The sequence below is a fragment of the Campylobacter concisus genome, assembly GCF_050447445.1.
Lineage (GTDB): Bacteria > Campylobacterota > Campylobacteria > Campylobacterales > Campylobacteraceae > Campylobacter_A > Campylobacter_A concisus_BI.
This window is the reverse complement of record NZ_JALMFW010000001.1, coordinates 1211102-1441787: the sequence shown is the minus strand read 5'-3', so window position 1 is coordinate 1441787 and position 230686 is coordinate 1211102. Positions and strand designations below refer to the sequence as shown.

The window sequence follows — 230686 nt, the reverse complement described above, 5'->3', positions numbered from 1 at the left end:
CTTTTGCTCTTGGATCTGTCCATATTCATTAATAAGCGAAATAGCTGAGAAGATCCATGAAAATTTACGCGCCAAAAAGATAGTAAAACCACGAGTTTTTGACACAAAGTGGCGATATGTTTTTACTATTTTATTTTTAACCCTTAGCTTTGCTAGTGCAAGTCTTACATTTGAAATTTTTAATGTTGTTGGGATTTTTTCAAGATTTATTATCTATGGCTATTTTCATGCTATTTGGTTCGTTGTGGCCATGCTTATGGTTGAAATTTTCTTCTCACGTAGAGCTTGGTGCAGATATGTCTGTCCTATTGGAGCTACTTACTCAGTGCTAGCTAAACCAAATGCCATAAAAGTTAGCTGGGATAAAGAGAAGTGCGATCACTGCTTAGTTTGCACCGATGTTTGTCTAGTGCCTCACGTACTTTTTATGACAAAAAAGGGAGCAAAGCTTGACGAGAGCAAAAATATCTTTAGGATAGCTGGTGCTGATTGTACGCTTTGTGGTAGGTGTATTGATGTGTGTCATCAAGATGCACTGAAATTTGACAACGGCTTTAAAAAACTCATATAAGGAAAATTTTTGATAGATATAAAAGAAGTAACTAAAATTTTTGGCTCGCAAAGGATACTTGACAATGTTAGCCTAAACGTAAAATCTGGCGAAAAAATAGCAATACTTGGACAAAATGGAGCTGGCAAAAGCTCGCTCATGCGTATCATTTTAGGCGAGTTTATTCCAAATAGCGGAAGCATCGCGATAAATGGCGTAAATACTCTAAAAGATAGAAAAGGGGCTTTGAAATTTATCTCATTTGTGCCACAAACCCCACCACCGCTTAAATTTAATCTACGCGAGCTTTGTGAGTTTGTTTGCAAAAGCTCAAATGTAAAGTTTGAAGAGATTGAGAAATTTAGCAAGCTTTTAGAGCTTGATCTGCATGCAAATTTAAATAAGCCATTTTATAAGCTCTCTGGCGGCATGAAACAAAAGATGCTAATAGCCATCGCATTTGCTAAGGATAGTGAAATTTTGATGTTTGATGAGCCAACGGCAAATCTTGACGTAAAAGCAAGGCTTTCTTTTAAAAATTTACTTGATAATTTTACACAAAACAAAACACTTGTTTTCATTTCACACCGTATCGATGAGATAGCAAATTTATTAGATAGATGCGTCTATATGGACCTTGGCAAGATCATCAAAGAAGAAAATTTAAGGAGCAAGAGTGAATAATCTTTTTTTAATAGCGAAGCTTGATGTAAAAGAGTCTTTTCGCTCAAGATGGTTTGTGATATATGCTGCTCTTTTTTCTGCTTTGATGATAGGATTTTTATTTAGCGGCGTGACTGATTCACGTGTACTTGGCTTTTCTGGTCTTACTAGAGCGCTGCTTTTGTTTATTCAAATTTGTGTCATCATTGTGCCTATTTTTATTCTCATCTCAACCGTAAGAAGCATAAATCAAGATAGAGATACAAATTTGCTTGAATACATCCTTAGCTTCCCACTAAGTCTTAGAGAGTATTACTTTGGTAAGGCACTGGGCCGTACATTTGTTGTTTTTGTACCACTTTTGTTTGCTCTTTTGCTTTGTGTTGTTGTTGGTCTTATAAAAGGTGTTGCGATACCTTGGGGCGTGCTGGTGCTTTACTTTGGACTACTTTTTAGCTTAAGTATCATTTTTTTATCGCTTGGATTTTTTATCTCAAGCGTGATTAAAAATCAAGAGACAGGCCAAGGCGTAGCGTTTTTACTTTGGCTTATAATGCTTGCGTTCATTGATCTAGCATTAATTGGACTTCTTATGCGAAGCTCGGTTGATGAGTACGTTATTTACGCTATTGCTATACTAAATCCGATAGAGCTTTTCAGGATAGCAGCACTTAGTCTTTTTGATCCAAATTTAGCAGTTATCGGTACTGCATCTTATTTTATTTTAAGCACCTTTCCAAAAGCGACATTTGTAGCTTATGCGATTATTTATCCGCTCGCACTAGGCATTATTTTGCTAGTTTGTGGCTATTTCGCCTTTAGTAAAAAAGATTTGGTTTGAGATTGTTTTTTGTTAAAGAAAAGTTGGTTTTAAATTTAGACGAAACTTGTATTATTCTACTTGTCCAACAAGAAACCTCCTTTTTGTAATAGCTCCCTTTCCCCCAAAGGGAGCTAACTTCTTCCAAGGAAATTTATGAAAAAATCCATTTTATTTTTAGCATTTGCTCTTATGTCTTTGAATGCAAACTGGGATATAAATATGCAAGAGTGTATTAATAAAAGCAACGCTAAAGCTTGCGAGAGTTTTGCTAAAAAGCTTTCAAGCGAGTGTGAGAATAAAGATAAAATTTCTTGCTTTATCTATGCAGATATGCTAGGACGCGGTCTTGGCGCAGAGAAAGATACGCAAAAATCTTTTGAGATATTTAAATCGCTTTGTGATAATGGTAGTAGTGAGGCTTGCTATGAGCTAGCGACAAAGTATCTTCAAGGAAATGGTACTGAGCAAAGCTTTGATCTTTCTGCAAACGCTCTTGATAAAGCTTGCAAGATGGGCAGTAAACGAGCTTGCAATGTATTAGAGCTTGTGCCTAAAAATTAGCCTAATTTTATGCTTGTACTAATTAAAAGAAATTTCTTAAATATAGTTTCTTTAAAGTTAAATTTACTTTAGTATTACTTGGAATTTCTTTTTTATTAACTAAAAATTTTATTAAAATTTATGCTTAAATAATACTATTTCATCGTCCTAAATGGACCCTCCTTTTTGTAACTGATAAGTCTTTGCTTCCCCCTTTTCTGGCTTTTCGTATACACAAAGAGGAGTTGTTTATTCTTTTAAAAATCGAATCTATTTATTTTTTTTCAATTTACATTCTATAAAATTTTTTCTTTTTTGAAATCATAATTGATAATAGTTTTAAATATTATTAAAGTAAATTTTGTATAAGATTGCGAGCCATTATCAAAATCTACTACTAAAAGGCTTTAAAATAAAGTGAAATTTCTAAATCAAAAATTTTTTTATAAATTGCACACTTATTTATCTCTTTTATTTTTCATTCCACTTGCAGTAGTTTGTTTTAGCGGGTGCGATCCTCGTTTATAAAGACGAGCTAAACAGCCTTCTTATCCCAAATATCGTAAATGTAAATTTAAACAAAGAAAATTTAAGCAAAAGGATCAGCTTTGATGAGCTAAGAGATATTATCGCAAGTAAGTTTGGCGGCTACGAGATGGTTGGTGTAAATATTGATGCAAACCCTAAAAAGTGTGACAAAATTTGGTTAATTGAGCACAATGACAGCCAAAAAGAGTGGAAATTTATCTATTTTGACGCTTTTAGCGGTAAGATAAAGAGCGGGCCACTCGCACATGATGAGGGATTTTTTGGAGTTTTAACCGAGCTTCATGAGTCGCTATTTCTAGAAAAGAGCGGTCATGTTATCCTTACTTTAACCGCTATTTTTACGTTTTTTATCTGCATAAGTGGTTTTGTGATTTATAGAAAATTTTGGCTGACACTATTTAGGCTTCGTGTAAATAGACTAAATGTTTTTATGAGTGACATTCATAAGATGATAGGAATTTTTTCTACACCTATTTTACTGCTCATTTGCATAAGTGGTGTTTGGTGGGAATTTCAAATGGTACGCATGCCAGAGTTTAAAAATGACTTCGTGATAGACGCAAAAATTTATAACAAAAGCCTATCTCTTGACGAGCTGGTAGCCCGCTCAAAAAAATGATCTTACTGGTTTTGAGCCGCACTTCATCTCACTGCCTTTTATGCAAGGAGCAAACATACGCCTTTTTGGCTATGTAAAAGATCAAAATTTCTTACATAACGAATATTCAAGCATATTAACTTACGATAAAAATAGCGGCGAATTAGTAAGCATTTTGGACATAAAAAATGCAAATCTAAGCGAAGAAATTCTCTCAGCATTTAGAAAATCGCACTTTGGCAACTACAACCAAATCACAAAATTTATCTGGTTTTTGGTTGGCATTTCACCGCTTATTTTGAGTATTTCAGGGCTTTATTTGTGGATTAAAAGAAATTTTAAAAGGAGAAAAAATGAAAAAATTTTTAATTAGTTTGGTTGCATTAAATTTGATGCAACCTCAAATTTACGCTAGTGAAAATGACAAGGTTTTAGAAGCGGTCGATGTTGTGGAGAGTGAGCGAAGAGACGATGCAAACTACTTTGCAAAAGAGCTTGTAAAGAGCACAACTAGGCTAAATTTAACCTCTCGTCAAACGCCCCAGTCGCTAACTGTGCTAACAGAGGCCAGGCTAAAAGATCAAGGCATCAAAGACTATCAGGTGCTTCTTAGAAATGTCCCAGGTGTCACGCTAAACAAATGGGACGAGCGCGTATATCCGACGGCTCGTGGCTTTGCGATAGATTATTACTTGCTTGATTCGATGCCTAGCTTTGGTAGCTTTAGTCTTGGTGCAAATGATATGAGCTTGCTACCTTATGAAAGAGTTGAGGTGGTAAAGGGAGCAAATGGCTTACTTGCAGGCGCTGGCAACCCAGCTGCAAGCTTAAATTTCATAAGAAAAAGAGCAGATGCAAAGGAGCTTAAAGGAAATTTTGGCATAAGTGCTGGCTCATACGATAGATACGGCGTAAATGGCGATGTGCAAACGCCGGTAAATGAGAGCGGAAGCGTCAGAGCGAGGCTTTCTTTTATGCATGAGAAGTCGCACTCTTATATGGATTATTACAACCGTAAGAATAGCGCGATTTACGGCGTAGTTGATAGCGATATAGGCGATAACTCGTGGCTTAGCCTTGGTACGTTTTATCAAGAGCTAAGACGCCGTGGCGGTAGGTGGGGCGGCATGCCGGCATTTTACACAGATGGCTCTAGGACAAATTTTAGTAAAAATGAAATTTTCTCTCAGCCTTGGACTAGGTGGGATATGAAAACACTTGATTTTTATGCTGATTTTAAGCACTACTTTGAAAATGAAGCGAGCTTAAATTTAAGCTACTCATTTAGGCGCGCAAACACCGACTCAAATCTACTCTACTACGGCGGAGCGGTAAATTTAGACGGTACTGGCAATATGAGTGATCTTTACATTTATGCAAACAAAAGAGAGGAGAACATCCACAACGTCGATGCGTATGCAAATATCCCTTATGAGCTAGCAAATTTATCTCATGAGTTTGTCTTTGGCGCTATGTATAACAACTATAAAAAAAGTAGCGATAATGTAAGTAGCTACTTGCTGCAAAAGACCACGCCAGCTGGGCTTGCTTATACAGCTAGAAGTAGGATTGATTTTAAAAACTTACACCTCGATGATCCAAAATTTCCTTACGCCGATCAAAACAATAAAGACAAAACGATACAAAAGGCATTTTACGCGGCAAATAAACTATCAATCACTGATGAGCTTAAATTTTTGCTAGGCGCCAGGGTTAGCTACTATAAATACGAGATCGAGGGTGGCAAAGGCAATAGAAATTTCACAAATGAGATCACGCCATATCTTGGCGTCACTTACGACATCGGAGCAAACCACACTCTATACGCCAGCTATACGAGTATATTTAAACCTCAAAGCGTAAAGGATGCAAACGACAAATATCTTGATCCGATCCAAGGCAAAGACTACGAAGTGGGCATCAAAGGTGAGTATTTTGATGGGGCACTTCAAGCAAGTCTTGGCGTCTTTAAGATCGTGCAAGACAAGCTTGGTATAGATACTGGCAAGATAAATCCAGCGACAAATGCCAAAATATATGAATCTGGCAAGGGTGTGACAAGCAAGGGTGTCGAGCTAGATCTAAATGGCGAGATCACTAAAAACTTAAGCCTAAGCTTTGGCGCAACGCACTTTAACGCAAAAGATGCTAATGGCGAGAAATACGCCACTGACTCATCAAGAAGCACGGCAAATTTATTTGCAAAGTATGAATTTAGAGACTTTAGAGTAGGGGCTGGAGCTATGTATAAGAGCAAAATTTATAATGGCAAAGGCACAGATGAAATCACACAAAAAGGCTACACTTTGGCTAATTTAATGCTTGGTTATAAATTTGCTAAAAACTTTGACGTGCAGCTAAATATCGATAATCTCTTTAACAAAAAATACTACGAGGGTATCGGCAAAAATATGATGGTTTATGGCGATCCACGCACATTTAATCTCAGCTTTAACTATAAGTTTTAGCTAAATTTACTCTAACGCGCCAGCTAAATTTCTAGTTGGCGCCATTCATTTTTTGCATAGTAGGTGTATAATTTCAAAAAACTAAGGAATTTGCATTGCTTAAAGCGGAAGTGATATATAAATTTTGTATCGTCTGTGTTCTTGCCTGTGGGATCTGCCTGCTTGCATTTACTGGGCTAAATTTCGCCATGGGCGATTATAGTGAGTGGATGATGATCGCGCACAAATTCGCAGGAGCTTTGATCGTTTGTGCCGTGATCTTGCACCTTTTTAACCGCAGAAGAAAGCTAGTAAAGCTCGTAAATGAGATGATCGACGTCACCACGCACCGCAGAAATCCAACTATATGCAACATGGACCGCATCATCGCCTCGCTTGAGCCTTACAGCATCAGTGAAATTTCACGCATGCTTGGCTTTGACGAGGGCGAGTTTTGCAAGAGCTTGCGCGAAAATGATGTTAAATTTAATAACGCCAGCCAGACTTTGCGCCAGATCGCACGGCTAAACGATGAGAAGATATTTTTTGTGCTTGTGCTCATCGTCGAGGCTAAATTTGGTAAGAGATTTTGCGGCGCAGTAAGTTGCAATGTTGGAAGAAAATTTTAGTGCTCGCTATGCGGCTGCCACCTCTGCTCCTCAAGGGCGATGTGGTATAAAAACGTCCTAATGACATCTTCATCGATCTTTAGGTCTTTGTTTAGCTCGCAAAGCGCCTTTCTTTGCTCCTCTAAAATTTTAAAATACCTCTGTCTTGTCTCGTCGCTGATCTCAAAATTTTCACTCTCAAGCTCGAAATTCCAAACCTCTTCAAGCTTTTGAAATAAAAAATGCTCATCACCCACAAATTTCTCTTTTTAAATTTAAGCGAAGCCTCGGCAAGCGCCTTTTTTGATCTTGATCCTTGCAAGCTCATTTGGCATATGGTCGTTAAAGTCTGGAAATTTGACACTTTTTATGAGTAGCGGCAGAGTTAGTCCCTGAACTACGAGCGTTAGCAAGATAACTACAAAGGTGATAAACAAGATGAGGTCTCTATGCGGAAACGGCTCGCTACCAGCCATGGCAGGGATAGAAAGTGCTGCAGCCAGCGAGACTACGCCCCTCATGCCAGCCCAGCCGACGATAAATGGTGCGGCTTTGCCAGGGTTGCGATCGTCCGCCACGCTGATATAGCGCTTCATAAACATCGTGATATAAACGGCGCCATAAGATGCCATGAGGCGGATAACGATGAGCACGGCAGTGACCAAAACGCCGTAAGAGACCGCCTCAAAGAGTGAGACGCCGCTACGCTTTAGCCCTGCTAAAATTTCAGGCAGATCAAGACCGATCATGGTAAAAGCAAGGCCGTTTAGCAAGAAAATGAAGTTGTTCCAAATGGGCACCGCGTGGATCCTTGTTGAAGCGGTGAAAATTTCATTTCTTTTAGTTGAGAGATAAAGTCCGCCACAAACCACTGCCAAAACGCCGCTAGCACCTAGCTCCTCAGCCAAGATATACATGATATAAGGCGTCGTGATCGTCATTATCGTGTCGCTGTTTTCATCAGTCGGTAAAATTTTATGTAAAAAATATGCCGCAAGCGCCACCACAAGACCCGCTAAAACGCCACCAACCACCATCCATAAAAAGGTCGTTGCGGCCTTGTACCAGACAAACTGCCCAGTCGTGACTGCAACTGCGGCGAAGCGAAAGATGATGAGCGAGGAGGCGTCATTTAAAAGGCTCTCACCCTACAAAATAGCGCTGATCCTGCGCGGGGCTTTGACAAATTTAAGGATAGCTGCCGTGCTCACCGCGTCTGGTGGCGAGACGATAGCTCCTAGCATGAAGCCTAGGGCGAGCGAGAAGCCAGGGATCACTAAATTTGCTATCAAAGCAACTGCTGCTGCGCTTACGAAAACCACGATAAAGGCGAAACTGCCGATCGTACGGCGCCATTTATAGAGCTCTTTTAGCGAGTTTGCCCACGCAGCCTCATAAAGAAGTGGCGGCAAAAATATGATGAAAATAAGCTCGGGATCGATCTTGATACTTGGTAAATTTGGCACGAAGTTAATGGCAAGCCCGCCAAGGACTAATAGCATTGGATAGGCGATCTTTAGGCGGTTTGAGACCATCACTAAAGCGATGATGATAGCTAGCAGTGCAAAAAAATAACAGTAAATGTTCGATCATTTTTGTCCTTTAAATTTCTTTTTGTATTAGGGCAATAGAGTAAATTTTGTCAAATTTATGGCGGGTAGAGAGAGATTCGAACTCTCGGTGAGTTGCCCCACACACGCGTTCCAGGCGTGCTCCTTAAACCGCTCGGACATCTACCCATAAAGAAGCGAAATTATATCTTTATTTGCTTAATGCTTGGCTTTTAAAGCTTTAGCCCCAAGATAATGACATCTTTGTACTCATTATCCATTAGGCAAACGCCTGGCAGTTCACCCCATTTTTCAAAGCCAAATTTTAAAAATAGCCCAAGACTTGCTTTATTTTCACTAAATATTAAAGCGATAATATTTTTTAGATTTAGCCTCTTTGCCTCATCTAGACTGTGACTTAAAAGCTGCTTGCCAATGCCCATGCCAAGAGCCTTTTTGGCTACATAGATGCTTATTTCTACACTTATTTTATAAGCTATTTTGGGATTAAAATCACTAAGTGAATACCAGCCTAAAATTTCACCATTTTCTTTATAGACAAAGATTGGGCGAGACTTATTGTGGGCTTTAAACCAAGGTTCTCGTTCCTTCGTGCTAACTGGCTGCATATCAGCAGTCGCAGTTTTTTCTAAAATGTATTCATTATAAATTTGTGTAATCGCTTCAAGATCACTCAAATTTGCTTGTTCTATCAAGCCTAGCCTCTTTTGGCAGCTTGATAGACTGGCTCAAGTTTTGCTGCGATCTCTTTTAGATCTTTTATCCTGCTCTCGTTTGATGGGTGTGTGCTTAAAATTTCAGGCACCTTTCCACCACTCATCTTGCTCATTTTTACCCAGACTTCGACTGCTTCCTTTGGATCGTATCCGGCTCTTGCCATTAGCTCAGTACCGATGTGGTCGGCTTCAGTTTCGTGAGATCGTGAAAATGGTAGAGATATTGTATACTCGCTAGCTAAATTTAGAGCATTAGCTCCAAGATCGCCAAGACCAGTAGCTGTCGCAACTGCAAAAATTCCAATATTTTTGAGCTGATCGGTACTGGCTTGCTCTCTGCTATGTTCTCTAAGCGCGTGAGCGATCTCGTGTCCCATAACCGCTGCCAGCTGCGCATCTGTTAAATTTAGCCTTTTTATGATGCCGCTATAAACTACAATCCTGCCACCTGGCATACACCAAGCATTTAGTGCGTCTTCATTAATAACATTTACTTGCCACTTCCATTTTAGGGCATCATCCCTAAAAACTACAGTTTGAGCGATGAGCCTTTTGGCAATATCTTGAACCCTTTTTGTAAGGATTGGATCGACGTTTAGCTCGCCTTTGCTTCTAGCAGCTGTTAGTGTCTTGACATAAGCTTGAGCTGAACTTTGCTCCATAGCTTCAGAGGATATTAGCATGAGTTGTTTACGATCAGCACCAACGACACCTGATTTTGTCACGCTCGAGCAGCCGACTAAAAGCAAGCTAGCCGTCAATAATGTAAGTAAAATCTTTTTCATTTTTATCCTTTGTGGATTAAAATTTGTCGTATTATAGCCTGAGTCGGATATGCATTGTTAAATGAGGGGAAATTTAATTTTTGGAGCTGAAACGGCTTGTAAAATTTAAAATTTGTCAGAAATTTTCTAAAATAAAACGCATGCAGTGCGTCAGCACGATTGCATGCCACTCCTAACGTGCGAGGGGTTTAGGGGATTTAAAAAGGGGGATAAGGGGACGGCTTCGTAATTCAAGTCCCCTTGTCTCCCTTTTAAATAAAAAGAAATTTACGAATTTAATAAAGCTATTTTGCAAATTTTAAAATCTCATTCACTCGCAAGAATTGACTACTAAGATTTGGCTTCGCTTATAGCTTAGCTCAAATTTTAGAGCCAAAATTACTCGCTCATGAAATTTTAAAATTTACTAGAGTTTATTTGGTACGTAAATTTACGCCTATGCCTTATAGTTTATATTTCTCTCAAATTCTCTCAAACGTTTATTTACAGATCTTAACTCTGTTATTGTCGTCCAGTTATCGATAAAGACGCTAAAACTCTCTCTAACTTGAGAAAAAGCGTTGCTAGCTTGTATAAGCACACCAAGCGTTATAACGCCGCTAAATAGGCCATTTCCCATGATGACATAAGGCACGATGACAAGAATTTGTGAAAATGAAATGAGCCAAAGGTTAAAGTAGCCATAGTGCAAAAATAGTTTGTAATAATTTAACTTTACGCCCGTAAAAAGCTCTAGCATGACATTTGGCTGGCAAAATTTAGACTTATCATCTTCGCCGTAAACTAGCTCTTTTCTAAACGCCGCTTCTGCTTTTTGGTTGTTATACTCGATATGCGGGAGTTTAATGCCCACAAACCACGAAATAATTAAGCCACCGATGCTAATTATTAAAGCAATATAAACAAGCGAGCCCTCGATATCTTTGATGTAAGGCAAACTCACGCTCTTGCTTAGCTCCCAAAGCACTGGTATAAAGGCAATTAGCGTCATGATCGCCCTTAAAACCTGCACGCCAAGGCTTTCCATTATTTTGGCAAAGCGGTAGACATCTTCTTGGATACGCTGCGAACTGCCTTCGATGTCACTTTTGCAGTTTTGCCAAAATTTTAGATATCTAAACGTCATCGCCTCTCTCCAGCGAAAGACCCAGTGGCTAGCAAAAAACGAGATCACGGTGTAAGTCACGACGTAAGGCATAGCGATTTTTATAAAGTTAAAAATTTCTCGCCAAAACTCACTTACATCATGATCTTTTGAGTTTTGCACGATGTCGTAGAAATTTTTATACCACTCGTTTATACGGACATTTAGGTGTGTTTGATAAACAAGAAGTAAGATGATAAATATCGCTCCGCCATAAGCCCAGAGTGCCCATTTTTTATCTTTAAAAAATGATGAAAACATAAAGTACCTTTTGTAAATTTTGGCGAATTATAGCAAGCAATATTAAGCATTTATATAAAATTTAAATGCGAGCTATATCATTTTGCAAATTTTACGTAAAGGAAAATGATGAAGAAATTAGCATTTTTGGCTCTTGGCTTTTTTGCAACACTTGCGTTCGCGGCTGATATGAGGGTCTATAAAAGTCCAACTTGTGGATGTTGTACTAGCTGGGGTGAGGCGATGCAGAAGGCTGGATTTAGCGAAGAGGTCATAAAAGTAGATGATATAGCTAAAGTTAAGAAAGAATTTAACGTGCCGCTAGAGCTTTCAAGCTGCCATACAGCAATTATCGATGGATATATCATAGAAGGTCATGTTCCAGCCGATGAGGTAAAACGACTACTAGAGCTTAAGCCAAAAGATGTAGTTGGTATCGCAGTACCTGGCATGCCGATGGAGAGCCAAGGTATGGAGCAAGGCAGCAAAGCTGAGCAATACGATGTTATTTTATTTAAAAAAGATGGCTCACAAGAAATTTTTGCCACTTACATCGGCACAAAAAAACTAAGATAACTTCAAAAATTTTTAAATTTAGCTCATTTTTCGGCGAGCTAAATTTAAAAAGAAATTCCCTTACTTACAGCTATGATACAAAGTAAAAATGTTAGCGGAACGTAGATAAATTTGCCTACAAAATACCAGAAATTACCATAAGATTTATTTGCTCCAGAATTTATCTCGTCTAAAATTTCTTCTTTTTTAATAATCCAAAACCAAGAAATAGCACCGATTACCGCGCCGATTGGAATAATATAGATCGACACAAAGTCCATCCAAGGCCCCCAACTGCTAATAGGCTCCATAAATGCTCCTATGCCAAAGCAAACTGCACAAAGTAGCGTGAGTGTCCAAAATCTATTAAGAAACGGAAATTTATGCATAAGCGACTCAGCCACGACCTCAAACATGTTTTGAAGTGAGGTGATACCGCCAAAGATGACCGCGGTAAATAGTATGATCGCAAAAATTTGACCGCCGATCATATTTTGTAAAATTTTAGGAAGCGTTACGAAAAGTAGCTTTGGACCCTCAGCTGGATCCATAGCGTAGGCAAAGACTGCTGGGATCATGACAAGCGCTGCTACAAGTGCTGCGATAGTATCAAAAAAAGCCGTAGTTTTAGCACTTTCAACGATATCTTCATCTTTTGAAAGATACGCCCCATAAACGATCATGCCAGAACCAGTGATAGAGAGTGAGAAAAAGGCTTGACCCATCGCAGAAACCCATACCATTGGGTCTGCAAGCTTACTAAAGTCAGGAATAAAAAGGAATTTATACCCATCAAACGCATTTGGCAGCATCGCGACATTTATAGCCAGAATGCTAAACAATACGAAAAATAGTGGCATCATTATTTTATTAGTTTTTTCGATACTTTTTGCCCCAAAAAATAGTGTAAGAAGCGTACCAACAACGATAATAAAATGATAAGGCAAGACTGAGTAATCTTGAAGTGCAAATGAGTTAAACCAAACGTTCGTATCAACGCTCATAAATGAGCCAGTAAGCGCCTGAGTAAGGGCTTTTAGTACGTAGGCGATGATGACTGCGTAGCCAATGGCTATACAAAGTGAGCCAGCAAGCGGAAGCCAGCCAATAATACTGCCAAATACGCCTAAATTTCTACTTTGCCAAGCATATTTATATGATCCAAGCGTGCCAGTTTTTGCACGTCTGCCAATCGCATACTCCGCACTTAGTCCAACGTATGAAAAAAGAGCTATGAAAAAAACATAGATGAGTAAAAATGCCGCACCGCCATTTGTGCCAAGTTTATAAGGAAAGCCCCAGACATTTGCCATGCCAACTGCTGATCCAACACAGGCCAATATAAATGCCCAACGCGATGAAAAATTCTTTTTGCTCATTGTAAAATCCATAAATTTAGTGATGAAAATAATGTTACCAAAATATGATTTAAGAACTTTTTATAAAACTTAAATTTAAGAAACGTTGTTACTTTTGGGCGTGGCTAATTTGACCGCTAAATATAAATTCGCTATAATCAGCCAAAATTTTTAACTCTTAAGGATCATAATTGTACCCCAGTAGCGATAACTCGCTTTTAATGGTAATACTTGCCATTGTATTCATTTTACTAAATGCCTTTTTTGTTTTATCAGAATTTTCTCTTGTTAAAGTTCGTAAGTCTAGACTTGAAGAACTTATAAAGGAGAAAAAGCCAAATGCTCAGCTTGCTTTTGAGATGTCAAACAAGCTTGATACCTATCTTAGTGCCACTCAGCTTGGCATCACACTAAGCTCACTTGCTCTTGGTTGGATCGGTGAGCCAGCGGTTGCAAGACTTATAGAAGCTCCGCTTAAAAATTTCTTCAACTTTAGCGATATCTTAGTTCATACGGTTGGTTTTGCGATCGCATTTACGCTTATTACGCTACTTCACGTTGTAATGGGTGAGCTTGTGCCAAAGTCAGTTGCTATCGCAAAGGCTGAGACTTCAGTGTTAAAAATCGCTCGTCCACTTCACTTTTTCTGGGTACTATTTTCGCCTGTAATTAAGCTTTTTGATATTTTAGCAACCATTGGACTTAAAATTTTAGGCATCCAGCCAGCTAAAGAAAATGAACTAGCTCACTCTGAAGAAGAGATAAAAATCATCGTTGGTGAGAGCTTAAAGGGTGGCGTGCTTGATAGTTTTGAGACTGAGATCATTAAAAATGCAGTTGATTTTAGTGACACAGTCGCAAAAGAGATCATGACGCCAAGACGCGATATGATCTGCATAAATAAACAAAAGAGTTTTGAGGAGAATTTACAAGTTGTATTTGAGTCAAAATACACTCGCTTTCCTTATATAGACGGCTCAAAAGATATCATTTTGGGCATGATACACATTAGAGATATTTTGCAACTTCACTTTAGCAAAGATAAAGAGAAGAGTTTTGACTCAATTGTTCGTAAATTTGTCATCGTGCCTGAGAGCCTTTCTATTTCAAAAGTGCTTGTAATGATGAATAAAGAGCAAATTTCAGCTGCGCTCGTAGTTGATGAGTATGGCGGCACAGCCGGACTTCTTACGATGGAAGATATAATGGAAGAGGTGCTTGGTGATTTTAATGACGAGCACGATGAAGTTGATCAGCACTATAAAAAGATAAATGACAATATTTACGAATTTCAAGGCAGATATGATCTAGAGAGCGTTGAAGAGGTTCTTGGTATAAGCTTTGATGAAGAGACAGATCAAGTTACAATCGGTGGATATGTCTTCAACCTAATCGGTCGCTTGCCAGTTGTAGGTGATAAGATCGAGGATGAAAACTGCTACTACGAAGTAAGAAAGATGGATGGAGCTAGCATATCACGAGTCAAAGTTAGAAAAAAGATAAAAAATGAAGAGGAGAGCATTCAATCTTAAATTTATATATTTATGGCTTAAATAAGCCATGTTATGTAAATTTCTATCAATATTGTGATGCTCTAGACCCAATTTCACCATCGCTTATTTCACTAAATTTTTGTTTTAGACAAGTCTTCTAGTTGTAGTCAAACAAAATAAACTCATATAAATTTTTTAGCAGATATATAGCAGTAAAATTTAATCTTAAATTTTAAATATAGTTAATATAATTAAAAATTGTTTTTTACGAGGAGTAAAGATGAGAATAATAAATGTAAAAGATATAAGAGAAGTCGTTGCTAAGCTTTGCAAACAGGCCTGTTATGTCGTGACGCCAGATTTAAAAGCTGCTTTTACAAAGGCTCAAAGTAGTGAAAGCTCGTCACTAGGCAAAGACATTTTGGGCAAAATTTTACAAAATGCTAAGCTTGCGGAAGAGGGCGTTGCACCTATCTGCCAAGATACCGGTATGACGGTTGTTTTTGTGCAGATCGGCCAAGATGTGCATATTGAGGGTGGGTATATTGAAGATGCGATAAATGAGGGCATTGCGGAAGGCTACATTGAAGGCTATCTAAGAAAGTCAGTCGTTGCTGAACCACTTTTTGAAAGAAAAAATACTACAAACAACACTCCAGCTGTCATTCACACTAGGATCGTACCAGGAGATAAACTAAAGATAAAAGTAGCTCCAAAAGGTTTTGGTAGTGAGAATAAATCAGTTTTAAAAATGCTTGTGCCAGCTGATGGTATAGAGGGTGTAAAAAAAGTCTTTTTGGAGGCTGTAAAATACGCTGGACCAAATGCCTGTCCTCCACTAACAATAGGCGTTGGCATAGGCGGTACAATGGATAAGGCAGCACTTTTGGCAAAAGAAGCAGCAGTTCGTTCAGTCGATAGTAAAAATTCTGATCCAAGATATGCCAAATTAGAAGACGAGTTACTAGAGCTTGCTTGTAAAACTGGTGTTGGTCCTCAAGGACTTGGTGGTGACACCACTGCTGTTAAAGTAAATGTCGAGTGGTATCCAACCCACATAGCAGGTCTTCCTGTTGCTATAAATATCAACTGCCATGCTGCACGCCACGCAGATGCCGAGCTTTAAGGAGAAAAAATGTCAGAAGTAAAAAGAATAACAGCACCATTTGATAAAGAGGTGGTAAAAAGCCTAAAAGCGGGAGATAATGTCCTGATATCAGGCACTATCATAGCAGCTCGTGACGCTGCACATAAGGCGCTTACTGAAACATTGGCACGTGGTGAGAAGCTACCAGTTGAGCTAAAGGGCGAGACTATCTACTACGTCGGACCAACTCCAGCTAAACCAAATCAAGCTATTGGAGCAGCAGGCCCAACAACAAGCGGTAGAATGGATAAATACACCCCAACTATGATAAATGAAGTTGGTATAAATGGTATGATTGGTAAAGGCTACAGGAGTGACGCAGTAGTCGAGGCTATGAAAAAATCATGCTGTGTTTATATGGTTGCTATCGGTGGTATCGGAGCGCTCATTAGCCAAAGTATCAAAAAATATGAAGTGTTAGCTTATCCAGAGCTAGGACCAGAGGCAGTTGCTAGGCTTACAGTTGAGGACTTCCCAGCAATAGTAGCCATTGACTGCGAAGGTAATAACTTCTATGAAGTTGGCCAAGCACCTTACAAAAAGATCTAAATTTATTCCGCTAGCAAGCAAGCTAGCGGGCTTTAATAATATCCAAGACACATCGTTTCAGTTAATTTTATGCGTTTTTCAAATGGAGCAGGTGAGAAAAATTTACACTTTTCAATGTAAATTCTATAAGAATAGCTAAGATTAAAATCATCATAAAATTTCTTCAAGTCTATAAATTTGATACCGCAAATCTCATGAAATTTAAAGAGCTCATAGATCTTAGAGCCATTTTTTGCTACAAGATGAGAAGGGGCAAGCGAGGTAAAAGAGCAAAATACGCCTGTTGGAATAAGGCCATTTAAAGGCGTACAGGTTTTTATAGTGTTTTGAAATTTGACTGGAATGCTATTTTTTCTAAGAAAAACTATTCTTGAGTTTTCAAATTTAGCACTTATGACGTTTTTCCAAAAAAGATAAGCATTTGATGAGATGCCAGCATTTTTAGCCAACTCAGTACCGAGCACATAATCATCTAAAAACTCATTTGGTGCGAGTATATTTTGCATCTTCATCCTTTTGAAATTTTGTCCATTATAGCTTTTAGAGACTAAAAATTTAGAAAATTTATAGTAGGATTTTAAAAAATTTCAAAAGGAGAAAATATGAAAAAACAAATCTCAACAAAAAATGCTCCACAAGCGATTGGACCATATTCTCAAGCTATTAGCGCAAATGGATTTTTATTTATCTCAGGTCAGCTTGGTGTCACACCAGCGGGTGAGTTTGCAAGTAGTAGTGTAGAAGCTCAAGCTGAGCAATCGCTTGAAAATTTAAAAAATATCTTGGCTGAGGCAGGGCTTACTTTTGATAATACTGTAAAGACTACAATATTTCTAGCAGATATGGGAGATTTTGCTAAAGTAAATACTGTGTATGCTAATTTTTTTAAAGAGCCTTATCCTGCTAGAAGTACAGTAGCCGTTAAGACCTTGCCAAAAGACGCGCTTGTAGAAATAGAGCTTATCGCGGCTTATTAATAGATATTGTGTAAAAGTTCACATAATTTAATGCTTAATTATAATGGAGAGCAAAAACTCTCCAAATTTATACTTCAAAAACTAAACCCTTAAACCTATAATAAAAATACATACTTTAAAATTTTTAAGCGCCTAACAATTTTTTCTAAAATTCCCTAAATATTTCAACTATCTTTAAGTATTGCTCGTATATAATTCCAGCTCACGAAACAAGAAACCACCTTTAACTTCATTGGTTAATAAAGCCTTTTCTTTTTATCGTTGTTCTTTTAACTTACAATTGTTAAACTATTAGTCAATCTTTGAAATCTAAACAAGTGATCGATTGAGCCAGTCTATTATTTTATAATTTATAATAGATTTAGACAAACTAATAAATGAAACTAAAAGTTTTTTTGATTAAAAACTTCATAATAAAATCCTATCAAATAAATTTTGCTAGGTAATTAATATGGAGAGTTTGATCCTGGCTCAGAGTGAACGCTGGCGGCGTGCCTAATACATGCAAGTCGAACGGACAAGTAAGAGCTTGCTCTTATGAGTTAGTGGCGCACGGGTGAGTAATATATAGCTAATCTGCCCTACACTAGAGGACAACAGTTGGAAACGGCTGCTAATACTCTATACTCCTATCTTACATAAGTTAGATAGGGAAAGTTTTTCGGTGTAGGATGAGGCTATATTGTATCAGCTAGTTGGTGAGGTAATGGCTCACCAAGGCTATGACGCATAACTGGTCTGAGAGGATGATCAGTCACACTGGAACTGAGACACGGTCCAGACTCCTACGGGAGGCAGCAGTAGGGAATATTGCTCAATGGGGGAAACCCTGAAGCAGCAACGCCGCGTGGAGGATGACACTTTTCGGAGCGTAAACTCCTTTTGTTAGGGAAGAATAATGACGGTACCTAACGAATAAGCACCGGCTAACTCCGTGCCAGCAGCCGCGGTAATACGGAGGGTGCAAGCGTTACTCGGAATCACTGGGCGTAAAGGACGCGTAGGCGGATTATCAAGTCTCTTGTGAAATCCTATGGCTTAACCATAGAACTGCTTGGGAAACTGGTAATCTAGAGTGAGGGAGAGGCAGATGGAATTGGTGGTGTAGGGGTAAAATCCGTAGAGATCACCAGGAATACCCATTGCGAAGGCGATCTGCTGGAACTCAACTGACGCTAATGCGTGAAAGCGTGGGGAGCAAACAGGATTAGATACCCTGGTAGTCCACGCCCTAAACGATGTATACTAGTTGTTGCTAAGCTAGTCTTGGCAGTAATGCACCTAACGGATTAAGTATACCGCCTGGGGAGTACGGTCGCAAGATTAAAACTCAAAGGAATAGACGGGGACCCGCACAAGCGGTGGAGCATGTGGTTTAATTCGAAGATACGCGAAGAACCTTACCCGGACTTGATATCTAACAAATCATCTAGAGATAGAAGAGTGTCTGCTTGCAGAAATGTTAAGACAGGTGCTGCACGGCTGTCGTCAGCTCGTGTCGTGAGATGTTGGGTTAAGTCCCGCAACGAGCGCAACCCACGTCATTAGTTGCTAACAGTTCGGCTGAGCACTCTAATGAGACTGCCTTCGTAAGGAGGAGGAAGGTGTGGACGACGTCAAGTCATCATGGCCCTTATGTCCGGGGCGACACACGTGCTACAATGGCATACACAATGAGAAGCAATATCGCGAGATGGAGCAAATCTATAAAATATGTCCCAGTTCGGATTGGAGTCTGCAACTCGACTCCATGAAGCCGGAATCGCTAGTAATCGTAGATCAGCCATGCTACGGTGAATACGTTCCCGGGTCTTGTACTCACCGCCCGTCACACCATGGGAGTTGATTTCACTCGAAGCCGGAATACTAAATTAGTTACCGTCCACAGTGGAATCAGCGACTGGGGTGAAGTCGTAACAAGGTAACCGTAGGAGAACCTGCGGTTGGATCACCTCCTTTCTAGAGTACATATAGATATTCTCTCACAAGATATTTATAAGAAAGATATTCTCAATCATCCTTGTTTAGTTTTGAAAGATTGATAGACCTATAGGGGCCTATAGCTCAGCTGGTTAGAGTGCACCCCTGATAAGGGTGAGGTCACAAGTTCAAGTCTTGTTAGGCCCACCAGAGAATTTAATTGGGGAATTAGCTCAGCTGGGAGAGCGCCTGCTTTGCACGCAGGAGGTCAGCGGTTCGATCCCGCTATTCTCCACCATAAAATAGTTTAACTATATTAAATTAAGTCTAATTAGAGAGCTTAAAAATTTAAACTTTCTAATTAGACTTTTGTCTAAATGTTCTTTTAATTAATATTGTTAATAGTCACAAGCAAGTTTTAAAAACAATTTTACAGGACTTGTTAAAGATTTAAATTTCTATCATCTTTGCATTTAATGCAAAAGTTTGACATCACAATCTATTTAGGATTTAAAACTTATCTAAATAGTAGTCAATGCTTTCCGTCTTGAGAGCTAGAATTTAAATATAGTAACATAAAGTTATCTTTAACAAGGAAGTGATGCGAATTAGAATAATCTAATATAGAAAAGGTAAGCTACAAAGAGCAAGTGGTGGATGCCTTGGCTAGTAGAGGCGATGAAAGACGTGCCAGGCTGCGATAAGTCTCGGGGAGCCGTCAAGGGGCTTTGATCCGGGAATTTCTGAATGGGGCAACCCAACTAATAGAGATATTAGTTACCGTATAACGGAGCGAACGAGGGGAATTGAAACATCTTAGTACCCTCAGGAAAAGAAATCAAAAGAGATTACGCTAGTAGCGGCGAGCGAACGCGTAAGAGGGCAAACCGTTAGTTTACTAACGGGGTTGTAGGACTGCAATATAGACTAAACTTAGCTAATAGAATAATCTGGAAAGATTAAGCATAGAGGGTGATACTCCCGTATATGAAAGCTTTGTTTTACTTAGCAGTATCCTGAGTAGGGCGGAACACGTGATATTCTGTCTGAAGCTGGGTAGACCACTATCCAACCCTAAATACTACTACTAGACCGATAGTGCACAAGTACCGTGAGGGAAAGGTGAAAAGAACTGAGGTGATCAGAGTGAAATAGAACCTGAAACCATTTGCTTACAATCATTCAGAGCCCTATGATTTATCAGGGTGATGGACTGCCTTTTGCATAATGAGCCTGCGAGTTGTGATGTCTGGCGAGGTTAAGGAAACCCGGAGCCGTAGCGAAAGCGAGTCTTAATAGGGCGTTTAGTCAGACGTTGCAGACCCGAAACGATGTGATCTATCCATGAGCAGGTTGAAACCGGTGTAAGAGCCGGTGGAGGACCGAACCCGCTAGCGTTGAAAAGCTATGGGATGACTTGTGGATAGGGGTGAAAGGCCAATCAAACATCGTGATAGCTGGTTCTCTCCGAAATATATTTAGGTATAGCGTCATGTAGTAACACTAGGGGGTAGAGCACTGAATGGGCTAGGGCATACACCAATGTACCAAACCCTATCAAACTCCGAATACCTAGTGTGTAATCATGGCAGTCAGGCGGCGAGTGATAAAATCCGTCGTCGAGAGGGGAACAACCCAGACTAACAGCTAAGGTCCCTAAATCTCATTTAAGTGGAAAACGATGTGGAGTTACTTAAACAACCAGGAGGTTGGCTTAGAAGCAGCCATCCTTTAAAGAAAGCGTAATAGCTCACTGGTCTAGTGATTCTGCGCGGAAAATATAACGGGGCTAAAATGAGTACCGAAGCTTTAGACTTAGTTTTACTAAGTGGTAGGAGAGCGTTGTATTTGCGTTGAAGGTGTACCGGTAAGGAGTGCTGGAGCGAATACAAGTGAGCATGCAGGCATGAGTAGCGATAATTGGGGTGAGAATCCCCAACGCCGTAAACCCAAGGTTTCCTACGCGATGCTCGTCATCGTAGGGTTAGCCGGGTCCTAAGCAAAGTCCGAAAGGGGTATGCGATGGAAAATTGGTTAATATTCCAATGCCAACTATAATGTGCGATGGAAGGACGCTTAGAGTTAAGCAAGCTAGCGGATGGTAGTGCTAGTCGAAAGGTGTAGGTTAAGATCCAGGCAAATCCGGATCTTTTTAAGCCGAGACCCCATAGGCGTTTGAAGTTCTTCGGAATGGATAGCGAATTGCCGATACTGTCGAGCCAAGAAAAGTTTCTAAGTTTAGTTATAGTTGCCCGTACCGTAAACCGACACAGGTGGGTGGGATGAGTATTCTAAGGCGCGTGGAAGAACTCTCTTCAAGGAACTCTGCAAAATAGCACCGTATCTTCGGTATAAGGTGTGCCTAACTTTGTTAAGGATTTACTCCGTAAGCATTGAAGGTTACAACAAAGAGTCCCTCCCGACTGTTTACCAAAAACACAGCACTCTGCTAACTCGTAAGAGGATGTATAGGGTGTGACGCCTGCCCGGTGCTCGAAGGTTAATTGATGACGTTAGCTCTGCGAAGCGTTTGATCGAAGCCCGAGTAAACGGCGGCCGTAACTATAACGGTCCTAAGGTAGCGAAATTCCTTGTCGATTAAATATCGACCTGCATGAATGGCGTAACGAGATGGGAGCTGTCTCGAAGAGGGATCCAGTGAAATTGTAGTGGAGGTGAAAATTCCTCCTACCCGCGGCAAGACGGAAAGACCCCGTGGACCTTTACTACAGCTTGACACTGCTATTGGGATAAAAATGTGCAGGATAGGTGGGAGGCTTTGATCCATAGACGCCAGTTTATGGTGAGCCGTTGTTGAGATACCACTCTTTTTTATTCTGATAGCTAACTAGCTTGAGTTATCCTCAAGTAGGACAATGTCTGGTGGGTAGTTTGACTGGGGCGGTCGCCTCCCAAAATGTAACGGAGGCTTACAAAGGTTGGCTCAGAACGGTTGGAAATCGTTCGTAGAGTATAAAGGCATAAGCCAGCTTAACTGCAAGACATACACGTCAAGCAGAGACGAAAGTCGGTCTTAGTGATCCGGTGGTTCTGTGTGGAAGGGCCATCGCTCAAAGGATAAAAGGTACCCCGGGGATAACAGGCTGATCTCCCCCAAGAGCTCACATCGACGGGGAGGTTTGGCACCTCGATGTCGGCTCATCGCATCCTGGGGCTGGAGCAGGTCCCAAGGGTATGGCTGTTCGCCATTTAAAGCGGTACGCGAGCTGGGTTCAGAACGTCGTGAGACAGTTCGGTCCCTATCTGCCGTGGGCGTAAGAAGATTGAGGAGAGTTGACCCTAGTACGAGAGGACCGGGTCGAACCAACCACTGGTGTACGAGTTGTTCTGCCAAGAGCACCGCTCGGTAGCTATGTTGGGATGTGATAACTGCTGAAAGCATCTAAGCAGGAAGCCAACTCCAAGATGAATCTTCTTTTAAGAGCTCATATAGACTATGTGTTTGATAGGCTGGGTGTGTAATGGATGAAAGTCCTTTAGCTGACCAGTACTAATAGCTCGTCTGCTTATCTTTTAATAAGCATCACTTCCTTGTTAAGGATAAAAACTTAATAAGATATGTTTTTATAAAACTTTGTTTATGACTTTTAACTTTATCAAGTAGTGTTAAATAAGAGATTTATCTGATATATCTTTTATTTAACACTGCCCGTGACTATACAGACGAGGAAACGCCTTGCTCCATCTCGAACCAAGAAGCTAAGCTCGTCCTGGCTGATGATACTCTCCCTTACTGGGATGTTGGAAAAGTAGGTCGTTGCGGGCTTTGTTGATTTTTAATATTCTTTATCTAAACAATCATCTTTTAATATTATTTCTTAATTTATAACAAAATATCAAATCTAAAATTTATTTATATTTTTAAATAATTAGACTTTTTATCTTTATATTTATAAATATCTTTTAGTTTATGCTTTTATACGAGTGTTGACTAAAAACACCAAATATGATAGACTCCAAACCCAAATTTACCCAAAAAGGACAAAAATGAAAAAGATTATATTCTCACTATTAGTAGCAGCTTCTACATTACTAGCAGCCATAAATTTAAACACCGCCACAAAAGAAGAGTTAATGAGTTTAGATGGTATAGGATCTTCAAAGGCAGATGCAATAATAGAGTATAGAAAAGCAAACAAATTTAACTCAATAGAAGATATAAAAAATGTAAATGGTATAGGCGATAAGACATTTGAAAATTTAAAATCAGATATATCAGTATCAGGCACTACAAAGATAGACACCACAAAATCAAAAATAAAATCTAAAAAAGATGAGATAAAAGAAAAGGTAAGTAAAAAGAGTAATGAATTAAAAGAGAAAAAAGATAGTGCTAAAGATGATAGTATAAAAGAGATAAAAGATAAGAAAGAAAAGCTAAAAGATAAAGCACAAAAGAGTAAAGCTAAAAAAGAGAAAAGCAAAGAGTAATAAATCTAGAAATTTATAAAAATTCTTACATAAAGTATATAAAAATAGTTAGGAGCGCATAGCGTTCCTAATAAAAATAGATTGGTTTTTATATATCTGCCCACTTTTTAATTCTATAACTTAATCTGCTTACTTTTTAAATTTTATAAATTAATAAGCTCATCTAATAGATCTTGTAAAGTAATACTTCTTAGTTCACTTTCTAAGGCTTCTTGTGCTTTTAGGAAGTGACCAGTTAAAAGTCCCTCGATCTTGCCACCAAGCGGGCAAGCTTTAGGTGAGTCAGAGTGGATCTTAAAAAGTTTTTCTTTATCATTTACCGCGTTAAAAATTTGAAGGAGGGTTATGTGTTGGGGGAGTATTGCTGGCTTGAGACGCGGTGTTTGTTGGGTTTGGGGTGTTTAGGCATCAAATAGTTATGTCAAGCATATGATGTTCGCTAGGCACTATTTCCTCATTATCTGCTATATCGTCCAAATTTTCTTCGTCACTATCTCTTGAATTTTGTTTTTCGCTCTCAAACTCACTTGCCTCTTCTTCATTTTTTTGGCGTTCATGTTCCTTTTCGGGGTCTATTTTATAAGACTCTTCCATCGGACGCACCTCTTTGATCTCTTCACTTTGTTGCGAGGCAAGCTCAGCTGCCATTAAAGACTGCATATCAAATCTAGCTTGTTGATTTGCATGCACTTGCGATACTACTGGGGCATTTTGATTTATAAAGTTACTATTTCCTAAAGGTGTTACAGCCATTTTTAGCCTTTATTTATGATGATAGTTTTATAGTTCGTGTAAGTAACATTTGCGCCGTTTTCACGTTTTAAATTTTCACGCTTAGTGTAGTCTACCTCGTACCTGCCAGCTCCATTTACACTAAATTCCACGCAGAATTTAGCTGCCATTTCTAGCACATCTTCAGGCACCCTACTCTTGTTTGTCTTGATGATGACATGGGCGCTTGGGCTATCCTTTAGATGTAACCATATATCGTCTTTTTTGGCAAGGTCAAGCAAATTTATATTGCCTTTTTCGTTTCTACCAACTAGTATTTTAAACTCTCTAACATAAAAAATTTCAGCATTTTCGCTCACATCTTTTATATGACGCTCTCTTTGTTTTGCCTTGTTTTTTGGGCTTAAAATTTCAAGCTCATAGAGGCTGTTTGCCTCTTTTAAAAGCGACTTTAAGCCTTCAAAAAACTCTATTTTTTCTTTTAAATTTCTCTTTTCTATATCTACACCAATGGCTTTTGCACGAAATTTTTTTGATCTTGTGTAAAACTCATTTGCACTATTTTTTGGTGTGTCGCCAAGAGTTAGTTTTATCGGCTTGCCATCAAAATCTTTTAGACAAATTTCCCTCTCATAGTCCTTAAAATTTCCCAGATTTGCAAGCAAAAGTGATCCTAAATTCGCAGCTTCTTCACTCTTTCTCATCAGCTCATCTTTGTCTTCAAGTGAGTTTAAAATTTCGCTCATGCTATCTATCTTTTTTTGTACGCTTGCAAGCTTCGCCTCTTTTAAGCTAGCTATCCTTGACTCATTTACTTTGGCCGCTTCGCTCTTAAAAAACGCCTCAAAGTCAATTATGGGCTCGCACGGTTTTTCTTTGATGGTGATAGCTGGAAGCTCTCTTAAAACTTCGCCAGTTTCTATTTTGCGGTAGCTATTATCGATATGTCTTAACGCCTCGATTATTACGTTATTTTCATCAGTTATTACAGCATTTGTAAAACGCCCAGTAAATTCAAGATAGAGGATAAAATTTTCACTTTTATATGAGCCACTTTGCGTGCAGATAAATTTTAAAATTCTATTATCTTTTAAGCACTCAACGCTTTTTATATGTGAGGCGTTAAAGCGTTTTTTTAGCACATTATCAAAAGGCGCTTGATAAATTTTTGCCTCTTTTTGTTCATCGTCTTTATAAATTGCAGAGTTTGATTTGTTTAGGTCAAAGATAATCTTCTCGCCATTAAATTCGATTAAAATAGCCATATCGTTAATGCGTTTTGCTTGGTTTATCTTTGTAAAATTTGACAAATAACTTGCTATTTGAACTAAATGTGCGTACTTCATGTGAGGATTATATCAGAAATGTTGCAAAAATGTTTTAATAAAAGCTTTATCACTAGCTATGATAAAAATAGTAAAAATCTATTTTCTGATCTATGTTTAATTTTTCCAAATGTTTTATTTGTAATGTTACTAAAATATAAATTTTTCGTAAATTTTTTCATAAAAATTTAAATTTTGTTTATATATAATGATAACCGTTTTTATAATATTAAAATTTTAAGGAAAAATAAATGAATAAATTTCGCATTAGTGCGGTGCTTTGTTTTGCTATTTCTGCTTTAAATGCTGCTGATGTAAGCTTAGATGGCATCAGTGTTGAAGATAGCGCAGATGACGGATACCGAGCCAAAACCAGCGAAATAGGCAAAACGAATACGCCTATCTTAGAGATCCCGCAGACGGTAAACGTCGTGACGCAACAACAGCTAAAAGATAAAAAACCCGAGACTCTAGCCGAGAGCCTTCAAAACGTGAGCGGCGTTAGCTACGGAAACACTACGGGCGGTATCTTTGACTCGATCATTAAGCGAGGCTTTGGCGGCGGACGCGACGGCTCGATCATGCGAAACGGCGTGCCATCTAGCGTCATGCATAGCTTTAACAAAACCGTAGAAAGCGTCGAGGTGCTAAAAGGCCCCGCTAGCCTACTCTACGGCGCGCAAGAGCCCGGCGGCATAATAAATATGGTCACTAAAAAGCCAAAATACGACTTCTCAAACGAAATTTGGGCCGGTATCGGCAACCGCAACTACTGGAGCGCAGGCTTTGACGCCACGGGACCGATCGCGGATAGCGGCTTTGCGTATAGATTTATATTCGACACGATGCAAAAAGACTACTGGAGGGAGTTTGGCGAATATAAAAACGTCCTCTTTGCGCCATCTCTTTCTTATAAAGGCGATGATTACCGCATAAATTTAGCCTATACGCACACGCGCTCGACCGATCCGATCGACCGCGGTATGTATCTCATTCCAAGCACGGGCAAGCTACTGCCGATAGATAAGAAAAGACGCCTTGACGAGCCGTTTAATAAACTAAAAACCAGACTCGACACCGTGGACGTAAATTTTGAAAAAAATATCGGCGAGGACTGGCTACTGCGCGGCGCTTATGCGTATTCGCGCTCCAAGCACGAATACGGTCACATCAGGCTAATGAACGTAAATTTAAACACCGGCGTTGCGGCTAGACGAAACGAGGCGTACGAAGGATTTATCCACCGCACGCACGCGGGGTCGTTAAATTTAAACGGTTACGTGCAAACGGGCGAGATAGAGCACAACTTGCTATTTGGTATCGACGCAAAGGAGTACTACCGCTATAGACCCGGTGCGCTAAACAGCTACAGCTCCGGCACGACGCACAGAAACTTCCCGATAAATATCTACAGTCCAGTCTACGGCACGGTTGCCTATCCGTCCGACCGAGCCTCCGGTATCCAGTACCAAAAGCTAAAAACTATCGGATTTTACGCACAAGATAGCATAAATTTAACTGAAAACTTAATCTACTCTTTAGGAACTAGGTATGAATACTACAACCAAGTAGCTCGCGGCACAACTAGTGGACCAAATAGCACAGATCAGCAAGATGGCAAATTTACGTGGCAAACTGGGCTTTTATATCTACTAACGCCTCAGTGGTCGGTCTATACCAACTACGCACAAAGTTTCAATCCGCAAATGGCTATGAAAGGCGATATCGGCGATATAAAGCCAGAAGAGGGCAAAAGTATAGAGTTTGGATCTAAATTCCAAAACGATAGCATAACGGCTAGTGCGGCGGTTTTTAATATCAATAAGAAAAACATCATGCGTACCGTAAGTGGCGTGAGTACGCCAGTGGGCGAGGCGCGCTCTAGAGGATTTGAGTTTGACTTTAACGGCCGCGTGACGCAGGGACTAAGCGTGGGCGCTAGCTACGCATTCACAAAGACTGAGGTGCGCAAGGATAGCGGCGCGTTTGCCGTGCTAGTGGGCAAACCGCTAGAAGCAACGCCTAAGCATCAAGCCAGCTTGTTTGCTAACTACGACTTTAGCCACTTAGGAGCAAAAGGCCTAAGGATCGGCGGCGGAGCAAGGTATTTTGGCTCATGGTACACCTACTACATGAGGATGAATCTACCGGCCGTGCCAGCAGGAACAGCATTTAAGATGGATAGTGCGGTTGTCTATGATGCTTTCATCAGCTACGATACCAAGATCGCGGGCTATGAGACAAATTTTGCCTTTAATGTTAAAAACTTGACCGACAAGCTTTATTATACGTCCTCGTCAACCGGTACGGATGCTAATATCATACCGATACAACCAGGTTATGCTCGTCAGTTTATGCTAACAGCTAGCGTTAAATTCTAAATTTACTAGGCCTTTTGGCTTAGTAAATTTTCTTTAAATTTAGCAATTTTCGTTAAAATCGCCTCAAAATTTAAAGGAAATTTATGAAACAAACTATCACCGAGAAAATATTTTCAGATCACGTTGGCAAAGAGGTAAGCGCAGGAGAGATCATCGAAAGCAAGATTGACATGATCATAGGCAACGACATCACGACGCCTATCTCGATCAAGCAGTTTGAGCGAAGTGGCGCTAAAAAGCTAGCCAACCCAGACGGCTTCGCCATCGTTATGGATCACTACATCCCGACAAAAGATATCTTAAGCGCCAACCAAGCCAAAATTTCACGTGAATTTGCCTACAAACACGACCTTAAAAACTATTTTGATGAAAAAGATATGGGCATCGAGCATGCACTTTTGCCTGAAAAGGGGCTAGTCATCCCAGGTGACGTCATCATCGGCGCAGACAGCCACACCTGTACACACGGCGCTCTTGGAGCGTTTAGCACCGGCATGGGCAGTACCGACCTAGCTTATGCTATGATCACTGGCAAAAACTGGTTTAAAGTGCCTGAGAGCATCAAGGTCATCTTTAAAGGCAAGCTTGATAGACACGTCTATGGCAAGGATCTTATCCTTGAGATCATCCGTCAAATAGGCGTTGATGGCGCACTTTACAAGGCGCTTGAGTTTAGCGGCGAGGTGATAGATAGCCTTAGCATGGATGATAGATTTTCAATGTGCAACATGGCGATCGAAGCTGGCGCAAAGAGCGGTATCATCGCGGTTGATGAGATCACAAAAGAGTTTTTAAAAGATAAAAATTTACGTGATAAACCAAAATTTTTCTACTCAGACGAGGGCGCAAAATACGACAAAATTTTAGAGATCGATGTCACAAATCTTGATCCAGTCATCGCATATCCATTTTTGCCAAGCAACGGCAAGAGCGTAAGACAGGCGGTTCGCGACGATCTAACTATCGATCAAGCATTTATCGGCTCATGCACAAATGGCCGTCTAAGCGACCTACGCATCGCAGCACAAATCCTAAAAGGCAAAAAAGTAGCTCGCAAAACAAGGCTCATAATCACTCCAGCGACGCAAAAGATCGCAAGAGCTGCTGAAAAAGAGGGACTTATCGACATTTTCATAGAAGCAGGAGCGGTTGTGAGCAACCCAACATGTGGTGCTTGTCTTGGCGGATATATGGGCATTTTAGGTGCAAATGAGCGCTGCATCTCAACGACAAATAGAAATTTCGTCGGCCGTATGGGGGATAGGACGAGTGAAATTTATCTGGCTAACTCGGCTGTTGTGGCGGCTTCAGCCATAGCAGGTAAAATCGCCGATCCAAGGGACTTATAAAAAATAATATGGATAGTTTGATATCTGACTTATTGAAAATTGTACTTGGTGCAGTCCTAACAATGTGTGCGCAATGGGTGTACGCTAATCTAAACACGAAAAAAGAGAAAAATAAACTCAGGCGACAAAAGCTAGAGGAAGCGTTTATTATAGTTGGGGATATTTTAGGGGGGAATACATTACAAAGTAGCTTTATTAATAAATCCAAATTTAAATATAGAAAATCCAAAATTTGAAATTGGTAAATTACACTCGCTTATCAGTTTTTACGCACCAGAACTGCAAGAGGACTATAAGGATTTTATGTCTACATATCAAGAATTCGGTCCGCTTATCCTAAACAAATTTAGAACTTTAGATAGTGATGACAAAAGGATAGAGGCAACAACTGAGGAGCTAGTGCAAATGATCTTTTCGCTAAGCTCAAAAGGCAATATAATCAAAGAAAAATTGACTAAAATAGCGCAAACACTATAATAGATTAGCTGTTGTGGCGACGCAAATAACTTTTTTATTGCAGTGCTAGCCATAACAACTAAATCAGCGCATTAAAATGCTGTTATTGTAGCCAAAAGACCAAAGATTATACCTGGGAAGTTTGCGGCAGAAAGTGGATAGTCTTTTTTAGCTTTTAATAGGCCGTAACTTGTCCAGATCGTGCAGTTTAGTGCGGCTGCCAGTGGCTGTATAAAAGGCGTCTTGTTGCCGTCAAGGTTGCCCATTATTTGTGGGATGTATGAAAAGTACATAACAACTGATAGGCAAGTGCCGATCCAGCCTTAAAATTTGTAGATTTTTTCGCTCATTGCTTCTCCTTGAATAAAAGCGCCATTATGTCTTTTTTAATCATAGCAAGCAAATGGATAAAATAGCCATGATTTTTACTGCGATTAAGATGGTTTTAGTAAAATTGAGCATTTTAAAAGGATAAAAATGCCAGATATAGTATATGACAAAGCAAAATGGCATTGGGGTGCGAAAGATGCGCCGAGTGATATACCGCATGAAAACGGTGCGACACACATTGCATTTTTCTTTCGCTGGTGCATGGAACACAAATTTTATTCAAAGGAATTTGCGGCAGATTTTGCGGACGATATAGCACAGATGGACGAAAATTTTAACTATCGTCAGTATCTTTTTGACGCTATGGACGGCGTACTTGGAAGTGCGGAGCTAAATACTGTTGGTAAAGCCTTTGCAAAAGCTTACTATACGACTGATCGGACAAAATTCGCCAAAATGTATGGTTGGTATTTGCAGGATTATACGGATTTTGTTTCGCAAAAATTTGGTGAAAAATACTTTGATAACGCCTATTTTTATATAGAAAACTCACAAGAAAACTATGCCTTAATCAAAGCTATCATTGATCGTCGCTACGAAGAATTTTTAACAATGAATAGGGTAAAGCAGGCTTAAAATTTCACAAGTAGCATAAACAAAAATAAGTTTTTATCACATATTTTTGGTAGATCAAAGCCGCTTTTAGCTAAATTTATCCTCATAACTTTCTTAAGGGAAAATATGCAAACTTGCGTGATTTTAGCAGGTGGCAAAAGCTCGCGTATGGGGCAAGATAAGACACTTTTGCCATTTGGTGGTTTTAAGACGCTTACTCATTATGAGGTTGCGAAATTTAGCAAAGTTTTTGGTGAAGTTTATGTAAGCTCAAAATTTGAGAAATTTAGCCCGCCACTAAAGCTTATAAAAGATGAAAATAGCAATAACTATTCGCCAATGCTCGCACTTTACTCCATTCTTAAAAATTTTGATCATAGTGTTTTTGTGATACCAGCTGATATGCCATTTTTTGATCTTAAAAGTTTGGAGGAGCTTGCTAAATTTAAAGATGAATTTGACATGGTTGTGGCCAGTGATAATGAGCACATTCACTCGCTTTGTGGTTTTTTTAGTCCAAGGCTTGCCACTTTGGCTCATGAGTTTTATTTAAAAAATGAGCATAAAATCGGACTTTTGAGAAAAAGCTGTAAATGCAAAGTCGTAAATTTTAAAGATAGTGAGCAGTTTTTTAACGTTAATTTCCCTGACGAATACGAAATGGCAAAGAAAATCCAAGAAAAGAAGATAGATGATGAGTAAAATTTTATTGTTTTTAAGCCTTGGCCTTAGTTTTTTGATGGCAGGTGGGCTAGATGATTTTAAAAGGGCACAAGAGCTGGAGCAAAACGGCGATATAAAGGCTGCGATGCAAATTTATAAAGAGCTAGCCAAAAGCTCTTTGAATGAGCAAAACGTTGTGCAAAATGTGCAAGCAAGCGAACCAGCGCTAAGAGAGGCGAAGCTAAAGCAAGCTGATCTTTTAAGAGAAGATAAAAGTGGTAAAAATTTACAAAATGCACTTGGTATTGAGCTTTATAAATTTAACTACATTTTGCCAGTAACTTATGCTAAAAATGTGCCAAACGATGAGCGAAAAAGCGTTGAAACTAAGTTTCAAATAAGCCTTGCAAAGCCGTTATTTTATGACCTGTTTGGACTTAGAGAGAGCCTTGTGGCGGCCTACACACAGACATCTTGGTGGCAGATAACAAGAACTTCAGCGCCATTTCGTGAGACGAACTATCAGCCAGAAATTTTTCTAAATTTTGCTTCGCCAAAATATTTGGATCAAATAGGTATAAAAAACCTAAAATTTGGACTTTTGCATGAGTCAAACGGACGAGATGGTAGCAATTCAAGAAGCTGGAATAGAGCTTATGTGCAAAGTGATTTTGTTTTTGGTAAGCTTAGCATTTCACCAAGAGCTTGGATGGTAGTGGGCAATAAGGGTGACAATAAAGATATATTAAAATACATCGGGCATGGCGATGTAAGGCTTAGCTACAACCTTAATAATTACATTTTTAGCCTAATGCTAAGAAATAACTTACATTTTGATAAAACAAATAAAGGTGCTGCTGAAATTTCATATATGTTTCCTATCTTCTCAACAGGAGTTTATGGCTATCTGCAGTATTTTACTGGATATGGCGAGAGTTTGATTGATTATAATAGGCATACTGATAAATTTGGTCTTGGTTTTGTTATTTTAAAATAAGATAAAAATTTTGAACTTATAAAATGGCTAAATTTAGGCAAATAGTCATAAATTTACTCAAATATGTCAAAAAATTTTAATTAATCAAAAAACTTAAAAATATTAGAAAAAATACAAGCAAATTTTGCTAAAATCTTAAGCAAAATCTCAGAGCAAAGGAGTTTTTATGAGCGGAATCTCACTAATTGTCTGTTTTGTTGTAGCCATCATACTTATGATCGTTATGATCTCTAAGCTAAAAGTGCATCCATTTTTGGCACTTATGAGCATATCTTTAGTTCTTGCGATCGTCGCAGGCATCGATCTATCCAAGATCCCAGCGATGATAGGTGTCGGCTTTAGTGGCACATTTAAGAGTATTGGTATCGTTATTATCTTTGGGACGATCATCGGCACTGTGCTTGAAAAAACTGGAGCTGCTTTAAAGCTAGCTGACATGGTCGTAAAGCTAGTCGGACAAAAGCGTCCAGAGCTTGCCATGCTTATAATGGGCTGGGTTGTCGGCATTCCGGTATTTTGCGATAGCGGTTTTGTCGTTTTAAACTCTATCCGTGAAGCACTTTATAAGAAAATTTCAGCAAGCCCAGTCGCGATGTCAGTCGCTCTAAGTGGCGGCCTATACGCATCTCACGTCTTTATCCCGCCAACTCCTGGCCCAATAGCAGCCGCAGGAACACTTGGTCTTGGCGGAAATTTACTCCTTGTCATCATCATGGGATCAGTCGTTTCAGTGCCTGTGTTGATAGCTGTTTATTTCTTTTCAAAGAGTGTTGGCAAAAGCGTGACTATCAGCGACAAAGATGCTGACGCTACTATCACAGCTAGCTACGAAGAGCTTTTAAAGAAATTTGGCACGCTACCTAGTGGATTTTTGAGCCTTGCTCCTATCATCATGCCTATCATTTTTATGGCGATTGGTTCTATTGTCGATGTTTTAGCAAAACAAGGCATGTTTGATAAAACGGCTCTCTTGCCAAAGATACTTTTATTTTTAGGAAACCCTATCATTGCTCTTGCAATCGGCGTGATCTTTTGCGTGTTTTTATTAGTTGAAGCCAGAAAGATAAGAGAATTTGACCACATTACAAACGAATCTTTAAAGATCGCTGGACCGATACTCTTTATCACAGCAGCTGGCGGTGTTTTGGGTAATGTCATCACTGAGGCTGGCTTTGTAAATTTCATAAAAGAAAACGCAACCACCATAAAAGCGATAGGAATTTTCTTCCCATTCATCATATCAGCCGTACTAAAAACCGCTCAAGGAAGCTCGACTGTAGCTATCATCACGACAGCATCTATCATGGGCGCATTTAGTGCTGATAACTCACTCATGCATACACTTGGCTTTACGAGTGAGCTTTCAGCCGCGCTTTGTGTCATGGCGATAGCATCAGGTGCTATGTGTGTATCTCACGCAAACGACAGCTACTTCTGGGTTGTGACAAATTTTAGCAAGATGAGCGCAGAACAAGGATATCGCACGCAAACTGCTATGACGTTTATAATGGGTATCGTTGGTATAATTAGCGTTTACATATTATCTTTGGTGCTTTTATGAGAATTTTAGTTGCGATTGATTCATTAAAAGGCTCGCTTAGCTCGCTTGAAGCGGGCCTTGCTGTAAAAGAAGGACTAGAAGAGATTGGCTGTGAGGTTGTTGTCAAGCCTATCGCAGATGGTGGCGAGGGTAGTGTAGAGGCGATGGCTGATGCACTTGGTGCAAAATTTATAGATACGATAGTTAAAAATCCACTTGGAATTGAAATTTTAGCTAGATATGCACTAAAAGATGACCTTGCAATACTTGAAATGTCAAGCGCTTCTGGTCTTACACTAATAAATCCGGACGAGAGAAATCCACTAAAAACTAGCACATTTGGCTTTGGTCAGATGATAAAAGATGCCATTGCTAAAGGTGCTAGAAAATTTATCATTGGCATAGGTGGAAGTGCGACAAATGACGCTGGCACAGGCATGCTAAGCGCACTTGGCTTTAAATTTTATGATAAAAATGGTGCTTTGCTTGAAGGAAAAGGCGAAAATTTAGCCAAAATTTATGAGTTTACAGATGAAGAGGCGCTAAAAGAGCTAAAGGATTGCGAATTTTTAATCGCCTGCGATGTAGACAATCCTCTTTATGGCATGAATGGAGCAGCCCACGTTTATGCTCCTCAAAAGGGTGCAAATGGCCGTATGGTAAAAGAGCTTGATGATGGGCTAAAACACTTTGCAGCTCTTGTAAAGGAAAAGACTAATAGTAAATTTCACACACAAAAAGGTGCTGGTGCCGCTGGTGGACTTGGTTTTGCATTCGTGGCATTTTTAGGAGCGAAACTTCGCCCAGGCATCGAGATCATCACACAAACTATTGCCCTTGAAGATGAAATAAAAAAGGCCGATCTAGTAATCACTGGAGAAGGTCGTATGGACTTTCAAAGCTCAATGGGCAAGACACCAACTGGAGTTGCAAAACTAGCAAAAAAGTATCATAAGCCAGTGATCGCATTTGCTGGAAGCGTGCAAAAATGTGCCAAAGATTGCCACAAAAATGGGATTGATGCCTATTTTTGTATATTAAATGAGCCAGTGAGTCTTGAAGAAGCGATGAGAAAAGATGTCGCGATTAGAAATTTAAAGATGACAGCAGAGCAAGTCATTCGCCTTTATATGCTAAACTACAAAGCATAAATTTAAGAAGATAGAAGTTTATTTTCTATCTTTTTTCCACTTCTTTCTAAATTTTACTATCCAAATTCTATGTTTTAAGTGCTACAAAAATTCTCAAAATTTAATACATTTTGTAAAAATATAAAATAAACTTTAGAAAAAATATTTACTATGTTAAAATAAGGAAAAATTCTAAAAAGAAAGGAGAATTTTATGCAACAGACCTTAAATTCTCGTCGCAGCTTTATTGCAGCTGCAGGATTATTTTTTGCTACGACCGCACTAAAGGCTGCACCAAAGGACTTTAGCGATAGTAATGTTCGCTACGGCATGGCGATAGATTTAACAAGATGTGTTGGATGTCAGTCATGTACTATGAGCTGTATGCTAGAAAACGACGTTCAGCCAGGTGCTTTTAGAACCATTGTTTCCGAGTACGAGGCAAGAGATAAGAGCGGTAAAATGGCAGTCATTGCGTCACTTCCAAGACTTTGCAACCATTGCAACAATCCAGCCTGTATTAGTGTTTGTCCAACTGGTGCTAGCCATCAAAGAAGTAATGGCATAGTAAAGATTGATACAAAAGAGTGCATAGGCTGTGCGCTTTGCGTAGAGGCCTGTCCATATCACGCAAGATATCTTAGTCTGCATACCTATAAGGCCGATAAATGCACCTTTTGCGACCACAGACTAAGAGCAGGGCTTCAGCCAGCATGTGTAGAGAGTTGTGTGGGCGGTAGCCGTATAATAGGCGATCTTAATGATCCTAACTCAAATATTAGAAAATTTCTAGCCACACATGAGACTATGGTTATAGATAGCCCTAAAAATACAAATCCACAGGTGTTCTACCACGGTGTTAGTGAAATTTTGGCTAAAAACAATAAAAAACTCGAGCTTGATAATGGATATAAAAAGGTTATCAGCTGGAGCGAAGAGATAGCACAGTAAAAGGAAATAAGTAATGCAAAGAAGAGAATTTTTAAAAAGATCAGCCGTGCTCTCAGCACTAACCACGAGTGCTATGCTGGCAGATGAAGATAAGGACGACTATAAACCGCAGTCAAACTCGCTAGAGCCTGAATTTCGAGTAAAGGACGGCAAAATTTCACTTAGTGATGGACATAGTGTTATTTTTTCGATGTGCCATGGCTGTACGACGAAGTGTGGCATAAGACTTCATGTGGACGACAAAAACGACCGAGTTTTAAGATGTAGTGGCAACCCATACCACCCACTTTCAAATGTACACTGGGCAAATTTTGACACATCGATAAACGACGCACTTCTTGCCACAACACTAAGTGGCGAAGACGAAAAGCGAGCCACAGTTTGCGCTAGAGGAGCGATATTGCCTGAGATGATAGACTCGCCTGCAAGGATATTAACTCCGCTAAAAAGAGTTGGTAAAAGAGGCGAAGGCAAGTGGAAGAGCATAAGTTTTGAACAGCTAGTAGAAGAGGTCGTAGAGGGCGGAGATCTCTTTGGTGAGGGGCATGTTGATGGGCTAAGGGCAATATATAGCGACGAGCTAATCGATAGCGAAAATCCAGAGTACGGTACCAAACGCAATCAATTTTTAAGTTTTTATCTATATGACGGACGCTCTGACATCGTTGATCGCTTTGTCAAAAAGTCATTTGGCACTATCAATCACTACTCACACGGCGGAATTTGCGGCGGTGGCTTTAGGGTCGGTGGCAAGATCACACACAACGCAAAGGGCTTTGCACACACAAAACCAGACTATGAAAACTCTAAATTTGTTATCTACTGGGGCACTTCGCCGTCAAATGGTGGCAACCCTTTCCAAAAACAAGCAAAAATGCTCTCTTACGCAAGAGGCACTAGAGATGACTTTAGCTATGCAGTGGTCGACCCAAGTGTTACAAACGCTGTAAAATACGCCTCTTCAGACAAAGGCCGCTGGATAGCGATAAAGCCAGGCACCGACTCAGCTCTAGCCATGGCGATGATACGCTGGATCATAGAAAATGAAAAATACGCAACGAACTACCTTGTCCAGCCAAATTTAGACCAGGCAAAGCTAGCTGGCGAGATACACTGGTGCAACGCCACGCATCTAGTCATCACCGAAAAAGGTCACAAAGACTACGGCAAATTTGCACTTATCAATAACGAGTGGCAGGTCTGCTCGCAAGATGACAAGATACAAAGCTACAAGGTAAATGAACCAGCCAAGCTCTACTATAAAGGTAAAATTTTAATAGACGGCAAAAAAGTCGAGGTAAAAAGCTCAATGCAGCTTTTAAAAGAATCAGCTTACAAGCATAGCTTAGAGGAGTACTCAAAAATTTGTGGTGTAAGCATTGAAGATATCGTCTGGCTTTGCGAAAATTTCACCAAAAATGGTAGACAGGTGAGTACAAACGTGCATGGCGGTATGATGCATACGCAAGCTGGTATGACTACCTACGCGATACTTTGTCTAAACACACTAATGGGCACTTACGGCTACAAAGGCGGCAACGTCAATGCAAGTGCCGGCACACACGAGTTTTTAAAGGGCAGATATGACCTTGAGAGCTTTGAGGGCGCTTATAAGCCAAATGGTCTAAATTTATCAAGATCAGGCAAATACTACGAAACAAGCTCTGAGTATAAGCGCAAAGTAGCAGCTGGCGGCAGCGGCTATCCATCAACTCAGCCATGGTATCCTATCTCTATGCCACTTGTAAACGAAACGCTTACAAGTCACAAGGCCGGCTATCCATACAAAGTAAAAGTTTTCATAAACTACATGACAAACGTACTTTACGGACAAGCAGGACTTGAAAGAGCGGTCTTAGATGCACTAAAAGATAGTAAAAATTTACCACTTTTTGTGGGCATCGACGCCTTTATGAACGAGACAAACGCCTATGCTGACTACATCGTGCCAGATGGGGTAAATTTAGAAAACTGGGCACTTCCAAACTCTCTTTGGGGAACGATCGCCAAAACCTCAGTCGTGCGCTATCCAGCCGTTAGCTCAAAGCAGGCAAAGGATAAAAACGGCGGCGTGATCGACGTTGAGGCATTTTATATAGCCGTGGCAAAGAGGCTTGGACTAAAAGGCTTTGGCAAAAATGCCTTCAAAGACAAAGACGGAAATTTCATGGACCTTGACGTAAAAGAGCAGTATTATGCGGCTGCACTAGCAAATTTAGCCTTTGATGGCGAGGGTGTGAAAGATATAAGCGACGAGGACAAAAAGCTTAGTAAGATATCAAGAGTGATGACAAAACTCGATCCTTATCTAAAAGACGAAGAGAAGCCAAAAGTAGCGCACATACTAGCAAAAGGTGGCAGATATGGTAGCTACGAGAGCGCATATAAGGGCGATAAAGCAACCGTAAAAGTGCCAGCGCCTATGCCAGCTTCTATCTACTATGAGCCACTTGGTGGGCATAGACACTCAATAACAGGCGAATTTATGCCAGGAGTGCCAAGTCTAATGCTGCCAGTAGCAAGTGACGGTACGCCGCTTGAGAAATTTTTCCCACGCTCTGAGTGGAAATACACAGTAAGCTCAAGAAAGTCAAATATCCAACACTTCTACACCTTTGTTAGCCCAAGGCTAAGATCTGTTCATCCTAAGAATTTCATAAGGGTATCGACAGATGTGGCTAGCGAGCAAGGCATTCGCTCAGGCGATAAGGTCAAAGTGACTACTCCTTATGGTGCGCAAGTTGGTGAGGCGTTTGTGACGGATGGCGTTGCTAGCGGAGTTATTAGTATCGAGCATGGATTTGGCCATGATGAGTTTGGTATAAGAACGCACATCGTCGATGGAAAGCCAGCTTTTGGGATAGCAAATTTAGAAAAAGGGGTCAATCACAACAAGCTTGGACTTCTTGATCCAAAAAGAAATGGCGAATTTAGTCTAAATGACTGGCTAGTTGGTACTTGCGCTAGACAAGCACTTCCTGCAAAGATAAGAAAGATAGGCTAGTTTGATATAAATTTGGCGAGCAGAGAAAATTTGCTTGCCAAATTTCACTTTTTAAAGCTTTTAAACTCTAATTCGCTAGATCCTCAGCCACTTTTGCAGCAAGTTTTAGCTTGTCGCTATCAAAGTGGGTGTAAATTCTTGAGGTATTTAAGCTTGCATGCCCTAGAGCTTCTTGCACCAAAACAAGGTCCTTTTGCTTTTTGTAAAGCATCGTTGCAAAGGTGTGGCGCAGCATGTGAGCACCATTTTTCTCTTTTCTAATACCAGCTTTAAAAAGGATCTGCTCCACTATGCGACTTACGTAGGCTTGCGTCAGCCTGGTGCCTTTTTTATTGATGAAAAGATAGCCTTCTTTATTGATGTAGTTTATTGCAATCGCATTTAGATGAGCTTCTATGAGGTGACGTTTTATCATAACGATGCGGTATTTGTTGCCTTTGCCCCGGATCCTAATGATAAAAAGATCGCCATCTTCAGTAATGTCCTTTCGCTTTAAATTTAGAGCCTCGCTCACACGAATGCCAGTAAAAATTATTGTTTTTATTATGAGCTTATTGCGATTTGAGTTTTGCTTAAAGTCACTTTCTTCGATCGCATCTAGAAATTTCTTGACCTCATCTTCACCCATAAATTCAGGCAACTTTTGCCCTTTGTTACCACTAACCCCGCCCCAGTTTTTTAAATTTATATCAAAGACATGGGCTTTGCCGTCCTCTTCGTTTTGTTTATCTAAAAATGCAAAGAAATTTATCACTGAGATGCGGTAGTTTTTCTTGCTAGCATCACTTAATCCACCAGTTGTGCTTGCTAGAATTTCACTTAGTAGCTCTTCATCTATCTGTTTTAGGCTACTAAGCTCGTAAAATTTCATCGTTTCATATATTTTTTTAAGTGGATTAAAGTAGGTATTTATACCAGTAAGCCCCGCGTTTCTCGCATTTTTTACTAAGCCATCAAGCTGGTCTATATTTTTTATTTCGCGGCCTAGAGCGTAATTCACACTTGCAAGCGCCTTTGGATCCCTAAGCTCTTTATTTGAAAGTGAGCTTAGCTTAAATTTGACATAACGAGTTAGCCAAAATATAAATGAGTTTTCAAAATTATCTTTACAATCAAGCTGGTATTTCAAACCAATAACCTTAAAATTTTATTTTGAAAAGTATTATATTTGAAATTTTATAAAATCTACTTCTTTTTAAAATTCAACTATAAAAGCTTAAGCAAATATCCATTTTCAACGGCTTCAAGCTTATATTTATGCATCTTATCAAGCTCTAAAACCACTCTGAAATATCTATCGTGCCAGCCTATGATCACATTTTTAAAATGTTCATTTTCAAGTTTTAAGCTCTTAGTTTTAAAGCTTCTTGGCGGCCTTGCAAAGTCAAGAACAATCTTATTTTTCTCATAAGAAAAATGCTTTAAATTTTTAGCTTTTGTAGCAATTTTTAGCTCTTTGTTGTTGGCTAGAAAGCTTATAAAACCTAGAAATTTAACATCTTTTCCATTTTTGACACTATCAACTGGCTTTGTGCTAGGCTCAATCTTTATCTCGATCACCTTTTGTTCAGGCTTTATGGTAGCTTCTTTTGCTTTATCTGTGCTAAGATCGATCACTACAACATTTGGAGTTGGCATGTCTGAAGTTTTGTTTCTATCTTTATTTGAAATTTTAGTTTCATTTTTTTCTATTATCACGGGAGTGCTTACTTTTTGGCTAGGCATATTTGCCATTGTGACCGAAACATCTAGCTTTTTTGCCACAACTGGTTCTGGATTTTTTACCTTATTTAAAGCAAATTCATCGCTGTAATTGATAGTTTTATTTATATCAGCTAGTCTTTTTTCCTTTATGGTACCGTCATTTGCTCTATATCTTATGGTGACATCTAGTAAAAGTGCCGCATCGCTTGGAAATTTAAACGAAAGAGAATCAAAGCTATCAAATTTTTCTATGATATTTGTTGTCATAACGCTTGTATTTAGCTCGCTAATAGGCATAAATGGGTTCTCTCTAGCAAAGACGCTTGCTGCAAATATAGATAAAACTAACCAAAATTTTTTCATCATTCCTACTTTTTATTAAAGTCTGGCTCAAGGCCTTGTAATTCAAAATAATCTTTTTGCAGACGCGCGTTCATTTTTTTTAAAATTTCCACGTCTTCGCTAAGCCTCTCTTTTTTGCTCTGAAGGCTTAACATAACATCAAGTGAGCGTTTGCCAAACATCATATTGCCTACATAAAAAGCAAACATAGCCACACAAATGGTGGCTATGACGTAGCGTAATGTCGGTCTAATGTATTTTAAAATTTTATGAAATATGCCATCAGTGTTGCCATATTCGTCTAAAATTTCGCTCAAATATTATCCCCCAAAAACTCTCCAGCCTCAAGTTCGATCTCAAGTAAGCGGTTGTATTTTGCGTTGCGCTCGCTTCTTGAAGTAGCACCTGTCTTTATCTCGCCAGTGTTTAGTGCGACTGCAAAGTCAGCGATAAACGCATCTTCGCTCTCGCCGCTTCTGTGGCTCATGATGCAGCGGTAGCCGTTTCTTTGAGCAAGGCGGACAGTTTGCATAGTTTGCGTGACTGAGCCTATTTGATTTGGCTTGATTAGGATCGCATTTGCTATGTTTTTCTCGATGCCCTCGCGTAAAATTTTCTCATTTGTAACGAAAAGATCGTCGCCAACTAGCTGCACCTTGCTGCCAAGCCTTTTTGTAAGCTCAGCCCAACCGCTCCAGTCGTCCTCGCTAAGGCCATCTTCGATAGAGAATATCGGATATTTTTCGCAAAGTTTTTCGTAGTAGCTAATAAGCTCGTCGCTGCTAAATTTCTTGCCTTCAAGCTCGTATTTGCCGTCTTTATAAAGCTCGCTTGAAGCGACGTCAAGGGCAAGTTTTATCTGGCTGCCTAGCTCATATCCAGCCTCTTTTACAGCCTGAGAGATAAGCTTTAGTGGCTCTTCGTTGTCTTTTAAATTTGGAGCAAAGCCGCCCTCGTCGCCGACAGCCGTGCTGTGGCCAGCTGCGTTTAGGATAGATTTTAACTTGTGGTAAATTTCAGTTGCAGCTCTTAGCGCCTCGCTAAATGTGCTAAAGCCAAATGGCATGATCATAAATTCTTGAAAATCAACGCTATTATTTGCGTGTGCGCCGCCATTTATGATGTTAAACATCGGCACTGGTAATATGCTAGCGTTTGCACCGCCAAGGTAGCGGTATAGCGGGATATTTAGGCTCTTTGCAGCTGCGCGAGCTACTGCCATAGATACGCCAAGTACTGCGTTTGCGCCTAAATTTGAGTAGTTGTGCGTGCCATCAAGCTCAAGCATCTCCGCATCGACTGCTTTTTGGTTGTAGGCATCAAGGCCTATCACCGCTTCAGCGATCTTTTCATTTACGTTTGAAACAGCTTTTAAAACGCCCTTGCCATCATATCTCTCGTCCTTGTCGCGAAGCTCGAGTGCCTCACGCTTGCCAGTGCTTGCGCCGCTTGGTACGATCGCGCTTGCCTCGGTGCCGTCGCTTAGTCTAACTGTCGCGCGGACTGTTGGGTTGCCTCTACTATCTAAAACCTCGTGAGCTTCTACATCTTCAATAAATACCATTATTCATCTCCTGCTTCGTTTGTGTCGTCGTCTTCGTCTTTTGCGCCGCTGCTTATTAGGTGATCGATCCCCATTGAGCCTTTGATCGCCGCTACTATCTCATCAGAAATTTCTGGGTGCTCTTTTAGATAGGCTTTGGCGTTTTCTCTGCCTTGACCCAGTTTTTCGGCCTTGTAGCTAAACCACGCGCCTGATTTGTCGATGATGTCGAGCTTTACGCCATAGTCTATGATCTCGCCCTCTTTGCTCACACCCTCGCCAAACATAATGTCAAATTCAGCCACTTTAAATGGAGGCGCGACCTTGTTTTTAACAACTTTTGCTTTTGTGCGGTTACCGATAGGCTCGTCGTTTTGTTTAAGTGTAGCTATCTTTCTTACATCTATTCTTACAGATGAGTAAAATTTAAGCGCATTACCGCCAGTTGTGGTCTCTGGTGTGCCATATCCCATCATACCAATCTTCATACGAATTTGGTTGATGAAGATAACAGTTGTCTTCATCTTGCTTAAAATTCCAGTTAGCTTTCTAAGCGCCTGACTCATTAGTCTTGCTTGCAGGCCAACGTGCTGATCGCCCATATCGCCGTCTATCTCGCTCTTTGGAGTAAGAGCTGCGACACTATCAACTACGATAAGATCGATCGCACCACTTCTTGCAAGTGTCTCAACGATCTCAAGTGCCTGCTCGCCAAAGTCTGGCTGAGAGACGTAGAGATTGTCAGTATTTACGCCTAAATTTGAAGCGTATTTTACGTCTAGTGCGTGTTCTGCATCGACAAACGCACAAATTCCGCCAGCTTTTTGCGCTTCAGCGATGATATGAAGTGTGAGGGTGGTTTTACCAGAGCTCTCTGGCCCATAGATCTCGATGATCCTACCTTTTGGAACGCCGCCTATACCAAGAGCTAGGTCAAGCCCTAGCGAGCCAGTCGGTATCGACTCGATCGCCTCAACTTCTTTATCGCCAAGTCTTAAAAGCGTGCCTTTACCAAAAGCTTTATCGATCTGCTTTAGCGCAAGCTCGAGCGCCTTTTTCTTGTCCGCTTCGCTCTCTGGGATAGCTATTTTTTTGTCACTATCTTTTTCTTTTGCCATTTTTTACCTTATAGTTGAAATTTGGCTTGATTTTATCTAAAAAGAGATGAATTTTACTTGATTTACTCGCAAATTATAATATTTTCGCCAAGCAGCGCAGCGCTATCAATTAGAGTAAAAAGGTGCTCTTTTTCAAACAAAAATCCATAAATTTGATCTTCATTTTTTAGTATCGCTAGCTTAAACGGCTCTACAAGCGAGCTTGCGCAAAGATTTAAAAAAGCTTCATCAATATGATTTTGTGAAATTTGGGGCTTATTTTTAAAATTTTCATCTTTTATAAAAGAGATAAATTCCTCTTGTGAGGTGGATTTATTAAATTTAAAAATTAGTTTTTCTTTTAAGGATTGAGCTAAAATTTCATCAAATTTAACTAGGTCTATGTGATTTTGAGTGCCTAAAATTTTGGCAAAATTTAGCAGATTTTTATCGTAATCAGCCACATTTTTCTCATGCTCACTTTGCGCTTTTTTAGCCCTATAAATGGCGTAAAACCCGATAGCTATAAACAAAAGTGAAAGGGTAAAAACTTCGCTCAAAAACTCACTCATCATCATCCTTATAAAATGTAAACTTCAGTCTTAAGCTCTACGCCAAATTTCTCTAAAACTCTAGCCTTTGCCAAATTTATAAGGCTAGTGGCGTCCTCAAAGCTTGCGTGGTTAAAATTTATCAAAAAATTCGCGTGCTCCTCGCTAAATTTTGCTCCGCCGATAGCGTATCCCTTTAGTCCAACTGCCTCTAGCAATACCCCTGCAAAGTGTCCTTCAGGATTTACAAAGCAACTGCCAAAGCTAGCCCCTTTTGGTTGATTTGCCCTTTTTGCGTTTATGGCATCAGATATGCTCGCATCAAAGCCGCTACGAAGCTCAAATTTAGCTCCCAAAATGGCCTCATCTATGCCGCTATGTCGGTAGCTAAAGCTTATCTCATCTTTGCTCACCCAGCCACGAGCCAGACGCACATGTGCGAGGTTGTCGCTTATGCTAAATTTAAGCAGTCCAGCGTTCATTTTTATAAGTCCGCCAAGTGTGCCTGGGATATTTTTTAAAAACTCAAGGTGAGCGATGTTATTTTGTTTGCAGAAGTTATAAATTTTGGCTGATTTTGTCGCAGCACCTATCTCAAGGTAAATTTTTTCATCACAAATTTCTAAATTTATATAGTCAAAACTCTTGCCAAGTATCGCCATTTTTGGGGGATTTGGCGAGATAAGCAAGTTGTTGCCCCCTCCTATCATCACAGCGCCTAAAAAGTGAGGCGAGCTTAGATCTTCAAGGCTATTTACCTCGAAAATTTCATGCACACCGCCTATCCTAACCGAGGTAAATTTAGAAAAATCAACAAGTCTCGTCACTGGATAAATTCCGGTATAAAATCAAGCATGCGAGTGGTAAATTCAACCATCATCGAGATCATCCAAGGCATCAAAAATATGATGACAACGACGACTAACAAGATTTTTGGCACAAAGCTTAGCGTGGTTTCGTTTATCTGCGTGGTCGCTTGAAAAATGGAGATGATAAGACCTGCGATTAGGCCGCTTAGCAGCATCGGAAGGCTGATATAAAGGGCGATCTTAAAGGTTTCAACTCCAAGCGAGACAAGCGTACTTTGCATCAGCTAAACCTTACTTCGTTGTATTCAATTGGAATTAGGTAGTCGTTTACGTCGATTGGCTTTTCAAAAAAACCTTTGTCATAGCCTATTTGATAGAGCTTATTTAGCGCTTTTAGCTGCGTTTCGTTCATGCTTATTGACTCGTCATTTGCGTATAAATTTAGATACGTTTTTAGCTCCTCTTTGCCAACTCTGATGAGGTTTCGCTCCATTAGCATGTGAGATAAAAATGGCTTGTGCGAAGTGGCGATCCTAACGGCCTCGCTAAGCACTCTCTCGCACTCGATCGCATCAGTTATCGGTAGACTTCGTCTAAGCGCCATGCCACCAAGTGGAAGCGGTAAATTTTCGCCGTTTAGCTCGCTCCAGATGTCCCAAATTTCGCGCTCCACGCAGAGCTGGTCTGAGAAATTTAAGATACTTTCATGTATGAGCACGCCAGCATCGACCTCGCCGCTAAGCACGGCATTTTCGATCTCAAGAAAATTTTTATAAACGATCCTCGCCTCTGGGTAGGCTATGCGAAAGAGTAGGGCATTTGTCGTGTTTTTGCCAGAGAGCGCGACCTTAAAATTTTGCTTTAGTTGCTTGCCTTTTAGCTTGATAAGCTTTGGTCCATATCCATTGCCAAAGCTCACCGCACAGCGTAAAAGAGCATACTCGTCACAAATTTTTGGATACAAAGCAAAGCTGATCGCTGTGGCTTCATAAGTGCCTTTTAGCGCCTCTTCGTTTAGCGTTTCTATATCAAGCGCCTTTGATGTAAAGGCTAAATTTTTACTGCTAACCCAGCCAAATTTGACCGCGGCATACATGAAAATATCGTCAGCATCAGGCGAGTGAGCGACGTTTATAGTTTTTAGATTGTGCAAAGATGATCCTTTTTTTGATTACGCCATTTTAATGAAATTTATTTAAAATAAAGTTTTAAGGGCGGTTTTGAAACGATTTTACCAGCTTTGCCTCTTTGAAATTTAGCACGTATTTCACGTCTATGGCGTTTTTAGCCCCTTTTCTTCGAGCTAGGAGCGTTGAGTAAAACGGATGCTTAAGCTCTAACATCTTAAGCAGTTTTTGATCACTATCTTCTTTTTTTATATTTTCAACGATTATTGTCGTTATAAATTTGCCCTCAAACTCGTAAAATGGCCAGACAATCACGCCTGCATCGCTTGTTTTAAAGTCCATAATTTTAGACTTTTTAGGGATATTTAGCATGGAGATGATCTTTTTGTGAGGAATTTCTGCGTTTTGCACCGAGATCACCTTTACAAGCAGATCTTTTTTGACGCCGAGGCCATTTTGGCTAAAGCGATAAACTCCGTCTTCAAGGATGCCAACCTTTTCAAAGGCATTGGCATAGTTTGCAGCCATGCAGACAGAGAGGGATAATGTCAAAAATATAAAAATTTTACTTAGAATTTTCATTTTTGTTAAAATTTTACTCTCTTTAGCCTATCTGAAGCGAAATTTTTCCTACCAAATTTAGCTTCATTTTTGCCGTTTAGCTTGACTAGATCGCCAGTAAAGCCACAGATATCATTTTTAACAAGATAACTTCCCACGCCGTAAATATCAACCGGAGTGTTAAATTTCTCAAATTCACTCATTTTTTGTGGGTTAAAGCCTGAGCTAACGACGATTTTAACGTGCTTAAAGCCAGCCTTGTCAAGCGCCTCTCTTAAGGCAAATATAAGCTCCTTACAAACGCCATGCGGGTCAAATTTACTCGTATCTTTGTCCTCAAAATACTTATCTATCAAATTTTTACTAGTATCAACCCTAACCGCACCAAGCCTCTCTTTTAATGCATTTGCAGCCTTTAGAGCATCGGTGATCACGTCGTTGTTGTAGTCCACTAAGGCTGTGATCTGCTCGCTTTCAAAGGTTTTAGCATAAATTTCTGAGGCTTTTACTATATCCCCGCCGCACATTTGAATGAGTGCATGAGGCATGGTGCCACCACCTTTTAGCCCAGTAAGCTCGCCTTGAGCATCTGTGGCGACCTTTTTGATGCCACCTACAAATGATGCATAGCCGTCGCCTGGTTGCGTGCAGATGTCATCTTGCCTGTCTGCCATGCTGAAAACATCCTTGCCATTTGCCGCTCTTATCACATCTCTTGAGTTTGTCGCTACGCAGCTTCTTCTAGTAAGCGTCGCGTCGATCACATTTTCTAAAAAGCCAAAATTTTCATACTTGCCGCTTATCTTTAAAACTGGCTCGTTTGCATTTATGATATCGCCATCATCAAGTGCGTAAATTTCAAGCTCGCTTGGGTTTTTGGCAAATTTGTTGATTATCACTAAAACCTCGTCGATACCGCAAAGCATGATATCATCGCGCCTTTGAAAAAACTGCATCGTCACATGTTGATCTGGTAAATTTTGCTTAATTATCTCATTTACTTTTAGAAAATATTTTGCGGTGAAGTAGCCCTCGCCGATCCTTGGATCTAGCTTAAAAGTCTTATCTGTTAGCCTATCTGTCTTGCCTTGCATCTTTAGCTCAAGTTCGTTCATGCCTATCCTTTTGTTTTGTTGGGATTATACCATTTTGGCAAAAATCCGAATAAGTTATAAAAATATATTTTATAAAATCATGAGACTTTATTTTAAAGGAAAAATATGAAAAAGATCTTGCTTTTAATGGTTGCTATGTTTGCATTTGGCAATGAAAATTTGCTAGTAAGTGCTGGTGGCGGATATAAAAAGATAGTTGAGGCGGTCACACAAAACCTCAAAAAAGATGGCGTAAATATCGACACTTCTTTTGCAAACATCACAGCTATCATGGCTCAGGCAAAAGAGGGCAAAACTGACGTGATCGTAGGCGATGAGGACTTTTTGAAAAAGTCTAATCTAAAGATCACTGAGTATGTAAATTTAGGCTCAGGTGCTTTGGTGCTAGCTACTAAAAAAGGTGTGAAAATTGAAAAAGTTGAAGAGCTAAAAACGCTTTCTAAGATCGCTATGCCAGACGCGGTAAAGACTGTTTATGGTAAAAGAGCAAATGAATTTATGCAAAAAGCAAATTTAAGTGGCGAGCTAAAGGATAAAATTTTAGCAGTTGCTGGCGTGCCACAGGTCGTTACATATATATTAAACGGTGAAGTTGATGCTGGATTCATCAACCAAACTGAGCTAAATGCACACAAAGACGAATTTGGTAGTTTTGTCTTGATAGACAAATCGCTTTATGCTCCAGCAAACATTGTAGCTGCGAAGCTTGAAGGATGCGACAAAAAGGCTGATTGCGAGAAATTTATAAATGAGCTAAAAAGCGAGAGATCAAAAGAAATTTACACTAAATTTGGCATAAGATAAGGCTAAATTTGCAAGAGCTCACATGGGTGTTTGATCCTCTGATTTTAAGCATAAAGGTTATTTTATGCCAGGGGGCTTTGCTCGTCGTTTTTGGGCTAGCTTTAGCCTATCTTTTGGCCTTTTATAAAGGTAAACTTAGAGCCATTTTGGAGATGATCGTAACTTTTCCTCTCATCTTTCCACCTATTGCGACTGGATTTTTACTGCTTTACCTACTTGGCAGAAATGGCATCATCGGCAAGGCTTTAAATTTAGAAATTATTTTTAGTTTTAAGGCTCTTGTATTAGCTGCTTTTATAGCTTCGTTGCCGCTATTTGTAAAGCCTGTCGCTTCTGCTCTTGGCTCACTTCCAAAGAGTCTAAGTGAAGCAGCATACAGCATCGGAAAAGATAAATTTCAAACAGCTATTTTCGTACTCTTTCCATGCGTTGTAAAAAGTGTAGCAGCGGCTTTTATTCTAGCGATCTCGCGTGGGCTTGGCGAGGTTGGCATAACACTTATACTTGGTGGAAATATAATAGGAAAGACCGACACTATCTCGCTTGCCATTTATAATGCCGTATACGATGGCAAAAGCGATGAGGCACTGGTTTTAAGCCTTGTTTTGGTTGTGTTAAGTTTTATTTTGTTTGGGATTATAAATTTGCTTGATAAAGGTAAAATTTAAAATGAGAGTGGCGAGAGGATGAGAGAATCGAACTCCCCACCAGACGGTCAACCGCCCAGTCATCGGGTTTGAAGCCCGTGAGCATCACCAGATTACTTTATCCTCCGTGCGCGTTATTCTAGCAGATTTATATAAATTTTAGCCCATTTTCTATAAACTTTTTTTAATTACAAAAAGGATCTATGATTTTAAAATTAGGCATTTTCACATTTTTGGTTTTATTTTTTTGCGCTTGCTCTTCAGTACTAACCCCAGCAACCGCGCCACTAAATGTCTATGATGCGTACTCTATTTCACGCGATAAACGTGGTATTTACTCGATCACAAGAGATAAATTTATACAAAGCAAATTGCAAAGCAAAATTTTATTTTCAAAAGGGCTTAGTAATATTGATATCGAGATAGAGGTTTTTTACGGAGATGCCTATCTGATCGGACTTGTTGATAGCAAAGAGCTTGAAGATAAGCTAGTAGAACTAGCCAAAAGTACAGATGGCGTACGAAAAATTTATACCTATCTTCGTATCAAAAAGCCAGAATATCCATGCGATAGTCTAAAAATTCTTGCAAACTTAAAGCAAAATCTTTTTAAAGATAGTATAGTTGAGGGCACAAATGTGCGTGTCAGTATAGTTGGCTGTGATGTTGTATTTAGCGGCGTAGTTGATAGCATTGAGCAAGAAAAACATGCTATTTGGTACGCTAAGCACATTGACGGCGTGGCAGATGTCTACTCGTTCATCAAAGTTATCAAATAAATTTAGCTTAAATATCGCGCTTTTTTACAAAGCTTGCTATTAGGCTTGGTAAGATGATTAGCGCGCCAAGAAGCATAAACACCATAACAAGATCGGTTAGTAAGCCAAAATATATAGTTGGAATAAAATTGCTAGTTATCATCACGCTAAAACCAAGAAAAATAGTAAATGATGTGTAATACATCGCATATCCGATGCTTGCGTGTGCGACTTTAATGCTCTCAAAAACACTTTTTGTAAGCATTTCTTCTTTAAAGCGGTGGATGTAGTGAATGATATCATCAACGCCGATACCTATACTAATGGCTGCTATCGTAATGCTCATCACATCAAGCGGAATGCCAAAAAATCCCATCACACCAAAGAGTGTGCAAAGTGGGATTAAATTTGAAACTATCGCAATGGTTGCTAGCTTTATGCTCCTAAAGATAAAGCAAAATATGACAAAAAGTATAGCGACAGTTAGTCCAAAAGTATCAACTTGTGAGCTAAGTAAATTTTGAAGCATATTGTTATAAAGCACCATCATACCGGCAACTTCTATGCTTACACCGTCATTTTTGGTAAGCTGTGCTAGCCCTTCTCTAAGCTCCTTTAGAAATAAATTTCGTCTAAGCTCAGAGTCACTATCGACGATCCTTATACTAAATCTAAGCTCGTCATCTTCAACGCTCACATAAGGGCTTAATAAGATATTTTTATAATTTTGTGGCAATTTCTCATACATCGCAGCTAATAAAAAATCATCACTCGCGCCGTTATTTAGCTCTTTTATGGCTTTTATAAGGGTTGCTAGCGAGCTTACATGTCCGACAAATTTTTGCTCTTTTAAATAGTCGTGAATTTTCTCAGCAACCCTTGTGTGATAGCTATTAAACCAGTATTTCGCATCCTTGGCATTACTTTCAAACTCATTTTCAAACTCATCTTGCTCAGTATTTTTATCTTGTTTTTGCTCTTTAAATTTCACTATCACATCAACTGGTATCGTGCCGCCAAGCTTGGTATCAATGACTTGCATTCCTTGCCGAATTTCTGTGCTTTCTTTAAAGTAGCCAATGAAGCTATTTTCAACCTTTATCTTGCTGATACCATAAACGCCAAAACAGACAACTAGAGCGCAAACTATGTAGATAATCTTTCTTGAGTTTAGAGCTAAATTCGCACAGTATTTTGTAAATTTAAAGCTATTTTCAAAGGTTCTAATGGGAGCTAATTTTTCTAAATTTACATTTATCGCGCCAAATAGCAAAAACGCAAGCACAAGCGAAACGCTAATGCCAGTGCTCATCATAATGCCAAGCATGATAACTGGCTTTATGTCAGCACTCATAAGCGAGCTAAAGCCAATAACCGTGGTAAATATCGCCCAAAAAGATGGAGAGAATTTATCACGAAGCGTTAGATAAATTAGCTGATTTTGGCTATATTTTGGATGCTTTGCGTAAAATTCTCGGTAGCTAACGACAAGATGAATCACAGTTGAAATGGTAATGATGAGCTGAAGTGTGATGTAGTTTGAGCTAATGACCGTCACTTCCCAGTCAAATATACCAAAAATTCCGGTCGTAAAAATGGCACTTACGGCACATATAAACATCGGCAAAACTATCCATCTAACCTGTCTGAAAAATAGCCACAAACTAAAGCTAAGAAGAGCAAGTATGCTTAAGCCATAGACTAAAAGATCGCTCTTTATAAAGCCTATCATATCATCAGCGATCATATTTGCGCCGCCTAAGAATAGCTCGTCATTTGCGTTAAATTTAGCTATGGTTGCCTTTATGGCCTCAAGGTTTTCGTGATCACTCTTTCTAAGCTCATCTCGGTAGGCTTTAAACTCATAGGCAAGAGCCTCTAACTTAAGTCGCTCAGCTTGTGTGATCGTACCGTTTGACTCTTTTTGGCTAAGCAAATTTCTCTCATTTACAAGCTCATTAAATTTCTCATCTTGTTTTAAATTTAGAGCAATCGCTGTGGTTTTTAGATCTTTACTTATCAAATTTCCGCTGTAAATCGGGCTTTTGGCAAACTCGAGCTTTGCTTTTGAAATATTTATATCTTTATCTTGCAGCGTTGGAGTATGATCTAAGATACCCGTAATCCCGCCTTTTACACTATTTAAAAGCGGAATATTTATTATAGAGATGACGCTATTTACCATATCGTTTTTAGCTAGTTCATCGCCTAAATTTTTGATAAGTTCTAAATTTTTAGATGAAAAAAGATCATCTTTTGGAGTAAAAGCAACTACTAAAAATCCGGGTGAGTCGTAGCGTTTAGCTATCTCTCTATAAGCTTTTAAGTCAGGATCATGCTCAAGCAGTAGCGTTTCAGCTGACGCATCAACGCTAAGCTTAGTGCTAAGATAGCCAAAAACTACGCTTAAAGCTAAAATTAGAGCAATAATAAGCTTGTTTTTAGCAATGATAAATTTAAAAATTTGTCGCATTAAGGGTTGGTTTTATTTTGATCAGGTAAAACAGCTTCGTTTAGCTTTTGTAAAAGGGTATTGAAATCAGCGTTATTTAGCACATCACCAAACTGGCTTCTGTATGTTTGAATGATGCTTACACCAACGATATCAAGATCGTAAATGAGCCAACCACGCTCTTTAGCGTCATAAAATTTATAGACAAATTCGTAGCTCTTGCCATCATTTGTCAGCTCAGATGTTAGCCAGTACCTATTTTTTTGTGGTTCACTCTCGCCAGTTATATGTATCTCTTGATCTTTGTATCCTAAAAGTTTATCTATGTATGAGCTTTTTAGTTTTTGCTCAAATGCTGCGTCAAATTTAGCTTGCTCGTCGCTACTTAAGCTGTTGTAACGTTTGCCAAGACTTATCTTTGCCATTTGTTTATAGTCAAAAAATGGATCAAGAAGAGCAAAAATTTCTTTTGTCTTCGCATTATTGTCTAAATTTGTATCTTTTAAAATTTCAATAACCTTTGTTGTTTTCATCTCTACTTCAGGTTTGATCTGCTCTTTTGAAATAGCAAAAAGGCTAGTTGTAAAAAGTAAAATCATAGTTAGAATTTTTAAAATTTTCATATTTACTCCTTGATAAGCTTGTCGCGTCTTTGCTCGTAAGCATCGCGTAAAAATGGATAAAGATCAATAGCATCTTTTCTTAGTTTTTCATAAGCAGTTGGATCTTGTGAAAAGCTATTAAACGCTCTGTATGACTTGATGCCAGTTGATAAAAGTATAGGATCAACGTAGCTAATAGGATCAGCAAAATAATCTCCGACCATGCCACCAGTATCTCTTAAATTTGATGGTCCAATAAGTGGCCAAACGATGTGAAAACCGCTACCAAGCCCCCAATATCCAAGCGTTTGTCCAAAATCTTCATCGTGAGCTTTGAGGTTGTAGTATTTTGCTCCGTCTGTTAGTCCGCCAAAGCCTATTATCGTATTTGCTAAAAATCTCAATGTCTCTTCGCCAGCGTTTTGAAATTTAAACTGAAGTAAGTTATTTACAAAGCGAACTGGGAAAAGAAGGTTGTCAAAGAAATTTGAAACCATTGTTCTAGCTGTTTTTGGCACAACATAGGCATAACCTTTTGCCACCGGAGTTAGCATATTTACATAGATAAAGTCATTTGCATGTGTCATCATTCTATTGTAACCACTAAGCGGGTCAAAAACATCTTTTCTTGCTTCAAATTCAACATCAAATTCGTCGCTTTCGCTATTCGTATTTATGTCCGTATTAGCACAGGCTAAAAGCAAACTAAAAAAGATAGAAAGCAAAAATTTCATACTAAGCCTTATTTTTATTTATAAAATGTAGCTCGATTTTATCTTTTAAAAACTTTACAAGAAATTAAGAGAAATTTATAAATTGGCTTAAATCTTTAAGCTTAAGGATTAATATAATTAGATATACTTCACAAATTATTCTATAATATAGTAAAGGTAAAAATTTTGAAAGCAGATATAAATTTAGAACTATTTTTAGGCGAAGATACACAGGTTTTAGCTAAACATATTACATTATTAAAGGCCATAAAAGAGACAAAAAGTATCACAAAAGCAGCGGAATTGGTTGGTATATCATATAAAAATGCTTGGGACTGCCTTGATACGATAAATAACAAAAGTAGCAAGCCGCTTATTATTAGAGCTGATGGAAATAAAAAAAATAGTGGCTCCGAGCTAAGCGAGTATGCCGATAAACTGATAAAAATTTATGATGCCATTCTTGAGACTCAAAAGGACTTTTTACAAAAAATTTGTCAAAAAGTAGATTTTGAGGATGTAGATATTGTAAATCTTCAAAGAATGAATATGAACCTAAGTGCTAGAAATCAGCTCTCATGCGAGATTATTGGCATAAACCGCGGTGCGGTAAATTCTCAAATAGTTGCAAGACTAAGTAATGGCTGCACGCTTGAGTCAAACATCACGGTTGAAAGTGAGAAAAATTTAGGACTAAAAGTTGGACAAAAGGTTATTTATATTTTTAAAGCCCCAGCTGTCATTTTGGCCAAGGATCTAGATATAAAAATAAGCACAAAAAATCAATTAAAAGGCGAAGTGATCGAAGCAAAGATAGGCGCTGTAAGTGCTGAAATCACTTTAAAACTAAGCGATGAGCAGACTTTAACAGCCATCATCACAAAAGATAGTGCTATTCAGATGAAAATAGGTGTTGGCGATACACTTTTGGCAATAGTAAAATCATCTCAAATCATTATAGGAGTTTAAATGAGAAAAGTTTTTAAATTTTTATGTGTGACATCTTTGCTTGCCATAAACGCACTTGGCGCTGAAGTAAATGTCTATGCTGCGGCAAATACTACATATGCATTTCCTGAGCTTATAAAAGAATTTAATAAGCTTCATCCAAATGCCAAGATCAACTTAACACTCGGTGCAAGTGGCGGTCTTGTTACTCAGATACAAAACTCAGCTCCAGCTGATATATTCATGGCTGCCGATATGGGCTTTGCACAAAAAGCTTATGATACAGGCTTTGCAAGCACTGAGCCAAAAGTTTATGCACAAGGCGCTGTTGCTATTTTTTCTATTAGAGATGTTGATTTTAAAAAAGGTATTGAGGTTGTTCGTGGCTTAAAGGCGATTTCTATTGCAAATCCACAAACAGCACCATACGGTAAGGCCAGCATAGAAGCACTTAAAAATGCAAAACTTTATAACGAAGTAGAAAAAAATATCGTTTATGCTCAAAAAATTTCTGAAACTCTATCTCAGGCACTAAGCGCCTCCGATGTAGGTTTTATCGCTGCTAGTGCACTTTTTGATGAGAAAATGTCAAAATACAAAGAGGGCGTTAACTACATCCTTGTTCCACAAGAACTATACACTCCGATCGATCAAGGCATAGTTCTTCTAAAACATGCCAATAAAAATGATGACGCAAAAGCATTTTATGAGTTTATCTTGGGTGATAAATCAAGAGAAATTTTTAAGAAATTTGGCTATAACGTCCCAGCTAAATGATAAAAGCAAAGATCGTTAGGATTTTAGCCAAAGATGACGTCAGCTTATTTGAGCTAAAAGGTCTAAATTTAGAGGCGAATTTATTTATACTAGTCTTAAATGAGGCTAGCAAATTTGCCTTAAATGACGAGATCGGTTTAGGTTTTAAAAGCTCAGATGTCGTCTTGACAAAGAATAAACTTGACACTAACTCACTTGAAAATGAATTAAAATGCGTGGTAGAGGCTATAAATTTTGGTGAAGTTTTAAGCGTTGTTGGTCTAAAGTGCGATCAAATTAACTTCGAAGCCATCATTTCAAATCACGCTTTAAAAGCATTAAATTTGAGCAAAAATGATAGTGTTTTTGCCTATATAAAATCTACTAGTATTCATATAAGTACTCAAAAATGATAGAAATTTCTTGTAAAAAAGAGCTAAATGGCGGCGATGGCAAATTTATGCTAGAAGCAGACCTTAGCTTTGAAAATGGCGATTTTGTCGCACTTTATGGAGCAAGTGGTGGCGGAAAGACCACTATTTTAAGGTTGATTGCCGGTTTTGAAACGCCACAAAGCGGATTTATAAAGGTTGGTGATAAAATTTTCTTTGACGATAAGATAAATTTGGCTCCGCAAAAGCGAAATATCGGCTTTTTATTTCAAGATTATGCACTTTTTGAAAATATGAATGTCTTTAAAAATTTACTCTTTGCAAAAAATGATCTAGCTCTAGCGAATAAACTTCTTGATATTTGCGGCCTAATAAGTCTAAAAAATGCAAAAATTAGCACTCTTTCTGGCGGTCAAAAGCAACGCGTTGCTTTGGCTCGTGCGGTTATGAGAAAGCCTGAAATTTTACTACTTGATGAGCCGTTAAGTGCGCTTGATAATGCTATGCGCGAGAAACTTCAAGACTATTTACTAGCACTTCATGATGAGTTTAAGATGAGCATTATTTTAGTAAGCCATGATATCGCTGAAATTTATAAGCTTTGCAATAAAGTCTTTGTCCTTGAAAATGGAAAAATTTCAAGATCTGGAACAGCTAGTGAGATATTTTTAAAGACTGCTGGATCTCAAAAAATCGCCTTCAATGCTAAAATTTTAGAGATAAAAAAATGTGATGCGATCTTTGTAGCGAATGTACTGATAAACCGCCAAATTTGTGAAGTTGTGTTAAGTAGCAACGAAGCAATGGATCTAAAATCAGGCGATATGGTGGTAGTTAGTACAAAATCGTTTAGTGTAAATTTGGAAAAAGCATGATAGACGAGTTAAAAAATATCGATTACGAGCCGTTTTGGCTCTCGTTAAAACTATCTTTTATAACTACTTTTATCTTATTTTTTGCCTGCATTACGCTTGCATATTTTATGTCGCAGAAAAAATTTTTCGGCAAATCATTTTTAGAGTCGATAATCTCACTACCGTTGGTATTGCCGCCAAGTGTTCTTGGCTTTTATCTGCTCATTTTTCTTTCACCTTACTCCACCTTTGGTAAATTTATCGAAGAAATTTTTGGAGTTAGGCTTGTTTTTAACTTCACAGGTCTTGTTGTGGCAAGTTGTATCTATTCATTACCATTTATGTTTGGACCGATTTATGCTGGGCTAAATAGCCTAAAAAAGAGCCTTTTTGAAGCTAGCTATAGTCTTGGTAAAAACAAACTCACGACTATTTTTAGAGTAATTTTGCCAAGCATCAGATCAAATTTATTAACAGCTACTGTCGTTAGCTTTGCTCACACTATGGGCGAGTTTGGCGTTGTTTTGATGATAGGCGGTAGCGTAGCTGGAGAGAGCAAGGTTGCAAGTATTGCGATATTTGAAGCAGTTGAAATGCTTGATTACACCAAGGCTCATGTCTATGCACTCCTAATGTTAATAATTAGCTTTTTTGTCCTTTTTGTAGTTTATCTTTTAAATTCTAAAAAAGCTTAAGACAAAGCTTATAGAGATATAATAGTAAAAAATTTTAAAGGATGAAATATGATAAACATGCCTACAAGTATATATTTAAATACCCTAGATGGTAAGGAATTTGATTTTTCTGCCTTTGCAAGGACGCACAACTGCGTTATTTTTATCTATCCAAAGATAGGTGATGACTTTAGTCTCTTAAGCGAGGAACTGCAAAATACAGCTGGCATGAAGGGCTGCACCAAACAAGCGATAAACTACAAGAAATTTTTAAAAGATTTTAACGATCTTGGTTTTATGGTAGTGGCTGTTGGCTCCCAAGATATAGTGGCTCAAAAGAAATTTCAAGAAGAAACTTCAGCTGGAGTTATGTTCTTAAATGATAGTGAGTTTACGCTTGAGAAAGCACTTGAACTTCCGGTTTTTTCTGCATCAAATGGCCATAAATTTTACTTTAGACAAACACTTATCATAAAAGATGGCAAGATAAGGCGCGCATATATAGTAGATGATCCAGAAAATGATGCTAAAAATATGCTAGAAAAACTCAAAGAAAAAGACTACTAGGAGCTAAAATGAGCCAAAATAGCAAAATCGAAAAGTCTTATGACGAACTAACTTATAAATCCATAGCTTTTGCACAATCATCACCTTACAGGCTTGAAGCTTGTGCTACACTTCTTGGCGTAAACCCGCCGCCGTGCAAAAATGCAAGAGTTTTAGAGATAGGATGTAGCTTTGGCGGAAATTTGGTCCCATTTGCAGCGAATAATAAAAACGCAAAAGTAGTTGGTATAGACCTCAGTGGAGAGCAGATAAGGCGTGGGCAAGAGATCGTTAAAGAGATGGGGCTTACAAATTTAGAGCTTATCCATGGCGATATTTGCGAATTTAACAGCGATGAGAAATTTGACTATATCATTGCTCATGGTGTTTTTAGTTGGGTACCTGACTTTGTAAAAGAAGCTATTTTAAAAGTTGTAAGAGAGAATTTAAGCACGAACGGCGTGGCATTTGTATCATATAATGTTTATCCTGGCTGGAAGGTCAAAGATGTCATAAGAGACTTAATGCTACTTGCCGCAAAGGATAAAGAAACAATGCAAGAGAAACTAAAAGCGGCTAAGGAAGCACTTTTGGTCTATAAAGAGTATTTGCTAACAAGAGATAAAGAAATTTATGAAAAGAAAATGCCGCTTAATATGCTTCTTTTTATAATAGAACATGTACTTTCGAAAGATGACTTTTATATAGCTCATGAGTTTTTAGAAAATGTAAATAATCCATTTTATTTCAAGGATTTTAATGCCATGCTCACCAAAAATGAGCTTGCTTACCTTTGCGAATATACACTTGATGATATTTTTGTGCCAGATGTTGGCACAACCGTAGTAGATGAATACAAAAACAATAAATTTAAAGATAGAATCGATATTGAGCAGTTTATGGACATAGTTAGCAATAAGGTCTTCAGACAAAGCCTAATAGTCCATAGCAAAACCTATGAAAGTATAGCCAATAAACAAATAGGTCCAAGCGATATCAACAAAATTCACGTTGTGGCAGATTTTATAAAGAAAGATAATGAGTGGCAAGACAGTTGCTCCGTTATGCCACAAGACATCTCATGGCTTTGTGAGGTCTTTTATAAGATGTATCCAGCAAGTATAAATCTTTCTCAAATTTTAGAAATTTTGCCAGAAGATAAACTCATGGTTTATAGCGCTTTTGTAAGAATTCTAACAAACTCGTCTGATGCAATGATTTTAAAAGATGAGCAAAAAAATATCGAGTATAAGCCAGGCTACTCAAGACTTAGTCAAAATTTAATAAATTATGTAAGATATTTTTTAAATCATAAAAATAATGCCGATGTTGTTTTTGCTAATAAATTTAGCATCTCAAGAAAGCTTAACAATATCGATTATTACATACTTTTATTGCTTGATGGTAAAAATAGTTTAGAAGATGTCGCAGCAAAAGCTTTGAAATTTATCAAAGAGAACAACGAAGATATATTTGATATAAATGGCAAAGTGCTTAAAAAAGATAAAGTCGCAGCAAACATAATGAGCTACGTGCTAGGCACAGCAAAAATAGCTAGTCTGCTTTATTTACTAGAAGAAATTTAAGATTTAAATTTTACTTTGCTTATATAGTTGTGTGATTTTATCTTTTAGATTTAGTGTGTTTTTTGAGAGAGCTATGAAAAATGGGCTTTTTAAATTAGCAAGCTCGTAGCTCATCTCTTTGCCACTATTAGCACCAAATACTTTTCCGCCACAAAAATTTACGAGCGCTTCTCCTGCTGCATTGTCCCAAAGGTAGCTTGGGGCAAATCTCAAATAAGCTCCACCAAATTCAACCAAACGGCAAAATTTTATGGCTGAGCCGATGCACCTTTGCTCAAAATTTAAGCTCTGTCCTATAAATTCTATCTCTTTGGCATCGCCTCTTCTACTTGAAAAGATTAGATTGTCTAAATTTTTATCTTTTTTATTTAAATCAACTCTCGTTATGATTTCATCATTGTCATCTAAAATTTCTTTAAAAGCGCCATTTTCATCAGCATAAAAAAGCTCTTTACTAACTGGGATAAATATCACGCCAAGCACCGGTCTAGCTTTTTTTATAAGCGCTATACAAACGCAAAATTCGCCGTTTCTAGCTAGAAATTCTTTCGTGCCATCAAGAGGATCTACGAGCCAAAACTCATCTTTGTCACTTTCTTGCAAAATGCTCTCTTCAGAGCAAATTTTTATCCCGCTTTTACTTAGCTCTTTTAGTATCACTTCATTTGCAGCTAGATCAGCGCTAGTTAGTGGCGAGCTGTCATCTTTTAGGCAGACTTTAAGAGCCGTATTATCTGCAGAGTAAAATTTCATTATTTGCGCTCCAGCATTAACGGCTGCTTTTTTAGCTAAATTTAGAAGCTCACTCATTTTGGTGTTCTGTTTGTCTCTCCAACATAAAGCTGTCTTGGGCGGACGATCTTTATCGTATCTTGCTCTTTTAGCTCGATCCACTGGCTGATCCAACCTGGAGTCCTGCCGATGACAAAGATTACGGCAAACATGTTATTTGGTATGCCAAGCGCTTTTAGGATGAGTCCAGAGTGAAAATCAACATTTGGATATAAATTTCTGCTTACAAAGTAGTCATCATTTAGCGCGATCTCCTCAATGCGGTTTGCGATTTTAATAAGCTCTGAGTTGATGCCTATCTCGTCCATGAGCTGATCTCTCATTTTTTTGAGCACTTTTGCGCGAGGGTCAAAATTTTTATAGACCCTGTGACCAAAGCCCATTAGCCTAAATGGATCGTTTTTATCCTTTGCTCTAGCGATGTATCTATCGACATTTGCGACCGAGCCGATCTCTTCAAGCTGACGGATAACGCCCTCGTTTGCCCCACCATGAGCCCAGCCCCAAAGTGCGCCGATGCCGGCACTTATACATGCGTATGGGTGAGCGTGCGTTGAGCCAACGGTTCTAACAGTCGTGGTCGAAGCATTTTGCTCATGATCTGCGTGCAGCATAAAGACCGTGTCAAGTGCTTTTATCTCGATTGGTTTAAGATCGACGTGCTCGTATGGATAGCCCCTCATCATGTAGAGGAAATTTTCAGTAAAGCCACGATCTAAATTTGGATATATGATAGGAAGCCCGCGTGAGTAGCGGTAACTAAAGGCCGCGATCGTTGGAATTTTAGCGATTATACGCATAGCCATCTCGTGATACTCTTCAGGTTTATCCATATTTAAGTGATCTGAGTAAAAGGCACTTAGCGCTGAGACCGCTGCTTGCAAGATCGCCATAGGGTGAGCTTTGTCTGGAAATGCGTCAAATAGCTTCATCATGCCTTCATGTATAAAGCTTCTTTTTTTAAGCTCGGTTTTAAAATTTATATACTGATCATTTGTTGGAAGCTCTTTGTTTAAAAGTAAGTATGCCACGTCTAAAAATGTCTTATTTTCAGCCAAATACGCGATATCGTAACCTCTATACATTAGCTCGCCTTTTAAGCCGTCTATATAAGTTATCGCTGAGCGGCACATCGCAGTTGAGGTGTAACCCCTGTCAAAGGTAAACATCCCAGTGTCGCTAAAAAAGGTCGATATGTCGATGACGTCTGGCCCCATCGTACCTTTTAGGATAGGAAATTCATAGCTCTTGCCAGTTCGGTTGTCGATTAGTGTGGCTGTATTTGATGACATTTTTACTCCTTGCTTTTTGATTGCATTAAAATTTTGATGATTATAGCTCCTATTATAGCTTGTGCGAGGCTTGCTAGGATAAAAGATGAGTAAGAATAGTCACTTATCTCGCCTGATTTGTGTGCGATAGTAGCAACTGCGATCAAAAGAGTGAGTGGCATAGACTGCGAAATGGCAAATAAAAATATCCCTCTAAAGCCAAGCTTGCCCAAAAAGAGCAAACTAGATACAACTCTCGTGCCAAGCATCGCTAAAAATATAAAAACAGCATCCTTTATCACTTCGCTAGATCCTAGGCTTGAAAGCTTAAAAGTAGAGCCTATGTGGATGAAAAATATCGGCACCAAAAAGCCAAATCCAAAGCTTGAAAGCTTGTGCGGCAAGTCCTTTTTGTGATCAAAAAATGTCGTGATAAACATACCTGCGATAAACGCGCCAAAGGCGACCTCTAAATTTAGATAGAGCATCAAAGCTATCATCGTAAAAAACACCGCGATGCAAAGCCTGATGTCCTTCTCGTCCTTGTCATAGTGTGGCATAAGCACCACTTTAAGCCCTGGATACCACCAAAAAAGCACGTCCAAAATTTTAAAGCTAAGCACGCTGATAGCCAAAAATAAGATCAAATATCCAATCGTTAGCCATAAATTTATGCTCGCTCCAAACTGCAGATAAGCAGCGGTAAATGTTAGAAGCGTGATGCTTATAAGCTCGCCGATAGTTGCTATTAGCATGCTTAAATTTAGCCATTTTACATCTCTACCATACTCCTTAAATAGCGTAAATATCATGCCAACGGCCATTATCGGGATGATGATGATGTAAAGCAGGCTAAGCTCAACCCCCAGCGTCAAAGCCGTAGCTAGAGCGTAGATGAGCGTTAGATAGATGAGCCCAAGGCGGAAAATTTTACGATCGATGTTTATGAGCATCCTAAGATCGATCTCCATGCCAGCTAGAAACATCAAAAAGAAAAAGCCAACTTCGCTAATTAGCTTAAACATCTCATTTTCGCCGACAAGCCCGATGTAACTAGCCAGTGCTCCAAGTATTATCTCAGCAGGAGCGACAGGAATGCGTAAAATTTTAGAAATATAAGGCGAAGCAAAGACGATAAATGCCAAAACGACAAGAATACTAAGCTCGCTAGCTTGATGTAATTGCAAAAAGATCCTTAAATTAAAAATGTTTGATTGTATAAAAAGCTTTTTTATTTTTTGATTAAGCTAAGCGATCTTTGGGCAAAATGGCGACAAATTTTTAAAAATTTGGAGTGCAAATTTATGCGTAAATTTCTATTTTTTGTCTTGATGTTTTTTGGAATTTTTGGCTTTACAGACGAGCTAAATTTGGTTCAAAGTTTTAAATTTGATGGAAGCGTTTTTTATAAGAAAAATACAGCCAAAGATGAGAGTTTTTACTTTTTAAAAAATGAAAATTTTGATGAGCATTTCGTAGGCTTTAGAGTAAAATTTGACAAAAATATAAAAAGTGAAAGTATGCTTGCTGAGCTAAAAAAGAAGATAAAAGAGGCTAAAGAGGTGCTTTATAGTGAAGAGAATGATCAAATTTTAGCCATTATAAAAGATGAAATAAGTAGTAAAAATATAGAAATAATCCACTTTTTACTTAGAAATAATGGAGTCTTAATACTTTCATATGAGAGAATTTATGATCCAAAAACTCTGGTAGATGGGCTTAAGCCTGTACTTTTAAGTGAAACTAGAAATTTTATGCTTCAGATGCCAAAGGTAGAAGCTAGGTAGAAAGGTGGATGTGGCATGTTTTGCACTGCATGTGGTTTTGTTAAATTTCATCAAATTTTACTAGCCAATTCTTGTGAGTGAATGAAATTTAAAATTTGCACATAGATTGATAAAATTTTTACTTAAAGGGGGATAAAGGGGCTTGAATTTTGCTTCGCAAGCTCGCAACTGCATGGCAGACACGAAGTCGTCCCCTTATCTCCCTTTAGATCCCTCAATCCCCTCGTACGTTAGAAGTGGCATGCAATAGTGCTGGCGCACTGAATGCGGGTAAAACTCTATCAAATTTTAAAATTTTATAAGCAAGTAATTTCGGCTCTAGTGGCAAGCTTTATAAGACCCAAAACCAGTAGTCAATTCTTGCGAGTGGGTGAAGTTTCAAATTTGCAAATAAGGCTATTTTGCTACTTACTTTTATAAACTCTTGCCAAGCAAAATGCCAAGATAGCTTGCAAGCAGGCAAAGGACAAGGTTTAAAAAGATATTTAAAAAGCCTTTTATCAGTTCGCCTTCTAGTAAAAATTTTACACTATCAAGGCTAAAGCTTGAGAATGTCGTAAATCCGCCAAGTATGCCAATGACCAAGAACACCCTCACGCTTTGGCTTAAATTTAGACAAAACAAGACGCCGATAATGAAGCTACCAAGCGTATTTACGCCAAGCGTGGCTAGCGGAAAGTGGCTAAATTTTAGCAGCTCACCGGCTAAAAACCTGCATCCAGCTCCGATAAAGCCTCCAAGCCCTGCGAAAAGCAAATTTGCAAGCATTAATGGCAGATACTAGCGAAGCTAAAACCGCGCTTTGCAAGCTCCTCGATATCTTTGCTAGCTTTCTCGCCTTTTGCGGTGAGGTAGTCGCCTATCACGATCGCATCGGCGCCATTTTCAAAGATCTCGTATTGTCTATCGCCTAAAATTTTCTCCCTACCGCCAGCTATCATGACTCTAGTTTCTGGTAGATCTCTTTTGGTCTCACGCACTATTTTTAGGGCTTCATCCGCACTAAGAGGAGGCAGATCAAGGCTTAGAGCTTCATTTTTTATGAAAAAATTTATCGGTGACGAAAATGGCTCAAGCTCTTTTAAACTAGCTCTAAAGCTTACTCTATCGGCCTCACTCTCGCCAACGCCGTAAATTCCACCAGTACAAAGCATAAGCCCAGCTCTTTTTGCATCTAAATTTGTCTGATATCTCTCATCCCAAGTGTGCGTTTTACAAATTTTTGGGAAAAATTCTCGGCTTGTTTCAAGGTTGTGGTTGTAGCTAAAAACGCCAGCTTTTTTGAGCTCGCAAAGTTGCTCATAAGTCGCCATGCCGTTGCACGCGATAAGCATCAAATTTGGCACTTCTTTGCTCACAGCTCTTGCTAAAGATGCGATGTAGTCGGTCTTTTTGTCATTTAGTCTAGCACCGCTTGTAACTAAGCAAAAGCCAAGAGCATGGTTTTTGTATGCCATTTTGGCCTCTTCGACTACTTGCTGTTCGCTTTTTTCTTTAAATTTCGTGATATCAGCGCCAGCCTTGGCACTTTGCGTGCAGTAAGCGCAGTCCTCGGCGCAGTTTCCTTGAGTGACTGAGCATATCGCACAGAGCATAATTGTTTTCATTTTTCATCCTTTTTTGGGGCGTATTATAGCTTTGATAGGTTTAAAATTTAAGTAGGGTAATTTATGAATTTGCAAAAATAGTTTGATGAAATGTATAAATTTATTTTTATTCAAAGGGAGATAAATGGGCTTGAGTTACGGTCTGCTTGTAGCTGCGAGCTAGCGAAGCAAAGATCCGTCCCTTTATCCTCATTTAAATCCTCTAAATCCTTCGCACGTTAGAAGTGCATGTGATAGCACTTTGCACAGCATGCGTTCATATATCTATAAATTTTAAAATTTCAAGAACGAGTAATTTCGGCTCTAAAATTTGAGCCAAGTCATAAGCGAAGCTAAGATTTTAAGATAGTAGTCAATTCTTGCAAGTGAATAGAATTTTAAAATTTGCTCCACAATATAAACTTATTAAAAACTATGCGAAAAGCTTAAATTTTGTGACATTACCTTCTCTTATAAATTTCCGCTCCCTCTTTTATTCCAATTTGGCAAAGCGCTAAGCTCGTCAAAAAGCCCAAAAAGTGCGTACTTTAGTGTGAAGATTGCCCCTTAGATGTGTACAGTTGGTGACGAGTTTTTCCCTTTATGCTGGCTAAGCTTAGCGGTGGTATCAGGCATTTAAAGCCCAAATTTATAAAAGCCAAATTTAGGCTCAAGGGCTCAGATTTGGCTAGAAATTTTTAGTTTTCAGAAATAAGCGTCTTTTTCTTGCACTTTGTGCACTCTATAAATGTACCTTTTTTAAGCTCTTTTTTGATCATATCGCCGCCACATTCGTTGCATTTTTGCTCAACTGGCTCGTAGTTTGAGATGAAGTCGCATTTTGGATAGTTGGCACATCCATAAAATTTACCGCGCCTGCTAAATCTCTCGACGATCTCGCCGCCACATTTTGGACATGGCACATCAAGCTTTTTAAGCTCACGTTTTGGCTTAGCTGCCGCAGTAGTGCCGGCCTCTGCGCTCTTTTCATTATCTTTTGCGATGTTTCTTGAGTATTTGCATTTTGGGAAATTTGAGCAAGCGATAAATTCGCCGTATCTGCCCTTTCTAAGCACTAGCTCACTTCCGCACTCTGGGCACTTCTCGCCAATCGGAGTGGCTGTTTTTAGGCTTTTTATGCCAGTTTTTCCAGCGCTGATTTTTTCCATAAATGGATAGTAAAAGTCACTTAGTACCTTTTGCCAGTCAGCCTTATCAAGTGCGATCTCATCGAGCTTTTCTTCAAGATGTGAGGTAAATTCACTATCAACTATATTGCTAAAGTGCTCCTCCAAAACGCCTATCATGCTAAAAGCAATCTCGTTTGGTATGAGCTGCTTTTTCTCGACTCTCACGTAGTCTCTTGAGGTTAGCAGCGTGATAGTCGGTGCGTAGGTACTTGGGCGACCGATGCCTAGACTCTCTAGTTTTTTAACAAGGCCAGCTTCAGAGTAGCGAGACGGCGGCTCGGTGAAATTTTGCGTGCTTTTTATGCTTTGCAAGCTCATCTCGTCGCCCTTTTTTAAATTTGGCAAAATTTTATCCTTATCAAGCTCGCCATAAACCTTGTAAAAGCCGTCAAATAGCACCTTTCTACCACTTATCTTAAACTCGCCTTTTTCGCTTGCAACATAGACGTTTTGAGTTTGGCTCACACATGCGCTCATTTGACATGCTAAAAATCTATTGTAGATGAGCGTGTAGAGTTTGAGCGCGTCTTTATCTAAAAATTTAGCTGCGATTTGCGGTGTGAAGTTTAAATTTGTAGGGCGGATCGCTTCGTGGGCTTCTTGCGCGCCTTTTGAGCTTGTCGTGTAGCTTATCGCTTTGGCCGGCAGATACTCTTTGCCGTAGTTTTGGAGGATATGCTCTCTAGCGGTTGCGACAGCCTCTTTGGCTAAATTTAAACTGTCTGTTCTCATGTAGGTGATTGCACCCATGAAACCATCGTGAGTTTGTACACCTTCATAGAGGCTTTGAGCGATCATCATGGTCTTTTTAGGGCTAAAGCCAAGACGGTTACTCGCGCTTTGCTGAAGTGTTGAAGTCATAAATGGCGGGCTTGGCTGGATCTTTCTATCCTTGCTCTCGATCTCACGGACGCTAAATTTCTCATTTTGTAAATTCTCTATAATGTATTTTGCGCGGTCTGGATTTTGGATAGTGAGCTTTTCGATCTTTTGGTTTTCAAATTTTACTAGCTCAGCGTCTAAGTCTTTTTTAAAAACTGTGTCAATAGTGTAGTATTCAACTGGCTTAAACGCCTGAATTTCACGTTCACGATCAACTATTATCTTTAGGGCTGCACTTTGCACACGGCCAGCGCTTAGCCCCTTTTGTATCTTTAAATTTAAAAGTGGACTTAGCTTGTAGCCCACGATACGGTCTAGCAAACGCCTTGTTTGCTGGGCATTGACGCTATTCATATCGACACGTCTTGGGCTTTTTAGAGCATTTTGTATGGCACTTTTGGTGATCTCGTGAAAGACGATGCGAGGCAGACTGGTTGGCTCTTTGCCTATGGCATTTGCTATGTGAAATGCGATCGCCTCACCCTCTCTATCCTCATCGGTCGCTAGATAAATTTCATCAGCGCCCTTGGCGAGCTCTTTTATCTCTTTTACGATGGCAGAGTGATCACTGCTGATGCGGTATTCTGGGGTAAATTTATCATCTTCTATCTTGATACCAAAGCTAGTTTTTGGCAAGTCTCTGATGTGACCTTTTGAGGCGATGACGTTGTAGCTTTTGTCTAAGAAATTTTTGATAGTCTTTGCTTTTGCAGGCGACTCTACGATGATTAAGCTTTTCATTATATATAGCCTTTGTATTTTTTGGCGTAATTGTAGCAAAAATAATTTTTAAAGTATCAAGGCATAAAAAATCAAGCCAGGATCTATCTTTTAAAAATTTTTCATTCATACCTATAAAGTTTTTAGAAAATTTCACGATATAGTTTTTGTGCGACAAGAAGTCGTAACTAAAAATTAAAAGGATTTACAATGAGTTTTCGTATTAACACAAACGTAAACGCACTTAACACACACGCTAACGCAGTTAGCAACAACACTGACCTATCTAAGTCACTTAACAAACTTAGCTCAGGTCTTAGAATTCAAACAGCTGCAGACGATGCTTCAGGTCTATCTATTGCAGATAGCTTAAGAAGTCAAGCTTCAGCTTTAGGTCAAGCTATTGCAAACGGTAATGATGCTATTGGTATCATTCAAGTTGCCGATAAAGCTATGGACGAGCAGCTAAAAATTCTTGATACTATCAAGACAAAAGCTACTCAATCAGCTCAAGACGGCCAAACAACTCAATCACGCCAAGCATTGCAAGCTGATATCGTTCGTCTAATGGAAGAGCTTGACAATATCGGTAACACTACTTCATTTAACGGTCAGCAACTACTAAACGGAACATTCTCTAATAAAGAATTCCAAATAGGTGCTTACTCAAATCAAACTGTTAAAGCAAGTATTGGTGCGACTACATCTGATAAGATCGGCCTTACACGTTTTGAGAGTTCAAAACTTCTTACGGGTATGGGTGCAGTAAACCTTAAATTCTTAAACGTTGATGGTGTGAACGATGTAGGTGTTACAGGCGCTACTATCTCAACAGGTATCGGTAAAGGTCTTGGTGCTTTAGCTGAGAATATCAACAAAGTTGCTGATAAAACTGGTGTTAGAGCCACAGCTGATGTTACTTGGAAGGCTAGTGCTGCTATCGCTGGTGGTTTAATTCAGTCTTTAACAATTAATGGCGTTAAAATCGGCGACCTAGATGTTAAAGCGAATGATTCAAACGGTGCACTTGTCAATGCTATCAACTCTGTAAAAGACCAAACTGGTGTTGAAGCTTCTGTTGATGCTGAAACAGGCAAAATGGTATTAACAAGCCGTGATGGCCGTGCTATTGTTGCAACAGGTAAAGATATCTCAAAAGGTCTTGGTGGTAAAGGTAAAGCAGCAGCTGGTACATCTTTAACAGCCGGCTTTGTAGGCAGACTAAATCTAGTTCGTCTTGATGGTAGAGATATTAAACTAAATGGTGGGGGTCTTACTAAGCTATCAATAGCATTCTCTGCTAATGGTGGTGCTCAACAATCAGTATCTCTAAGAGATGTAAGAGGACAAATAGATAAAAACCTAGCAACTGCTATGGGCTTTCAAAGAATGAGTGCAGCTTTATCAGTAGCTCAATCTGCTGGTGTTATGACACTTCGCGGTGCGATGGCTGTTATGAGTATCGCTGAGTCTGCTCAAAAAACACTAGATCAAGTTCGTTCAGACCTTGGTTCAGTTCAAAATCAACTTCAAGCTACAGTTAATAACATCACTGTAACTCAAGTTAACGTAAAATCAGCAGAATCTCAAATCAGAGATGTTGATTTTGCTAGCGAGTCTGCTAACTTCTCAAAACATAACATCCTAGCTCAATCAGGTGCTTATGCTATGAGTCAAGCAAACAGCGTACAACAAAACGTAATGAAGCTACTACAGTAGTTAATTAAGGTTTTAAATAGAGGCTTTGTTGCAGTACAAAGCCTTAAGAGTGTTAATGCTTTTACAATACGCAAACCCACGCCCCAAAGCTTAGCTTTGGGGTTTTATACTTTTGCAATCAATAAAATATCTTAAACTTTTTGTATATAAGATTTTAAAATACTCATGCTAAATTTGATGCTTAAAGCCTTAGCAATAAACTAAGGCTTTAAATTATAAACTAAATCCATCATCAACTACGATATTTTGTCCATTTACATATTTTGATACATCGCTTAGTAAATAGATCAAAGTACCGCAAATATCATTTGCATTAAGCATCCCTTTCATACCACATCTTTTTTTATACTGGCTTAAAAATGGCTCAGGCTGCCCATCTAAAATTCCTCCAGGACTTATAGCGTTTACTCGAATATTGTCTTTTTTAAACATCTTTGCCATGTATTTTGTCATGCCAAGAAGGCCATGTTTTACTACTGTATATTCGACAGGAGAGTGCATATTTGTTCCCTCGTAAGTCTCAAAAGCAGGAGCTCCGATACCTTGTATAGATGAGATATTTATGATATTGCCGTAACCTTGCTCTAAAAAGAATTTTATAAAATTTTGTGAGATATTAAAGTATCCACCAAGGTGTAAATTTAAGAAGGCATTGAAATCATTCATATCTATCTCAAAAAATTTCTTACCGTAATTTTTGTTTTTTGGATAGGCGTTATTTACCAGTGCATCTATGCGACCATATTTTGAGTGTAAGAAATTTATGGCTTCATTAACAGAATTTACGTCACTGATATCAATTTGCAAAACTTCGATTTTTGCGTCTTTGTTTGAGCTCAATATCTCATCTTTTAGTAAATTTGCTCTTTTTGTATCTACCTCTGCTATCACACCAATGCCATTTTGATTAACGATAGCTCTTATAAAAGCACTTCCTATCCTACCAGCTCCTCCAGTTACTACTATGACTTTATCTGTTAGCATTTTTTTCCTTCATTAAAAACTCTACAAATTTAAAATCCAGTTCACAATCTATATCGATTGATCTGTCTTCACTCATCACATAAAGCCCAGTTTTTGGCAAAAACAATGTATCGTTATTCAGTAAGGCTTCACGTTTCCAGATATAGATAGAAGCGTTCATATCATAAGTCTTTGGTGTATCTTGTCGTCTTACAATGGCTTTTGCTAAAGTTTTTGCAAGTCCCACATGCCCATCAGGATAAATTTCAACCAAGTTAAAGTACGGACTTCTTCTGCTTGGCATTGCGGTTATTAGGTTGTCATTTTTATCGTGTAGAAACTGATTGTAAGCGTTTATGATATCGCTTACATCACGAAGTGGAGCTGTTGCATCAAGATCAATCTCATAATCAAATCTTTGTGCATAATGTTGTTCACTTTTTAAAAAAGCATCTTTTATCACATCAAGCTTTCCAGCTGTATCGCTGGCCATAGCAGCATCTCTTTTAAAAAAAACTTCTGCGCCATATTTTACTGCTGTTTCCGCGATTAAATCGCTATCAGTACTAATTACTATATGCTCAAATAAATTTGACTCTCTAGCCTGCTCTATGGTGTAAGCAATAAGTGGTTTTCCACAAAGCTCACGTACATTTTTCCCTTTTACGCCCTTACTACCGCCTCTTGCACATATTGTACATAAAACATTACTCATTATTTTGCCTTTGAATTTTATCTATTACACCCATAGTATCTTGTCCTTCGCTAAAGCCACAAACATATTTTTGTTCACCTAGGACATCTTTATGCATAGCTAAAAACATCTCATTTCTTTCCAAATTTGGCATGTTAAAAATTTGCCTATTGATATCTTGTTTTATGAGAGTACCTTTTATGAAATTAAGCTCATAGGTGGAGGCTTCACACTCTACTCGCACGTTTCTATGCGTCATATGGCTTAAATAATCAATGCTTATATTGGCTACTACATTATTATCTGTTTTGCCAAAGATTAAACATAAATCATCGCTTGTTATCTGCAAATTTGAGACTTTATCTTGAAAGCTTTTTATGCTCTTAAATTTGCCACACAGCCACATGGTATAGTCTAACTCATGACTAAGATCTAGCAAAACCCCACCGCCTTTTTCTTTGCTAGCACTATAGCATTTTGTATAGTCTCCATTTCTCCAGCTTGGTAGATACTGTCCACAACTAGCGTTTATGTAAAAAATTTTTTCATTCTTCAAAAGCTCTTTTAGTTTTTGTAAAAGTGGATGAAATCTAAGCACGTAGCCTACAAAAATTTTGTTGTTTTTTGGTGTAAAATCGTAAAATTTCTCAAACAAAGGCTTTTCACAAAGTATTATTTTATCTTTTACTTTCTCGTCTAAAAATTTTAAATTTTGCAGATGTAAAAATGTAGGAGTTGCTATGACAAAGTAGTCAAACTTGTCTAAATTTGAGACTTCTTCTAAACTTTTGTAACAAATTTTATTGGCTACATCTTGGCTAGTAACGAGGCAGATCTCATCTATCTGCGGTAAAGCTTCCAATACTTCGTAATGCCTTTTACCAATCGAGCCATAGCCTAAGATAAGAGCTTTCATCTAAAATGCCTCATCAAAATATTTTTGCGTATTCTTCATTTGCTTTTTGATACTCTTCTAAGCGACCTATATCGATCCAGTACTCATGTATAGGAAACGAGATGACGTTTTTTCCTTTGCTTATCGCTTTTTCAAAAAGAGTTGGCATATCATAAAACTCATTTTTTGGTATTAGATCTAAAATTTCAGGTGAAAGCATATATATCCCAGCACTTACGAAAAATTTCTGCACAGGTTTTTCTGAGATCTCTACTATCTTGTTGTCATTCATTTTTACAACGCCATAAGGCACTTCGTAGTCATACTCTCTTACACACATTGTAGCCGTCGCTTTATTTAGCGTGTGGTAGTTAAAAATATGCTCGAAATTTACATTTGTAAGAAGATCACCGTTCATTACAAAAAATGGTTCGTTTGGTCGCTCTTTAAGTAGGCTTAGCGCCCCTGCCGTACCCATTCTTTTTTGCTCTAAAATGTAGTCAATGTTTACTCCAAATTCTTTTCCGTCACCAAAATAGTCCTCGATGATGTCTGCATTAAAATTTACACACATAGTGATATTTACAAAGCCATACTCTGCAAATTTTTCAACTATCGTTTGAAGTATCGGCTTGTTTCCGACCTTTAACATTGGCTTTGGAGTATCTTGCGTAAGTGGTCTAAGCCTAGTGCCAAGGCCTCCTACCATTAAAATGACTTTGTTTGTTTTACTGGCTGGTTTTATAATGTCTTCGATATCTTCTATGCCAACTAGCTTTCCAAGTTCATCTATTAGTGGGATTTTATGAAGCTTTTTAGCGAGGGCTATTTTTAGTATTGACTCTTTTGTGTCGCCAACATTTGCAGTACTTGGACTCTTGTGTACTATGAGATTTATGTTGCTATTTACATCAAGACCATTTAGCAGTCCGCGCCTGATATCCCCATCTGTTACTGTACCTACAAGGTTATCGTTTTCATCCACGACAATAGCTATTTGGAGCCCGCCATTATTGATTGTTTGTAGGGCGTCTTTTATGGTTGAATTTATGCTTAGCTTTATATCGTTTACTATTCTCATTTTAAACCTATATCATAAAATTTCTTTTTCAAAATATCATCAATCTCTAGCTCTTTTAAAATTTTAACCATTTTTTTGCTTGAATTACCGCCATCATATGGATTGGTAGTATCTTTTAAAATCTGCTCAAATTCTTTTGAATACGCTTTTTTTATAGCGGCTAAAATTTCTTCTTTAGCAGGCCTAACGTCTATCACACTGCTAGCTCTTGCACGTCCTTTTTGTCTATCGCCTATGTTTATGGTTGCTTTTTTAAAGCTCGGAACTTCTGAAAGGCCACTTGAGCTATTTCCTAGGACTATATCAACAAATTTTATCGCACTTAGATATCTTAACTGTCCAAGTGAAGCAAATGCCACAGCTTTTTGTGAATTTTTACCCACATACTCGTCTATCATGTTATTTATCACATCACTATCTGTATCGCTATTTGCCTTCGTAAAGATAAAATTTGTATCTTTTAACTCATCTATTGCTTTTAAAAGCTCGCTAAATTGCTCTTTTGCACTACTATTTTCAAGTGTTACCGGATGAAATGTGATTAGTATATTTTTTTTAGTGAGCTTAAAATTTATAGACTTTTCAAACTCATCTTTATTTAGTAAATTTAGCTTTTTTATATTTTCAATGCCAGGACCGCCGACATTAAAGACTCTGCTAGGTTCTTCTCCTAGCTGGATTATACGATTTGCATACTCTCTTGTAGCTGCAAAATGAATATGACTCATCTTTGTTATACTATGTCTAAAGGCCTCGTCAAATGCCCCTTGGGTAGTTTCTCCGCCATGTATGTGTGCTATTGGGATCTGCATGATGCTAGCCACGCTTGCTACACCAAATATCTCGTATCTATCTCCAAGAAGTACCAATATGTCTGGCTTAAGTTCGCTAAAGGCTGGGGCAAATTTCTCATAAACCTTTGCCATTTCAGTACATATATCAAGTTTTGAGTGTGAAGAGCCTAAAATTTCTATCTTTTTATCTATCTTAAATTCTTTTTCTATTTCTTTATATGTGAGTCCAAACTCGGGGCTTAAATGCATACCAGTAGCGATGATCTGAAGTTCAAGCTCACTATCTGCCTTGATCTCTTTTAAGAGCCAATAAAGCAGGCCATATTCAGCTCTAGTGCTTGTCACTACACAAATTTTTCTCATATCAGATCATCTTGTTTATAATCTTTTTGTGAAATCTGCCCTATCACTTCATCCCACCTCATAGGATTTATGCCATCTCCTGGGCGTTTTACACATATATTTTGTTCGCTAAGAATTTCGCCTTTTTTTATATTACACTTTGCTACGATCGACTTTCTAGCTATTTTTATATTTTCGCTCTCACTTTTACTAAAATGCTTAAGCCCATCTCCAAGTGCTAGCTCGATATTTCTAATGGCTTTAATCATCGCCGCTAGTTCATCTGGCTCAAGGCTAGCCTTGTGATCAGGTCCGGGCATGCTCTTATCAAGAGTAAAATGCTTTTCTATGATCTTTGCACCCATGGCAACCGCTGCGATATCGACCTCAATACCAAGCGTATGATCGCTATATCCGACATCAAGGCCAAAGGCATTTTTTAGAGTTATCATCGCTTTTAAATTTACATCCTCCATTGGCGTTGGATATTGCGTATTTGCATGAAGAAGGCTTATGTTTTTACGTTTTGTGCCGCTTTTTACAAGTACTTCTATCGCGGCTTCCACCTCGCCTAAATTTGCCATGCCAGTTGAGAGAATGATCTTTTTATTAAGCCCACCTATCTGCCTAAGATAAGGTAAATTCGTTATCTCGCCACTTGGGATTTTAAATGTACTAAGCCCAAGCTCATCAAGAAGCTTTATGCTGTCGCTATCAAAAGGAGTTGAGAGAAAAGTGATATTTTTTTGCTTGCAGTAGGCTATGAGCTCTTTATGCGTGTTCTCATCTAGTTCAAGCTTTTTTATCATCTCAAACTGGCTTTCGTTTTTATCAGTAGTTTGTTTTTGATAGCTAGCTTTTTGTGCGTTTTTTGAAATATTAAGAGTGGCTTTAAATGTCTGAAATTTCACTGCATCAGCGCCAGCCTTGGCTGCTATGTCGATTAGCTTTTTTGCTAAATTTATATCACCATTGTGATTTACTCCAGCCTCAGCTATGATAAACACTTTATTCATTTAATTCCTTATTTTGGGAATATATATTTCTGCTTCGCCATCAGTAACAATTCTTTGTTTAACCATGCAAGTAGTTCTAAAAAATATCCTAAATTTTTCTAAATCAACTCTAAAGACCTCAACAGTGGCAGTTACCGTATCTCCAACATAAACCGGTCTTTTAAAATTCAAAGTTTGAGAGACATAAACACAACCTTCCCCTGGAATTTTAGTACCAAAAAGGGCAGAAAAGTAAGATGCGGTCATTAATCCATGAGCAATTCTTTTTTTATATCTTGAGTTAGAAGCATATTCCTCATCTATGTGTACTGGATTTCTATCCCCACTAATACCTGCGAACGCTTTAATGTCGGCATCTGTAATAGTTTGAGAATAGCTAGCTTTCATGCCTATTTTAATCTCTTCAATTGGGATTGAATTTAAAAAATTAGCCACCTAGCTTCTCCTTTTTATATTTTCTTTCGTAAATTCAATAGCTGGATTTCCAAATACAGTCTTTCCGGCTTCGATACTTTTTGTTACCACTGAGCCGGCCGCAATCACAACGCCTCTTCCAATCCTTAATGGTCTATTGTGTTTACCCTGATGAATAATCGTTCCGGTTCCAATATATACATCATCTTCAATTATTACATTTCCATTACATTTAACGGATGGAGCGAATGTAACATTATTTCCTATTATGCAGTCGTGTGCCACATAGCTATAAATATTTGCTTGAAAATTTTTGCCTATACTGGCGTTTGATGTTATAGATACAAATGGACATATTAAGGATCCCTCATCCACAAAAGAAGACTTTGATATAAATGAACTTCTGTGAACAATGTTTGGAAAATTAACTCCTTTGTTTTTTAAAAACATATATATTTTATTCCTTAGCTTATGGTCAGAAATAGCAATAGCTACATTATCTCCCTTAGAAAAATTGTAGTTTTGTTCATCTCCCAAAAATGGTGCTACGTATTTATATTTTTTATAATCATCTTCTTTAATATCAAAATATCCATTAATTTTATATTCGCCATTATCTAGAATATACTCAGCAACCTCACTTGCAAATCCGCCTGTCCCTACTATATAAATCCCTGATGCCATATCTTTACTTTTCATAGTATTGCTGAACTTGGGATATTTACTATCCTATCGCTTAGAAATTTAGCATTTTTTAGCTCATCTCTTTGGCAGTCCTTAAACATATCAAGATCGTTCATAAGCTGCCAGATAGGGCGTGTGAAAACGCCATTTTCATTGCTAAATTTCAAAAACTCATCTCGTTTTTCATGGCTTTCAAAAAGCACCGCATTTAGCCAAAAATTTGACCTAGCATCCGCTGGCTCATCTATAAATTTTACATCGTCAAATTTAGAAAAATACTCTTTATAGATCATAGCAAGCTCGCGTTTACTCTTTAAAAATAGCTCTAAATTTTCAAGCTGTGCCACAAGTAGGGCAGCGTTTAAATTTGGTAGGCGATAGTTGTAGCCGATCTCGCTGTGACGATACTCAAAAGGATGTGGCACCTTGGCTGTTGTGGTGATAAATTTAGCATGCCTTGCTATCTCCTCGTCGTTTGTGATGATAGCTCCACCACCTCCACTTGTGACGATCTTATTGCCATTAAAGCTCATGGCTGCAAGCTTGCCAAAATTTCCCGTATGAGTACCTTTATAGTAGCTGCCAAGACTTTCGGCACTATCTTCTACCAAGGCGATGTTCCAACGCTTGCAAATTTCAGCTATCTCGTCTATCTTGCAAGGCAGTCCAAAAGTATGCATAGGCACGCAGGCACGCACTATCCTGTCGCTGGTTTTATTGACACATTTACCGCCTTTTAGCTCGCAGTTTTTCTCCAAAAACGCACTAAGCGACGCTGGCGACATACCGAGCGTGTCAAGATCAACGTCTACGAAAACTGGCTTTGCAAAAAGGTAACTAATGGCGTTGCAAGTGGCTATAAAAGTAACTGGCTGGGTGATCACTTCGTCATTTTGCTCTACTCCAGCTAGTTTTAGGCAGATGTGAAGCGCAGAGGTGCCATTTGTCGTGGCAACTGCAAATTTAGCACCGACCATTTGAGCTAACTTGCTCTCAAACTCATCGACAAATTTGCCGACACTTGAGACAAAGCTAGAGTCGATGCACTCGAGCAGATATTTTTTCTCGTTGCCTATAAATTTAGGCTCGTGAAGCGGGACTTTATCCTTGCCAAAGGTGCTTTTTATAAATTTCAAAACCTCGTCAAAATCACATTTTCTCATCGAGATATTTTCCTGTTTCTTTATGCATAAAATTTGGTATGAGCTCGAAAACTTCGCGTAAAACGTCCTCTTTGCTCCATGTCAAGCTTGATTTTAAATTTAAGATATTGTTTTTAAAAATTTCTAGCTTTTTGCTGTCAAAATTTGCATCATTTTTGACGATACCGATATTTTGAAGCCTTTGCATGTCAAGTCTCTCGCCGTCAACGAAAAACTCCTCGTAGTCCTTCTCTCCAGTCGTGTCACTAGGCGCAAAAAGACAAGGATAAAAGCCATCTTTTGGAAGCACTTTTGCAAGCTTTCTGGCCTCCTCCTCATTTTCACATAAAAATGGCTCGTAGCCTAAATTTGCTAAGTATCGCTTGGCTATCTCGCTAAATGTTATAAGGTCTAAATTTTCATCTAGTTTTGGGAAAAATATATCTCTATTTTCACCAAAAATGGTACTTAAAAGACAAAGCTCGCCGCTCTCTTTTGGCGTTAGGAAGTAGCGCCTGACGTCGTTTGGGGCGACTATAGGCTGAAATTTTTCTATGCGCTTTTGAAATCCAAAAAGAAGTGAGCCGTCGCTAAATGCCACGTTTGCAAACCTAGCCATTGAGACGTCGATATTTAAGGAGTGTCTAAACACAAACATCTCCATGATGCGCTTGCTAGCTCCCATTAAATTTACAGGGTTTGCAGCCTTGTCGGTGCTAACGCAGAAATATTTTTTTGACTTCATATAGAGAGCTTGAGTCAGTGTTTTATCGGTGTTAAAGATATTTGTTTCAAGCATTCTCATAAGCGTAAATGGGTCTTTTTCGCTTCTAACATGCTTTAGTGCTGATAAATTTAATACGTAGTCAAATCCACCACTTTGTGCCAAGAGTGCATCAAACTCGGCACTTGCAACATCTATAGCAAAAGTTTTAAAGTCGCCATTTATATATCCAAACTCGCTTCTTATATCACGTACTAGTTCGACAAGGTTGTTTTCAGAGATATCAACGACGTATAGTTTTTTTGGATATCTTATAAAAATTTCTTTTGTTACGGCTGAACCGATAGAACCGGCACCACCAATAACTAGAAAGCTCGAACTTGAAACTATCTCTTTTAAATTTTTACCAAGCGCATTTATATCATCTTCAAAGAGATTCTTGGTGCGTCCTATTAATCTTAATATATCCATGCTTTAGTCTTTTTTTGGAAAGATGCCACGTTTTTTAAGCTCTTTTATAAGAGGTTTTGAGGCTTCTTTTGTTGTTTCTATATCCGCATTTATACCACCAGCTGCTGAAAATAGCCAGTATTTATGAAATTCTATCCACTCAACTAATTTATTAGTTTTTTCTTCGTCTGTATCACTTGGTGCTACTGATACTTTAGCAAGCTCTAACTCTTGGTGATAAGTCGAGATAACAAAGATGTTTTCTATATATCTCATATATTTTTTATGAGAGATGCAGTTTTTAAGCTTATCTATCTTATTTGATATTCCTACAAGCTCTTTAAAATGTTTTGTGTTTATTTCGCCCTTATCTCTTAAAATCATAAAATTATCAATTTTTGGTGTTAGTTCTAAAAATACTTTTTCTATTTTTTCTTTAGCTTGTGTTTGAACTCTTATTTTGTTTTGTATTACTTCATAGGCTTTTAACAAATTTTTGTTAGCTACTTTATCGCTATCTTTTTTGATATTTGGTAAATTTTTAACTTTTTTACCTTTGCAAAGCTCGTTTATAACTTCTAAAAAAGGTTTCTCTATGGCGCCGTTTATTCTAGCTCCACCTTCAGTGCAGTTATATGATTTTATATCTTCTAATTTAGCTTGCTCGATATCATTTTCAAATTGATTTTTAAATAGCATCCATACATAAGTTGTTCTTACTTCTCCTTCACCACCATAGGCGATAGTATATAAATTTTCGTCCGGCTGAGCGATAGTGTGACCTTTGGCATGACTTGTACCATCTTTACCAAAGGCAAGATCTTGACCTATAAATATAATATTTTTATGCCCTAAGACATACGCTAGCTGGTAGGCCATATTTGCACAACTGTGTCCGACACCAAGATATCCATATTTGTTGAGTCTAAACATTTTTTCTTCTTGTTGAGGCCTCATCGTAAGCACTAAACGTCTAGGTAATATATTTTTTACAGTTTGGCTGTGTGTCACTGAAGCTACAATAAAATTTATATCATCATCAAATCCAGGGTGCTTTTTTTCAAAAAATGTAGAAGTAGGTATCATTCGTTCAATTGATGTTACATAATCTGGCTTTATGCCATTTCTTGCGAGTATTGGATAGGATGCATCGACACTTATAATGCTTACATAAGGTGCAAATTTCTTAAGTGTTTCTAACTGTTTATCTAGGCTTGGCCCTGTTGAAACAATGATCGCTGTATCCATAAGACCGTGTCTTTTTTTGACTAAATTTGTATAGCAGTAGTTAGTAAGCATATTAGGTAGATTCTCGATATGCTGTTTTGTGCCTATTAGAAGATCATCTATACTATTTCCATGGGAAACGACATTTTGAGAAAAGGCTCTTGTTATATCTTTATTTATTTTGATATAGTCATCTGCAAAATTATCATAATAGTTAGAGTGGATTAATAAGCTATAAGTTTTAGCATATATATCTAAATCGCTATGCGACACGAGATAGTAAAACTGAGCATATGTAGCAAATTCAGAATAAAAAAGAACAATTTGTTCATCTTTAAGCTCATCTGATATATCAATAATATTTAAAACAAGATGTATGATCTCAAGTTCTGGTTCTATGATAATAATTTTTTTATGAGTCTTATTTTTTGCTAAAGCTTTATAAAATATACCAGTTCCTAAGCCATAAAAGAAAAGTCCTGGATATCTTTTGTATTTTTTTTCTATATCAGCAAGCATCTTGCTTACTTCTTCAACCGGATCTTTATATATTGTTTCATTAGATTCTTTATTGATGATATTTATGCGTATTGGATCACTTTTATCTAGAACGATTTCGTATTTAGTTTGTATATTCATACCAAAAAGTCTAGCAGCCAAGACCTCATCTTGTTGAAATAGTGCTTGAAGATTTTTTTCAAAAATAGGGTTTGTTATCCCACTTAAATTTCTTTCTATTGTCTTTTTTTTATCCGACATGAATATCCTTAAAAAATATGCTAAGTATAGTATTAAAACACTGAAAATTTAAGCAAAAGCTATGCCAAAATTTTAAAATATATTAAAAATTTTTTTATCTTTCTAGATTCTATTTCGTCAAATTTTAATTAATGTTTAGAGGAAATTATAAAAGCAGCGTTTAAATTTAGCCTTTGCAAGGTCGCAAAGGCATAAAATCACTTCAAAATTCTTGGCAATGTGATGCCTTCTTGGGCTTGGTATTTGCCATTTTTGTCAGCATAGGTTACCTCGCAAGGCTCATCACCATCGATAAATAGCACCTGCGCGATGCCTTCGTTCGCATAAATTTTTGCAGGAAGTGGCGTTGTATTTGATATCTCGATCGTGATGTGCCCCTTAAATCCGGGCTCAAAAGGCGTGACGTTTACGATGATACCGCACCTTGCGTAGGTGCTTTTGCCTAGGCAGATGGCTAGTACGTTATCGGGCATGTTAAAGTACTCGATCGTGCGCGCTAGAGCGAATGAATTTGGCGGGACGATGCAGACGTCGCCTTTAAAGTCTACCACGTTTTTTTCATCGAAATTTTTGGGATCGACCACGGTTCCGCCGATGTTTGTAAAAATTTTAAACTCATCACCAACGCGGATATCGTAGCCGTAGCTAGAAACGCCGTAACTAACGACGCCGCGTCCGACTTGTTCCTCGGCAAACGGTACGATCATATTTTTCTCAACAGACATTTTTCTTATCCAAGAGTCTGACTTTAAACCCATTTTTGCTCCTTTTTTGGGCGATTATAACGCTTTGCGTCTTTAAAGTAAATTTAATAAAGCGAATAAATTAGATGAAAATTAGTATAATTTTAACAGCAAAAATTAATAAAGGACAAAAATGCAAGAGAAAAATGCAGAAATTTTTACTGGCGAGCGTGCGATGTTTGGGGCAAAAAGTGTAAATTTTACAAACTGCATCTTTGAAGATGGTGAATCGCCACTAAAGCACAGCTCAAATTTAAAGCTAAATGAGTGCGTTTTTGCCTACAAATACCCACTTTGGTACGCAAGCGATGTCACGCTAAATGGCGGATACTTGGAGCCTCTAGCAAGGGCTGGCATGTGGTACAGTGCAAATTTAAGCTTCAAAGACGTGGTCATCAACGCTCCAAAAAGCTTTAGAAAAAGCTCGCAAATTTCGCTAGAAAATATAAATTTTTCAGATGCTAGTGAAACACTTTGGGGATGCACGGATGTGAAGATAAAAAATGTCTTTGCAAAAGGGGATTACTTCGGGGCAAATAGCGAAAATTTAGAGATCGATGGGCTAAATTTAGACGGAAACTACTGCTTTGATAGCTGCAAAAACCTTCGCATCACAAACTCAAAACTCATCTCAAAAGATACTTTTTGGAACTGCGAAAACGTGAACGCGCAAAACTGCCTAATCTCAGGCGAATATCTGGCTTGGAACTCAAAAAATGTGACGCTCATAAACTGCACGATAAAGAGCTTGCAGGCACTTTGTTACGTGGAAAATTTGGTCGTAAAAGATTGTATTTTTATGGATACAAGTCTTGCGTTTGAGTATTCAAGTGTTGATGTGAGTATAAACGGAGCCATAAAAAGTATAAAAAATCCTAAAAGCGGCCTGATAATAGCAAAACAAATAGATGAAATAATTATCGATAAAAGTCTAGTTGATACTAAAAATATCAAGATAATTACCGCACAAAAATAAAAAATATTTTTAAACTAGCTTAGCCAAAAGAGCGATCTTGAACTCTTGTTTTTTGTTTATAAAAATTTTTTTTATCTATTTTTCGCTACAATTAGACGCTTATATAAAAAATTAGGAGAAATTTCTATGAAAAAAGAAGACATAAAAGAGCTTATCGAATTTTTTAATGATATGGAGATGAATCATATCAAGATAAAAAGCGGTGATTTTGAAGTAGAGCTTGAGAAATTTGCAGATTATTGTGCGCCTACCAAGCCAGCAGCACAAGCAGCAGCTCCAGCACCAACGCCTGTAAATGTAGTCGTTAGCTCAGAGGTAAAACCAGCATCAAATACGCCAAAAGATAGCATAAAATCTCCTATGGTAGGCACTTTTTACGCTGCTCCAAGCCCAGGCGCGGCTCCATTCGTAAAAGTAGGTCAAAGAGTAAGAAAGGGTGATGTAGTCGGTATTATTGAGGCTATGAAGATCATGAATGAGATCGAGGCTGAGTTTGACTGCCAGATCACTGAGATGCTAGTCTCTGACGGACAGCCAGTTGAGTTTGGATTGCCGTTATTTGGCGTGGAGAAAAATTAATGGAATTAAAAAGAATTTTAATCGCAAACCGAGGCGAAATCGCCCTTCGTGCTTTGCGAACGATAAAGGAGATGGGTAAAGAAGCCGTTGTAGTCTATTCAACCGCTGATAAAGACGCACTTTACGTAAAATATGCTGACGTAGCCATTTGTATCGGCAAAGAGCGCTCAAGCGATAGCTACCTAAATATCCCAGCTATCATAAGTGCAGCTGAGATCAGCGAAGCAGACGCTATTTTTCCTGGTTATGGCTTTTTAAGTGAAAATCAAAATTTTGTTGAAATTTGCTCACATCACAAGATCAAATTTATAGGACCAAGTGTTTCTGCGATGGCTTTGATGAGCGATAAAAGTAAGGCAAAGCAAGTCATGCAAAGAGCTGGCGTACCAGTCATCCCTGGCTCAGACGGTGCTGTGGCTGACACAAAGGCTGCAAAAGAGCTAGCTAAAAAGATAGGCTATCCAGTCATATTAAAGGCTGCCGCAGGTGGTGGCGGACGTGGTATGCGCGTGGTTGAACGTGAAGAGGATTTAGAAAAGGCATTTTGGTCGGCTGAGAGCGAGGCGATGAGCGCATTTGGTGATGGCACAATGTATATGGAAAAATATATCCTAAATCCACGCCATATCGAAGTTCAAGTAATTGGCGACAGCCATGGCAATGTGCTTCACATCGGAGAGCGTGACTGCTCTATGCAGCGTCGCCACCAAAAGCTGATCGAAGAAAGCCCAGCTATTTTGCTTGATGAAAAGACAAGAGAGAGACTTCACGAAACAGCCATAAAAGCGGCAAAAGCGATCGGTTACGAGGGAGCTGGTACTTTTGAGTTTTTGGTTGATAAAAATTTAGACTTTTACTTCATCGAGATGAATACAAGACTTCAAGTTGAGCACACAGTGAGCGAAATGGTAAGCGGACTTGATATCATCGAGCTTATGATAAAAGTGGCTGAAGGTGAGGCACTACCATCACAGGAGAGCATCGAGCTAAAAGGTCATGCGATCGAGTGTAGGATAACAGCTGAAGATCCAAATACATTTACTCCGTGTCCTGGCAAGATCACAAAATATGTCTGCCCAGGTGGCCGCAATGTAAGAATGGATAGCCATATCTATCAAGACTACTCTATACCGCCGTATTACGATAGTATGATCGGCAAACTCGTAGTTTGGGATACTGATAGAAATAGGGCGATCCATAAGATGAAAGTAGCTCTTGATCAGCTCATAATAAATGGCATAAAAACAACAAAAGATTTTCACATCGCTATGATGGAAAACAAAGACTTTTTAAGCAATAACTACGATACAAATTATCTTTCAAGACACTAAAATTTTTAAGTCAGGATTTGCAAAAAGCAGATCTTGGCTTAAATATATTAAATTTTTTTTAAGTTTATCTTAGGGGAAGCATGGTAAACAAAATCAAAGATCAAAATACAAAATTTTTCTCAAATGCCGACCTTGCGAAGCTATTTTTCCCTATTGCGGTTGAGCAGTTTTTAGAGTATAGCTTAGGGCTTGCAAACTCGCTAATGGCAGCAAGTGTTAGTGAAAGCGCTGTAAGTGCGATTAGTCTTGTGGAGTTTGTCATGGCGCTATTTATTAGCATATTTACTGCTATCGCTACTGGCGGCTCAGTGGTTGCTAGCCAGTATCTTGGTAATAAACAAAGTGGCAATGCCAAAATCACAGCAAATCAGCTCGTTTGGTTTAGTTTTATCTTTGCCCTTTTTATCGCAGCGGTCATCATAGTTTTAAAAGATATTATCCTAGATTATGTCTTTGGCGATATTGGTGAGCAAGTAAGGCATGATGCTAGTCACTATCTTGTTTTCTCAGCTATTTCTGCGCCATTTTTGGCTGTCTATGCAGCAGCTGCGGCGATCTTTCGCACGATGTCAAACGCAAAGCTTCCTATGTATATTATGGCGGCTGCAAATTTATTAAATGTACTTTTAACAGCCATTAGTATTTATACATTTCATACTGGTATTTTAGGTATTGCCATAAGTACACTTATAGCCAAGATGCTTGCTTGCTTTGTTATAGTCTATTTGCTTCTTGATATAAGGCTAAAACTTCACATAAGAAAGAGTTTTATCTATAAATTTGACTACGAGATCATCAAGAAAATTTTAAATATCGGCGTACCTTATGGCTTTGAAAATTCGATGTTTTATGTGGGTCGCATCATCGTTTTGAGCCTTGTTTCACTCTTTGGTACGGCAAGTATCGCTGCAAATGCCGTGGGAGGGACGATCGTGATGTTTCAAGTACTCCCTGGCATGGCGATAGGCACAGGACTTAGTGTAGTTATCTCAAGGTGCGTTGGCGCAAACGACTTTGCTCAGGCTAAATTTTACGCAAGAAAGTCGATGATAAGCATCTATATTGTCCAGCTTTTTAGCACAGCAGTAATTTTGCTTTTACTTGAGCCATTGCTTCTTGTTTATAATCTCTCGGAAGAAGCCATAAATTTAACAAGGCAGATCGTCTGGTATCACGGTATCGCTATGTGTCTTATTTGGCCACTTGCCTACACATATCCGACCGTTTTTCGTGCTGCAGGGGATGCTAAATATCCGATGATTGTAAATTTAGTTTGTATGTTTGCTTGTAGAGTCATCTTGGCCTATATTTTTGCACTTACATTTGATCTTGGCATGATAGGTACTTGGTTTGCAATGTTTGCTGACTGGGCCGTAAAGGCGGTGCTTTTTACGATTAGATACCTAAAAGGCACATGGATGAAATTTAAAGCTATTTAAAAAGAAATTTAGTAATATACAAGCGATTTTGTCGCAAAGGATAAAAAATGAAAAATGTATTTAAATTTGGTGCAGTTTTGCTTACGGCAGCTCTTTTTGCTGGATGTGCGAGTGAGAGTTCAAGGGTTGTTGAGACTCCAAAAGTAGCAAGCTACGGCACAGTTTACAATGGCCAAAAAATTTCAGTTTCGATAGGTCGATTTAATAATCAATCAGCTTACCAAAATGGTGTATTTGCTGATGGCGAGGATAGGCTTGGCAACCAAGCCCAAAGCATTTTGATCACAAATTTACAGCAAAGTGGCAGATTTTTAGTTCTTGATAGATCAAATATGAAAGTCATAAAACAAGAGAGCGAGCTAAGCAAAGAGGCTCAAAATTTAAAAGGCTCACGATACGTGATCACTGGTGATGTGACAGAGTTTGGTCGCAAGACAACAGGTGATCATCAGCTATTTGGCATACTTGGCAAAGGCAAGCAACAAACTGCCTATTCAAAGGTAAATTTAAATATCGTTGATACCAAAACGGCTGAGGTTGTCTATTCGGTTAGCGGCGCTGGCGAATACACCCTTTCAAACAGAGAGATCATTGGCTTTGGCGGCACAGCAGGATACGACTCTACGCTAAATGGCAAGGTTTTAAGTCTAGCTATTATTGAAGCGGTAAATAATCTAGTAAATGGCATAGAAAGTGGAGCATGGCAAGTAAAATAAAGCTTGCCAGCCTTGCGCTCTTTGCCATATTTTTAGCTGGTTGCGGTCACTCAAGTGGCCCAAGATCACTTTATTATTGGGATGGATCATATAGTAGCTCGCTATATGGTTATCTAAATGAAGAGGGTGATACAAACGAGCAAATTTCACGCTTAGAAAATCTGGTGCAGATCTCAACACAAAAGGGTTACAAGATCGCTCCTGGCGTATACGCACACCTTGGACTTTTGTATCTAAATAATGGAAATTTAGGTGCTGCAAATGCAAATTTTGACAAAGAAGTGCAAAATTTCCCAGAGTCAAGGGAGTATATAAATTTCATCAAAGGCTCTAAAAATTTAACTCCAAAAAAAAGTAGAGCAAAAAGAGGGGGCAAATAATGAAAAATAGCCTGAAATTTATAGCCGCTATATTTTTGGTAGTATTTTTTACGGGCTGCTCTATAAAAGAGCCTGAGCCATACGACTACTCAGAATTTTTACAAAAAAGACCTCACTCTATCTTAGTGCTTATGCCAACAAACGATAGCACAGAAATTTCAGGTCCAGCAGCAGTTTTAGCAAATGCAGTCGCGCCACTAAGTGAGGCCGGATACTATGTATTTCCAGTGGCTCTTGTAAATGATACCTTTAAGCTAAATGGCATAACCGAGCCAAGTGAGATCGCAGCCGTGCCACTAAATAAGCTCGATAAAATTTTCCATGCTGATAGTGTGCTTTACATAAATATAAAAGATTATGGTACGAGCTATGCAGTCATCTCAAGCTCAACAAAGGTTATTCTTGAAGCAAAGCTTATCGATATAAAAAGCGGCGCTACTCTTTGGCAAGGCAGTGCTATGGCAGCAGAAGATAGCAGTAGCGGCCAAAGTAGCCTACTTGGCATGTTAGTCTCAGCTGTCATCTCACAGGTGGCAAATACCATCTCAGATAGATCGTATGATCTAGCAGTGATGGCAGACGCTTATTTATTTTCAAGAGATTGCCATAACTGCATACTTTATGGACCATACTCGCCGTATTATGGCAAAGATGCACAGCTTCATAAAGATAGATAAATTTAATGAATACTCATCGTCTTGGGATACTCCTTACTTTAGTTGGCGGTATCCTTTGGGGATTTAGTGGGGTTTGTGGGCAGTATCTATTTTCACTTGGTATAAATTCTGATTTTTTGGTGCCATATAGACTGATGCTAGCTGGCATTGTTATTGTGATTTTTTATGCTTTTAAAGAACCAAGTGCCGTTTTTGCTCCGATTAAAGATATAAAGCTCCTTAGCGAGTTTTTAGTCTATGCCATACTTGGGCTTATGATGACACAGTACGCTTATTTTTACTCCATCGAGCTTTCAAATGCCGCAGTTGCGACTGTTATTCAATACACTGCTCCTGCTTTAATTTTAATGGTCATTTGCATAAAAGAAAAACGTTTCCCAAGAAAACTTGAAATTTTAGCTCTATTTTTAGCTATGCTTGGCGTATTTTTCCTGAGCACACATGCTCAAATTTCATCTCTTGTCATTTCGCCAAAGGCCTTGTTTTGGTGCTTGGCGAGTGCCGTTTGCGTTTGTGTTTATAATCTTGCTCCAGCAAGACTAAATGCTAAATATTCAGTCACTCTCACGCTTGGCTGGGGCATGGTTATGGGCGGAGTAGTACTTGCTTGCTATATGAGAGTTTGGGATTTTGCTGGGCTTAATGGGATAAATCAATGGCTTGCATTTATTGCTGTTATTACGCTTGGCACCATTTTTGCATTTAGCTTTTATATGATAGGTGTTAAGCTAATAGGCGCATCAAAAGCTAGTTTAATAGCCTGCATAGAGCCACTAAGTGCGGCATTTTTTGGCTACTTTTGGCTTGGAACAAAATTTGTATTTTGGGATTTTTTAGGATTTGCTCTAATAATCTCTTGTATATTTTTACTATCAAAAAGAGAAAAAATATGATATTTCTAGCACAAACTGATACGACAGCTGGCTTTTTGAGTAAAGATTATAAAGAGATAAATAAGGCCAAAATGCGTGATGAGAATAAACCTTGTCTTATCACGACGGCAAAATTTAGCGTTTTAAATGAGCTTGTTAGAGTGCCAAAAAAGTATAAAAATTTTATACGCCGTTCAAGAAAAACTACATTTTTGTATCCAAATTTAAAGGCTATTAGAGTCGTAAAAGAGTGCGAGCACGAAAAATTTTTAGCTAAATTTGACTGGCTTTATTCAAGTAGTGCGAACAAAAATGGACAAAATTTTAATGAAGCTTGGGCTATGAGCGTGGCTGATGAAATAGTAGATGATCATTTTTTCGAAGATACTCCATCAAAAATTTATAAAATTTCTCGAAAAAAGATAAAGCGTTTAAGATAACTAGTGAATTTATACAGCCACCACCTTTTTAAACTCATCTAAATTTTTTAGCGCTTCATCTATGCCAATCAGCCAAAATTCGCACTTTGTCGTATCTTTTTTAAAGTGTTTTTTCATTAGCTCTTCCACGCTTTTTGTGCCACACTCTATTAAAAATTGTTTATAAATTTTGCAAAATTTTGCTTCATCTTTTTTAAACTCACTTAGAAAGAATTGTGATAGCAGATAACCGACGCTATAAGGATAGTTGTAGATATAGTTGTCTGTTTTATAAAAATGTAATTTTTTGCTTTCTTGCTTGTAAAAGTCTCGCTCTGGCAAGCATTTTTAATCTACTTTTAGCTTTTTAGCGATATGATTCCGCAAATTTTAACAAAGGAAACAACATGAAAACTCTTGTGATTTTATCGCACCCAAATCTCGCCGCATCGCGCGTAAACAAAGCCTTATCTCAGGTAGCAAAGGCCGCAGCGGACGCTAAGGTGCGGCATTTGGAGGGGCTTTACGGCTTAGATATCGCGCGCATAGACGCCCGCGCAGAGCAAGACGCGTTAGCGGCTGCCGAGCGCATCGTATTTTTGTACCCGATGCACTGGCTAAACGTGCCGCCTATGCTAAAAGCCTATATCGACATCGTCTTTTCGCACGAGCTGGTGGGTTCCGGCGCGCTTAAAGGCAAGGTCTTGCAGCTTGCGCTAAGCGTCAGTACTCCGCTTAGCGAATACTCTAAACAGGGCGCGATCGGCTTTAGCTTGGATGAAATTTTAACGCCGCTTAAGATCGCGGCAAACTACTGCGGGATGGAGTTTGCCGTGCCGTTTATTAGTAGCGGATTTGAGCCGGGCGAGTTTGGCGACGATGCCGTAGATGCCGCAGCTGCGCGCTTTGGCAAGCTTTTACGAGGAGAGCTAAGCCCAGGCGAATATCAAATTTAGCCTCGTCTTTTGCGACCGCGAGTTAAAATTTCGCGACAACAACGTGGCTAAAAGCATTGCAATACGTCTGACTGGTACGTGTTATACGATGTTTGCGTGATATTAAAAAATACGTTTTTTAGTAAAATTTGCGCTTAAAACCGGAAGATCACGCATCAAGTAGTAGTGCCAAGCATGCCCCAGCTCATGAGCTTGCTGGATTAAGTGCGAAAGAGTATTCATGTAGGTGGTAAAAATTCTTGGTTGCTTAAATTTTGGCAAACTTACAAAAAATGCTCCGCCAGCTTTATTTTCTCTTACATCGCTTTCTATCCAGTGTTTGTCTATCATAAGCTCGATAAAACTATCTTCGCCCAGTGGTTTTAATGCTTTTTTGATGATTTTATAAATGAGATTGCTGCTTTTATGACTAAGATGCAAAAGATAAATATAAAATTTTAATATTAAGTACGACTATTGTAGTGTGATTTAAAGCTAATTAAAATATACAAAATACAAAAGGACGTAAATGTTTGGTTTGGTAAAAATTCAAATGATGCCAGTAACAACTTATTTTAGTATTTACTCCCTCGGCAGTCCGTCTTTACCCGACTTATCGCTGATTAGCTTACCCGCTTCGTCGTATTTTTTGGCGCGGATGAGCCTACCGCGCTCAAACTCCCCCTCGGCTTCGAGTTTGCCGTTTGCGTAGTAGTGGCGCGCCTCGCCGACCTCCAGCCCGTCCTCAAACATCACTCTGGCTTTTAGCTTGCCGTTTTCGTGATACTCCTCGTACAGCCCGTGATAGCGCCCGTTTTTAAACATCACTTTTGCCGCCAGCGCCCCGCTCTCGTAGTAGTCCAGCCCCGCGCCCGTTTGGCGGCCGTCTTTGCACTCGTATTCGCCTCGTAGCTTACCGCCCCCGTAGTATTCGCGCGCGACGCCGTCCTTTTCGCCGTCTTTGTAATTTTCTACCACGCGCGTTTTGCCGTTTTTGTAAAATCGCTTCCAAACGCCGTTTTTGCGGTCGTTTTTATACTCGCCCGTCTCCTCCACGGCACCGCTTTCGTAGTACCACGTCTCCGCGCCTTCTCGCTTGTCATTTTTGTAGGTTCGCACGCCTCGAATTTTACCGCTTTTGTAGTAGTCAAAGTCCTCGCCGTTTCGCAGTCCGCCCGCGTACGGGCTGCGCGCGCTAACCTCGCCGCTAACGTAATAGTCCGTAAAAATGCCCTCTCGCTTGTCCGCCTTGAAAACGCCCTCCTGCTTTAACGCGCCGCCCTCGTCAAAATAGTAGCGGCGATAACGCCCGTCGCGGACGTCATTTTTGTATTCGCTCTCGCCCATCAGAGCGCCGCTATCTGCGTGGTAGTGCTTCGCCGTGCCCTCGCGGACGCCGTTTTTTAGGGGATATTCGTTTGAGGGCTTGTCTCTGCCGTCAAAATAGTCCCTGTACGCACCGCCATGCCGCCCTGCACGTCGATCTCGCGTATGAGCGTTGGTGGCAGGGGTTTTAGCCTCGGATAGACCATGCCCATCGCATTTACGTCATATAGGTCCTCGGCACTGTAGCGAAGCATCCTTAGCGTACCGTCGTAGAGCCTACCTTTTACGTAGTAAAACCCGTTTTTTAGGCTTGCTTCGGGCTTCATTACGATTTTTGGCTCCAGCGCCTGCGCACCGATGGCTAGAAGCGGAAGTAAAAATAGAAATTTTAGGATTTTCACGGTTTTTCCTGCTTTGTTTGATTTTGGTGATTTTAAAATTTGAAACTAAATTTAAGGTGAAGGTGCGATTATTTCGGATGAGTTAAATTTTAGGACTTGCGTCAAATTTAGCCGTCTTTTAGTGCCTCCGAGATGACCGTCCACTCTTGTACTAGCCTTTCAAAGCTAAAATTTGCATTCGCCGAGCTAGTCGAGGGTAGCTTGACGGGTTCTTTACCCGTTGCGTTTAAAATTTGAGTTTTTAGGTATTTTTCGCAGATTTCGTGCGCCTTACCGCCGTTTGCGTAGACTTGCGTGATATTTGCGGTTTTAAAGATCGGTTCTAAATTTGCAGGCACCACGGCGGTCATTTTGGCGTCGCTCGAGCCCTTTATCTCGCACGAGATCGCAGCGTCGTAGATAGCGATGTGGTGGTCAAACAGAAAATTTATCTTTTCATCCGTATTTGTAGGCAACGGAGCGTTTAAAATCCCGACCAGTACCCGCCAAAAGCGATTTTGCGGATTTGCGTAGTAAAAGCCAAATTTACGAGAAACGATGGAAGGGAAGGAGCCGAGGATTAAAATTTTAGAATTTTTATCAAAAATCGGTTTAAATGGACTAATTTGATTCATCTATCTCTTTTAAAATTTTAGCCATTTAAACCATTTATTATTTTATAAAAAGTTACTCTTTTTGGTTTGGATTATTTGAAATTTTATCGTTAATCATCTTTTTCGCATTCATTGCAATATCGGTGATTTTCTTATTAGAGTCACTTAAAATTTCTTGTATTCTAGCCGAATCATCTTTTTTAAATATTTTTAAATTTTCACTAAAGTCCTCATCATTAATGTCAAAATAAGCGACTGATTCAAAAGATAGTTTTGAGGCTATTAGGACTTGCGGGAACGCATTTTTATAAGAATTATAGCTTTTTACCTCAGCATTGTAGCTTTCACGTTTATTTAGGAGTTCGCTCTCAATTTTTTCTAACTGCGACATTAGCATTTGATATGTTTCGTTAGCCTTTAGTTCCGGAAAGGCTTGAGCCAAAGCAGCTACTTTTGCGACCCCATTTCCAGAAATGCCAAGTTGAATCATTTGTTCGCTACTTGCATAATCTTTGGCTATATCTATTATTTGATTTGATAGATCTAAACGTTTTTTGAGCGTAGCTTGGATATTTGCGAAGCTCTCTCTGATGTTTTGCATCATTGATTGTAGTTTATTATATATTTTAATAATATAAGCCGATAAGGCAATAACAACGACAATTATAGTAATAAGCATCTTTGCTCCTTTTTACTTGTTTTAAGATATGCGATTTTGACTTTTTACGACTTAATTTCACTTTAAGGATTTAGAAACTTACTTATTTTGTTTGTGGTTTATTTAATTTTTTTAAGTGAAATTATCTAAAAACAAAATTCTCCCACATGATAAATTTAAGTGGGAGAATTTACTCTTTACTCGGCTGTTGCTCCGGTAGGGGTATCCTCGGCGCTTTCAGGCGCTCTAGACTCGATCTCGTCGCTAAAGTCAGCCAAGCTTAGGCGTTTTAGCTGGCGGTAGCGTCTTTGCGCGTCGGCTTTGTTTTTAGCTAGCAGCTCGTCCGCGTGCTGCGGGTTAGTTTTTTTAAGCGAGTTGTAGCGAACCTCGTTTAGCAAAAACTCCTCGTAAAGCGACCAATCCGGCTCTTTTGAGGTCATTTTGAGCGGATTTTTGCCCTCTTTGATTAGGCGCGGATCGTAGACGTAGGTCGGCCAGTAGCCGCACTTGGTCGCTAGCTCGCCTTGACCTCCGGAGTAGGCCATGCCGCCTTTTATACCGTGCGCGATACACGGCGAATACGCTATCACGAGGCTAGGTCCGTCGTAGGCCTCGGCTGCGGCGATGGCTTTTATCGTGTTTGCTTGGCTCGCGTTTGAGTTGATTTGAGCTACGAAGATGTTTCCGTAGGTCATCGCGATGTAGCCCAGATCCTTTTTCTGCATCGGCTTGCCGCTAGCGGTAAACTGCGCTATGGAGCCCGCGCGGCTAGATTTTGAGCTTTGGCCGCCGGTGTTTGAGTAGACCTCGGTGTCAAGCACGAGCACGTTTACGTTCTCGCCGCTAGCTAGCACGTGGTCAAGACCGCCAAAGCCGATGTCGTACGCCCAGCCGTCGCCGCCGATGATCCACTGGGATTTTTTGACGAGGTATCTTTTTAGCTCTAAAATTTCTTTTACGCCCTCTACGCTTAAATTTTGCTCCAAAATCGGCATTAAAATTTTAGCGATTTGCGTCGTTTTCTCGCCGTCGTTTTTGTGCGCTATCCAGTCGGAGTATAGCGCGGCTAGGGCATTTGGCGCGGAGTCTTTGGTGCGTAGCATCACGTCCTCGATACGGTGGCGTAGCGTCTCTACCGCGACGTTCATACCCATGCCAAACTCCGCGTTATCCTCAAATAGCGAATTCGCCCACGCTACGCCCTTGCCCTCTTTGTTCGTCGTATAAGGCGTCGAAGGCGCGCTGCCGCCGTAGATCGAGCTACATCCGGTGGCGTTTGCCACGATCATGCGGTCGCCAAACAGTCTTGTAACAAGCCCGATATAAGGCGTCTCGCCGCATCCGGGGCATGCGCCGTGAAACTCAAATAGCGGCTGCGCAAAACCAACGCCCTTGACGCTATCTTTGCTCATTAGATCGTCTTTGTAGGTTACTTTTTTAAATAAATAATCGGCGTTTTCCTGCTCGTATCGCTCCATCTCCTCGGCTAGCGGCACCATGACGAGCGATTTTTCCTTGCTTGGGCAAATTTGAGCGCACAGCTCGCAGCCCGTGCAGTCAAGCGGGCTAACTTGGATTTTGTATTTTAGCCCTTTTACCTCTTTGCCTTTTGCGTCTAGGACGTGATCTTGCACGGTTTGCGGCGCGGCAGCGAGCTCGTTTTCGTCGATGAGAAACGGCCTGATCACCGCATGCGGGCAGACGAAGGCGCACTGGTTACATTGGATGCAGTTGCCCTCGATCCACTTAGGCACCGTGACGCCGATGCCGCGTTTTTCGTATTGCGTCGTGCCTGATTTAAAATGTCCGTCTTCAAAGCCAACAAACGCCGAAACGGGTAGGCTATCGCCCCTAGCGGCGTTGATAGGCTTGACGATTTTTTCTATAAATTCGTCGCCGACGTATTTTTCCTCCGCGCTCGCGTCATCCGTCAAATTTGCCCAGCCAGGATCGACCGCGACCTTAACCAGCCCGTCTGCGCCCATATCGATGGCCTTGTAGTTCATCTCCACGATCGCTTCGCCCTTTTTGGCGTAGGCTTTGTGCGCGTACTCTTTCATGTATTTTTGCGCGTCGGCAAACGGGATAATGTCTGCAAGTTTAAAAAACGCCGACTGCATGATGGTGTTCGTACGGTTTTTTAGCCCGATTTCGCGAGCTAGCTTGGTGGCGTTGATGATGTAGAAATTTACCTTTTTAGCGGCCAAAATTTTCTTTACTTTATTAGGCAGTTTAGCGACCGTCTGCTCGGCGCCCCAGATCGAGTTTAGCAGGAACGTTCCGCCCTCGCGGATACCGTCTATCACATCGTAAATTTCAAGATACGCCGCAACCGAGCAGGCTACAAAGTGCGGATTTGAGACGAGGTAGGTCGAGCGGATCGGATTTTTACCGAAACGCAGATGCGAGCGTGTGTAGCCGCCTGATTTTTTGCTGTCGTAGGCAAAATACGCCTGCGCGTAAAGCTCGGTTTTATCGCCGATGATTTTGATGGAGTTTTTATTCGCTCCCACGGTACCGTCCGCGCCAAGGCCGTAAAATAGGCACTCTTTCACGCTTGCGTCGCTTAGCGAAATTTTCTCGCCGACTTTTAGCGAGGTAAATGTCACGTCATCCTCGATACCGACGGTAAAGCCGTTTTTAGGCCCCTCTAAATTTAAATTTTCAAAGACGGCTAGCATCTGAGCTGGATCGACGTCCTTTGAGCTTAGGCCGTAGCGTCCGCCTACGATCACGGGCTGATTTTTGCGTCCGTAAAACGCCGCCTTGACGTCCAGATATAGCGGCTCGCCGAGGCTTCCGGGCTCTTTTGTGCGGTCTAGCACAGCGATCTTTTCTACCGTTTCAGGCATCACGTTAAAGAGGTATTTTAGGCTAAACGGACGGTATAGATGCACCTTTAGCACGCCCACTTTTTCTCCCTTTGCGCGTAGGTGATCGACCACTTCTTCGAGAGTTTGCGTTACCGAACCCATCGCGACCACGACGCGCGTAGCGTGCGGATCGCCGTAATAATTAAACGGTTTATAATCGCGTCCCGTGATTTTTGAAATTTCTTTTAGATACTCGGCCACGATATCAGGCACCGCGTCGTAGTAGCGGTTAGCTAGCTCGCGCGTCTGGAAGTAGATATCGTCGTTTTGCGCCGTACCGCGAGTCTTCGGGCTTTCAGGGCTTAGCGCCTCGTCTCTAAATTTTTGCAGAGCCTCGCGGTCAAGAAGCCTATCAAAGTGCGCGTAGTCAAGCACCTCGATCTTTTGTATCTCGTGGCTCGTGCGAAATCCGTCGAAAAAGTGCAAAAACGGCACGCGACCCTTGATCGCCGCTAAATGCGCGACGCCCGCGATATCCATGACCTCTTGCACGGAGCCGCTTGCTAGCATAGCAAATCCCGTTTGGCGACAGGCATAAATGTCCTGATGGTCGCCAAAGATAGAAAGCGCCTGGGCTGCGATAGAGCGCGCGCTTACATGAATGACGCCTGGTAGTAGCTGGCCTGCGATCTTGTACATATTTGGGATTTTTAGCAAAAGGCCTTGCGAAGCCGTGTATGTCGTAGTTAGTGCGCCTACTTGTAGCGAGCCGTGCACGGTGCCCGCAGCTCCGCCCTCGCTTTGCATTTCGACGACTTTAACCGGCATGCCGAATAGATTTTTCTTACCCTGAGCTGCCCACATATCGGTGTAGTCAGCCATCGGCGAGCTAGGGGTGATCGGGTATATGCCCGCAACCTCGGTAAATGCGTAAGCCGCGTGCGCCGCAGCCTCGTTTCCGTCCATAGTTTTCATTATTTTAGCCATTTTTCCGCCTTAAATTTTCTTATGTTTTTTAAAAATCTTTTATTATAGAGATAGTTTCCAAAATCTACTATTAATCTATGTCATTAATAAATTCTGAGAATTTTGCCTTTTAAATTACTAACTTTAAGCAAATTTCCATTACCGTAATGAAAAAATAAAATTAAGGATAAAATTTGATAAGTGTTCATAGGGTAGCCTATTTAAGGGTTATAGCTCTTGCTTTTTGTGCTTTTATATTTAACACTACTGAGTTTGTTCCAGTGCCACTTTTAAGTGATATTGCAAAAGATTTTGATATGAGCACGGCTGATACCGGTCTTATCATCACGATTTATGCGTGGAGCGTCACTATACTCTCTTTACCGCTTATGCTTTTAACTGCAAATTTAGAACGAAGATCTCTTCTTTTAAAAGTTTTTATCGTATTTGTTGTAGCTCATACGCTTTGCGTCTTTGCTTGGAATTTTAAAATTTTAATTATTGCTCGGTTGATGATAGCTATTGCCCATGCTATTTTTTGGGCTATCACTGCTTCACTTGCTGTTAGGCTAGCACCGATAAATAAAAGCTCGCAAGCTCTTGGATTGCTAGCTCTTGGCACATCACTAGCGATGATACTTGGTCTGCCATTTGGAAGAATTTTAGGTGACGCACTTGGTTGGCGTGTGACCTTTGGATTGATCGGAATTTTTGCTGTTGGTGTTGGAGCTTGGCTATATAAAATTTTGCCACTTCTGCCAAGTAAAAACTCAGGCTCGCTTAAAAGCTTGCCAGAGCTTGTAAGAAATGGCCTTTTAATGGTCGTATTTTTACTAACTGCAATTATCATAAGTGCGCATTTTAGCACCTATAGCTACATTGAGCCATTTGCAAAAGATATCAGTGGCTTTGATGGAAAATTTATCACAATATTCTTGCTTATATTTGGCGTTGCTGGTGTAGTTGCAAGCCTGCTTTTCTCTAAATTTTATAAGATTATTCCAAATGCATTTTCAGCAATTTCTATTATGCTTATTTTATGTTGCTTGCTTGTGTTAAATTTTATTGCTAAAAATGAAGTTTTAATGCTAGTCTTGGCCTTTATTTGGGGGCTTGGCATAGCTGGTGTAAATATGAGTTTTCAAATAAAAGTACTAAATTTAGCCTCAAATGCTACTGACGCTGCAATGGCGATATTTTCGGCTATTTATAACATAGGCATCGGAGCAGGGGCGCTAATAGGGCATCAGACGATAGTTCATTTAGGCGAGCAAAATATCGGCAATGTTGGTAGTTTTTTTGCCACAAGCGGACTTATCATATTTTTGTTTACGGTATCTAAGATTAAAAGAGTTTAGATGTTTAAATATCTAAGTAAAACGTTACAAATTTCTACATATAAGTGATAATAAATATCATAACTAAGAAAAATTTTAGTTAAGCTTCCTTATAATCATTATCAGAAAATGAATAAATTTTAGGAGCTTATTATGTCAGTTTTAGTTATCGGTGCAGATGAGATAACGCCTATCAAGGCAGTTTTACATGATTTGGGAGCCGAAAAGATAGAACACTGGGATGCTAGAAATGAAAATCGCGTAAATCGCAAGCCAATACCTCAAGACACCGAGTGCGTGGTGATGCTAACTAGTTTTTTAAACCACAATACGATGAAGACCATTAAAACTCAAGCAAAAAAGAGAAATATCCCTATCGTTTGTGCGAAAAGAAGCGTTAGTTGCGTATTTTGCGAGTATTGCAAGGTCTTTGGCCTAGATAAGGAATTTGGATGCAAAGAATAATCGATGAAATTCGGACTTTTATCAGATATTGGCGAAATAACTCCAAGTATTTTTGCAAAGCTTGACAAGCTTTCACGTGCAAAAATTTTCATCGCACTTTATAATGTTGGCGTAGAAGGCGAGCTGAAGATTCCGCTTTCTTACGCTAAATTTCTAAATTTCAAAGAAATTTTTGAGGCCAGGATAAATTTCTTACTTCGTGAAAAATGTCTGAATTTTAAACCAGTAGATCGCTTTTGCCTTCCCTCAAATATCATCATAAATGCTTATTTAAACGGTGATTTTTCGAAGATAAAATTTGTAGCAAAAGAGCCAAAGATGCCAGCTGCAAAGATGATAAAAATGCTTTACGCAAGCGGTAAATTTGAGCTTTGTATCGATGCAGCGCAGATGTTTTGTCAATTTGTTTATGATAAAATACGCCTCCGCCATCAAGATAAAGAGGTCGTGCTAAATGGCAGCCTCATTTCGGTCAAAAAAGATGGCAAAAATTTGCTCAGCGTCATGCCAAGCTTTAAAAAAGTGAGCTTTGATGATATGAGAAATTTAAACGACGATATAGATAGAGCCGTCGGTGTGCTTGGTCACGAGTGTGAGATGGTTTATATTGTTTTTCCTAGAAATGAGGAATTTAGGCGACACGTTGAGGTTAGGCACTGTTATGCGAGAGGTTTGATCAAGCTTGTGCCTTATATGATTATTAGTAAAATTTTTTAAAAAGGATAAAAATGATAGGTATAGTTTATGGAAGCAGCATGGGAAATACCGAAGATGCAGCGAAACTTATAAGTGAGGGTCTAGGCCTTGAAAATGAGCTTTTAAACGTTGCTGACGTAGATGCAGCGAAACTAAATAGCTTTGATAAGCTCATCCTTGGTACATCAACCTGGGGCAGTGGTGATCTTCAAGATGACTGGGATGCGTTTGACTTTAAAGCGTTAAATCTAAGCGGAAAAACAGTCGCTGTTTTTGGCATGGGTGATAGCGAGAGCTACTCTGATGAGTACTGTAACGGTATGGCAAAGCTTTATGGTGAGGTCGTAAAAGCTGGTGCAAAGGTAGTTGGTGAGGTTAGCACTGATGGATATACATTTGATGGCTCTGATGCTGCAAGAAATGGAAAATTTGTAGGTCTAGCACTTGATGCTGATAACCAAAGTGACAAAACTGAGGGTAGAATTTCAGCTTGGATCGAGCAGATAAAACCTCACTTTGCTTAATGTAATTTTAGCTAGATTTTCTAGCTAAAATTTTCATATATCCATAGCCGAGATGAAGCTTTTTATTCTTTCGTTTTGGCTATTAAAAAACTCATCTACCAAGCCATCAAATGCGATCATGCCTTTATCTAAAAACAAAATTCTATCAGCTATCTTTCTAGCAAAATTCATATTATGAGTGACGATGATCATAGACTTTTTCTCTTTTGCAAGAGATAAAATAACCTTTAAAACTTCGGCTTCAAGCTCTGGATCAAGCGCGCTTGTAGGCTCATCAAGCAGTAAAAAGTATGGATTTACAGCCAGGGCTCTAGCGATGGCTACACGCTGTGCTTGACCGCCAGAGAGCCTGTTTGGATAGGTACCTTCTTTGTGACTAAGCCCCACTTTAGCTAAAAGCTCTTTTGCCTCTTTTACCGCTTCGTTTTTATCCTTTTTTTGAACGTAGATCGGAGCTTCGGTGACATTTTGAAGCGCTGTTAGGTGTGGGAAAAGGTTAAAGCTTTGAAAAACCATGCCTGTTTTTTTGCGAATTTCTAAAAGCTTTTTTGAGCTAAGCTTCTCTTTAAAATTTACAGCTCTATCATCTACCTCTAAAATGCCACTTTGTGGGATCTCAAGTAAATTTATGCATCTAAGAAGCGTTGATTTGCCACAACCAGATGAGCCAACGATCACGGTCGTTTGTCCTTCTTTGAAGCTTGTGTTTATGTTGTCTAGCACCAAATGATCGCCGTAAGATTTGCTTATATTTTTAAAATTTATAGCCATTAGACATACCTTGAGACAGCTTTTTCAAGCCTTGATTGAAGATAGGTTAAGAGTGTGCAAACTACTAGATAGATAAGTGCTGCTAGGATGTAGAGGATGAGTGGTTCAAAGGTCCTTGCTGCGATCCTTTGAGCGACCATAAACATATCAACCATCGTTATAGAAGCTGCTAGTGAAGTATCTTTAACAAGGCCTATAAATGTGTTAGAAAGCGGCGGCAACGAGATCCTAACTGCTTGAGGCGCGATGATACGCTTTAAAATTTGATAGTGCGTCATGCCAAGCGATGTGGCAGCCTCCCACTGACCTTTTGGCACAGAAAGTATGGCGGCCCTTACAGATTCAGACGCATAAGCGCCCACGTTTAGACTAAATGCGATAGTCGCCGCACTCCAAGTATCAAGTGTGACGCCGAGGCTAGGAAGTCCGTAAAATACGATAAAAAGCTGCACAAGAAGCGGCGTGCCACGAAACATCCAAACATAGGTGGCAAATATAAATTTTAAAATTTCTATATTTGAAAGCCTTGCTACTGCTGTGATAATGGCGATGACAAGCCCTAGCGAAAACGAGAGCAATGTAAGCGGGATCGTCACCTTTAAAAGTGCGATGATCATCGGTAGCGTCGAGCTTGAAACAAGCTCGATCACTCTATCTAAATTTTCCATTTTTGCCTTGTTGGTTTATAATTTTATTTTGAGACGTCTTTGCCAAAGTAGCTTTTTGAGATGGCTTCTAGTTTGCCCTCTTTTGAAAGTTCGTTTAGAGCATTTGAAATTTGCTCTGCAAGTTCGGCGTTGTCTTTTTTAACAGCTGCTGCTGTGTAGTCTTTTTCATCAAGTGAGGCGGCTATCTTTACAGGTGCGTTTGGACGCTCTTTTATGAAGTCGTAAAATACGATGTTGTCTCTTACAACAGCATCTACGCGTCTTGATATAAGAAGCTCCATGCTTTTAGCAAAACTATCTGTTACGACGTGTTCAGCACCGTATTTTACAGCTACTTTCGCCCAGTTACTAGTCGCTGAGTCGGCATCTTTTTTGCCTTTTAGATCAGCAAAGCTTTTTATGTCGTTATTATCTTTTCTAGTGATGATAGCGCCAAATGTTACAGTATAAGGCACTGAAAAAGCATATTTTTTCTTTCTCTCATCAGTTATGCTTACTTGATTAAATACAACGTCTGCCTTACCAGCGTCAAATGCTGCTAGCATCGCATCCCAAGGAGCTGTTAGAAACTCAACTTTTAAATTTAACTTTTGCGCTACCGCTCTTGCGATATCTACGTCGTATCCCACTAGCTCATTTTTGTCATTATAAAATGTAAAAGGCGCGTAAGTGCCTTCAGTCGCTACTGTTAGCACGCCATCTTTTATAGTTTTTGCCTGTAAATTTAAAGCCATCGCAAGCACAGCTACTACTTTTAATAAATTAGTAAATTTCATTTTGATCCTTTATTTTGAAATATCTTTTCCAAAATATTTCATCGAAATTTCACTTATCTTGCCCTCAGCTGTTAGCTCATCAAGAGCTTTGTTTATCGCTTCTAGTAGTTCAGTGTTGCCTTTTTTAACAATTGCAGCTGTTGGCATCGGCTCGTTACTTGTGTATGCGATTTTTAGTGGTGCATTTGGGCGTTGTTTGATGTAGTCAAAAAATGTAACGTTATCGTTTATCGTATCGTCAGCTCTTTTTGAGATGATAAGCTCCACACCTTTGCTAAAGCCATCAGCTACGACCACTGTTGCGCCGTTTTTCTCGGCTATCGCTGCCCAGTTGCTAGTCGCAGAGTGCACACTCTTTTTGCCTTTTAGATCAGCAAAACTTTTGATGTCGTTATTGTCTTTATGCACGACAATTACCGGATATGGCATAGTGTAAGGCACGCTCATACCGTACTTTTTCTTTCTATCTTCATTTATACTTACTTGATTAAATACAACATCGGCCTTACCAGCATCAAAAGCCGCAAGCATCGCATCCCAAGGAGCTGTTAGAAACTCGACTTTTAAATTTAGCTTTTGTGCTACCGCTCTTGCGATATCTACGTCATATCCCACTAGCTCGCCCTTTTCATCATAAAATGAGTAAGGTGAGTAAGTACCTTCAGTTGCGACTATAAGTTCGCCTTTTTTGATAGTTGAAGCATTTAAATTTAAAGCTAAAAAAGCACCTGCGATCAAGCCAAAAATGGGCTTAAAATTCATTGATTCTCCTTATTTAGAAATATCTTTGCCGAAGTATTTAAGCGAAATTTCGCTTAAAGCTCCTTCTTTGCTAAGCTCATTTAGGGCAAAATTTATCTTAATTAGCAGCTCTTTGTTACCTTTTTCTACGTTATAGTCCATTTGTTCGCTATTTGTATGGCATCATCTTTTATGATATGCTAGTAAAATTTTGTAAAGGCAGAATTTAGCAAACAATCGCACGAATTGCACCAAATTTAAAAGCACTAGAAAATTTCATACAAAATTCCTTATAGAAAAAATAAAATCAATAATGGAATTTGCAAAAAAGAAAAATTTTTAAGATTTATGCAAATATCAGTCGCAACTGCAATCTGGGTAGTATTTTGGTGCATTTTATCACGAAAAAAGAGGGCGGTGCCTCACTCCGCTAAAAGTGAGACCGCTAGAGCTTTCACCCCCTTAAAATCAACCTTGCCGCTTGCAAGTGTTGGGATATCATCAACGATAAATATATAGCTTGGCATCATGATCGGAGCTAGGCTGCTCTCTTTTAAAATTTGCTCTAAATTTTTGGGCTCTGTGCCGCTTTTTACCAAAAGCGCGATCGCTTCACCCTTTTTACTATCTGGCACGTTTGCGCTACTAAAGACAACTTCGCTTCCAAGCACCTTTGCTAGCTCTTCTTCGACACTGCCAAGGCTTATCATCTCGCCACCTATCTTGGCAAATCTCGAATACCTATCGACGATAAATACAAAGCCGTTTTCATCGATGTGGCCTTTATCGCCAGTTTTATAGTATCTGACGCCGTCAATTTGCGTGATAACATCGCTTGTTTTGGCCTCATCGTTTAGATAGCCCTTCATCACCTGCGAGCCGCCAATCACTATGAGACCGTCGGTGCCAGTTTCTAGCTCTTCAAGCGTCTCTGGGTCGATTATCTTGATGATCGTGCCAGGCAGAGGCATGCCAACGCTGCCAGGTCTATTAAATGTAAGCTCTTTTAGGCTCTCTTTTTCTAGGATATTTGGCATATTTACAGCAGCCACCGGCGCCGTTTCTGTCGCGCCATAGCCCTCATAAATTTCTATACCAAATTTGAGTCTAAACTCATCTTTTATCTCAGGTTTTAGCTTTTCAGCCCCAGCTACGACCATTCTAGCGCTTTGAAACATTAACGGATGAAGCTTTTTGTTTCTGGTGTAGAGCCTAAAAAATGTCGAGGTGCCAAAGATGATGCTAGCGCTGTGTCTTGCGGCCATTTTGCCGATAGTCGCTCCGTCTGTTGGGTCAGGCACGCTTACCATTTTTATCCCCTCGCAAAGTGGCATAAGTGTGGTGACTGTTAGGCCAAATGAGTGAAAAACAGGGAGTGAGTTTAAGATCACATCATCTTTTTTGAAATTTAGAAGTTCGCTTATTTGCTTAATGTTCGCAAGTAAATTTTTATGGCTTAGCTCGATGCCTTTTGGCTCGCCCTCGCTGCCACTACTAAATAAAATAGTAGCCGTATCTTCTAAGCTCACTGGCTTAAAATAGCAAAGCTTAATGAGCCAAGTTGGAGCAAAAAATGCCGTTATAAGCGCTAAAAATTTCTCTTTTTTGGAGACGCTAGCTGAGAGATCTTCTGCAAATTTAGCCTTGCCGCTCATCGCATCTTTTAGATCAAAGCCCTTAAGTGCGAGCTTTTCAAGAAATTTGCTAGATGTAATAACTGTGTTTATATTTGCCTTTCTTAGGGCGTAATTTAGCGAAGTAACATTAAGTGTGTAGTTTAAATTTACGCTCACTTTGCCCATTGCAAGAAGCGCCATATTTACGATGGCTGCGATGCTTGAGCTAGGCAATAAAATGCCTATATTTTTCTCATCTTTTAGCTCACGTTTGAAAATTTTGATAAAGACTAAAACAGCTGTTATAAATTTCAAGTTGCTTAAATTTAGACCTGTGCTGTCGCTCACGCACTCTTTAAATTTATCCTCTTTTGCGTTATTTAGCCACTCCTCGGTTAGTGGTTTTTGCCTTGAGATAAAGCTCTCCCACGATGAAAAGCTAAGCTCAAGTACCTTTTGCTTCATCTTTGCAGCATTTATAAATGTGTTTATTGGCTTGCCAAATGCGACGATGATGTCGCGTCTGCCGTTTTTAGAAGTGAGGTCTTTATAAAATTTACTAGCCCTTGAAAAGCTCGAGCCCCAAAGGCCACGAAGATAAAATGGCACGATGCAAATTTCTTCTAGATCTCTGATGATAAGCTCAAAGCCCTTTTGAAACTCATTTATCTGGCCGTTGTAGCTGATATGGCCCTCTGGGAAAAGTGCGACCACTTCGCCGTTTTTTAGGCACTCACGCACAAGCTCGATCGACTCCTTGCTAGCCCCTGCACCTATCGGGATCACTTTGAAAAATTTAAAAATTTGCTTTAGATACCATTTGTTGTAGATCGTTCTATACATGACAAATCTTATGCCCCTTGGGCTGGCTGCTTGAAGCACGAGCCAGTCTATCCAGCTGATGTGGTTGCCAAGAAGTAGCGCGCCGCCACTTTGTGGTAAATTTTGAAGCCCCTCAACGAAAAATCGGTACTTTGTCTTTAAAAATGGCAATAAAAGTAGCCTTGTAAAAAGGTGCGGAAGCTGCAAAATAGCGTAAAAACTACCGATCAAACAAACAAGGGCTGTAAAGACAAAGAGCCCAGTGGTTGAAATTTCAAAATATACTAAGCCTATGCCAATAGCTAGAAATAGCAGCATTGAGACGTTTTGTAAGAAGTTGTTTGCCGCCATTATCTTGCCGGTGGTCTTTTGCGGGGCAAAGTACTGGATCATCGCATTTAGCGGTACTATAAAAATTCCACCAAAAAAGCCAAATGCAAATGAGCTAAGGCTCACTACGCCAATGCTTGAGCCAAATGCGAAAAATAAAAGCGAAAAAAATATACCAATAGCGCCCATCGGCACGATGCCAAGCTCGATGTGAAGCTTTGACATAGAGCCAGCCACGTATGAGCCAAATGCGATGCCTATGGCGCTTGCTGCAAGGATCGCCTGCACCGCTAGCGAGCTGTCGTCGTTAAAAACGGCTTTGTAATGAGCCGGGAAAGCTGCGATGATGATCTGAGAAATTCCCCAAAATATACTAAGTCCAGCGATGCTTAGCCAGATATTTTTATCTGACCTTACTTCTTTTAAATTTTCTCTTAAATAGCTAAGGCGAATATATTTTTTAATATCAAAATTTTCGTTTGTTTCGTCTTTTTCATCAATGCAAGGTAACTTATAGGCAAAGTATGCTTCAAGCGCGCTAAAAACAACCAAAAAGATGCCAATAGGATAGACGCTTTTTAAAATTTCTTCTGAGTTTTCACCTTGAATGTATAAATTTTCAAATATAAATGAAAATAAAAATGAGCTAAAAAGTATCGCAACGATGGTAAGTGCTTGAATGATGCCATTTGCTGTGCCAAGGCGCTCAGGGCCGACCAGGGCTTTAATGATGCCGTATTTTGCTGGTGAGTAGATAGCACTTTGGGCGGCTAGTATGAGCGTTAAAGCAAAGGCTACGCCAAAAGCGCCTGCAAGATAGCTAAAAAGCACCGCTACACTGATAATAACGCCAAAAATGGCACAAATTCTTATGACCTTTATTTTTGCAAATTTATCGTTTATAAAGCTTGAGGGCGAAAATAAAAAGATAAATGGCAGCAAGATCATTGCGTTTATGACGGCTGTTAAGATAAAAAGTATGTCGCCATCGTATGTTTTTAAAAGAACATTTTGTATGGTGATTTTGTGTGCTAGATCGACGCTTGCATTTAAAAATGCGATCGCAAGGTAGGGCAAAAAGCCAGCAACTTTTAATAAACTCATCATAGAAATACCTTTGTGATTTTAAAAATTTTGTAAATCTAACAGCAAAATATTTAAAATATTATTAATAAAAAACTCTACATTAAATTTGGTAATAAAAATTTTTAAAAAATTTAAATTTTATATGCTTTTGGATAAAATCACGCAATCAAAAAATAGGAAAAATTTATCATGAACTATGAAATAATCGTCGTTGGCGGCGGACATGCAGGCATTGAGGCAAGTCTTGCGGCTGCTAGAATGGGCAAGCAAACTTTACTGATCACGATCTTAGCCGAGCAAATAGGCGCTGCAAGCTGTAATCCAGCCATTGGGGGCCTTGCGAAGGGACATCTTGTAAAAGAGATCGACGCACTTGGTGGCCAAATGGGACTTACAACTGACGCTGTTGGTATCCAGTTTCGCGTGCTAAATGAGAGCAAAGGCCCAGCTGTGCGTGGTAGCCGCGCTCAGATCGATATGGATAGATATAGAGTTTATATGAGAAATTTGCTTTTAAACACTCCAAATTTAGAAATTTCTCAAGAGATTGCCACTGAAATTTTAAGCGAAAATGGCGAAGTAACGGGCGTTAAAACCCACCTAAATAACATCTATAACGCAAAAAAGGTGATAATCACCACTGGTACATTTTTAAACGGGCTAATTCACGTTGGATTTAATAAGCTAGAAGCCGGACGTGTTGGTGAGCTAAGTGCAAAGGATCTAAGCGGCAGTCTAAGAGAGCTTGGGCTAAATTTAGGCAGGCTAAAGACTGGAACATGTCCAAGGATCGATGCAAAAACGATAAATTTTGAAATTTTAGAAAAGCAAGATGGCGACGCAGAGCCAGTTGCATTTAGCTTTAGAACTAAAAATTTCTCACCAACACAGCTGCCATGCTACATCGCCTATACAAATGAAACCACGCATGAGATAATTCGCTCAAATTTTGACAAAGCGCCACTTTTTACAGGACAGATCGAGGGCATCGGACCAAGATATTGTCCAAGTATCGAGGATAAGATAAACCGCTTTGGTGACCGCGACAGACACCACCTTTTCATCGAGCCTCAAACACTTGAAGCTACAGAGTACTATATAAACGGCTTTTCGACTAGCCTGCCTTATGAAGTGCAAGTGCAAATGCTACGCTCTGTAAAGGGCTTTGAAAATGCAAAAATCGTAAGGCATGGATACGCTATCGAATATGACTACGTCGAGCCAACACAGCTAAAACATAGTTTGGAGACTAAAAAAGCCAAAGGTCTTTATCTAGCTGGACAGATAAATGGAACGACTGGATACGAGGAGGCTGGCGCTCAGGGGCTAATGGCTGGCATAAATGCAGCACTTTCACTTGATAATAAAGAGCCGCTTGTCTTGCGCCGCGATGAGGCTTATATAGGTGTTTTGATCGATGATCTTGTCACAAAAGGGACAAAAGAGCCATATAGGATGTTTACGAGTAGGGCGGAGTACCGCTTGCTTTTGCGTGAGGAAAATGCCATTTTAAGGCTTGGTGGATATGGCCATGAGCTTGGGCTTCTTGATGATGAGACTTTTAATGAAATTGAAGCTATCAGGCAAAATTTAAAAGATGGACTTGCTTACCTTAACAATACTCAAATTACGCCAAGTAAGCAAAATTTAGAGCTTTTAGCTAGTCTTGATGAAGAGCCAATAAGTCAAAATGTTAGCCTTCAAAAGATAGTCGCACGCAAAAGCTTTACAGCTGAGAAACTAAGAAAGCTTGATCAGAAATTTTCAAATTTAGATGATGCGAGTGTGGATCAAATTTTAACCGAGTGTAAATATCAGCACTACATAAATGAGCAAAAAAATCAGATAGAAAAAATGAAAGATATGATGGATGTGAAAATTCCTGAAAATTTTGACTTTAGAAGTGTGAGTGGTCTTAGTAATGAAGTGGTCGAAAAGCTTGAGAAATTTGCTCCGCCGACACTCTTTGCTGCGAGTGAAATTTCAGGTATCACGCCAGCTGCGATTGATATCTTACATATTTATATAAAGATGAATGAGAAAAGGCTTAGCTAATTTTGATTTTAGATTTAGTTCAAAAAGCCATAAAGCTTAAAATTTTTATCTTAAAATCAAGATTTACGTTTAAGCTAAAATTAACATTATTTTTGCAGATTATATTTAGAAATTATACTTTTTTAATTTTTTGAGAGTATAATCGTTAAGAATTTATTTATAGAAAGGAATTTAATGTCAGTAAAGCAAGAAAGACGTAGCTTTATCGGCCTTGCGTTTGGTGCTGTGGCAGCTGTCGGCGGCGCTATGTCACTAGTGGCTGTTAAAAAGACTTGGGATCCGCTTCCAAGCGTAAAAGCTGCTGGTTTCACAACAGTTGATCTAAGTCCGATCAAAGATGGAGAAATGAGGCAGGTTGAATGGCGTAAAAAGCCTATTTTCATACTCAAAAAAAGTCCTGATATGGCTAAAAATGACAAAAGAGATGTTGTCGTAGGGGATGCTAGATACGTAGTTCTTATCGGACTTTGCACGCATCTTGGTTGTATACCTGAGTATAAAGCAAGTAAACAAATGTTTGTATGTGCCTGTCATGGCGGCGAATTTAATGCCGACGGAATGCAAACATACGGACCTCCTCCAAGACCACTTGATATACCACCATTTAAGATTGATGGAACCAAGCTAGTTCTAGGCGAAACAAGCCCAGAATACGAAAAATTAGTAGCAAAAGCTTAGGAGGATAGCAATGTCTTTAGCTCATAAATCAACTGGCGTTATTGACTGGCTTGATCAACGCCTAGCTTTTACAAAACTTATAAAGGTTCTAGTTAGCGAATACTGGATTCCAAAAAATATAAATTTCCTTTGGGCAATGGGCGTTATTTTAACAACGCTTTTTATGCTCTTAATTGTTACTGGTTTTTTACTTTTAATGTATTACAAACCAGATGTAAATTTGGCATTTGATAGTGTAAATTATACTATCATGCAAGAGGTCGAGTATGGCTGGCTTTGGCGTCATATTCACGCAGTTTCAGCCTCTACGATATTTCTTATTATGTATATTCACTTGCTTACTGGACTTTACTATGGTTCATACAAAAGAGGCAGAGAGGTCATTTGGATAAGTGGTATGGTGCTATTTATCTGTTTTTCAGCAGAGGCATTTAGTGGTTATATGCTTCCATGGGGACAGATGAGCTACTGGGCGGCAACTGTTATCACTCAGCTTTTTGGCGGTGTACCAGTTATCGGCGATGCTTTAGTTGAGTGGATTAGAGGTGATTACGCAGTTGGCGACTCAACACTTACTAGATTTTTTATGCTTCATGTTTGTTTATTGCCACTTGTAACGATAGCTGTTTTGGTTATTCACTTCTACTCTTTAAGAGTTCCACACGTTAATAACCTAACAAGCGAAGATATAGACTTTGAAGTAGAGGCACAAGAGTATCTACACGGCGATAGAGCGAAATCTAAAGTTATACCATTTTGGCCAGGATTTTTGGCAAAAGACTTTATGTATGTATCATTCTTTATGATATTTGTCATCTATCTTGTTTGCTATCACTTCAACTTTGCAATGGACCCTATCAACTTTGAGCCAGCAAATCCACTAAAAACCCCACCACATATCTATCCAGAGTGGTATTTCTTGTGGCAATATGAAATTTTACGTGGCTTCTTCTTTGATATCGCTGGAATTTCTGCTTATAACATCGGTCTTATCGCGTTTGCGTTTGCAGGTGTTGCATTTATGCTTATACCTCTTCTTGATAGAAGCGACCTTGTAGCTCCAGCTCACAAAAGACCACTATTTTTTATATGGTTTTGGGTTTTAGTTGTCGATCTTATCGTTTTATCTATATATGGCAAGCTCCCAACAGGTGGTTATAATGACTGGATAGGATTTTATTCATCATTGCTATTCTTGTTCTTATTTATAATTGCGTTGCCAGTTATAACAATACTTGAAAGAAAAAGGGACTAATCATGAAAGAGCTTAAAATTTTTGCCATTGTTGTTATTCTTTCAGGTGTTTTATATTGGGGTATCGAGCCTTATGCTCACACAAAGCTTCATCCACACACTGCAAATGCTGAGTACAACTTCTCAAAAGAAGATACTGACTATGCAAAGCACTTTTTAGAGCAAAAAAAGACAGCACTTGAGACTGCTAAGGCTAGTGGAAATAAGGCAAGTATAGACGCAGCTACAAAAGATGTAGAAGTAGCACAAAAAATTCTTGACGACTATACAGCATTTTGGAATGACATTAACTCTATCGATCTTACAAAAGGTGACGCTACAAAGGGTGCTGATACTTTTGTAGCAGAAGGATGTACAGGATGCCACGGTATAGAAGCAGCAGGTATGCCAGCTGGTATGGATGCTGAGACAGCTAGTCAAAGCTTTGGTGTAGTGCCACCAGATCTTAGTACCGCTGGTAAAATTTATGATGATAAATTCTTGGCTGCGCTTATTAAAAACCCAACTATGGCTTTAAAGCTAACTCATAAATTTAATGATGAGCATCCATTTCCGATGACTGCATTTATGGGTGCTGGTGGTGATATAAATGCTGAGACTGCCGATATAGTAGCTTATTTGAAAAAGGTATCTGCTGATTATGAAAAGGCAAATAATAAGATCACTGAAGAAAAGGTTTTCGCTGATGCATGTCAAAGATGTCATGATATAAAATATGACAAAAAATATGCATTTAGCAATAAAGTAAGCCTTGCTGCTTATATGGGCTCAAACCCACCTGATCTATCGATGATGATTCGTTCAAAAGGTGATGAGTATTTACATAAATTTATAAACGATACTCAAAAGATGCTACCAGGTACTGCAATGCCAAGAGTTGGCTTAAATAAAGCTGCTGAAGACGACGTGGTAGCTTATATCCAAAAAGTAGGCGACAAGAAGAAGGCTGAGCGCGAGAGCACAGGGCTTTATGTCATGATCTACTTCTTTATATTAGGAATTTTTGCTTGGCTTTGGAAACGCAAAGTTTGGAGCGAACTACACTAAAATTTAAGAGCCTTTTTTGGCTCTTAAATCCTCTCTAGTAAATTTATATATAAATTAGGTATTTTTTAAATTCGTTTTTGTAAATTTGATCAAATACTCTTACAAGTTTTAAAATCTTATTCACTCGCCTTAGCAGACTACTAAATTTAGGCTGCACTACGTTTAGCACTGAATTTAGAGCCGTGATATGCTCGCTCATAAATTTTAAAATTTATCCGACACTTGCTTGATGTAAAATGCATGCGGCGCAAAGCGCTATCGCACGCTCTCTAACGTGCGAGAGGTTTTTACTTCGACTTCGTCTCGTAACTGCAAGCAGACAGTGGATTAAAAAAGGGTATAAGGGTACGGCTTCGTAATTCAAGTCCCCTCTCTTTCGAATAAAGTTTTTAAATTTAAAGTCTATATTTTTAAAAATAGAAATTTACTATTTTGCAAATTTTAAAACTTTCATTCACTCGCAAGAATTTGACTATTGATTTTAGGACCCGCAAGGCTTGCCACTAAAATCAAAGCCGAAATTACTCGTTTATGAAATTTTAAAAATTTGCCTAAAAACCTAAAGCAGTAGTATGTCTATGCTACTATGTGAGCTATGAATATATAAGCGTTTCGGTAGAAAATAGAAATATATCTGAGTTTTAACGGTCGCTATTTAAATAAATTTATTTTAAGCAAATCACTCACTAAAACCCACTAATTTTCACAAAAATAGTAAAATTTAGCTCCGCATCAAGTCTATTTAAAATTAAATTTCCTTGGCGATCTTGCTCATTTTATTGAGTAGTTTTTCACGTTCATTTGGCTTTAGGTTGCCGTATTGAAGCTTTGTTATCATCTGCATGAAGTCAAATTGTTTAAACATTTGCGCATCGCTTTTTAGCTCTTTTTCTAGCTGTTTATAAATTTTTTCAGTCTCTTTATTTGCTTTTTCTAAATTTTGTAAAAAGCTTCCAGTTGTGCTCATATTAAGATCGTTTTTTGCGGCTTTATCGATGACATTTTTTAGATTTGATAAATTTTCAGAAATTTTCATCTACGCTTCCTTTTGGATTTTAAAATTTAGAGCAAATTTTATTCCTAAATTTCCTCCCACCACTTTTTTCTAGGCGGATTTTGGGTGGTGAAAACTTCCCCGATCATAGGCGTTGCGTAGTTTAGCTCAAGCTTTGTCGCTGCCTTTTCAAAACGCTTGATTGGCTCATCCCAAGCGTGATAAGAAAGATCAAATTTGCCCCAGTGAATTGGTACGCCAAGCTTTGCACCAAGATCTTTTAGTGCTTGCGCTGACTCCTCTGGCTTCATATGCACGTAAGGCCAGCCATCGCCGTAAGCACCATTTTCGACAAAAACTAGATCAAAGGCACCAAATTTCTCATTTATCATCTTAAAATGCTTGCCGTATCCGCCATCTCCGCTAAAATAAAAGCTAAAGCCAGTCTCTTCAACCGCCCAGCCACCCCAAAGCGTCGTATTTCTTTTAAATGTGCGCCCACTAAAGTGCCTTGAAGGACAAAACGTGAAGTTTAAATTTCCTATTTTTTGCTCACCAAACCAGTCAAACTCATAAATTTTGTCTTCATCAACGCCCCATTTTACAATGTGAGCTTTTACGCCAAGTGGCACTAGAAACTTGCAAATTCTATCTTTTAGCTCGAGTATCGTTTTATGATCAAGATGATCGTAGTGATCGTGCGAGATGAGGGCGATATCGATCACATCTGGGTAATCACTAGCGGTGATAGCATGCTCGTAGGTAAAGGGCTTACCGCCAATTGGCAGTGGAAATGCTCGGTGCAAAACTGGGTCTGTGACGATGGTTTTGTCATCAAGCTTACAGATGAGGCTAACGTGCCCAAGCCAGATAAACTCGCCGTTTTTGAGGGCTTTTGCATCAAATTTTAAATTTGGCAAAGGCTTAGCTGGTAGCTTACCTTTTGGTGGAAAGAGTGCTTGCGGAATGTAATTTAACATAGATGCTTGCGGATTATTTTTTACCATATCAATAGTGGGCTCTAAATTTATAAAAACTTCGCCGTTAAAATTTGGTGAAGCCTCTATCAGCTTTTGGCTCTTGGCGTCTGGCACGCCACCAAAAACCGGGGCGAATTTTATAAAAGCAAAAACTGAAGCGATAAATAAAACTATAGCTATAAAAATTCCCATAAAAAGCCTTTTAAATTTAAAGGTCGGATTATATTTTAGATTTTTAAATTTCAGTTTTATTTAATTAACTCGAGCTTAAATAATTAACTTTTAAATTTAAAGTTAATTAAGATATTTTTACTCTTTATAGGAAAATTTTATTAATAAATATTATCCTTTAGCAAATAAATATACCTAAAAATCGATACTTAATAGATAATATTAAAAATATATAAAATAAAAATTTAATTTTAAAAATACAAAATTTGTCAGATAGATGACGGAATTTATTCATTGTAAGTTATAGAATTATTACAAAAATTAGGAAGGAGCGTTTGAGATGTTAAATAAAAATTTAACTATCTCTATTTTGGTGACTAACCATCACTTTAAAAGTGAGCAGGGCAGTTTAGCCTTGTTTAATGGGAGGAATTTATGAAAAAACATAAATTTGTGATTGCCGATTATAAACGCTGTATAGGATGTGCAACCTGCATGGCTGCATGTTTTAAGAGCGCTTATGAACGCGGCAAGCTGTCACGTGCAAGGCTAAGTGTGCTAAGAGAAGCTACTGGCGTTATGCCAACTCAGTGCAGACAATGCGACGATGGTCCTTGTGCGAATGTGTGTCCAACTGGGGCATTGCGATTTAATGATAATTGCATCGAGCTTCACGAGGAAATTTGTATAGGCTGTAAGATGTGCACGATCGCTTGTCCTTACGGTGCGATAAGTTCTAGTGCGGAGCTTATGCCTTCAGTAAATTACGCTATCGAGCCAAAGTATAATCTTGAGGTAGAGTCACAATCAGGTGCAAAAAATATTGCTGTTAAATGCGATATGTGCTTTGGTCGTGAGAACGGACCAGCCTGTGTTGATGTTTGTCCAACGAGTGCTCTTGTTATGATCGATCCTGAAGAGGGCAAACATAAACTTGGCAAGAGGATAGATTACGAGGCAGCGAATAAATTTGCTACTAAAATTTTAAACGGACAAGGAGCATAAGATGACTACGGTTTATATGCTATTTCTTGTAAGTGCTGTCGTTAGCATCTTGCTCTACTGCGCTCCAAAGGCCGCTGTAAAGGTTGGTTTTGGACTAAGCGCTTTAAGCTGCTTTTATGCGATGTGTCACTTTGTTGCAAATATGGGAGTAAGCGATAGCTTTGCTCTTGCGGATGGCTTTTTGTATTCGCCAAAATTTGCGCTAAATCCACTTGGAAATTTCTTTAGCTTTGTCGTTGTTTTCATCGGATTTGCAAGCAGCGTTTATGGTATGAGCTATGCAGATGAGTACATCAAAAAAGCAAACGTTGGCGTATTTGCATGTTTGTTTAATACATTTATACTCTCAATGCTTCTAGTAATCAGCGCTGATAATGTATTTTGCTTTGTCGTTTTATGGGAGCTTATGACTCTTATCTCATCGTTCCTTATCATAGTAAATGATGGTAAAAACACTCTAAAAGCGGTCATGGTATATCTTGGTATCGCACAAATCGGTGCATTTTGTATCACCTGTGGTTTGCTTATCACTGCTTACTATACAGGAAGTACAGACTTTAGTGCGTTCATGGGTGTTAAGATGCCATTTGGCGCTTCTGTTGCTACATTTATACTGTTTTTGGTTGGATTTGGTAGTAAAGCTGGTATGTGGCCATTCCACGTTTGGCTTCCACAAGCTCACCCAGCAGCACCATCAAACGTTTCGGCTCTTATGTCGGGCGTTATGATTAAAGTCGCTCTATTTACACTAGTTAAATTTACACTTTACTTACCACTTAGCACATATTTTGGTCTTACAATACTCGCTCTTGGTGCAGCTAGCTCACTATTTGGTGTTTTATACGCTCTTTGCCAACACGACTTCAAAGCTTTGCTTGCTTATCACTCAGTTGAGAACATAGGCATCATCTTGCTAGGTCTTGGCACAGGAATTTATGGTGTCGCAGCTGGAAATTTAACGCTTGCAGCAGTAGGTTTTCTAGCAGGTTGCTACCACGTAGTTAACCACGCTATATTTAAAGGTCTACTTTTCCTTTGTGCAGGTTCAGTTATCCACGCTACTCACACACAAAACATGGACATCCTTGGCGGTCTTGCCAAAAAGATGCCATGGACAAGCCTTGGTATGTTTATAGGTATCATGGGCATCGCAGCTTTGCCTCCAGTAAACGGCTTTGTTTCAGAGTGGTTTACATATCAAGGCATGCTTCAAGGTGCGATGGGCGAGGGAACATTAGTTAGATACGCATTTACACTTGGTGTCGTAGCTCTTGCGCTAACAGGCGTTTTGGTCGGTATGCACCTCAAACTTTACGCTGTTATCTTTGCAGGTACTCCAAGAGATCAAAAAATTTGGGAAAATGCTAAAGAGAGTCCAATAGGCATGGTTCTTGGTATGATCATCCTAATGATAGGCTGCGTTGGCTTTGGTCTTGGCGCAAACTACATAGTTGATTACATCATGCAAGCTGTAAATTCTATCGCTATAAGCGACTATAAAGCTAGCCTTGGAGCTATAAATGTAACTTCACCAATAGGCAGTATGATCTCAACTCCGCTTATCGCTTTAGTTTTATGTTCGACTATGATTTTGCCATTTATCATCCTTGCTGTTATGAAAGCAAATAGAGATAAACCACGCGAGACTGATCCTTGGGCATGCGGCTTTAAATATAGCTCACGTATGCAAATGACAGGTGGTCCATTTACAGGTGACCTTAGAAAGATCATGCAATGGCTATTTAGAGCTGATAAAAAGATCGTTACTAGAAATTATTTTGACGCGGTTGAATATCACAACCATCCAAAAGATATCTGGTGGGGAATGTTTTATGAGCCAGTCATTAAATGGTGTATGAAATTTGCTGATAAACTTGGCATCGTTCAAAGCGGATATACAAACGTCTATACGCTTTATATCCTAGTTTATCTATGTGCCATACTTGCTGTAGGCTACTTTTTAGTTTAGGAGACGAAAATGCAAACTATACTTTTAATGATATTTCAAGTAGTCGTTATCGTTTTGGTAGCTCCTTTGTTTGATGGTATGGCAAGAAAACTAAGGGCTAGACTTCAATCAAAACAAGGTAGCGATTTCTTTCAAACATATCGCGACATTATAAAACTCTTTAGAAGAGGAAGAACCGTCCCTGAGTGCTCTCACTGGGTATTTAGATGGGCTCCATTTTTCCTTTTTGCAACTTCAGCTGCAGTGCTAGCTGCTATACCTATAACATATAGCAAAGATACTGTTTTTGGAGCATATTCAGATATATTTGTGATCCTTTATCTTGGCGCACTGCTTAGATTTGTATTTGGTGCAGCTTCAATGGATAGCGGCAACCCATTTGCAGCAACAGGCGGCGGCAGGGAGCAAATGCTGGGCGTATATGTCGAGCCAGTTATGATCATGTGTCTAATCGTAGTAATGCTTGCAGCTAAAACATCAAATTTAATTGAGATTCAAGAGATGGTAAAAACTGGTGTTATCGGATATCAAATCCCAAGCTTTGCCGTAGCTTCTATCGCATTTTTATGGTGCATGTATGTTGAGACTGGCAGAAAACCATTTGACGTAGCCGAAGCTGAGCAAGAGCTTCAAGAGGGCTTACTTGGCGAGTACGCAGGTAGCGACCTTGGTTTAGTTCAAGCATCACTTATATTAAAACAGTTTGCTATGATCGGACTTTTCCTAACTATATTTGAGCCATGGAATTTTAGCAATCCTTTCTTAGCTATTATCGTTTTTGTGATAAAAACTGGAGTATTTTACGTAGCGGCTGTCTTTATAGACAACTTTGGACCACGCTTTAAAATGACTTCATCTTTACGCAAAAATGCACTTGGTGCACTTGCTATCTCGTTTGTTGCACTAACACTTTATGTAGTAGGAGTGTGAGATGCAAACACTTGATATTTTAGCCATTTGCATGATCGTAACTTCGCTTGCGGTTTTTGGTCTTAGAAGCTTAAAACTCTCAATCATCGCTTATGCGATTGAGACACTACTTTTAGTTAGCATATTTTTCTTGCTATCTGAGAAATTTAACGCCGAGCAGCTCAAAACTTGGGCGATCGTTGCATTTTTTACCAAAGTTTTGCTTGTGCCAGGAATTTTATTCTGGCTTATCAAAAAACTTGGCGTAGTTAGCGAAGATGAGCCAGTTGGTGGATTTTTTGTAAGTCCTGTTATCGCTATGGGATTTTCTCTAGCTCTTTCAATGAGTATCCACCCTATATTTTTAAAATTCTCTCTTATCAAAGAAGAGATCATGCTAATCGCAGCTGGAACGGTCTTTATGATGGGAATTTTTGGCTTCATGCTAAGAAACTCATTTATAAAACAAATTCTAGCTTACTGCTTGTTTGAAAACGGTATCCACCTAAGCCTTGCTCTAATGGCTTATAACTCACATGAGTTAGTCGAGCTTGGAATTTTAACAGATGCAATATTTGCCGTTATCATCATGAGCATTCTAGCGATTAGATTTTATAAAGCTTATGATAGCTTAGATACTTCTAAAGCTTCAAATTTAAGGGGTTAGAGATGGATAGTTTAGCTTTAATACTTATCTTACCGCTCCTTGGTGCTTTGGTCTTGTTTTTGAGTCCTAAAAATTATGCGGTATTAAGCGGACTTCACGTTTTGTTTTCTGCTGCGACATCGGTGGCTTTACTTAACAATGTTCTTAAAGTCTTAAGTAGCGGAACTTTTTATAGTTTTGATAAATTTTTGTTTTTAGATAGCTTAGGCTGTGTTTTCTTGGTGCTTATCGCTGTAACTGGATTTATAGTAAATTTTTACTCTATCCACTACATGAGATGGGAGCTTGAAGATGGACACATCCATCTAAGTGATCTTAAAAAATATTATGCACTAAGCCATGTATTTATCTTTACAATGACTTTAAGCGTTATTTGCAACAACGTTGCGTTTATGTGGGCAGCTATTGAGGCTACAACACTAGCTTCTGTGTTTCTTGTCGCTATCCACAAAGATCAAAAATCAACAGAGAGTGGCTATAAATACATCGTTCTTTGCTCAATCGGTCTAGCATTTGCACTTTATGCGACTGTTCTTTTATATTCAGCCACATTTAGCACTCTAGGGGATGGCGAAGCTTCTATGCTATTTTCAAGCATAATGGCAAATGCTAAAAATTTAAACCCAGATGCAGCAAAACTTATCTTTGTATTTGCTCTAATTGGTTTTGGTACAAAAGCTGGTCTTGCTCCAACTCACACTTGGCTACCAGACGTTCACGCTGAAGGTCCAGCACCTATTTCAGCCTTGCTTTCGGGCGTACTTTTAAAATGTGCGATGCTGGCACTTTTAAGATACTACGCTATCACTGCTCAAGCTGTTGGATTTAGCTTTGTTGAGGGCATAATGATCGTTTCAGGAACTATCACTCTATTTGTAGCGGGATTTTTCCTAATCAGACAACACAACGTAAAAAGAATGTTTGCTTATCACTCAATCGTTCACATGGGTGTTATCGCATTTGCACTTGGTGTTGGCGGTAAATTTGGTCTATTTGCAGCGATATTTCACTGCTTGGCTCACAGCTTCACAAAAGCTTTGGCGTTTTGCTCAACAGGCAATATCGCAAGAATTTATGGCCACAAAGATATGAGCAAGATGGGCGGTATGGTTAAGATCGCACCGATCACCACTATAATGTTTGGCGCGGCTGTTTGTTCGCTTGTTGGTGTTCCAGCGTTTGCTATATTTGTTAGCGAATATAATGTCTTTGTTGGAGCTATCACAAGCGGTCAATACATCGCAGTTGCACTATTTGCTATTGCACTTGCAGTTATTTTTATAGCTGACTTTGCACACTTTAACATGGCAAGCTTTGGTGAGCCAAAAGGTGTGATCGTTCACAACAAAGAGATGAGTTTGTTAGAGAATTTACCTCTTATAGCACTTTGTGCCCTTATCATAATCTTTGGCGTATGGCATGTAGATAGCTTTTATACGCTAGTAGATAACGGTGTTAATATAATGATGGGAGCTTTAAAATGAGAGGCGATAAATTTGTTGAAATCCTAAAAACCAAGGTAAAAATTTTAGAAGTAACTCGTCAAGCAGACGATCAGATCACAGTTTTGGTTGATAGAAATGATCTTCCTCTAGCTGTTAAGACACTTTATTATGATATCGGTGGCTTCATAAGCACAATGATACCAAATGACGAGCGCCAGATAAATGGTAGCTTTGCTCTTTATTATGCTCTTTCAATGGAAGGTAGCAAGATGACTGAAGCGGACGACTTTGCGCCTGAGGATAAGTGCTTTATTACTGTTAAAACGCTTATTCCGGGAAGCGATCCGACATTCCCATCTGTTACTCCGCTAGTGCCAGCTTGTGTTTGGTACGAAAGAGAAGCTTATGATATGTTTGGTCTTGTAGCCGAAGGTTTGCCTGATAAAAGGCGTCTAGTTTTAAGTGATGACTGGCCAGACGGGCTTCACCCACTTAGAAAAGATGCGATGGATTATCGCTACCGACCTGATCCGGTTGATCATAGAGATGAGCCTGATTCTGAGTTTTTGTTTCCAACAGGCGATGCAGTAGTTGATGTGCCACTTGGACCACTACATATTACTTCAGATGAGCCAGGCCACTTTAGACTTTTCTGTGACGGCGACGAGATCATCGACGCTGACTACCGCCTCTTTTATCAACACCGCGGTATGGAAAAGCTAGCTGAAAACAGAATGAACTATGATCAGATGGGCTACCTTGCAGAGCGCGTTTGTGGAATTTGTGGTTATGCTCACGCTATTGCTTGTATCGAAGCAGCAGAAAAAGCTATCAAGCTTGAAATTCCGCTAAGAGCTCAAGCTATACGTGTCATCTGTCTTGAGATCGAGCGTCTTCACAGCCACCTTTTAAATATCGGTCTAGCATGTGAGGTTACTGGTAACTACAATGCATTCATGCACATCTTTAGGGTGCGCGAGTACTCTATGGAGCTAGCTCAGCTTGTAACTGGCGGACGTAAAACATACGGCAACGTTGTTATGGGAGGTTTAAGACGTGATATGACAAACCACGAGATCAAAAAAGGTATCGAGATCATAAATAAACTTGACGTTCAAATTTCAGAAATTTGGGACGCAGTTATGGAGGATAAACGCCAAATCGGACGCTGGAAAGGTGTGGGAATCCTAGATCGCCAAATAGCACGTGACTTTAGCCCAGTTGGTCCAAATATGAGAGGCTCTGGCTTTAAACGTGATAACCGCTACGATCACCCATACGACTTTTTTAAACAGATAGAATTTGAAGTAGCAGTTGAGCATGGTTGCGACGTTTTTGCTCGTGAGATGGTTAGATATAAAGAACTAAAAAGCTCTATCCACATCATCCGCCAATGCTTTGAGCTAATGCCTCAAACTCCGATCATGATCGATCCTGTGACTATGATCAAACCTGAAAATTTTGCACTTGGTCATGATGAAGCACCACGTGGCGAGAACGTTCACTGGATCATGCAAGGTAGCGCTCAAAAAGTATATCGCTGGAGATGCAGGGCAGCAACATACAACAACTGGCCAAGTCTAAGGTATCAATTTAGAGGGAATAACATAAGTGACGCTGCGCTTATCGTTTGCTCACTTGACCCTTGCTACTCATGTACAGAGCGTGTTACTTTGGTTGATGTAAGGACTAAAAAAAGTAAAATTTTAACAGAGAAAGACCTTAAAAAATTCTGTCAAGATGGCGGGGTTAGTAAGAAGGATTTAAGATGATGAAGTTATTTGACATCACAGAAAAATATGGAAAAGCGACATACGCCTATCCATTTGAGCCATATATTGTTCCTGAAAATTTCCGTGGTCAGCCAAACTATACATACGATCTTTGCATAGGTTGTGCAGCTTGCGGTATCGCTTGTCCTAGTAACGCGATAGAGCTTAAGATGAACGAGGAGCAAACAAAGCTTGTTTGGGAATTTGACTGCGGACGCTGCATATTTTGCGGACGCTGCGATGAGGTTTGCCCAACTGGAGCTGTAAGACTTAGTGATAGCTTTGAGCTTGCGGTTAAATTTGACAAGAGCGCTCTTATACAAAGGGGCGAGCTTGAGATGCAAACTTGCAAATGCTGCGGCAAGTCATTTACGCCAAAAAGGCTTATAAATTTCACCCTTGAAAAGCTTGGCACAGCAAATTTACTCCCAGGCAGACTTGAAGAGGCAAAAGACTACCTTTATATCTGCCCAGAGTGCAAGAAAAATCAATCTGCTGAGAGGCTAACAAAAGGCATTGAGGAGGCTATAAAATGAGTCTATATCAAGTCCCAGAGGACATAAAAACAGCAAATGATCTAACTGCAAAGCTAGAGCATCTAAAAAATATCAAAAGAAGCTTTAGCGTTTATAGGATCGACTGCGGAAGCTGTAACGGCTGTGAGATAGAAATTTTTGCAGCTATTACGCCGATGTGGGATCCTGAGCGTTTTGGTTTTAAACTTGTTGCAAACCCAAGACACGCTGATATTTTGCTTTGCACTGGTCCTGTAACAAGACAGATGTATTATCCGCTTCTTCGTGCTTATGAGGCGACTCCAGATCCTAAGATCGTAGTTGCTCTTGGTGCATGCGGAAGCAGTGGCGGAATTTTCCACGATGCTTATAGCGTTTGGGGCGGCATCGATAAGATAATCCCAGTCGATGTCTATATCCCAGGCTGTCCTCCACACCCAGCAAGCATTATTTACGGCCTTGGCATGGCTCTTGGTATCATAGATCAAAAGCTTCATAAAAAAAGCTACGAAGAAGATAATACATTGCCACCTTCAGTTGAGAAGTCGATCATAGGCGATATTTTATTCGAGCGTGACTTGCAAGCTGAAAGCAGAAGGCTAATGAGCTATATCTTTGGTAGAATCCTTTTTGAAAAATATATGAATGCTATCAAATGTTCAAAAGATGTCCATGACCCAAGCATTTCAAGAGAGGCTGTGCTTACAGCTATCAAAAAAGAGGAAGATCCTAGATATGCTGAGTGCATGGGGCTTTTGCATAATGATGTCTATCTAAAATATGCAAAAGCTGATAAAAGCTTTGCGATAGACGTTGATAGCGAGGTTTGGAGTAAGAGATGATACAAGTTTATAAGCTTACAAAAAGGCATATGGATGACAACGATAAGCTTCCACGCGAGCTAAAAGAGATAAAAATTTTCTCCACTTGCGTGGGACACGGCGTTGGTACGATAGACTTTAGCGAGAAAATTTTAGAGCTAAGCGATGAGGAATTTGACGAGATGATCAAAAACTCAGGCGAATACGTGAAATTTAAGATCGGAAATTTAAGCAAATATTTTGAAGTTGAAATTTTTGCCGAGCATATCGCTAAACTCTTGCCGCAGCTTTGTGAGTGTAAGCTTAAAGAAATTTTGACAAATTTAAAAGAGGGATATATCGTGCTTAGGAAGGACTTTTGATGAAAAAGGCCATCCTTTGCATTGGTAATCCTATGCGTGGCGATGATGATGTGGGTAATGAAGTAGGTCGCATCGTAGAAGCTGAGCTAAAAGAGTGGAAGGTCTTTTTTGGGCAAGATGTGCCTGAGAATGAATTTTCAGCTATTAGAGAATTTGCGCCTGATATTTTGATAGTAGTTGATGCGATGAGCGGCTTTGATGAGGATAAGATAGAGTTTTTCGACCTAAGTGACGATAGAGACTACATCTACTCAACTCACAATCTCCCAACGCCAGTGCTTTTGAGCTATTTGCGAAAAATTTGCCCTAAGACGCTTTTTCTTGGCATTAGCGTCTTGCTCGAAAATGTCTTAAATTTCGAAGAAGGACTAAGCGAGCAGGCTAAAAAAAGTGCCAGAAAAGCTTTTTTAAGAATTGTAGAGATTGATAAAAATTTAGTCGGTTAAATTTAGCAAATAGCTAAATTTAGTCTTTTTGGTTACTAAAGGCAAAATTTGCTTTTAACCGCAAGCATTGATTTGACTTTAGTGATTTTGCAAAGTGTTAAACTTTGGTCGCAAAGATGAGCTTGGCTCATGTGCGAGATTGAAAATAAAAAGGAGAATGTGATGTTAAATCCGGCAGAAACCGCTCAAGCGGTCTCAAGCTCTATGGAGCATAAGGCTCATATGCCGCTTACTAGTATTATTTTTCTTGCTATCATGGCTGGAGCTGCTATTGCTATGGGTGATATTTTCTGGGCTCACTCGACAGTTGGTATGGCTGAAAATCAGTCAATTGGTCTTTCAAATTTTATCGGTGGTATCACATTTAGCTGTGGTCTTATGATGGTTGTCTTTTATGGCGGACATCTTTTTACAAGCTCAGTTTTAAGTGGTGTTAGCGCATATGAAGGAAAGCTAAAACTAGGTAAGACTATCGGATACTGGGCTATCGTTTGGATATTTAACTTCGTTGGCGGCGCATTGATCGCTTATATGTACTACTATTCAGGCTTGCCGCTAAAGTATGATGGCTACATATTACAACACTTCGTGCCAGCTGCTATTGGTAAAATCACAGCACCATTTCATGAGCTATTTATCCGCGGAATTTTTTGTAACGTCTTTGTTTGTATGTCTATTTGGACTGCGACAAGCGAGAGCAATCTATCTGGTAAATTCTTTGCTATTATGTGGATGATCGGCGCGTTTGTGGCTTGCTCAATGGAGCACTGCGTGGCAAATATGTTCATAATCACTGAAGCCATCATCTCAAAAGCTCACTATATAGCAGCAAGCGGCGGAGATATCGCTGCTGCAGCTACGGCTCTAGGACATGGCATCACGGCTGAAAAACTAGAAGTTTTAAACTGGGGAAATTTCATCAGTAAAAACTTAGTTCCAGTTACGCTGGGCAATATCTGCGGCGGACTTTTCTTTGTTGGTTTAGTTGGCTTTATGGCAAATAAATTCGATATGAAGAAAAAAGCTTAAAAATTTTTAGTCTTTGCTTTTTTGCAAAGACTAATCCTCTAAGGCTACTCTTTGCTAGCTATTATAAAAATTTTTGGTTTTTAGTTTGTGTAACTTTCAAGTTTTTCATAATCAATTATTAAAAACTCGTGTGGTGTGATCTTTCTTATGATGTCATCTTTTATAAGCTCATTAAATGCAGTTGAAGCACTTTGGCGTTTGAGCCCCACAAAGCTTGAGAGCACCTTTAGAGAAAATGGCAAAAATATGTAATGATATCCATTTTGCTTTAGATCTTGCTCGTGTGCAAGTTCGATTAAAAAATTTGCAATCCTACCTTTTGCATCTTCAAAAAGTATTGATTTTATGATCTGACGTTGCACGATGATGGCGTTCAACGCCGCTTTTAAAATTTCATCTACAACATTTACATTTGATAAAATTTCACTTATTTCGCTTAAGTTTATGGAGTAAATTTTTGCGTCTTCTAAAATTTCAAATGCACAATTATCATCAAGAACAGCGATGTTATTTGCTTCCAAACGGTAAAGGATAAATTCTTCCCCATCTTCAAAAAATGAAAGTTTTGCACAGCCACTTTTTAAAATGATGATTTTGATCTCTTCTGCGTAGATGATACTTGTTTTTGGAAGATTTTTGTACTCAAATTTGTCAAGCTCGGATTGAGTTAGAATATCTAAAATTTGTGTTTGCAAAAGACCTAAACGTGATTTTTTCATGATTCTCCCAAAAGTAGTTTTGGATTTTATCTTAGAAAGTATTTAATCAAGTTGAAATTTTTGCTTTTTAATTTTTAAATTTCAATAATTTTTAAAAGTAGTATTAATTTTTAAAGAAGGTTGCATAAAATGCAACCAAATTTTTAAAATCCATGAAGCTGTTTTAGCTTCTCATCGATTGGCTTTTTAAGTCCATCTTTCGTCACGCTTACGTAAGTTGCTGTAGCGCTAGTAACGTGTATAGTTTCTCTATATCCGCCCGGATTTAGCCTAAGAGCGGTTACTTCTATTTGCGTTGTTATCGAGGTTTTACCAACGGAGATGATTTTAGCGTAGCAGCTTAGCACATCGCCAACAAAGACAGGCTGCTTGAAAATGATCTCTTTCATAGAAATGGTCACAACGCGTTCAGGAGAAATTTCTCTTGCAGCCTGAGCACCTGCAAGGTCGATCTGGCTCATTATCCAGCCTCCAAATATATTTCCAGCTGAGTTTGTATCTTTTGGTAGCATGACTTGTTTTATGCGCGGCTCACCAAAATCTTTTAAAATATCCATTTTTTGCCTTTTAGATGTTAAAATTTTTGGTTGATTGTAGCAAATTTTAAGGCTTTATGCTAAAATCTTGCAACTTCAGGGGATGAAAATATGAACGATTTTAAAAGATTAAATGAGCTTACAAAAGAGCAAAAAAATAAGTTAAATGCTATTTATAAAAATTTAGACGATGACATTATAAACGAAGCTGTTAAAATTTGTGGCCTTGCTGGCACACCAAGCCAAAAACTAGCTCTTGCAAGAAGGATAGTAGATCTTAAAGTAGATCCGCTTCAAAATGAGCTAAAAAAGCTAAATTTAGGCGAAGACGAGCAAAAACGAGTGCTAAATTTAATGTATAACTACGTTAGAAATTTATATGAAAATCTGCACACCAAGCTTTTAGAAAAGGCCAAAGAAGAGAAAATTTTAGATCCATTTAACCAAGCTTTTGTGCAGGCGATGCATGAACTTGGGCTTAGTCTAAATGCGTGGCAAATTTCATGGCAAGAAAAGATAATAGACACTACAAACAAAGAGTTTGAGGCTAAATTTAAAGATTTAAGCCAGGCAAATGAGTTTATCACTAAAAATGCTTTATTTCAGTGTGATAGTAACGGTGTAAGGGCCGATAGAACGTATGGCGCGGTAGTAAAAGAAGGTGATAAATTTAGCTTTTTGCCTTACGCGCTTGCCTTTAAAGATGAGGTTAGTGAGCTTAAAAAAGTATTTGAAAAAAACCTTGAAATTTTAAGAAATTTAGCCCAAAATGACGAGCAAAAATCCTATGTAAAATACCTTGAAAAACTACAAAACGCCTTTTGTGAAGAAGACAATGCAAAGGTGATAAACGCCTGGCAAGAGGCTGAGATAGCGTGGATGTGTGTAAAAGGTGCGCTTCAGCCAGGTCATCCGCTAGAGTACTACGAGGACGCCTATACGCACGCAGTTGCACTTGAGTGGGACATCAGGCTGGTTGATAGCGAGGGCATAGATGAGCTTAAATTTAAAGAAAAAGTGACAAAAACTTACGAAAGCGTTTGCGAAAAGATCAAATTTGATAACGCCGAGACAAATAGGGCAGTTAGCGAAAATATCGCTAGAACGCAGCTTTATATAAGTGTGCCGATGATCTATTATGGTGCCGAGCTAAATGGACTTTTTAGCGCTCAGGTCGTACCAAATGATGAGAGTGTGAGTGCAAAATGCGGTAAGAAAATTTTTGCCTTTGTAAATCACGTCTACGAGGGCGCAAAGGCGAAACCGTTTATGAAACTTAGTTCGGAAATTTTTAGCAAAGAGTTTTTGGATTTTGGTAGGGAAATTTTATTTTTAAAGCCAAAAATTTGGAAAAAAGTTTATGAAATCTCAACGATCGGTCATGAGTTTGGGCATATCCTCTTTATCGGACTTGATACTGAGATGAGTATGAATAAAAGCGGCGTCTTTAAATTTATTGAGGAGTACAAGGCGACGACTGGTGGACTTGTAAATTTCTTTTTACACGAAGAGGCGGAGTATAAAATGGCCGTCTTTCATGAGCTAATAGCTCGTGCAGTTGGGCTTATTGCTTGGCGAAAGGTCGATGAGGTGAGGGCGTACTACTGCGAGGGGCTCATACATCTTAGCCTACTTTTTAGGGCTGGAGTGCTTAAATTTGACGGTAAACTAAGCGTGGATATGAGTGAGCAAGCCTACGCTAAATTTAAAGAAGTTTGCCTAGAAAACTACTTCGATCTATCGCAAACATACGCTAAAAAGGATGATGCGAGCATATTTTTAGAGAAATTTTGCCAAAAAGATGAGCAGAGCTATCTGCCAAAAGATGAAGAGACTAGAAAATTTGTTGAACATTTTTACGCTAGATACGAAGCTATCGGCAACGATATTGATGATAGCGGTGAGTGGCAGAGGTGGCAAAGCTTAGCCAAAAAGGCAGAGAAAGATAGATAAAGACGAAATATGATAAGTAAAATAAGTAACGAAAATCAAGTATCTTTTTTATTTATGTTGATACTTTTTTGTGTATATGTTGTTAGTTATTTTATTGCTAGTGGTTTTTATGAAGACATAATTACTACCCTATTTGATTTTATGATCACATTATTTATCTTTTTAAAGCTAAAAGAGACAAAAAATTTAAAAACATATTGGATATATATATTACTAGGCCTTACTTGCTGGGTAGCATCAGACACTATGTGGATACTATATGATAAGGTTGATTTTCTTAAACAATTTCTTTCTAAAGTCAATTTTATACAAATCTCATACGTAGTCTCATATTTTATGTTTGCATTTTCTGCTTTTTACATTTTGATCAAAAATTTGAAAAATTTATTTTTAATGCAAGTATCTGTGGACTCGGTCTCTATTTCTGCGATATATTTTAGCTTTATGTGGTTTATGATTTTTGATAGAAGTTTAACTCAAGTTTTAAGCCAAAAAGATTTTTTTAATCTAAGTTATATCGCCATAGATTTATTTATGTTTTGTACTTCATTTATTGCATTTTTTTCACTTAAATTTTCAAGAAGAAGACTATCTATATTTTTATGCTTGATAGCACTTATTGCAATAAGCGTTTATGATATTTTTACCACTACAATGGATTTTTGGATAGATGAAATATCCTTTTTTGGATACGACATTGTATTTAAGAGTGTATTTTTTATGTTGTTTGTTGCCACACTTCATTTAAGAGAGGGTGAGGCAAATCTAAAATTTAGGGCGCTCAGAAACGATTTTGATAAAATTTTAATACAAAAGCTATTTGTTTTTGCCGCATTTTTGACGATCATGATCTTGTACTCTTGGAAGATAAATTTGACATGGTTATTTTCTATTTTAGTTACTTTGCTTGCATACGGGGCATTATCTTATACGTTTTCTAATGTTAGAAAAATGGATATTTTAATTAAACGTGAAATACATATCAAAAAAGTGTTAAATAATCAGATAGAAAGTAAAGTAAAAGAGCTTGAAGAGACAAATAGGCACCTACAAAGGATCAGTAAATATGATTATTTGACAAATGCTCTAAATCGCCAGTATTTTATCGCAAGGCTTGAGGAGATGATAAAGTCAAAGGCACTTGGCGAAAAGATAGATATTTATAGTATTGATATAAACCATTTTAAAGCGATAAATGACTCGTATGGGCATTATATCGGCGATGATGTAATAGCAAAGTTTGCTTTAAACATTGAGTCAATATTGCCACCAAACGATTCCTTATTTGCAAGATCTGGCGGCGATGACTTCATCGTTGTTATTAAGCAAAACGAAAATGTACATTGCAGAGAATTTTTACATTATCTACTAAAAGCTATTTCAGAGCCAATCGTTATAGATGATTATAAAATTGTACTTGATGCGAAAATAGGGATTAGCTCGACACAAACTAGTGAAATTTTGGCTGATGATTTTATCATGCAATCAGAAACAGCACTAGAAGCAGCAAAGAAAGATGCATCTGAAAAGTATGTTTTTTATAGTGATATAAAAAGCATTATTCAGGATAGAAACTACATAGAAATATTGCTAAATAGCATAAGCTTTGATGAAGAATTTGAGCTAAAATTTCAGCCTCAGTATCTAATAGAAGGTAAAAAAATAGTAGGAGCAGAGGCTCTTGTTAGGTGGAACTCTCCTATAAAAGGTCCAGTGGATCAATCAAAATTTATCCCAATAGCCGAACAAAGCTCTATTATCAATGCGATAGGAAAATGGGTGGCAAAAAATGCTATAAAACAAATGGCCTTTTGGAATGAAAAATATAATACTAATCTAAAAATAGGCATAAACATCTCACCAAAACAGATTGATAATATAAATTTTGCATCTAAATTTTTAAGCTATATAGATAGATACGGCATCGATCCATCTTGTGTAGATGTTGAGATCACTGAGGCCAGCCTCGTTAATGCCGAAGAGATGATGCAAAGCGCGTTATCTGAGCTTTCTAATAGAGGAATTTGCATATCCATAGATGATTTTGGTACCGGTTTTTCATCGATGAATTACATCAAAAAATATCCTATGAGTCGTCTAAAGATCGCTAAAGAGCTGATAGATAATATTGCTAAAAATGATATAGATAAAGACGTAGTAAAAAGCGTTATAGCTTTAGCTAAAAATGTGGAGCTAAAGACTATTGCTGAAGGTGTCGAAGATGAAACCCAGCTTGAAATTTTAAGAGAGCTTGGATGCGATGAGGTGCAAGGGTATCTTTGGGGTAAGCCAATGAATGCAGAGGATTTTGAAAAGCTTATAATAAGCGCTATTTAAGCACACTCTTTGCACTAAAATTTTCAAATTTTAAAATATCTTTATGGCAAAGTCTAGCCAGCTCATTTATCATTTTTGAGCTAACTTCTTCTTTTGGGATTATTAGATGAATCTTTTCTTCTAAAAAAATGATAAAGATATTTTTTAGCTCATAGATTTCACTAACTTTATTTAGGTCAAATTTTTCATTTTCTTTGGGTTCACCTTCATAGTAAGCCAGAAATTTCTCATTTACTTCAAAATTCATTTGCTTTTGAGTATCTGAAATTTCAATTCTTTTTAATGCAGCTATGCGACTTCTTTTTAAAAAGATAGGATAAAAAATGATCCAAAATATAGCAAAAACAGCTCCGATAATAGTAAAAATTTTACTTTTTAATAGCATATCTACAACAAAACCAGCCATGATGGCTTCAGTAAATATCATAAAAGTGTTTATAAAATACTGCTTTCTTGCAGCCTTTGAAAAAAATAATATAAAAGATTTATAATCTATTAAATTTTGTCCATTTATGACGATATTGCACTTCATAAGATACCTTTGTGAATTTTAAAATTTTTGGGAAATTATAACCAAAAGCAAAGTCAATTTTTGTATAATTTGGACTATTTCTTAGGAGAGGGACACTATTTTTTTAATATCAAAATCATCTATAACTGGTATGCGAAAATGGATTTTAATTGCAGTTGTAGCGCTATTCGTATTTGCACTATTAGCATCTTTGCTAGACTATAATCTAATTGGAAAAATATCTATTTTGCTTAGTTTCTTTATAGTAACTTTTGGCATTTATACTTCAATGGATAAAGTAAAAACCAAAATAACGCATTGGCTTGCAATATGTTTTGGTGTTTTTTTATGGTCTATTTGCGATGCATTAATGGTGTTAAATCAAGATGTATTATTGCGTGCTCATAGTTCTTATGCGTATCTTGATGTGTTTTTTATGTTGCCGATGATATCTATTTTGGCTGGCGTTAGTATATTTTTGTATTCAAAATTTGCAGCCAGCCAAGAAAAGCTAGCCATCATTATGGATAGCATAAGTGTCTTTTTTTTAATAGTAATTTTAATATATGGTATTTTTGACGAAATAGATATTTCATCGATGATAAATAATGGATCAAATATCGTTTTTCTCTCTATTGTGGCCATAAATTTTCTTATACTTTTTATTACTTTAAGTGAGATTTTTACAAGCAGTTTGCTTCGTATAAAAATTAGCGGCTTTTACCTTATATCAGCTAGCATTTTATTTACGATGCTAAATTTATTTATTTTCTATAGTCAGATCTCAAATGTAAATTTTGGCCATAAAATAGATTTTTTATATATCGTTCCTTTCTTCTTCTTGATGATAGGAGCTTTTCATTTAAAAGCTAAAAACGAATATGTTACAAATACCGATAAAGATATCTCAATAGGATCAAAATGGCTACCAATAATAATAGTTTTGCCTTTGCTATTACAAGAAGATCTAACATCTTTTAGTGCACTTATCTCGCTCTTTATTTTAGTCGTAAATGCTATTGTTAATTACTACGTTAAAAGCTCTATCGCAAGCAGAAAAATATTAGATTATGAGAGAAATCTTCATAGAGAGATGGAAAAGTCGATGCATGAGCGAACCAATGAACTTATGCTCGTAAATTTAAGACTTCAAGATATGTCTGAGAAGGACTATCTAACAGATCTTGGCAATAGAAATTTTATAGTAAATGAGCTTGAAAGAATGTGTAAAAGTATCTCTGAAGATGAGGAAATCGCAGTTTATTATATAAATTTAAGCCGTTTTAAAAGCATAAATACATCTTACGGGCATGAAATAGGCGATAGAATTTTAAAGCTAGTTGCAAAAAGGATACTTGAAGTTTGCAATAGACAAGAAGCCATAGCAAGGATTAGTGCGGACGAATTTATCGTACTAGCAAAAATGGAGATAAATAGTCATACAAAACGCTTAAATCTTGGAATTGCCTTAAAAGATGCTATTGAAAAACCAATTCAAATAGATAGATATCACTTTGGACTTAAGTGCATAATAGGCATAGACGTAGCAACTAAAAATAGCACGGCAAATCCAAGAAATATTATAAAAAATGCAGATATGGCAATGTATTACGCCAAGAAAAATCCAGCTTTAAATCCTATGGTTTATAGCGATAAAATTAGCAATGAAATGCACCTAAGCTCAAGCATCGAGATCGCGCTTAAAAAAGCTAATTTGCAAGAAGACCTTCATGTATATTTTCAACCAATATTTGATCTAAAAATCGAAAAAATGATCTATGCAGAGGTTTTTTTATATTGGAAATCAGAAAAATTTGGCTTGATGGAAGCAAGCAAATTTATGAAAGAGGTCAATATAAATAGTGATATCTTAAACGATATTTGCTCACTTTTGGTTTCAAAGACCATAGAGTATGTAGATAGATGGCAAAAAGAAAAACTCTCGATACCAAAAATAAGCATAAATGTTGCGCAGATTCAAAGTAAATCAGAAAAATTTGTTTTAGACTTTGTTTCTAGCTTGCACTCGCACCATATAAACCCGGAGCTTTTTGAAATAGAATTTGGCGAAGAAATATGGACAAATAATTCTAAAACGCTTGATAAAATTTTTTCTGTTCTTAAAGAAAATAATATAGATGTTTGTATAGATAATTTTGGCTCTGGATATACTTCATTTATTTATATTAGAAAATACGGTGTTAAGCGTATAAAAATAGCAAGTGAATTTGTTGCTCAAGCATCAAATAGCAAAATAGACGCACAAATCGTATCTGCAATTATCGATTTAGCAAAGGCAATGAAGATAAGAGTTGGCGCAAAAGGCGTAGAAAAAGAAGAAGATATTAATTTCTTAAAAGAGCTTGATTGTAATGAAGTGCAAGGACTTTTCTTATCTCGTCCTATGAGTGCAGAAGAATTTGAAGACCTTGTAAGACAAGATCCTCAAATGATAGCTAAAGTTTAAATTTCAGCCTTTATCTCTTCGTTTGATTTTACGACCATACCTGAACCATGGATTACGCTTGGAACACAACTGGTGCAAATATCAACTTCTTCGCCATTTTTATGAGCGTGGATAAAAACTGCATTTTTATCATCGCTGCTTTTTAGTCCGCAAACGTTGCATACTACTAGATCTTTCTCTCTCATCTTTTCTCCTTTGAAATTTTGGGTGATTTTACATCTTGTAAGCTTGCATTAAGATGATTTGGGTCAAGCTTGTCGCTTAAGCATTAATTGTTTTTTGTTATAATCATTTAAAATTTAAAAGGTTTAAAAATGGATGAAAGAACTATTGTTTTAGAGATGTTAAAGATGCAACAAAGCCTAAATGACGAGACAAACGGGCTTGGTTGGGAAAATGGCTATACAAATAAAAATAAACTCATAAGCTGGAGGCGCTGCATATATATGGAGTGCGCTGAGCTCATTGATAGCTTTGCTTGGAAGCACTGGAAGAGCATCGATGCTAAGACTGATGAGCAAAATTTGCGCATAGAAGTTGTTGATATTTGGCACTTTATAATGAGCCTAGCTTTGCAAATTTATAAATCAAAACAGCTTGGAGATATAGAAACTTTAGCTGATGATATTTGTCAATCAAGCGGTTTTAGTGAGTTTTGCAAAGAGCCACTAAAGATCGAAGACGAGAGCATTTATGAGATAATGAATGATGTTGAGATGCTTATACATGAGTGCAGCGGGTTTGACTACGATATATTTGATATTTTAAAAATTTACTTCTCTATGTCTTTAAAATGTGGCGTAAATTTATACTCACTTTATGAGTGCTACATCGCTAAAAACGTGCTAAATCGCTTCCGTCAAAATAATGGCTACAAAGAAGGCAGCTATAAGAAAAATTGGAACGGACGCGAAGATAATGAAGTGATGAGTGAAATTTTGTCAAATGGCGTTAGTAAGATCGATGAAATTTATGCCGCACTTGAGCATGAATATAAAAAGGTGAAATGATAAACCTTCTTCGCCTTGGTTTTAAAGATTTTTTTACAGCCAAATTTATAGTGCTATCCATCTTGCCACTTTGCCTTAGCATTTTTAGTCTTGCGTGGCTTACGATCTGGAGCGGCGGTGAGATATTTGATCTTTTAAGTGATAGCGCCAAAAATGAGAATTTTGCCTTTTTAGAGCCAAACTCGGCGCTCTCTTTTATAGCTATTAAAATTTTAAGCTTTAGTGCCACAAAATGGATAGTTAGCATACTTTTTTATATTTTGAGCACTTTTTTAACGATCATTGTTAGCATTGTGATCGCTCTAGTCGTAGCTGGCTTTTTAACTCCAGTTGTTACTAAAGAGATAAACAAAAGGCACTACAACTACGTTCCAAAAAGCGAGGTTAGCACGGCTAGAGTGCTAAAGGTGATGATGATTGAGATCATGAAATTTCTTGGGATATTGCTCGTTTGCCTACCGCTTTTATTTGTACCAGTCTTAAATTTTTTCATCATAAACGTGCCATTTTTTTACATCTACTACAAACTTTTACTAATAGACGTTGGCTCAAACACTCTTGATAGTGATAAATTTGAGCTAGCACTGCTTGAAGGCGGCGGGATAAAATTTATAGCTTTTACACTTTTGTTTTATCTCATCTCGCTTGTGCCGCTTGTGGGACTATTTTTTCAGCTTTATTTCGTGATAGTCTTGTCGCACCTCTTTTTTGAGAGAGAGGCACTTATAAAAATTTAGAGCCAGAAGGCCCTAAATTTACGCATAGTAAGATACTTTGTTGCTCTCATAAAGCAAAGTGTCAAATAGCCTTTTTGTCGCACTTAGTAGGTTTTTGTTTGCCTCATTTTGAGCTAGGAGCTCGTCAAACATCTTTATCATATTGTCATTTATAAAATTTTTGTGATTTAGATCTTTTGCGGTAGGCAACATTTGCTTGATCTTGTTTGAAAGATCACTTATGCTTTGGCTGCTACCAGCGATCTTGTCGCCCTCTTTGACGTTTTTCATAAATTCATCAACTTGTGGGCGAATTTGCTTCATCGCCTCTTCGATCTCTTTCATATCTTGCTCGTCTATGCCGTTTCCTTTATATAAAAACTCATAGCCGTATTCGTGCGTGAGAGTAAGGCTTCTTTGGCTTGAAGTACCATTTTTCTGGCTTGAAAACTCCAAACTTTTGTTGTCATACATCGAAAAGCTTATCTCATCGCCTGAGCTAGTTTTCATCGAAAAGCTCATGTTGTTGTAGCTTCCTTGAGAGTAAAAATTTGTTTGCATTTTTAAATCCTTTTGAAGCTAAATCGGCAAATTTTTAATTTCATAAAGCAAAATTTTGTAAAATGCGTCAAAAAAGGACGGGTAATGTGTTGTTTTGGGACTAGGATCTTTTTGCTTATGCTTATCACTGTTTTAAGCTTTGGCTTTGCTAGGCTCTACCCAGTTTTACCAGTCATTGGCTATTATTTGATACTTGCAAATTTGCTTGCTATTTTGATGTTTTCACTATTTTTTAAAGGGCTTTTGCCAAGCTTTGTAAAGGTTAATGCGATCCACTATTTTTCGCTAATTGGTGGCTTTTTAGGAGCATTTTTAACGATACTTGTTTTTAAAAAAGTTGCAAAAGATAAATTTACTCTAATAGAGCTTATTATTTTTACGCTTTGGGTGCTGATAATCGCCATAGTCATCTTTAAATTTCAAACCATTCTTGACATTTTTAGAGGAATTTAGATGGATGAGAGGATAGTTAAATTTTTAAAAAAGATGCATCTTGCAAGCGTTTGCACCATTGATGATGATGGGCAGCCTTACGCTTTTAGCGCGTTTTACGCCTTTGATGAGCTAAATTTTTGCCTTTTGCTAGCTAGCTCTGATGATAGCTCACATATCAAATTTTTAAAAAACTCAAAGCTCGTTGCTGGCACGGTCGCTCTTGATACAAAGATCGTTGGTAAGATAGAGGGCGTACAGTTTCAAGGAGTGATGAGCGAGGCTAGCGCAAATGAACGAGAAATTTACTTTAAAAGATTTTTTTATGCAAAAGCAATGGATCCAAAAATTTGGTGCATAAATCTTGAAAAACTAAAATTTACGAGTAACGCCCTTGGTTTTGGTAAAAAGATAAAGTGGGAAAGAAGCGATAAAATTTAGACGTTAAGCTTATATAAGCTACAATCATTGAAAAATTAGAAAAAAATAAGGAGAATTTATGAAATTTAGCGGAAAAAACGTGCTAATAACAGGTGCAAGCAGAGGTATCGGTGCACAAATCGCAAAGACGCTTGCAAATATGGGCTTAAAAGTATGGATAAACTACCGCTCAAAACCTGAGATAGCAGACGCTTTACAAGCTGAGATCGAGCAAAATGGTGGCAAGGCTGCGGTGATAAAATTTGACGCGACAGACGAAGATGAGTTTATAAAAGGTATAAATTTGATAGTCGATAGCGACGGCGAGCTAAGCTACCTTGTAAATAACGCTGGCATTACAAACGACAAGCTAGCACTTCGCATGAAAACTAGCGAATTTACAGATGTAATAAATGCAAATTTAACTTCAGCTTTCATAGGATGTAGAGAGGCTTTAAAAGTGATGAGCAAAAAGCGCTTTGGAGCGGTCGTAAACGTTGCATCTATCGTTGGTGAGATGGGAAATGCAGGACAGGTAAACTATTCAGCCAGCAAGGGCGGACTGATCGCTATGAGTAAGAGCTTTGCAAAAGAGGGTGCAAGCAGAAATATACGCTTTAATAGCGTAACTCCGGGCTTTATCGAGACTGATATGACGCATGGACTAAGCGATGAGGTGAAAAAAACTTATAGCGATAATATCCCGTTAAAACGCTTTGGCAGCGCTAGCGAGGTGGCTGAGGCTGTGGCATTTTTACTAAGTGATCACGCGAGCTACGTAACTGGCGAGACGCTTAAAATAAACGGCGGACTTTATATGTAGGTAAATTTCAGACAAGTTTTGAAATTTAAAATAAATAAAAGCGTAAATATTATAAGATAACAGACATTTTTTATAAGGAGACCTTAAAATGGCAGTATTTGAAGACGTAAGAGACGTAGTTGTAGAGCAACTAAGTGTAGATCCACAAGCAGTAAAATTAGAGTCTAAAATCATTGAGGATTTAGGCGCTGATTCACTTGACGTTGTAGAGCTAGTTATGGCTTTAGAAGAGAAATTTGAAGTAGAAATTCCTGATAGCGAAGCAGAGAAATTAATAAGCATTCAAGACGTTGTAAATTATATAGAAAAACTAGGCAAATAATTTAAATTTGCACAGTTTGATTTAAGGAGATGTATTGAAACGAGTCGTTGTAACTGGTATAGGCATGATAAACGCACTTGGTCTTGACAAAGAGAGCTCTTTTAAGGCTATTTGCGAGGGTAAAACAGGTGTGAAAGAGATCACAAGCTTTGATGTAAGTGACTTTCCTGTTAAAATTGCTGCCGAAATAACTGATTTTGATCCAAATAGCATTTTAGACGGCAAAGAGGTGAAAAAAGTAGATCGTTTCATACAGCTTGGCATAAAAGCATCTAATGAAGCTATGGCTGATGCAAATTTTAAAGAGTTTGATGCTCATAAATTTGGCGTTAGTTCAGCAGCTGGTATAGGCGGTTTGCCAAATATTGAGAAAAACTCGATTACATATTTTGAAAAAGGTGTAAAGAGAATTTCACCATTTTTCATTCCATCTGCACTTGTAAATATGCTAGGTGGTATAGTTTCTATAAATCACGGACTTAAGGGTCCAAATTTGTCTAGTGTAACAGCATGTGCAGCAAGCACTCATGCGATATCGCAAGCTGTAAAATGCATTATGATTGGTCAAGCTACAAATATGCTAGTTATCGGCGCTGAGTCTACTATTTGTGGTGTAGGTATAGGCGGCTTTGCAGCAATGAAAGCTCTCTCAACTAGAAATGATGAGCCAAGTAAGGCATCAAGGCCATTTGACGCAAATCGTGATGGTTTTGTAATGGGTGAAGGAGCCGGTGCGCTTGTACTTGAAGAGTATGAGTCAGCTATTGCAAGAGGTGCTAAAATTTATGCTGAAGTAGTTGGATTTGGCGAGAGTGGAGATGCTCATCATATCACGTCACCAACACTTGAAGGTCCATTAAGTGCGATGAAACAAGCACTTGATATGGCAAAAGGTGTAAAGATAGATTATGTCAATGCACATGGTACTTCAACACCTGTAAATGATAAGAATGAGACTGCGGCACTAAAAGCAGTTTTTGGTGATAAATGTCCACCAGTTAGCTCAACAAAAGGTCAAACCGGACACTGTCTAGGTGGTGCTGGTGCGATCGAGGCTGTTATATCTATAATGGCAATGAGAGACGGCATTATCCCTCCAACAATAAACTACGAAACTCCTGATCCAGAGTGCGATCTAGACTACGTTCCAAATAAAGCTAGAAAAGCTGATATAAAAGCTGTTATGAGTAACTCATTTGGCTTTGGCGGCACGAATGGTGTCGTGATATTTAAAAAGTTGGATTAAGATGTCAAATTATTTAGATTTTGAAAAGAGCATAAAGCAAATTGATGAAGACATAGCAAATGCTAAGATCAGAGGCGATGAACATGCTGTTGAAATTTTAAATAAAAACCTATCTAAAGAAATCTCAAAAGTATATAAAAATTTAAACGAATATCAACGTTTACAACTTGCTCGTCATCCAGATAGACCATATTCTATTGATTATATTAATGCGTTTTTGATTGATGGATATGAGATTCATGGAGATAGGGCTTTTAGAGATGATCCAGCGATAGTTTGCTACATCGGCTATATCGGAGGCAAAAAGACTGTCGTTATAGGCGAGCAAAAAGGCCGTGGCACTAAAAACAAATTAAGAAGAAATTTTGGTATGCCTCATCCTGAGGGTTATCGTAAAGCTCTTAGAGTTGCAAAAATGGCTGAGAAATTTAATCTACCTATTTTATTTCTCATAGACACTCCAGGCGCATATCCAGGTGTTGGAGCTGAAGAGCGAGGACAAAGTGAGGCTATAGCTAGAAATTTATTTGAGTTTGCAAATTTAAAAACTCCAATAATTGCTGTTGTTATCGGCGAAGGTGGAAGTGGCGGCGCTTTAGCTATTGGTGTGGCTGATAGACTTGCCATGATGAAAAACTCCGTTTTTTCAGTTATTTCTCCAGAAGGCTGTGCGGCAATACTTTGGAATGACCCAGCTAAACAAGAACAAGCTACAAAATCTATGAAAATAACAGCTGATGATTTAAAAAGTTTATCGCTGATTGATGCCGTTATAGATGAGCCGATAAATGGAGCCCATAGAGATAAAGATGGTGCTGCAAAAGCACTTGCAAATTATTTTATCTCAGAGCTAGCTGAGCTTGAAAAGCTTGACATAAACGACCTTGTAGCAAAAAGAATAGAAAAAATTCTCTCTATCGGAGCATTTGAAGAATAAATTTATAGTCACAACAATTTTATAAGAATACTTATCAAATTTGTTTGTGGCATCATCTACCAAAATACTAAAATAATTTAAAAATCGATATAAATTTAATCGATTTAATAGCCATAATTTTTACACTAGCTTTTTTATCTTTAAGATTTAAACACTAAAATTGTTAATATTAAATCTACATAAAGAGTATTAATGAATAAATTTCAAGAAAAATATATCACTCTTTCAAAAGAATATTATAAAAATAATGGCAATGCTTCTAGTATTGAGGCACTCTATCAGTTTAAAGAAGAGTTGGAAAATTGTGATGACATTTGCGCAAAGTATGTTTTGGTCGATGTTTATCAGCTTTTATCTATGAGAAAGAGTGCTTACGACTTACTTTTAAAAATACATGACAAAAGTGATAAAAAGCAGCTAAAGACACTTGGCTATCTAGTGCAATTCATTGACGAAAATGATAGATGGGCACTACCTCGCCCAAAAAGTAGAGCTCAAATTTTAGCTCAAAAAGATAAAGCTATCACGTTACCAAAATTTATCTACCATCCTAATCCTTTAAAAACTGGCGCATTTAAAGATGACATGAACATAGTGTGTGAGTGTTGTGGCAAAGATACTGAAGTTTATTATAGCGGTAGCATTTATTGCGAGCAAGATATTTCGTATCTTTGTCCTACTTGTATTTCTAGTGGTATAGCTACTAAGAAATTTGACGCTACATTTGTGCAAGGTGCTGACAAACTAAATACAAGTGATGCTAAAAAGGATGACGAACTCTTTAAAAGAACCCCGGGCTACGAGAGCTGGCAGGGCGAGCATTGGATAGCTTGTTGTGATGATTATTGCGAATTTTTAGGTGACGTTGGCACAAAAGAGCTTGAAGAAATGGGTATAGCAGACGAGGTCTTTGAGGACTATGCAAAAAGAGCCGAATATGACGATAAAATGCTACGCGAACATCTTGTTAAAGCTGGCGATATTGCCGGATATTTGTTTCGTTGTTTGCATTGTAAGAAGTATCATATATACGTTGATGCTTGTTAAAGAGGAAAATATGGATATTGCAAAAATTTCTAAAGGTTGTAAAGAACGTGGGCTGGATGAACTTTTTAAACTTTTATCGCCACTAGCAAGAAATGCCATAAGGATAGATACGCAAGCTAAAAATGACGATGATATCGCCGTTGGAGCGTCTAAATTTGGTGGCTTGCCAGATCTGCCAGATGGTTTATCGTGGCCGTTAAATGAAAATGGCGCGCTTAGCTTTGTGGCACAGATAAATTTTGCTGAAGCTAGCAAATTTGACATTGACTCACTACTGCCAAAAAGCGGAATGTTCTATCTTTTTTATGATAGAAATTTGCGTGTTTGGGGCTATGATCCTGCCGATAAAAACGGCTTTGCAGTGATCTTTTCTGATGTAATTGATGAGTCACTTTCTCGTAGGAGAGCGGAGAGCTTAGAGGGAGAAAATTCTACGTTTAACGCACGCTTGCTTAGCTTTGAAAATGAGATAAATTTGCCAAATTTACAAAGCTCGATTGTGCCATTTAGTAAAATTAGTGAGGCTGAGTGGGAGGCTTATCATGAGGTTATTGAGCCAAGTTGGCAGGCTAAAGAAAATAAGCTTCTTGGGCACTCCGATAATGTCCAAGATGGCATGGAGCTAGAGTGTGAGCTGGTTGCAAATGGACTTAGCTGTGGTGATAGTAGCGCTTATCACCACCCAAGAATAGCGGAATTTGAGAAAAATTCTGCCCAGTGGCAACTACTTTTACAGATAGATAGTGATGATGAGGGCGATATGGACTGGGACGGAGAGGGCAGAATTTATCTGTGGATAAAGAGGGATGATCTGGTAGCACGCGATTTTAGCAAGACGTGGCTAATTTTACAGACAAGCTAAGGCTGCCAAATTTATAAAAGATAAAAATTGAAATTTATAGAGAAATTTTATACTAGGGTTACACAATAAATTTTTGCTAGCATTCTTGGTGCGATTGCCAAAATTCCACTGCCATTTCTGCCACTATCAACTTAAATATATAAAATAACCAAAGATGCTAATGCCCAAATTTAGGCAAAATTTAGTAAAATCCTTAAAAAATTTAAAGGCAAAATATGTTTAATGGCTTGATTCGTGAGATCGCACAGGTTGTTAGTTATTCACAAAATATTTTAAGGCTAAAGGCAAATTTTCGTCCAAATTTAGGCGATAGCATTGCCGTAAATGGTGCTTGCCTGAGCGTAATAAAACTGCATGAAGATGGCTTTAGTGTGGAGCTAAGCGCAGAGAGCAGGGCAAATATCGCGGTTGAAAATTTAAAAGAAAGAGTGCATATCGAGCCAGCGATGAAGCTAGGAGACCGAGTAGATGGGCATTTGATGCAAGGACATATCGATTTTATCGGTAAAATTTCAAATATCAAAAAGAATGAGAATGGGGTTGATTTTTACATCGACTTGCCGCGCGAGGCTATGAGCTTGATGTCAAATAAAGGCTCAGTGGGCGTCGAGGGAGTGAGCCTAACCATAAATGAAATTTTGCCAAAGGGTATAAGGCTCACAATCATACCAATCACTTTTAGAGATAGCCTTTTTGGTACTTTTAAGGTCGGTAGACGCGTAAATATCGAAAGCGATCTTTTGGCTCGATACGTAGCTAGGCAGCTTTTTTGTAAGCAAGATAGCACCCTTAGCTGGGACGATGTTGAGCGAATTTCTAGCCTTTACTAGGTGGATAAAATGCGTAAAAATTTAGAGATCGTCTTTGATAAAAATGGCGTATTAGCTGGCTTTACAAATAGATTTGGCGGTGTGAGTGAGGGTGCTTTTGAGAGCTTAAATTTAGCAGATCATGTTGGCGATGATCCGCTAAAGGTCGCACAAAATCGTGAAATTTTAGCAACGGCGCTTGGCATTATGCCTGTTAATTTAAAATTTATGAGCCAAATCCACTCAAATAGAGTGGAAATTTTGCAAGATTTTAACGATGATCTACCTCCGTGTGATGGTGTGATAACATCATTAAAAGACGTAGCGCTTTGCGTCTTAGTCGCTGACTGTGCGCCTGTTTTGATAATAGATGAACATCTTGGCGTAGTCGCAGCTGTGCATGCGGGACGCGCAGGTGTTACTAGTAAAATTTGCACAAATGCGGTAGGACTGATGACAAGTGAGTTTGGCTGCCGTGCGAATAATTTACGCGTACTTATAGGTGCAAATATCAAAGTGCAAAACTACGAAGTAGGCAAGCTAGATCTTGGCGAATTTAACCGATACAAAAAAGATGGAAAATTTGATATAAACGCAGCTTTATTAGACGAATTTGCTAAGCTCGGAGTAGAGCAAATATGGCTAGATCCTCGCTGCACTTTTGAGAGAGATGAATTATTCTCATACCGCAAACAGAGTAGGACTGGGCGTTTTTGCGGATTTGTGATGAATAGAGTTGCATCAATAAATACTAAAAAATAAAAGCAAATTTTTAGCTTCATTACTTGCCTGTTAAAATTTGCCAGCTAAATTGTATTGAACGTTTTGATATTTAATTTGATCTAAAAAATGGCTAAATATAATAATTTTTAGCTACAATTTGACATCGAATCTCAAAAATAACAACAAGGAAAATCATGAAAATAGGTAAAATTTTGACCGCCATTATGTTAACAGGAGCTTTTTATATGGTGCAAGCGCACATGTTTTGGGTAGATGGAGCTAATGATGAAAAGCTAGGAAAATTTATCGCAAACATGGGTTATAGCGACGATTTTCCAAAGCTAGAGCCTATTATGGCTGAACGCGTCCATCTTTTTGCGCCAATTACCGTAATAAGTAAAGATGGTAACAAAAAGAAGCTTACACAAAGTGGCGAGAACTACCGCTACGAGGGTGAAAGATTAGACAAAGGTACATATATCTTACTGGCACAGCAAAATCCTATGTATTCGCTTAAAAAACGTAGTGATGGCAAGTGGCTAATTGACAAAACAAAGCTTGATCTAAATGATCTAAGCGATATACAGATTTGCCGGCTGATGACGATAACATCTAAGAGAGTCTTAAATTTAGGTGAAACAAACGACTTCGTAACTAAACCTGTTGGAGTTAAAATTGAGATCGTACCGCTACAAAACCCAGCGGAATTTAGAGTAGATAAGCCTTTTAAATTGCAGGTTTTTGCTGATGGAAAGCCGCTAGAGCGAGCTAAGCTAACTGGTACTTTTGCTGAATTTTTAGACCATAAGCATGCGTTTTATGGTATGACAGATGAGCAAGGCATCACTGAAGTGTTAGTTCTAAGACCAGGATTTTGGGTATTTGAGGTGATTTATGAAAGACCTTATCCAGATGCTGCGAAGTGTGACAAAGAGACGTTAAAAACGACGCTTAGTCTTGAGATAAAAGAATAAAAGTTTGATATAAATTTGAGTCCGAATTTATTATAAATTTTTTATAATCGTTTTGTAATTTTGAAAGTAGAGAAAGAATGCCTTACGAAAATTTTAAATCAAAAAATTCTTTTGTGCTAAAAATCACTACAAACGCAAGAAAATTTGGCGTAGAAACGCTACAAAACGAGGAGTTTGTAAGCATTCTTTTAAATGTCAAGAAGCTTGAAATTTCATCCGAACAAAGGCAAGCAATGGCAGAAATTTTTGCTAAGTTAATAAAAATCGAAGAAGACTCACAATTAAGTAAATAAACTTTAGTTTAAATTCATATTATTTTAAGTATAATCCCCCTTTATTTCACACACGACAATCCTAAATTTGGTTGTGCGAAAGCATTAATGGTCGTGGAGGATAAAACTAAATTCAAGGCAAAATGCCTAAACAAGGAGAAACTCATGGTAACTATGAGAGATTTATTAGAGTGTGGCGTACATTTTGGTCACCAAACACGCCGCTGGAATCCAAAGATGAAAAAATTTATCTTTGGCGAGAGAAAAGGTATCTATATTATAGATCTACAAAAGACTATCCGCTACTTCCGCTACACTTACAACATCGTTCGTGACGCAGCTGCTGAAGGCAAGTCAGTACTATTTGTTGGTACTAAAAAACAAGCTATCGACGCTATAAAAGAGTACGCTGAAAAATGTGGAATGCCTTATGTAAATCACCGCTGGTTAGGTGGTATGATGACAAACTTCGGTACTATCCGCCAGTCTATCCGCAAACTAGAAGTTATCGAGACTATGGAAGAAGATGGCTCGATAAATTTACTAACTAAAAAAGAGGCTTTGATGCTTCGCCGCAAAAAAGAGAAGCTTATCGCAACTCTTGGTGGTATCCGCAATATGAAAAGTCTACCTGATATGATATTTGTAGTTGATACAGTTAAAGAAAAGATCGCTGTTCAAGAGGCAAATCGCTTAAAAATCCCAGTTGTAGCACCAATCGATACAAACTGCGATCCTGACGTTGTTGACTATCCGATCCCAGGAAACGACGACGCGATCCGTTCTGTTCAGCTTTTCTGCCAAGAGATGGCTGAGGCTATTAACGAAGGCAAATCACTTCTTGAGCAAGATGGTGGCGAGCAAGCTGCTAGTGAAGAAGTAAGTCAAGATGAGAAAGACGCAGTTGTAGCTGAGGCTATGAGTGAAGAAGACTTTGGCGAGGACGAAGAATAATGGAAATAACTGCACAAATGGTAAAAGAGCTCCGCGAATCAACCGGAGCTGGTATGATGGACTGCAAAAAGGCACTTAGCGAAGCAAATGGCGACATGGAAAAAGCTGTTGATATCCTCCGCGAAAAAGGTCTAGGTCAAGCTGCTAAAAAGGCTGACCGCCTTGCAAGCGAGGGCTTAGTAAGTGTTGAAGTTTGTTCAAAATGCAAAAAAGCAACTATTAGCGAGATCAACTCTGAAACTGACTTCGTTGCTAGAAATCCACAGTTTCAAGCACTTGCAAAAGATGCAACAGCTCACATCCAATCAAGCGGCATAACAACAGTTGAAGAGCTAAACGCGAGCACTTTAAATGGGGTTAAATTTGAAGATTACTTCAAAACTCAGATTGCAACTATCGGTGAAAATCTTGTAGTGCGTCGCTTTGAGACTATTAGTGCTGACGATAAGGGCGTGGTAAATGGCTATGTTCACTCAAATGGCCGTGTTGGCGTACTTATCGGTGCAGCTTGCGAAAGTGCTGAAGTTGCAAACAAAGCAGCTGATTTTATAAGAAATTTATGTATGCACGCAGCTGCTATGAAGCCAAGCGTTATAAGCTACAAAGACCTTGATAAAGATTTTGTTGAGAAAGAATTTATCGCACTTCGTGCTGAGCTTGAAAAAGAAAATGAAGAGTTAAAACGCCTAGGCAAGCCACTTCATCACATCCCTGAGTATGCTAGCCACTGCCAGATAGGTGATGCTGAGCTTGCAAAAGCTACAAAAGCGATCGAAGAAGAGCTAAAAGCTGAGGGCAAACCTGAGAAAATTTGGGATAAGATCATCCCTGGTAAGATCGAGAGATTTTACGCTGACAACACAGTACTTGACCAACGCCTTACACTTTTAGGTCAGTTTTATGTAATGGACGATAAAAAGACTATTGAACAAGTTATCGAAGAGAAGAGCAAAGAGCTTGGCGGTAAGATCGAGATCGTAAAATACGTTCGTTTTGAGCTTGGTGAAGGCTTAGAGAAAAAAGTAGATGACTTTGCTGCAGAAGTTGCTGCTCAAATAGGCTAATGGAAATTTTAAGAGCGTCTAATCTAGGCTTTGCGTATGATTATACGCTCTTTAATAATATAAATTTAACTCTCAATCAAAAACAAAGCATCGCGATAACCGGCGTTAGCGGTTGTGGCAAATCAACGCTCTTACACATACTTTCAACACTTTTAAAACCAAATTTTGGCGAGGTCATCTATCAAGATAGATCGATCTATGAGCTTTCTCAAAACGAGCTTTTGGCCATTAGAAGGCTTCATTTTGGTATTATTTTCCAGTCACACTATCTTTTTAAAGGATTTAGTGCTTATGAAAATATCGAGCTTGCAAGCATCTTATCTGGCGAAAATATAGAAAAAAATGATCTTGAAGCGCTTAAAATTTCAAGTGCGATAAATCAAAAAGTTGGCGAGCTAAGCGGCGGCCAGCAGCAGCGTGTGAGTATCGCTAGAGTGCTTACTAAAAAGCCAAAGATCATCTTTGCAGACGAGCCAACGGGCAACCTTGATAAGCAGACGGCAAATGAAGTGATGCAAGTTTTATTTGACTATATAAATGAAAATAACGCTGCCCTTGTTCTAGTTACTCACGACAACGACCTAGCCGCTAAATGCGACAATTCATACAAGCTTGAGAACAAAGAGCTTGTGCAAATTTCTTAAAATTTAAAAACTAAAATTTATTATTTTATCTTTTTGCTTGCCTGATTAATAGAAAGTTTAGACTACCCACCAACATGTTTTGTATTATTCTTATCAGCCTTTTGTTTTAAAAATTCCTCTTCTTCTTTTGTAGGGTTATAATCATCTTTTAAAATTTTTTCTTAGTATCAATCTTTTGCTCAAGCATCTTATTTTCATAAATTTTTATATATTGGCTTCCAGTATTCAAGGTAATTTCTAAAGCCAGCGCTATATCCTGCATTATAGTGGTAGCTTACACATTTTAGCTCTTTATCACTGCTAAGAGGTTTTAGTGGGCATGCATATTTTGAGCTTGTGCTGATGTTTTGTTACTATCTATCACATTTGTATGGCAGCTAGTGCAGCCATTATCACCGATCTCTTTAAATTTGCTAGGATTATCGCCTTGACTTTGATGGCAATCAATACAATCAAAGCTTAGATATTCGTGATGAGGCTTTAGCTTATGATTAGCTCTTAGCTCGTCAGAAACTACCATCTTTGTAATATTTAGACACTCTTTGGATAAGTCCAATCTATTAAGATAAATTAATATAAAAAGTGTGTCAGTGACTACCAATGCATTATTCTAAAAGAATTTATAAGAGAATAGTTGGACTTTATATCACTAGAGAAATTTTTGTACTTTATGATGAGGCAGCAGGACTTTAAATTTCCTCTTTAATTTTTTTGTAAAGCTCTAAAATCTCATCTTTTTTAATGATAAAACTATTTTTATTTGCTATTAGATAAGCTGAGCTTTGCATGATATCACCAGCGATCTTTAGCCCATTTTGTTTCATAGTTGAGCCAGTCTCGACTACATCAACTATCGCATCACTTAAGCCAACTAGTGGCGCAAGTTCGATCGAGCCATAAAGTTTGATGATCTTTACAGCTACGGCTTGTTTCGTAAAATAATTTCTTGTTATATTTGGCATTTTTGTGGCTATTTTTAGCTCTGGCTGGTTTAGATCTAATTCAGAGTTATTTTTTATACCGATGCAAACTTTGCACTGTCCGATTTTTAAATCCAGTAGCCTTACAACGTTTGGCTTGTGCTCTTCAAGTACGTCAAGTCCTACTACACCAATATCAGCTGCACCTTCAGTGACATAAGTTGGGATATCTTGGTTGCGAACCATTAAAAATCTAAAATTTCCTTCTTCAAGGATTAATTTTCTATCTTCAAATAAAAAACTTGAACCAAAAATTTTTCTAAAAATTTCTAGTGTTGCCTCGGCTATTCTTCCCTTTGGTAGTGCTACTGTTATCATATTATCATATCTTTCTTTTCAGTTATTAGCTTTTGCATGGCACGAAAAACTAGCATCTTGTCGCAAATAGCATTTTTAAAAAATTTTGACAAAAAATCGCCATCTCCACCAGTAAAATAGACTTTTTTATCACCGGCTAGCTTATCTAGTAGAGTTATTATTGGTTTAATAATGCCATAACTCACGGCATCAGCTGTTTTTTGTGGTAGAGCATCTATATCAATTTGTGAATTTATAGTAATATCAAGTCGTGGCGAGATACTTTTGTAGGCGTTTAGCATACTTGAAATGCCTGGCAAGATATATCCTCCAAGATGGATAGAATTTGCCATAATGTCAACTGTTATGGCGCTTCCAGCATCAACGATTACGCCATTATTTATAGAGTAACATGCTGCGATTCTATCTACACCTAGACCCTGATATATCGTATCAATAGTAAAAAATGGTTCTAGATCCACAAACATCTTATTATCTTTTAAAATATTTAAAATTTCATCATTTACGGATATAAAATATACTTTTTTTTCTGGCTTATAGCTTTTAAACTCAGAAATTTTCATACGTGAGATTTTGCCATCTTCTAAAAATGTAGCGTTAGTATTGCCTATATTACACAAAATCATAACATCGCCAATTATTGTCTTGTAGTTCTTTTAAGGCTTTAGAACAAATTTCTGAGCTATAAAATATAGTTTTTTTTCTTAGATTTGTTTGGAATTTCATCTCTATTTTTTTAGAAATTTCTTCAAGCTCCAAAGCCTCTTTACGTAGCAATCTACTTTTTGCTTTTCTTAAAAAGATAAGACTATAAAAGCTCTTATTGTCCACTCCCCAAAAGATATCAAGCGTCTTTTTTGTACTAAATTCACTTGTATTAAGTGCTTTGATATCTTTTAAAAGGATTTTTTTGGCTTCAAAAAGCTCCCAAATTTTTTGGTTCATTGCCCTAAATTAACAAGTTCATTATCATAATAAAAGGTATCATTGCCCATAAAGCTTTTATCTTTTATCTCATCGCTAAATTCATAAATTTCAGCTCCACTGAGGTCTAAATTTGTTTTTATAACGTAGCCTGTTTTTTCGATTATGTAGAGCTTATTATTGATAATAGTAGCTGCTGAGAAGATGGCAAATTTGAAATTTACTTTATTTTGCTCTTTTAGCATAAGATTTGTTCTTACGATCGTACCATCTTTTTTAAAGATATAAATTTCATCGTTATTAACTAGTACATCTTTGATCTCACCGTCATAATAAACCGTTTGACTTGGGTTAATGACGATTAGTTTTTTTGCTGTTGCTGCAATTAGATTATCGCCCTCAACGCCTAAGAATATGATGTTATTAAAGAAATTTTCAGAGCTTACGACCACGTCACGTAAAATTCTACCAGTCTCTTTTTGTACTATATAAATTTTGCCATCTAATGCCGGATAAACGATAAGCGAGCTCATAAAAAATGGTGCTACGACCCTTGAATCAACCGCTGCTATATTAGACGAGCTATATTCCATTATTGTTGTTGCGGTATTTATGTCTATTAGATAGATGTGGTTTGCCGTGCTGATAGCTGCTAATAGGTTTTGATCAAGAGAAGCAGCAACGATTGCTGTTGGAAATTTATTGCTATAAACGCTGTGTCCACTAGGATCTGTCACATTTAGATCGCCATTTATACTAGCTGATATGATAAAGCCGTTGTTTTCATTTAAGAAATTAAAATTTTCAGGCAACTTAATGTTTGTATTTAGGCCGTTTTTGGTGATAATATTGCCGTTATCAAGAGTGGCACCATTTACATTTGCTGATTTGATATAAGATGGCATATCTTTTGACAAAGAAATTTTGCCAGAGGTTTGAGCTGGCTCGAAATATTGTCTTTTTGTGCCACATCCGCTTAAAACTAAAGCCAAGGCAAAAGCCAAGAAAAGAGTAATTTTTTTCATTATTTTATTCCCTGATAGTGTTTTAAATTTTTAACTAAAGTTTGAAGCTGAGAGTCGAGTGAAATTTTATTAAACTCATCATTTGCTTCTTTGATTTTGTTTTGTTTTAAAAGCTCAAAACCTTTTAAGAGTGTGCTATATTCGCTTAAAATTTGAGTGTTTGCATTACCATTTTGTGAAAGAATAATATCTTTTACTATAGGATTTACTTTAAAATTTGCAAGCTCGCTAATGCCATTTGTCTCATTTTTATCAAGCTTTTGCTGAAGTGAAAAAAGTGCATATAAATTTGGTTCTTTTTCTTTTAAAATACTTAAGGCATTTGCATCGTTTGGATTTAAAATGAGCTTTGAGTAAGCCAAATTTGCATCTTCAATTCTATTATCATTTATTATTTTGTTCGAATAAAATCCAATAATTGCAATGACGGCAACAATAATGGCAATTATCATAAATTTTTTATACTTTCTAAAGAAACGCTCACCTTTGATCATGCTTTCTAAAAACTGTTCTTGAGCACCAATCTCTTGTTTTATCTGTGTTAGATCTTCTTTTATAGCCAACGCTTTTCCTTTATTTTTAAAAAATTTTAATTCGCAGATTTTAACATAATTAAATTAAAACTATCCCAAAATTAAAGCTTGAATGTGATATAATGGCTCAAAATTAATTAATAAGGTTACTTATATAATGCAAATAGATGATACTCTTTTAAATAAATTAGAAAAACTTTCTGCCTTACAAATCAGTGATGAAAAAAGAGAAGAAGTAAAAAAACAACTAAGTGAGATTGTATCTTTTGTTGATATTTTAAATGAACTTGATCTAAGCAGTGATGAAGCTGTAGTTAGCTCTATAAAAGGCGGCACGCCTTTAAGAGAAGATGAGCCAAAACCAAGTGATGTGATTGATACGATCTTAAAGTACGCTCCTTCTCGTGAAGGGCATTTTTTTGCTGTACCAAAAATAATAGAATAATGGTAAAAATATGGATCTAATCGAACAGCTTCAGGCGAAGAATTTAAGTGTAAAAATACCAGAAGATAATAACCTTAATAATCTTGCTGGCGATGTAAAAACACTTTTAAAAACTGTTGTGAGTGATAAGGCAAGCGATCTTCACCTTGTTTCAAGATCTGAGCCGCAAATAAGAGTAGATGGTGCTTTAAAGCCCATTGATTTTGGCGTATTAAGCGGTAAGGATATAGAGAATTTATGTTTTGCTTTGATTACTGATGAACAAAAAAGTGAACTTGAGAATAATAAAGAGCTTGACTTTGCGATTGAGCTTCCAGATATTGGCCGTTTTCGTGGCAACTACTACTATACAATGAATGGTGACTTAGCAGCTGCTTTTCGTATAATCCCAATCAATATCCCATCTCTTGATGAGTTAAATGCTCCACAAATTTTTAAACACATTATTAAGCGTGAAAAAGGTCTTATTTTGGTTACTGGTCCGACAGGAAGCGGTAAATCAACAACTCTTGCAGCGATGCTTAATGAGATAAATTTAAATTATAGAAAGCATATTATTACAATCGAAGATCCAGTCGAGTTTGTACACAACAACAAAAAAGCTCTATTTTCACATAGAAATATTGGTACTGATGCGAGTTCTTACTCAAGAGCCTTGAAGTCTGCGGTTCGTGAAGACCCAGATATCATACTTGTGGGCGAGATGAGAGATAGAGAGACGATTTCAACGGCTATTACGGCGGCTGAGACCGGACACTTAGTCTTTGGTACGCTTCACACAAATTCAGCCATTCAAACTATAAATAGGATCGTTGATAGTTTCGATGGAAGTGAGCAATTGCAAGTAAGAAATATGCTTAGTGTTTCGCTAACTGCTGTCGTTTCACAAAGTCTAATCCCGAAGATAGGCGGTGGAAGGTGCGCGGTGCATGAAATTTTAATAAACAATATGGCTATCTCAAACTTGATACGTGAAAACAAAATACATCAAATTTACTCTCAGATGCAGCTAAATCAACAACAAACTGGCATGAGTACGCAAACTCAGGCTTTGATGAAAGTGCTAAAAGAGGGTAAGATTACAAAAGAAAATGCGCTAGCTTATTCAACTAGTCAGCAAGAACTTCAAAATTTAATAGGAACTGTATAATGGATTTAGTAACGTGGTTTGATATTATTATTATTGCTCTTGTCTTGATGCTTGGCATAAAAGGCATATTAAATGGACTTATCAAAGAAGCTTTCGGACTTATCGGACTTATCGGTGGCTTAATTATAGCTAGCAGGTTTTCAGATCTATCTGGTGAGTTTATAACTAAAAATATATATAAATTTGAAAATCCTTCATTTTTACAGTTTGTCGCATTTATCTCTCTTTGGCTAGTTTTTTGGCTAGTTTGCTTGCTAGTTGGTAAATTTTTATCAAAAATAGTTTCAGTAAGCGGACTTGGTTTTTTGGATAGACTTGGTGGATTTGTTATGGGAAGTGGAAAAATTTTCTTAACATTTTCGGCAGTAGTTGCTGTAATATCTGGCACTTCGCTAAATAATATAATTGCTCCTTATTTTGCGAACAGTAAAGTTTATCCGGTTTTGATAGAAACTGGCAAATGGATAACAAATCTTGATGTAAAAAATATCAAAAGTGAGTTAGATGAGATAGTGGCAAGACCAATGGATACAAATAAAACTGACGCATTTATCTCAATGGATGCAAATGCTAGTGTAAATACCGACTCTAATACCACAAAAGGGGAATAAGATGATAGAAAATTTAGAATATGATGCGTTGCTTGAGAAATTCAAAAGAGTGCTTCGCGACAATGGTTTAAAATACACGAAACAGCGTGAAATTTTACTAAAAACACTATACAACAATGGTGAACACTTTACTCCAGAAAAACTTTATCTTTTTATAAAAGAAACGCACCCTGAGCTAAATATTGGTATCGCAACTGTTTATAGAACACTAAATCTACTTGAAGAATCAGAGATGGTGACATCAATCAGCTTTGGTTCGCAAGGTAAAAAATTTGAGCTTGCCACAAAGCCACATCACGACCATATGATATGCAGAAAGTGCGGCCTTATCATAGAATTTGAAGATCCAATGATAGAAAAAAGACAAATCAGTATCGCAAAAGATCATGGCTTTAAACTAACTGGTCACATGATGCAGCTTTATGGAATTTGTGAAAAATGCTCAAAAAATAATATAAAGGGAAAGTAAGGTGATATTTGACAACCAACATGAGATTCAACGACTACAAAGCATAGACGAGCTAAGAAATTTAGGCATTAATCCATATCCGCATTTTCTTAGAAGAGATATGAATATCTCTAAATTTAGACTAAAATTTAACTACATTAATGATACAGAAGAAAAAAAGGCCGAAGGTCAGCTGGTAGGTCTTGCAGGTAGGATAAAGCTTATCCGTGATGCTGGAAAAGCGGTCTTTGCAAATATCGAAGATGAAGATGGAAATTTACAAATTTACTTTAGCAATAAAACGCTTGATCCAGAGTGGTTTAAAATCGTTAAAAAATACGTAGAGATAGGTGATATCGTCTATGTCAGAGGTTATGCATTTATAACAAGAACTGGCGAATTTTCTATGCATGTAAGCGAGCTTAGCCTTGCTTCAAAGTCGATAAGCCCACTTCCTGAGAAGTACCATGGTTTAGTCGATGTTGAGACAAGATATCGCCAAAGATACCTTGATATGATAATGAACCCTGAAGTTAGAGCTGATTTTAAAAGACGCTCAGTGATTATTAGTACGATTAGAAGATTTTTTGAAGAAAAAGGCTTTTTAGAAGTTGAAACACCGATGCTACACCCAATAGCAGGTGGTGCAAACGCCAAGCCATTTATCACTTTTCACAATGCACTTGGAGTCGAGAGATACCTAAGGATCGCACCTGAGCTATACCTCAAACGCCTTATAGTAGGTGGCTTTGAGGCTGTTTATGAGATGAATAGAAATTTTAGAAACGAAGGTATGGATCTTACTCACAACCCTGAGTTTACAAGTATAGAGTTTTACTGGGCATACCACAACTACCACGATTTAATGGGCATTACAGAGGATCTTTTTAATGTCATTTTAGACAAGCTAGATATGGAAAAAGTTGTAAATTTTGACGGCATGGAGATTGATTTTAGTAAGCCATTTAAGCGAATAAGCTACAAAAAAGCTCTTGTTGAGATCGGTGGACTAGATGAGAATATAATAAACGACAAAGATAAAATTTTAGCAAAACTAAGAGCTGATGGACTTGAAGCAAATGAGAAGCTTGATCTTGGTCACTTGCAGGCTGAGTTATTTGATAACTACGTAGAGAGCAAACTAATCCACCCAACATTTGTTATTGATTATCCGATTTCGATCAGTCCACTTTCAAGAAGAAGTGACGCAAACCCTGATGTGGCTGAGAGATTTGAGTTATTTATCGCTGGTCGCGAGCTAGCAAATGGCTTTAATGAGCTAAATGACCCAATCGATCAATACAACCGCTTCAAAGCGCAAATCGATGCTAAAAACGCAGGCGATGACGAGGCTCACGAGATGGATGAGGACTATGTAAAAGCCCTAGGATACGGCATGCCACCAGTTGCAGGTGAGGGTATAGGCATCGATAGGCTTGTTATGCTTTTAACGGATAAAAAATCAATTCGCGATGTTGTACTCTTCCCAGCGATGAGGCCACTTAAAAATGAGATAAAGGAGAATGAAAAATGAGTTTGCAAAGCTATGATAAGGACATTTACGATCTAGTAAATTTAGAGTTAAAACGCCAATGTGATCACCTTGAGATGATCGCTAGTGAAAATTTTACATATCCAGAAGTTATGGAAGTAATGGGCTCAATCCTAACAAATAAATATGCTGAAGGCTATCCTGGCAAGAGATATTATGGTGGCTGCGAATTTGTCGATGAGATCGAGCAAATAGCAATCGATAGATGTAAAGAGCTTTTTGGATGTGAATTTGCAAACGTTCAACCAAACTCAGGCTCTCAGGCAAACCAAGGCGTTTATGGCGCTTTGCTTAATCCAGGCGATAAAATTTTAGGCATGGATCTAAGCCATGGCGGACACTTGACACACGGCGCGAAGGTAAGTAGCTCTGGCAAGATGTATGAGAGCTTTTTCTATGGCGTCGAGCTTGACGGTCGCATAAACTACGATAGAGTCATGGATATTGCAAAGATAGTAAAACCAAAAATGATCGTTTGCGGCGCAAGCGCATATACAAGAGAGATTGAGTTTAAAAAATTTAGAGAGATAGCTGACGCTGTTGGCGCGATACTTTTTGCAGATGTTGCTCACATTGCTGGTCTTGTTGTTGCTGGTGAGCATCAAAGTCCTTTCCCATACTGCGATGTCGTAAGCTCAACTACGCATAAAACCCTGAGAGGCCCAAGAGGCGGCATCATTATGACAAACAATGAAGAGTATGCTAAGAAGATAAATGCCTCTATTTTTCCAGGCATCCAGGGCGGACCACTTGTTCATGTTATCGCAGCAAAGGCAGTTGGTTTTAAGCACAACCTTAGCCCTGAGTGGAAAATTTATGCTAAACAAGTAAAAGCAAACGCTAAAAAACTTGGCGAGGTGCTAATAAGTAGAGGCTTTGAACTAGTAAGTGGTGGCACTGATAATCACCTGATATTAATGAGCTTTTTAAACCGCGAATTTAGTGGCAAAGATGCTGATATTGCTCTTGGTAATGCTGGTATAACAGTAAATAAAAATACGGTTCCAGGCGAGACAAGAAGTCCATTTATTACAAGTGGCATACGCGTTGGAAGTCCTGCTCTTACAGCTCGTGGTATGAAAGAAGCTGAGTTTGAACTAATAGCAAACAAAATAGCTGACGTGCTAAGCGATATAAACAACACATCTTTGCAAGAGAAGACAAAAGCTGAGCTAGTTGAACTTGCTCATAAATTTATAATTTATGATAAAGCGACATTTTGATGCAAAGTATTGATACGGCACTTATAAAGATTATTACAACTCACTACTATATCAAGCGTGATACGATCGTTAATAAAATAGAATACAGGGGTAAAATTTTCTTTGATAAATTTGAAAAGATAAATGAGCCACTGACCTATAATATTATGAAAGAGCATGAAGAGGGTAAGTCCGTTATTGCGCACTCTTTAATAAATGCATACGATAAAGTTGAAAATATAGTCTTTGACTATAACGGCAGAACCCCTGATAGATTTTGGCATAAAGCACAGCTTCTTTTAAGAGAAGAGGGCTTTATAAATTTTACAGCCTACGAGAGTAAGACGCCAGGACATCTGCATCTTTATGTGCATAAAGGCCACACTACGCTAAATGAGGCTTGCCAGCTAGCAAATATGCTCAACGCAAAGCTTTCACAGAAGCTGCCTAAAGAGTGGAGAATGTTTCCAAATATCGATATGCCAAAAGAATTTAACATACTAACTTTACCTTATAAGCTCTATCAAAAAGAGCGCGGGGCAAGTTGGTCAAAATATATGTAATTAAGGATAAAAAGTGGAAAACGATGAGTTAAAAGATATTCTTTTAGAAAGAGATGATGACGCAAGAGGATTGAAGCTAAAAAAACTTCTTATATTTATAGCAGCTCTTATTATACTTTTTTTGATCATTGTAGTGGCTATGAAGCTAGTAAATTCAAGCGATCCTTCACAAGCTCAAAATGAAGCTGATTCAAGACTAGTGCTTCCTCCAGTACCAGCTGAGCAGCCAGTAGATAGACAAGCTCCAATAGCTGATACAAATTTAGATAATAAAAAAGGCGATACACAGCTTTTTGAGCAAGTGCCGATCGTGCCTGAAAATAAGCAACAAGATGAATTTGAAGATATGATCAAAAAGCTAAAAGATAAAGAAAATAATAAGCCTGTTTCTAAAACTGAAGAGCCAAAAGAGATAGTTAAGCCTATCGAAAAGCCTGCTGAAATACCAGCAAAAAAAGCTGAGACAAAGGTAGATACTTCAGTTAAAAAAGTCGAAAAAGTAGCAGCTACCGATAAAAAGAGTGAGGCAAAACCAGCTAAGGCTGAAAATAAAGTAGATAAAAAGATTGAAAAAAAGGCTGAAACCAAAATAGAAAAAACGGACAAAAAAGCTGAGGCAGCTAAAACTGAACCTGCTACAAAAGGCTCTTATGTTCAAGTATTTGTGACTAGTAAATTTAATCCACATGCTGAATATATGAAGAATATCGCTACCAAGGGATATAGCTACAAGACTATAAAAGTTGGTGAACTGACTAAAATTTTAGTTGGTCCATTTGATGAAAAAACGCTTCAAAAAGCAGTAGGCGACATTAGAAAAGATATCAATAAAGACGCTTTTATCTTTAGAGCAAAATGAAAACATTCGCAGTCTTTGGAGATCCAATAGCTCACTCGGTATCTCCGAGGCTGCACAATAAAGCCATTGCAGACCTGGGCTTAAAAGCACTTTACACAAGAGTCTTGCTAAAAGATGGCAGCAAATTAATCAATAAATTTAAATCCTTAAAATTAAACGGTGCAAATGTAACACTTCCACATAAAGAGTGGGCTTTAAATTTAGCCGATGAAGCTTCAAACATAGCCCGTAAAATAGGCTCTGCAAATACGCTTGTGCTTAAAAATGATAAAATTTATGCTCACAATACAGATGCGCCTGGGTTTTTAAAAGCAATAAAAAATTTTAAAGATGTAAGAAAAGCAATTGTCCTTGGAGCAGGCGGTACTGCAAATGCCATAACTTATGCATTAAGAGAACAAGGCGTTGATGTTTGCATACTAAATAGAAGCAAAGATAGGCTTGAGAAATTTAAAGATGAGTACAAATGCTTTAGCTGGGATAACTACGAAGAGCAAAAATTTGATCTAGTCATTAACTCGACCTCTGCTGGCCTAAAGGATGATTTTTTACCAGCACCTAAAGAAATTTTAAAAAGCATTTTTAAAGATGCTAAATTCGCATTTGATGTGATTTATGGCAAACAGACACCATTTTTAGAAATGGCCAAGCAAAGCAGCCTTAGTGTAAAAGATGGGGCCGATATGCTTTTATATCAAGCGGTTTTATCACTAAATTTATTTTTTAACAATACACTCGATGAGTCAAAGATTGAGCACTCAATGAGAGAAATTTTCTATCTATAATAGCCACCAGCATTTATTTTTTATAAAAATTTTCGTAAGTTTGGTTTTAAACTAAGTTAAAAATTTATAGCTTGTAGAAATATTTTGATTAAAATTTTTATTGAAAGTAACTGGAGTAAATATAAAAAGCAGGGAAGATCCCTGCTAAATTTTACTATTCGTTTGTTTTGATATAAGCGTAGTCTGAAATTTTAGTCCATTCTCTTGCTTTTTTAAGGAAAGCTCTTTGAGATTCAACGATCTCTTTAAATAATGGATCTTTAGCACTCTCTTCATCAAGAAGCTCATTTGTGGCTTTTTTAAGAGCTGCAATTACTTCTGGAGGGAAAGATTTTACTTGGATGTCTGGATACTCGCTCTTCATTTTATCCCAGTACTCGACATTTGAATAAAACACTTTTGTATTTGCATCTCTTGCTACTTCTGCTGCAGCTGCTTCAAAGATCGCTTTTAGATCATCTGGAAGCTTCTCGTATGATTTTTTATTAAAGAAAAATTGAGTTTCACCGTTTGGCTCTTGCCAGCCTGTGTAGTAGTATTTTGCCACTTTGTGAAAGCCAAGTGCCATATCATAAGCTGGGCTAACCCATTCGACTGAGTCGATCGTTCCCATCTCAAGAGCCATATAAAGCTCACCAGTTGGGATAGTATTGATGTTAGCGCCAAGTTTAGCGTAAATTTCACCACCAAAGCCCGGAATTCTTATCTTTAAACCTTTGATATCATCTAGTGATTTTATCTCTTTTTTAAACCAGCCACCCATTTGCATGCCGGTATTTCCAGCTCTAAAAATTTTGATATTGTATGGATCGTAAACTTTTGCCTCAAGCTCCTTACCACCGCCAAATTCATACCAAGCTGTTTGCTCGTCAGTATTCATCATAAATGGAGTTGCTGTAAAAAATATAGTTTTAGCATCTTTGCCTTTATAATAATAGCTACTTGTGTAGGTAATGTCGTATTGACCGCTTTTAGCAAAATCAAGCATCGCAAAAGGTGATTTATGTTTTGATGGATAATCAATCCTTAACTCAAGTCTGCCATTACTCATCTTTTCAACTTTATCCTTTAGCTCTTTTGGCACATCACCAAGCACTGGCATAGTGCTCTCCCATGAGCTAGCAAGCTTTAGCTTATAAACTTTATCATCTCCCATAGCAACGCAAGCAACAGCTGCTAAACCAAGAGACGCTAATAAAAATTTATTCATATCTTCTCCTTTGAAATTTTGCCTATTATACAAAAAATTACATTATTAAAATGTGTTATAATCGCAAAAATCAAATTTATGGGGCATAAAATGATAAAAAAGACGAAAATCGTAGCTACTTTGGGGCCAGCAAGTGATAATGAAGAGACAATGGAGGCGATGGTAAAAGCAGGTGTTAATGTCTTTCGTTTAAATTTTAGCCATGGGACACACGAATACCATAAATCAAACATTGACAAGATAAGAAATATCGAGAAAAAGCTAAATAAAAGAATAGGCATTTTACAAGATATCTGCGGCCCAAAGATCAGAGTTGGTAAGCTTAGTGAGCCATTTTATCTAAAGGCTGGCGACGAACTAAGCATTTACGCAGAGGATATCGTTGGTGAAAAAGTGGAAAAAGGAATTTATAAAGTAAGCCTAAATCAGCCTCAAATTTTGCCTATGCTAAAGGTTGGCGAGTATGTCTATCTCTATGATGGCTCTATAAGAGCAAAGGTCGTTAGCGAAGGTAAAGAAGTAGTAAAAACTATCATTGAAAATGATGGAGTTCTTAACTCAAACAAAGGCGTAAATTTCCCAAATACTGCTCTTGGTATCGAGATCATCACGCAAAAAGATAAAGAAGATATGGAATTTGGCGCAAAGCATGGAGTAAATTTTGTCGCCATTAGCTTCGTGCAAGATGCAAATGACGTAATAAAGGCAAAAAATATCTTAAAAGAATTTGGCTCAAGAGCTGCCGTTTTATCTAAGATCGAGAAATTTGATGCGGTTGAAAATATAGACGATATCATCGCAAAGAGTGATGGTATCATGGTAGCTCGTGGCGATCTTGGCATAGAAGTGCCATTTTATAAGGTTCCAACTATCCAAAAGCTCATCATCAAAAAGGCAAATGCAGCAAGCAAGCCAGTCATCACAGCAACCCAGATGATGCTAAGCATGGCAGAGCATGAGACTGCCACAAGGGCGGAGATCAGCGACGTGGCAAATGCCGTGCTAGACGGCACTGATGCTGTTATGCTAAGTGAGGAGAGTGCGATCGGTAAAAACCCAGTCGCGGTCGTGGAGGCGATGAGTAAAACGATCATCCAAACTCAAAGCATCTATCCATATAATAAATTTGATGATTTTGACTTTTTTGACGAGACTGATATGGTGGCAAGTAGTGCCGCATCTCTTGCTGTTCGCATAAAAGCAGATGCATTAATCTCAATCACTGGCTCAGGAAAATCGGCCATAAAATTAGCCAGAAACCGCACAAACATTGACATCATCGCAGTAGCTCACGATGAACAAACAGCGCACATGCTTACTCTTGCTTGGGGTGTTACGCCAGCACTTGTACTAGAAAAAACAAAGCTTAGCTCACTTTTAGCAAATGTTATGAAAAAGGCGTATGAAGAGGAATATGTCGAACACGACAAGACCTATCTTGTCACTGCCGGTCACCCTACGGGCGTTGAGGGTAGCACGAACCTTATACGTATCATCAGACGCGATCAGCTTGATTATTATTTGGAGCTTGCAACTGAGTAAATTTATATACTCTCTTGCAAATTTTAAAATTTTGCTTGCTCGTAAGAATTGACTGCTAAGATTTGTCTTCGCTTTTTGCTTGGCTCAAATTTTAGAACCAAAATTCCCCGTTCATGAAATTTTAAAATTTGCCTGATGCCTACTTAATATAACAAAGCAATTTTGCAAATTTTAAAATCTTACTCACTCGCCTTAGCGGGCTACTAAATTTAGGCCGCATTTCGTTTAGCACTAAATTTAGAGCTGTGGTATGCTCGATAATAAATTTTATAATTTGCTGGAAATTTAATATAACGCATGCAGTGCGTTAGTACTGAGGCATGCCACTTCTAACGTCGTCGGGATTAGGGGATTGTTAAGGGGGAAGGGAGTGACTTCGTAATTCAAGCCTCTTCCCCCTTAACAAAAGAAACAAACATTTAAATTTAACTAGATTGCTTTGCAAATTTTAAAACTTTCATTCACTCGCAAGAATTGACTGCTAAAATTTGGCTTCACTTACCGCTTAGCTCAAATTTTAGAGCTGAAATTGCTCGCTTATGAAATTTTAAAATTTGTGTGAAATTTACTTGTAAAAATTAGGATATATAAAATTTATTTTAAAAGAATTTGTGACGTCAAATTTAACGTTACAAATCTAAATTTATTTTTTCTTTTTACCTTTTGGCTCATCGCCTTTAAACCAGCTTTTTATCTTATCAAAGACGCTTTCATCGGTATTTGGTTTACCTGATTCTATACCAAAGCTAATTTGAAGCTTATTTAAAAGCTCTTTTTGTTCATCGCTTAGTTTTTCAGGCGTTTGAATAGAAATTTGCGCTACAAGCCTACCTTTTTTGCGGGAATTTACGCTTTTGATACCTTCATTTTCAAAGATAAATTGCTGCTTATCCTTTGCTCCAATAGGTAGTTTTAGCTCAGTTTCTCCTCGAAGCGTTGGAATTTTTATGCTCTCGCCAAGTATAGCTTGTGTGAAAAAGACAGGAATTTCTAGATAAACATCGTCGTTGTGGCGAATGAAATGCTTATCTTCTTTTACGTTTATGCTTACATAAAGATCGCCTTGAACGCCGTTTGTGCCGATATTGCCTTTACCAGCTACTCTCATTCTCATGCCACTATCAACACCTTCAGGGATGGTAATCTTTACAGTTTGTTGCTGGATTTTATAAGCTTTCGCGTTACAATCGGAGCATGGTTCACTTATTACTTCACCGCTTCCGTGGCAATATGGGCACTCTTGGACGATATTCATAAAGCCATTTCCGCGTGTTATCCTGCCACTTCCGCCACAGTGCTGGCAAGTCTTGCTCTTGCCATCTTTACTGCCGGTTGCATTGCATGTTGGGCAAGGCACTTTTTGATCAAATTTTATCTCTTTTTCACAACCAAAAATAGCTTCGTTAAACTCCAAATTTATAGGAATTTCAAGATCGGCTGAGTATTTTTCAGAGTATCTTTTTCTCTGTCTAGAACTACTCGCAAAACCGCCACCAAAAAATGAGTCAAAAATATCTGAAAGATCAAAATCGGCACTAAATCCGCCACCGCTACCAAATCGGCCCTCAAGGCCTTCTTTGCCGTATCTGTCGTAGATAGAGCGTTTTTGTTCGTCGCTTAAAACTTGATAAGCTTCATTTATCTGTTTAAATTTTAGTTCAGCCTCTTTGTCGCCAGAATTTCTATCTGGATGATATTTTAAAGCGAGCCTTCTAAAGGCTTTTTTGATCTCATCTCCGCTTGCATTTCTTGAAATTTCAAGGATTTCGTAATAGTCAAATTCCACATTTTTCCTTGTTAATTAAGCTTATTTTAAATATGGGATTTTACCCAAAAAAGTTTAAATTTAAAAAAGAATTTACATTTTTGCCGTATAATCTCTACTATTTTTAATAAAAAGGATAATTCATGGTTAATGTTTTAATGATAGAAGACGATCCAGAATTTGCACAAATTTTATCTGAATATCTTGATAGTTTTAATATAAAAGTTACGAATTTTGAGGATCCTTATTTAGGGCTTAGTGCTGGGATAAAAAACTATGATTTGCTAATACTTGATCTTACTTTACCGGGCATTGATGGGCTTGAGGTTTGTAAAGAAATTCGCCAAAAATATGACATTCCTATCATCATAAGTTCAGCTAGAAGCGATATTAGTGACAAGGTTGTTGGACTTCAGCTTGGTGCTGATGATTATTTGCCAAAACCATACGATCCAAAAGAGATGTATGCTCGTATCACAAGTCTTATAAGAAGATATAAAAAGACAAATGAAGTACAAGAAGAGGTCGTTGATAGCGCATTTAGGATCGATGATAAACGTCACGAAATTTACTTTAACAATGAGCCATTAGCTCTTACTCCAGCTGAGTATGAAATTTTAACCTATCTCATTAAGCAGCACAGCTTTTCAGTATCACGCGAACAGTTAGTTTATAACTGCAAAAGCCTAAAAGATAAAGATTCAAAGAGCTTAGATGTTATTATCGGACGCCTTAGATCAAAAATCGGTGATAGCTCAAAAGCCCCAAAACATATATTTTCAGTAAGAGGCATAGGATATAAGCTTATCGGATGAAATATTCCATAACTACGAAGATAACTATTATCTTTGCCATAGCTTTCTCGCTGATGTGCTTGCTCTTTGTAACTTTTGCAAACATTCAGCAAGAAAGCGCTTTAGAAAAACTAAAGGATAGACAAATAAGTGCGATGAACTATCTTGTCGCACTCTATGAACGTGGAAATCCCCCAAGAGATTTAGAGCATTATTTTAAAAATTTTTACTTAGAGTATGTTGGAAATAAAAATTTAGCCACTTCAATAGCTACAAATGGAACTGTTGTTTTTACGCAGCACACACCTCTTGGAGTGGTGCAATCAGTTAATTACAAAGGCGATTTGTATTTGCTTATTAAAAACCCATCTTTTCAGCTACTTCTTGAAAGTAACGATGCAAGACACGTAAATGATCCACTTTGGGTTGCGTTCTTAATAGTTTCAGCTCTTCTCATCTCACTTTATGTTTCTGTTCTTAGAAGTCTTTCGCCGCTTAGAAGGCTTAGTAAAGACATTAGAAAATTTGCCAGTGGAAATATGGAAATGGCGATGACGGCTAGACTAAATGAAAACGAGCAAGATGAGATCGGACAGGTTGCAGTGGAGTTTGATAACGCCGTTTGCAAGATCAGAGAGCTCATCCGCTCAAGGCAGCTATTTTTGCGTGCGATTATGCACGAGCTAAAGACACCTATTGGCAAGGGCAGGATCGTCTCCGAAATGGTCGCAAATGAGACTCAAAAGATGAGACTTATCAATGTATTTGAGCGACTTGAGATGCTGATAAATGAATTTAGCAAAGTTGAACAGCTCCTTTCTAAAAGCTACGCACTAAACTACCAAGAGTGCCATTTTTCACTTATATTGGAGCAAGTGCAAGATATGCTGATGCTTGATAAATTTGAAGAGCGAGTGAGTTGTGATATCAGAGACGATGTCATATTAAGAGTGGATTTTCAGCTTTTTAGTTTGGCGATTAAAAATTTGATAGACAATGCCCTAAAATACGCAGAGGATAAAAAGGCTATTTTGATTTGTGACAGCGAATTTATAGCGGTTAAAAATTTAGGCAAAAAGCTAAATCATCCGATTGATTACTACAAGCAAGCCTTTGTGCGTGGCGACAAGGTGAGCGCGGGGAGTGGTATGGGGCTTGGACTTTATATCATCGAGCAAATTTGTCAGATGCAAAAATTTGAACTTGTGTATGACTACGAAGAAGGCTATCACGTATTTAAAATTTTACTTAGATCAAAGGCGAAGCGAGCATGAAAAGAGGCTTAGAAAAATTTAACGAGCTAACTGAGTCTTTTGCAAAGCTCCCTGGTGTTGGTAAAAAATCAGCCGCGAGATTTGCTTACTTTGTCTGCATGCAAGATAGCTTTGCAGGGCTAAGACTCGCTCAAAATATCGAAGATGCGGTGAGGTTTATTAAACGTTGTGAGCGTTGCGGTGGGCTAAGTGAAAATGAAATTTGTGACATTTGCAGCGACGAGAGCAGGGATAGCGAGGTTATATTGCTGGTTGAGAGCCCAAAAGATATCTTAGTTTTTGAGCAAAATGGCATCTACAACGGCTTTTACTTCGTGCTTGACGAGATCGACGAGGATGCCATAGAGAGACTGCGAAGTACGATTAAGCAAAATGGCTCAAAAGAGGTCGTCTTTGCCTTTACGCCAGGGCTAAATTCCGATGCACTAATGCTTTACATCGAGGACAAGCTTGGTATGAGTGAAATTTCATTTAGCAAGATCGCCCAGGGCGTGCCAACTGGCGTAAATTTAGAAAACGTCGACATGCTTTCACTTTTAAAAGCCTACGAAAGCCGTACAAAAGCCTAATTAAACTTTCTTTTAGTTATAATTTTGCCTAAATTTATAGAAATTTAGCCAAGGCTCAACGGCTGCTAAATTTAAAGGATATAGGTTGATTTTACTCATAGATAATTACGACAGTTTTGTTTTTAATGTTGAGCAATATGTAAAAGAGCTTACAGATGAAGAGGTTAGATGCGTTAGAAATGACAAGATCACGCTTGACGAGATCAAAAAACTAAACCCAAGCAAGATCATTTTAAGCCCAGGGCCAAAGCACCCAAAAGATAGCGGAGTTTGTTTAGAAATTCTAAAAGCCGACCTTGGCATGCCAGTGCTTGGAATTTGCCTTGGACACCAAGCCATAGGGCTTAGTTTTGGCGCGAAGATAAAAAGACTAGATAACCCATTACACGGTAAAACCTCGTTTATTGATGTGAAAAACAAAGAGCCACTTTTTGCTGGGCTACCTGAGCGCTTTGAGGTTATGCGCTACCACTCACTTTATGTCGATGAGCTCCCAGCTAGCTTAAGTGCTGATGCGGTGAGCGACGATGGCGTAGTAATGGCACTTAGCGTTAAAGATAAGCCGATCTTTGGCATCCAGTTTCACCCTGAGAGCTACTTCACACAATACGGCAAAAAGATAGTTGAAAATTTTGTAAATTACAAAGCAAAAGATGAGGTTAAAGAGCCAAAAATTCGCTCACTTAAGCCATATCTTATCAAGCTTCAAGAGAGCATACCGCTTGATGATAGTGACTTTGAGCAAATTTGTGAGATAATAGCCAGTAAAGAGTACGAGATCGTGCAGCTTTCGGCACTTTTGGTGCTTATAAGCGAAAAGAGCCTCTACCCAAAAAGTCTTGCTGCGCTCGCGAAAAATATCCTAAAATACTCGCAAACTTACCGCGACGATACGCCTATGATCGATCTTTGCGGCACTGGGGGCGATGGTTTTAAGACGATAAATATCTCAACAACTGTGGCATTTATCCTTGCAAGCCTTGGCATGAAGGTCGCAAAACACGGCAATAAGGCAGTTTCAAGCAAGTCAGGTAGCTCTGATGTGCTTGAAATTTTAGGCGTAAAAAGTGAAAAATCACTGGCAAAACAGCGTGAAAATTTAGCTAGTAAAAATTTAGCCTTTTTCCACGCGCCATTTTTCCATCCGCTAGTTGGTGAGGTGAGAGAGGTGCGCCAAAGACTTGGCATAAGGACCGTTTTTAACGTGCTTGGACCGCTTTTAAATCCAAATTTAAACCTTACAAATCAGCTAGTTGGCGTCTATCATAAGCCTGTCTTAAAACTCTACGCCCAGACACTTAAAATCCTTGGCAGAAAGCACGCTCTAGTCGTTCGTGGCGATGACGGACTAGACGAGATCACGCTTTGTAGTGAAACAAGCGTTGTAGAGCTAAAAAATGGCGAAATTTTTGAGTACAGCATCACGCCAGAGCAGTTTGGCTTTAAAAGAGCACTTCACAGCGATATCGAAGGCGGCACACCTGAAGAAAACGCCAAAATCTTGATCCGCACGCTAAAAGGCGAGGAGCAGGGGGCGAAATTTGACATTGTGGTCTTTAATGCGATGTTTGCGCTTTATGCAGCCGATGGTGCAAAGAGCCCAGACGAGGCCAAAAAAATGGTACTTGAGGCTATAAATTCTGGCAAGGCGTATAAATTTTATGAAGAGTTTATAAAGGCGCAAGCGTAATGGTGCTAGTTAAAATTTGCGGCATCAAAACGCTAGATGAGGCAAATGCGGTTTGTGCTTTGGATGTTGATTTTATAGGGCTGATATTTGCCAAAAGTAAAAGAAGGGTTGATCTAAATTTAGCTAGGCAGATAGCCAAATTTGCTCACAGTAAGAGCAAAAAAATAGTTGGCGTTTTTGCTGAGCAAAGTGAGTGCGAGATAATGGAAATTTGCCAGTTTGCTGGTCTTGACGTGGCTCAGGTGCATGGAGTGGTGAGTGAAAATTTAGGTGCAAATTTAAAAGATATGGGGCTTGAGATTTGGCAGGTTTTTAGCGTGAAAGATAGCTTGCCAGAGGTTGATTTTAAGCATTTTGATATGGCGCTATTTGACTGTAAGGGCGAAAATGCTGGAGGAAATGGTACAAGCTTTGAGTGGGAAATTTTAAAAGAGGTCAAATTTAAATTTGGCATGGCTGGGGGCATAGGCGAGCACAACATAAAAGAGGCGCTGAAATTTAGACCATATCTAGTCGATATCAACTCAAAAGTCGAGGACGAAAACGGCATAAAAGATGCGCAAAAGATAGAGAGAATTTTAAAGATCATAGGTGAGGTAGAAGATGAATACTAAAGCATATTTTGGAAAATTTGGCGGGCAGTTCGTGCCTGAGACAGTGATGTTTGCCCTTGATGAACTGGAAAGCGCCTATGCTAGCATCGCAAAGACTAAGGAATTTAAAGACGAGCTTGATGATCTTTTGAAAAACTACGTTGGCAGGCCTAGTCCGCTCTTTTTTGCAAAGCGCCTAAGCGAGCACTACGGACATGAAATTTATCTAAAAAGAGAGGATCTAAACCATACGGGTGCACACAAGATAAATAACGCTCTTGCTCAAGCGCTGCTTGCTAAAAAAATGGGTAAAAGGAAAATTTTAGCTGAGACTGGAGCTGGTCAGCATGGCGTGGCAACAGCGACTGCAGCGGCACTTTTGGGCTTGGAGTGTGACGTATATATGGGCGCAACAGACGTGGCTAGACAGCAGCTAAATGCCTTTCGTATGCAGCTTCTTGGCGCAAAAGTGGTGAGCGTAGAAGACGGCTTAAAAACGCTAAAAGAGGCGACTACAGCGGCTATTCAGGCGTGGGTAAATGAGATAGAGAGTGCATTTTACGTCATCGGCTCAGCCGTTGGCCCGCACCCGTATCCAAAGATCGTGCGTGACTTTCAAAGCATCATCGGCACAGAGGCGAAGGCTCAGCTTGCAGAGTATGGCAAAAAGGCCGACTACGTCATCGCCTGCGTTGGCGGCGGCAGTAATGCTATTGGAATTTTTAGTGCGTTTTTGGACGATGAGAGTGTAAATTTAGTAGGTATCGAGGCTGGCGGTCTTGGCATAGAGACGCCTTATCATGCAGCTACTCTTACTAAAGGCAAGACTGGCATCATCCACGGCATGAAAACGACCGTCTTGCAAGACGAATACGGTATGATCTCACCAGTACACAGCATCTCAGCAGGCCTAGACTATCCAGGTATCGGACCTGAGCACGCCCACCTAAACGACATCAAAAGGGTAAGATACGAAGCAGTAACGGACGATGAGTGCATAAACGCTCTTTATTTCTTAAGCAAAATGGAGGGCATCATCCCGGCCATCGAAAGCGCGCATGCGCTGGCGTATCTGGAGAAACTTTGCCCAAAACTTGATAAAAAAAGCGTCATAGTCGTAAACGTCTCAGGCAGGGGCGATAAGGACATAAACACGGTTATCGGCTACGAAAAAGGAAAAATTTATGGATAAGGTAAGAAGCGCATTTAACGGCAAAAAAGCAAACATCGGCTACATCGTGGCTGGATATCCAAGCCTAGAAAAAACGAAGGAATTTTTAGAAAATTTAGATGAGAGCACACTTGATCTAGCCGAGATCGGCATCCCTTACTCTGATCCACTGGCTGACGGCAAACTCATCGCGCAAGCTAGCTTTGAGACGGTGCAAAATGGCGTAAATACCGACGTTGTCTTTGATATGCTTGAGAGTTGCAAGGCAAAAGTGACAAAACCACTTGTTTTTCTGGTTTATTACAACATTATCTTTGCTTACGGCGTTGATAAATTTCTAAAAAGATCACGTGAAGCTGGGGTTAGTGGCTTTATCGTGCCTGATCTACCTTGCGAGGAGTGCGAGGAGTTTGCTCTAAAATGCAAGGAGCTAAATTTATGCCTTGTGCCACTTATCAGCGTCACCTCTGGGGGCAGGGCGGATGAGATATTAAAATTTGGCTCAGGATTTATTTATGCTCTTGGTGCGATAGGTGTTAGTGGCTCAAAAAGGGCCGATGAAGATAGGATAAAAAATTTAGTTCTAGAGCTTCAGCAAAAGAGTGATCTACCAGTAGCTGTAGGCTTTGGTATCAAAAACAAAGATGACGTTAATGAAGTAAAAAAGTATGCTGATGGAGCGATAATAGGCACGCAAATAGTCAAGCTTTTTGCGGAATATAGTGGCAAAGATCTGATAAAAGAGATAGATAAACTCTTTTAAAATGCTTAATAAATTTATAGCTAATTTAGTAAAGCCAAAGTATAATTGAAAATGCATTTCAAGTCTTAAGGAAGAGATATGAGAAAAGTTATAGATGAAGCTACAAGCTATCTTTGCAAGGATACTTTAGGGCTAGATTTAGAGTTTGGCAAGAGTCTAGGCAAAGGATTTTACGGAGCTAGCATACCAGTCTATAAGGGCAAAAGCGAGTATCATTTTTACCTATTTTTTAAAAAAGATACTTTGAAAATTTTCATGAATGCCTTTTTTGGTCACGAGGATGTTGATGGTGGTGATCTGGACGATCTTTGTAAAGAGATAGCAAATCAGATCATTGGCAAAGCTAAAAATTTACTAAATGAAAAAGAGCCAAATGCTTATAAACTTGGAACTCCTGAATTTTTAGGCGAAGTTGAAAATTTTGGCATCAAGCTAAAAGAGAAATTTGTATATAAAATAAAAAATAGAACATTTCAAATAGGCTACGACATACAATGAACGACGAGAGTGCGATAGAGACGCTAGAGCAGCTAGGACTTTTTAAGAGCTATGATGAGCTTATGGATATAAGCGTTGATTTTATAGCTGAGCTAGGAACTACCACGGTTAGCATAAATGAGCTTTTGAAATTTGAAGCTGGTTCGGTCATAGACCTTGAAAAGCCAGCTGGTGAGAGCGTGGAGCTATATATAAATAATAGAATTTTTGGAAAAGGTGAAGTAATGGTTTATGAGAAAAATTTAGCCATCAGGATAAATGAAATTTTGGATTCAAAGTCAGTTATTCAGTACTTCAAAAAAGAACTTTTATGAAATTTATACTATTTTTCTTACTTTTTATAACTCAAATTTTAGCTTCAAACCTATTAACTTACAATATCTATGAACGTGCTGATAGAGTCGATATTATGCTTAGCTTTGATGCGCCTTATGAAGGAAATATCTTTCAAAAGCGCGAAAATGACACAACGTCTTTGATATTAAATTCGCTAAATTACGATCAAAGTGCTAGTAAAGATATAAACTCAAAGATTATTCAAGAACTTGAGATAGAGCCAAAGCAAAACTCACTTGTCTTAAATTTGCGCTCAAACGACGCTATTATCGTAAATGCATCAAAGACGACTGATAGTTTTGGACTTCGTATTCGTGTAACTCTAAAAAATACAAAACCTCAAATACAAAATATGCCTCAAGCTAGTGCAAAAATAGAGACTCCTAGCACACCAAAGATAGATGAAGAGCCTATGCTGAATATAGACTCAAGGTATTTTATAGTCTTAAGTGTGCTTATTGCGCTTCTTGTATTTTTATATGTATTTAAAAGATATATTACTTCAAAGAGTAATGATTTTAGCGGGTTTAAAACACCTAGAAATCAGTCTCAAAATGATACAAAATCAATGAACTGGCTACTTAAAAATCAAAATAGTGGCGTAAATATCATCTATGAAAAATATCTTGATCGCACTAATAAACTAATGCTATTAAGCTATGAAAATAGACGTTATTTAGTGATAGTTGGTAGCTCAAATGTAATGCTTGATAGCTTTGGTGAAGACAAGATACAAAACGAGCAAGATTTTGCTATATTTTTTGAAGAGAACAAGAAAAAGCTAAGTTCATTTTTAGAAGAGCGAAAAAATAGCTTAAATAACTATAAAGATAAAATGAGCGGAGAATTTTAGTAGTTTTAGCTAAAATTCTCATCCAATAATCAGGTCTTATTCTGAGTAAATTTTTAACCTTGTATGCTTAAAATTTTTATGCGTTAAAGCTAGTTTCAAAATTTATACAAACGAAATAGCAAAAATTTCAGGTTTTGTGATCTTTTTTATCTCTTCTTTTGCCATAGCAAATTCTTTTGCGCCTTCTATTTTTAGCGTGTGTCCACTAAATTCGAAGTTTAAATTTAGCCTTTCACAGGTTAGATCAAGTGCCTTTGCAAGTGAGAGTATAAAACTCAGCCATCTTATACACTCGGCTTTTGGAAGTAAATTTTTATACCGTTCAAATTCATATATATTTTTCTTTCCGTTTGTGCCAATTACTACTGCAATCAATGCTTTTTGTTCATGCGAAAAGCCATAATTTAAGGCATTTAAGACTATATAGGCTGAGTTTTTATGATCACCATAAAAGCCAATCTCTTGACCGACATTGTGAAGTTTTGCAGCAACTAAAAGCACTTCAAGATAGTTATCGCTTAGACCATGAAGCTTTTTTAATACCATAAATATATCTTTTGCATATCTCGTGACCGATTTATTGCATGATAATATAAAACGATCTTGCAAACTTTTGATACTTGGATTAAAATTTTGCGGAAATTTAAGGCTAGGGCGTAAAAAATCTTTTAAGAACACTCCCTCTCTTACGCCAACTCCACTTGTTATAATATTTTTGGCATTTAGAGCTTTGGCGAGGGCCAAAAAGATATGTGCACCCTCTCTAATGGTGTCGTATCTATCTTTTTTTATAGGAAATTTATTTAGCTCAAGCACGTTAACATTTGCAATGCTCTCGATGTAGGCTTGCTCGTCGCCAAGCTTGTAGCAAAAGCCATGCAGTGATGAGAGCGGATATAAATTTTTGCTCATTATGGCAGATGATATCGCTCTAAGAGAGCCTCCAATAGCGATTATATTTTGGCATTTAAATCGCTCATCTATCTGTTTTGTAACTTGCTCTAGAAATTTTGGCAATTTATTTAAGTTTTTTTTATCAAAAAAAAGCTCTTTTAACCTAACTGTGCCAATATCAAGTGAGAGCGTATCTATTATTTTGCCTTTGCTTATTCTGGCAAGCTCAGTTGATCCGCCACCGATATCAATAGTGACGCATTCAGCGATGTTATGGAGTAAATTCTTGGCCGCGATAGCACCAAAAGTAGCCTCTTCTTTGCCGTCTATGACTTTTAAATTTATGCCAAGTTTTTTTCTTAAAAGAGAGATCAAAACATTTGCGTTTGGAGCGTCCCTAAGCGCTGAAGTACCAACACATAAGACTTTATTGCATTTGTAGCTTTTTATGATATTTGAAAATTCGCTAAAGGCCTTTAGTGCTTTTCCCATTGAGCTTTCGGATATTTCATTGTTTGAGCCATATCCACCTTCGCCTAGACGCACTTTTGTTTTATATTCAGCTAGTATAAAAAACGCTAAGCGTGACGTTCTTTCAAATATCGCCATTCGCATAGAATTTGAGCCAAGGTCGATTACTGCGGTTCTCTTTGCCATTTTTATCCTTTTATATTTAAAACTAGGCTTGCGACTGCACCGCTTCTATCGTTTCTATTTTTAATATCTACTTCGCCACCAAGAGCCTGCGCTGCACCTTTAGCTAGAAACAACCCAAGCCCAGCACCACCTTTGTTGCCGTATCTTTTAAACGGAGCAAACAAATCTTTGCTCTCATCGATGCCTATTCCTTCATCTATTACTTCGATGATAAATTTATTTTTTATAAGCTTAGAGCTAATCGTAATGGTGCTATTTTTTGGTGAAAATTTAATGGCATTTTGAACAAAATTTTGCACAATGTGAGTTAGCAAGCTAGTTTGTATTTTTAGATTTAAAATTTCTGGTTTTAGGTCTAGTTTTATATTTTTTCCATCATTTTTTGCAAGTATCTCATAGTTTTTTGCAAGTTTTTTTAAAAATCCTATAACATCGGTATTTACTGGCTCTTCAAACTGAGCTCCCTCTTGGCGGCCGATCTCAAGCACAGAACTTATCATCGCGTTCATGCCGTTTATAGCTTCATTGTTTGATTTTAGAGCTTCGATATATTTTTCACTCTCGCGTGGTTTTAAAAGCGTAACTTCATTTTTTGTTTTCATTACAGCCAGCGGTGTTTTTAACTCATGTGCCACGCCTACAAAAAGTTCTTTTTGATATAAGACAAATGTTTGGATTCGAGAGATTAGCCTATTTATGCTCTGCCCAAGTGGTAAAAACTCATCTGGTAGACTTTTTATATCTATCTCATGAAGAAATTTTTCGTCTAAATTTGTAAGCTTGTGACTTAAAATTTTTATAGGTATTAAAAGCATTCTTGATAAAAATAGTGCATAAAAAAGCACCAAAAGTATCGCTGACACATTTACGATTATAATATCTATAAAAATTTCTTCTACTATATGAGCTTGAAGTGTAGTATCTTTTTCTAGGCTTAAATAACTGCTTTCATCAAGTTTTGTTATTAAAATAGTTTTACTTTGATCCTTTGATTTTTGTGTTACGATATATGTTTCTTTATCTTGTGGCTCGTCTGTTTTTATCGTTGCTAGGGTTTTGTTTGGGTTTTCTATCGTAAATGTTTTTGAATTTAAAGGATTGAAATTCTGAGGATTTTTTTTATAAGCTTCTGCTTGATAGTTTAGCTCATTAACTACACTTTGAAAAACGGTAACCCTTATATAGTGATAAAGCATTACCGAAATAACTACAATTAGCATCATAGCACCAGATGCTAATTGTAGTATAAATCTATTCCTTAGGCTTTTTTGGGAAAACAAAATCTATATCCGCGTCTTCTAACAGTTTCAATTGTTGAAATATTTAGCGGTTTATCCATTTTTTGGCGGATTTGGTTGATAGCGACTTCAATGACGTTTGGAGTTACAAGCTCTGGCTCTTCCCAGATAGCATCAAGCAGTTGCTCTTTAGATACGATCTGATCTGAGTGTCTTGCAAGATGAGTTAGGACTTCAAAAGGTTTGCCCTTAAGCTCAATATCACGACCCAAATATGTGATTTTCTCCTCATCTGGATTGATGATAAGCTCGTCAATTTTTATAATATTTGTGCCGCCAAAGCGTAGTCTAGCTTCAAGTCTAGCTACTAAGATGTCAAAATCAAATGGTTTTTTGATATAGTCATCAGCACCAGCTCTAAGTGCTTTTATTTCGCTTTCTTTGTCATCTTTTGCAGAAAGAACTACAACTGAAGTGCGTGGAGATTTATGTTTGATGATGTTTATAAGATCTATGCCATCACCATCTTGAAGCATCCAATCTGTCAAAACTAGATCGTAATTTCTGATGCCTATATAGTACTCAGCATCTTTAAAATTTTCAGAGCTATCAGTTTGATAGCCAAACTCTTGCAAGCCCTCAGCAATCGTCTTATTTAGCGTCACTTCATCTTCAACTATTAAAATACGCATTTTGCTTCCTTAAACTAAAATTTATGGGCGATTGTATCATAAATTAAGCAATATTTCAAGATAGTTTAATAAATTTTTAAAAAATAGTGTTTATTTTTGCTCCAACAACTGCATTTGGTAAAATTTCAGTTTTTAAAATTTCCATTTTAAGGCTAGTTAGTGAGCTAAATTTCTCTTTTAACGCTTTGCTAGTTTCTTCAAGCGACTCTTCAACGCTTTGGAACTGTCTTTCATTATAAAAATTTTTAACAAAGTCAATAATTAAAACATAATCAATAAAACTAGTTGAACAAATTTCTAGATTCATTTGCACCTCTTGCTTAGCGACTCGCTCAAAATCAAGCATTCCGATGATCGTTTCAAATTTATAATCTTTAATGATCGTCGTCATCTCGCTTTTCATACGACTTTTTTCTCCTTACCGGATATTAAACGAACGATATTTGGTATATGTTTATAAACCACCAAAAATGCGATGATTAGTATCGGAGCGTGTGTATAAATTTCATCTAAATCCGGGTGGATTATAAAGCTTGATGCAATCAGAGCTATCAACGCACAAAGTGAAGCAAGAGAGCTAATTTTTAAAAATTTTCCGACCACAAACCAAACAGCTAGAGCAATAATGATCTCAACTGGTAAGAAAAATGCGATCACTCCAGCTCCAGTTGCGACTCCTTTGCCGCCTTGAAAGCCCAAAAATATAGAAAAACAATGTCCAGCCACGCTTAAAACCGCCATAGTCCAAAGTACACTTTGGCTAGCTCCTAAATATGAAGCGACAATAAGTGGCAAAACTCCTTTTAAAACATCACAAACTATCGTTAAAATGGCTAGTTTTTTGGCTAATTTTGGATCTTTTTGTTTTAAAACTCTTAAAACATTTGTCGCACCGATGCTCTTACTACCTTCGTTTTTTATATCGACATGCCCAAAAATTTTTGCAAGAATGAGGCCAGATGGAATGCTTCCAAGTAAATAACTAATGGCATAAAGTATTAAATTTTGCATATTTTACCTTTTAAATTTAACAGAAATGATAGTAAAAAAATACTAATTATTTTATAAATCATCTCCATAAAAGCACGACTTTCTCGTCATAGATATCGCTTTTCTTTGGTGAAATTTGTATTTCATTTATAGCGATATTTTTTATATCATTTGCTTTTTTTAGCTCGTCGCTTTCTTTTTCAAATTTTTCTTCAAGTTCGCTAATGGCTAAATTTATGTCATTTACGCTTTGCTCGCTAAGCTTGACGTCACTTCGCTCTTTCAAGACTCTATTTGCGCTTCTTGCACTCGATGCGATTTTACCCGCATTTTGACGAGATAAAAGCTTGTTGCCAAATATCGCTCCCAGTATGCTAGCGCCTATATTTATGGCAGCATCAAGCCCACTTGTGGTCATCTCTTTTTGCTCTTTATCAAGCTTTGCTAGAGCCTTGTTTAGCTTGTCTTGTAAGCTTTTTCGCTCTTTTTCAAATTTTGCTGTGAGTTTTGCGGTTTGTTCTTCTAAAATTTCATTGCACTTATCTTGAAGCCTGATATAAAACTGCTCCTTTATTTCATTATTTTTTGAATAAATTCCTAATGCTTCAAAGGTATTAAATTTAAAATTTCTATACAGATACTCTTTAAAATCTTTTTGGATATTGTCAAAATTTTTAGCTTTTAAAATAAAATTTGGCACAGCTGCAAAGCTTGCGTCACTTGGTTCATTTTTGCTTACATCAACATGCAAGCCTTCGCTAGCCTCATCCCAGTTTGGCTCATTGTCATTTTCGTTTAGTTCATAAAGATAGCTTACTTCATAAACGCTATCGATACCTTTTTTGGTGTCATAAATTCTTATCTTTGCGCTTGCAAATAAATTTGGCGTTAGGCTTTTTGAGTTAGCATAAAGTTGCGTAATTTCATTTGAGATTATGGGCTTTATGCTAAATTTCATCTCGCTTTTATCGATCCTTGTATCAGATAAATTTTCTTTTTGCTTTTTCATCAAATTTGAAATTTGTTCGCGGCTAAGTGGGCCTTTTAGATAGCTAAGTGCCCAGCGCGTGGAGATGACGTTTAGGCCGTCCTCATTTATATTTTTGAGTAAGAAATTTCTTTTGGCTAAATTTGATATGAGATTTTCAAGCGAGGCTTTATCTAAGCTTGAGCCAGAGATACCACTTAGTCCGTCGATCACACGGGCTTTGTCCTGGGCTGTTTGGAGGCGGCCGATGAACCAAGTGCCGATGTTGCTAAGGCCTTTGTAGTCAAGATCTACTGGGTTTTGCGTGCTTAAGACGCAGCCAAGACCAAATGCACGGGCTTGCTTTAAAAGTGTGAGCATAGGCGTTTTTGATGGTGGGTTTGCGTTTGGTGGGAAAAATCCAAAAATTTCGTCCATATATAGGATCGCTCTAAGTGAGCTTGTGCCCTTGGTGCCGCGCATCCACGCGATGATCTCGTTTAGCAAAAGGGTGACAAAAAACATCCTCTCAGCATCATTTAGGTGTGAGATTGTAAAGATATTGCACTTTGCTCTGCCGTTTTCATCAAATAGCATCTTTGAAATTTCTAGTCTAACGCCTTGAGTCCAGCCTTTAAAGCTTGGGCTTGCGATGAGAGCGTTTATCTTCATGGCAAGCTTTAGGCGCTCACTGCTTGGATAGAAGGGATCGACGTCAAAAACGCCTATCTTTTTAAAAGGCGGATTTGCGATAAAATTTATTAGCTCTTCGATGCTGACGTCTTTTTGCTCTTTAAATTTAGTCTCAAATATGGTTGAGATGAGAAGCTGTTCTTTTGAGTTCATGTTCTCAGAATTTATACCAATAAGAGGTAATACCGAGGCTGCAAGCGAATTTATATAGTTGCTAAAAATTTCTTCGTCATTGATATTTGGACAGGCAAAATCACTAAGTAGCGCCACGCCTATACCAGCTGAGCTTTTTGGTGTGTAGATGTTAAAGCTAGCGCTTTCTTTTAAAATTTTTACTCGCTCAATATCTTGAAAGCTTGACTCTATGCCGTTTCTCCATAGTTCGGCTTGAGCAGCGGCAAATTCCTCTACGCTTTGACCTTTATTAGCTGCTTCTACTTCATCTATGTATGGTAAAAAATCCTCCGGCCTCATCTGTGGAAAGGTTAGGGCTAAATTTGTGATGTCGCCCTTTGGATCGATGATGATAGAAGGGATATTGTCTATACATGCCTCTTCTAAAAGCGTGATACCAAGGCCTGTTTTACCGCTACCTGTCATACCTATGATAGCTGCGTGGGTGGTTAGATCCTTATTTTTATAAAAAAATGGCTCTTTGTCTTTTAGTCCGATATAAAAAAGTTTTAAATTTTCTTGTATTGTTTTCACTAGCTGCCTTATTCGTATAAATTTATACGTGAGCGAAGCTCGTCAAGTGTCTCTTTTATGCGCTTTTGCGTAAAATCTTTTATCGTTTCATCATCATCGATAAGCTTCATGCAGTATCTGATGTAGCCTTTATATGCCAGCTCTGTAACAAGTCTTAGCTTTAAAGTCACGTTTTTTACTTTATCTGGTGCGATCAAGATTTCAAAGGTCGCTTCTAGTTCTTCTCCATCTTGAAAATTTGTAGTTTGAGGGCTTAATACGCTTATGCCGCCTTCAGAAACATCATAAAGGCTACCTTCGATCTTGTCTTGCTTGCCTTTGATAATAGCTTTGGTAAAACGATTTGGCAAGATACGTTGGAATTTTCTTTTATATGCGTACATCGTCGTATTTCGTAAGAAGTTTGAAAGAGTGACGCCTTTATTAACTATATTGTAATTAACAATATCAGCACATAGTGGCTTTGAGAAAAAGCTATTTGGCAAAATAAAACCTTTGCCGTCTTGTTTCATAGCTAAAATTTGCATCATATCCACGCGAAAAACGACACTATCTTCTTTAACTTCTAAAATTTCAGCCTCATATTTTATATTTAATCCATCATATAAATTTAAAAGCTCTGGCCTTACCTTGGCTTTTTTCATGCGAGTGAATGTATTGATCGGATCTTCATAAAAAAATGTTCCGGTTTCGATCATGTCTTTTACATTTGTTTCTTGCTGGTCTTTAACGTCACATAAAATTTCTTTGATTCTTGAAACAGCATTTACGAAATAACCTACGAAAGTGCTATTGTCGCAAGAGTGACTAAAATTTAAAGTCAAATTTAAAAGTAGGAAATTTATTAATTCATCTCTTGCGTTTGATTTTGGTATTAGATTATTTAAATCATCTTGTAGCTGCGTAGCATTTGGCTTTTGAATAAGCAGTGTATCAAAGATGTTTTCAAGACAAATTTTTACCTGATCGTGCGGTACGATAAATGTTAGCTGTCTACAAAATTTGATACCGTCATCAATAAATTTATCTCTTAATTTAAGTATGCTGTCTTCGCAGTTTATTACAAGCTCTTGCCTGCCTTTAAAATCCATGTAGTCTCCGGAATGTTATTGATTAAAGCCAAGGCTATGATATAAAAAGTTATATTAAAAAAGTATTTAAATTTATTTGGAGGAGAAATTTCTAGGTAAAAGATACCTAGAAATTTCTGTTGATTATAGTTTGCCTTCGTTATGTGAAAGGTAGTCAGCAACACCTTCAGTGCTTGGTTTCATGCCAGCATCACCTTTATTCCAGCCAGCTGGGCAAACTTCGCCGTGCTCATTTGTAAATAGCATAGTATCAACCATTCTTATCATCTCATCGATATTCCTGCCAAGTGGAAGATCGTTGATAACTGCATGGCGAACAGTGCCATCTTTGTCTAGTAAGAATGAGCCACGAAGTGCTACACCAGCATCTTCTAGAAGTACGTCAAATCCGCGAGCGATTGATTTTGTCATATCAGCTACGATAGGGAAGCGAACTTTGCCAATACCGCCTTTATTTACTGGAGTCTCTTTCCATGCAAAATGTGAAAATTGGTTATCGCATGAAACTGCGATAACTTCGATACCACGTGACTTGAACTCGTCATATCTTTTGTCAAATGCGATAATTTCGCTTGGGCAAACAAAAGTAAAATCCATTGGATAGAAAAATACAACTGCGCCTTTCTCGCCAATATTTTTATAAAGATTAAAATCATTTACAATTTGATTGTTTCCTAAAACCGCTGCAGCTGTAAAATCAGGTGCTTTTTTTGTTACTAACATTTGTTCTCCTTAATAATAAATTTTATTGATTGCGAAATTATATCTATTCAAAATTAAATTTAGTTTAAACATATTTTAGAAATTTTTATTTAGTAAATTTAGTGTTATTGGAAAAAATAAAAAATGGATTTTGTTAAAAGTTGTAAAAATTTGAATTTTTAAAAATTTATTGATAAGAGTATTTGAAAGAAGTCAGTAAAAGCGTTGCTAAAAATTTAGAAAATGGATTATTGTGATTGTCATAAATCACTAAAATTTTTTCCGCCAAATTTTAGTATCGCTGATCCCCATGTAAAGCCGCCACCAAATGCGTCAAGAAGCAAAACTGAACCATTTTTGATACGGCCGTCTTCATAGGCATCATTTATAGCCATCGGAATTGAAGCGGAGCTTGTATTGCCATATTTAGCAACAGTCAAGACACATTGCTCATCTTTAAAATTTAATCTATTTTTTACTGCGTCTATTATTCTTATATTTGCTTGATGAGGTATAAAAAAATCAATATCTTCGCTTTGCATTTTATTTGCATGTAGAATTTCAATTACGCTTTTGCTAAGTGTTTGAACTGCTATTTTAAAAACTTCGTTTCCACTCATATGGATAAAATTTAGCCTATTTTTTAGTGTTTCCTCGCTAGCTGGAAATACACTCCCGCATCCTGGAGTTATTAAAAGTTCAGCTTGCTTGCCGTCACTTGCTGTATGAATATCAATGATCTCATTTTCATTGCCACTACTAATTACAGCCGCACCTGCCCCATCACCAAATAGTATACAAGTGCTTCTATCTGTATAGTCAACAATAGAGCTTAATTTTTCGGCTCCGATAATTAATACGCTTTTTTTGGCACCGCTAACAATGAGAGAATTTGCAAGCTCTAAAAGATAAATAAAACCGGTACAAGCCGCACTTATATCAAATGCTGTAACTCCATAATTTAAACCCAAATTTGCAGCTATTTTGCAAGCGGTAGATGGCATACAAAGATGATCTGGAGATATTGTAGCACAGATGATTGCATCGATTTGAGATTTATCAAGTCCTGAGCGTTTTATGGCTAATTCACCAGCTTTTGTACCAAGGTCACTTGTTGTTTCGTTAGTTGCAATATGCCTTTGCTCGATACCTGTTCGCTTTACTATCCATTCATCACTTGTTTCAACCATTTTCTCAAAGTCAAAATTTGTTAGAATTTTTTCTGGAATGTAAGAAGCAATAGAAATCAGTGAAGCTTTTGGCATATTTTACCTTGCAAAGTGCGAAAGTTCTTCTTCGATAACTTTATTTATGTTTGAATTAGCAAATTTTACTGCTTGAAAAATTGCATTTTTTATAGCTTTTGAATTGCTTTTGCCGTGACTTATGATAACACAACCATTTACACCAAGAAGCGGTGCACCGCCATATTCGTCATAGCTAACCTGCTTTTTAAGTGTCTTAAAAACTTTTCTCATGAGTACAGAGCCAGCTATAGCAAGAGGTGATTTTTTAATTTGTTTTTTGATGATTTTGCCTATTGCATCTGCAACGCCTTCACTAGTTTTTAAAAGAATATTTCCTATAAAACCATCACAAACCATTACATCAATACTACCATCAAAAATTTGATTACCTTCTGCATTACCAACAAAGCTATCAAGTCTAGAAACTAATTTAAATGCTTCTTTGCTAACTTCATTGCCTTTGCTCTCTTCTTCGCCATTTGACAAGAGACCAACTTTTGGCTCTTTTCTACCTAAAATTTCTTTTGCATAGGCTTCACCCATTATGGCAAATTGAAACAAATGCTCGCTTCTACAATCAACATTTGCACCAACATCTAAAACCAAAGTCGCAGATTCTTTTGAATTTGGCATAAGTGTTGCAATTGCTGGACGAGAAATATTTTTTAGTCTACCAATTCTTAGGGTAGCTAAACTCATAGTTGCACCACTATGACCGGCAGAAACTACAGCATCAACTTCCTTATTTTTTAAGAGTTCAATTGCTTTGTAGATCGTACTATCTTTTCTTTTAAGCGCATCAGTTGCGCCATCTGCCATTGAGATAACTTCGCTAGCTTCTAAAAATTCGATATTTTTTAAATAAGACTGTGGAATGAGTGGTTTGATGACATTGCTATCGCCGACTAATACAGCTTTAAATTCTGTCTCTTTTAGTGCATCAATAACACCAGATATTATAGGATCTGCACCAAAATCACCACCCATAGCATCGATAGCAATGCGAATCATATTTTAATATTCACCTGTAGTTTTGTTTATGCGGTGAGGCATTTTCCAAGAACCATCTTTGTCTTTTACAGGCACTGGAAGTGTAACTTTATAATGTGTTCTACGTTTTGCTGCACGAGAATGACTCACTCTTCGCTTTGGTACTGCCATTTTTACTCTCCTTTATAAATTTTTACATTTTTCACAATAGAAATAATCACTCTTAAAAGCTTCTAACTCACTCTCAAAGACTTCTTTTAAATCAATATTGCCATCAAAAAATTCCATCGTATCGCTAAGCTCATTTTCGCTATCTTTATAGATACCATCGCTTAAATTTAGCTCTACATCTTGATCAATAGGCAGCATAAATACTTCACCACATCGATCGCAAACATAATTTATATTCCCTTTTATTTTACCTTGGCATTTTACCAAAAAAGGGTCTTTTCTTTTTAAAATTACAATAAAAACTAAATTATCATTTCCTACTAGCTCAAAGCTTATATCTTTGTTTGCTATTTTAGAAAAAGATATAATCAATTTTCTTGACCTAAAGTTAGCAAATTTCTCTTGAAGCAAAGAAGAAATTTATCTCATTCACAGCATTTTCTAGGCTGTCACTTCCGTGAACTGCATTTGCATCAATACTATCGGCAAAATCAGCTCTTATAGTGCCAGGAGCTGCTTCTTTTGGGTTAGTTGCACCCATTAGCTCGCGGTTTTTAGCAACTGCATTTTCGCCCTCTAAAACCATAACTACAACTGGTCCGCTTACCATAAATTCAACTAGATCGTTGAAGAAAGGTCTATCTTTGTGAACAGCGTAAAATGCTTTTGCATCGCATTTGCTAAGTTTGATTTTCTTTGCAGCTGCGATCCTTAGGCCGTTACTTTCAAATCTATCTATAATTTTTCCAACAACATTTTTCTTAACAGCATCAGGCTTAATAATAGAAAGTGTTCTTTGCATAAATTTTTCCTTAAATCTAGGTTATTTAAATTGAAGTTGGCAATTATATCAAATAAAGCTTAAAAATAAAATAGGCTCAAATCGAGCCTAAAAATTTATAAATATAAATTTATTGAATAACTGGAATAGAGCCATTGCGCGCATCAGCACCGATCTGATCGCGCGAAGGTTGTCCTGCTACAACAGCGTCCCATACGATACAACCGTCAGTTGGACAGGCGGATGCACAGGCTGGCTCATCATTATAGCCTACGCACTCAACGCATTTATTTGAATAAACATAGTATGTATCTGCTCCAGTTGGGTTGTCGCTATCATCAACGATAGCTGAAACTGGGCATTCATCAATACATGAACCACAGCTTATGCATATATCAGTTATTTTTACAGACATTTTTTCTCCTTAGGTTAAAATTTGGCGTAGAATATCAAAAAAAGCTGAAAATGATATAAATAAGCCCTTAAATTTAACTACGATCTTAAATTTTAGAAAAACTACTTTATAAATCTTTTATCACTTTTAGACTAAATTTACAGATTAAAATTTTAAAAAGGTCGTATAAATTTAATGAATGATACTATAAAAATAACTGGCGCGCGCGAGCACAATCTTAAAAATTTAAACCTTGAAATTCCAAAAAACAAACTAGTAGTTTTTACTGGTCTTAGTGGCAGCGGCAAGAGCACGCTAGCCTTTGATACGCTCTATGCTGAGGGGCAGCGCAGGTATATGGAGAGCCTTAGTAGCTACGCTAGGCAGTTTTTAGACCGTGTGGGCAAGCCTGATGTTGATAAGATCGAGGGTTTAACGCCTGCAATTGCGATCGATCAAAAGACAACTTCAAAAAACCCTCGCTCAACGGTTGGCACGATCACTGAAATTTATGATTATCTAAGGCTTTTATATGCAAGGGTTGGCGTGCAGCACTGCCATAAATGCGGCAAACCTATCTCAAAAATGAGTGCGAGCGATATCATAAATGAAATTTCAAAACTCCCACTTGGCGCAAAAGTAATCATTTATGCACCGCTAGTTCGTGAGAAAAAGGGCACATGGGCGGACTTGATCGAAAATTTACGCCAAAAAGGCTTTGTGAGAGCGCAGATAGATGGCGTGGTAGTGAGGCTTGACGAGGAGATCGAGCTTGCAAAAACAAAAAAACACACGATAAAGGTTATCGTTGATAGGATCGCTATTGATGAGCAAAATCACGAGCGCCTTGCAAGCGACGTAGAAAAGGCACTAAATGAGAGCTTTGGAGAGGTTGAGATAGAGATCGCAAATGCTGATGAGCTGGGCTTAAAAGAGAGTTTTATACATTACAGCGAGCACATGGCTTGTTTTGATTGTAAAATTTCATTTACTCCACTTGAGCCGCTAAGCTTTAGCTTTAACTCGCCAAAGGGTGCCTGCGAGCACTGCGATGGACTTGGCATAAGATATAGCCTAGATATGAGTAAGATCATCGACGAAGAGAAGTCGATAGAAAACGGCGCGATCAAGTTGCTTTACGGCTATAACATGAGCTATTACTATAAATTTTTACTTGCTTTTTGTGAACAAAATGAGATCGATATCAAAAAGCCATACTATGAGCTTAGTGAAGATGAAAAGAGGCTCGTTTTATACGGCAACGTCAAGGAGGTTTCGTTTTTTTGGAAGCGGAACAAGCTACTTAGAAAATTTGACGGAGTAGTTAAAATTTCACACGGACTTTTGAAGGACTATAAGGACTTTGACGAGTATATGAGTGAGAAAATTTGTGACGCTTGTAACGGTCACAGACTAAAGCCCCAAAGCTTAGCGGTCAAGGTCGCTGGCCTTGGGCTTGGTGAAATTTTGGATATGAGCATAGAAAACTGCACTGCTTTTTTCTCAAACGAGAAAAATTTTACCTATCTTAGCGACTACGACAAGGCGATCGCAAAGCCTATCTTAAAAGAGATCAACGAGAGGCTTTTCTTTTTGTATGACGTGGGGCTTGGCTACTTGTCGCTTGGACGTGATGCTAGGACGATCAGCGGTGGCGAGGCACAGCGCATCAGGATCGCCAGCCAGATAGGAAGTGGGCTAAGTGGCGTCATGTACGTGCTTGATGAGCCAAGTATCGGCCTACACGAGCGTGATACGCTAAAACTCATAAAGACGCTTAGAAATTTGCAAGCTAAAGGCAACTCTGTAATCGTCGTCGAGCATGATAAAAAGACAATAGAAGAGGCTGATTTTATCGTAGATATTGGTCCTGGAGCTGGTAAATTTGGTGGTAACGTTGTTTTCGCTGGTAGCTCAAAAGAGCTTTTAAACTCAGATACTCAGACTGCTTTATATATAAATGGTAAGAAAAAGATCAACTATCAAAAAAATAGAAAAGCTGAGAAGTGGCTTGAAATTTCAAATGTAAATATCAATAACATTTCAAATTTAACCGCTAAATTTCCGCTTAGAAACCTTGTGGGTATCACTGGCGTTTCAGGATCTGGTAAGAGTTCGCTGGTACTTCAGACCTTGCTTCCAGAGGCGCAGGAGCAGCTAAATAGAGCCAAAAAGGTAAAAAAGATAGCTGGGGTAAATTTAAGCGGACTTGAGAATCTAGACAAGGTCATATACCTCGATCAAAGCCCGATAGGCCGTACTCCACGCTCAAATCCAGCGACATATACTGGCGTGATGGATGAGATAAGAAATTTATTTGCGCAGACTAAAGAGGCCAAGCTTAGAGGCTATAAAATAGGGCGCTTTAGCTTCAATGTCAAAGGTGGGCGCTGTGAGAAGTGCCAAGGTGAGGGCGAGATCACGATCGAGATGCACTTTTTGCCTGATATAAACGTGGTTTGTGATGTTTGCAATGGCGCTAGATATAACGCTCAAACATTAGAAATTTTATACAAAGGCAAAAATATCGCCGAAGTGCTAAATATGAGTATAGATGAGGCAGTTGAGTTCTTTAAGGCAGTACCAAAGATCGCTTCAAAGCTTACGACACTGCAAGACGTGGGGCTTGGCTACATCACGCTTGGACAAAATGCAGTCACGCTTAGTGGTGGCGAGGCGCAACGTGTGAAGCTAGCAAAAGAGCTTAGTAGAAGCGACACTGGAAATACGCTTTACATCCTTGATGAGCCAACGACAGGACTTCATTTTGCCGATGTTGATAGACTAGTAAAGGTGCTAAATCACCTAGTTGATCTTGGAAATTCAGTCTTTGTGATCGAGCATAATATGGATGTTATCAAAAACTGCGACTATATCGTAGATATGGGGCCAGAAGGCGGCGCAAAAGGCGGTAAAGTGATAGCGTGCGGCAACGTAAAAGAAGTAGCTAAAAACTATAAAAAAACTGGTAGCTACACTGGAGAATTTCTTGCACAAGAGCTTGAGGAGATGAAGAAAAAATAAAAAATTTGCTTCAACCGTTTCTTTATACAATTTAAAACGGTTGAGGCGTGTTGTAGCGTTAGCTAATTTTTAAGGTCGATTTTTCATCTATCACACTTAAAGCTAGGGCCCAAAATAGTAGCATTAAAAGTGCATTTTCGTGGTGAAATGTTGTGTTTGCAAGTGAAATTATATTATTAGCCATAAGCATTAAAAGCGCAAGAAAAATTATGCTATTTTGTCTAAAATTTTTAATGAATTTTATAAAGAGTAATAGTTGAAATACCAAATATGCAAGCAAGGCAACGATGCCCTTTTCTGTTAAAAATGTTAAAAAGGTATTGTGTGCGTGACCAACATGAACTTCAACATTGCCTGGAAAATATTTTGTTATATCAATGATCTTAAACTCACCAGAACCTATCCCAAATAGAGGGTGTTCTAACCACGTATAAAACGCGCTAGCAAAGATCGGATATCTAGTCTCTGATCCAGTGACTCCCTTTGTTAGTTGACTATATAATCTTTCATCTTGAGTGATATTTGTTGATATATACATATAAGAAATAGCTATTACACTAAAGAAAATTATCAAGCCTAATAAAAATTTTATTTTTATCTGTTTATTTAAAATTTCAAAAATTAAGTAAGTAAAAATAATGATTGGCAAAAGATACATTGCAGCTCTAGAACCAGCTATCATTATACCAAGGACGCAAAATCCGGCAACACTTATGCCTATGTACTTTTCAAAAATTTCTTTGCTATTTATCGAAACTAATGCTACACAAAAAACTAGTAGCATAAAAATAGCGCTATGATTTACGTGTCCTATTGATTTAAGCTCAAAAAGTGCTAAAGGATCATTTGAAGTGAATTTTTCTATACAAGCTGGAATGAATGCAGTGATAAAACCAGCAAATAAGGCAAAAAATAAAAATTTAAAATTTATTTTTTCTACGCCGACACTTCTGGCCACAAAGAAAAATAGCATACACCTTAGCGGATCAAGCGCTCTTGATGCAGAAACTCCATTTACCAAGCAGCTTATAAAAGTAGCCAAAACAAAGATAAAGAGTGAGATATTTATGAGATCAAATTTAAATTGCTTTTTTTCTTTGACGCAAATATAAATTCCAGCCAAGACAAAAAGTGTAAGTGAAATTTGCTTTAAGCCCTCAGTTACTGGTAGTGTAAATAAGACAATAACTAAAAAGAGATTGTAGAGCTTAGACACAATATCGTTTTTCATGCAGATCCTTTAAATTTTAAGTGGACATTTTATCATTGCTGAACTAAAAATAATATACAATTAAACAAAAATTAAAAGGAAGTATCGTGCCTAATGTGAAAATAAGCTTTGTAGTGCCTGTTTTTAACAAAAAAGAGCACATTAAGGATTGTTTAAATTCGCTTATATCTCAAGACATGGATGATATTGAGATTATAGTTATTAATGATGGAAGTACTGACAATACGCTAGAGATATTAGAAGAATATAAAGATAAAATAATATTAAAAACAAAGAGCAATGCCGGTGTTAGTGCTGCTAGAAATGATGGTATATTACTAGCTAGTGGGAAATATACTATCTGCGTAGATGCTGATGACTATGTAGAAAAAGATTATGCTTCAAGTGTTTATGATATCGCAGAAAAATTTGATGCCGACATAGTGATAACAGATATGTGTAAGGTCTATGGTCATAAAAAGCTCCTTTTGAAGGATTTTGAGACAAAAGATGATGGCATAATCGATAAAAACGAGTATCTAAAAAGGCTTTTAGCCTCAAGGCACAACAAAGTCTTGCATAATGCGGCAAATAAGGCGATTAGGACTAAAATTTTAAAAGAAAATTTATTTCCAGTTGGGATCACGCAAGCTGAAGATTTTCACACTGTAGTGAGAAATATTATCACTTCAAAAACTCTTGTAAAGCTAAATAAGGCATTTTATTATTATAAGATCGGAGATAACAACACTGCTGGTTTTGAAAAGCTAAAAGCTGTGATGGATCATAAATTTGTTTATGACGATATAATCTCAATTTTAAAAAACAAAAATTTAGCACTTGAAATGGTGCCTGATCTTGAACTAAGAAAGATAAAAAGCGTCTATATGCCAGCTATTTCGGCGAGACCAAATCTAAAAAATAGTAGCTATGTAAAGGCACTTGATCTTTTTTATGAAGATATTGATAGCATTATAAACTCAGCTGGTTTTTCAAAACTTAGACTAAAACAGAGAATTTTGCTTAAAGTGCTAAAAAATGTAAAATCGTACGAAAATGTATCAAAAATTTTAAAAATCTTTAATACAATAAATGGCTTTTTGTCAAATAAAAAAATGAAAGAATTTAAAGAGTAGAAGATGATAAATATACTTGAGCTTGAAAGCTCTCTTGGATTTGGTGGGCAGGAGCACCGTACTCAGCGTGTGATAAATGGACTAGATAAGAGCAAGTTTAAGGTTTTTTATGGACTAAATCCTGGCTCAAAAAGCTTTGAGAAGCAAATAGAGTGTGAATTCGTTGAGTTTAATCTCAAAAAGTCTTTTAATATCTTTGAAATTTTAAAAATTTGCAAATTTGTAAAGCAAAATAACATAAAAATAATCTCAACTCACTCAGGAAAGGACGGTACTATTGGAGCGATTGTAGGTAAAATTTGCGGCGTTAGCGTGGTTCGCACTAGGCATTTACAGCTACCTATAACATCGCCCTTACCTTACAACCTAAGTACAAAAGTAGTCGGCGTGTGCGACTCAGTATGCGAGGATCTTATAAAAAGAGGCGTGAAAAAGGAAAAAGTCGTCAAAATTTATACAGGCATCGATACGCAAAAGTATACACCAGAATTTAAGATAAATATGAAAAAAGAATTTGGCCTAAGTGACGATGTAGTAGGCATTTGTATTGTGGCGGTGCTAAGAGCAGCTAAAAATCATAAGCTCTTAATCGATGCATTTAGCGAGTTAAATTTAGAAAAATCAGCCCTTTTTATCGTAGGTGATGGCCCGCAAAATAAAAATTTACACGAATATATAAAGGATAAAAAAAATATCTTTATGCTTGGCAATAGAACCGATGTGAGCGATTTTTTGGGCTCTCTTGATATTTGTGTGTTGCCTTCAGAGATGGAGGCTATCGGTGGAGCGTTGCTTGAAGCATCTTCGTGCAAGTTAGCCACTATCGGAAGCGATGTGGGCGGTCTTGGCGAGGCAGTGAGTGATGGAAAGAGTGGATTTTTATTTCAAAATGGCGATAAAGAGGGGCTAAAAAAAGTACTTGAAAGGCTTATTTTGGATGAAAATTTAAGAAAACAGATGGGTGAGTTTGGCAGAGAATACGTAAAAGAAATTTTTAGTATAGAAAAAATGATAGAAAACACTCAAAATTTATATATGGAACTTGCAAAATGAGCGTAACTGTTTTAATGTATCATCATGTGCTTAAAAAAAGTGGGTTTATTGCAAGTAGCGTAGATGAGTTTAGAGATCAGATGAAATTTTTGGCTCAAAATGGCTACAAATCGCTAAGTTCGGCTGAGTTTGTGGCATATAAAAAAGGTGAGCTTAGTGTGCCAAAAAAGAGTGTCTTTATCACATTTGATGATGGCTGGAAGGATAATTTTGTCTACGCATATCCTATTATCAAGGAATTTAATCTTAAAGCGACTATTTTTCTAGTTGCTGGCTGGATAGAGCAGGCGAGTAGAAAAAGTGGCGAGTTTATAGAGTTAGATCATAACGAATACAAAAATGCTGCACCAACTAGACCTGAAGATGTTTTTTTAAACTACGAGGAAATAGCAAAGATGAAAGAGTGCTTTGACTTTCACTCGCATACTTATACGCATTTTGATGATTATTTTGGTATTTGTGAAATGAAAGAAAATTTTACAAAATGCAAAGAATTTATGTATAAAAATTTTGGCTTTGATGATAAGCTTCTTTGCTGGCCAAGAGGTAAATTTAATGATGAGCTAAAAAATGTGGCAAAAAGCGTTGGCTATGAGGTATTTTTCACAACAAAGCGTGGGATAAATAAACCTGATGGTGTGCTTGATGATATAAGGCGAATAGCGGTAAAAAAAGATGCAAACTGGCTAAAAAAGACACTATTTATCTATCAAAATGACTTTTTAGGCTCACTATATTCAACACTAAAATCTTAAGAGAAATTTTACTTTGTAAAAATTCTCTCATTTTTAGCTATATGTTTTTCATAAAATCTTGAAATTTTGTATGAGAAATTTTTATTACATCTTTTAAAAAGAGAACTTATCCTATCTTTTTGCTTTCTTTGGATTTCCAAGCTAGAGCTATTTAGCTCCTCTGGATGAGAAAAGATGTTGCCAAAGTACATTTTTAGATCAGTGTTTTTTAGGATCGCTTCCCATTTATCGGCTCCGTAAAGGCCATCTTTGTAAAAATCAAGCAGAGCTTTTGCACTCTTTCTTGTTAGAATGTAAGCAGCCGTTCTATATATACTAGCGTATGAGTATGGTGAGATAAGATATAAATTTTCTTTTATTTTTTTGCCAAAAGCACGAAATCTACTATTTAATCCATCTTGCACACCGCATATAAAAATACTATCACTACTTATATCTTTGCATAGCAAAAAGGCCTCATTTATTAATTCGTCATTTCCAATAACATCATCCTCTAATATTAAAGTAAATTCTGCGTCGCCTTGTAAAAAATCCTCATAAGCTTTTATGTGTGACATTGTGCAGGCTAGCTCACCCGGAGTTGCTACTAATGGAGGTATTTTAAATTTATAATCTTCATCACAAGATTTTAACAAGCAATCTATCATTGCATTGTAATACTCATTGACACTAAAATTTTTAGCATCAACCGCATCTATTATTTTAAATTCATCATATCTTTTAAATTGTCTTTGTAAATTTTCTCTTCGCTCTTCATCTCTTTTTAATGATATTACATAGACGGGATTATTCATTTTTTGCTCCAACTTTTAAGTCAAATTCTAACTTGACTTTATATGTAAGGCCTGCTAGATCAAGCTCTTTTTTATTTATATGTTTTTGTGTTTTGATTAAATCGTCACTAGAATTTCTTTTATAAATTCCAGCGATTCGAGCTTCTTCATCAGCGTTTAAAATACAAAGAATGTCACATTTACTTATACGTAAAAGTGGATTTGCGCTTACGTATATTACGACTTTTACAAATGGCATGATAAATTTAAAAAATGGTTTTAACTCATCTTGATGATCGCTTTTGATTTTTATCTTTGGACGAGCTATAAATAAATTTAGGCTCATTACATCATCATCGATTACAGCGATTTGATAAGGTTTAAAGTTTTTAAATCCATTTTTTCTAATTTGTTTTGCAAGTGTACTTTTGCCACTACCGTGAAGCCCAGTAAGAGCGATTAAGGCTTGTTTTTTATCTTTTAAAATTTCTTTACAAGCCTCATTCAATGCCTCAAGCATTATTTATAGTCTCTATTTCTAAAATTTGAATATAAATTTCCTAGCACCGGCGTAGAATAGATAAAAAGCTTCTTTTTGACCCTAAAAATGTAGTCTTTTTCACTTTTTGCATTGTTTGAGATATCGATACGTCTTATCTTAAATTTATCATCTCCTGCGCAAAATCCACCATCTATCACACTAAAAGCAAAGTCATAATACTCTCTTACAACCTTTAGTGAAAGCTCGTTAAAGTGCCCTTTGGGAAAGCAAAAGCCAAATTCTTGTTTTTCGGGAAATAGCTCTTTTATCTTAGCTAGCGAGCTAGAAAATTCCTCTCTTAATTTTTCTTCATCATTGCATTTACAAGAAAAGTGGTTCGCTGTATGGCTATCAAACTCAAAAAGCCCGCTCTCTTGCATCTGTCTGATCTCGTCTAAATTTAAAAAATACTCTATATCTTTGTTGTAGTCGATATCTTTGTGTATCTTAAACGAAAAATCGTAATCCTGCCTTTTAAAATCTTTGATCTTATCTGTTATCAAAAAGCACACAGCTGGGATATTTAGCTCTTTTAGGATAGGAAATGCAAATTTATAATTATCAAAATATCCATCATCAAAAGTTAACAAAATGCTCTTTCTTGAGGCTTTTACTCGGCCACTAGCTATATCTTTAAACTGGCTGTAGTTTATAAATTTATAGCCCTCATCTAGCGCCATAAGAAGTGCTTTTCTAAATAGCTCTGGCTTAATGGCAAAGTCATTTTCATTATTATTGCAGTGATGCATCGTTAGCACGCAAACTGGGTAGTTCATTTTTGCTCCAGTAAATTTTTAATAGCCTCTTTTAGCGCCTTGTGGCTAAAGTTTTCATTCACAAATTTAAAGGCATTTTGTGAGTAAATTTTAGCTTTTTCAGGCTCATCTATCAGCCCTAAAATACACTCTTTTAGTGAAACCTCATCTAAATTTTTAGCACAAAGCCCACGCTCTTTGTCTTTAACTAGTACGTTCATCGGGGCGTTATCATAGACTACGACTGGCACTTTTGAGCTCATTGCTTCAAGCAATACAGTACCAAGCCCCTCAGAGTGCGAAGCAAATACGTAGATATCAAAACTTTTTATAACATTTGCCGCGTCATTTCTAAATCCAGTAAAGATGATCTTGTCTTTTTTGCTAAAAATAGAGGCAATCTCATTTTTTGTGCTTTCACTGATATTTCCTGCAAAAACTATTGTGGCGTTCTTCTCTTTTAAAATTTCTTTTGCGGCACTTGCAAAGTCAAAGACGCCTTTTTTGCGGTAAAGAGAGGTGAAAGTACCGATGACTAGCTCATCTTTTGCGACATGAAACTCATCTCTAAAAGTGCTTTTTGTGCTATCAATCTTTTCAACATCAACCGTGCTTGGCATAAAAACTAGCCTATCTTCGCTAACGCCGATGCTTAACAAGTACTCTTTGACGCTATCTGAGATGTATAAAATTTTATCAAATAGTCTTTTGTGCATTAGTTTTGAAACAAAGCCTTTTATAGGAAAAAGATTATGCCTTTCCTTGTAAAATTTAACGCCTTTGCTTCGGTAAAATAGTCCAGCAACGGCTCCAACCCAGCTATCAGTCGAGCCATGCGTGATTACGATATCTATCTTGTTTGAGCTTATCGCTTCGCAAAGTGCTGGTACGCTTTTATGAAAATTTTTCTTATTCATCTCTTGTGCTATAACACTAAAGCCTTCTTCTTTTGCAACGCTTTCTATCTGAGAATTTGGGTTACAAAAAAGTATGACATTGTGACCCATCTCGCGCATAAAACGCATCTCATTTAGCGTCTTATTTTGCTCGCCACCCCAGTTAAAAAGTGTCTGCGTGTGAAGAATATTCATCTATCTATCCTAAAATTTCTTTTATTTTGGCTTTTATTTTTGGCATTTCGTCGCTAAAATCCATCAATGTCTTTTCTATGCCATGCTTTGCTATGCCCTCTTTATCGCAAGGCACAAAGTCCCAATCTTTTTGATAGACGATATGCTTGCCCATGCTTTGTATGCCATTTTGCGCTGTGTAGCCATTTTCCATAAGTGAGTTATCCCAAGGCCCCCACTCAAAAGCATTACTTGGACCAAAAAAGGCTATGACTGGTACATCATTTGCAGCGGCAATGTGCATGATGGCGGTATCAACACCGATAAAAAGGCTTGAATGCTTTGATAGGGCGATCGTTTGTTTCAAATTTAGCTTACCGCCTAAATTTATAGGCTCACTTTTGCAAATTTTTAGCACGCTTGCTAGCTTTTCAAGTTCATTTTCTTTATCATCGCTTGTTAGCACGACCTTTACACCAAGCTCATTTTCGCAGTAGTCGATGAGCTCTGCCATGCTCTCATCATTTGCGCATTTAAACATCCAGCGGCTTGTAAGATGCATATGTACAAAGCGTTTTGGCAAATTTAGATGCTCCACACTCTCGTCCGAAAATACGCTCACCTTTTTGCTAACCGGTTCAAATCCCAAAGCCCTTAAAGCGTTTAGATTATGATCGATCGTATGTGAAAAATTTTCATAGTATTTTGCCTTGACGTTTAGAAGTTTATTTATTGATTGATTTTTGCCAAGAAAGCCTACTATTTTTTTGATCTTTGCGTATTTTGAGATGATGATACCACGATCTCCCGTGGTTGTTTGTACGGCCATATCGTATTTTTCTTTTTTGATGGCTTTTATAAATTTTATCTCAGTAATTAGTTTTTTAAAAAAGCCAGAATTTGCACTTTGTCTATCGTAAATGTGAATTTTACTTATATAAGGATTGCCTTCTATCATCGCTTCTGTGCCTTTGTTTAGGGCAAAGTCGATGGTTGCGTCTGGGTAGTAGTGGTGCAAATTTTCAATGAGCGGCGTGGTTAAAAGTACGTCGCCGATATTTCTAAATTTAATTACAAGTATTTTCATTTTATATATTTCCAAAATGTGTACTGGGCGTAAAGCCTGGCTATAACGTAGCCAGTAAAGCCCTCTTTAAAGCCACCTTTTAGCACGTAAAGCTTAAAAAATGTCCATGCTGGGCTTGTTAGAGCTTTAAATAAATTCCTTTTTGCCCCCATGCTTGAGTAGCGATTTTGCTTAGTGATAAACTGCTCTATACTCTCGTATGCGTAGTGCAAAAAGTGATTTTTAAGCACTCCAAGCTTTTGCGAGCCGTCATTTAAAATGACCTTTTCATGCACCGCTCTGCCATCAAATTTGGCAAAATTTTTATTAAAAAGCCTCACTGTGTAGTCTGGATAAAGGCCCATATTTTTTATCGCTTTGCCAAAGAAAAAATTTAGTCTAGCTACATTGTATGCCATAAATTTAGGCTCTTTTAGCGTACTAATGATCTCATTTCTAAGCTCATTTGTGATCACTTCATCGCTATCAAGCACAAAGACCCACTCATTTTTGGCTAGATCCACGCCCTTTTGCTTTTGCGTGCCAAATCCCAGCCAAGCTTGCTCGTGAAATTTCACGTTGCTAAAGCCATCACAAATTTGCCTTGTGCTATCTTTTGAGCCGCTATCTACAACGATGACCTCATCAGCAAATTTAGCGCTTTCTAGCACCTCTTTTAGGTACTTTTCGCTATTGTAAGTTAGGATGACAACGCTTAGCATTTATACTCTTTTTCGTAAAATCTCTTAAACCTTTGGTGAAACCAAAAGTACTCCTCAGGTCTTGCTCTAACCATCTCTTCGCACGCACTGCATTGCATTTGCGTTGCTTTTTGCACAGCATCTTCTTTGTCAAACGTGCTTATGTCTATTGGCTGCTCAAAGCAAATTTCATTTAAATTTTCACCTTTTTGGTAGATAAATGCATTTATGATAAGGGCATTTGTCTTTTGCGCTAGCACGCTTGCTGCTGGCGTGTGAAGCACATCTTTGCCAAAAAACTGCACCTTTATGCCATCTTTTGGTGCGGTGTTTTGATCAACTAAAATTCCTACTATTCGCCTAGCTTTTAACGCTTTTAAGATATCTTTTGCACCGCCATCTTTGTCTATTAGCTCCACATCAAACTGCGATCTGTTGGCTCTTAAAATTTTATCCATGACGCTGCTATCAAGCCTTCTGCCAAGCGCCGAAGAGGCCCCAAAGCGAGCCGCGACAGCTAGGCCAAATATCTCCCACTGCCCAAAATGCGCAGTTGTAACTATGATGGGCCTGCCAGACTTCATCGCGTCAAGTAAAAAGTGCTCATTTTTAAAAACAACTTGCTCTAGTATCTTTTGCTTTGTCGTGTTTTGATTGAGGATGAAATTTATACCAAGGTATTTTGCAAAGTTGTAGTAGCATTTTTTGGCGATTTCTAGCTTCTCTTCTTTAGTTTTTGTCTCGCCAAATGCAAGGTCTAAATTTGTCATCACGACATGAAAACGCTTTTTTTTAAGCTTCATAAACGCAAATGCCAAAAATTTAGCAAGCAGGTTTTGAAGGGAGCTTGGCAATATAAATATAAGAAATTTTAATGTGTAAAAGCCAGCTAGATATAGCCTATCCATTTAGCAGCCTTTTTGCAAAATTTGCAACCGTTTCAGGGTAAATTTCTCTTATGCAAAAGTCGTTTTTATCGATACTTCTAGCATCTATTTGCTTGCCCATATCTATAACTAAATTTTTATCCGTGATGTAAGCATTTCTGTGGCTTGGTCGGTTGCCAAAAAGCGTGATAGAAGGCCTATTTACAGCCCATGCAAGGTGCGTTAAGCCGCTATCGTTGCCAATTACCAAATCGCAGCTAGCGATGTAATCTATCATGTCTTTTATGCTTAGTTTTTCAAGTAGCTTTGCCTTGGTGCCTGAGATGATCGCCTCAGCTCTTGCTTTTTCGCTGTCGTTGCCGTAGCAAAGATAAATTTCGCATCCATCAAGCAGTCTGATCACATCTTTAAATTTGTCATAAATTTTACTCTCTTTACTTGCAAATGCAGTGATTAAAACACGCTTTTTACCACTTTCATTTTTAAAATTTCCAACTATTTCAAAGCATGGCAATTTTTCTAAAATTTCACTTCTATCAAAGCTAAAATTTAGAGCAAATCCTGCAAGGCTTAGATTTCTAACTATTATGTTTTCGTTGTAGTCAATTTTAAATTTATGCTTGTAAAGTCTAGCAGCTATTTTCTCTTTGACGCTCTCTTTGCTAAAGCCGTAAATTTCTTTGCCAAGTAGTTTTGCGACGACGGCTGATTTTAAAAGTCCCTGCATATCAATCACTTTGTCAAATTTACCAAGTGTTTTTATGATCTTGTAGCTCTTTTTAAAGCTCTCTTTAAGTGGTAAAACGACTAGCTCGTCGATTAGTGGATGATCTTTTAAAAGGCTTGCAAAACGGGCATCAACGAGCCATGTGACATGGGCATTTGGATGGTGCTTTTTGATAAACTGAAGCACTATAGCCGCATGGACAATGTCACCAAGTGCTGATAGCTTTACAATGGCTATTTTTAGTTGATTTTTGTTTTGCATTGATCACTTTAGATATAAATTTTTGGTATGATTTTAAGAAAAAATGCTTAAAAAAGGGCTAAAATGGCAAAAAGCTACATCTGTGTCTTTGACTGCGAGACTATACCTGATGCAAATTTGATAAGAAAAATTTACGGCATTGACGGGAGCGACGAAGATGTGAGTATCCAGGCGATGGCTTTACAAAAAGAGGCTAGTGGAAGTGAGTTTTTACCTGTGATGTTTCATAGGGTCGTGGCGATCTCGGCTGTGATGGCTGATGAATACGGCAAATTTTTAAAAGTTAGCACGATGGAGGGCAGGGACGAGCGCGAGATCATCGCTAAATTTTTGAAATTTATAAATGACTACAACCCAAGGCTCATTAGCTTTAATGGCCGTGGCTTTGACCTGCCTATGCTAATGGTGCGTGCGATGCGATATAACCTAAATGCAGCGGCATATTACGAAAGCGAAAACAAAGAGCTAAATAAAAACAAATGGGAAAATTATAGAGCCAGATATTCGCCTAAATTTCACCTTGACCTGCTTGATTTTATAAGCGATTTTGGAAGCGTGCGTGGACTAAAGCTTGATACGCTTTGTGCTAGCTTAAATTTACCAGGCAAGTATGACGTGCACGGCGATCAGGTGCTTGAGCTATACTACGCTGGCGAGCTTGATAAGATCAATGAATACTGCGAAAGTGACGTGCTTAACACCTACTGGCTCTTTTTAAAATTTGAACTTTTACAGGCAAATATCTTACAAGATGACTATATAAATCACCTAAACGTGATGAGTGAATTTCTAGCCAAAAACTGCGCTCACAGAGGATACACTGAGGTCTTTTGCGCTGCGATAAGCGACGAGCTAGCTAGACTTGATGGCAAGCTTGATTACGAGATAAAGATCCAAAAAGAAGACGATGAAGAATTTGACGATTTTAGCGATCTTGATGGTGTGAAAGATACACCAGAGCAGCTAAATGAGCGTTTGGCAAGACAAGGACTTGATGGGCTTTTAAAAAAAGCTAGCGAGGTTGCGTCAGCTACAAAAAAAGATAAGAGTTTTGACGAAGAGAAACTACCTGAAATAAATTTGGACGAAGAATAGAAAATCTATGCTTTTAGGCTGTAAAATATCTTTTGCTATTCTATGGAATTAATATCCTGATCCGCGGAATATCACGGGTATTCAAATCCAAATTCATACTCTTTTAAAACTCCATTAGAAAAGATGAATTTCTCGTAGTAGAGTGGCATGTCAAATTCTTGCAAGAGGTTGCTCTCGTTTTGCTCAGTGATGTAGGTGACGATAGAGGTGGCATTTTCTTCTTGTAGATCGTTTGGCTTGCCTAGCTTCTTTAAAATTTGGTCTTGTTTGTCACCAAGTTTGATGCCAGAATTTGTAGTAAAATCTTTTATTTTGCTGGAATTTATATAATCTTTAGTCAAATTTTTATCAAAAAATTTGACATTTATCCTTTGGACCTCACCGCTACCACCACAACAAAAATCGAGCGTCATTATCTGTGTTCTTGATAAGATTTTAAGATAGAAGTCAAGAGATTTTAGCAATTTCTTTCAAAATGGGGAATATCAATAAAGCTTTTAAAATTACCGCCCCAACGATTAGAACTATTTAGGCTCTCCCAGTAATTACCAATATTTTGTAATTCTTCTTTAGTTTGCAGCCATTTACCATTTCGAAAAATATGTAAATCAATAGCACAGCGTTTTAAATGATTTGAATTCATAGTTTTACTCTTGCCACTATTATAATAAATTTCTTGCTGAGTTTGTGTCCTTTCTAATTCGCCACCCCTTATAGAGTATCCGTTAGAATGAAGATAATTTAAAAGTTTTTCAACATCTTTCATAAAAGCTTCTTGATGCTCGCCAAGTGTCATGTTAATCCTTTTCTATCCTTTTATCTAAGGCTTTATCAATTTTTGAATATATCCAATCAGTGCCACGCCAAGTCACAAAACCAGCAAGAGCAACCGAAACTCTAATATTGTTTAGAAAGAAAAAAAATATTTCATAACTGATCCAACATAAAAACATAGAACTTAAAAAACTAAGCAAATAAGATAAAATTTTATATTTGATTTTAGAAAAATCTTTAGTTTCAAGATTTAAAATCGACGCTATAAACCCAACAAAAAGAACTAAAATTAAATAATTATCGTCCTTGTTTAAATTGTCCATTTACACAGCCTTTTAATAAATCTTCTATTCGTATGCAGTAAATAATTAAATCTTTTAAACTTTCTGGATTTAATGGATCAAAAATAGGCTTATCTGGAATTGTTACATTACATTCTATAGGCATATAAGCTTCTTTAATAGCACCTTGTGAAGATTTTGCAGAGCAACCAACAAACAAAACAAGATAAGACAGCAAGAAAAAGAAAAATAGTTTATTTGGAATAATTGCCATTGCTAAACTCTAAAAGTAAAGTATCGTAAAATTTTAGCTTACTTAAGCAGTCGTCCGTTTTGGGTGTTTCGATCATGCTAAAACGTTTTTGTAATTTTTGATTTAAAATATTATTTTCTTTAGATATTTTTTCGCTATCTATTTTTAATTGCTTAATTTTTAAATTTTGATTATCAATAATTAAAAAAGCGTTTTCAGTATTTTGTTTTTCGATTGCTAAATTAGTTTTTAATGTAATGGTTTCAGTGGTAAGATCTTTAATATCATCTTTCAAAATAGAAATATAAAGCGATAAAGCAAGGTATATAAAAGCATGGATTAACAGCCCCCTATTAAATAGGGAGCTTAAATTTAACATTGAAAACACTATTTTACTTTTCTAGCACTAATAACGTAAATTTCATCAAACTTAACGCCATTAAATTTTTTACCAGCTAAAGCGGTTTTGATCTGGTCTTCATCGATACTAGGCTTAGTATAAAAGCTAAAAGTAGTTTTATTGCCAGCCGTATTTTTACCAGTAATAGTATATTCAATAACGCTTGCTTCGCTTGAATTACCTTGCTCATTAGCACGAGAAAGTATTACGTAAGTTCCTTCAAGAGCATTATCACAAAATGCTTTAGCTTCAGTACCACCGCACGGCAAAGCAAAGCCATAAGTTCTATTATTTATTGTATTTTTAACTAAACATTTAGACATCTCTTACTCCTTAAAGTCTATCAAATTTCAAAGTTACATAATCGCATTTAACAGCAGTATCATAATTTGCATCTAATTTGCCAGTGAAATCAGAAAGAAAATTTTGAAACATATAACTTTGTTTAACGTGCGGGATAGTTACCATAGTAGAAATTCTACCAGTCGCAGTCTTAGCACCAACGATCACATTTTTACGATTAAGTGGATCAGGTGTTGAAGCTAAAGCAGTGCCACCATCGCCAAAGACTGAATAACTTTCAACTTTGCCAGCTAAAAGCGGAAGTAAAGCATCTTCATCACTACCACTAGAAAAAGTAAGACTTTTTGCATAAAGTCCGTCTATTGATTGTCTTAACATTTTTTTATCCTTTCTTTTGTCATTCGACTTTTTTAAATTTGCTTGTTTTTGTTAAAACGTTTTAAACAAAGCAAATTTTAGAAAAAAAAATAAAAAGTTGTTTCATAGCGTTAAAAAATGCTGGAAATACGATATTAAAAAGAAATAAGCGAAACTTATAAAAATAAAGACAATGAAATAGGACGCTTCAGCAACGCTCAAAAGCTTCGCTTTTTCGTCCGCGAGTTTTGGCAACGTGCGTGGCTAGGGCAAAAACAAAGCGAAGATAAAAAGCAAAATAACATAACGCAGAAACCACGCACGCAACTTGCCAAAGAAAAACAAATAAGGAAGAAAAAATAAAGAAAAATAGACTTTAAGGAAAAAGGGGAGAATACGGCACACACCGCAGAGCGGTGGTAGTGCCGTATTATGGAAAGGGGACAAGGACGAAAAAAGGACTAAAGCAACTTACGCAAGATTTCACTAGGCAATTCAGGACGTAAAAAAAGAGAACTAAATTCAATAAACCAAACTAAAACAGCAATAACAATTAACCAGCCAACAATCCACCAGAAAAAATCAGAAAATGAATTAAACTTAGGGAACATAAAAACTCACCATAAAATAAAATAATGCAGATTATAAATACAAATTATTGAATTTTTACTTATCCATAAAAAGGGAACAAGAAACACCCTTTACAGCAAGTCCGCCTACTTCTAAATGTGTTTTAATTAAAGCAGATATTTCAGCCTCGTTTTTAGTCTTTTTTACATTATGAATTAAGATTTGCTTGCACATACGATTTTTATTAGATACAAAAGCTTTAAATTGCTTATTGTAATTGAAGTCATCAGACGGAAAATTAGTTTTTTGAGTTTCAAACTCGACTTTATAAATATACTTAATTTCAGCAGTAGAAACAGCATCTAAAAAAGCAATTAGATCGGAAACACTTTTAGCTTCAAGCGTTGAAGTGATAACCCTATTGCCTTGCTGTTGTGTAATTTTGTAGATAGGCATAATACTCCTTTTTTGAAAATCGATAAACTGATAAATAGCGATGTTGTAAATTAAAGTTAGTTACATCGCTATAAAATTGAGAATAAAAAGAAGAGAGAGAATTTTCAAATATATTAATAAAATCAGAAAATTCATAAACAAAAGATTTATTAACAAAACTAGAAAAAATAGAAAAAAGATTAAAAGCTTCAGTATGAATACCAGCATAGTCACAATCCAAAAGACCAAGACGAAGATCACTTCTAAAAAAGGGGCTAGAAGATGAATAACAAGAAAAAGCAGAAAAGGAAAGACGGCTGGTATATTTTGCATAATTAAAAGATGCAGGAATACAAAAATAAAAGTAATCAGATCGATCACTAAAAGAAAAGAATAAATTACTATCAAAATAAGAAGAAATTTCAGAAGAGCTGGGCAAATCCGTAATATTAATCTTACCAGATGGAGTTAAAAAATCAGTGCCTACCCTATATTCATAATCGGCAGCATCATCGCTATTATAATGCATGTGTAAAGGTACATTAGCCTTTTTAATACTAGAATTAGTATAAGCAGAAAAATAAAAACCAAGACCAAAAAGAGAAGAAATACGCTTATCACGGATACAACTATTACCAAAAAAACCGCAATCAAAAAGCGCATCTTTCTTATCATATTTTTCATCAATACTAGCATTTAAATTTTCAGTGCCAGCACGAAAAAATAATATTCTCTCAATATAAAAAGTAAAGTCTTTTTTCTTATTACAACAACCACACAGCAAAGAAACCATTATTCTTTACCTACAAGATCACGACAAAGAATTTTTAAAAGACGATTTGTTTCATCCAAAGATGCTAAACCGCTTTTATCATCTTTTTTATCTTTTAAATTGTCAGTTAATATTTTTTCAATACGAGCAAGACAAGCACCAATACTATCAAACTTTTTCATTTCTTCTTCAAAAGCTTTCTCACAATCAAGAGCCATGCTTTTTATCCTTTCCATTAAAATAGCCTAGTCCATTCATCATAGTAATAAACATTTCACTAAGACCAAGAATATTGCCAGCATCATCAGTAACAAACATAAAATCAGCAACGTGATTTAAAGCGTCAATATCAATCTTATCACTTCCAGTTATACGTCTAAGAATTTCTTTATCTTGCGGAGTAAAGCGAGAGCTAAAAAGCTTAAAAAGTAGGGTTTGATTTATATTATCAACCTTTGCTTTTGCATAGTTAAATTCTTGATTTTTAGTTTCTAAAATATGCTGACGTTGATTAATAATAGTATTGACATTTTGGAGTGCTGAACTATTAGAATTATTAGCGTTAATTACTTGATTACCACATTCAACCAACACTTTAGCAACACCAACACGATCAGAAAAATTACCAGTTAAAAAACCAAGCATCCTATTAAGTTTAGTGCCTTTTATATTACCAAGCTTACTTTTAGCGTATTTACCTAAAGGAGATAGTAAAGCTACAACACCAGCATAAACAACACTCATAATCTTATCAACTACTTTTTCTTGTAGCTGAATATATTTGACTAAAGCAGCGCTAAACATAATAGTAATACCGCTATTTATTGCATCTTTTAAAATGCCGTCATCCATACCACTTTTTTTAAGCCTACTTAAAACTTCATCATAAGCAACACTATAAGTTAGGTCTTCAAACATTTCGTGGATACCAAGTTTTAAAATTCTTCCAGCTTCAGAACGTTTATCAGCCATTATTTTAAATCCTTAAGTAAAGTTTTACTAGGTAATTCAGTATCAAACAGATCTTTAAAATTTGGGATAGGAATATCAAATAAATTTAAAGCATCGCTATCTAATTCAAAACTATTTTCATCAGTTAAGACACGAGCCTGAACAGCTTGACGAGATAAAGCAATATCGCGTGGCGAAGCGTTAACAATAGTATTGCCGTCGAGATCCTTTACAGCAATCGAAGTCTTATCAAAATCAGCTTTTTCTTTATAAATTTCAAGCGTTTTAGTTGAATTATCACTAAGTATTTTTTGATTATCGACATAAGAACTAGGTAAAGTAATCTCAACTGGCTTATTAATAGCCAAAGAAGCGTTTAAATTATTATCGACAGCAACACTGGCTTTAAGCTTAACACCAGCCAAACCATCTTTCATAGCTTGCGAATACTCTTTTGAATTAATAACAAGCTTTTCTAAATTTTGATTATATACTTTTTGATTTTCGCCAATAGTTGAGATATATTTAGAAATTTCACTATTAATTTTTTCTTGAGATTTTAACACTTCTTTAAAATCTACACCAGTAGAAACAGCGGAATTAGTGCCAGTATTTGACGAAGCATTATCATATATACGATCGCCAGTATAAGGATTATAAAGCGTTTTAGTAGTAGGATCAACCCAATATCCAGTTTTTCTATCAAATGTAACACGCCCTTGAATTTCTGGAGATTGATTATATAAATTGTCTTTTTTAACGCTAGCTTGTTTATCAAAAGCGTTATTTTTCACAGCTCCTAAAACAGCTAAATTTAAAGACATAAGCTTTAATATATGATTTTGCTGATCTAAAACACCAAGTAAAGTTAAGGGAACACTACTAGGCTTATCGTTATCAGATGGCTTAGGTAAATTATCTTCTTTAGGCTTTTCTTTTTCTTTTTGTGCGTCTATTGCTTTAGCTTCACGTTGTTTAGCATAATATTCACTAAGTTCTTTTATATTTTTATCAACATCGACACTTTCTTTTTTATCAAAAAAACTATTATAAACATTTTTTAATCCCCAAATACCAAGAGCAGTTATATCAGTAACAGGATTATCTTTTAAATCAAAATTAGCACCAGCACCAATAGCACCAGCAACCCCACCAGCTTTTAAAGCACTATTAACTTGACTAACTTTACTAATAGCTTGAGTAATACCAGAATACATTATTTAAAATCCCTCTCTTTATAAATAAATAGGTGGCTCACTACTTTCGGATTTAGCTTGCTTTTCAACGGCTTCATTACGTAATCTTAAGAATAAACTAAATAAATCTTCTTCGCCAGAATATTCAAAAATTTGTTTAACAACATCAGATAGATCAAGAGAATTAACGGCAGAACTCTTAAAAACATAAGCATATAAAGCAATAACATACTTATAAAATGTTTTATCAAACTTAAATGGTCTAACTAATCCAGCTGGAACAAAAATTCGGCGAACACTAAAAACACCAAGTTTTACTAATTCATAATCAAGACAAAAAACATCATAAAAAAGGATAAATTTATTAAGACCAAGTTGCAATAAAGAGCAACCTAAAACATAAAAAGGCAAGCTAAAATCTTTAATTTGAACGATTTGACCTTTAGAAAAAGCTCCTAAAGTAATATCACTTTGTATAGTTGAAAATGGTAAATCAAGAAGAGCAGAAGAAAAAATATTAGCTAGATTAAAATCAGAAGAGAGAAGTTTATGCCCCTTTGGTATATCTTTCTTTTCAATTTCAACGTAAAGACCAGAGATAGCAAAACGTATATCAGAAACATCTAAAGGATTTAAAATACAATCGCAAATAAAAAATTCATCATCGCCACCATAAACCAAAAAATCAAACAATTTAACGAAAATTTGATTAGAATAAATATCTTTAAGATATATCGGATCATTAGCATTACAACGATGAATGGTTTTAATATCATCTAAAGAATAATTGCAAGGCTGATACTGACTAAGACTATTTATTAAAGAACCGCTATCACTTAAAGAGAAAGCACCTAAATTTTTAATAATATTTAACATTTTATAACCCTTTTTTAAAATAAATCTAATCTAGGCTGTTTAACAGCAAAAATATATTTACGACCATTTCGCAAGGAATAACCTTTGCTATCTAATAGCTTTTTCAAATTTGTTTGAATAAAAAGAATATTTAATTCATCAAGAGCCGAGTAAAAAGCCTTTCTACTACCAATAACAATATCAGCCCAAATAAAACCAAGCTTTTTGGCGTAAAGCCTTTTAACGATAGGACATTTAATATCAATACAAATAACATCCTTGCCACTATCTAATAATTCACACACCAAAAGACCATAAGCGTTTAATTTTTGCATTGAAACCCCTTTAAAGCATTCGTTATAGGATGGATATAATCATCATTTCTTATTTTGCTAATGGCAACAAAAAAATCATTTAAAGAAGCGTTAAAAACATCAAAAAGGGGATTATCTATATCTAAATTTTGATTTTTTATAGTTTTTTCATTTTTCAAAAAATTGCCTGCAAGCTTTGATAAGCCGTATTCGTGAAGAGTTAAGCCATCATTTTCAAGATCTTTAAGCGTTTCAGTAAAAACATATAAAAAATTCTCACCGCTAACACCCAAATTAGTATAAACAGCACTTACAAAGGCTTTTAAAGCCATTTTTGCTTTTTTAATATCCTTTGACTGAATAAGATCGTGCATAGTAAGAGCTTTAAATTTATCATCGCCCCAAGGCAAGAGCATATCCCAAAATTTAAGCCTATTATCATCAAAATCGCATCTTTGATAAATTTTTCTTGCACTATCACTTTGAATAGTGCCAGCAGTTAAACGATTAATTTCATCATCAGTTAGATCATACCATTTACAAATACTAAGCCCTTGCGACCAAAAAGCCCCCAAATGATTAAAAATATAAGCAATTTCATCACTTTCATTAATAGGGATTAATCTTTTTATTGCAGATCGCCCAAACTCCGCTTCATGTCTAAATACAAACATATCAACAGCGGGGTTAAAGCCGTTTATTTCCCATTTTGTAAAAATTAGAGTTGAAATATTTTTGCTTTGAACTTGTTTTATTTTGTCATAAACCCTAAACATATGCGGATTTTTTCCGAAGCTTACACCTTCGAAGCGAGTAAAACGCATAAAATTATTAACATTAATTTCAGTTATATCATTAAAAACTGGCGAATTTTCATCAATTATTAAATCATCGTCATCTTTTTTATATTGATCTGAATAGTTAGAAACCCTTTTTAAACTTCTAAATTGTAAAAAATCTTGTGGAGTATATTTTATGCCAGTTACATCAGTTGCAAGGTCGAGCCTTAAAACACTTATTTTAAAATGCTCTTTAAATATATCACTTAAAAATTTATTTACAAGCTCATAGGCTCTAACGTGTCCATATTTAAGTAAAAATATGCTTCTAAATTGAATTTTTAAATGATATAGCCCTTTTGGCTTAAATTTAGTATCTGAAATGGTGCAAAATATATCATCGTTTGAAAAATATCCAAAATATTGACCTAAGCCTTTACTTGATACTTTAAAATTTCCGTAATCAAAGCCTAAATCATCCAAAATATACTTTTCGCCAAATGTGCGTAAATTTTGTGCTTGTTGTTTTAGCGTAGCGATCTTGCGAATAAAGCTTGAAAAAGTTGTATTAAAAAATTTTTCATCAATACAATTTACGCCGATAACTAAAGTATCGATGCCTTGATGAAGTATTTTAAATCTATCGTCTTTATATATCATTTTTTAAACCTTTAACAAAACCCAGCTTGTCCCGCCTAACCTTGCTGATAGTCTAGGCACGGGGCTAAGGTTTAGCCCCTATTTTTCAAGCATTCGAGCCATTTTTAAGTGCTTCCATTTTTAGCATCGCCGTGACAAAACTATCAATCGCAGGCACAAATTTATTAAAGACAATAACTGGGGTCGAGTTATAAGCATCTTTATAAAGCCTATATTCGATCTTACCGCTAGCAATATATACTTCATCTTCTTTTAAATCGAGATATTGCTCTTGTGTTATTCTCGTAGAATGCTCTCCGCCACTATTAAGAGCGACAAAAGTTATCATATAACTATCATCCCACTTTTCAAACTCTCCAAGCTCGTTTATAATGGGATTGTTATCTTTATCTAGCTTTTGCTTACCATCGATCTTTTTAGTCTTTGTGATTTTAATCTTTTGCTCGAAATAATCTAAATTTTGGTTGAGAGATCGATAAATTTCTCTATAAAGATTTTCGCTTGTGCTGTCCATTAATGGAGCTGTTGCATTTTTTGCCATTTTTAATCCTTTGTAGTAATGTTTTCAATTTTGAATATATTGTTGATCGCACGAGATAGCGACGACTTAGAAACCTTAGAATTATTAATAATGTCCTTTCTTGTTAATGTTTTTTGTTTTTGTAAAACTTTGCAAACAGCTTTTAAAATTTCGATATAAGCTGGACGCATTAAAAAGCCTTTGCTTGAACGTTAAAGGGAAATAAGCTTTTTAAATAGCGAACTATCGCACACATAACAGCAACGACAGCAACCATTTTCTTTTTACCATTAGCTAGCAAACGCTCATAGCGTGTTTTAAATTTAGCGTTAAAACGAATTGCACATAATGCAGTCATAAAAAGAATACGCCTTATATTAGAATTACCCATTTTATTTATCTTCTGGCTTTTATGAACGCTTGAGCCACTTTGAAAAATTCTAGGACTAAGACCAATAAAGCTTATAAATTGTTTTTCAGATTTATCCCTATTAAAGTGTAATTGTGGAAATAAATTTAAAGCGAGATCAATGCCGAAGCCTTTATTTTCTTTAATGATCTCTTCTGTTTCTGGAATAGCTTTTTTAACAAGATCAAAAGCTAGTTTTTGAAGCATAGCTTGAAGTTTTGCAATCTCTTTTATAAGATTTGCGATAACGTCATCAATTACTTTATTATTTAAAGTTTTTTGAGAGCTTTTAAAATTTTTAAGTTGAGTATTTATTTTTTGGAGCAAATTTAAGGCTGAATTGTAACTTTTTATCTCTAAATACTCGGTATTATATTTATCAGGTGCAATCTCACTTTTAAAAGTCCTAGCATAAACAGCCAAGCCATAACTATCGCTTGTATCAGTTTTTATAGTGCTAAGATGCTTTAAAAATAAAGATGATTTATAGGGGTTTGTAACACAATATCTAATACCTAAATCAGATAAAGCCCTTTGAAGTGCCAAATGATAGTTTGAAGTTGCTTCAAAAACAACTAAAATTTCATCATTTTTAAAACTATTAAAATAAACTTTGATAAGCTCATAGTTATTAGGCAATGTTTCAAATTTAGCTTTCTCACTCGTGATAGAAGTTAAAAAACAAACGTCGATTTTATCTTTAGAAACATCAACACCACAAAAAAACGCTTTTTTCATTTTTTGATACTCCTGAATAAAATTTAGGTTATGTTTCTTTCTTGTATTCAGTGTCAAGCACTAAGATTTTTAATCGAAACATTAACCCATAAGCCCTAAATCTTAAGAACAGTGTAAAACACTTTTTTATGAAGCAGGGGCTTATGGAAATTTTATAAAATCAAAAGAGAAAAACGAAACAAGACAAGGTAAATTCTCTTTGATTTTATGGAAGTATCATACAAATTTATGAAGCTTGCCTTTTCGCCATCTAAGAAATATTTAATTTTTTTAGATGATAAATTACTTGTAGGTAAAATTTTACCTACTTTGATTTTGTCTATGCTTGTTGTGTGCGGCAAATTTTCACTGGCTGTTAAATTTAGAAAACCTAAAATTAGAGATAGTATTAAAAAATGTCGTATCATGTTATTCCTTTACTATAATTTTTTTTGGAGGCTTAGAGTTATTTGGATTATTTTTTATATTAATAGTAGCATGAATACTCTTTTTGTGTTTTAATAAATTTTTCATAATTTCTTCAAACTCCAAAAGCTCTTTTTGGGTGCCAGTAACTCCAATACAACCAAGTGTTCCTTTGTTGTTACCATCTGGATGAATTCTTAGAAGTGATCTTTCAGTTTTAAATTGTGGATTTAGGTTAAAACTAAAACCTACTCCATGAATATTCATACCAGGATTATAATCTTTGTCTTTTCTTCTGTTTCTATATGTATCAACTGTATATTCTCCATTTTGTGGAGCACCGCTTCCAAATCCACCAGCTACCATTGTAATGGACAGTATAATGTCATCATTTTCTTTTAAATATAAAAGTCCATTTCCCATTTTACTATTTTCCATTGTTCCCTCGATTAATATGTTGTATATCTTATTATTGACATCAACCCCAACCCCCTCATCTCCATCTTCCCACATACCTTTATTTACTCTAGTTAAACTCTTTGATTCATTAAAAGAGTTAATAAATTTATCCATATTCTCTTTATTTAATAAATTTATACCAAGCTTATCATCTTTATCTTCATTAGACTGATTATTAGAGCTCTCTTCTTTTGCATAAATTTGATATCTCTTATTTGTATTCTCATCACTTTTTAGCTCTTTGCTTAGCTTGTCGTCTTCATAGATATTTATCTCATTTGATGAGATATTTTTATTTATATATAAGTAATTATCATTTTTTATTAAAGCATCGTCTTTATTATCACTAAGCTTTAATTTAGCATCAAAGCTCTTCTCTTTTATAGCATGCTCAAACTCATATATAACTAGCTTATCATCTTTAAATTTAATATATAAAGGTATCTTTATATCTATTCTTATATGATTTTTGCCATATCTTGTATAAAACTTAAATTTATCCTTATCACCTTCAAGATATGCGAAAAATACTATAGTATGACTACCTTGCTTTAGCTTATCTAGATCATCTTTTTGTATAACATCTGAAATTTTAAATGTTATCTCTTTGCCCTTTTGATCTTTTAAGCCTACTACATCTTTTGGATTTGATTTGGATAGCTCATCATACTCTTTACTTTTTATTACCTTATAACCCCAAAGTATCTCTTTATATCTCTTACTACCTTTTTCTTGTTTATATATAGCTTTTAAGCATATTGGCTCATTTGTCTTAAATGGATACTCACTATCAGAGATTACATTTGTTATATGATCTGCTATATCTCTTAACGAGACCTTATTGCTATAGCAAAAGTTAGAGTTACTCTTATCTTGATATCCTAAAGATATTACAGCTGTATCAGTGTGAGCATGAATATCTTTAGTGCTATAAACTTTACTTAGATCACTTGAATAAAGTATAAATTTAGTATCTCCTTTATTCTCTTTATCTATTGGGATATTAAATGTAGCTGTATATGAGTTTTTGATATCTGAGTCTTCATTTTTTACTAAAGATATACTCTCATATATACTTTTATCAAAGCAGTGATGAAGATATATCTTATCTATATCTTCACTTACCTTGCCATCTTCGTTTTCAATGATGAGATTATTTATTGTAAGAGTAAGACCTGAACTTGATGCTGATGTAGGTACTATATTGTTGCCATGAGCTAGACGAAGCTTTATATCAAACATAGCTGAGTCTTTATCATCTCTTAGGGTAAAGTTATTCTCTTTGGCGAAATTTAATAAAGAGAAATTTAGGTGTTTGTTGTTAGACGAGGGGAGTTTGAAGTGATGAGAAGTAGGCACACTACTCCTCTTTTCTATTCTCTGGTAAAACTAAATGACCATTTTTGTCTATTAGGGAGTATTGCACGAGCACAATATATAATAGGTCATCTATCTGTGGATAATCGGCACCATAGTGGTAAATTTTGTACTTTTGCAAAAATTCGTTATTTATTTCAGCTCTTTTTGCATCTCTTGGTGCGCTACTATTTTCTATTGGTACATACTTTAAGGTGTCTTCAAAAACCTCCTTAAATTTCTCATAATCTTTGCCATAAATTCTTTTAAAAAGCTCTTTATCATTTTCATAAAGTATTAAAGCTAGCTTGGCAGTATACTCTCTATAGAAATTCTTTACACAATAGATACTTTCAGATACAAAAAATGCTGACCTTGTGATAAAGCTATAGTCATACTCTTTTTTTGAGTATCTAATGCACTCTTTTTTACTATCTTTTATCCTTTCTCTAGCTATCTTATGAGCTTTATCTTTTAGCTTGGGATTTTCTTTTATGATTAGATTATAAAGATCGCTAAAATAGTTATCTCTAAAAGAATTATAGTCTGACTGGCATATAAAGTCTTCCAAAGAATATTTTTTAAATTTATATTTGCCTTTGGAGTCATAGCAAGCAAAGCTTGGTTTGCTCTTTGTGCCGTAATCCCTCCAAGGGCTTGAATCATAATCATTTAGTTGGTAAAAATCATTACTAAATTTATTGATAGCATTTTCAGGGCTTAAAGGCTCAAAAGTGCTTAAATTTAAACTAGCAATCAGGGCTAGCAATATAATTTTAAATTTCATCACAATATTCTACTTATTTAAATATATTTACTTTTAAAAAGCGTTACTCAAATTACCTAATTACTACTTATTTTTATAAAAGTTTTTTCTCATGTCATTAAGAATTTTTGAAGTGATTTGATTTATATAAAGTCTATTCTTTTTACCATGATCTGCGTAGTAATTTTCTACTTTATTAATTTTTTCATCGTTTGCAGTTTCATCTATATATCCAAATTTCCAAGTGTACTCATACAAATAAAATTCCGAGGCTAAATTTTTAAAAAGTATATAAAAATCTACTATGTTTCCGTCTCTGTCTTGAGTTCCGCCTTTAAACTCAACTATATCGCCATTAGCTGTAACGCTCCACATAGACATATCGTTATAACAGAAACGCCATTTTTTTATCTTGTCTTTGTAAATAATGGCGCACTCTTTTATGTCTATTGCACGACCTAGATTGTCGTCGTTATAATCACGTAAAATCTTTACAGAATAGCTATCGCTGCCTATTTTAAAATAATAGTTAGATGCGTCTTTGTATTTAAAATTTGGTATTTCATCTTTTCCCATACCATTGCAAGCCAGCAATAATATTAATAAAAATGCACTATTTAAAAATTTGAAAAATTTCAGCATTTCTAATCCTTGTGTAATTTTCTTTTCTATCTCTTTTGCTTTGGTTGTCGGTCCCCCTATTAATAACATAAGTTATTTTATCTACTACATTTTCATTATTTGAGTCATTTTTACTCTCATCTGCTATTTTATGCAGATTATTAGAAAGCCAAAACCATGCAGCACTCATTATCGCGTACTTTCCATATCCGGCTACTAAAGTTGGATTTTCTACTATATTATCTTCAGTATTAAAATTTTTATTAATATAGTTATTGAAATTTGAGTAGCCGCTTCTCCCAGTTAAATGAAAAAAGCCCCTGCCTATGAAATTCCAACCATCATCTCCGCCTTGATTGCCATTTTTATCGCTATAAACATAGTTAGCTATGGCTTTAGGTCTATCCTCTTCTTCAATAGCAATAAGTTCGTCCGCTTTATTTGGATTTTCTTTAAATTTGCTTCTAAAAACAGTTCTGAGTCTATCTGCGTTTTTATATAATATATTCTCGCTTAGTTGAAGTTTATTTCCTCCAACCTCTTTATAAGCTTGTCCAAAAAAATGCTCTAATCTATGTCTGGTATCAAGCTTATATTTTACATACATCTGTACTCCGTCCGTGTCTCTTCTGTTTAGCTCATCTACCATCTCTTGTAAGATATATTCTTGATCTTTTTTTATATCGGTAAATACCCGTTTTAACATACTTAGCGTAAAAGGATAGTCTTTTATATCTATTAAAACCCCAACCCCCTCATCTCCATCTTCCCACATACCTTTATTTACTCTAGTTAAACTCTTTGATTCATTAAAAGAGTTAATAAATTTATCCATATTCTCTTTATTTAATAAATTTATACCAAGCTTATCATCTTTATCTTCATTAGACTGATTATTAGAGCTCTCTTCTTTTGCATAAATTTGATATCTCTTATTTGTATTCTCATCACTTTTTAGCTCTTTGCTTAGCTTGTCGTCTTCATAGATATTTATCTCATTTGATGAGATATTTTTATTTATATATAAGTAATTATCATTTTTTATTAAAGCATCGTCTTTATTATCACTAAGCTTTAATTTAGCATCAAAGCTCTTCTCTTTTATAGCATGCTCAAACTCATATATAACTAGCTTATCATCTTTAAATTTAATATATAAAGGTATCTTTATATCTATTCTTATATGATTTTTGCCATATCTTGTATAAAACTTAAATTTATCCTTATCACCTTCAAGATATGCGAAAAATACTATAGTATGACTACCTTGCTTTAGCTTATCTAGATCATCTTTTTGTATAACATCTGAAATTTTAAATGTTATCTCTTTGCCCTTTTGATCTTTTAAGCCTACTACATCTTTTGGATTTGATTTGGATAGCTCATCATACTCTTTACTTTTTATTACCTTATAACCCCAAAGTATCTCTTTATATCTCTTACTACCTTTTTCTTGTTTATATATAGCTTTTAAGCATATTGGCTCATTTGTCTTAAATGGATACTCACTATCAGAGATTACATTTGTTATATGATCTGCTATATCTCTTAACGAGACCTTATTGCTATAGCAAAAGTTAGAGTTACTCTTATCTTGATATCCTAAAGATATTACAGCTGTATCAGTGTGAGCATGAATATCTTTAGTGCTATAAACTTTACTTAGATCACTTGAATAAAGTATAAATTTAGTATCTCCTTTATTCTCTTTATCTATTGGGATATTAAATGTAGCTGTATATGAGTTTTTGATATCTGAGTCTTCATTTTTTACTAAAGATATACTCTCATATATACTTTTATCAAAGCAGTGATGAAGATATATCTTATCTATATCTTCACTTACCTTGCCATCTTCGTTTTCAATGATGAGATTATTTATTGTAAGAGTAAGACCTGAACTTGATGCTGATGTAGGTACTATATTGTTGCCATGAGCTAGACGAAGCTTTATATCAAACATAGCTGAGTCTTTATCATCTCTTAGGGTAAAGTTATTCTCTTTGGCGAAATTTAATAAAGAGAAATTTAGGTGTTTGTTGTTAGACGTTTGGTCTTCAAAGTACTTCATACTTATAGCGTCATCTTCTAGTTTATACTCTATATCATCACTATTTTGCTTTATGCTAGTAAAGGTAGCACCATTTATCTTATCTTCTTCATTTTTGTTTTCTTGATAGAGTATTACCGTATCTTTGCTCTTTGTATTTTTAAATTTTATCTCTTCATTTTTACTATCTTCATAAGAGTCAAATTTAAAGTCAGTAAGTATTAGCTCACATAAATTTACCTTGCCATAGTTTGGCCTACTAGAATTTAGCTCTTTTGGATTTAGCTCACTGCAATCAAATGGAGTCTGACTAGCTAGCACAACGGTAAATTCGCTCTTTTTAGGTTGAAAGACTCTAATGGGAGTTGTCATCTTCCTTGGACATAGTAAGAGTATATTTTCTTGTTTGTAAAATTCCTCCTCTCTTTGCCTTAAGAGCTTATTTATTCTTGAAGTGTTTGAAGCATTTGAGCTGATTAAATTTACGCAGTATATGTTTTCAAGGCTAAAGGTCTTTGTACTTTGAGTGCTTAATAAAGAATTTATCTTTGTAACAAATGGCTGAAATAAAGCCTCACATTTTGATGCATCTGATGCATTTAAATTTGACTCATTTTCTTGAAGCTTCATAAATTCTAAATGAGTGACGTTTTGGATGATCTCTTTATTGTTTTGATTTTTTGATTTATATTTTGCTTTGGATATATTTAAATGGCTAAAAACATCTATGCACTCGGCAAAATTAACATTTTGTTCATCGCTTTCATAAAGCCCAAGCTGATTTGAAATTTTTTCTCGCAAAAGAGATATTTTATTGCTTGCCTCATCACTAAAGCTCTCATATGCTAGCCAAAACCAGGCCTTAAAACGATTTTTGCTTTTGATATGGCTTGCTAGGGATGGATCAATATTACTTTTCTTGCTGATATAAAGAAGTGCTAAAAGCGCGATATGCTCTCTTGAAATTTGACCATTTTGCGTATCGGAAGTAAGTGAAACGGCTTGTAAATTTTTAAGCGGAGAGTTGTTTAATTTTTGATTTATCTCTTGGATTAGCGGCGTAAGCTTTTGCTCCAAGATGGCATTTAGCTGATCTTCCGAGCTAAATTCAAACTCAGGCAAAGTATCGGCACCTCCAGACTTTGCATAAGCCCCTTTTGCGGCATCATTTATCTTTTTAAAAAGTTCATCTGTATCTATCTTTTCTATGGTAGTCGTACTCGTGGTGTTAGTGATAGTTCGCTTGATATCTTTTATGACTTTATCTTTGTTATTTTTATAAATTTGAGTACAAATAAGTTCTATATCATCTTTTATACTAAAGCCATATCCAATGAGTAGTTTGTTGTTAGATATAAATGGCCTACTTATGTCATTGTCATATGAAAATTTTATGATATCTATTAAATTTCTTTTAAAATTTACATCATTTCTGGGCGTTAGAGGCATTAAACTTCCTTGGAAATTTTTGCTAAATATTAGCACAAACTTAAAAAGTATTCAACAATAAAACTTTATAGTAAAAATTTGTGTCAAAAACATAAATTTACATGTTTTTATTTTTGACAAGGCTACTTAAAAGGGCTTGTAAATTTTAAAGCGCCTTTATAAACTCTTTAAATTTATCGCCTCGCTCGGCATAGCTCTTAAACTGATCAAGGCTCGCAGCTGCCGGGCTTAGAAGCGCTATCTCGCTGGTCTTTAGCTCTTTATTTATCTCATTTACGGCATTTTGTAAAAAATCGCATTTTAAAGCCGGTATGCCAAATTTAGTCGCTAATTTCATAAGTTTGTCACTATTTGAGCCAATGGCGTAAATTTTTACTCTTAAACTCTTTAAGCCTTCAAAAAGTGGCGTCATATCAACACCCTTATCATCGCCACCAAGTATTAGATATATGAAATGATCTTTGTAGCGTTTTACGGCTTGTATGCTCGCATCTATGTTAGTCGCTTTTGTGTCATTGACCCAGATTCTGCCATTTTTATCGCTAAATTCTTCAAGCTTGTTTGCCTCGATGACGAAGGTATTTAAAAGTGCGACATCGCAGCGGTCAAATAAAATTTTCTCCACTGCAAGTGCTAGCAGTGCATCAAGCAAAAATGGCGTTTTGAAATTTATATCATCTACGCTTACGCCACAAAATTTAGCCAGATCGCTCTCGTCTTTGTAAGCGATCACTTTTGCCTTTGTTGGTGTGTTGGCGTAAATTTCAGGCACGATCGCCACGCTACTTTCGCTCATGCTAGCAAGCGGCTTTAGCTTAGCCTTTTCGTATTCGCTCATATCGCCATGCCAGCTTAGATGATCTGGAGTGATCGGCAAAAGCACGTAAATGCCTGGTGTAGCGTGATTTGTGTAGTGAAGTGTAAATGAGCTAGTCTCAAGTATCCAAATTTTAGCGTGCGGATCTAAATTTGCTAGTGCGATACCAACATTACCGCCCATTACCGAGCCCTTGCTCTCTAGTAGGTGCTGCGTCATCTTTGTGGTCGTAGTCTTACCGTTTGTGCCACTTATCCAGATATTAAATGGCAGATTTTCTTTATAAATTTCATAAAAATAGTCATACTCGCTAACTAAATTCTTAGCTTTTTTAATAAGCTCATGATAAGGCGGAATGCCTGGGCTTGGTATCTCTAGGCTGCTTTTTGCTGGATCAAATTCACTAACTGGCAAAAGAGCATTGCCAAACTCATCTTTTGAAATTTCACTAAATTTATCATCATAGATATCCCAAAGACCGTCTTTTGTGAAATTTTTAGCGATAGCCTTTATCGTACCACCGTAGCCAAATAGCGATTTTCTCATGGCTTTCCTTATCTGATCTTTAGCGCAGTTAATGCGATTAGATTTGCTAAAAGCGCGATGATCCAGAAGCGAACGATGATCTTATTTTCCGCCCAGCCTTTTATCTCAAAATGATGATGTATAGGCGCCATAAGAAAAATTCTGCGTTTAAAAATTTTAAAGCTGCCTACCTGCAGAATGACGCTTAGGGTTTCAACGACAAAGATGAGGCCAATGATGATGAGTAAGATTTCATTTTTGGTCGCAACGCCCATAAAACCGATATATGCTCCAACGCTTAAGCTACCGCTATCGCCCATAAAGACTTCGGCTGGATGGCAGTTAAACCATAAAAAGCCCATCAATGAGCCAATTAGGGCTGAAGAGACAACAACGCTTTCACCAACGCCTATGATCTTTGGCAAGAGTAAATATGAGCTAAAGACAGCGTGTCCGCAGATATAAGCAAAAACGCCAAGTGTCAGAAGCGAAAATATAGATGGCACAGTAGCTAGCCCGTCAAGCCCGTCTGTTAAATTTACTGAATTTGAAGCAGCGACTATGACCAGTGTCCAAAAGAAAATGGCAAAAATTTTTAAATCTAAAATAGGTTGCTTAAAAAAAGGTAGATAAAACTCGGTGCTAAGCTCGTGGCTTGCATATAAAAAAACAGAAATTACAAAGGCTATTAAAAACTGAAAAAAGAGCTTTGCTTTTGGGCTTAGGCCGGCGTGATTTTTTGCTCCTAAAATTTTACTATAATCGTCCTTGTAGCCAAGCAGTGTAAAGCAAACTAGGCAAAAGAGAGATATTAAGACAAATGCGTTATCAAGCCTTGCGCAAATTACCGTGGAAAGTACGGCTGTGAAGACAAAGACAAGTCCGCCCATAGTCGGCGTTTTGGCCTTTTTTTGGTGAGTTTGTGGGGCAAGCTCGTAGATAGGCTGGGCGGCGTTTTTTGCCTTTGCCCAAGTGATAAATTTGGGCATCAAATAAGTTGTGAGTGCAAAAGCGATGAAAAAAGCGATACCAGCACGGACGGTGATGTATTGAAAGATATTAAAATTTAAAATTTCATAGATATAGTAAAACATGATAGCCTTTATTTTTAAAAAAAGCAATTTTAGTATAATGGCCTTAAAAATTATCTAAAGTTAAGGATAAATTTTCAAAATGAGTCAAAAAACTATTTTAATAATAACTGATGGTATTGGATTTAATAAAAGCGCTAAATTTAACGCATTTGAGGCGGCTAAAAAGCCAAATTACGAGAAATTTTTTAAAGAAATTCCAAACTCGCTCATAAAAACCTCTGGAAACGCTGTGGGGCTACCTGAAGGGCAGATGGGAAACAGCGAAGTAGGGCATATGTGTATAGGAAGTGGGCGAGTTTTGTATCAAAATTTGGTCAAAATTTCACGCAGCTTCGCTGATGGCTCGATAGCAGAAAATGAAGCCCTAAAAGCTCTTTTTAAAAAGTGCAAAAAAATTCACGTCATAGGGCTTTATAGCGATGGCGGCGTACACTCACATATGGAGCATTTTGATGGTATGTGTGAGCTTGCTAGCAAAAATGGCTGCGAGGTTTTTGCCCACGCTATCACCGATGGACGCGACGTTAGCCCAAATAGTGGTATAAATTTTATAAAAAGTTTGGAAGCTAAATTTAAGGTAGCTACCGTTTGTGGGAGATTTTATGCGATGGATAGAGATAAACGCTGGGAGCGCGTAAAAGAGGCCTATGATAGCTTGGTAAATGGAGCAAATTTAAGCAGCTTATCGCCTAGCGAATATCTACAAAAAAGCTACGATGAGGGCGTGACAGATGAGTTTGTAAAGCCAGTAAGCTTTAATGGCTTTAAAGGCATAGGCGAAGATGACGGCGTGATCGTAATAAATTTTAGAAATGATAGAGCAAGAGAAATTTGCCAGGCTCTGGGCGAAGAGAAATTTAGCGAGTTTGAGCGACCTTTTGCTATCAAAAATCTAATTACTATGAGCGAATACGACGCAAATTTTAAATTTGATGTGCTATTTAAAAATGAAAAGATAAAAAATACCCTAAGCGAGGTCATAGCAGCTGCTGGGCTAAGGCAGCTTCACACGGCTGAGACTGAAAAATACGCCCACGTAACATTTTTCTTTAATGGCGGCGTCGAGGAGTTAGCCAGCAACGAAACGAGGGTGCTAATCCCTAGTCCAAAGGTAAAGACCTATGATGAAAAGCCAGAGATGAGCGCAGCAGAAGTTTGCAAAGCCGTGCTAAAAGGTATGGATGACGAGCAAGATTTTATCGTGGTAAATTTCGCAAATGGCGATATGGTGGGACACACTGGCAACTATGAGGCCGCTATAAAAGCGGTAGAGGCAGTAGATACGGCTCTTGGGGAAATTTACACTAAAGCAAAAGAGAAAAACTATGCGATGATCATCACGAGCGATCACGGAAACTGCGAAGAGATGCGCGATAGCAGCGGTGAGCTACTGACAAACCACACGACTTATGATGTCTTTTGTTTTGTGATGGCTGATGGTGTAAAAAAAGTAAAAAACGGCGGTCTAAATAATATCGCTCCTAGCGTTTTAAAGATCATGGGGCTTGAAATCCCGGCTGAGATGGACGAGGCGCTAATATAAAATAATGGAGCTAGTCGAGTTTTTTGGAGCTGATAAAGTCATAACTTTTATGCTCCTTTTTGCACGTCTTAGTGGGCTCATTGTTTTTTTCCCATTTTATTCTCACAATCAAATCCCAATGGTTGTAAAGACTTTACTAGTTTTTGCTCTTTGTATTGTGCTTTTTCCGCTCTCACACACCCATGAGCATGCTATAAATTTTTTGATCATGGAAATTTTAAGTGAGGCCATACTCGGACTTTGCGCTGGACTTTTGCTAAATATCGTTTTTGCCATACTTCAAATGGCTGGCGAGCAGATCTCTATGATCATGGGTTTTTCGATGGCTTCAGTGCTTGATCCACAAACTGGTACAAACTCACCGGTGATTGCAAATATTCTAAATTTTATTGCGCTTCTTGCATTTTTGATGCTTGATGGGCACCATTTAATATTACAGTTTTATTCCACTTCACTTTCTGCTATACCGCTTGGAGATTTTTATCCAAGAAGTGGTGTGATGAGCTACGCCCTAAAGCTCTTTGGTAATCTTTTTATGTTTGGATTTGTTCTAGCTTTTCCTATTATCGCGCTTTCTATACTTTCGGATGCTATTTTTGGCATGCTTATGAAAACCATGCCACAATTTAACCTATTAGTTGTTGGCTATCCTATTAAGGTAAGTATCGGCTTTTCGGTTTTGATAGCTATTTTAGCCGGCATTGTAAAAATCATAACTGATATGATGGTACAGATTTTAAACGATATGCCAGCACTATTTTTTTAAGTAAATAGCAATGAAATTTATCATAGAATACAGCCTCAAGCTCTTCAAGGAGGGATTATGAAAGTTGCACTTGTAAACAAAAACCCCGCAGTTTCTCGCCTTATAACGTTAAGTTTAAATAAGCTAGGCATAGAATATAGCGAATTTGACGATGTTAATAGTGTTGGCGATCAATTTGATTATATTATCATCGATAGTGATATGGATAGCAGTGATGTTAATTTAAATCAAAAGATAATGTATCTAGCACCTAGAGGCGGTGAAAAGCCAGATTTTGCTGATGTTATGCTTGAAAAGCCCTTTTTACCAACAGAATTTATTAGTTTGTTTGAACAAAACAAAGATACTGACAATGATAAAGAACTTGAGCTTGGACTAGATGAGTCTGCAAATTTTAATGACTTTGACGAAAGTAATAAAAACTTTGATGATTTAGAAAATTTTGAGCTTCCAGAAATTGATATGGGTCTTGAAAATTTAGCAAAAGAAGATGATAAGGCAGATAAATTTGATAACGAGGCTTTAGATGACGAGTTTTTAAAAGAGGAGCTAAGTGAACTAGAGGCCGAGGATTTAAAGGATAAAGATATCAGTTTTGATGAAACAGACACTGAACTCATAGATGATGATATTATAAATGACATAGCTAGCAAATATATGGCTGATTCAGAAGATATAGACAAATCCTTAGAACAAAATAATGAGCCACCTATGACAAAAGAAGAGCATAGCGATGACTTTGATGAGCTTAGTTCGCTTGTGGATGAGATAGATGATATGGGCGAGAGCGACTCGGCGGATGAAGAGGCTAAAAACGAGCTTGATAAAATGGTCGAGCAAAATTCTCAAAATTTAGAAACTGCCGAGCTTAATGAAGACTTTGTAGATGATATAAGCCAAAGTAAAAAAGAGCTCAGCGAGATCGAGTCTTTGGATAAAGAGCTAAACGAAGAAGCTAGTGAGGCTAGTGAAAATTTTGATGAGCTAGAGACTGATTTTGGTAATGATGAAGATTTTGAGCCTGAAAGCAGCGAGGCAAATTTGATAGATGAAGCTAGTCAAAATTTAGAGGAAGATATAGATAAAGAATCTACCAAAGAAGCAGAGGAGATTTCTTTGCATGAAGATATAGACCTTGAAAAAGAGCCAGCCAAAGAAGATCATGAAGAAATTTCTGAAGAAGTCCTTGCACAAGAAGATCTAGGTATGGCAGATGAGGTATTTGAGGAAGAAAATTTTAAAGAAGAGATATTGGGTAGCCCAAATTTTAATGTAGAGTCTATTGAAGAAATAGATGAAAATACGATGCAAGCAGTATTTGGATTAAATAATGCACCACAAATTAGCTCATGCGATGAAATAAAAATCGATGCTGACTATAAAGAAGAGCTAACCAAAAAGATCACAAAACATGTCCATGAGTCGTTAAATGAAAGCTCGCTAAGAGATGTGCTAAAAGATATGAACATAAAGATAAATATAAGTTTTGAGGAAAAGTAGTTGCAAGGACAAATTTTAGTAGTTTCTGGGCCTAGCGGAAGTGGGAAAAGTACGCTTTTGGGCCGTCTTTTAAAGGAAGAGAAGGATCTTTATTTTTCTATTTCAAGTACGACAAGGGCAAAAAGAGAAGGCGAAGTCGATGGAGTGGATTACTATTTTATAAAAGAAGATGAATTTAAAAGTGGCATAGAAAAGGGTGAATTTTTAGAATGGGCGCAGGTGCATAAAAACTATTATGGAACGAGTCTAAAGCCTGTTTTGGTAGCACTTGAGGCTGGCAAGATAGTTATATTTGACATTGACGTGCAAGGCTTTCACATCGCACTTGAGAAATTTAAAAGCTATATAACTTCAGTTTTTATCACGACTGCAAATAAAAAAGAGCTTAAAAAACGCTTGAAAAACCGCGGAACTGATAGTGAGGAGACGATAGAAAATCGCCTAATGAACGCAGTTGGTGAGATGGAGCACATCTTAGAATATGATTATTTTTTGGTAAATGATGACATTGAAAAGAGTTATAAGGGCCTAAAATCAATTCTTAGAGCGATGAGGCTAAAAAGCGCGAAAATAGACTTAAGACGCGTTATTGATGAGTGGATAGATTGCTAGAAATTCAGGAATTTATGATAACATTTTGAAAAATTTATTGAGGAGAAAAAATGGGTTCTTTTAGTATTGGTCATTGGCTAGTTGTTTTAGCGATTATTGTTTTACTTTTTGGAGCAAAGAAGATCCCAGAACTTGCAAAAGGACTAGGCAAAGGCATAAAGACTTTTAAGGCTGAGATGGAAGATACAACACCTGAAAAAAGTGAGAAAGTCGAGCATAAAGAAGAGAATGCCGATAGCCAAAAAATAGAAGAAACAACTAAAAACGCATAGGTTTTAGAGTTGAAAAATAAAATAAAAGCTGAAATTTCAAAGGTTTTAGAGCGTGAATTTGTGCTTGAAAAGCCAAAGGATAAAAATTTAGCCCACTATGCTACGCCACTTTTTAGCCTAGCAAAGGAGTTAAGAAAGTCACCAGCCATGATAGCTAGCGAGTTTGCTGATAAATTTAGTGATAGCAAAATAGTTGAAGCTAGTACAGTAAATGGCTACTTAAATTTCAAGCTAAAAAGCGAGTTTTTAGATGAAATTTCAAAGCAAATTTTGCTAGATAGCGAAAATTTTGCAAAAGAAGATGCGAAAAAAGATAGCTATTTAATAGAATACATCAGTGCAAATCCAACTGGACCGCTTCACATCGGACATGTTAGAGGCGCAGTTTACGGTGATACTTTGGCAAGACTTGGTAAAAGACTTGGCTACGCTATCTCAACAGAATACTATATAAACGATGCTGGTAATCAAATCGACCTACTTGGCACTTCGATATCACTTGCGGCAAAAGAGCAGCTTTTTAACGAAAGCGTTGTCTATCCAGAGAAATACTACCGCGGGGATTATATTTTAGATATTGCTAAGCTTGCAAATGAGAAATTTGGCAAGGAAATTTTTTATGACGAGAGCAGAAATCTCGAGCTTGCCGAGTTTGGCAAGGATATCGTGCTTGAGATTATCAAAAAAGATTTAGCGGACGTTGGGATATTTATAGAGAGCTGGGCTAGCGAGAAAGCTCTTTATGATGGCCTAGAGCCAACTATAAACAAGCTAAAACGTTCAAATCAAATGTATGAAAAAGAGGGCGCTACTTATATCGCTTCGACCACACTTGGCGATGATAATGATAGGGTTGTGGTTAGAAATGACGGCAGGCCAACATATCTAGCTGGTGACATCATTTATCATAACGCTAAATTTGAGAAAAATTTCGACCACTACATAAACATTTGGGGTGCAGATCACCATGGATATATCGCAAGGCTAAAGGCTGCGATAAATTTCCTTGGATACGATGAAAATAAGCTTGAAGTAATACTTATGCAGATGGTTAGTCTGCTAAAAGATGGTAAGCCATACAAGATGAGCAAGCGTGCTGGTAATGCTGTGCTAATGAGCGATATCGTAAGTGAGATCGGTGCTGAGGCACTTAGATTTATCTTTATAAGCAAGGCAAATACGAGTAGTTTGGAATTTGACGTAGATGAGCTTAAAAAAGAGGACAGCTCAAATCCTATCTTTTATATAAACTACGCTCACGCTAGGATAAATCAGATCTTTGCAAAGGCTGGGAAAAATGTTCAATATGTAATCAATGCAAACTTTGAATGTCTAGATGAAAATGCTAAGAATTTACTTTTTGAGGCGCTGATATTGCCAGAAATTTTAGAAGATGCTTTTATCTCGAGGCAGCTTCAAAAGATCCCAGACTATCTGAAGTCCCTAGCTGCTAGTTTTCATAAATTTTATAACGAAAACCGTGTGGTTGGAAATGAAAACGAAGATAGCTTGCTAAAAATTTTTGCAGTTGTCGCTATCTCGATAAAAACAGCATTTAATATAATGGGAATCACAGCTAAAGATAGGATGTAGAATTTGCATTCATTTTGGCTAAAAGCAACAAAATTAAATTCGAAAAAGGGTTTATTTAAAAATATCTCAAACTTATGATATTTTTGAGAAGTTAAATGCCTTTTTTCTCAAATACAATCGCAATAGTTTTTACTATGATCTTTATCTCCAGCCAAAGTGACCAGTGTTTGATGTAGTAAAGATCGTACATGAGCTTTTGTTTGGCATCGTGTGTATTTGAGCCATAAGGGTAGTTTACCTGCGCCCAGCCGGTAATCCCTGGGCGAACGATGTGGCGTTCATTGTAGTAAGGGATCTCTTTTTCAAAGAAATTTATCCAGTGCCTTCGCTCAGGCCTTGGCCCTATCAGATGCATTTGCCCTCGAAAGACATTTATGCACTGTGGCATCTCGTCTATACGAGTTTTTCGCATAAATTCGCCAAACTCAAATACCCTCTCGTCATTTTTACTAGCAAATTTTACCCCATCTTTCTCGGCATCTTCCATCATCGAGCGAAATTTTATGCACTCAAATTCCTTGTTATCTAGTCCAACCCTACTTTGTAAAAAGTAAAGGCTTCCAGGCGATTGCTCATCTATCTTTCTTTTTACATAAAATTTTAGGCCAAAAAGCAAGATGAAAAGTATTAAGCAGCCAGCATAATCGATCATTCGCTTCAGTGCGTAATCAAAGGCACTATAAGGCCTTATCTCATCTAAAAAATTAAGATTTTCGCCATTTTCTGGGATATAACATTTGTGCAGATAAATTTCTAAAAAATTCTCTACGTTTAGAAATTTTATCTTTTTATACTTCGTTTTAAACTGCAAAAGCGTGAGAAATCTCACTAGTTTGCCATCGACTGGCTTTGCAGTATTTAGTACGATCAGCCTTTGATTGCCTGATTTTATGAGATTTTCTAGTGCGCTTCGCAAGGCTTTTGCGTCGCTATTTTCATGGGATAAAAAATTTACTTGACCAAATTTCTTTCTAAGCTTTTCTAGTTCTAGGCTGGTAAAAGCATATTTTTCACCAAGGATGATCATAGTCCTATCCCTTTATCTTTGTTTTAAATTTGCATTATAAAATTCGTCTAATTATACCCAAACGTGCTAATTGCATTTTTAAAAAATAGATTAAGGTTAAAATATGTCTCATAAATTTCTTGCTGTGCTTGTTCTGGCGCTGATTTGTGCCATTTCTTTTGCGCTCTCAAACACGATTTTGGCTAAATTTCACACCAGCCCGCTCATCATCTCCATCATTTTAGGCGCCATTTTTGCAAATCTTTTTACTAAACAGACTCAAATTTTAAAAAATAGCGGCGTCGTAGCGATCGCTGGGAAGCAAATTTTAAGACTTGGCATCATACTTTTTGGCTTTAATATAAGCCTTAGCGAGATCGCAAGCGTAGGCACTCTAGGCGTGATATACTCAGCTTTTATAGTATTTGCGACCTTTTCTTTTGCCATGGTTGGCGCTAAATTTTTGGGGCTTAGCAAAGATAGTGCTGTGCTCATTGGCTCAGGGGCTAGCATATGCGGCGCGGCTGCTGTTATGGCTACGCAAAATGAGATAAAAGCTGACGCAAATAAGCTTGCTATCGCCATTTGTACGGTGGTGCTTTTTGGGACGATTGGCATGTTTATCTATCCATTCATCGCTAAATTTCTAGCTCTCACGCCACACCAAACTGGCTTTTTTATTGGTGGCTCACTTCACGAAGTAGCCCATGTAGTTGCAGCTTCAGCAGCATTTGACGGCGTAGCAAGTAGCACCGCGGTTATCATAAAAATGCTTCGTGTCATCATGCTCGTACCATTTTTATTTTTGCTAAATTTCTTAAATTTAAGCCAAAATAGTGGCGGCTCAAAGCTAAAGAGCATACCATGGTTTGCGCTATTTTTCCTAGTGGCGATCTGCGTTAGATCTCTACCGTTTTTTCCTGAAAATTTGGTGCAAATTTTAAAGCTAGCTGCTAGCATTTGCCTTTGCGTGGCGATGTGTGCTTTGGGGTTTGGGATAGATAGGAGTATATTTAAAGCGACGGGCAAAAAGCCATTTTTGTTAGCATTTTTTATATTTTTATGGCTTATTTGCTCATCGCTTGTGTTTGTTAAGACTCTTTGCTAGTTTTTAGCTTTTGTAAAAACTCTTCGATGTTGTATTTTGCTCGATAAGCTGGACTTAAAAGATGTATCAAAATGTCGCCAAGGTCCATCACGATCCAATCAGGCGAGCTCTCCGTACCTATAAATTTCTCCCCAAGAGGTTTAAGCTCCTCTTTTAGATCTTCAGCCAGCGAGTAAGCGTGCCTCTCGCCAAGAGTCGTAGCGATAACTACGGCTTTTACAAAATAATCATCTCCACTCATATCAAACACTTGTATCTCTTCAGCCTTTTTTGCGTCTAAAACCTTAACTATACTTTCGGTGCGCTCTTGCATCGATCTTTCCTGCATTTTGTATCCTTGGTAAAAATTTATAATCTCATCTTTTATCTCGCTAGGCAGCTCATCAAGCCCCTTTTGGTGCCTGATCTGTGACGAGCTAACATCCACGTGCACATCCATTTTTTGTAAATTTTGTGGAATTTCTATGTGATTGCGCTTGGCGATCACAAACTGTACTAAGCTTTTTAGCTCCTCGTAGCCATGCCACTTATCAAGCGTAGCTAGGTGGTCCGCACCTATTATGAGATAAAATTTTTCTATCTTGAATTTCTCATACAAATACTTGACCGTCTCGATCGTAGGCACCGGGCGAGCTAAATTTATCTCATAGTCTGAGATCTCGACCTTCTCTAGGCCGCCCCAAATTTCTCTTATCCACTTTAGGCGAAGCTCTGGCGGAGCTGAAAATTCGCTCTTAAAGGGACTTATAAAAGTTGGCATGATGATGAGCTTGTCGATATCAAGGCCACTTAGTGCCGTTTTCACAATACTATCGTGTCCTAAATGAACCGGATCAAAGCTCCCGCCAAAAAGTGCTAACTTCATCTATTAAAGTGCCTTGTTTATATTTGTTTTAAAATTCTTTTTTGTAGAATTAGGCGTAATTATATCAAAAGGAGCTAAGATGTCAGTTAAAGTAGCAATAAACGGCTTTGGACGTATCGGCAGGTGTGCTGCTCGTATTATTTTAGAGCGAGACGACGTTGAGCTTGTCGCTATCAATGACACGGCGACGCGCGACATGACGCGCTATCTGCTCAAATACGACAGCGTGCACGGCGAATTTAAGCAAGACGTTAAGGTGATAAGCGACGATTTTATAGAAGTAAACGGCAAAAAGATAAGAGTTTTTTCAACAAGAGATCTAAACGAGCTTAGCTACGCAGACTACTACGCGGACGTGGTTTTGGAGTGCACGGGTAAATTTTTAACTACCGAAAAGTGCGAGCCGTATCTAGCTCGCGGCATAAAAAAAGTCGTCATGAGCGCTCCGGCAAAAGATGACACGGCAACCTTCGTAGTCGGTGTAAACGACGATAAATACGCAGGCGAAGCGATCGTCTCAAATGCAAGCTGCACCACAAACGGCCTAGCGCCCGTCGCAAAGGTGCTAAATGATAAATTTGGCATCGTAAAAGGGCTCATGACTACGATCCATGCCTACACAAACGGCCAAAGCTTGGTTGACGTGAAGGCCAAAGACTTCCGCCGTTCACGCGCTGCGGCCCTAAATATCGGACCTACGACCACCGGAGCTGCCAAAGCGATCGCAAAAGTACTTCCCGAGCTAAACGGCAAGATGCACGGCCAAGCGGTCCGCGTACCTGTCGCAAACGTCTCGATGGTCGATCTAACGGCGGTCTTGAAAAGACCGGCTAGCAAAGAGGAGATAAACGAGGCGTTTAGAACGGCTTCGGAGTCGAATTTGAGGGGAATTTTATTCGTCGATGACGATTATAGGGTTAGCAGTGACTTTTGCACGAGCGCATACAGCAGCATCGTAGCAAGCGACACTACGCAGGTCATCGCTGATGATATGGTGAAGGTCTTTGCATGGTACGACAATGAGTGGGGTTACTCGACAAGACTCGTAGATCTAGCTAAGATCGTGGCTACGAAGTAAATTTAAAGGGTAAAAAATGAGTGAAATTTTATTGATCAACGATCTTGAGCTAAGCGGCGCGAAAGTATTTGTTAGGTGCGATTTTAACGTGCCGATGGACGAGTTTTTAAACATCACCGACGACCGCCGTATCCGCTCGGCGATCCCAACTATCCGCTACTGCCTAGATAACGGCTGCAGCGTGGTTTTGGCCAGCCACCTAGGACGTCCCAAAAACGGCTTTGAGGAGAAATTTTCGCTACGAGGCGTGGCAAAGAGGCTATCAAGGCTGCTTGATAGAGACGTGATATTTGCCGAGGACGTCATCGGCGCGGACGCGAAAGCTAAAGCCGCTGCATTGAAACCTGGCGAAATTTTGCTTCTTGAAAATTTGCGCTTTGAAAAGGGCGAGACCAAAAACGACGAGGCGCTAGCCGGCGAGCTTGCCAAATACGGCGAATTTTACATAAACGACGCGTTTGGCGTCTGCCATAGGGCGCATAGCTCGGTCGAGGCGATCACCAAATTTTACGACGAAAAGCATAAAGCGGCTGGATTTTTGCTGCAAAAAGAGATAAATTTCGCCCAAAATCTCATCAAGCACCCTGCGCGTCCGTTCGTCGCGGTCGTCGGCGGTAGCAAGGTAAGCGGCAAGCTGCAAGCCCTGCACAACCTGCTTCCGCGCGTAGATAAGCTGATAATCGGCGGCGGTATGGCGTTTACGTTCTTAAAATCTCTCGGCGAAAATATCGGAAATTCGCTGCTAGAAGAAGATCTCATCGAGGACGCGCGCGAAATTTTACGCAAAGGTAGGGAGCTTGGCGTTAAAATTTACCTGCCCGTAGACGTCGTTGCGGCTCAGACGTTTTCAGCCGAAAGCGCAGTGAAATTCGTCCCTGCGCAGGAAATACCTAGCGGCTGGATGGGGCTAGATATCGGACCTGCGTCGATTAGGCTATTTAAGGAGGTCATCGCCGACGCGCAGACTATCTGGTGGAACGGGCCGATGGGTGTTTTTGAGATGGATAAATTTAGTAAAGGCAGCATCAAAATGAGCCACGCCATCATCGACACTCACGCTACTACGGTCGTTGGCGGCGGCGATACGGCCGACGTCGTCGAGCGCGCGGGAGACGCCGACGAGATGACCTTTATCTCGACTGGAGGCGGCGCGAGCTTGGAGCTCATCGAGGGCAAGGAGCTGCCGGGCATAAAACCGCTTAGAAAGGCTATGGAGTGAGGTTTTTAGCAAATTTAAAGTGCAATCACACGAGAGCGAGCTTTGCTAAATACGCTGAAATTTTAGACGCAAATTTAAGCGCAAACGACGACGTGACTGTATTTCCTCCGTTTAGCGCGCTTGATCTTGTGGCTCATAAATTTAAACTCGGCGCGCAAAATTTCTACCCGTGCGAAAGCGGCGCTCACACCGGCGAGATCGGCAAGGCGATGCTGGACGAGTTTGGTGTCAAAAGCGTGCTGATCGGGCACTCTGAGCGACGCGAGCTTGGCGAGAGCGAGGAGCTCTTGCGCGCTAAATTTGACTTC

General features: G+C 37.6%; 238 protein-coding genes, 4 tRNA genes, 3 rRNA genes and 2 pseudogenes (2 of these 247 cut by a window edge). 125 read left to right on the top strand and 122 right to left on the bottom strand.

The features are described from left to right. The 8 genes from MTT30_RS07445 to MTT30_RS07410 form a co-directional block, all read left to right on the top strand. Positions 1-571: the 3' portion of a NapH/MauN family ferredoxin-type protein gene (locus MTT30_RS07445; protein ID WP_103644287.1), read on the top strand. The gene continues 329 nt to the left of window position 1, outside the view; 571 of the gene's 900 nt are visible here — the last part of the coding sequence; its start codon lies off the left edge, out of view; it ends in the stop codon at positions 569-571. A gap of 9 nt (positions 572-580) precedes the next feature. Further along, on the top strand, positions 581-1234 hold the full coding sequence (locus MTT30_RS07440) for an ABC transporter ATP-binding protein (protein ID WP_054197251.1): 654 nt from the start codon (positions 581-583) through the stop codon (positions 1232-1234). Beyond that, a complete protein-coding gene (locus tag MTT30_RS07435) occupies positions 1227-2054 on the top strand; it encodes an ABC transporter permease (RefSeq protein WP_429801519.1) in 828 nt (275 codons plus the stop codon). The genes MTT30_RS07440 and MTT30_RS07435 overlap by 8 nt, the downstream gene beginning before the upstream one ends. A 135-nt stretch (positions 2055-2189) precedes the next feature. After that, a complete protein-coding gene (locus MTT30_RS07430) occupies positions 2190-2597 on the top strand; it encodes a tetratricopeptide repeat protein (protein ID WP_429801518.1) in 408 nt (135 codons plus the stop codon). A gap of 493 nt (positions 2598-3090) precedes the next feature. After that, positions 3091-3744 carry a PepSY-associated TM helix domain-containing protein gene (locus MTT30_RS07425; protein WP_429801824.1) on the top strand — a complete coding sequence of 218 codons (654 nt, stop codon included), beginning with the start codon at positions 3091-3093 and terminating at the stop codon, positions 3742-3744. Positions 3745-3784: 40 nt separating this feature from the next. After that, positions 3785-4096, top strand: coding sequence for a PepSY domain-containing protein (locus MTT30_RS07420; RefSeq protein ID WP_429801517.1), 312 nt, complete (start codon positions 3785-3787; stop codon positions 4094-4096). Next, positions 4077-6191 carry a TonB-dependent siderophore receptor gene (locus MTT30_RS07415; RefSeq protein ID WP_429801516.1) on the top strand — a complete coding sequence of 705 codons (2115 nt, stop codon included), beginning with the start codon at positions 4077-4079 and terminating at the stop codon, positions 6189-6191. The genes MTT30_RS07420 and MTT30_RS07415 overlap by 20 nt, the downstream gene beginning before the upstream one ends. 95 nt (positions 6192-6286) lie before the next feature. Next, on the top strand, positions 6287-6799 hold the full coding sequence (locus tag MTT30_RS07410) for a chemotaxis protein (protein WP_429801515.1): 513 nt from the start codon (positions 6287-6289) through the stop codon (positions 6797-6799). Here MTT30_RS07410 and MTT30_RS07405 read toward each other — a convergent pair. The 6 genes and pseudogenes from MTT30_RS07405 to MTT30_RS07380 form a co-directional block, all read right to left on the bottom strand. Further along, a complete protein-coding gene (locus MTT30_RS07405) occupies positions 6796-7035 on the bottom strand; it encodes a hypothetical protein (protein ID WP_429801514.1) in 240 nt (79 codons plus the stop codon). The genes MTT30_RS07410 and MTT30_RS07405 overlap by 4 nt on opposite strands. A gap of 18 nt (positions 7036-7053) precedes the next feature. Then, positions 7054-8280, bottom strand: a pseudogene (locus MTT30_RS07400) (Na+/H+ antiporter). 149 nt (positions 8281-8429) lie between these two features. After that, positions 8430-8517 (bottom strand) — tRNA-Ser (locus MTT30_RS07395). A 44-nt stretch (positions 8518-8561) separates the two neighbouring features. Further along, a complete protein-coding gene (locus MTT30_RS07390) occupies positions 8562-9044 on the bottom strand; it encodes an N-acetyltransferase family protein (RefSeq protein ID WP_429801513.1) in 483 nt (160 codons plus the stop codon). Positions 9045-9046: 2 nt separating this feature from the next. Further along, positions 9047-9850 (bottom strand): M48 family metallopeptidase, encoded by an 804-nt coding sequence (locus MTT30_RS07385; protein WP_429801512.1) that lies wholly within the window; start codon positions 9848-9850, stop codon positions 9047-9049. Positions 9851-10286: 436 nt separating this feature from the next. Continuing rightward, positions 10287-11255: a putative transporter gene (locus tag MTT30_RS07380; RefSeq protein WP_103582375.1), complete on the bottom strand. Its 969-nt coding sequence runs from the start codon at positions 11253-11255 to the stop codon at positions 10287-10289. Between the two features lie 108 nt (positions 11256-11363). On the opposite strand from MTT30_RS07380, the gene MTT30_RS07375 reads away from it, so the two are divergent. Next, entirely contained in the window at positions 11364-11810 is a 447-nt protein-coding gene (locus MTT30_RS07375; protein ID WP_429801511.1) for a DUF411 domain-containing protein, read from the top strand. Between the two features lie 44 nt (positions 11811-11854). Here MTT30_RS07375 and MTT30_RS07370 read toward each other — a convergent pair whose 3' ends face one another. Further along, positions 11855-13168 carry a sodium-dependent transporter gene (locus MTT30_RS07370; protein ID WP_429801510.1) on the bottom strand — a complete coding sequence of 438 codons (1314 nt, stop codon included), beginning with the start codon at positions 13166-13168 and terminating at the stop codon, positions 11855-11857. Between the two features lie 200 nt (positions 13169-13368). On the opposite strand from MTT30_RS07370, the gene MTT30_RS07365 reads away from it, so the two are divergent. The 3 genes from MTT30_RS07365 to MTT30_RS07355 all read left to right on the top strand — a co-directional run bounded on the left by MTT30_RS07365 (position 13369) and on the right by MTT30_RS07355 (position 16336). After that, positions 13369-14679, top strand: a complete 1311-nt coding sequence (locus MTT30_RS07365) for a hemolysin family protein (protein WP_223154647.1) — start codon at positions 13369-13371, stop codon at positions 14677-14679. Positions 14680-14920: 241 nt separating this feature from the next. Then, positions 14921-15766, top strand: coding sequence for a fumarate hydratase (locus MTT30_RS07360; protein WP_084109802.1), 846 nt, complete (start codon positions 14921-14923; stop codon positions 15764-15766). 9 nt (positions 15767-15775) lie between these two features. Then, positions 15776-16336, top strand: a complete 561-nt coding sequence (locus MTT30_RS07355; RefSeq protein WP_084109801.1) for a Fe-S-containing hydro-lyase — start codon at positions 15776-15778, stop codon at positions 16334-16336. A gap of 32 nt (positions 16337-16368) precedes the next feature. On the opposite strand, the gene MTT30_RS07350 is transcribed toward MTT30_RS07355, so the two are convergent. Then, complete coding sequence (locus tag MTT30_RS07350) at positions 16369-16842, bottom strand: cysteine permease (protein ID WP_103600629.1); 474 nt, start codon at positions 16840-16842, stop codon at positions 16369-16371. A gap of 96 nt (positions 16843-16938) precedes the next feature. Here MTT30_RS07350 and MTT30_RS07345 point away from each other — a divergent pair, with 96 nt between their 5' ends. The 7 genes from MTT30_RS07345 to MTT30_RS07315 all read left to right on the top strand — a co-directional run bounded on the left by MTT30_RS07345 (position 16939) and on the right by MTT30_RS07315 (position 23685). Next, positions 16939-17313: a RidA family protein gene (locus MTT30_RS07345; RefSeq protein ID WP_429801509.1), complete on the top strand. Its 375-nt coding sequence runs from the start codon at positions 16939-16941 to the stop codon at positions 17311-17313. Positions 17314-17761: 448 nt separating this feature from the next. Next, positions 17762-19272 (top strand): 16S ribosomal RNA (locus MTT30_RS07340). Between the two features lie 94 nt (positions 19273-19366). Further along, positions 19367-19443 (top strand) — tRNA-Ile (locus MTT30_RS07335). 12 nt (positions 19444-19455) lie between these two features. Next, positions 19456-19531, top strand: a tRNA-Ala gene (locus tag MTT30_RS07330). Positions 19532-19863: 332 nt separating this feature from the next. Beyond that, positions 19864-22768, top strand: a 23S ribosomal RNA gene (locus MTT30_RS07325). 133 nt (positions 22769-22901) lie between these two features. Further along, a 5S ribosomal RNA gene (gene rrf, locus MTT30_RS07320) occupies positions 22902-23020 on the top strand. The 16S, 23S and 5S rRNA genes sit together here with 2 tRNA genes alongside, the layout of an rRNA operon. A 221-nt stretch (positions 23021-23241) precedes the next feature. Beyond that, on the top strand, positions 23242-23685 hold the full coding sequence (locus MTT30_RS07315; protein WP_429801070.1) for a ComEA family DNA-binding protein: 444 nt from the start codon (positions 23242-23244) through the stop codon (positions 23683-23685). A gap of 143 nt (positions 23686-23828) precedes the next feature. Here the strand turns inward: MTT30_RS07315 and MTT30_RS07310 are convergent, their stop codons facing one another. From MTT30_RS07310 to MTT30_RS07300, 3 genes are all read right to left on the bottom strand, one after another. Continuing rightward, entirely contained in the window at positions 23829-24032 is a 204-nt protein-coding gene (locus MTT30_RS07310; RefSeq protein ID WP_429801823.1) for an Rrf2 family transcriptional regulator, read from the bottom strand. A 61-nt stretch (positions 24033-24093) separates the two neighbouring features. Then, the gene (locus MTT30_RS07305) at positions 24094-24438 is read right to left on the bottom strand and encodes a hypothetical protein (RefSeq protein WP_087577910.1); all 345 of its coding nucleotides are present in this window, start codon (positions 24436-24438) and stop codon (positions 24094-24096) included. Between the two features lie 2 nt (positions 24439-24440). Next, complete coding sequence (locus tag MTT30_RS07300) at positions 24441-25763, bottom strand: NFACT RNA binding domain-containing protein (protein WP_429801508.1); 1323 nt, start codon at positions 25761-25763, stop codon at positions 24441-24443. A gap of 230 nt (positions 25764-25993) precedes the next feature. Between MTT30_RS07300 and MTT30_RS07295 the strand changes: the two genes are divergently transcribed. The 3 genes from MTT30_RS07295 to MTT30_RS07285 all read left to right on the top strand — a co-directional run bounded on the left by MTT30_RS07295 (position 25994) and on the right by MTT30_RS07285 (position 29949). Beyond that, a complete protein-coding gene (locus tag MTT30_RS07295; protein WP_429801507.1) occupies positions 25994-28123 on the top strand; it encodes a TonB-dependent siderophore receptor in 2130 nt (709 codons plus the stop codon). 83 nt (positions 28124-28206) lie between these two features. Next, entirely contained in the window at positions 28207-29472 is a 1266-nt protein-coding gene (gene leuC, locus MTT30_RS07290; protein WP_429801506.1) for a 3-isopropylmalate dehydratase large subunit, read from the top strand. A 303-nt stretch (positions 29473-29775) separates the two neighbouring features. After that, positions 29776-29949, top strand: coding sequence for a hypothetical protein (locus tag MTT30_RS07285; RefSeq protein ID WP_429801505.1), 174 nt, complete (start codon positions 29776-29778; stop codon positions 29947-29949). Positions 29950-30020: 71 nt separating this feature from the next. Here the strand turns inward: MTT30_RS07285 and MTT30_RS07280 are convergent, their stop codons facing one another. Beyond that, positions 30021-30221, bottom strand: coding sequence for a SemiSWEET family transporter (locus MTT30_RS07280; RefSeq protein WP_054197234.1), 201 nt, complete (start codon positions 30219-30221; stop codon positions 30021-30023). A gap of 184 nt (positions 30222-30405) precedes the next feature. On the opposite strand from MTT30_RS07280, the gene MTT30_RS07275 reads away from it, so the two are divergent. From MTT30_RS07275 to MTT30_RS07245, 7 genes are all read left to right on the top strand, one after another. Further along, complete coding sequence (locus MTT30_RS07275) at positions 30406-30894, top strand: hypothetical protein (RefSeq protein WP_429801504.1); 489 nt, start codon at positions 30406-30408, stop codon at positions 30892-30894. A gap of 105 nt (positions 30895-30999) precedes the next feature. Next, the gene (locus MTT30_RS07270; protein ID WP_103640437.1) at positions 31000-31575 is read left to right on the top strand and encodes a molybdenum cofactor guanylyltransferase; all 576 of its coding nucleotides are present in this window, start codon (positions 31000-31002) and stop codon (positions 31573-31575) included. Then, positions 31565-32533, top strand: coding sequence for a phospholipase A (locus tag MTT30_RS07265; protein ID WP_429801503.1), 969 nt, complete (start codon positions 31565-31567; stop codon positions 32531-32533). Before MTT30_RS07270 ends, MTT30_RS07265 begins: the two co-directional genes overlap by 11 nt. A gap of 166 nt (positions 32534-32699) precedes the next feature. After that, positions 32700-34094, top strand: a complete 1395-nt coding sequence (locus tag MTT30_RS07260) for a GntP family permease (RefSeq protein ID WP_429801502.1) — start codon at positions 32700-32702, stop codon at positions 34092-34094. Continuing rightward, on the top strand, positions 34091-35224 hold the full coding sequence (locus tag MTT30_RS07255) for a glycerate kinase family protein (RefSeq protein WP_429801501.1): 1134 nt from the start codon (positions 34091-34093) through the stop codon (positions 35222-35224). Before MTT30_RS07260 ends, MTT30_RS07255 begins: the two co-directional genes overlap by 4 nt. A gap of 192 nt (positions 35225-35416) precedes the next feature. Further along, positions 35417-36154, top strand: a complete 738-nt coding sequence (locus MTT30_RS07250) for a 4Fe-4S dicluster domain-containing protein (protein ID WP_429801500.1) — start codon at positions 35417-35419, stop codon at positions 36152-36154. Positions 36155-36167: 13 nt separating this feature from the next. Further along, positions 36168-39158: a molybdopterin-dependent oxidoreductase gene (locus MTT30_RS07245; RefSeq protein WP_429801499.1), complete on the top strand. Its 2991-nt coding sequence runs from the start codon at positions 36168-36170 to the stop codon at positions 39156-39158. Positions 39159-39225: 67 nt separating this feature from the next. Here MTT30_RS07245 and MTT30_RS07240 read toward each other — a convergent pair whose 3' ends face one another. The 11 genes from MTT30_RS07240 to MTT30_RS07190 form a co-directional block, all read right to left on the bottom strand. Further along, on the bottom strand, positions 39226-40287 hold the full coding sequence (locus MTT30_RS07240) for a tyrosine-type recombinase/integrase (RefSeq protein ID WP_429801498.1): 1062 nt from the start codon (positions 40285-40287) through the stop codon (positions 39226-39228). A gap of 77 nt (positions 40288-40364) precedes the next feature. Beyond that, the gene (locus MTT30_RS07235) at positions 40365-41225 is read right to left on the bottom strand and encodes an AMIN domain-containing protein (RefSeq protein WP_429801497.1); all 861 of its coding nucleotides are present in this window, start codon (positions 41223-41225) and stop codon (positions 40365-40367) included. Between the two features lie 5 nt (positions 41226-41230). Beyond that, positions 41231-41413 (bottom strand): hypothetical protein, encoded by a 183-nt coding sequence (locus MTT30_RS07230; RefSeq protein WP_180378667.1) that lies wholly within the window; start codon positions 41411-41413, stop codon positions 41231-41233. 104 nt (positions 41414-41517) lie between these two features. Beyond that, positions 41518-42768: a phosphopyruvate hydratase gene (gene eno / locus MTT30_RS07225; RefSeq protein WP_429801496.1), complete on the bottom strand. Its 1251-nt coding sequence runs from the start codon at positions 42766-42768 to the stop codon at positions 41518-41520. Then, the gene (gene recA, locus MTT30_RS07220; protein WP_002940852.1) at positions 42768-43865 is read right to left on the bottom strand and encodes a recombinase RecA; all 1098 of its coding nucleotides are present in this window, start codon (positions 43863-43865) and stop codon (positions 42768-42770) included. Before recA ends, eno begins: the two co-directional genes overlap by 1 nt. Before the next feature lie 62 nt (positions 43866-43927). Further along, complete coding sequence (locus MTT30_RS07215; RefSeq protein ID WP_429801495.1) at positions 43928-44416, bottom strand: hypothetical protein; 489 nt, start codon at positions 44414-44416, stop codon at positions 43928-43930. Positions 44417-44424: 8 nt separating this feature from the next. Further along, complete coding sequence (locus tag MTT30_RS07210; protein WP_429801494.1) at positions 44425-45222, bottom strand: UDP-N-acetylmuramate dehydrogenase; 798 nt, start codon at positions 45220-45222, stop codon at positions 44425-44427. Then, positions 45219-45488 carry a flagellar biosynthesis protein FliQ gene (fliQ, locus tag MTT30_RS07205; RefSeq protein WP_223154231.1) on the bottom strand — a complete coding sequence of 90 codons (270 nt, stop codon included), beginning with the start codon at positions 45486-45488 and terminating at the stop codon, positions 45219-45221. The genes MTT30_RS07210 and fliQ overlap by 4 nt, the downstream gene beginning before the upstream one ends. Further along, the gene (locus MTT30_RS07200; protein WP_429801822.1) at positions 45485-46300 is read right to left on the bottom strand and encodes a menaquinone biosynthesis family protein; all 816 of its coding nucleotides are present in this window, start codon (positions 46298-46300) and stop codon (positions 45485-45487) included. The genes fliQ and MTT30_RS07200 overlap by 4 nt, the downstream gene beginning before the upstream one ends. A gap of 112 nt (positions 46301-46412) precedes the next feature. Beyond that, positions 46413-46913 carry a hypothetical protein gene (locus tag MTT30_RS07195; RefSeq protein ID WP_429801493.1) on the bottom strand — a complete coding sequence of 167 codons (501 nt, stop codon included), beginning with the start codon at positions 46911-46913 and terminating at the stop codon, positions 46413-46415. Positions 46914-46918: 5 nt separating this feature from the next. Next, positions 46919-48007, bottom strand: coding sequence for a nicotinate phosphoribosyltransferase (locus tag MTT30_RS07190; protein WP_429801492.1), 1089 nt, complete (start codon positions 48005-48007; stop codon positions 46919-46921). Between the two features lie 105 nt (positions 48008-48112). Here MTT30_RS07190 and modA (MTT30_RS07185) point away from each other — a divergent pair, with 105 nt between their 5' ends. Further along, on the top strand, positions 48113-48811 hold the full coding sequence (gene modA / locus MTT30_RS07185) for a molybdate ABC transporter substrate-binding protein (protein WP_429801491.1): 699 nt from the start codon (positions 48113-48115) through the stop codon (positions 48809-48811). Between the two features lie 8 nt (positions 48812-48819). After that, the gene (locus MTT30_RS07180; RefSeq protein ID WP_429801490.1) at positions 48820-49479 is read left to right on the top strand and encodes a molybdate ABC transporter permease subunit; all 660 of its coding nucleotides are present in this window, start codon (positions 48820-48822) and stop codon (positions 49477-49479) included. 8 nt (positions 49480-49487) lie between these two features. On the opposite strand, the gene MTT30_RS07175 is transcribed toward MTT30_RS07180, so the two are convergent. Next, positions 49488-49585 (bottom strand) — tRNA-Sec (locus tag MTT30_RS07175). Positions 49586-49661: 76 nt separating this feature from the next. On the opposite strand from MTT30_RS07175, the gene MTT30_RS07170 reads away from it, so the two are divergent. Continuing rightward, positions 49662-50237 carry a BON domain-containing protein gene (locus tag MTT30_RS07170; protein ID WP_429801489.1) on the top strand — a complete coding sequence of 192 codons (576 nt, stop codon included), beginning with the start codon at positions 49662-49664 and terminating at the stop codon, positions 50235-50237. Positions 50238-50244: 7 nt separating this feature from the next. Here the strand turns inward: MTT30_RS07170 and MTT30_RS07165 are convergent, their stop codons facing one another. The 3 genes from MTT30_RS07165 to MTT30_RS07155 are packed head-to-tail and all read right to left on the bottom strand — an operon-like array spanning position 50245 to position 54004. Next, a complete protein-coding gene (locus tag MTT30_RS07165) occupies positions 50245-52689 on the bottom strand; it encodes an efflux RND transporter permease subunit (RefSeq protein WP_429801488.1) in 2445 nt (814 codons plus the stop codon). Further along, entirely contained in the window at positions 52689-53291 is a 603-nt protein-coding gene (locus MTT30_RS07160) for an ABC transporter substrate-binding protein (protein ID WP_149707200.1), read from the bottom strand. Before MTT30_RS07160 ends, MTT30_RS07165 begins: the two co-directional genes overlap by 1 nt. 2 nt (positions 53292-53293) lie before the next feature. Next, complete coding sequence (locus tag MTT30_RS07155) at positions 53294-54004, bottom strand: MlaA family lipoprotein (RefSeq protein WP_103588304.1); 711 nt, start codon at positions 54002-54004, stop codon at positions 53294-53296. 165 nt (positions 54005-54169) lie between these two features. Between MTT30_RS07155 and MTT30_RS07150 the strand changes: the two genes are divergently transcribed. From MTT30_RS07150 to MTT30_RS07120, 7 genes are read left to right on the top strand one after another with little or no spacing between them, the layout of a single operon-like run. Then, a complete protein-coding gene (locus MTT30_RS07150; protein WP_429801487.1) occupies positions 54170-54952 on the top strand; it encodes a TOBE domain-containing protein in 783 nt (260 codons plus the stop codon). Further along, positions 54953-55708, top strand: a complete 756-nt coding sequence (modA, locus tag MTT30_RS07145; protein ID WP_429801486.1) for a molybdate ABC transporter substrate-binding protein — start codon at positions 54953-54955, stop codon at positions 55706-55708. It abuts the gene before it with no gap. Beyond that, the gene (locus MTT30_RS07140; protein WP_429801485.1) at positions 55705-56100 is read left to right on the top strand and encodes a TOBE domain-containing protein; all 396 of its coding nucleotides are present in this window, start codon (positions 55705-55707) and stop codon (positions 56098-56100) included. Before modA (MTT30_RS07145) ends, MTT30_RS07140 begins: the two co-directional genes overlap by 4 nt. Beyond that, a complete protein-coding gene (locus MTT30_RS07135) occupies positions 56097-56954 on the top strand; it encodes a sulfate/molybdate ABC transporter ATP-binding protein (protein ID WP_429801484.1) in 858 nt (285 codons plus the stop codon). Before MTT30_RS07140 ends, MTT30_RS07135 begins: the two co-directional genes overlap by 4 nt. After that, positions 56951-57628 (top strand): molybdate ABC transporter permease subunit, encoded by a 678-nt coding sequence (gene modB, locus MTT30_RS07130; RefSeq protein ID WP_429801483.1) that lies wholly within the window; start codon positions 56951-56953, stop codon positions 57626-57628. The genes MTT30_RS07135 and modB overlap by 4 nt, the downstream gene beginning before the upstream one ends. Positions 57629-57676: 48 nt before the next feature. Then, positions 57677-58174 (top strand): redoxin family protein, encoded by a 498-nt coding sequence (locus MTT30_RS07125; protein WP_429801482.1) that lies wholly within the window; start codon positions 57677-57679, stop codon positions 58172-58174. A gap of 8 nt (positions 58175-58182) precedes the next feature. After that, complete coding sequence (locus MTT30_RS07120) at positions 58183-59739, top strand: methyltransferase regulatory domain-containing protein (protein ID WP_429801481.1); 1557 nt, start codon at positions 58183-58185, stop codon at positions 59737-59739. Positions 59740-59742: 3 nt separating this feature from the next. Here the strand turns inward: MTT30_RS07120 and MTT30_RS07115 are convergent, their stop codons facing one another. Genes MTT30_RS07115 through MTT30_RS07105 form a run of 3 tightly spaced genes read right to left on the bottom strand, consistent with a single transcriptional unit; the run spans position 59743 to position 62989 of the window. After that, complete coding sequence (locus tag MTT30_RS07115) at positions 59743-60549, bottom strand: 3'(2'),5'-bisphosphate nucleotidase CysQ family protein (protein WP_429801480.1); 807 nt, start codon at positions 60547-60549, stop codon at positions 59743-59745. Continuing rightward, a complete protein-coding gene (locus tag MTT30_RS07110; protein WP_084041887.1) occupies positions 60546-61823 on the bottom strand; it encodes a citrate synthase in 1278 nt (425 codons plus the stop codon). Before MTT30_RS07110 ends, MTT30_RS07115 begins: the two co-directional genes overlap by 4 nt. 2 nt (positions 61824-61825) lie before the next feature. Beyond that, positions 61826-62989 carry a cation:proton antiporter gene (locus MTT30_RS07105; protein WP_429801479.1) on the bottom strand — a complete coding sequence of 388 codons (1164 nt, stop codon included), beginning with the start codon at positions 62987-62989 and terminating at the stop codon, positions 61826-61828. A 117-nt stretch (positions 62990-63106) separates the two neighbouring features. On the opposite strand from MTT30_RS07105, the gene MTT30_RS07100 reads away from it, so the two are divergent. Continuing rightward, positions 63107-63589, top strand: a complete 483-nt coding sequence (locus tag MTT30_RS07100; RefSeq protein WP_429801478.1) for a hypothetical protein — start codon at positions 63107-63109, stop codon at positions 63587-63589. 414 nt (positions 63590-64003) lie between these two features. Here MTT30_RS07100 and crcB read toward each other — a convergent pair whose 3' ends face one another. The 3 genes from crcB to topA all read right to left on the bottom strand — a co-directional run bounded on the left by crcB (position 64004) and on the right by topA (position 67991). Next, positions 64004-64357 carry a fluoride efflux transporter CrcB gene (gene crcB / locus MTT30_RS07095; RefSeq protein ID WP_148821494.1) on the bottom strand — a complete coding sequence of 118 codons (354 nt, stop codon included), beginning with the start codon at positions 64355-64357 and terminating at the stop codon, positions 64004-64006. Further along, the gene (locus MTT30_RS07090; protein ID WP_429801477.1) at positions 64357-65196 is read right to left on the bottom strand and encodes a biotin synthase; all 840 of its coding nucleotides are present in this window, start codon (positions 65194-65196) and stop codon (positions 64357-64359) included. Before MTT30_RS07090 ends, crcB begins: the two co-directional genes overlap by 1 nt. 677 nt (positions 65197-65873) lie before the next feature. Next, positions 65874-67991 carry a type I DNA topoisomerase gene (topA, locus tag MTT30_RS07085; protein WP_429801821.1) on the bottom strand — a complete coding sequence of 706 codons (2118 nt, stop codon included), beginning with the start codon at positions 67989-67991 and terminating at the stop codon, positions 65874-65876. Positions 67992-68177: 186 nt separating this feature from the next. Here topA and MTT30_RS07080 point away from each other — a divergent pair, with 186 nt between their 5' ends. Then, the gene (locus MTT30_RS07080; RefSeq protein WP_429801476.1) at positions 68178-69686 is read left to right on the top strand and encodes a flagellin B; all 1509 of its coding nucleotides are present in this window, start codon (positions 68178-68180) and stop codon (positions 69684-69686) included. Positions 69687-69899: 213 nt separating this feature from the next. Here the strand turns inward: MTT30_RS07080 and MTT30_RS07075 are convergent, their stop codons facing one another. From MTT30_RS07075 to dcd, 12 genes are all read right to left on the bottom strand, one after another. Then, positions 69900-70670, bottom strand: coding sequence for an oxidoreductase (locus MTT30_RS07075; protein ID WP_429801475.1), 771 nt, complete (start codon positions 70668-70670; stop codon positions 69900-69902). Beyond that, positions 70657-71364, bottom strand: coding sequence for a cytidylyltransferase domain-containing protein (locus MTT30_RS07070; protein WP_429801474.1), 708 nt, complete (start codon positions 71362-71364; stop codon positions 70657-70659). The genes MTT30_RS07075 and MTT30_RS07070 overlap by 14 nt, the downstream gene beginning before the upstream one ends. Beyond that, on the bottom strand, positions 71357-72259 hold the full coding sequence (locus MTT30_RS07065) for a Gfo/Idh/MocA family protein (protein WP_429801473.1): 903 nt from the start codon (positions 72257-72259) through the stop codon (positions 71357-71359). Before MTT30_RS07065 ends, MTT30_RS07070 begins: the two co-directional genes overlap by 8 nt. 13 nt (positions 72260-72272) lie before the next feature. Beyond that, positions 72273-73319: a nucleotidyltransferase family protein gene (locus tag MTT30_RS07060; protein WP_429801472.1), complete on the bottom strand. Its 1047-nt coding sequence runs from the start codon at positions 73317-73319 to the stop codon at positions 72273-72275. Next, complete coding sequence (gene neuC / locus MTT30_RS07055) at positions 73316-74476, bottom strand: UDP-N-acetylglucosamine 2-epimerase (RefSeq protein WP_429801471.1); 1161 nt, start codon at positions 74474-74476, stop codon at positions 73316-73318. The genes MTT30_RS07060 and neuC overlap by 4 nt, the downstream gene beginning before the upstream one ends. After that, complete coding sequence (gene neuB, locus MTT30_RS07050; RefSeq protein WP_429801470.1) at positions 74473-75471, bottom strand: N-acetylneuraminate synthase; 999 nt, start codon at positions 75469-75471, stop codon at positions 74473-74475. Before neuB ends, neuC begins: the two co-directional genes overlap by 4 nt. After that, the gene (locus MTT30_RS07045; RefSeq protein ID WP_222861995.1) at positions 75472-75906 is read right to left on the bottom strand and encodes a MaoC family dehydratase; all 435 of its coding nucleotides are present in this window, start codon (positions 75904-75906) and stop codon (positions 75472-75474) included. Next, positions 75907-76584, bottom strand: coding sequence for an acetyltransferase (locus MTT30_RS07040; RefSeq protein WP_429801469.1), 678 nt, complete (start codon positions 76582-76584; stop codon positions 75907-75909). After that, positions 76581-77732 carry a LegC family aminotransferase gene (locus MTT30_RS07035; RefSeq protein ID WP_429801468.1) on the bottom strand — a complete coding sequence of 384 codons (1152 nt, stop codon included), beginning with the start codon at positions 77730-77732 and terminating at the stop codon, positions 76581-76583. Before MTT30_RS07035 ends, MTT30_RS07040 begins: the two co-directional genes overlap by 4 nt. Then, entirely contained in the window at positions 77719-78906 is a 1188-nt protein-coding gene (locus MTT30_RS07030) for a UDP-N-acetylglucosamine 4,6-dehydratase (RefSeq protein WP_429801467.1), read from the bottom strand. Before MTT30_RS07030 ends, MTT30_RS07035 begins: the two co-directional genes overlap by 14 nt. Positions 78907-78909: 3 nt before the next feature. Beyond that, the gene (locus tag MTT30_RS07025; RefSeq protein WP_429801466.1) at positions 78910-80871 is read right to left on the bottom strand and encodes a motility associated factor glycosyltransferase family protein; all 1962 of its coding nucleotides are present in this window, start codon (positions 80869-80871) and stop codon (positions 78910-78912) included. Between the two features lie 197 nt (positions 80872-81068). Then, on the bottom strand, positions 81069-81629 hold the full coding sequence (gene dcd / locus MTT30_RS07020) for a dCTP deaminase (RefSeq protein ID WP_429801465.1): 561 nt from the start codon (positions 81627-81629) through the stop codon (positions 81069-81071). Between the two features lie 118 nt (positions 81630-81747). On the opposite strand from dcd, the gene MTT30_RS07015 reads away from it, so the two are divergent. The 9 genes from MTT30_RS07015 (at position 81748) to MTT30_RS06975 (ending at position 89024) form a co-directional block, all read left to right on the top strand. Beyond that, entirely contained in the window at positions 81748-82590 is an 843-nt protein-coding gene (locus tag MTT30_RS07015) for a DUF3737 family protein (protein WP_429801464.1), read from the top strand. 126 nt (positions 82591-82716) lie between these two features. After that, on the top strand, positions 82717-83169 hold the full coding sequence (gene accB, locus MTT30_RS07010) for an acetyl-CoA carboxylase biotin carboxyl carrier protein (RefSeq protein WP_429801463.1): 453 nt from the start codon (positions 82717-82719) through the stop codon (positions 83167-83169). Next, positions 83169-84500, top strand: a complete 1332-nt coding sequence (locus MTT30_RS07005) for an acetyl-CoA carboxylase biotin carboxylase subunit (protein ID WP_429801462.1) — start codon at positions 83169-83171, stop codon at positions 84498-84500. Before accB ends, MTT30_RS07005 begins: the two co-directional genes overlap by 1 nt. 80 nt (positions 84501-84580) lie before the next feature. After that, positions 84581-85939 (top strand): MATE family efflux transporter, encoded by a 1359-nt coding sequence (locus tag MTT30_RS07000; RefSeq protein ID WP_429801461.1) that lies wholly within the window; start codon positions 84581-84583, stop codon positions 85937-85939. A 47-nt stretch (positions 85940-85986) separates the two neighbouring features. Further along, on the top strand, positions 85987-86655 hold the full coding sequence (locus MTT30_RS06995) for a CsgG/HfaB family protein (RefSeq protein ID WP_429801460.1): 669 nt from the start codon (positions 85987-85989) through the stop codon (positions 86653-86655). Then, entirely contained in the window at positions 86640-87035 is a 396-nt protein-coding gene (locus MTT30_RS06990; protein ID WP_429801459.1) for a DUF4810 domain-containing protein, read from the top strand. Before MTT30_RS06995 ends, MTT30_RS06990 begins: the two co-directional genes overlap by 16 nt. Beyond that, positions 87035-87712 (top strand): DUF799 domain-containing protein, encoded by a 678-nt coding sequence (locus MTT30_RS06985; RefSeq protein WP_429801458.1) that lies wholly within the window; start codon positions 87035-87037, stop codon positions 87710-87712. Before MTT30_RS06990 ends, MTT30_RS06985 begins: the two co-directional genes overlap by 1 nt. Before the next feature lie 5 nt (positions 87713-87717). Then, positions 87718-88605 carry a DMT family transporter gene (locus MTT30_RS06980; protein ID WP_429801457.1) on the top strand — a complete coding sequence of 296 codons (888 nt, stop codon included), beginning with the start codon at positions 87718-87720 and terminating at the stop codon, positions 88603-88605. Then, positions 88602-89024: a Sua5 YciO YrdC YwlC family protein gene (locus tag MTT30_RS06975; RefSeq protein WP_103583218.1), complete on the top strand. Its 423-nt coding sequence runs from the start codon at positions 88602-88604 to the stop codon at positions 89022-89024. The genes MTT30_RS06980 and MTT30_RS06975 overlap by 4 nt, the downstream gene beginning before the upstream one ends. Before the next feature lie 9 nt (positions 89025-89033). Here MTT30_RS06975 and MTT30_RS06970 read toward each other — a convergent pair whose 3' ends face one another. Then, entirely contained in the window at positions 89034-89345 is a 312-nt protein-coding gene (locus tag MTT30_RS06970) for a hypothetical protein (RefSeq protein WP_103583463.1), read from the bottom strand. Positions 89346-89410: 65 nt separating this feature from the next. On the opposite strand from MTT30_RS06970, the gene MTT30_RS06965 reads away from it, so the two are divergent. After that, the gene (locus MTT30_RS06965) at positions 89411-89959 is read left to right on the top strand and encodes an NAD(P)H-dependent oxidoreductase (RefSeq protein ID WP_054197179.1); all 549 of its coding nucleotides are present in this window, start codon (positions 89411-89413) and stop codon (positions 89957-89959) included. Positions 89960-90061: 102 nt separating this feature from the next. Here the strand turns inward: MTT30_RS06965 and MTT30_RS06960 are convergent, their stop codons facing one another. The 6 genes from MTT30_RS06960 to nifJ form a co-directional block, all read right to left on the bottom strand. Continuing rightward, entirely contained in the window at positions 90062-90379 is a 318-nt protein-coding gene (locus MTT30_RS06960; RefSeq protein WP_054197178.1) for a hypothetical protein, read from the bottom strand. Between the two features lie 141 nt (positions 90380-90520). Further along, complete coding sequence (locus MTT30_RS06955) at positions 90521-91057, bottom strand: toxin-antitoxin system YwqK family antitoxin (RefSeq protein WP_429801456.1); 537 nt, start codon at positions 91055-91057, stop codon at positions 90521-90523. Between the two features lie 284 nt (positions 91058-91341). Then, entirely contained in the window at positions 91342-91665 is a 324-nt protein-coding gene (locus MTT30_RS06950) for a hypothetical protein (RefSeq protein WP_429801455.1), read from the bottom strand. A gap of 107 nt (positions 91666-91772) precedes the next feature. Then, on the bottom strand, positions 91773-92279 hold the full coding sequence (locus tag MTT30_RS06945; protein WP_429801454.1) for a DNA-deoxyinosine glycosylase: 507 nt from the start codon (positions 92277-92279) through the stop codon (positions 91773-91775). Positions 92280-92331: 52 nt separating this feature from the next. Beyond that, complete coding sequence (locus MTT30_RS06940) at positions 92332-92937, bottom strand: LemA family protein (protein ID WP_429801453.1); 606 nt, start codon at positions 92935-92937, stop codon at positions 92332-92334. Between the two features lie 176 nt (positions 92938-93113). Further along, positions 93114-96716 (bottom strand): pyruvate:ferredoxin (flavodoxin) oxidoreductase, encoded by a 3603-nt coding sequence (gene nifJ / locus MTT30_RS06935; RefSeq protein ID WP_429801452.1) that lies wholly within the window; start codon positions 96714-96716, stop codon positions 93114-93116. A 173-nt stretch (positions 96717-96889) separates the two neighbouring features. On the opposite strand from nifJ, the gene MTT30_RS06930 reads away from it, so the two are divergent. From MTT30_RS06930 to fldA, 4 genes are all read left to right on the top strand, one after another. After that, the gene (locus tag MTT30_RS06930) at positions 96890-98053 is read left to right on the top strand and encodes a sugar transporter (RefSeq protein WP_429801451.1); all 1164 of its coding nucleotides are present in this window, start codon (positions 96890-96892) and stop codon (positions 98051-98053) included. 132 nt (positions 98054-98185) lie between these two features. Further along, a complete protein-coding gene (locus MTT30_RS06925; RefSeq protein WP_002939277.1) occupies positions 98186-98497 on the top strand; it encodes a DUF2325 domain-containing protein in 312 nt (103 codons plus the stop codon). 3 nt (positions 98498-98500) lie between these two features. After that, a complete protein-coding gene (locus tag MTT30_RS06920) occupies positions 98501-99214 on the top strand; it encodes a hypothetical protein (protein ID WP_429801450.1) in 714 nt (237 codons plus the stop codon). A gap of 11 nt (positions 99215-99225) precedes the next feature. Continuing rightward, entirely contained in the window at positions 99226-99717 is a 492-nt protein-coding gene (gene fldA / locus MTT30_RS06915) for a flavodoxin FldA (RefSeq protein WP_429801449.1), read from the top strand. Positions 99718-99750: 33 nt separating this feature from the next. On the opposite strand, the gene MTT30_RS06910 is transcribed toward fldA, so the two are convergent. The 6 genes from MTT30_RS06910 to MTT30_RS06885 form a co-directional block, all read right to left on the bottom strand. After that, the gene (locus MTT30_RS06910) at positions 99751-100488 is read right to left on the bottom strand and encodes an amino acid ABC transporter ATP-binding protein (RefSeq protein ID WP_429801448.1); all 738 of its coding nucleotides are present in this window, start codon (positions 100486-100488) and stop codon (positions 99751-99753) included. Beyond that, positions 100488-101156 (bottom strand): amino acid ABC transporter permease, encoded by a 669-nt coding sequence (locus tag MTT30_RS06905; protein ID WP_429801447.1) that lies wholly within the window; start codon positions 101154-101156, stop codon positions 100488-100490. The genes MTT30_RS06910 and MTT30_RS06905 overlap by 1 nt, the downstream gene beginning before the upstream one ends. A 23-nt stretch (positions 101157-101179) precedes the next feature. Then, positions 101180-101932 carry an amino acid ABC transporter substrate-binding protein gene (locus tag MTT30_RS06900; protein WP_103576605.1) on the bottom strand — a complete coding sequence of 251 codons (753 nt, stop codon included), beginning with the start codon at positions 101930-101932 and terminating at the stop codon, positions 101180-101182. Positions 101933-101941: 9 nt separating this feature from the next. Continuing rightward, positions 101942-102694, bottom strand: a complete 753-nt coding sequence (locus MTT30_RS06895; RefSeq protein ID WP_429801446.1) for an amino acid ABC transporter substrate-binding protein — start codon at positions 102692-102694, stop codon at positions 101942-101944. Between the two features lie 9 nt (positions 102695-102703). After that, the gene (locus tag MTT30_RS06890; RefSeq protein WP_429801445.1) at positions 102704-102835 is read right to left on the bottom strand and encodes a hypothetical protein; all 132 of its coding nucleotides are present in this window, start codon (positions 102833-102835) and stop codon (positions 102704-102706) included. Positions 102836-103095: 260 nt separating this feature from the next. Continuing rightward, the gene (locus MTT30_RS06885) at positions 103096-106548 is read right to left on the bottom strand and encodes an acyl-[ACP]--phospholipid O-acyltransferase (protein ID WP_429801444.1); all 3453 of its coding nucleotides are present in this window, start codon (positions 106546-106548) and stop codon (positions 103096-103098) included. A 168-nt stretch (positions 106549-106716) separates the two neighbouring features. Here MTT30_RS06885 and mnmG point away from each other — a divergent pair, with 168 nt between their 5' ends. The 4 genes from mnmG (at position 106717) to MTT30_RS06865 (ending at position 111561) form a co-directional block, all read left to right on the top strand. Next, the gene (gene mnmG, locus MTT30_RS06880) at positions 106717-108582 is read left to right on the top strand and encodes a tRNA uridine-5-carboxymethylaminomethyl(34) synthesis enzyme MnmG (protein ID WP_429801443.1); all 1866 of its coding nucleotides are present in this window, start codon (positions 106717-106719) and stop codon (positions 108580-108582) included. A gap of 174 nt (positions 108583-108756) precedes the next feature. Next, the gene (gene petA / locus MTT30_RS06875; protein ID WP_021091707.1) at positions 108757-109260 is read left to right on the top strand and encodes a ubiquinol-cytochrome c reductase iron-sulfur subunit; all 504 of its coding nucleotides are present in this window, start codon (positions 108757-108759) and stop codon (positions 109258-109260) included. A 10-nt stretch (positions 109261-109270) separates the two neighbouring features. After that, positions 109271-110515 carry a cytochrome b gene (locus MTT30_RS06870; RefSeq protein ID WP_429801442.1) on the top strand — a complete coding sequence of 415 codons (1245 nt, stop codon included), beginning with the start codon at positions 109271-109273 and terminating at the stop codon, positions 110513-110515. 2 nt (positions 110516-110517) lie between these two features. Continuing rightward, a complete protein-coding gene (locus MTT30_RS06865) occupies positions 110518-111561 on the top strand; it encodes a c-type cytochrome (RefSeq protein WP_429801441.1) in 1044 nt (347 codons plus the stop codon). Positions 111562-112309: 748 nt separating this feature from the next. On the opposite strand, the gene MTT30_RS06860 is transcribed toward MTT30_RS06865, so the two are convergent. After that, positions 112310-112597: a hypothetical protein gene (locus MTT30_RS06860; RefSeq protein ID WP_429801440.1), complete on the bottom strand. Its 288-nt coding sequence runs from the start codon at positions 112595-112597 to the stop codon at positions 112310-112312. A 44-nt stretch (positions 112598-112641) separates the two neighbouring features. After that, on the bottom strand, positions 112642-113727 hold the full coding sequence (locus MTT30_RS06855) for an MBL fold metallo-hydrolase (protein WP_429801439.1): 1086 nt from the start codon (positions 113725-113727) through the stop codon (positions 112642-112644). A 414-nt stretch (positions 113728-114141) separates the two neighbouring features. On the opposite strand from MTT30_RS06855, the gene MTT30_RS06850 reads away from it, so the two are divergent. The 11 genes from MTT30_RS06850 (at position 114142) to MTT30_RS06800 (ending at position 124646) form a co-directional block, all read left to right on the top strand. Further along, a complete protein-coding gene (locus MTT30_RS06850; RefSeq protein WP_429801438.1) occupies positions 114142-114711 on the top strand; it encodes a 4Fe-4S dicluster domain-containing protein in 570 nt (189 codons plus the stop codon). 1 nt (position 114712) lies between these two features. Beyond that, the gene (locus MTT30_RS06845; RefSeq protein ID WP_429801437.1) at positions 114713-116680 is read left to right on the top strand and encodes a proton-conducting transporter membrane subunit; all 1968 of its coding nucleotides are present in this window, start codon (positions 114713-114715) and stop codon (positions 116678-116680) included. Between the two features lie 9 nt (positions 116681-116689). Further along, on the top strand, positions 116690-117610 hold the full coding sequence (locus MTT30_RS06840; RefSeq protein WP_084041928.1) for a respiratory chain complex I subunit 1 family protein: 921 nt from the start codon (positions 116690-116692) through the stop codon (positions 117608-117610). 1 nt (position 117611) lies between these two features. Beyond that, on the top strand, positions 117612-118256 hold the full coding sequence (gene hyfE / locus MTT30_RS06835) for a hydrogenase 4 membrane subunit (protein WP_021091711.1): 645 nt from the start codon (positions 117612-117614) through the stop codon (positions 118254-118256). Between the two features lie 2 nt (positions 118257-118258). Beyond that, entirely contained in the window at positions 118259-119740 is a 1482-nt protein-coding gene (locus MTT30_RS06830) for a hydrogenase 4 subunit F (protein WP_429801436.1), read from the top strand. Continuing rightward, a complete protein-coding gene (locus MTT30_RS06825) occupies positions 119737-121473 on the top strand; it encodes an NADH-quinone oxidoreductase subunit C (protein WP_429801435.1) in 1737 nt (578 codons plus the stop codon). Before MTT30_RS06830 ends, MTT30_RS06825 begins: the two co-directional genes overlap by 4 nt. Beyond that, a complete protein-coding gene (locus MTT30_RS06820) occupies positions 121470-122009 on the top strand; it encodes a formate hydrogenlyase complex iron-sulfur subunit (protein WP_084109583.1) in 540 nt (179 codons plus the stop codon). The genes MTT30_RS06825 and MTT30_RS06820 overlap by 4 nt, the downstream gene beginning before the upstream one ends. Further along, positions 122006-122830 carry an NADH-quinone oxidoreductase subunit B family protein gene (locus MTT30_RS06815; RefSeq protein WP_084109582.1) on the top strand — a complete coding sequence of 275 codons (825 nt, stop codon included), beginning with the start codon at positions 122006-122008 and terminating at the stop codon, positions 122828-122830. Before MTT30_RS06820 ends, MTT30_RS06815 begins: the two co-directional genes overlap by 4 nt. Then, a complete protein-coding gene (locus tag MTT30_RS06810; RefSeq protein WP_084109581.1) occupies positions 122827-123171 on the top strand; it encodes a formate hydrogenlyase maturation HycH family protein in 345 nt (114 codons plus the stop codon). The genes MTT30_RS06815 and MTT30_RS06810 overlap by 4 nt, the downstream gene beginning before the upstream one ends. Next, entirely contained in the window at positions 123171-123617 is a 447-nt protein-coding gene (locus tag MTT30_RS06805) for a hydrogenase 3 maturation endopeptidase HyCI (protein ID WP_021091859.1), read from the top strand. Before MTT30_RS06810 ends, MTT30_RS06805 begins: the two co-directional genes overlap by 1 nt. 162 nt (positions 123618-123779) lie before the next feature. Further along, positions 123780-124646: a formate/nitrite transporter family protein gene (locus MTT30_RS06800; RefSeq protein ID WP_429801434.1), complete on the top strand. Its 867-nt coding sequence runs from the start codon at positions 123780-123782 to the stop codon at positions 124644-124646. An 80-nt stretch (positions 124647-124726) separates the two neighbouring features. On the opposite strand, the gene MTT30_RS06795 is transcribed toward MTT30_RS06800, so the two are convergent. Next, on the bottom strand, positions 124727-125365 hold the full coding sequence (locus tag MTT30_RS06795; RefSeq protein ID WP_429801433.1) for a Crp/Fnr family transcriptional regulator: 639 nt from the start codon (positions 125363-125365) through the stop codon (positions 124727-124729). A 143-nt stretch (positions 125366-125508) separates the two neighbouring features. Further along, the gene (locus tag MTT30_RS06790) at positions 125509-125922 is read right to left on the bottom strand and encodes an acyl-CoA thioesterase (protein ID WP_021091795.1); all 414 of its coding nucleotides are present in this window, start codon (positions 125920-125922) and stop codon (positions 125509-125511) included. A 90-nt stretch (positions 125923-126012) separates the two neighbouring features. Here MTT30_RS06790 and ciaB point away from each other — a divergent pair, with 90 nt between their 5' ends. Together ciaB and MTT30_RS06780 are read left to right on the top strand one after the other, a co-directional pair. Next, positions 126013-127854, top strand: coding sequence for an invasion protein CiaB (gene ciaB, locus MTT30_RS06785; protein ID WP_429801432.1), 1842 nt, complete (start codon positions 126013-126015; stop codon positions 127852-127854). 9 nt (positions 127855-127863) lie between these two features. Further along, positions 127864-130191, top strand: coding sequence for a putative bifunctional diguanylate cyclase/phosphodiesterase (locus tag MTT30_RS06780; protein ID WP_429801431.1), 2328 nt, complete (start codon positions 127864-127866; stop codon positions 130189-130191). Here the strand turns inward: MTT30_RS06780 and MTT30_RS06775 are convergent. Then, positions 130184-130723, bottom strand: a complete 540-nt coding sequence (locus MTT30_RS06775) for a hypothetical protein (RefSeq protein WP_429801430.1) — start codon at positions 130721-130723, stop codon at positions 130184-130186. The two genes, MTT30_RS06780 and MTT30_RS06775, sit on opposite strands and share 8 nt — an antisense overlap. A gap of 268 nt (positions 130724-130991) precedes the next feature. On the opposite strand from MTT30_RS06775, the gene MTT30_RS06770 reads away from it, so the two are divergent. Further along, positions 130992-133169, top strand: a complete 2178-nt coding sequence (locus MTT30_RS06770) for an EAL domain-containing protein (RefSeq protein WP_429801429.1) — start codon at positions 130992-130994, stop codon at positions 133167-133169. Here the strand turns inward: MTT30_RS06770 and MTT30_RS06765 are convergent. Next, entirely contained in the window at positions 133166-133354 is a 189-nt protein-coding gene (locus MTT30_RS06765) for a hypothetical protein (protein ID WP_087577826.1), read from the bottom strand. The genes MTT30_RS06770 and MTT30_RS06765 overlap by 4 nt on opposite strands. 129 nt (positions 133355-133483) lie before the next feature. Between MTT30_RS06765 and dut the strand changes: the two genes are divergently transcribed. Then, positions 133484-134179, top strand: coding sequence for a dUTPase (gene dut / locus MTT30_RS06760; RefSeq protein WP_429801428.1), 696 nt, complete (start codon positions 133484-133486; stop codon positions 134177-134179). Beyond that, on the top strand, positions 134176-134916 hold the full coding sequence (locus MTT30_RS06755) for an EI24 domain-containing protein (RefSeq protein ID WP_429801427.1): 741 nt from the start codon (positions 134176-134178) through the stop codon (positions 134914-134916). The genes dut and MTT30_RS06755 overlap by 4 nt, the downstream gene beginning before the upstream one ends. 18 nt (positions 134917-134934) lie before the next feature. Here the strand turns inward: MTT30_RS06755 and MTT30_RS06750 are convergent, their stop codons facing one another. Further along, positions 134935-135456, bottom strand: a complete 522-nt coding sequence (locus tag MTT30_RS06750) for an ATP/GTP-binding protein (RefSeq protein WP_429801426.1) — start codon at positions 135454-135456, stop codon at positions 134935-134937. An 84-nt stretch (positions 135457-135540) separates the two neighbouring features. Here MTT30_RS06750 and MTT30_RS06745 point away from each other — a divergent pair, with 84 nt between their 5' ends. From MTT30_RS06745 to MTT30_RS06675, 15 genes are all read left to right on the top strand, one after another. Next, entirely contained in the window at positions 135541-135909 is a 369-nt protein-coding gene (locus tag MTT30_RS06745; protein WP_188116515.1) for an L-arabinose ABC transporter, read from the top strand. Continuing rightward, positions 135910-136329 carry a pyridoxamine 5'-phosphate oxidase family protein gene (locus MTT30_RS06740; protein WP_149719351.1) on the top strand — a complete coding sequence of 140 codons (420 nt, stop codon included), beginning with the start codon at positions 135910-135912 and terminating at the stop codon, positions 136327-136329. A gap of 58 nt (positions 136330-136387) precedes the next feature. Beyond that, the gene (gene fabG / locus MTT30_RS06735; RefSeq protein WP_021083753.1) at positions 136388-137131 is read left to right on the top strand and encodes a 3-oxoacyl-ACP reductase FabG; all 744 of its coding nucleotides are present in this window, start codon (positions 136388-136390) and stop codon (positions 137129-137131) included. Positions 137132-137219: 88 nt separating this feature from the next. Continuing rightward, positions 137220-137453 carry an acyl carrier protein gene (gene acpP, locus MTT30_RS06730; protein WP_021091725.1) on the top strand — a complete coding sequence of 78 codons (234 nt, stop codon included), beginning with the start codon at positions 137220-137222 and terminating at the stop codon, positions 137451-137453. A 34-nt stretch (positions 137454-137487) separates the two neighbouring features. Continuing rightward, the gene (locus tag MTT30_RS06725; RefSeq protein ID WP_103583101.1) at positions 137488-138699 is read left to right on the top strand and encodes a beta-ketoacyl-ACP synthase II; all 1212 of its coding nucleotides are present in this window, start codon (positions 137488-137490) and stop codon (positions 138697-138699) included. A 1-nt stretch (position 138700) separates the two neighbouring features. Then, positions 138701-139636 carry an acetyl-CoA carboxylase carboxyl transferase subunit alpha gene (accA, locus tag MTT30_RS06720; RefSeq protein WP_107709717.1) on the top strand — a complete coding sequence of 312 codons (936 nt, stop codon included), beginning with the start codon at positions 138701-138703 and terminating at the stop codon, positions 139634-139636. Between the two features lie 192 nt (positions 139637-139828). Beyond that, a complete protein-coding gene (locus MTT30_RS06715) occupies positions 139829-140683 on the top strand; it encodes a CbrC family protein (protein WP_107709719.1) in 855 nt (284 codons plus the stop codon). A gap of 10 nt (positions 140684-140693) precedes the next feature. Beyond that, entirely contained in the window at positions 140694-141545 is an 852-nt protein-coding gene (locus tag MTT30_RS06710) for a YwqG family protein (RefSeq protein ID WP_429801425.1), read from the top strand. A 215-nt stretch (positions 141546-141760) separates the two neighbouring features. Further along, on the top strand, positions 141761-142375 hold the full coding sequence (locus MTT30_RS06705; RefSeq protein ID WP_107709723.1) for a riboflavin synthase: 615 nt from the start codon (positions 141761-141763) through the stop codon (positions 142373-142375). A 9-nt stretch (positions 142376-142384) separates the two neighbouring features. Then, a complete protein-coding gene (pgeF, locus tag MTT30_RS06700; RefSeq protein WP_107709725.1) occupies positions 142385-143116 on the top strand; it encodes a peptidoglycan editing factor PgeF in 732 nt (243 codons plus the stop codon). 155 nt (positions 143117-143271) lie between these two features. Then, entirely contained in the window at positions 143272-144051 is a 780-nt protein-coding gene (locus MTT30_RS06695; RefSeq protein WP_149719354.1) for a DUF4198 domain-containing protein, read from the top strand. 77 nt (positions 144052-144128) lie between these two features. Then, positions 144129-144344 carry an acetyltransferase gene (locus MTT30_RS06690; protein WP_149719355.1) on the top strand — a complete coding sequence of 72 codons (216 nt, stop codon included), beginning with the start codon at positions 144129-144131 and terminating at the stop codon, positions 144342-144344. A 144-nt stretch (positions 144345-144488) separates the two neighbouring features. Beyond that, positions 144489-145277, top strand: coding sequence for a 30S ribosomal protein S2 (gene rpsB / locus MTT30_RS06685; protein ID WP_084041949.1), 789 nt, complete (start codon positions 144489-144491; stop codon positions 145275-145277). After that, a complete protein-coding gene (tsf, locus tag MTT30_RS06680) occupies positions 145277-146341 on the top strand; it encodes a translation elongation factor Ts (RefSeq protein WP_429801424.1) in 1065 nt (354 codons plus the stop codon). Before rpsB ends, tsf begins: the two co-directional genes overlap by 1 nt. Further along, the gene (locus tag MTT30_RS06675; RefSeq protein ID WP_107697450.1) at positions 146341-146985 is read left to right on the top strand and encodes an ABC transporter ATP-binding protein; all 645 of its coding nucleotides are present in this window, start codon (positions 146341-146343) and stop codon (positions 146983-146985) included. Before tsf ends, MTT30_RS06675 begins: the two co-directional genes overlap by 1 nt. A gap of 370 nt (positions 146986-147355) precedes the next feature. On the opposite strand, the pseudogene MTT30_RS06670 reads toward MTT30_RS06675, so the two are convergent. The 6 genes and pseudogenes from MTT30_RS06670 to MTT30_RS06645 form a co-directional block, all read right to left on the bottom strand. Then, a pseudogene (locus MTT30_RS06670) lies at positions 147356-147517 on the bottom strand (cytochrome c3 family protein); the annotation flags it as partial. A gap of 157 nt (positions 147518-147674) precedes the next feature. Continuing rightward, positions 147675-148283: an ATP phosphoribosyltransferase gene (gene hisG, locus MTT30_RS06665; RefSeq protein WP_087580348.1), complete on the bottom strand. Its 609-nt coding sequence runs from the start codon at positions 148281-148283 to the stop codon at positions 147675-147677. After that, a complete protein-coding gene (locus MTT30_RS06660) occupies positions 148280-148909 on the bottom strand; it encodes a type III pantothenate kinase (RefSeq protein WP_084041953.1) in 630 nt (209 codons plus the stop codon). Before MTT30_RS06660 ends, hisG begins: the two co-directional genes overlap by 4 nt. Then, on the bottom strand, positions 148896-149228 hold the full coding sequence (locus MTT30_RS06655; protein ID WP_107697452.1) for a hypothetical protein: 333 nt from the start codon (positions 149226-149228) through the stop codon (positions 148896-148898). Before MTT30_RS06655 ends, MTT30_RS06660 begins: the two co-directional genes overlap by 14 nt. Continuing rightward, a complete protein-coding gene (locus tag MTT30_RS06650; protein ID WP_429801423.1) occupies positions 149225-150232 on the bottom strand; it encodes an L-seryl-tRNA selenium transferase in 1008 nt (335 codons plus the stop codon). Before MTT30_RS06650 ends, MTT30_RS06655 begins: the two co-directional genes overlap by 4 nt. Beyond that, positions 150232-150795, bottom strand: coding sequence for a hypothetical protein (locus tag MTT30_RS06645; protein ID WP_429801422.1), 564 nt, complete (start codon positions 150793-150795; stop codon positions 150232-150234). The genes MTT30_RS06650 and MTT30_RS06645 overlap by 1 nt, the downstream gene beginning before the upstream one ends. A gap of 127 nt (positions 150796-150922) precedes the next feature. On the opposite strand from MTT30_RS06645, the gene gatC reads away from it, so the two are divergent. Genes gatC through MTT30_RS06600 form a run of 9 tightly spaced genes read left to right on the top strand, consistent with a single transcriptional unit; the run spans position 150923 to position 158380 of the window. After that, on the top strand, positions 150923-151210 hold the full coding sequence (gene gatC, locus MTT30_RS06640) for an Asp-tRNA(Asn)/Glu-tRNA(Gln) amidotransferase subunit GatC (RefSeq protein ID WP_429801421.1): 288 nt from the start codon (positions 150923-150925) through the stop codon (positions 151208-151210). Positions 151211-151220: 10 nt separating this feature from the next. Continuing rightward, the gene (locus MTT30_RS06635) at positions 151221-152360 is read left to right on the top strand and encodes a type IV pilus twitching motility protein PilT (RefSeq protein WP_429801420.1); all 1140 of its coding nucleotides are present in this window, start codon (positions 151221-151223) and stop codon (positions 152358-152360) included. Beyond that, positions 152360-152971, top strand: a complete 612-nt coding sequence (locus MTT30_RS06630) for a CvpA family protein (RefSeq protein WP_429801419.1) — start codon at positions 152360-152362, stop codon at positions 152969-152971. The genes MTT30_RS06635 and MTT30_RS06630 overlap by 1 nt, the downstream gene beginning before the upstream one ends. Position 152972: 1 nt before the next feature. Next, positions 152973-153440: a Fur family transcriptional regulator gene (locus MTT30_RS06625; RefSeq protein ID WP_087577804.1), complete on the top strand. Its 468-nt coding sequence runs from the start codon at positions 152973-152975 to the stop codon at positions 153438-153440. 4 nt (positions 153441-153444) lie between these two features. After that, on the top strand, positions 153445-154953 hold the full coding sequence (lysS, locus tag MTT30_RS06620) for a lysine--tRNA ligase (protein WP_223154669.1): 1509 nt from the start codon (positions 153445-153447) through the stop codon (positions 154951-154953). Continuing rightward, a complete protein-coding gene (locus MTT30_RS06615) occupies positions 154950-156194 on the top strand; it encodes a serine hydroxymethyltransferase (RefSeq protein ID WP_429801418.1) in 1245 nt (414 codons plus the stop codon). The genes lysS and MTT30_RS06615 overlap by 4 nt, the downstream gene beginning before the upstream one ends. Further along, on the top strand, positions 156194-156736 hold the full coding sequence (locus tag MTT30_RS06610) for a DUF1882 domain-containing protein (RefSeq protein ID WP_087579291.1): 543 nt from the start codon (positions 156194-156196) through the stop codon (positions 156734-156736). Before MTT30_RS06615 ends, MTT30_RS06610 begins: the two co-directional genes overlap by 1 nt. 13 nt (positions 156737-156749) lie before the next feature. Then, positions 156750-157595, top strand: coding sequence for an SPOR domain-containing protein (locus MTT30_RS06605; RefSeq protein ID WP_429801417.1), 846 nt, complete (start codon positions 156750-156752; stop codon positions 157593-157595). Further along, positions 157592-158380 carry a shikimate dehydrogenase gene (locus MTT30_RS06600; protein WP_429801416.1) on the top strand — a complete coding sequence of 263 codons (789 nt, stop codon included), beginning with the start codon at positions 157592-157594 and terminating at the stop codon, positions 158378-158380. The genes MTT30_RS06605 and MTT30_RS06600 overlap by 4 nt, the downstream gene beginning before the upstream one ends. Before the next feature lie 154 nt (positions 158381-158534). On the opposite strand, the gene MTT30_RS06595 is transcribed toward MTT30_RS06600, so the two are convergent. Further along, positions 158535-159590, bottom strand: a complete 1056-nt coding sequence (locus tag MTT30_RS06595; protein WP_021091622.1) for a TRAP transporter substrate-binding protein — start codon at positions 159588-159590, stop codon at positions 158535-158537. A gap of 90 nt (positions 159591-159680) precedes the next feature. Between MTT30_RS06595 and pyk the strand changes: the two genes are divergently transcribed. Then, complete coding sequence (gene pyk, locus MTT30_RS06590) at positions 159681-161132, top strand: pyruvate kinase (RefSeq protein WP_429801415.1); 1452 nt, start codon at positions 159681-159683, stop codon at positions 161130-161132. Positions 161133-161775: 643 nt separating this feature from the next. On the opposite strand, the gene dnaJ is transcribed toward pyk, so the two are convergent. Beyond that, entirely contained in the window at positions 161776-162918 is a 1143-nt protein-coding gene (gene dnaJ / locus MTT30_RS06585; protein ID WP_429801414.1) for a molecular chaperone DnaJ, read from the bottom strand. 122 nt (positions 162919-163040) lie between these two features. Here dnaJ and MTT30_RS06580 point away from each other — a divergent pair, with 122 nt between their 5' ends. From MTT30_RS06580 to MTT30_RS06535, 10 genes are all read left to right on the top strand, one after another. Then, positions 163041-163712, top strand: a complete 672-nt coding sequence (locus MTT30_RS06580; RefSeq protein ID WP_021091583.1) for a response regulator transcription factor — start codon at positions 163041-163043, stop codon at positions 163710-163712. Further along, positions 163709-164965: an ArsS family sensor histidine kinase gene (locus tag MTT30_RS06575; RefSeq protein WP_429801413.1), complete on the top strand. Its 1257-nt coding sequence runs from the start codon at positions 163709-163711 to the stop codon at positions 164963-164965. Before MTT30_RS06580 ends, MTT30_RS06575 begins: the two co-directional genes overlap by 4 nt. Then, on the top strand, positions 164962-165534 hold the full coding sequence (recR, locus tag MTT30_RS06570; RefSeq protein ID WP_429801412.1) for a recombination mediator RecR: 573 nt from the start codon (positions 164962-164964) through the stop codon (positions 165532-165534). The genes MTT30_RS06575 and recR overlap by 4 nt, the downstream gene beginning before the upstream one ends. Positions 165535-165619: 85 nt before the next feature. Then, positions 165620-167224 carry an anthranilate phosphoribosyltransferase gene (gene trpD / locus MTT30_RS06565; RefSeq protein ID WP_429801411.1) on the top strand — a complete coding sequence of 535 codons (1605 nt, stop codon included), beginning with the start codon at positions 165620-165622 and terminating at the stop codon, positions 167222-167224. Beyond that, positions 167224-167838 carry a phosphoribosylanthranilate isomerase gene (locus tag MTT30_RS06560; RefSeq protein ID WP_429801410.1) on the top strand — a complete coding sequence of 205 codons (615 nt, stop codon included), beginning with the start codon at positions 167224-167226 and terminating at the stop codon, positions 167836-167838. The genes trpD and MTT30_RS06560 overlap by 1 nt, the downstream gene beginning before the upstream one ends. Beyond that, positions 167828-169009 (top strand): tryptophan synthase subunit beta, encoded by a 1182-nt coding sequence (gene trpB, locus MTT30_RS06555; RefSeq protein ID WP_429801409.1) that lies wholly within the window; start codon positions 167828-167830, stop codon positions 169007-169009. Before MTT30_RS06560 ends, trpB begins: the two co-directional genes overlap by 11 nt. After that, positions 169002-169751, top strand: coding sequence for a tryptophan synthase subunit alpha (gene trpA, locus MTT30_RS06550; protein WP_429801408.1), 750 nt, complete (start codon positions 169002-169004; stop codon positions 169749-169751). The genes trpB and trpA overlap by 8 nt, the downstream gene beginning before the upstream one ends. 78 nt (positions 169752-169829) lie before the next feature. Further along, positions 169830-170249 (top strand): chemotaxis protein CheX, encoded by a 420-nt coding sequence (locus MTT30_RS06545; protein ID WP_084041241.1) that lies wholly within the window; start codon positions 169830-169832, stop codon positions 170247-170249. Next, positions 170246-170563, top strand: coding sequence for a flagellar motor switch protein FliN (gene fliN / locus MTT30_RS06540; protein WP_021091807.1), 318 nt, complete (start codon positions 170246-170248; stop codon positions 170561-170563). The genes MTT30_RS06545 and fliN overlap by 4 nt, the downstream gene beginning before the upstream one ends. Beyond that, positions 170560-171438, top strand: a complete 879-nt coding sequence (locus tag MTT30_RS06535) for an excinuclease ABC subunit A (RefSeq protein ID WP_429801407.1) — start codon at positions 170560-170562, stop codon at positions 171436-171438. Before fliN ends, MTT30_RS06535 begins: the two co-directional genes overlap by 4 nt. Positions 171439-171540: 102 nt before the next feature. Here MTT30_RS06535 and MTT30_RS06530 read toward each other — a convergent pair whose 3' ends face one another. From MTT30_RS06530 to MTT30_RS06465, 14 genes are all read right to left on the bottom strand, one after another. After that, positions 171541-172989 carry a Ppx/GppA phosphatase family protein gene (locus MTT30_RS06530; protein WP_429801406.1) on the bottom strand — a complete coding sequence of 483 codons (1449 nt, stop codon included), beginning with the start codon at positions 172987-172989 and terminating at the stop codon, positions 171541-171543. 2 nt (positions 172990-172991) lie between these two features. Continuing rightward, the gene (locus MTT30_RS06525; protein ID WP_429801405.1) at positions 172992-174209 is read right to left on the bottom strand and encodes a sensor histidine kinase; all 1218 of its coding nucleotides are present in this window, start codon (positions 174207-174209) and stop codon (positions 172992-172994) included. 38 nt (positions 174210-174247) lie between these two features. Further along, positions 174248-174919, bottom strand: a complete 672-nt coding sequence (hsrA, locus tag MTT30_RS06520; protein ID WP_021091657.1) for a homeostatic response regulator transcription factor HsrA — start codon at positions 174917-174919, stop codon at positions 174248-174250. A 76-nt stretch (positions 174920-174995) separates the two neighbouring features. Then, on the bottom strand, positions 174996-175322 hold the full coding sequence (locus tag MTT30_RS06515) for a dihydroneopterin aldolase (protein WP_021091633.1): 327 nt from the start codon (positions 175320-175322) through the stop codon (positions 174996-174998). Beyond that, positions 175319-175930 (bottom strand): glycerol-3-phosphate 1-O-acyltransferase PlsY, encoded by a 612-nt coding sequence (plsY, locus tag MTT30_RS06510; protein WP_429801404.1) that lies wholly within the window; start codon positions 175928-175930, stop codon positions 175319-175321. Before plsY ends, MTT30_RS06515 begins: the two co-directional genes overlap by 4 nt. Before the next feature lie 58 nt (positions 175931-175988). Next, positions 175989-178277, bottom strand: coding sequence for a helicase HerA domain-containing protein (locus MTT30_RS06505; protein ID WP_429801403.1), 2289 nt, complete (start codon positions 178275-178277; stop codon positions 175989-175991). An 8-nt stretch (positions 178278-178285) separates the two neighbouring features. Continuing rightward, positions 178286-179368: a PilZ domain-containing protein gene (locus MTT30_RS06500; RefSeq protein WP_429801402.1), complete on the bottom strand. Its 1083-nt coding sequence runs from the start codon at positions 179366-179368 to the stop codon at positions 178286-178288. A gap of 123 nt (positions 179369-179491) precedes the next feature. Beyond that, entirely contained in the window at positions 179492-180091 is a 600-nt protein-coding gene (locus tag MTT30_RS06495; protein WP_021091673.1) for a peroxiredoxin, read from the bottom strand. Positions 180092-180330: 239 nt separating this feature from the next. Beyond that, complete coding sequence (locus tag MTT30_RS06490) at positions 180331-181335, bottom strand: beta-ketoacyl-ACP synthase III (protein WP_429801401.1); 1005 nt, start codon at positions 181333-181335, stop codon at positions 180331-180333. A gap of 3 nt (positions 181336-181338) precedes the next feature. After that, entirely contained in the window at positions 181339-182328 is a 990-nt protein-coding gene (plsX, locus tag MTT30_RS06485) for a phosphate acyltransferase PlsX (RefSeq protein ID WP_429801400.1), read from the bottom strand. A gap of 3 nt (positions 182329-182331) precedes the next feature. Beyond that, positions 182332-182478 (bottom strand): 50S ribosomal protein L32, encoded by a 147-nt coding sequence (gene rpmF / locus MTT30_RS06480; RefSeq protein WP_002942540.1) that lies wholly within the window; start codon positions 182476-182478, stop codon positions 182332-182334. A gap of 12 nt (positions 182479-182490) precedes the next feature. After that, entirely contained in the window at positions 182491-182850 is a 360-nt protein-coding gene (locus tag MTT30_RS06475; RefSeq protein ID WP_429801399.1) for a hypothetical protein, read from the bottom strand. A gap of 16 nt (positions 182851-182866) precedes the next feature. Further along, positions 182867-183280 (bottom strand): nucleoside-diphosphate kinase, encoded by a 414-nt coding sequence (gene ndk / locus MTT30_RS06470; protein WP_087584078.1) that lies wholly within the window; start codon positions 183278-183280, stop codon positions 182867-182869. A gap of 109 nt (positions 183281-183389) precedes the next feature. Continuing rightward, the gene (locus MTT30_RS06465) at positions 183390-183674 is read right to left on the bottom strand and encodes an NADH-quinone oxidoreductase subunit I (RefSeq protein WP_021091598.1); all 285 of its coding nucleotides are present in this window, start codon (positions 183672-183674) and stop codon (positions 183390-183392) included. A gap of 174 nt (positions 183675-183848) precedes the next feature. Between MTT30_RS06465 and uvrA the strand changes: the two genes are divergently transcribed. Next, on the top strand, positions 183849-186677 hold the full coding sequence (uvrA, locus tag MTT30_RS06460) for an excinuclease ABC subunit UvrA (RefSeq protein ID WP_429801398.1): 2829 nt from the start codon (positions 183849-183851) through the stop codon (positions 186675-186677). 58 nt (positions 186678-186735) lie between these two features. Here uvrA and MTT30_RS06455 read toward each other — a convergent pair whose 3' ends face one another. Then, on the bottom strand, positions 186736-187908 hold the full coding sequence (locus MTT30_RS06455; RefSeq protein ID WP_429801397.1) for an O-antigen ligase family protein: 1173 nt from the start codon (positions 187906-187908) through the stop codon (positions 186736-186738). A gap of 86 nt (positions 187909-187994) precedes the next feature. Here MTT30_RS06455 and MTT30_RS06450 point away from each other — a divergent pair, with 86 nt between their 5' ends. Genes MTT30_RS06450 through MTT30_RS06440 form a run of 3 tightly spaced genes read left to right on the top strand, consistent with a single transcriptional unit; the run spans position 187995 to position 190831 of the window. Beyond that, entirely contained in the window at positions 187995-189023 is a 1029-nt protein-coding gene (locus MTT30_RS06450; protein ID WP_429801396.1) for a glycosyltransferase family 2 protein, read from the top strand. Positions 189024-189026: 3 nt separating this feature from the next. Beyond that, on the top strand, positions 189027-190076 hold the full coding sequence (locus MTT30_RS06445) for a glycosyltransferase family 4 protein (RefSeq protein WP_429801395.1): 1050 nt from the start codon (positions 189027-189029) through the stop codon (positions 190074-190076). After that, positions 190073-190831: a polysaccharide deacetylase family protein gene (locus tag MTT30_RS06440; RefSeq protein WP_429801394.1), complete on the top strand. Its 759-nt coding sequence runs from the start codon at positions 190073-190075 to the stop codon at positions 190829-190831. Before MTT30_RS06445 ends, MTT30_RS06440 begins: the two co-directional genes overlap by 4 nt. Positions 190832-190839: 8 nt before the next feature. Here MTT30_RS06440 and MTT30_RS06435 read toward each other — a convergent pair whose 3' ends face one another. The 8 genes from MTT30_RS06435 to waaC are packed head-to-tail and all read right to left on the bottom strand — an operon-like array spanning position 190840 to position 197612. Next, positions 190840-191625, bottom strand: coding sequence for a glycosyltransferase family 25 protein (locus MTT30_RS06435; RefSeq protein ID WP_429801393.1), 786 nt, complete (start codon positions 191623-191625; stop codon positions 190840-190842). Then, a complete protein-coding gene (locus MTT30_RS06430; RefSeq protein ID WP_054197091.1) occupies positions 191618-192124 on the bottom strand; it encodes a hypothetical protein in 507 nt (168 codons plus the stop codon). The genes MTT30_RS06435 and MTT30_RS06430 overlap by 8 nt, the downstream gene beginning before the upstream one ends. Continuing rightward, the gene (locus tag MTT30_RS06425; protein WP_054197090.1) at positions 192124-192921 is read right to left on the bottom strand and encodes a polysaccharide deacetylase family protein; all 798 of its coding nucleotides are present in this window, start codon (positions 192919-192921) and stop codon (positions 192124-192126) included. Before MTT30_RS06425 ends, MTT30_RS06430 begins: the two co-directional genes overlap by 1 nt. Further along, positions 192918-193991, bottom strand: coding sequence for a glycosyltransferase family 4 protein (locus MTT30_RS06420; protein ID WP_103583737.1), 1074 nt, complete (start codon positions 193989-193991; stop codon positions 192918-192920). Before MTT30_RS06420 ends, MTT30_RS06425 begins: the two co-directional genes overlap by 4 nt. Before the next feature lie 4 nt (positions 193992-193995). Continuing rightward, positions 193996-195057, bottom strand: coding sequence for a putative lipopolysaccharide heptosyltransferase III (gene rfaQ / locus MTT30_RS06415; protein WP_429801392.1), 1062 nt, complete (start codon positions 195055-195057; stop codon positions 193996-193998). Further along, entirely contained in the window at positions 195054-195758 is a 705-nt protein-coding gene (locus MTT30_RS06410) for a glycosyltransferase family 2 protein (protein WP_429801391.1), read from the bottom strand. Before MTT30_RS06410 ends, rfaQ begins: the two co-directional genes overlap by 4 nt. Then, positions 195752-196645: a lipid A biosynthesis lauroyl acyltransferase gene (locus tag MTT30_RS06405; RefSeq protein WP_429801390.1), complete on the bottom strand. Its 894-nt coding sequence runs from the start codon at positions 196643-196645 to the stop codon at positions 195752-195754. Before MTT30_RS06405 ends, MTT30_RS06410 begins: the two co-directional genes overlap by 7 nt. Further along, positions 196638-197612 carry a lipopolysaccharide heptosyltransferase I gene (gene waaC, locus MTT30_RS06400; protein WP_429801389.1) on the bottom strand — a complete coding sequence of 325 codons (975 nt, stop codon included), beginning with the start codon at positions 197610-197612 and terminating at the stop codon, positions 196638-196640. Before waaC ends, MTT30_RS06405 begins: the two co-directional genes overlap by 8 nt. A 63-nt stretch (positions 197613-197675) precedes the next feature. Between waaC and MTT30_RS06395 the strand changes: the two genes are divergently transcribed. Next, positions 197676-198707 carry a 3'-5' exonuclease gene (locus tag MTT30_RS06395; protein WP_429801388.1) on the top strand — a complete coding sequence of 344 codons (1032 nt, stop codon included), beginning with the start codon at positions 197676-197678 and terminating at the stop codon, positions 198705-198707. A gap of 71 nt (positions 198708-198778) precedes the next feature. Here MTT30_RS06395 and MTT30_RS06390 read toward each other — a convergent pair whose 3' ends face one another. The 24 genes from MTT30_RS06390 to mraY form a co-directional block, all read right to left on the bottom strand. Further along, positions 198779-199120, bottom strand: coding sequence for a hypothetical protein (locus tag MTT30_RS06390; RefSeq protein ID WP_103648786.1), 342 nt, complete (start codon positions 199118-199120; stop codon positions 198779-198781). 44 nt (positions 199121-199164) lie between these two features. After that, positions 199165-199503: a M15 family metallopeptidase gene (locus tag MTT30_RS06385; RefSeq protein ID WP_429801387.1), complete on the bottom strand. Its 339-nt coding sequence runs from the start codon at positions 199501-199503 to the stop codon at positions 199165-199167. 1 nt (position 199504) lies between these two features. Next, a complete protein-coding gene (locus MTT30_RS06380) occupies positions 199505-199804 on the bottom strand; it encodes a hypothetical protein (RefSeq protein ID WP_085658463.1) in 300 nt (99 codons plus the stop codon). Further along, complete coding sequence (locus tag MTT30_RS06375; RefSeq protein ID WP_084041368.1) at positions 199779-200036, bottom strand: hypothetical protein; 258 nt, start codon at positions 200034-200036, stop codon at positions 199779-199781. Before MTT30_RS06375 ends, MTT30_RS06380 begins: the two co-directional genes overlap by 26 nt. Further along, the gene (locus MTT30_RS06370) at positions 200017-200403 is read right to left on the bottom strand and encodes a hypothetical protein (protein ID WP_429801386.1); all 387 of its coding nucleotides are present in this window, start codon (positions 200401-200403) and stop codon (positions 200017-200019) included. The genes MTT30_RS06375 and MTT30_RS06370 overlap by 20 nt, the downstream gene beginning before the upstream one ends. Beyond that, a complete protein-coding gene (locus MTT30_RS06365; RefSeq protein WP_085658460.1) occupies positions 200403-200738 on the bottom strand; it encodes a hypothetical protein in 336 nt (111 codons plus the stop codon). Before MTT30_RS06365 ends, MTT30_RS06370 begins: the two co-directional genes overlap by 1 nt. Before the next feature lie 10 nt (positions 200739-200748). Then, positions 200749-201096 carry a hypothetical protein gene (locus tag MTT30_RS06360; RefSeq protein ID WP_103592696.1) on the bottom strand — a complete coding sequence of 116 codons (348 nt, stop codon included), beginning with the start codon at positions 201094-201096 and terminating at the stop codon, positions 200749-200751. Positions 201097-201741: 645 nt separating this feature from the next. Beyond that, entirely contained in the window at positions 201742-202101 is a 360-nt protein-coding gene (locus MTT30_RS06355; protein ID WP_072594639.1) for a hypothetical protein, read from the bottom strand. Beyond that, on the bottom strand, positions 202064-202873 hold the full coding sequence (locus tag MTT30_RS06350; protein ID WP_429801385.1) for a hypothetical protein: 810 nt from the start codon (positions 202871-202873) through the stop codon (positions 202064-202066). The genes MTT30_RS06355 and MTT30_RS06350 overlap by 38 nt, the downstream gene beginning before the upstream one ends. Next, the gene (locus MTT30_RS06345) at positions 202873-203070 is read right to left on the bottom strand and encodes a hypothetical protein (protein WP_072594637.1); all 198 of its coding nucleotides are present in this window, start codon (positions 203068-203070) and stop codon (positions 202873-202875) included. The genes MTT30_RS06350 and MTT30_RS06345 overlap by 1 nt, the downstream gene beginning before the upstream one ends. Next, positions 203060-203824 carry a hypothetical protein gene (locus tag MTT30_RS06340; protein WP_429801384.1) on the bottom strand — a complete coding sequence of 255 codons (765 nt, stop codon included), beginning with the start codon at positions 203822-203824 and terminating at the stop codon, positions 203060-203062. The genes MTT30_RS06345 and MTT30_RS06340 overlap by 11 nt, the downstream gene beginning before the upstream one ends. Then, on the bottom strand, positions 203824-205020 hold the full coding sequence (locus MTT30_RS06335) for a hypothetical protein (RefSeq protein ID WP_429801383.1): 1197 nt from the start codon (positions 205018-205020) through the stop codon (positions 203824-203826). The genes MTT30_RS06340 and MTT30_RS06335 overlap by 1 nt, the downstream gene beginning before the upstream one ends. 18 nt (positions 205021-205038) lie before the next feature. Further along, a complete protein-coding gene (locus MTT30_RS06330) occupies positions 205039-205875 on the bottom strand; it encodes a hypothetical protein (protein WP_429801382.1) in 837 nt (278 codons plus the stop codon). A gap of 14 nt (positions 205876-205889) precedes the next feature. Next, positions 205890-206189 (bottom strand): hypothetical protein, encoded by a 300-nt coding sequence (locus MTT30_RS06325; RefSeq protein ID WP_072594633.1) that lies wholly within the window; start codon positions 206187-206189, stop codon positions 205890-205892. After that, positions 206177-207607 carry a hypothetical protein gene (locus MTT30_RS06320; protein WP_103560110.1) on the bottom strand — a complete coding sequence of 477 codons (1431 nt, stop codon included), beginning with the start codon at positions 207605-207607 and terminating at the stop codon, positions 206177-206179. Before MTT30_RS06320 ends, MTT30_RS06325 begins: the two co-directional genes overlap by 13 nt. 85 nt (positions 207608-207692) lie before the next feature. Further along, positions 207693-208148: a hypothetical protein gene (locus tag MTT30_RS06315; RefSeq protein ID WP_429801381.1), complete on the bottom strand. Its 456-nt coding sequence runs from the start codon at positions 208146-208148 to the stop codon at positions 207693-207695. Between the two features lie 169 nt (positions 208149-208317). Next, entirely contained in the window at positions 208318-209274 is a 957-nt protein-coding gene (locus tag MTT30_RS06310; RefSeq protein WP_429801380.1) for an IS110 family transposase, read from the bottom strand. A 152-nt stretch (positions 209275-209426) separates the two neighbouring features. Next, positions 209427-209681, bottom strand: a complete 255-nt coding sequence (locus MTT30_RS06305; protein WP_429801379.1) for a hypothetical protein — start codon at positions 209679-209681, stop codon at positions 209427-209429. Between the two features lies 1 nt (position 209682). Then, a complete protein-coding gene (locus MTT30_RS06300; protein ID WP_429801378.1) occupies positions 209683-211497 on the bottom strand; it encodes a hypothetical protein in 1815 nt (604 codons plus the stop codon). A gap of 1 nt (position 211498) precedes the next feature. Further along, complete coding sequence (locus MTT30_RS06295) at positions 211499-212281, bottom strand: hypothetical protein (protein WP_429801377.1); 783 nt, start codon at positions 212279-212281, stop codon at positions 211499-211501. A 63-nt stretch (positions 212282-212344) separates the two neighbouring features. Further along, the gene (locus MTT30_RS06290) at positions 212345-212902 is read right to left on the bottom strand and encodes a hypothetical protein (RefSeq protein ID WP_429801376.1); all 558 of its coding nucleotides are present in this window, start codon (positions 212900-212902) and stop codon (positions 212345-212347) included. Next, positions 212874-216380, bottom strand: a complete 3507-nt coding sequence (locus MTT30_RS06285; RefSeq protein WP_429801375.1) for a glycoside hydrolase family 19 protein — start codon at positions 216378-216380, stop codon at positions 212874-212876. Before MTT30_RS06285 ends, MTT30_RS06290 begins: the two co-directional genes overlap by 29 nt. 145 nt (positions 216381-216525) lie before the next feature. Beyond that, positions 216526-217743 (bottom strand): UDP-N-acetylmuramoyl-L-alanine--D-glutamate ligase, encoded by a 1218-nt coding sequence (gene murD, locus MTT30_RS06280; RefSeq protein ID WP_429801374.1) that lies wholly within the window; start codon positions 217741-217743, stop codon positions 216526-216528. An 8-nt stretch (positions 217744-217751) separates the two neighbouring features. Next, complete coding sequence (mraY, locus tag MTT30_RS06275) at positions 217752-218816, bottom strand: phospho-N-acetylmuramoyl-pentapeptide-transferase (protein WP_429801373.1); 1065 nt, start codon at positions 218814-218816, stop codon at positions 217752-217754. Between the two features lie 79 nt (positions 218817-218895). On the opposite strand from mraY, the gene gpmI reads away from it, so the two are divergent. From gpmI to argS, 6 genes are read left to right on the top strand one after another with little or no spacing between them, the layout of a single operon-like run. Next, positions 218896-220359, top strand: coding sequence for a 2,3-bisphosphoglycerate-independent phosphoglycerate mutase (gpmI, locus tag MTT30_RS06270; RefSeq protein WP_429801372.1), 1464 nt, complete (start codon positions 218896-218898; stop codon positions 220357-220359). 4 nt (positions 220360-220363) lie between these two features. After that, on the top strand, positions 220364-221125 hold the full coding sequence (fliR, locus tag MTT30_RS06265; RefSeq protein WP_429801371.1) for a flagellar biosynthetic protein FliR: 762 nt from the start codon (positions 220364-220366) through the stop codon (positions 221123-221125). Between the two features lie 57 nt (positions 221126-221182). Next, positions 221183-222625, top strand: coding sequence for a Highly acidic protein (locus MTT30_RS06260; RefSeq protein WP_429801370.1), 1443 nt, complete (start codon positions 221183-221185; stop codon positions 222623-222625). Next, positions 222626-223237 carry a guanylate kinase gene (gene gmk / locus MTT30_RS06255; RefSeq protein ID WP_429801369.1) on the top strand — a complete coding sequence of 204 codons (612 nt, stop codon included), beginning with the start codon at positions 222626-222628 and terminating at the stop codon, positions 223235-223237. Positions 223238-223287: 50 nt separating this feature from the next. Continuing rightward, on the top strand, positions 223288-223509 hold the full coding sequence (gene tatA, locus MTT30_RS06250) for a twin-arginine translocase TatA/TatE family subunit (protein WP_021091616.1): 222 nt from the start codon (positions 223288-223290) through the stop codon (positions 223507-223509). A gap of 9 nt (positions 223510-223518) precedes the next feature. Then, positions 223519-225102, top strand: coding sequence for an arginine--tRNA ligase (argS, locus tag MTT30_RS06245; RefSeq protein WP_429801368.1), 1584 nt, complete (start codon positions 223519-223521; stop codon positions 225100-225102). Positions 225103-225193: 91 nt separating this feature from the next. Here argS and MTT30_RS06240 read toward each other — a convergent pair whose 3' ends face one another. Beyond that, complete coding sequence (locus MTT30_RS06240; RefSeq protein WP_429801367.1) at positions 225194-226129, bottom strand: sugar transferase; 936 nt, start codon at positions 226127-226129, stop codon at positions 225194-225196. Between the two features lie 103 nt (positions 226130-226232). Between MTT30_RS06240 and MTT30_RS06235 the strand changes: the two genes are divergently transcribed. Beyond that, positions 226233-227216 (top strand): YeiH family protein, encoded by a 984-nt coding sequence (locus MTT30_RS06235; protein ID WP_429801366.1) that lies wholly within the window; start codon positions 226233-226235, stop codon positions 227214-227216. On the opposite strand, the gene nadD is transcribed toward MTT30_RS06235, so the two are convergent. Beyond that, on the bottom strand, positions 227200-228081 hold the full coding sequence (gene nadD, locus MTT30_RS06230) for a nicotinate (nicotinamide) nucleotide adenylyltransferase (protein WP_429801365.1): 882 nt from the start codon (positions 228079-228081) through the stop codon (positions 227200-227202). The two genes, MTT30_RS06235 and nadD, sit on opposite strands and share 17 nt — an antisense overlap. Before the next feature lie 79 nt (positions 228082-228160). On the opposite strand from nadD, the gene gap reads away from it, so the two are divergent. The 3 genes in view from gap to MTT30_RS06215 are tightly spaced (at most 16 nt apart) and all read left to right on the top strand, a layout consistent with a single transcriptional unit that may run on beyond the window. After that, the gene (gap, locus tag MTT30_RS06225; protein WP_429801364.1) at positions 228161-229159 is read left to right on the top strand and encodes a type I glyceraldehyde-3-phosphate dehydrogenase; all 999 of its coding nucleotides are present in this window, start codon (positions 228161-228163) and stop codon (positions 229157-229159) included. Between the two features lie 16 nt (positions 229160-229175). Further along, positions 229176-230378, top strand: a complete 1203-nt coding sequence (locus MTT30_RS06220) for a phosphoglycerate kinase (protein WP_429801363.1) — start codon at positions 229176-229178, stop codon at positions 230376-230378. Continuing rightward, positions 230375-230686 carry the 5' end (the start) of a triose-phosphate isomerase gene (locus MTT30_RS06215; RefSeq protein ID WP_429801362.1) on the top strand. 369 nt of this gene lie beyond the right edge of the window, so 312 of the gene's 681 nt are visible here — the first part of the coding sequence; the start codon lies at positions 230375-230377; the stop codon falls past the right edge of the window. Before MTT30_RS06220 ends, MTT30_RS06215 begins: the two co-directional genes overlap by 4 nt.

What these genes read in the sequence shown, in the direction of transcription:
- MTT30_RS06355 (WP_072594639.1), bottom strand. Translation starts at nt 202,101, where the DNA reads ATGCCTATCTACAAAATTACACAACAGCAAGGCAATAGGGTTATCACT.
- MTT30_RS06975 (WP_103583218.1), top strand. Translation starts at nt 88,602, where the DNA reads ATGATATTTCTAGCACAAACTGATACGACAGCTGGCTTTTTGAGTAAA.
- MTT30_RS06535 (WP_429801407.1), top strand. Translation starts at nt 170,560, where the DNA reads ATGAAATTTATACTATTTTTCTTACTTTTTATAACTCAAATTTTAGCT.
- MTT30_RS06235 (WP_429801366.1), top strand. Translation starts at nt 226,233, where the DNA reads ATGTCTCATAAATTTCTTGCTGTGCTTGTTCTGGCGCTGATTTGTGCC.
- uvrA (WP_429801398.1), top strand. Translation starts at nt 183,849, where the DNA reads ATGAATGATACTATAAAAATAACTGGCGCGCGCGAGCACAATCTTAAA.
- MTT30_RS06260 (WP_429801370.1), top strand. Translation starts at nt 221,183, where the DNA reads ATGAAAGTTGCACTTGTAAACAAAAACCCCGCAGTTTCTCGCCTTATA.
- MTT30_RS06885 (WP_429801444.1), bottom strand. Translation starts at nt 106,548, where the DNA reads ATGATGAGTTTATTAAAAGTTGCTGGCTTTTTGCCCTACCTTGCGATC.
- MTT30_RS07285 (WP_429801505.1), top strand. Translation starts at nt 29,776, where the DNA reads ATGTCTACATATCAAGAATTCGGTCCGCTTATCCTAAACAAATTTAGA.
- MTT30_RS07295 (WP_429801507.1), top strand. Translation starts at nt 25,994, where the DNA reads ATGAATAAATTTCGCATTAGTGCGGTGCTTTGTTTTGCTATTTCTGCT.
- MTT30_RS06780 (WP_429801431.1), top strand. Translation starts at nt 127,864, where the DNA reads ATGATAAGTAAAATAAGTAACGAAAATCAAGTATCTTTTTTATTTATG.
- MTT30_RS06615 (WP_429801418.1), top strand. Translation starts at nt 154,950, where the DNA reads ATGAGTTTGCAAAGCTATGATAAGGACATTTACGATCTAGTAAATTTA.
- MTT30_RS07345 (WP_429801509.1), top strand. Translation starts at nt 16,939, where the DNA reads ATGAAAAAACAAATCTCAACAAAAAATGCTCCACAAGCGATTGGACCA.
- hyfE (WP_021091711.1), top strand. Translation starts at nt 117,612, where the DNA reads ATGCAAACACTTGATATTTTAGCCATTTGCATGATCGTAACTTCGCTT.
- MTT30_RS07265 (WP_429801503.1), top strand. Translation starts at nt 31,565, where the DNA reads ATGATGAGTAAAATTTTATTGTTTTTAAGCCTTGGCCTTAGTTTTTTG.
- MTT30_RS06790 (WP_021091795.1), bottom strand. Translation starts at nt 125,922, where the DNA reads ATGGATATTTTAAAAGATTTTGGTGAGCCGCGCATAAAACAAGTCATG.
- MTT30_RS07365 (WP_223154647.1), top strand. Translation starts at nt 13,369, where the DNA reads ATGGTAATACTTGCCATTGTATTCATTTTACTAAATGCCTTTTTTGTT.
- MTT30_RS06905 (WP_429801447.1), bottom strand. Translation starts at nt 101,156, where the DNA reads ATGGAAAATTTAGATAGAGTGATCGAGCTTGTTTCAAGCTCGACGCTA.
- MTT30_RS06965 (WP_054197179.1), top strand. Translation starts at nt 89,411, where the DNA reads ATGAAAACTCTTGTGATTTTATCGCACCCAAATCTCGCCGCATCGCGC.
- MTT30_RS06500 (WP_429801402.1), bottom strand. Translation starts at nt 179,368, where the DNA reads ATGGATTTTAAAGGCAGGCAAGAGCTTGTAATAAACTGCGAAGACAGC.
- MTT30_RS06525 (WP_429801405.1), bottom strand. Translation starts at nt 174,209, where the DNA reads ATGCTAATTGTAGTTATTTCGGTAATGCTTTATCACTATATAAGGGTT.
- trpA (WP_429801408.1), top strand. Translation starts at nt 169,002, where the DNA reads ATGGATAAGGTAAGAAGCGCATTTAACGGCAAAAAAGCAAACATCGGC.
- fliN (WP_021091807.1), top strand. Translation starts at nt 170,246, where the DNA reads ATGAACGACGAGAGTGCGATAGAGACGCTAGAGCAGCTAGGACTTTTT.
- MTT30_RS07350 (WP_103600629.1), bottom strand. Translation starts at nt 16,842, where the DNA reads ATGCAAAATATACTCGCACCAAATGAGTTTTTAGATGATTATGTGCTC.
- MTT30_RS06305 (WP_429801379.1), bottom strand. Translation starts at nt 209,681, where the DNA reads ATGATACGACATTTTTTAATACTATCTCTAATTTTAGGTTTTCTAAAT.
- MTT30_RS07260 (WP_429801502.1), top strand. Translation starts at nt 32,700, where the DNA reads ATGAGCGGAATCTCACTAATTGTCTGTTTTGTTGTAGCCATCATACTT.
- MTT30_RS06435 (WP_429801393.1), bottom strand. Translation starts at nt 191,625, where the DNA reads ATGAATAATCCCGTCTATGTAATATCATTAAAAAGAGATGAAGAGCGA.
- fabG (WP_021083753.1), top strand. Translation starts at nt 136,388, where the DNA reads ATGAAATTTAGCGGAAAAAACGTGCTAATAACAGGTGCAAGCAGAGGT.
- MTT30_RS07270 (WP_103640437.1), top strand. Translation starts at nt 31,000, where the DNA reads ATGCAAACTTGCGTGATTTTAGCAGGTGGCAAAAGCTCGCGTATGGGG.
- plsX (WP_429801400.1), bottom strand. Translation starts at nt 182,328, where the DNA reads ATGATTCGCATTGCTATCGATGCTATGGGTGGTGATTTTGGTGCAGAT.
- MTT30_RS07375 (WP_429801511.1), top strand. Translation starts at nt 11,364, where the DNA reads ATGAAGAAATTAGCATTTTTGGCTCTTGGCTTTTTTGCAACACTTGCG.
- mraY (WP_429801373.1), bottom strand. Translation starts at nt 218,816, where the DNA reads ATGTTTTACTATATCTATGAAATTTTAAATTTTAATATCTTTCAATAC.
- MTT30_RS06870 (WP_429801442.1), top strand. Translation starts at nt 109,271, where the DNA reads ATGTCTTTAGCTCATAAATCAACTGGCGTTATTGACTGGCTTGATCAA.
- accA (WP_107709717.1), top strand. Translation starts at nt 138,701, where the DNA reads ATGTCAAATTATTTAGATTTTGAAAAGAGCATAAAGCAAATTGATGAA.
- MTT30_RS06345 (WP_072594637.1), bottom strand. Translation starts at nt 203,070, where the DNA reads ATGGCTCTTGATTGTGAGAAAGCTTTTGAAGAAGAAATGAAAAAGTTT.
- MTT30_RS07230 (WP_180378667.1), bottom strand. Translation starts at nt 41,413, where the DNA reads ATGTTTGCTTTTTATGTAGGCAATATGATGTTTGGCAAACGCTCACTT.
- MTT30_RS06495 (WP_021091673.1), bottom strand. Translation starts at nt 180,091, where the DNA reads ATGTTAGTAACAAAAAAAGCACCTGATTTTACAGCTGCAGCGGTTTTA.
- rpmF (WP_002942540.1), bottom strand. Translation starts at nt 182,478, where the DNA reads ATGGCAGTACCAAAGCGAAGAGTGAGTCATTCTCGTGCAGCAAAACGT.
- MTT30_RS06945 (WP_429801454.1), bottom strand. Translation starts at nt 92,279, where the DNA reads ATGAATCAAATTAGTCCATTTAAACCGATTTTTGATAAAAATTCTAAA.
- MTT30_RS07135 (WP_429801484.1), top strand. Translation starts at nt 56,097, where the DNA reads ATGATAGAAATTTCTTGTAAAAAAGAGCTAAATGGCGGCGATGGCAAA.
- MTT30_RS06410 (WP_429801391.1), bottom strand. Translation starts at nt 195,758, where the DNA reads ATGCTAAGCGTTGTCATCCTAACTTACAATAGCGAAAAGTACCTAAAA.
- MTT30_RS07275 (WP_429801504.1), top strand. Translation starts at nt 30,406, where the DNA reads ATGCCAGATATAGTATATGACAAAGCAAAATGGCATTGGGGTGCGAAA.
- MTT30_RS07300 (WP_429801508.1), bottom strand. Translation starts at nt 25,763, where the DNA reads ATGAAGTACGCACATTTAGTTCAAATAGCAAGTTATTTGTCAAATTTT.
- trpB (WP_429801409.1), top strand. Translation starts at nt 167,828, where the DNA reads ATGAATACTAAAGCATATTTTGGAAAATTTGGCGGGCAGTTCGTGCCT.
- MTT30_RS06715 (WP_107709719.1), top strand. Translation starts at nt 139,829, where the DNA reads ATGAATAAATTTCAAGAAAAATATATCACTCTTTCAAAAGAATATTAT.
- MTT30_RS06925 (WP_002939277.1), top strand. Translation starts at nt 98,186, where the DNA reads ATGTCAGTTTTAGTTATCGGTGCAGATGAGATAACGCCTATCAAGGCA.
- MTT30_RS06865 (WP_429801441.1), top strand. Translation starts at nt 110,518, where the DNA reads ATGAAAGAGCTTAAAATTTTTGCCATTGTTGTTATTCTTTCAGGTGTT.
- MTT30_RS06940 (WP_429801453.1), bottom strand. Translation starts at nt 92,937, where the DNA reads ATGCTTATTACTATAATTGTCGTTGTTATTGCCTTATCGGCTTATATT.
- ndk (WP_087584078.1), bottom strand. Translation starts at nt 183,280, where the DNA reads ATGCAAAGAACACTTTCTATTATTAAGCCTGATGCTGTTAAGAAAAAT.
- MTT30_RS07235 (WP_429801497.1), bottom strand. Translation starts at nt 41,225, where the DNA reads ATGAAAAAATTTTGGTTAGTTTTATCTATATTTGCAGCAAGCGTCTTT.
- MTT30_RS07080 (WP_429801476.1), top strand. Translation starts at nt 68,178, where the DNA reads ATGAGTTTTCGTATTAACACAAACGTAAACGCACTTAACACACACGCT.
- MTT30_RS06655 (WP_107697452.1), bottom strand. Translation starts at nt 149,228, where the DNA reads ATGAACCAAAAAATTTGGGAGCTTTTTGAAGCCAAAAAAATCCTTTTA.
- MTT30_RS06705 (WP_107709723.1), top strand. Translation starts at nt 141,761, where the DNA reads ATGTTTAATGGCTTGATTCGTGAGATCGCACAGGTTGTTAGTTATTCA.
- MTT30_RS07370 (WP_429801510.1), bottom strand. Translation starts at nt 13,168, where the DNA reads ATGAGCAAAAAGAATTTTTCATCGCGTTGGGCATTTATATTGGCCTGT.
- MTT30_RS06455 (WP_429801397.1), bottom strand. Translation starts at nt 187,908, where the DNA reads ATGAAAAACGATATTGTGTCTAAGCTCTACAATCTCTTTTTAGTTATT.
- MTT30_RS06610 (WP_087579291.1), top strand. Translation starts at nt 156,194, where the DNA reads ATGCAAAGTATTGATACGGCACTTATAAAGATTATTACAACTCACTAC.
- pgeF (WP_107709725.1), top strand. Translation starts at nt 142,385, where the DNA reads ATGCGTAAAAATTTAGAGATCGTCTTTGATAAAAATGGCGTATTAGCT.
- MTT30_RS06810 (WP_084109581.1), top strand. Translation starts at nt 122,827, where the DNA reads ATGATACAAGTTTATAAGCTTACAAAAAGGCATATGGATGACAACGAT.
- MTT30_RS07385 (WP_429801512.1), bottom strand. Translation starts at nt 9,850, where the DNA reads ATGAAAAAGATTTTACTTACATTATTGACGGCTAGCTTGCTTTTAGTC.
- MTT30_RS07380 (WP_103582375.1), bottom strand. Translation starts at nt 11,255, where the DNA reads ATGTTTTCATCATTTTTTAAAGATAAAAAATGGGCACTCTGGGCTTAT.
- MTT30_RS07125 (WP_429801482.1), top strand. Translation starts at nt 57,677, where the DNA reads ATGATAAACATGCCTACAAGTATATATTTAAATACCCTAGATGGTAAG.
- modA (WP_429801491.1), top strand. Translation starts at nt 48,113, where the DNA reads ATGAAAAAGATCTTGCTTTTAATGGTTGCTATGTTTGCATTTGGCAAT.
- MTT30_RS07245 (WP_429801499.1), top strand. Translation starts at nt 36,168, where the DNA reads ATGCAAAGAAGAGAATTTTTAAAAAGATCAGCCGTGCTCTCAGCACTA.
- MTT30_RS07315 (WP_429801070.1), top strand. Translation starts at nt 23,242, where the DNA reads ATGAAAAAGATTATATTCTCACTATTAGTAGCAGCTTCTACATTACTA.
- MTT30_RS06340 (WP_429801384.1), bottom strand. Translation starts at nt 203,824, where the DNA reads ATGGCTGATAAACGTTCTGAAGCTGGAAGAATTTTAAAACTTGGTATC.
- MTT30_RS06980 (WP_429801457.1), top strand. Translation starts at nt 87,718, where the DNA reads ATGAATACTCATCGTCTTGGGATACTCCTTACTTTAGTTGGCGGTATC.
- MTT30_RS06850 (WP_429801438.1), top strand. Translation starts at nt 114,142, where the DNA reads ATGAAAAAACATAAATTTGTGATTGCCGATTATAAACGCTGTATAGGA.
- MTT30_RS07360 (WP_084109802.1), top strand. Translation starts at nt 14,921, where the DNA reads ATGAGAATAATAAATGTAAAAGATATAAGAGAAGTCGTTGCTAAGCTT.
- MTT30_RS07140 (WP_429801485.1), top strand. Translation starts at nt 55,705, where the DNA reads ATGATAAAAGCAAAGATCGTTAGGATTTTAGCCAAAGATGACGTCAGC.
- MTT30_RS06365 (WP_085658460.1), bottom strand. Translation starts at nt 200,738, where the DNA reads ATGTCTAAATGTTTAGTTAAAAATACAATAAATAATAGAACTTATGGC.
- MTT30_RS06595 (WP_021091622.1), bottom strand. Translation starts at nt 159,590, where the DNA reads ATGAATAAATTTTTATTAGCGTCTCTTGGTTTAGCAGCTGTTGCTTGC.
- MTT30_RS06995 (WP_429801460.1), top strand. Translation starts at nt 85,987, where the DNA reads ATGAAAAATGTATTTAAATTTGGTGCAGTTTTGCTTACGGCAGCTCTT.
- MTT30_RS06515 (WP_021091633.1), bottom strand. Translation starts at nt 175,322, where the DNA reads ATGAAAAGCGAGATGACGACGATCATTAAAGATTATAAATTTGAAACG.
- fliR (WP_429801371.1), top strand. Translation starts at nt 220,364, where the DNA reads ATGGAGCTAGTCGAGTTTTTTGGAGCTGATAAAGTCATAACTTTTATG.
- modA (WP_429801486.1), top strand. Translation starts at nt 54,953, where the DNA reads ATGAGAAAAGTTTTTAAATTTTTATGTGTGACATCTTTGCTTGCCATA.
- MTT30_RS06315 (WP_429801381.1), bottom strand. Translation starts at nt 208,148, where the DNA reads ATGGCAAAAAATGCAACAGCTCCATTAATGGACAGCACAAGCGAAAAT.
- MTT30_RS06920 (WP_429801450.1), top strand. Translation starts at nt 98,501, where the DNA reads ATGAAATTCGGACTTTTATCAGATATTGGCGAAATAACTCCAAGTATT.
- MTT30_RS06360 (WP_103592696.1), bottom strand. Translation starts at nt 201,096, where the DNA reads ATGTTAAGACAATCAATAGACGGACTTTATGCAAAAAGTCTTACTTTT.
- plsY (WP_429801404.1), bottom strand. Translation starts at nt 175,930, where the DNA reads ATGCAAAATTTAATACTTTATGCCATTAGTTATTTACTTGGAAGCATT.
- MTT30_RS06445 (WP_429801395.1), top strand. Translation starts at nt 189,027, where the DNA reads ATGATAAATATACTTGAGCTTGAAAGCTCTCTTGGATTTGGTGGGCAG.
- MTT30_RS07070 (WP_429801474.1), bottom strand. Translation starts at nt 71,364, where the DNA reads ATGAGTAATGTTTTATGTACAATATGTGCAAGAGGCGGTAGTAAGGGC.
- MTT30_RS07195 (WP_429801493.1), bottom strand. Translation starts at nt 46,913, where the DNA reads ATGAAAATTCTAAGTAAAATTTTTATATTTTTGACATTATCCCTCTCT.
- MTT30_RS06825 (WP_429801435.1), top strand. Translation starts at nt 119,737, where the DNA reads ATGAGAGGCGATAAATTTGTTGAAATCCTAAAAACCAAGGTAAAAATT.
- MTT30_RS06675 (WP_107697450.1), top strand. Translation starts at nt 146,341, where the DNA reads ATGGAAATTTTAAGAGCGTCTAATCTAGGCTTTGCGTATGATTATACG.
- MTT30_RS07075 (WP_429801475.1), bottom strand. Translation starts at nt 70,670, where the DNA reads ATGCTAACAGATAAAGTCATAGTAGTAACTGGAGGAGCTGGTAGGATA.
- MTT30_RS06320 (WP_103560110.1), bottom strand. Translation starts at nt 207,607, where the DNA reads ATGATATATAAAGACGATAGATTTAAAATACTTCATCAAGGCATCGAT.
- eno (WP_429801496.1), bottom strand. Translation starts at nt 42,768, where the DNA reads ATGGTATTTATTGAAGATGTAGAAGCTCACGAGGTTTTAGATAGTAGA.
- MTT30_RS06380 (WP_085658463.1), bottom strand. Translation starts at nt 199,804, where the DNA reads ATGGACAATTTAAACAAGGACGATAATTATTTAATTTTAGTTCTTTTT.
- MTT30_RS06440 (WP_429801394.1), top strand. Translation starts at nt 190,073, where the DNA reads ATGAGCGTAACTGTTTTAATGTATCATCATGTGCTTAAAAAAAGTGGG.
- MTT30_RS06290 (WP_429801376.1), bottom strand. Translation starts at nt 212,902, where the DNA reads ATGCTGAAATTTTTCAAATTTTTAAATAGTGCATTTTTATTAATATTA.
- MTT30_RS06805 (WP_021091859.1), top strand. Translation starts at nt 123,171, where the DNA reads ATGAAAAAGGCCATCCTTTGCATTGGTAATCCTATGCGTGGCGATGAT.
- nadD (WP_429801365.1), bottom strand. Translation starts at nt 228,081, where the DNA reads ATGAAGTTAGCACTTTTTGGCGGGAGCTTTGATCCGGTTCATTTAGGA.
- MTT30_RS06845 (WP_429801437.1), top strand. Translation starts at nt 114,713, where the DNA reads ATGACTACGGTTTATATGCTATTTCTTGTAAGTGCTGTCGTTAGCATC.
- dut (WP_429801428.1), top strand. Translation starts at nt 133,484, where the DNA reads ATGGATGAAAGAACTATTGTTTTAGAGATGTTAAAGATGCAACAAAGC.
- MTT30_RS07120 (WP_429801481.1), top strand. Translation starts at nt 58,183, where the DNA reads ATGAGCCAAAATAGCAAAATCGAAAAGTCTTATGACGAACTAACTTAT.
- MTT30_RS06395 (WP_429801388.1), top strand. Translation starts at nt 197,676, where the DNA reads ATGGCAAAAAGCTACATCTGTGTCTTTGACTGCGAGACTATACCTGAT.
- modB (WP_429801483.1), top strand. Translation starts at nt 56,951, where the DNA reads ATGATAGACGAGTTAAAAAATATCGATTACGAGCCGTTTTGGCTCTCG.
- MTT30_RS06295 (WP_429801377.1), bottom strand. Translation starts at nt 212,281, where the DNA reads ATGAAATTTAAAATTATATTGCTAGCCCTGATTGCTAGTTTAAATTTA.
- MTT30_RS07215 (WP_429801495.1), bottom strand. Translation starts at nt 44,416, where the DNA reads ATGAGTGAGTTTTTGAGCGAAGTTTTTACCCTTTCACTTTTGTTTATA.
- MTT30_RS06695 (WP_149719354.1), top strand. Translation starts at nt 143,272, where the DNA reads ATGAAAATAGGTAAAATTTTGACCGCCATTATGTTAACAGGAGCTTTT.
- MTT30_RS07200 (WP_429801822.1), bottom strand. Translation starts at nt 46,300, where the DNA reads ATGTATGCCGCGGTCAAATTTGGCTGGGTTAGCAGTAAAAATTTAGCC.
- MTT30_RS06800 (WP_429801434.1), top strand. Translation starts at nt 123,780, where the DNA reads ATGTTAAATCCGGCAGAAACCGCTCAAGCGGTCTCAAGCTCTATGGAG.
- MTT30_RS06740 (WP_149719351.1), top strand. Translation starts at nt 135,910, where the DNA reads ATGGATGAGAGGATAGTTAAATTTTTAAAAAAGATGCATCTTGCAAGC.
- MTT30_RS06420 (WP_103583737.1), bottom strand. Translation starts at nt 193,991, where the DNA reads ATGAATATTCTTCACACGCAGACACTTTTTAACTGGGGTGGCGAGCAA.
- MTT30_RS07430 (WP_429801518.1), top strand. Translation starts at nt 2,190, where the DNA reads ATGAAAAAATCCATTTTATTTTTAGCATTTGCTCTTATGTCTTTGAAT.
- MTT30_RS06895 (WP_429801446.1), bottom strand. Translation starts at nt 102,694, where the DNA reads ATGAATTTTAAGCCCATTTTTGGCTTGATCGCAGGTGCTTTTTTAGCT.
- MTT30_RS06425 (WP_054197090.1), bottom strand. Translation starts at nt 192,921, where the DNA reads ATGAACTACCCAGTTTGCGTGCTAACGATGCATCACTGCAATAATAAT.
- MTT30_RS07015 (WP_429801464.1), top strand. Translation starts at nt 81,748, where the DNA reads ATGCAAGAGAAAAATGCAGAAATTTTTACTGGCGAGCGTGCGATGTTT.
- MTT30_RS06335 (WP_429801383.1), bottom strand. Translation starts at nt 205,020, where the DNA reads ATGTATTCTGGTATTACTCAAGCTATTAGTAAAGTTAGTCAAGTTAAT.
- rpsB (WP_084041949.1), top strand. Translation starts at nt 144,489, where the DNA reads ATGGTAACTATGAGAGATTTATTAGAGTGTGGCGTACATTTTGGTCAC.
- MTT30_RS06350 (WP_429801385.1), bottom strand. Translation starts at nt 202,873, where the DNA reads ATGGTTTCTTTGCTGTGTGGTTGTTGTAATAAGAAAAAAGACTTTACT.
- gatC (WP_429801421.1), top strand. Translation starts at nt 150,923, where the DNA reads ATGCAAATAGATGATACTCTTTTAAATAAATTAGAAAAACTTTCTGCC.
- MTT30_RS07030 (WP_429801467.1), bottom strand. Translation starts at nt 78,906, where the DNA reads ATGGATATATTAAGATTAATAGGACGCACCAAGAATCTCTTTGAAGAT.
- MTT30_RS06490 (WP_429801401.1), bottom strand. Translation starts at nt 181,335, where the DNA reads ATGCCAAAAGCTTCACTGATTTCTATTGCTTCTTACATTCCAGAAAAA.
- MTT30_RS07025 (WP_429801466.1), bottom strand. Translation starts at nt 80,871, where the DNA reads ATGTCGGATAAAAAAAAGACAATAGAAAGAAATTTAAGTGGGATAACA.
- MTT30_RS06220 (WP_429801363.1), top strand. Translation starts at nt 229,176, where the DNA reads ATGAGTGAAATTTTATTGATCAACGATCTTGAGCTAAGCGGCGCGAAA.
- MTT30_RS07420 (WP_429801517.1), top strand. Translation starts at nt 3,785, where the DNA reads ATGCAAGGAGCAAACATACGCCTTTTTGGCTATGTAAAAGATCAAAAT.
- MTT30_RS07155 (WP_103588304.1), bottom strand. Translation starts at nt 54,004, where the DNA reads ATGAAATTTTTGCTTTCTATCTTTTTTAGTTTGCTTTTAGCCTGTGCT.
- pyk (WP_429801415.1), top strand. Translation starts at nt 159,681, where the DNA reads ATGATAAAAAAGACGAAAATCGTAGCTACTTTGGGGCCAGCAAGTGAT.
- MTT30_RS07035 (WP_429801468.1), bottom strand. Translation starts at nt 77,732, where the DNA reads ATGAGAAAATGTGATTTTGACGAGGTTTTGAAATTTATAAAAAGCACC.
- MTT30_RS06240 (WP_429801367.1), bottom strand. Translation starts at nt 226,129, where the DNA reads ATGATCATCCTTGGTGAAAAATATGCTTTTACCAGCCTAGAACTAGAA.
- MTT30_RS06285 (WP_429801375.1), bottom strand. Translation starts at nt 216,380, where the DNA reads ATGCCTCTAACGCCCAGAAATGATGTAAATTTTAAAAGAAATTTAATA.
- MTT30_RS06375 (WP_084041368.1), bottom strand. Translation starts at nt 200,036, where the DNA reads ATGGCAATTATTCCAAATAAACTATTTTTCTTTTTCTTGCTGTCTTAT.
- MTT30_RS06745 (WP_188116515.1), top strand. Translation starts at nt 135,541, where the DNA reads ATGTGTTGTTTTGGGACTAGGATCTTTTTGCTTATGCTTATCACTGTT.
- MTT30_RS06385 (WP_429801387.1), bottom strand. Translation starts at nt 199,503, where the DNA reads ATGACACTTGGCGAGCATCAAGAAGCTTTTATGAAAGATGTTGAAAAA.
- ciaB (WP_429801432.1), top strand. Translation starts at nt 126,013, where the DNA reads ATGAACGATTTTAAAAGATTAAATGAGCTTACAAAAGAGCAAAAAAAT.
- MTT30_RS06405 (WP_429801390.1), bottom strand. Translation starts at nt 196,645, where the DNA reads ATGGATAGGCTATATCTAGCTGGCTTTTACACATTAAAATTTCTTATA.
- MTT30_RS07415 (WP_429801516.1), top strand. Translation starts at nt 4,077, where the DNA reads ATGAAAAAATTTTTAATTAGTTTGGTTGCATTAAATTTGATGCAACCT.
- MTT30_RS06625 (WP_087577804.1), top strand. Translation starts at nt 152,973, where the DNA reads ATGATAGAAAATTTAGAATATGATGCGTTGCTTGAGAAATTCAAAAGA.
- recA (WP_002940852.1), bottom strand. Translation starts at nt 43,865, where the DNA reads ATGGCAAAAGAAAAAGATAGTGACAAAAAAATAGCTATCCCAGAGAGC.
- petA (WP_021091707.1), top strand. Translation starts at nt 108,757, where the DNA reads ATGTCAGTAAAGCAAGAAAGACGTAGCTTTATCGGCCTTGCGTTTGGT.
- MTT30_RS06580 (WP_021091583.1), top strand. Translation starts at nt 163,041, where the DNA reads ATGGTTAATGTTTTAATGATAGAAGACGATCCAGAATTTGCACAAATT.
- MTT30_RS07255 (WP_429801501.1), top strand. Translation starts at nt 34,091, where the DNA reads ATGAGAATTTTAGTTGCGATTGATTCATTAAAAGGCTCGCTTAGCTCG.
- MTT30_RS06985 (WP_429801458.1), top strand. Translation starts at nt 87,035, where the DNA reads ATGAAAAATAGCCTGAAATTTATAGCCGCTATATTTTTGGTAGTATTT.
- MTT30_RS06840 (WP_084041928.1), top strand. Translation starts at nt 116,690, where the DNA reads ATGCAAACTATACTTTTAATGATATTTCAAGTAGTCGTTATCGTTTTG.
- gap (WP_429801364.1), top strand. Translation starts at nt 228,161, where the DNA reads ATGTCAGTTAAAGTAGCAATAAACGGCTTTGGACGTATCGGCAGGTGT.
- MTT30_RS07165 (WP_429801488.1), bottom strand. Translation starts at nt 52,689, where the DNA reads ATGCGACAAATTTTTAAATTTATCATTGCTAAAAACAAGCTTATTATT.
- MTT30_RS07110 (WP_084041887.1), bottom strand. Translation starts at nt 61,823, where the DNA reads ATGTCATCAAATACAGCCACACTAATCGACAACCGAACTGGCAAGAGC.
- MTT30_RS07065 (WP_429801473.1), bottom strand. Translation starts at nt 72,259, where the DNA reads ATGAAAGCTCTTATCTTAGGCTATGGCTCGATTGGTAAAAGGCATTAC.
- MTT30_RS06465 (WP_021091598.1), bottom strand. Translation starts at nt 183,674, where the DNA reads ATGTCTGTAAAAATAACTGATATATGCATAAGCTGTGGTTCATGTATT.
- MTT30_RS07280 (WP_054197234.1), bottom strand. Translation starts at nt 30,221, where the DNA reads ATGTACTTTTCATACATCCCACAAATAATGGGCAACCTTGACGGCAAC.
- MTT30_RS06430 (WP_054197091.1), bottom strand. Translation starts at nt 192,124, where the DNA reads ATGCTTGAGGCATTGAATGAGGCTTGTAAAGAAATTTTAAAAGATAAA.
- MTT30_RS07115 (WP_429801480.1), bottom strand. Translation starts at nt 60,549, where the DNA reads ATGAGTGAGCTTCTAAATTTAGCTAAAAAAGCAGCCGTTAATGCTGGA.
- MTT30_RS07000 (WP_429801461.1), top strand. Translation starts at nt 84,581, where the DNA reads ATGGTAAACAAAATCAAAGATCAAAATACAAAATTTTTCTCAAATGCC.
- MTT30_RS06890 (WP_429801445.1), bottom strand. Translation starts at nt 102,835, where the DNA reads ATGGACTATAACGTAGAAAAAGGTAACAAAGAGCTGCTAATTAAGATA.
- MTT30_RS07170 (WP_429801489.1), top strand. Translation starts at nt 49,662, where the DNA reads ATGATTTTAAAATTAGGCATTTTCACATTTTTGGTTTTATTTTTTTGC.
- MTT30_RS06575 (WP_429801413.1), top strand. Translation starts at nt 163,709, where the DNA reads ATGAAATATTCCATAACTACGAAGATAACTATTATCTTTGCCATAGCT.
- tsf (WP_429801424.1), top strand. Translation starts at nt 145,277, where the DNA reads ATGGAAATAACTGCACAAATGGTAAAAGAGCTCCGCGAATCAACCGGA.
- MTT30_RS06710 (WP_429801425.1), top strand. Translation starts at nt 140,694, where the DNA reads ATGGATATTGCAAAAATTTCTAAAGGTTGTAAAGAACGTGGGCTGGAT.
- MTT30_RS07190 (WP_429801492.1), bottom strand. Translation starts at nt 48,007, where the DNA reads ATGAACGAACTTGAGCTAAAGATGCAAGGCAAGACAGATAGGCTAACA.
- MTT30_RS06750 (WP_429801426.1), bottom strand. Translation starts at nt 135,456, where the DNA reads ATGCAAACAAATTTTTACTCTCAAGGAAGCTACAACAACATGAGCTTT.
- MTT30_RS06560 (WP_429801410.1), top strand. Translation starts at nt 167,224, where the DNA reads ATGGTGCTAGTTAAAATTTGCGGCATCAAAACGCTAGATGAGGCAAAT.
- MTT30_RS07090 (WP_429801477.1), bottom strand. Translation starts at nt 65,196, where the DNA reads ATGAAAACAATTATGCTCTGTGCGATATGCTCAGTCACTCAAGGAAAC.
- murD (WP_429801374.1), bottom strand. Translation starts at nt 217,743, where the DNA reads ATGAGAAAATCGCTATTTGGCTACGGTGGTACGATAAAGGCTATCGCT.
- MTT30_RS07100 (WP_429801478.1), top strand. Translation starts at nt 63,107, where the DNA reads ATGCGTAAATTTCTATTTTTTGTCTTGATGTTTTTTGGAATTTTTGGC.
- MTT30_RS06910 (WP_429801448.1), bottom strand. Translation starts at nt 100,488, where the DNA reads ATGGCTATAAATTTTAAAAATATAAGCAAATCTTACGGCGATCATTTG.
- MTT30_RS06795 (WP_429801433.1), bottom strand. Translation starts at nt 125,365, where the DNA reads ATGAAAAAATCACGTTTAGGTCTTTTGCAAACACAAATTTTAGATATT.
- nifJ (WP_429801452.1), bottom strand. Translation starts at nt 96,716, where the DNA reads ATGGCTAAAATAATGAAAACTATGGACGGAAACGAGGCTGCGGCGCAC.
- MTT30_RS06390 (WP_103648786.1), bottom strand. Translation starts at nt 199,120, where the DNA reads ATGACGCTCGATTTTTGTTGTGGTGGTAGCGGTGAGGTCCAAAGGATA.
- leuC (WP_429801506.1), top strand. Translation starts at nt 28,207, where the DNA reads ATGAAACAAACTATCACCGAGAAAATATTTTCAGATCACGTTGGCAAA.
- MTT30_RS06860 (WP_429801440.1), bottom strand. Translation starts at nt 112,597, where the DNA reads ATGAAAATTTCTGAAAATTTATCAAATCTAAAAAATGTCATCGATAAA.
- MTT30_RS07060 (WP_429801472.1), bottom strand. Translation starts at nt 73,319, where the DNA reads ATGAGAATAGTAAACGATATAAAGCTAAGCATAAATTCAACCATAAAA.
- MTT30_RS06770 (WP_429801429.1), top strand. Translation starts at nt 130,992, where the DNA reads ATGGATAAAGTAAAAACCAAAATAACGCATTGGCTTGCAATATGTTTT.
- accB (WP_429801463.1), top strand. Translation starts at nt 82,717, where the DNA reads ATGAAAAAAGAAGACATAAAAGAGCTTATCGAATTTTTTAATGATATG.
- MTT30_RS06630 (WP_429801419.1), top strand. Translation starts at nt 152,360, where the DNA reads ATGGATTTAGTAACGTGGTTTGATATTATTATTATTGCTCTTGTCTTG.
- MTT30_RS06660 (WP_084041953.1), bottom strand. Translation starts at nt 148,909, where the DNA reads ATGATTTTGTGTAATATAGGCAATACTAACGCTACATTTTTAGAAGAT.
- MTT30_RS06545 (WP_084041241.1), top strand. Translation starts at nt 169,830, where the DNA reads ATGAGAAAAGTTATAGATGAAGCTACAAGCTATCTTTGCAAGGATACT.
- crcB (WP_148821494.1), bottom strand. Translation starts at nt 64,357, where the DNA reads ATGCTTGCAAATTTGCTTTTCGCAGGGCTTGGAGGCTTTATCGGAGCT.
- rfaQ (WP_429801392.1), bottom strand. Translation starts at nt 195,057, where the DNA reads ATGAAAATACTTGTAATTAAATTTAGAAATATCGGCGACGTACTTTTA.
- MTT30_RS06530 (WP_429801406.1), bottom strand. Translation starts at nt 172,989, where the DNA reads ATGGCAAAGAGAACCGCAGTAATCGACCTTGGCTCAAATTCTATGCGA.
- MTT30_RS07305 (WP_087577910.1), bottom strand. Translation starts at nt 24,438, where the DNA reads ATGGCTGTAACACCTTTAGGAAATAGTAACTTTATAAATCAAAATGCC.
- MTT30_RS06820 (WP_084109583.1), top strand. Translation starts at nt 121,470, where the DNA reads ATGATGAAGTTATTTGACATCACAGAAAAATATGGAAAAGCGACATAC.
- neuC (WP_429801471.1), bottom strand. Translation starts at nt 74,476, where the DNA reads ATGAGAAAAATTTGTGTAGTGACAAGCACTAGAGCTGAATATGGCCTG.
- fldA (WP_429801449.1), top strand. Translation starts at nt 99,226, where the DNA reads ATGATAGGTATAGTTTATGGAAGCAGCATGGGAAATACCGAAGATGCA.
- MTT30_RS07040 (WP_429801469.1), bottom strand. Translation starts at nt 76,584, where the DNA reads ATGAAAAGTAAAGATATGGCATCAGGGATTTATATAGTAGGGACAGGC.
- hisG (WP_087580348.1), bottom strand. Translation starts at nt 148,283, where the DNA reads ATGATAACAGTAGCACTACCAAAGGGAAGAATAGCCGAGGCAACACTA.
- MTT30_RS06755 (WP_429801427.1), top strand. Translation starts at nt 134,176, where the DNA reads ATGATAAACCTTCTTCGCCTTGGTTTTAAAGATTTTTTTACAGCCAAA.
- dcd (WP_429801465.1), bottom strand. Translation starts at nt 81,629, where the DNA reads ATGGGTTTAAAGTCAGACTCTTGGATAAGAAAAATGTCTGTTGAGAAA.
- MTT30_RS06310 (WP_429801380.1), bottom strand. Translation starts at nt 209,274, where the DNA reads ATGAAAAAAGCGTTTTTTTGTGGTGTTGATGTTTCTAAAGATAAAATC.
- MTT30_RS06775 (WP_429801430.1), bottom strand. Translation starts at nt 130,723, where the DNA reads ATGAAGTGCAATATCGTCATAAATGGACAAAATTTAATAGATTATAAA.
- recR (WP_429801412.1), top strand. Translation starts at nt 164,962, where the DNA reads ATGAAAAGAGGCTTAGAAAAATTTAACGAGCTAACTGAGTCTTTTGCA.
- MTT30_RS06600 (WP_429801416.1), top strand. Translation starts at nt 157,592, where the DNA reads ATGAAAACATTCGCAGTCTTTGGAGATCCAATAGCTCACTCGGTATCT.
- MTT30_RS06830 (WP_429801436.1), top strand. Translation starts at nt 118,259, where the DNA reads ATGGATAGTTTAGCTTTAATACTTATCTTACCGCTCCTTGGTGCTTTG.
- MTT30_RS06765 (WP_087577826.1), bottom strand. Translation starts at nt 133,354, where the DNA reads ATGAGAGAGAAAGATCTAGTAGTATGCAACGTTTGCGGACTAAAAAGC.
- MTT30_RS07005 (WP_429801462.1), top strand. Translation starts at nt 83,169, where the DNA reads ATGGAATTAAAAAGAATTTTAATCGCAAACCGAGGCGAAATCGCCCTT.
- hsrA (WP_021091657.1), bottom strand. Translation starts at nt 174,919, where the DNA reads ATGCGTATTTTAATAGTTGAAGATGAAGTGACGCTAAATAAGACGATT.
- MTT30_RS06325 (WP_072594633.1), bottom strand. Translation starts at nt 206,189, where the DNA reads ATGCAAAAATTAAACGCTTATGGTCTTTTGGTGTGTGAATTATTAGAT.
- MTT30_RS06855 (WP_429801439.1), bottom strand. Translation starts at nt 113,727, where the DNA reads ATGGGAATTTTTATAGCTATAGTTTTATTTATCGCTTCAGTTTTTGCT.
- MTT30_RS06690 (WP_149719355.1), top strand. Translation starts at nt 144,129, where the DNA reads ATGCCTTACGAAAATTTTAAATCAAAAAATTCTTTTGTGCTAAAAATC.
- waaC (WP_429801389.1), bottom strand. Translation starts at nt 197,612, where the DNA reads ATGCAAAACAAAAATCAACTAAAAATAGCCATTGTAAAGCTATCAGCA.
- mnmG (WP_429801443.1), top strand. Translation starts at nt 106,717, where the DNA reads ATGAACTATGAAATAATCGTCGTTGGCGGCGGACATGCAGGCATTGAG.
- MTT30_RS06990 (WP_429801459.1), top strand. Translation starts at nt 86,640, where the DNA reads ATGGCAAGTAAAATAAAGCTTGCCAGCCTTGCGCTCTTTGCCATATTT.
- MTT30_RS07160 (WP_149707200.1), bottom strand. Translation starts at nt 53,291, where the DNA reads ATGAAAATTTTAAAAATTCTAACTATGATTTTACTTTTTACAACTAGC.
- MTT30_RS06635 (WP_429801420.1), top strand. Translation starts at nt 151,221, where the DNA reads ATGGATCTAATCGAACAGCTTCAGGCGAAGAATTTAAGTGTAAAAATA.
- MTT30_RS06900 (WP_103576605.1), bottom strand. Translation starts at nt 101,932, where the DNA reads ATGAAATTTACTAATTTATTAAAAGTAGTAGCTGTGCTTGCGATGGCT.
- acpP (WP_021091725.1), top strand. Translation starts at nt 137,220, where the DNA reads ATGGCAGTATTTGAAGACGTAAGAGACGTAGTTGTAGAGCAACTAAGT.
- MTT30_RS07355 (WP_084109801.1), top strand. Translation starts at nt 15,776, where the DNA reads ATGTCAGAAGTAAAAAGAATAACAGCACCATTTGATAAAGAGGTGGTA.
- MTT30_RS06650 (WP_429801423.1), bottom strand. Translation starts at nt 150,232, where the DNA reads ATGAAAAAAATTACTCTTTTCTTGGCTTTTGCCTTGGCTTTAGTTTTA.
- MTT30_RS06815 (WP_084109582.1), top strand. Translation starts at nt 122,006, where the DNA reads ATGAGTCTATATCAAGTCCCAGAGGACATAAAAACAGCAAATGATCTA.
- neuB (WP_429801470.1), bottom strand. Translation starts at nt 75,471, where the DNA reads ATGAATAAAGTGTTTATCATAGCTGAGGCTGGAGTAAATCACAATGGT.
- MTT30_RS07250 (WP_429801500.1), top strand. Translation starts at nt 35,417, where the DNA reads ATGCAACAGACCTTAAATTCTCGTCGCAGCTTTATTGCAGCTGCAGGA.
- MTT30_RS06330 (WP_429801382.1), bottom strand. Translation starts at nt 205,875, where the DNA reads ATGTTAAATATTATTAAAAATTTAGGTGCTTTCTCTTTAAGTGATAGC.
- gpmI (WP_429801372.1), top strand. Translation starts at nt 218,896, where the DNA reads ATGAGTCAAAAAACTATTTTAATAATAACTGATGGTATTGGATTTAAT.
- tatA (WP_021091616.1), top strand. Translation starts at nt 223,288, where the DNA reads ATGGGTTCTTTTAGTATTGGTCATTGGCTAGTTGTTTTAGCGATTATT.